217 protein-coding genes, 1 tRNA gene and 1 riboswitch (1 of these 219 cut by a window edge) are annotated in these 230686 nt (G+C 60.9%); of the genes, 68 read left to right on the top strand and 150 right to left on the bottom strand.

Features of this window, described 5'->3' with window-relative positions:
• The 5 genes from I6E74_RS14180 to infC form a co-directional block, all read right to left on the bottom strand.
• Nucleotides 1-469 carry the 5' portion of an amino acid ABC transporter ATP-binding protein gene (locus I6E74_RS14180; RefSeq protein ID WP_197126736.1) on the bottom strand. 284 nt of this gene lie to the left of the window's left edge, so the window shows 469 of its 753 coding nt (coding positions 1-469); the start codon lies at nt 467-469; the stop codon falls past the left edge of the window.
• Between the two features lie 92 nt (nt 470-561).
• Complete coding sequence (locus tag I6E74_RS14175; RefSeq protein ID WP_197126735.1) at nt 562-1365, bottom strand: RNA methyltransferase; 804 nt, start codon at nt 1363-1365, stop codon at nt 562-564.
• A 105-nt stretch (nt 1366-1470) separates the two neighbouring features.
• Complete coding sequence (rplT, locus tag I6E74_RS14170) at nt 1471-1857, bottom strand: 50S ribosomal protein L20 (RefSeq protein WP_009771944.1); 387 nt, start codon at nt 1855-1857, stop codon at nt 1471-1473.
• An 18-nt stretch (nt 1858-1875) separates the two neighbouring features.
• Nucleotides 1876-2070 carry a 50S ribosomal protein L35 gene (gene rpmI / locus I6E74_RS14165; protein ID WP_197108656.1) on the bottom strand — a complete coding sequence of 65 codons (195 nt, stop codon included), beginning with the start codon at nt 2068-2070 and terminating at the stop codon, nt 1876-1878.
• Nucleotides 2063-2665: a translation initiation factor IF-3 gene (infC, locus tag I6E74_RS14160; protein WP_197126768.1), complete on the bottom strand. Its 603-nt coding sequence runs from the start codon at nt 2663-2665 to the stop codon at nt 2063-2065. The genes rpmI and infC overlap by 8 nt, the downstream gene beginning before the upstream one ends.
• Before the next feature lie 322 nt (nt 2666-2987).
• On the opposite strand from infC, the gene I6E74_RS14155 reads away from it, so the two are divergent.
• Entirely contained in the window at nt 2988-3338 is a 351-nt protein-coding gene (locus I6E74_RS14155; protein ID WP_197126597.1) for a DUF1844 domain-containing protein, read from the top strand.
• Nucleotides 3339-3359: 21 nt separating this feature from the next.
• On the opposite strand, the gene I6E74_RS14150 is transcribed toward I6E74_RS14155, so the two are convergent.
• The 6 genes from I6E74_RS14150 to I6E74_RS14125 form a co-directional block, all read right to left on the bottom strand.
• Nucleotides 3360-4148, bottom strand: coding sequence for an SseB family protein (locus I6E74_RS14150; RefSeq protein ID WP_197126734.1), 789 nt, complete (start codon nt 4146-4148; stop codon nt 3360-3362).
• A 59-nt stretch (nt 4149-4207) separates the two neighbouring features.
• A complete protein-coding gene (priA, locus tag I6E74_RS14145; RefSeq protein ID WP_197126733.1) occupies nt 4208-4957 on the bottom strand; it encodes a bifunctional 1-(5-phosphoribosyl)-5-((5-phosphoribosylamino)methylideneamino)imidazole-4-carboxamide isomerase/phosphoribosylanthranilate isomerase PriA in 750 nt (249 codons plus the stop codon).
• Between the two features lie 79 nt (nt 4958-5036).
• A complete protein-coding gene (gene hisH / locus I6E74_RS14140) occupies nt 5037-5714 on the bottom strand; it encodes an imidazole glycerol phosphate synthase subunit HisH (RefSeq protein WP_197126732.1) in 678 nt (225 codons plus the stop codon).
• Nucleotides 5671-6276 (bottom strand): imidazoleglycerol-phosphate dehydratase HisB, encoded by a 606-nt coding sequence (hisB, locus tag I6E74_RS14135; RefSeq protein ID WP_197126731.1) that lies wholly within the window; start codon nt 6274-6276, stop codon nt 5671-5673. The genes hisH and hisB overlap by 44 nt, the downstream gene beginning before the upstream one ends.
• A complete protein-coding gene (locus I6E74_RS14130) occupies nt 6273-7361 on the bottom strand; it encodes a histidinol-phosphate transaminase (RefSeq protein ID WP_197126730.1) in 1089 nt (362 codons plus the stop codon). The genes hisB and I6E74_RS14130 overlap by 4 nt, the downstream gene beginning before the upstream one ends.
• Nucleotides 7362-7433: 72 nt before the next feature.
• Complete coding sequence (locus I6E74_RS14125; protein ID WP_197108678.1) at nt 7434-7796, bottom strand: LysM peptidoglycan-binding domain-containing protein; 363 nt, start codon at nt 7794-7796, stop codon at nt 7434-7436.
• A gap of 233 nt (nt 7797-8029) precedes the next feature.
• On the opposite strand from I6E74_RS14125, the gene lexA reads away from it, so the two are divergent.
• Nucleotides 8030-8719, top strand: a complete 690-nt coding sequence (gene lexA / locus I6E74_RS14120) for a transcriptional repressor LexA (protein WP_197126729.1) — start codon at nt 8030-8032, stop codon at nt 8717-8719.
• A 34-nt stretch (nt 8720-8753) separates the two neighbouring features.
• On the opposite strand, the gene hflX is transcribed toward lexA, so the two are convergent.
• Complete coding sequence (gene hflX / locus I6E74_RS14115; RefSeq protein WP_197126728.1) at nt 8754-10313, bottom strand: GTPase HflX; 1560 nt, start codon at nt 10311-10313, stop codon at nt 8754-8756.
• A gap of 41 nt (nt 10314-10354) precedes the next feature.
• On the opposite strand from hflX, the gene I6E74_RS14110 reads away from it, so the two are divergent.
• On the top strand, nt 10355-10990 hold the full coding sequence (locus I6E74_RS14110) for a class I SAM-dependent methyltransferase (protein WP_197126727.1): 636 nt from the start codon (nt 10355-10357) through the stop codon (nt 10988-10990).
• A 38-nt stretch (nt 10991-11028) separates the two neighbouring features.
• Here I6E74_RS14110 and dapF read toward each other — a convergent pair whose 3' ends face one another.
• From dapF to I6E74_RS14025, 17 genes are all read right to left on the bottom strand, one after another.
• Nucleotides 11029-11907, bottom strand: a complete 879-nt coding sequence (dapF, locus tag I6E74_RS14105) for a diaminopimelate epimerase (RefSeq protein WP_197126726.1) — start codon at nt 11905-11907, stop codon at nt 11029-11031.
• Nucleotides 11894-12952 (bottom strand): tRNA (adenosine(37)-N6)-dimethylallyltransferase MiaA, encoded by a 1059-nt coding sequence (miaA, locus tag I6E74_RS14100; protein WP_197126725.1) that lies wholly within the window; start codon nt 12950-12952, stop codon nt 11894-11896. Before miaA ends, dapF begins: the two co-directional genes overlap by 14 nt.
• Before the next feature lie 7 nt (nt 12953-12959).
• Nucleotides 12960-14513 (bottom strand): tRNA (N6-isopentenyl adenosine(37)-C2)-methylthiotransferase MiaB, encoded by a 1554-nt coding sequence (miaB, locus tag I6E74_RS14095; RefSeq protein ID WP_197126724.1) that lies wholly within the window; start codon nt 14511-14513, stop codon nt 12960-12962.
• A gap of 60 nt (nt 14514-14573) precedes the next feature.
• Nucleotides 14574-15425, bottom strand: coding sequence for a regulatory protein RecX (locus tag I6E74_RS14800; protein ID WP_307784490.1), 852 nt, complete (start codon nt 15423-15425; stop codon nt 14574-14576).
• 9 nt (nt 15426-15434) lie between these two features.
• A complete protein-coding gene (recA, locus tag I6E74_RS14085; RefSeq protein WP_197126723.1) occupies nt 15435-16601 on the bottom strand; it encodes a recombinase RecA in 1167 nt (388 codons plus the stop codon).
• A gap of 243 nt (nt 16602-16844) precedes the next feature.
• Nucleotides 16845-17069 (bottom strand): DUF3046 domain-containing protein, encoded by a 225-nt coding sequence (locus I6E74_RS14080; RefSeq protein ID WP_197126722.1) that lies wholly within the window; start codon nt 17067-17069, stop codon nt 16845-16847.
• 97 nt (nt 17070-17166) lie between these two features.
• A complete protein-coding gene (locus I6E74_RS14075; RefSeq protein ID WP_197108707.1) occupies nt 17167-17475 on the bottom strand; it encodes a helix-turn-helix domain-containing protein in 309 nt (102 codons plus the stop codon).
• Nucleotides 17476-17681: 206 nt separating this feature from the next.
• Nucleotides 17682-18179: a CinA family protein gene (locus tag I6E74_RS14070; RefSeq protein ID WP_197126721.1), complete on the bottom strand. Its 498-nt coding sequence runs from the start codon at nt 18177-18179 to the stop codon at nt 17682-17684.
• A gap of 10 nt (nt 18180-18189) precedes the next feature.
• Nucleotides 18190-18783, bottom strand: a complete 594-nt coding sequence (gene pgsA / locus I6E74_RS14065; RefSeq protein ID WP_197126720.1) for a CDP-diacylglycerol--glycerol-3-phosphate 3-phosphatidyltransferase — start codon at nt 18781-18783, stop codon at nt 18190-18192.
• Nucleotides 18784-18850: 67 nt separating this feature from the next.
• Nucleotides 18851-21616 carry a DNA translocase FtsK gene (locus tag I6E74_RS14060; RefSeq protein ID WP_231605076.1) on the bottom strand — a complete coding sequence of 922 codons (2766 nt, stop codon included), beginning with the start codon at nt 21614-21616 and terminating at the stop codon, nt 18851-18853.
• 73 nt (nt 21617-21689) lie between these two features.
• Entirely contained in the window at nt 21690-23090 is a 1401-nt protein-coding gene (locus I6E74_RS14055) for an ABC transporter permease (RefSeq protein ID WP_197126719.1), read from the bottom strand.
• A complete protein-coding gene (locus tag I6E74_RS14050) occupies nt 23087-23812 on the bottom strand; it encodes an ABC transporter ATP-binding protein (RefSeq protein ID WP_197126718.1) in 726 nt (241 codons plus the stop codon). The genes I6E74_RS14055 and I6E74_RS14050 overlap by 4 nt, the downstream gene beginning before the upstream one ends.
• The gene (locus tag I6E74_RS14045) at nt 23812-24780 is read right to left on the bottom strand and encodes a hypothetical protein (protein WP_197126717.1); all 969 of its coding nucleotides are present in this window, start codon (nt 24778-24780) and stop codon (nt 23812-23814) included. Before I6E74_RS14045 ends, I6E74_RS14050 begins: the two co-directional genes overlap by 1 nt.
• A gap of 197 nt (nt 24781-24977) precedes the next feature.
• Nucleotides 24978-26654: a ribonuclease J gene (locus I6E74_RS14040; RefSeq protein ID WP_197126716.1), complete on the bottom strand. Its 1677-nt coding sequence runs from the start codon at nt 26652-26654 to the stop codon at nt 24978-24980.
• 93 nt (nt 26655-26747) lie between these two features.
• Complete coding sequence (gene dapA, locus I6E74_RS14035) at nt 26748-27722, bottom strand: 4-hydroxy-tetrahydrodipicolinate synthase (protein ID WP_197126715.1); 975 nt, start codon at nt 27720-27722, stop codon at nt 26748-26750.
• Between the two features lie 9 nt (nt 27723-27731).
• Entirely contained in the window at nt 27732-28292 is a 561-nt protein-coding gene (locus I6E74_RS14030; RefSeq protein WP_197126714.1) for a dihydrofolate reductase, read from the bottom strand.
• Nucleotides 28289-29098: a thymidylate synthase gene (locus I6E74_RS14025; RefSeq protein ID WP_197126765.1), complete on the bottom strand. Its 810-nt coding sequence runs from the start codon at nt 29096-29098 to the stop codon at nt 28289-28291. Before I6E74_RS14025 ends, I6E74_RS14030 begins: the two co-directional genes overlap by 4 nt.
• Nucleotides 29099-29232: 134 nt before the next feature.
• Here I6E74_RS14025 and I6E74_RS14020 point away from each other — a divergent pair, with 134 nt between their 5' ends.
• A complete protein-coding gene (locus I6E74_RS14020; protein WP_197126713.1) occupies nt 29233-29658 on the top strand; it encodes an OsmC family peroxiredoxin in 426 nt (141 codons plus the stop codon).
• A 2-nt stretch (nt 29659-29660) separates the two neighbouring features.
• Nucleotides 29661-30572, top strand: a complete 912-nt coding sequence (locus I6E74_RS14015; RefSeq protein WP_197126712.1) for a TIGR01777 family oxidoreductase — start codon at nt 29661-29663, stop codon at nt 30570-30572.
• A 28-nt stretch (nt 30573-30600) separates the two neighbouring features.
• Here the strand turns inward: I6E74_RS14015 and I6E74_RS14010 are convergent, their stop codons facing one another.
• Nucleotides 30601-31056 (bottom strand): hypothetical protein, encoded by a 456-nt coding sequence (locus I6E74_RS14010; RefSeq protein ID WP_197126711.1) that lies wholly within the window; start codon nt 31054-31056, stop codon nt 30601-30603.
• On the bottom strand, nt 31053-31808 hold the full coding sequence (gene dapB / locus I6E74_RS14005) for a 4-hydroxy-tetrahydrodipicolinate reductase (RefSeq protein WP_197126572.1): 756 nt from the start codon (nt 31806-31808) through the stop codon (nt 31053-31055). The genes I6E74_RS14010 and dapB overlap by 4 nt, the downstream gene beginning before the upstream one ends.
• A gap of 70 nt (nt 31809-31878) precedes the next feature.
• On the opposite strand from dapB, the gene I6E74_RS14000 reads away from it, so the two are divergent.
• Nucleotides 31879-32418: a GNAT family N-acetyltransferase gene (locus I6E74_RS14000; protein WP_197126710.1), complete on the top strand. Its 540-nt coding sequence runs from the start codon at nt 31879-31881 to the stop codon at nt 32416-32418.
• Between the two features lie 49 nt (nt 32419-32467).
• Here I6E74_RS14000 and I6E74_RS13995 read toward each other — a convergent pair whose 3' ends face one another.
• Nucleotides 32468-33070, bottom strand: coding sequence for a histidine phosphatase family protein (locus I6E74_RS13995; RefSeq protein ID WP_197126709.1), 603 nt, complete (start codon nt 33068-33070; stop codon nt 32468-32470).
• Between the two features lie 18 nt (nt 33071-33088).
• Nucleotides 33089-34459, bottom strand: coding sequence for a pitrilysin family protein (locus I6E74_RS13990; RefSeq protein ID WP_197126708.1), 1371 nt, complete (start codon nt 34457-34459; stop codon nt 33089-33091).
• Between the two features lie 310 nt (nt 34460-34769).
• On the opposite strand from I6E74_RS13990, the gene I6E74_RS13985 reads away from it, so the two are divergent.
• A complete protein-coding gene (locus I6E74_RS13985; RefSeq protein WP_197126707.1) occupies nt 34770-35360 on the top strand; it encodes a TetR/AcrR family transcriptional regulator in 591 nt (196 codons plus the stop codon).
• 111 nt (nt 35361-35471) lie between these two features.
• On the opposite strand, the gene I6E74_RS13980 is transcribed toward I6E74_RS13985, so the two are convergent.
• Complete coding sequence (locus tag I6E74_RS13980; protein WP_197126706.1) at nt 35472-36464, bottom strand: aldo/keto reductase; 993 nt, start codon at nt 36462-36464, stop codon at nt 35472-35474.
• Nucleotides 36465-36657: 193 nt separating this feature from the next.
• On the opposite strand from I6E74_RS13980, the gene I6E74_RS13975 reads away from it, so the two are divergent.
• The gene (locus I6E74_RS13975; RefSeq protein ID WP_197126705.1) at nt 36658-37188 is read left to right on the top strand and encodes a YbhB/YbcL family Raf kinase inhibitor-like protein; all 531 of its coding nucleotides are present in this window, start codon (nt 36658-36660) and stop codon (nt 37186-37188) included.
• 106 nt (nt 37189-37294) lie between these two features.
• Here the strand turns inward: I6E74_RS13975 and I6E74_RS13970 are convergent, their stop codons facing one another.
• Both I6E74_RS13970 and I6E74_RS13965 read right to left on the bottom strand, forming a co-directional pair.
• Nucleotides 37295-37480 carry a hypothetical protein gene (locus I6E74_RS13970; RefSeq protein WP_197126704.1) on the bottom strand — a complete coding sequence of 62 codons (186 nt, stop codon included), beginning with the start codon at nt 37478-37480 and terminating at the stop codon, nt 37295-37297.
• A 188-nt stretch (nt 37481-37668) separates the two neighbouring features.
• A complete protein-coding gene (locus I6E74_RS13965; protein WP_197126703.1) occupies nt 37669-39918 on the bottom strand; it encodes a polyribonucleotide nucleotidyltransferase in 2250 nt (749 codons plus the stop codon).
• Nucleotides 39919-40238: 320 nt separating this feature from the next.
• Between I6E74_RS13965 and I6E74_RS13960 the strand changes: the two genes are divergently transcribed.
• Together I6E74_RS13960 and ppk2 are read left to right on the top strand one after the other, a co-directional pair.
• Nucleotides 40239-40421 (top strand): DUF5302 domain-containing protein, encoded by a 183-nt coding sequence (locus I6E74_RS13960; RefSeq protein ID WP_197126702.1) that lies wholly within the window; start codon nt 40239-40241, stop codon nt 40419-40421.
• A gap of 110 nt (nt 40422-40531) precedes the next feature.
• Nucleotides 40532-41464 (top strand): polyphosphate kinase 2, encoded by a 933-nt coding sequence (gene ppk2, locus I6E74_RS13955; protein ID WP_197126701.1) that lies wholly within the window; start codon nt 40532-40534, stop codon nt 41462-41464.
• A gap of 51 nt (nt 41465-41515) precedes the next feature.
• Here the strand turns inward: ppk2 and I6E74_RS13950 are convergent, their stop codons facing one another.
• Both I6E74_RS13950 and I6E74_RS13945 read right to left on the bottom strand, forming a co-directional pair.
• Nucleotides 41516-42148: an FMN reductase gene (locus I6E74_RS13950; protein ID WP_197126700.1), complete on the bottom strand. Its 633-nt coding sequence runs from the start codon at nt 42146-42148 to the stop codon at nt 41516-41518.
• 51 nt (nt 42149-42199) lie between these two features.
• Nucleotides 42200-43315 carry an LLM class flavin-dependent oxidoreductase gene (locus I6E74_RS13945; protein WP_197126699.1) on the bottom strand — a complete coding sequence of 372 codons (1116 nt, stop codon included), beginning with the start codon at nt 43313-43315 and terminating at the stop codon, nt 42200-42202.
• A 207-nt stretch (nt 43316-43522) separates the two neighbouring features.
• Here I6E74_RS13945 and I6E74_RS13940 point away from each other — a divergent pair, with 207 nt between their 5' ends.
• Nucleotides 43523-44488 (top strand): alpha/beta hydrolase, encoded by a 966-nt coding sequence (locus I6E74_RS13940; RefSeq protein ID WP_197126698.1) that lies wholly within the window; start codon nt 43523-43525, stop codon nt 44486-44488.
• A 115-nt stretch (nt 44489-44603) separates the two neighbouring features.
• The gene (locus I6E74_RS13935; protein WP_197126697.1) at nt 44604-45611 is read left to right on the top strand and encodes a helix-turn-helix domain-containing protein; all 1008 of its coding nucleotides are present in this window, start codon (nt 44604-44606) and stop codon (nt 45609-45611) included.
• Nucleotides 45612-45657: 46 nt separating this feature from the next.
• Here the strand turns inward: I6E74_RS13935 and I6E74_RS13930 are convergent, their stop codons facing one another.
• From I6E74_RS13930 to I6E74_RS13905, 6 genes are all read right to left on the bottom strand, one after another.
• Nucleotides 45658-46458 carry an anti-sigma factor gene (locus tag I6E74_RS13930; protein ID WP_197126696.1) on the bottom strand — a complete coding sequence of 267 codons (801 nt, stop codon included), beginning with the start codon at nt 46456-46458 and terminating at the stop codon, nt 45658-45660.
• Entirely contained in the window at nt 46445-47005 is a 561-nt protein-coding gene (locus tag I6E74_RS13925) for an RNA polymerase sigma factor (protein WP_197126695.1), read from the bottom strand. The genes I6E74_RS13930 and I6E74_RS13925 overlap by 14 nt, the downstream gene beginning before the upstream one ends.
• A gap of 23 nt (nt 47006-47028) precedes the next feature.
• A complete protein-coding gene (locus I6E74_RS13920) occupies nt 47029-47637 on the bottom strand; it encodes a class F sortase (RefSeq protein WP_197126694.1) in 609 nt (202 codons plus the stop codon).
• A gap of 69 nt (nt 47638-47706) precedes the next feature.
• Complete coding sequence (locus tag I6E74_RS13915) at nt 47707-48531, bottom strand: DUF4397 domain-containing protein (protein ID WP_197126693.1); 825 nt, start codon at nt 48529-48531, stop codon at nt 47707-47709.
• A 92-nt stretch (nt 48532-48623) separates the two neighbouring features.
• Complete coding sequence (locus I6E74_RS13910; protein WP_197126692.1) at nt 48624-49889, bottom strand: benzoate/H(+) symporter BenE family transporter; 1266 nt, start codon at nt 49887-49889, stop codon at nt 48624-48626.
• A gap of 8 nt (nt 49890-49897) precedes the next feature.
• Nucleotides 49898-50815, bottom strand: a complete 918-nt coding sequence (locus I6E74_RS13905; RefSeq protein ID WP_197126691.1) for an NADP-dependent oxidoreductase — start codon at nt 50813-50815, stop codon at nt 49898-49900.
• A gap of 101 nt (nt 50816-50916) precedes the next feature.
• Here I6E74_RS13905 and I6E74_RS13900 point away from each other — a divergent pair, with 101 nt between their 5' ends.
• A complete protein-coding gene (locus I6E74_RS13900; protein ID WP_197126690.1) occupies nt 50917-51525 on the top strand; it encodes an HdeD family acid-resistance protein in 609 nt (202 codons plus the stop codon).
• A 168-nt stretch (nt 51526-51693) separates the two neighbouring features.
• Here the strand turns inward: I6E74_RS13900 and rpsO are convergent, their stop codons facing one another.
• Complete coding sequence (gene rpsO / locus I6E74_RS13895) at nt 51694-51963, bottom strand: 30S ribosomal protein S15 (protein WP_009771894.1); 270 nt, start codon at nt 51961-51963, stop codon at nt 51694-51696.
• A gap of 152 nt (nt 51964-52115) precedes the next feature.
• The gene (locus I6E74_RS13890) at nt 52116-52949 is read right to left on the bottom strand and encodes a hypothetical protein (RefSeq protein WP_197126689.1); all 834 of its coding nucleotides are present in this window, start codon (nt 52947-52949) and stop codon (nt 52116-52118) included.
• 94 nt (nt 52950-53043) lie between these two features.
• On the opposite strand from I6E74_RS13890, the gene I6E74_RS13885 reads away from it, so the two are divergent.
• On the top strand, nt 53044-54225 hold the full coding sequence (locus I6E74_RS13885) for a MarP family serine protease (protein WP_197126688.1): 1182 nt from the start codon (nt 53044-53046) through the stop codon (nt 54223-54225).
• Between the two features lie 26 nt (nt 54226-54251).
• On the opposite strand, the gene I6E74_RS13880 is transcribed toward I6E74_RS13885, so the two are convergent.
• The 5 genes from I6E74_RS13880 to I6E74_RS13860 form a co-directional block, all read right to left on the bottom strand.
• Nucleotides 54252-54929 carry a hypothetical protein gene (locus I6E74_RS13880; RefSeq protein WP_197126687.1) on the bottom strand — a complete coding sequence of 226 codons (678 nt, stop codon included), beginning with the start codon at nt 54927-54929 and terminating at the stop codon, nt 54252-54254.
• Complete coding sequence (locus tag I6E74_RS13875) at nt 54926-55588, bottom strand: lysoplasmalogenase family protein (RefSeq protein WP_197126686.1); 663 nt, start codon at nt 55586-55588, stop codon at nt 54926-54928. Before I6E74_RS13875 ends, I6E74_RS13880 begins: the two co-directional genes overlap by 4 nt.
• 19 nt (nt 55589-55607) lie before the next feature.
• Nucleotides 55608-56069: a VanZ family protein gene (locus tag I6E74_RS13870; RefSeq protein ID WP_197126685.1), complete on the bottom strand. Its 462-nt coding sequence runs from the start codon at nt 56067-56069 to the stop codon at nt 55608-55610.
• Nucleotides 56070-56112: 43 nt separating this feature from the next.
• On the bottom strand, nt 56113-56910 hold the full coding sequence (locus I6E74_RS13865) for a nuclease-related domain-containing protein (protein WP_307784489.1): 798 nt from the start codon (nt 56908-56910) through the stop codon (nt 56113-56115).
• A 218-nt stretch (nt 56911-57128) separates the two neighbouring features.
• Entirely contained in the window at nt 57129-59399 is a 2271-nt protein-coding gene (locus I6E74_RS13860) for a UvrD-helicase domain-containing protein (RefSeq protein WP_197126684.1), read from the bottom strand.
• A gap of 239 nt (nt 59400-59638) precedes the next feature.
• On the opposite strand from I6E74_RS13860, the gene I6E74_RS13855 reads away from it, so the two are divergent.
• Nucleotides 59639-60715, top strand: coding sequence for a hypothetical protein (locus tag I6E74_RS13855; RefSeq protein ID WP_197126683.1), 1077 nt, complete (start codon nt 59639-59641; stop codon nt 60713-60715).
• A gap of 38 nt (nt 60716-60753) precedes the next feature.
• Here I6E74_RS13855 and I6E74_RS13850 read toward each other — a convergent pair whose 3' ends face one another.
• Both I6E74_RS13850 and I6E74_RS13845 read right to left on the bottom strand, forming a co-directional pair.
• Nucleotides 60754-61992: a PrsW family intramembrane metalloprotease gene (locus I6E74_RS13850; protein WP_197126682.1), complete on the bottom strand. Its 1239-nt coding sequence runs from the start codon at nt 61990-61992 to the stop codon at nt 60754-60756.
• Between the two features lie 43 nt (nt 61993-62035).
• Nucleotides 62036-62863 carry a hypothetical protein gene (locus I6E74_RS13845; RefSeq protein ID WP_197126681.1) on the bottom strand — a complete coding sequence of 276 codons (828 nt, stop codon included), beginning with the start codon at nt 62861-62863 and terminating at the stop codon, nt 62036-62038.
• A gap of 125 nt (nt 62864-62988) precedes the next feature.
• Here I6E74_RS13845 and I6E74_RS13840 point away from each other — a divergent pair, with 125 nt between their 5' ends.
• Nucleotides 62989-64464, top strand: a complete 1476-nt coding sequence (locus I6E74_RS13840; protein WP_197126680.1) for an AlkA N-terminal domain-containing protein — start codon at nt 62989-62991, stop codon at nt 64462-64464.
• A gap of 9 nt (nt 64465-64473) precedes the next feature.
• Nucleotides 64474-65100, top strand: coding sequence for a protoporphyrinogen oxidase (locus tag I6E74_RS13835; RefSeq protein WP_197126679.1), 627 nt, complete (start codon nt 64474-64476; stop codon nt 65098-65100).
• 103 nt (nt 65101-65203) lie between these two features.
• Here I6E74_RS13835 and I6E74_RS13830 read toward each other — a convergent pair whose 3' ends face one another.
• The 4 genes from I6E74_RS13830 to I6E74_RS13815 form a co-directional block, all read right to left on the bottom strand.
• The gene (locus I6E74_RS13830; protein ID WP_197126678.1) at nt 65204-66664 is read right to left on the bottom strand and encodes an aspartate ammonia-lyase; all 1461 of its coding nucleotides are present in this window, start codon (nt 66662-66664) and stop codon (nt 65204-65206) included.
• 129 nt (nt 66665-66793) lie between these two features.
• Nucleotides 66794-68941 carry a DEAD/DEAH box helicase gene (locus I6E74_RS13825; protein WP_197126677.1) on the bottom strand — a complete coding sequence of 716 codons (2148 nt, stop codon included), beginning with the start codon at nt 68939-68941 and terminating at the stop codon, nt 66794-66796.
• A gap of 208 nt (nt 68942-69149) precedes the next feature.
• The gene (locus tag I6E74_RS13820; protein WP_307784488.1) at nt 69150-69494 is read right to left on the bottom strand and encodes a DUF6804 family protein; all 345 of its coding nucleotides are present in this window, start codon (nt 69492-69494) and stop codon (nt 69150-69152) included.
• A gap of 49 nt (nt 69495-69543) precedes the next feature.
• Complete coding sequence (locus I6E74_RS13815; RefSeq protein ID WP_231605075.1) at nt 69544-71427, bottom strand: DUF2207 domain-containing protein; 1884 nt, start codon at nt 71425-71427, stop codon at nt 69544-69546.
• Nucleotides 71428-71494: 67 nt separating this feature from the next.
• Between I6E74_RS13815 and I6E74_RS13810 the strand changes: the two genes are divergently transcribed.
• Nucleotides 71495-72826 (top strand): M20/M25/M40 family metallo-hydrolase, encoded by a 1332-nt coding sequence (locus I6E74_RS13810; protein ID WP_197126676.1) that lies wholly within the window; start codon nt 71495-71497, stop codon nt 72824-72826.
• A 20-nt stretch (nt 72827-72846) separates the two neighbouring features.
• On the opposite strand, the gene I6E74_RS13805 is transcribed toward I6E74_RS13810, so the two are convergent.
• The 8 genes from I6E74_RS13805 to I6E74_RS13770 form a co-directional block, all read right to left on the bottom strand.
• Entirely contained in the window at nt 72847-73716 is an 870-nt protein-coding gene (locus tag I6E74_RS13805) for a glycerophosphodiester phosphodiesterase family protein (RefSeq protein WP_307784487.1), read from the bottom strand.
• 164 nt (nt 73717-73880) lie between these two features.
• Entirely contained in the window at nt 73881-74783 is a 903-nt protein-coding gene (locus I6E74_RS13800; RefSeq protein WP_197126674.1) for a ribokinase, read from the bottom strand.
• Nucleotides 74784-74822: 39 nt separating this feature from the next.
• Nucleotides 74823-76295 carry an SDR family oxidoreductase gene (locus I6E74_RS13795; RefSeq protein ID WP_197126673.1) on the bottom strand — a complete coding sequence of 491 codons (1473 nt, stop codon included), beginning with the start codon at nt 76293-76295 and terminating at the stop codon, nt 74823-74825.
• Nucleotides 76296-76362: 67 nt separating this feature from the next.
• The gene (locus I6E74_RS13790; protein ID WP_197126672.1) at nt 76363-77205 is read right to left on the bottom strand and encodes a CAP domain-containing protein; all 843 of its coding nucleotides are present in this window, start codon (nt 77203-77205) and stop codon (nt 76363-76365) included.
• 58 nt (nt 77206-77263) lie between these two features.
• Nucleotides 77264-78121, bottom strand: a complete 858-nt coding sequence (locus I6E74_RS13785) for an aldehyde dehydrogenase family protein (RefSeq protein ID WP_197108834.1) — start codon at nt 78119-78121, stop codon at nt 77264-77266.
• The gene (locus tag I6E74_RS13780; protein WP_197126671.1) at nt 78118-79629 is read right to left on the bottom strand and encodes an aldehyde dehydrogenase family protein; all 1512 of its coding nucleotides are present in this window, start codon (nt 79627-79629) and stop codon (nt 78118-78120) included. The genes I6E74_RS13785 and I6E74_RS13780 overlap by 4 nt, the downstream gene beginning before the upstream one ends.
• 8 nt (nt 79630-79637) lie before the next feature.
• Nucleotides 79638-80651: a deoxyribose-phosphate aldolase gene (deoC, locus tag I6E74_RS13775; protein ID WP_197126670.1), complete on the bottom strand. Its 1014-nt coding sequence runs from the start codon at nt 80649-80651 to the stop codon at nt 79638-79640.
• Nucleotides 80648-81592 carry a sugar-binding transcriptional regulator gene (locus I6E74_RS13770; RefSeq protein ID WP_197126669.1) on the bottom strand — a complete coding sequence of 315 codons (945 nt, stop codon included), beginning with the start codon at nt 81590-81592 and terminating at the stop codon, nt 80648-80650. The genes deoC and I6E74_RS13770 overlap by 4 nt, the downstream gene beginning before the upstream one ends.
• A gap of 189 nt (nt 81593-81781) precedes the next feature.
• Here I6E74_RS13770 and I6E74_RS13765 point away from each other — a divergent pair, with 189 nt between their 5' ends.
• Complete coding sequence (locus I6E74_RS13765) at nt 81782-82744, top strand: ROK family protein (RefSeq protein WP_197126668.1); 963 nt, start codon at nt 81782-81784, stop codon at nt 82742-82744.
• Between the two features lie 58 nt (nt 82745-82802).
• On the opposite strand, the gene I6E74_RS13760 is transcribed toward I6E74_RS13765, so the two are convergent.
• Nucleotides 82803-84050 (bottom strand): CynX/NimT family MFS transporter, encoded by a 1248-nt coding sequence (locus tag I6E74_RS13760; RefSeq protein WP_197126667.1) that lies wholly within the window; start codon nt 84048-84050, stop codon nt 82803-82805.
• A 90-nt stretch (nt 84051-84140) separates the two neighbouring features.
• Here I6E74_RS13760 and I6E74_RS13755 point away from each other — a divergent pair, with 90 nt between their 5' ends.
• Nucleotides 84141-84410: a hypothetical protein gene (locus I6E74_RS13755; RefSeq protein ID WP_197126666.1), complete on the top strand. Its 270-nt coding sequence runs from the start codon at nt 84141-84143 to the stop codon at nt 84408-84410.
• Between the two features lie 10 nt (nt 84411-84420).
• Here the strand turns inward: I6E74_RS13755 and I6E74_RS13750 are convergent, their stop codons facing one another.
• The 4 genes from I6E74_RS13750 to truB are packed head-to-tail and all read right to left on the bottom strand — an operon-like array spanning nt 84421 to nt 87153.
• The gene (locus tag I6E74_RS13750) at nt 84421-85377 is read right to left on the bottom strand and encodes a bifunctional riboflavin kinase/FAD synthetase (RefSeq protein WP_197126665.1); all 957 of its coding nucleotides are present in this window, start codon (nt 85375-85377) and stop codon (nt 84421-84423) included.
• 1 nt (nt 85378) lies between these two features.
• Nucleotides 85379-85792: a hypothetical protein gene (locus tag I6E74_RS13745; RefSeq protein WP_197126664.1), complete on the bottom strand. Its 414-nt coding sequence runs from the start codon at nt 85790-85792 to the stop codon at nt 85379-85381.
• Nucleotides 85793-85817: 25 nt separating this feature from the next.
• A complete protein-coding gene (locus I6E74_RS13740; RefSeq protein WP_197126663.1) occupies nt 85818-86186 on the bottom strand; it encodes a hypothetical protein in 369 nt (122 codons plus the stop codon).
• A complete protein-coding gene (gene truB / locus I6E74_RS13735) occupies nt 86179-87153 on the bottom strand; it encodes a tRNA pseudouridine(55) synthase TruB (protein ID WP_197126662.1) in 975 nt (324 codons plus the stop codon). Before truB ends, I6E74_RS13740 begins: the two co-directional genes overlap by 8 nt.
• A 132-nt stretch (nt 87154-87285) precedes the next feature.
• Here truB and I6E74_RS13730 point away from each other — a divergent pair, with 132 nt between their 5' ends.
• A complete protein-coding gene (locus tag I6E74_RS13730; RefSeq protein ID WP_197126661.1) occupies nt 87286-88305 on the top strand; it encodes a ketopantoate reductase family protein in 1020 nt (339 codons plus the stop codon).
• A 59-nt stretch (nt 88306-88364) separates the two neighbouring features.
• Nucleotides 88365-89258 carry an A/G-specific adenine glycosylase gene (locus I6E74_RS13725; protein WP_197126660.1) on the top strand — a complete coding sequence of 298 codons (894 nt, stop codon included), beginning with the start codon at nt 88365-88367 and terminating at the stop codon, nt 89256-89258.
• A 41-nt stretch (nt 89259-89299) separates the two neighbouring features.
• On the opposite strand, the gene rbfA is transcribed toward I6E74_RS13725, so the two are convergent.
• The 18 genes from rbfA to I6E74_RS13635 form a co-directional block, all read right to left on the bottom strand.
• Nucleotides 89300-89782 (bottom strand): 30S ribosome-binding factor RbfA, encoded by a 483-nt coding sequence (gene rbfA / locus I6E74_RS13720; RefSeq protein WP_197126659.1) that lies wholly within the window; start codon nt 89780-89782, stop codon nt 89300-89302.
• A 115-nt stretch (nt 89783-89897) separates the two neighbouring features.
• Entirely contained in the window at nt 89898-92714 is a 2817-nt protein-coding gene (infB, locus tag I6E74_RS13715; RefSeq protein ID WP_197126658.1) for a translation initiation factor IF-2, read from the bottom strand.
• A gap of 90 nt (nt 92715-92804) precedes the next feature.
• Nucleotides 92805-93095, bottom strand: a complete 291-nt coding sequence (locus tag I6E74_RS13710; RefSeq protein ID WP_197108869.1) for a YlxR family protein — start codon at nt 93093-93095, stop codon at nt 92805-92807.
• 120 nt (nt 93096-93215) lie between these two features.
• The gene (nusA, locus tag I6E74_RS13705) at nt 93216-94214 is read right to left on the bottom strand and encodes a transcription termination factor NusA (protein WP_197108871.1); all 999 of its coding nucleotides are present in this window, start codon (nt 94212-94214) and stop codon (nt 93216-93218) included.
• Between the two features lie 75 nt (nt 94215-94289).
• Entirely contained in the window at nt 94290-96071 is a 1782-nt protein-coding gene (locus I6E74_RS13700) for a proline--tRNA ligase (protein WP_197126657.1), read from the bottom strand.
• A gap of 18 nt (nt 96072-96089) precedes the next feature.
• Nucleotides 96090-97238, bottom strand: a complete 1149-nt coding sequence (gene ispG, locus I6E74_RS13695; protein WP_197110642.1) for a flavodoxin-dependent (E)-4-hydroxy-3-methylbut-2-enyl-diphosphate synthase — start codon at nt 97236-97238, stop codon at nt 96090-96092.
• 40 nt (nt 97239-97278) lie between these two features.
• Nucleotides 97279-98337: an alpha/beta fold hydrolase gene (locus tag I6E74_RS13690; protein WP_197126656.1), complete on the bottom strand. Its 1059-nt coding sequence runs from the start codon at nt 98335-98337 to the stop codon at nt 97279-97281.
• Between the two features lie 45 nt (nt 98338-98382).
• Nucleotides 98383-99024: a CoA transferase subunit B gene (locus tag I6E74_RS13685; protein WP_197126655.1), complete on the bottom strand. Its 642-nt coding sequence runs from the start codon at nt 99022-99024 to the stop codon at nt 98383-98385.
• Nucleotides 99024-99800, bottom strand: coding sequence for a CoA transferase subunit A (locus tag I6E74_RS13680; protein ID WP_197126654.1), 777 nt, complete (start codon nt 99798-99800; stop codon nt 99024-99026). The genes I6E74_RS13685 and I6E74_RS13680 overlap by 1 nt, the downstream gene beginning before the upstream one ends.
• Nucleotides 99797-100705: an alpha/beta fold hydrolase gene (locus I6E74_RS13675; protein WP_231605074.1), complete on the bottom strand. Its 909-nt coding sequence runs from the start codon at nt 100703-100705 to the stop codon at nt 99797-99799. The genes I6E74_RS13680 and I6E74_RS13675 overlap by 4 nt, the downstream gene beginning before the upstream one ends.
• Nucleotides 100702-101448: a 3-hydroxybutyrate dehydrogenase gene (locus I6E74_RS13670; RefSeq protein ID WP_197126653.1), complete on the bottom strand. Its 747-nt coding sequence runs from the start codon at nt 101446-101448 to the stop codon at nt 100702-100704. Before I6E74_RS13670 ends, I6E74_RS13675 begins: the two co-directional genes overlap by 4 nt.
• Nucleotides 101445-102101, bottom strand: coding sequence for a TetR/AcrR family transcriptional regulator (locus I6E74_RS13665; protein ID WP_197126652.1), 657 nt, complete (start codon nt 102099-102101; stop codon nt 101445-101447). Before I6E74_RS13665 ends, I6E74_RS13670 begins: the two co-directional genes overlap by 4 nt.
• Nucleotides 102098-103660 carry a class I adenylate-forming enzyme family protein gene (locus I6E74_RS13660; protein ID WP_197126651.1) on the bottom strand — a complete coding sequence of 521 codons (1563 nt, stop codon included), beginning with the start codon at nt 103658-103660 and terminating at the stop codon, nt 102098-102100. Before I6E74_RS13660 ends, I6E74_RS13665 begins: the two co-directional genes overlap by 4 nt.
• Nucleotides 103657-104736 (bottom strand): branched-chain amino acid ABC transporter permease, encoded by a 1080-nt coding sequence (locus I6E74_RS13655; RefSeq protein ID WP_197126650.1) that lies wholly within the window; start codon nt 104734-104736, stop codon nt 103657-103659. Before I6E74_RS13655 ends, I6E74_RS13660 begins: the two co-directional genes overlap by 4 nt.
• A complete protein-coding gene (locus tag I6E74_RS13650; RefSeq protein ID WP_197126649.1) occupies nt 104733-105608 on the bottom strand; it encodes a branched-chain amino acid ABC transporter permease in 876 nt (291 codons plus the stop codon). The genes I6E74_RS13655 and I6E74_RS13650 overlap by 4 nt, the downstream gene beginning before the upstream one ends.
• Nucleotides 105605-106312 (bottom strand): ABC transporter ATP-binding protein, encoded by a 708-nt coding sequence (locus I6E74_RS13645; RefSeq protein ID WP_197126648.1) that lies wholly within the window; start codon nt 106310-106312, stop codon nt 105605-105607. Before I6E74_RS13645 ends, I6E74_RS13650 begins: the two co-directional genes overlap by 4 nt.
• A complete protein-coding gene (locus I6E74_RS13640; RefSeq protein WP_197126646.1) occupies nt 106309-107064 on the bottom strand; it encodes an ABC transporter ATP-binding protein in 756 nt (251 codons plus the stop codon). The genes I6E74_RS13645 and I6E74_RS13640 overlap by 4 nt, the downstream gene beginning before the upstream one ends.
• 14 nt (nt 107065-107078) lie before the next feature.
• Nucleotides 107079-108269 (bottom strand): substrate-binding domain-containing protein, encoded by a 1191-nt coding sequence (locus I6E74_RS13635; protein ID WP_197126644.1) that lies wholly within the window; start codon nt 108267-108269, stop codon nt 107079-107081.
• 127 nt (nt 108270-108396) lie between these two features.
• Between I6E74_RS13635 and I6E74_RS13630 the strand changes: the two genes are divergently transcribed.
• Nucleotides 108397-109593, top strand: a complete 1197-nt coding sequence (locus I6E74_RS13630; protein WP_197126642.1) for an acetyl-CoA C-acetyltransferase — start codon at nt 108397-108399, stop codon at nt 109591-109593.
• A gap of 138 nt (nt 109594-109731) precedes the next feature.
• Here the strand turns inward: I6E74_RS13630 and I6E74_RS13625 are convergent, their stop codons facing one another.
• The 4 genes from I6E74_RS13625 to I6E74_RS13610 all read right to left on the bottom strand — a co-directional run bounded on the left by I6E74_RS13625 (nt 109732) and on the right by I6E74_RS13610 (nt 113890).
• A complete protein-coding gene (locus tag I6E74_RS13625) occupies nt 109732-111060 on the bottom strand; it encodes an RIP metalloprotease (protein ID WP_197126640.1) in 1329 nt (442 codons plus the stop codon).
• 89 nt (nt 111061-111149) lie between these two features.
• On the bottom strand, nt 111150-112232 hold the full coding sequence (gene dxr / locus I6E74_RS13620) for a 1-deoxy-D-xylulose-5-phosphate reductoisomerase (RefSeq protein ID WP_197126639.1): 1083 nt from the start codon (nt 112230-112232) through the stop codon (nt 111150-111152).
• 50 nt (nt 112233-112282) lie between these two features.
• Nucleotides 112283-113269, bottom strand: coding sequence for an FKBP-type peptidyl-prolyl cis-trans isomerase (locus I6E74_RS13615; RefSeq protein WP_197126638.1), 987 nt, complete (start codon nt 113267-113269; stop codon nt 112283-112285).
• Between the two features lie 141 nt (nt 113270-113410).
• Entirely contained in the window at nt 113411-113890 is a 480-nt protein-coding gene (locus I6E74_RS13610; RefSeq protein WP_197126637.1) for an OsmC family protein, read from the bottom strand.
• A gap of 169 nt (nt 113891-114059) precedes the next feature.
• Here I6E74_RS13610 and I6E74_RS13605 point away from each other — a divergent pair, with 169 nt between their 5' ends.
• Nucleotides 114060-115043, top strand: coding sequence for an asparaginase (locus I6E74_RS13605; RefSeq protein WP_197126636.1), 984 nt, complete (start codon nt 114060-114062; stop codon nt 115041-115043).
• A gap of 21 nt (nt 115044-115064) precedes the next feature.
• Here I6E74_RS13605 and I6E74_RS13600 read toward each other — a convergent pair whose 3' ends face one another.
• From I6E74_RS13600 to I6E74_RS13550, 11 genes are all read right to left on the bottom strand, one after another.
• A complete protein-coding gene (locus tag I6E74_RS13600) occupies nt 115065-116270 on the bottom strand; it encodes a PotD/PotF family extracellular solute-binding protein (protein ID WP_197126635.1) in 1206 nt (401 codons plus the stop codon).
• A 233-nt stretch (nt 116271-116503) separates the two neighbouring features.
• The gene (locus I6E74_RS13595) at nt 116504-119482 is read right to left on the bottom strand and encodes an FtsK/SpoIIIE domain-containing protein (RefSeq protein WP_197126634.1); all 2979 of its coding nucleotides are present in this window, start codon (nt 119480-119482) and stop codon (nt 116504-116506) included.
• Nucleotides 119483-119614: 132 nt separating this feature from the next.
• On the bottom strand, nt 119615-122599 hold the full coding sequence (locus I6E74_RS13590; RefSeq protein ID WP_197126627.1) for an FHA domain-containing protein: 2985 nt from the start codon (nt 122597-122599) through the stop codon (nt 119615-119617).
• 82 nt (nt 122600-122681) lie between these two features.
• Nucleotides 122682-124973: a transglutaminase domain-containing protein gene (locus I6E74_RS13585; protein WP_197126620.1), complete on the bottom strand. Its 2292-nt coding sequence runs from the start codon at nt 124971-124973 to the stop codon at nt 122682-122684.
• Nucleotides 124970-126400 (bottom strand): DUF58 domain-containing protein, encoded by a 1431-nt coding sequence (locus tag I6E74_RS13580; protein WP_307784485.1) that lies wholly within the window; start codon nt 126398-126400, stop codon nt 124970-124972. Before I6E74_RS13580 ends, I6E74_RS13585 begins: the two co-directional genes overlap by 4 nt.
• Nucleotides 126397-127368, bottom strand: a complete 972-nt coding sequence (locus I6E74_RS13575; RefSeq protein ID WP_197126618.1) for a MoxR family ATPase — start codon at nt 127366-127368, stop codon at nt 126397-126399. Before I6E74_RS13575 ends, I6E74_RS13580 begins: the two co-directional genes overlap by 4 nt.
• Before the next feature lie 9 nt (nt 127369-127377).
• Nucleotides 127378-133287 carry an Ig-like domain-containing protein gene (locus I6E74_RS13570; protein WP_197126616.1) on the bottom strand — a complete coding sequence of 1970 codons (5910 nt, stop codon included), beginning with the start codon at nt 133285-133287 and terminating at the stop codon, nt 127378-127380.
• A gap of 12 nt (nt 133288-133299) precedes the next feature.
• Complete coding sequence (locus tag I6E74_RS13565) at nt 133300-134727, bottom strand: serine/threonine-protein kinase (RefSeq protein WP_197126613.1); 1428 nt, start codon at nt 134725-134727, stop codon at nt 133300-133302.
• 120 nt (nt 134728-134847) lie between these two features.
• A complete protein-coding gene (locus tag I6E74_RS13560) occupies nt 134848-135642 on the bottom strand; it encodes a PP2C family serine/threonine-protein phosphatase (RefSeq protein ID WP_197126604.1) in 795 nt (264 codons plus the stop codon).
• A gap of 19 nt (nt 135643-135661) precedes the next feature.
• The gene (locus I6E74_RS14795) at nt 135662-136279 is read right to left on the bottom strand and encodes an FHA domain-containing protein (RefSeq protein WP_197126603.1); all 618 of its coding nucleotides are present in this window, start codon (nt 136277-136279) and stop codon (nt 135662-135664) included.
• 43 nt (nt 136280-136322) lie between these two features.
• Nucleotides 136323-137759: an aminobutyraldehyde dehydrogenase gene (locus tag I6E74_RS13550; protein ID WP_197126601.1), complete on the bottom strand. Its 1437-nt coding sequence runs from the start codon at nt 137757-137759 to the stop codon at nt 136323-136325.
• A 122-nt stretch (nt 137760-137881) separates the two neighbouring features.
• Between I6E74_RS13550 and I6E74_RS13545 the strand changes: the two genes are divergently transcribed.
• The 5 genes from I6E74_RS13545 to I6E74_RS13525 all read left to right on the top strand — a co-directional run bounded on the left by I6E74_RS13545 (nt 137882) and on the right by I6E74_RS13525 (nt 142080).
• Nucleotides 137882-138364, top strand: a complete 483-nt coding sequence (locus I6E74_RS13545) for an Lrp/AsnC family transcriptional regulator (protein WP_197108937.1) — start codon at nt 137882-137884, stop codon at nt 138362-138364.
• Between the two features lie 33 nt (nt 138365-138397).
• The gene (locus I6E74_RS13540; protein ID WP_197126599.1) at nt 138398-139780 is read left to right on the top strand and encodes an aspartate aminotransferase family protein; all 1383 of its coding nucleotides are present in this window, start codon (nt 138398-138400) and stop codon (nt 139778-139780) included.
• A 55-nt stretch (nt 139781-139835) separates the two neighbouring features.
• Nucleotides 139836-140888: a hypothetical protein gene (locus I6E74_RS13535; RefSeq protein WP_231605072.1), complete on the top strand. Its 1053-nt coding sequence runs from the start codon at nt 139836-139838 to the stop codon at nt 140886-140888.
• 92 nt (nt 140889-140980) lie between these two features.
• Nucleotides 140981-141493: a methylated-DNA--[protein]-cysteine S-methyltransferase gene (locus I6E74_RS13530; RefSeq protein WP_197126596.1), complete on the top strand. Its 513-nt coding sequence runs from the start codon at nt 140981-140983 to the stop codon at nt 141491-141493.
• Nucleotides 141490-142080 (top strand): DNA-3-methyladenine glycosylase I, encoded by a 591-nt coding sequence (locus tag I6E74_RS13525; RefSeq protein ID WP_197126594.1) that lies wholly within the window; start codon nt 141490-141492, stop codon nt 142078-142080. The genes I6E74_RS13530 and I6E74_RS13525 overlap by 4 nt, the downstream gene beginning before the upstream one ends.
• Nucleotides 142081-142097: 17 nt before the next feature.
• Here the strand turns inward: I6E74_RS13525 and I6E74_RS13520 are convergent, their stop codons facing one another.
• The 13 genes from I6E74_RS13520 to I6E74_RS13460 form a co-directional block, all read right to left on the bottom strand.
• Nucleotides 142098-142847 (bottom strand): YaaA family protein, encoded by a 750-nt coding sequence (locus I6E74_RS13520; RefSeq protein WP_197126592.1) that lies wholly within the window; start codon nt 142845-142847, stop codon nt 142098-142100.
• Nucleotides 142844-143365: an ATP-binding protein gene (locus I6E74_RS13515; RefSeq protein ID WP_197126589.1), complete on the bottom strand. Its 522-nt coding sequence runs from the start codon at nt 143363-143365 to the stop codon at nt 142844-142846. Before I6E74_RS13515 ends, I6E74_RS13520 begins: the two co-directional genes overlap by 4 nt.
• Nucleotides 143366-143375: 10 nt before the next feature.
• A complete protein-coding gene (locus tag I6E74_RS13510; RefSeq protein WP_197126587.1) occupies nt 143376-143636 on the bottom strand; it encodes a F0F1 ATP synthase subunit epsilon in 261 nt (86 codons plus the stop codon).
• A 2-nt stretch (nt 143637-143638) separates the two neighbouring features.
• Nucleotides 143639-145207 (bottom strand): F0F1 ATP synthase subunit beta, encoded by a 1569-nt coding sequence (gene atpD / locus I6E74_RS13505; RefSeq protein WP_231601659.1) that lies wholly within the window; start codon nt 145205-145207, stop codon nt 143639-143641.
• Between the two features lie 20 nt (nt 145208-145227).
• A complete protein-coding gene (locus I6E74_RS13500; protein WP_197126585.1) occupies nt 145228-146127 on the bottom strand; it encodes a F0F1 ATP synthase subunit gamma in 900 nt (299 codons plus the stop codon).
• Between the two features lie 50 nt (nt 146128-146177).
• Complete coding sequence (gene atpA / locus I6E74_RS13495) at nt 146178-147815, bottom strand: F0F1 ATP synthase subunit alpha (protein WP_197126583.1); 1638 nt, start codon at nt 147813-147815, stop codon at nt 146178-146180.
• 37 nt (nt 147816-147852) lie between these two features.
• Nucleotides 147853-148647 carry a F0F1 ATP synthase subunit delta gene (locus tag I6E74_RS13490; RefSeq protein ID WP_197126581.1) on the bottom strand — a complete coding sequence of 265 codons (795 nt, stop codon included), beginning with the start codon at nt 148645-148647 and terminating at the stop codon, nt 147853-147855.
• On the bottom strand, nt 148647-149210 hold the full coding sequence (locus I6E74_RS13485) for a F0F1 ATP synthase subunit B (RefSeq protein ID WP_197126579.1): 564 nt from the start codon (nt 149208-149210) through the stop codon (nt 148647-148649). The genes I6E74_RS13490 and I6E74_RS13485 overlap by 1 nt, the downstream gene beginning before the upstream one ends.
• Nucleotides 149211-149238: 28 nt before the next feature.
• Complete coding sequence (gene atpE / locus I6E74_RS13480) at nt 149239-149466, bottom strand: ATP synthase F0 subunit C (protein ID WP_197108946.1); 228 nt, start codon at nt 149464-149466, stop codon at nt 149239-149241.
• A 49-nt stretch (nt 149467-149515) separates the two neighbouring features.
• Nucleotides 149516-150340: a F0F1 ATP synthase subunit A gene (atpB, locus tag I6E74_RS13475; protein ID WP_197126757.1), complete on the bottom strand. Its 825-nt coding sequence runs from the start codon at nt 150338-150340 to the stop codon at nt 149516-149518.
• A gap of 119 nt (nt 150341-150459) precedes the next feature.
• A complete protein-coding gene (locus I6E74_RS13470; protein WP_197126577.1) occupies nt 150460-150909 on the bottom strand; it encodes a hypothetical protein in 450 nt (149 codons plus the stop codon).
• The gene (locus tag I6E74_RS13465; protein WP_307784492.1) at nt 150906-152132 is read right to left on the bottom strand and encodes an MraY family glycosyltransferase; all 1227 of its coding nucleotides are present in this window, start codon (nt 152130-152132) and stop codon (nt 150906-150908) included. The genes I6E74_RS13470 and I6E74_RS13465 overlap by 4 nt, the downstream gene beginning before the upstream one ends.
• Nucleotides 152129-152785 (bottom strand): L-threonylcarbamoyladenylate synthase, encoded by a 657-nt coding sequence (locus I6E74_RS13460; RefSeq protein WP_197126575.1) that lies wholly within the window; start codon nt 152783-152785, stop codon nt 152129-152131. Before I6E74_RS13460 ends, I6E74_RS13465 begins: the two co-directional genes overlap by 4 nt.
• A 68-nt stretch (nt 152786-152853) precedes the next feature.
• Between I6E74_RS13460 and I6E74_RS13455 the strand changes: the two genes are divergently transcribed.
• Complete coding sequence (locus I6E74_RS13455) at nt 152854-153468, top strand: HAD family hydrolase (RefSeq protein ID WP_197126569.1); 615 nt, start codon at nt 152854-152856, stop codon at nt 153466-153468.
• Between the two features lie 50 nt (nt 153469-153518).
• On the opposite strand, the gene prmC is transcribed toward I6E74_RS13455, so the two are convergent.
• The 8 genes from prmC to argS all read right to left on the bottom strand — a co-directional run bounded on the left by prmC (nt 153519) and on the right by argS (nt 164316).
• Nucleotides 153519-154391 (bottom strand): peptide chain release factor N(5)-glutamine methyltransferase, encoded by an 873-nt coding sequence (gene prmC, locus I6E74_RS13450; protein WP_197126567.1) that lies wholly within the window; start codon nt 154389-154391, stop codon nt 153519-153521.
• Between the two features lie 8 nt (nt 154392-154399).
• Entirely contained in the window at nt 154400-155479 is a 1080-nt protein-coding gene (gene prfA / locus I6E74_RS13445; RefSeq protein WP_197126566.1) for a peptide chain release factor 1, read from the bottom strand.
• A 2-nt stretch (nt 155480-155481) separates the two neighbouring features.
• The gene (rho, locus tag I6E74_RS13440) at nt 155482-157764 is read right to left on the bottom strand and encodes a transcription termination factor Rho (protein WP_197126564.1); all 2283 of its coding nucleotides are present in this window, start codon (nt 157762-157764) and stop codon (nt 155482-155484) included.
• A gap of 132 nt (nt 157765-157896) precedes the next feature.
• Nucleotides 157897-158835, bottom strand: a complete 939-nt coding sequence (gene thrB, locus I6E74_RS13435; RefSeq protein WP_197126561.1) for a homoserine kinase — start codon at nt 158833-158835, stop codon at nt 157897-157899.
• An 86-nt stretch (nt 158836-158921) separates the two neighbouring features.
• Complete coding sequence (locus tag I6E74_RS13430) at nt 158922-160238, bottom strand: homoserine dehydrogenase (protein ID WP_197126559.1); 1317 nt, start codon at nt 160236-160238, stop codon at nt 158922-158924.
• On the bottom strand, nt 160235-161638 hold the full coding sequence (lysA, locus tag I6E74_RS13425) for a diaminopimelate decarboxylase (protein WP_197126557.1): 1404 nt from the start codon (nt 161636-161638) through the stop codon (nt 160235-160237). Before lysA ends, I6E74_RS13430 begins: the two co-directional genes overlap by 4 nt.
• Before the next feature lie 105 nt (nt 161639-161743).
• Nucleotides 161744-162649 (bottom strand): DUF2993 domain-containing protein, encoded by a 906-nt coding sequence (locus tag I6E74_RS13420; RefSeq protein ID WP_197126555.1) that lies wholly within the window; start codon nt 162647-162649, stop codon nt 161744-161746.
• Nucleotides 162650-162654: 5 nt separating this feature from the next.
• A complete protein-coding gene (gene argS, locus I6E74_RS13415; protein ID WP_197126553.1) occupies nt 162655-164316 on the bottom strand; it encodes an arginine--tRNA ligase in 1662 nt (553 codons plus the stop codon).
• Between the two features lie 99 nt (nt 164317-164415).
• Here argS and I6E74_RS13410 point away from each other — a divergent pair, with 99 nt between their 5' ends.
• Nucleotides 164416-165036, top strand: coding sequence for an arginyl-tRNA synthetase (locus I6E74_RS13410; protein ID WP_197126551.1), 621 nt, complete (start codon nt 164416-164418; stop codon nt 165034-165036).
• A gap of 70 nt (nt 165037-165106) precedes the next feature.
• On the opposite strand, the gene I6E74_RS13405 is transcribed toward I6E74_RS13410, so the two are convergent.
• The gene (locus I6E74_RS13405) at nt 165107-165901 is read right to left on the bottom strand and encodes a transglutaminase family protein (RefSeq protein WP_197126549.1); all 795 of its coding nucleotides are present in this window, start codon (nt 165899-165901) and stop codon (nt 165107-165109) included.
• 87 nt (nt 165902-165988) lie between these two features.
• Between I6E74_RS13405 and I6E74_RS13400 the strand changes: the two genes are divergently transcribed.
• Nucleotides 165989-166061 (top strand) — tRNA-Arg (locus I6E74_RS13400).
• A 58-nt stretch (nt 166062-166119) separates the two neighbouring features.
• Here the strand turns inward: I6E74_RS13400 and I6E74_RS13395 are convergent.
• Nucleotides 166120-166488, bottom strand: a complete 369-nt coding sequence (locus tag I6E74_RS13395; protein ID WP_197126547.1) for a helix-turn-helix transcriptional regulator — start codon at nt 166486-166488, stop codon at nt 166120-166122.
• Nucleotides 166489-166584: 96 nt separating this feature from the next.
• Between I6E74_RS13395 and I6E74_RS13390 the strand changes: the two genes are divergently transcribed.
• Nucleotides 166585-167868 carry an FAD-dependent oxidoreductase gene (locus tag I6E74_RS13390; RefSeq protein ID WP_197126545.1) on the top strand — a complete coding sequence of 428 codons (1284 nt, stop codon included), beginning with the start codon at nt 166585-166587 and terminating at the stop codon, nt 167866-167868.
• Nucleotides 167869-167874: 6 nt separating this feature from the next.
• Here the strand turns inward: I6E74_RS13390 and I6E74_RS13385 are convergent, their stop codons facing one another.
• Nucleotides 167875-168537 (bottom strand): pentapeptide repeat-containing protein, encoded by a 663-nt coding sequence (locus tag I6E74_RS13385; protein ID WP_197126543.1) that lies wholly within the window; start codon nt 168535-168537, stop codon nt 167875-167877.
• An 86-nt stretch (nt 168538-168623) separates the two neighbouring features.
• Between I6E74_RS13385 and I6E74_RS13380 the strand changes: the two genes are divergently transcribed.
• Nucleotides 168624-169064: a rhodanese-like domain-containing protein gene (locus tag I6E74_RS13380; protein WP_197126541.1), complete on the top strand. Its 441-nt coding sequence runs from the start codon at nt 168624-168626 to the stop codon at nt 169062-169064.
• A gap of 31 nt (nt 169065-169095) precedes the next feature.
• Here the strand turns inward: I6E74_RS13380 and I6E74_RS13375 are convergent, their stop codons facing one another.
• On the bottom strand, nt 169096-170532 hold the full coding sequence (locus I6E74_RS13375) for a helix-turn-helix domain-containing protein (protein WP_197126539.1): 1437 nt from the start codon (nt 170530-170532) through the stop codon (nt 169096-169098).
• 140 nt (nt 170533-170672) lie between these two features.
• On the opposite strand from I6E74_RS13375, the gene I6E74_RS13370 reads away from it, so the two are divergent.
• From I6E74_RS13370 to I6E74_RS13345, 6 genes are all read left to right on the top strand, one after another.
• Nucleotides 170673-172487: a phosphoenolpyruvate carboxykinase (GTP) gene (locus I6E74_RS13370; protein ID WP_231605071.1), complete on the top strand. Its 1815-nt coding sequence runs from the start codon at nt 170673-170675 to the stop codon at nt 172485-172487.
• 104 nt (nt 172488-172591) lie between these two features.
• On the top strand, nt 172592-173131 hold the full coding sequence (locus tag I6E74_RS13365) for a sigma-70 family RNA polymerase sigma factor (RefSeq protein WP_197126535.1): 540 nt from the start codon (nt 172592-172594) through the stop codon (nt 173129-173131).
• Nucleotides 173124-173861, top strand: a complete 738-nt coding sequence (locus tag I6E74_RS13360) for a hypothetical protein (RefSeq protein ID WP_197126533.1) — start codon at nt 173124-173126, stop codon at nt 173859-173861. Before I6E74_RS13365 ends, I6E74_RS13360 begins: the two co-directional genes overlap by 8 nt.
• A 57-nt stretch (nt 173862-173918) precedes the next feature.
• On the top strand, nt 173919-175955 hold the full coding sequence (locus I6E74_RS13355) for a TPM domain-containing protein (RefSeq protein WP_197126531.1): 2037 nt from the start codon (nt 173919-173921) through the stop codon (nt 175953-175955).
• A 37-nt stretch (nt 175956-175992) separates the two neighbouring features.
• Nucleotides 175993-176730 carry a PspA/IM30 family protein gene (locus I6E74_RS13350; RefSeq protein ID WP_197126522.1) on the top strand — a complete coding sequence of 246 codons (738 nt, stop codon included), beginning with the start codon at nt 175993-175995 and terminating at the stop codon, nt 176728-176730.
• A 24-nt stretch (nt 176731-176754) separates the two neighbouring features.
• Entirely contained in the window at nt 176755-177618 is an 864-nt protein-coding gene (locus tag I6E74_RS13345; protein ID WP_197126519.1) for an arginase family protein, read from the top strand.
• Here the strand turns inward: I6E74_RS13345 and I6E74_RS13340 are convergent.
• On the bottom strand, nt 177576-177893 hold the full coding sequence (locus tag I6E74_RS13340) for a DUF4333 domain-containing protein (protein ID WP_197110676.1): 318 nt from the start codon (nt 177891-177893) through the stop codon (nt 177576-177578). The genes I6E74_RS13345 and I6E74_RS13340 overlap by 43 nt on opposite strands.
• 84 nt (nt 177894-177977) lie before the next feature.
• On the opposite strand from I6E74_RS13340, the gene I6E74_RS13335 reads away from it, so the two are divergent.
• Genes I6E74_RS13335 through I6E74_RS13325 form a run of 3 tightly spaced genes read left to right on the top strand, consistent with a single transcriptional unit; the run spans nt 177978 to nt 180713 of the window.
• Nucleotides 177978-178778: a crotonase/enoyl-CoA hydratase family protein gene (locus I6E74_RS13335; protein ID WP_197126517.1), complete on the top strand. Its 801-nt coding sequence runs from the start codon at nt 177978-177980 to the stop codon at nt 178776-178778.
• A 58-nt stretch (nt 178779-178836) separates the two neighbouring features.
• Complete coding sequence (locus I6E74_RS13330) at nt 178837-180249, top strand: NAD(P)/FAD-dependent oxidoreductase (protein WP_197126515.1); 1413 nt, start codon at nt 178837-178839, stop codon at nt 180247-180249.
• Nucleotides 180246-180713, top strand: coding sequence for a hypothetical protein (locus I6E74_RS13325; RefSeq protein ID WP_307784483.1), 468 nt, complete (start codon nt 180246-180248; stop codon nt 180711-180713). Before I6E74_RS13330 ends, I6E74_RS13325 begins: the two co-directional genes overlap by 4 nt.
• 21 nt (nt 180714-180734) lie before the next feature.
• Here the strand turns inward: I6E74_RS13325 and I6E74_RS13320 are convergent, their stop codons facing one another.
• Nucleotides 180735-181088 carry a siderophore-interacting protein gene (locus I6E74_RS13320; RefSeq protein WP_197126513.1) on the bottom strand — a complete coding sequence of 118 codons (354 nt, stop codon included), beginning with the start codon at nt 181086-181088 and terminating at the stop codon, nt 180735-180737.
• A 142-nt stretch (nt 181089-181230) separates the two neighbouring features.
• Between I6E74_RS13320 and I6E74_RS13315 the strand changes: the two genes are divergently transcribed.
• Nucleotides 181231-181479, top strand: a complete 249-nt coding sequence (locus I6E74_RS13315; protein ID WP_197126511.1) for a hypothetical protein — start codon at nt 181231-181233, stop codon at nt 181477-181479.
• A 273-nt stretch (nt 181480-181752) separates the two neighbouring features.
• Nucleotides 181753-182226 carry an IS3 family transposase gene (locus I6E74_RS14840; protein ID WP_374221072.1) on the top strand — a complete coding sequence of 158 codons (474 nt, stop codon included), beginning with the start codon at nt 181753-181755 and terminating at the stop codon, nt 182224-182226.
• A 163-nt stretch (nt 182227-182389) separates the two neighbouring features.
• Here the strand turns inward: I6E74_RS14840 and I6E74_RS13305 are convergent, their stop codons facing one another.
• Genes I6E74_RS13305 through I6E74_RS13290 form a run of 4 tightly spaced genes read right to left on the bottom strand, consistent with a single transcriptional unit; the run spans nt 182390 to nt 188689 of the window.
• Complete coding sequence (locus I6E74_RS13305; protein WP_197126507.1) at nt 182390-183910, bottom strand: sulfatase-like hydrolase/transferase; 1521 nt, start codon at nt 183908-183910, stop codon at nt 182390-182392.
• A gap of 29 nt (nt 183911-183939) precedes the next feature.
• Nucleotides 183940-186114: an alpha-galactosidase gene (locus I6E74_RS13300; protein WP_307784482.1), complete on the bottom strand. Its 2175-nt coding sequence runs from the start codon at nt 186112-186114 to the stop codon at nt 183940-183942.
• Complete coding sequence (locus tag I6E74_RS13295; protein WP_197126506.1) at nt 186111-187616, bottom strand: sulfatase; 1506 nt, start codon at nt 187614-187616, stop codon at nt 186111-186113. Before I6E74_RS13295 ends, I6E74_RS13300 begins: the two co-directional genes overlap by 4 nt.
• A 38-nt stretch (nt 187617-187654) precedes the next feature.
• Nucleotides 187655-188689, bottom strand: a complete 1035-nt coding sequence (locus I6E74_RS13290) for a LacI family DNA-binding transcriptional regulator (protein ID WP_197126504.1) — start codon at nt 188687-188689, stop codon at nt 187655-187657.
• 192 nt (nt 188690-188881) lie between these two features.
• Between I6E74_RS13290 and I6E74_RS13285 the strand changes: the two genes are divergently transcribed.
• From I6E74_RS13285 to I6E74_RS13275, 3 genes are all read left to right on the top strand, one after another.
• Nucleotides 188882-190132 (top strand): ABC transporter substrate-binding protein, encoded by a 1251-nt coding sequence (locus tag I6E74_RS13285; RefSeq protein WP_197126502.1) that lies wholly within the window; start codon nt 188882-188884, stop codon nt 190130-190132.
• An 82-nt stretch (nt 190133-190214) separates the two neighbouring features.
• On the top strand, nt 190215-191129 hold the full coding sequence (locus I6E74_RS13280) for a carbohydrate ABC transporter permease (protein ID WP_197126500.1): 915 nt from the start codon (nt 190215-190217) through the stop codon (nt 191127-191129).
• 3 nt (nt 191130-191132) lie between these two features.
• Complete coding sequence (locus tag I6E74_RS13275) at nt 191133-191948, top strand: carbohydrate ABC transporter permease (RefSeq protein WP_197126498.1); 816 nt, start codon at nt 191133-191135, stop codon at nt 191946-191948.
• 125 nt (nt 191949-192073) lie between these two features.
• Here the strand turns inward: I6E74_RS13275 and I6E74_RS13270 are convergent, their stop codons facing one another.
• Nucleotides 192074-193534, bottom strand: a complete 1461-nt coding sequence (locus tag I6E74_RS13270; RefSeq protein WP_197126497.1) for an amidase — start codon at nt 193532-193534, stop codon at nt 192074-192076.
• Between the two features lie 145 nt (nt 193535-193679).
• Between I6E74_RS13270 and I6E74_RS13265 the strand changes: the two genes are divergently transcribed.
• Genes I6E74_RS13265 through I6E74_RS13255 form a run of 3 tightly spaced genes read left to right on the top strand, consistent with a single transcriptional unit; the run spans nt 193680 to nt 195690 of the window.
• Nucleotides 193680-194039 (top strand): GntR family transcriptional regulator, encoded by a 360-nt coding sequence (locus I6E74_RS13265; protein WP_197126495.1) that lies wholly within the window; start codon nt 193680-193682, stop codon nt 194037-194039.
• Nucleotides 194036-194926, top strand: coding sequence for an ABC transporter ATP-binding protein (locus I6E74_RS13260; protein ID WP_197126494.1), 891 nt, complete (start codon nt 194036-194038; stop codon nt 194924-194926). The genes I6E74_RS13265 and I6E74_RS13260 overlap by 4 nt, the downstream gene beginning before the upstream one ends.
• Nucleotides 194923-195690: an ABC transporter permease gene (locus I6E74_RS13255; RefSeq protein WP_197126492.1), complete on the top strand. Its 768-nt coding sequence runs from the start codon at nt 194923-194925 to the stop codon at nt 195688-195690. The genes I6E74_RS13260 and I6E74_RS13255 overlap by 4 nt, the downstream gene beginning before the upstream one ends.
• A gap of 134 nt (nt 195691-195824) precedes the next feature.
• Here I6E74_RS13255 and I6E74_RS13250 read toward each other — a convergent pair whose 3' ends face one another.
• Entirely contained in the window at nt 195825-196331 is a 507-nt protein-coding gene (locus I6E74_RS13250) for a GNAT family N-acetyltransferase (protein WP_197126490.1), read from the bottom strand.
• A 91-nt stretch (nt 196332-196422) separates the two neighbouring features.
• Nucleotides 196423-197103 carry a uracil-DNA glycosylase gene (locus I6E74_RS13245; RefSeq protein WP_197126488.1) on the bottom strand — a complete coding sequence of 227 codons (681 nt, stop codon included), beginning with the start codon at nt 197101-197103 and terminating at the stop codon, nt 196423-196425.
• Between the two features lie 44 nt (nt 197104-197147).
• On the opposite strand from I6E74_RS13245, the gene I6E74_RS13240 reads away from it, so the two are divergent.
• Nucleotides 197148-198626, top strand: coding sequence for an MFS transporter (locus I6E74_RS13240; RefSeq protein ID WP_197126486.1), 1479 nt, complete (start codon nt 197148-197150; stop codon nt 198624-198626).
• Here I6E74_RS13240 and I6E74_RS13235 read toward each other — a convergent pair.
• Both I6E74_RS13235 and I6E74_RS13230 read right to left on the bottom strand, forming a co-directional pair.
• A complete protein-coding gene (locus I6E74_RS13235; protein ID WP_197126485.1) occupies nt 198623-199396 on the bottom strand; it encodes an SDR family oxidoreductase in 774 nt (257 codons plus the stop codon). The genes I6E74_RS13240 and I6E74_RS13235 overlap by 4 nt on opposite strands.
• Before the next feature lie 69 nt (nt 199397-199465).
• Entirely contained in the window at nt 199466-200458 is a 993-nt protein-coding gene (locus I6E74_RS13230; RefSeq protein ID WP_197126483.1) for an NAD-dependent epimerase/dehydratase family protein, read from the bottom strand.
• 106 nt (nt 200459-200564) lie between these two features.
• Between I6E74_RS13230 and I6E74_RS13225 the strand changes: the two genes are divergently transcribed.
• The 6 genes from I6E74_RS13225 to I6E74_RS13200 all read left to right on the top strand — a co-directional run bounded on the left by I6E74_RS13225 (nt 200565) and on the right by I6E74_RS13200 (nt 207657).
• Entirely contained in the window at nt 200565-201659 is a 1095-nt protein-coding gene (locus tag I6E74_RS13225) for an acyltransferase family protein (RefSeq protein WP_197126481.1), read from the top strand.
• 100 nt (nt 201660-201759) lie between these two features.
• Nucleotides 201760-203079 (top strand): bifunctional o-acetylhomoserine/o-acetylserine sulfhydrylase, encoded by a 1320-nt coding sequence (locus I6E74_RS13220; RefSeq protein WP_197126388.1) that lies wholly within the window; start codon nt 201760-201762, stop codon nt 203077-203079.
• Between the two features lie 132 nt (nt 203080-203211).
• Complete coding sequence (locus I6E74_RS13215; RefSeq protein WP_197126479.1) at nt 203212-204417, top strand: homoserine O-acetyltransferase; 1206 nt, start codon at nt 203212-203214, stop codon at nt 204415-204417.
• A gap of 116 nt (nt 204418-204533) precedes the next feature.
• Complete coding sequence (locus I6E74_RS13210) at nt 204534-205697, top strand: sensor histidine kinase (protein ID WP_197126477.1); 1164 nt, start codon at nt 204534-204536, stop codon at nt 205695-205697.
• Entirely contained in the window at nt 205694-206947 is a 1254-nt protein-coding gene (locus I6E74_RS13205) for a hypothetical protein (protein WP_197126475.1), read from the top strand. Before I6E74_RS13210 ends, I6E74_RS13205 begins: the two co-directional genes overlap by 4 nt.
• 38 nt (nt 206948-206985) lie before the next feature.
• On the top strand, nt 206986-207657 hold the full coding sequence (locus I6E74_RS13200; RefSeq protein WP_197126473.1) for a response regulator transcription factor: 672 nt from the start codon (nt 206986-206988) through the stop codon (nt 207655-207657).
• A 117-nt stretch (nt 207658-207774) separates the two neighbouring features.
• Here I6E74_RS13200 and I6E74_RS13195 read toward each other — a convergent pair whose 3' ends face one another.
• The 6 genes from I6E74_RS13195 to I6E74_RS13170 all read right to left on the bottom strand — a co-directional run bounded on the left by I6E74_RS13195 (nt 207775) and on the right by I6E74_RS13170 (nt 214199).
• Nucleotides 207775-208086 carry an MTH1187 family thiamine-binding protein gene (locus tag I6E74_RS13195; protein ID WP_197126471.1) on the bottom strand — a complete coding sequence of 104 codons (312 nt, stop codon included), beginning with the start codon at nt 208084-208086 and terminating at the stop codon, nt 207775-207777.
• Nucleotides 208083-209381, bottom strand: coding sequence for a glycosyltransferase 87 family protein (locus I6E74_RS13190; RefSeq protein WP_197126469.1), 1299 nt, complete (start codon nt 209379-209381; stop codon nt 208083-208085). Before I6E74_RS13190 ends, I6E74_RS13195 begins: the two co-directional genes overlap by 4 nt.
• Nucleotides 209375-210229, bottom strand: a complete 855-nt coding sequence (locus tag I6E74_RS13185) for an ADP/ATP-dependent (S)-NAD(P)H-hydrate dehydratase (protein ID WP_197126467.1) — start codon at nt 210227-210229, stop codon at nt 209375-209377. The genes I6E74_RS13190 and I6E74_RS13185 overlap by 7 nt, the downstream gene beginning before the upstream one ends.
• Before the next feature lie 27 nt (nt 210230-210256).
• Nucleotides 210257-211291: a hemolysin family protein gene (locus I6E74_RS13180; protein WP_197126465.1), complete on the bottom strand. Its 1035-nt coding sequence runs from the start codon at nt 211289-211291 to the stop codon at nt 210257-210259.
• Nucleotides 211291-212613 (bottom strand): hemolysin family protein, encoded by a 1323-nt coding sequence (locus tag I6E74_RS13175; RefSeq protein WP_197126463.1) that lies wholly within the window; start codon nt 212611-212613, stop codon nt 211291-211293. Before I6E74_RS13175 ends, I6E74_RS13180 begins: the two co-directional genes overlap by 1 nt.
• 149 nt (nt 212614-212762) lie before the next feature.
• The gene (locus I6E74_RS13170) at nt 212763-214199 is read right to left on the bottom strand and encodes a GuaB1 family IMP dehydrogenase-related protein (protein WP_197126461.1); all 1437 of its coding nucleotides are present in this window, start codon (nt 214197-214199) and stop codon (nt 212763-212765) included.
• 180 nt (nt 214200-214379) lie between these two features.
• Between I6E74_RS13170 and I6E74_RS13165 the strand changes: the two genes are divergently transcribed.
• The gene (locus tag I6E74_RS13165; RefSeq protein WP_197126459.1) at nt 214380-218234 is read left to right on the top strand and encodes a multifunctional oxoglutarate decarboxylase/oxoglutarate dehydrogenase thiamine pyrophosphate-binding subunit/dihydrolipoyllysine-residue succinyltransferase subunit; all 3855 of its coding nucleotides are present in this window, start codon (nt 214380-214382) and stop codon (nt 218232-218234) included.
• Nucleotides 218235-218334: 100 nt separating this feature from the next.
• Here I6E74_RS13165 and I6E74_RS13160 read toward each other — a convergent pair whose 3' ends face one another.
• Complete coding sequence (locus I6E74_RS13160; protein WP_197108994.1) at nt 218335-218565, bottom strand: anti-sigma factor; 231 nt, start codon at nt 218563-218565, stop codon at nt 218335-218337.
• Nucleotides 218562-219188: a sigma-70 family RNA polymerase sigma factor gene (locus tag I6E74_RS13155; RefSeq protein ID WP_231601699.1), complete on the bottom strand. Its 627-nt coding sequence runs from the start codon at nt 219186-219188 to the stop codon at nt 218562-218564. The genes I6E74_RS13160 and I6E74_RS13155 overlap by 4 nt, the downstream gene beginning before the upstream one ends.
• A 109-nt stretch (nt 219189-219297) precedes the next feature.
• On the opposite strand from I6E74_RS13155, the gene aroA reads away from it, so the two are divergent.
• The 7 genes from aroA (at nt 219298) to I6E74_RS13120 (ending at nt 227321) form a co-directional block, all read left to right on the top strand.
• Nucleotides 219298-220704, top strand: coding sequence for a 3-phosphoshikimate 1-carboxyvinyltransferase (gene aroA, locus I6E74_RS13150; RefSeq protein ID WP_197126457.1), 1407 nt, complete (start codon nt 219298-219300; stop codon nt 220702-220704).
• 2 nt (nt 220705-220706) lie between these two features.
• Entirely contained in the window at nt 220707-221768 is a 1062-nt protein-coding gene (gene rsgA, locus I6E74_RS13145; protein WP_197126455.1) for a ribosome small subunit-dependent GTPase A, read from the top strand.
• 2 nt (nt 221769-221770) lie between these two features.
• The gene (locus tag I6E74_RS13140) at nt 221771-222562 is read left to right on the top strand and encodes an inositol monophosphatase family protein (protein ID WP_197126450.1); all 792 of its coding nucleotides are present in this window, start codon (nt 221771-221773) and stop codon (nt 222560-222562) included.
• 96 nt (nt 222563-222658) lie between these two features.
• On the top strand, nt 222659-223159 hold the full coding sequence (locus I6E74_RS13135) for a septum formation family protein (protein ID WP_197126448.1): 501 nt from the start codon (nt 222659-222661) through the stop codon (nt 223157-223159).
• A gap of 144 nt (nt 223160-223303) precedes the next feature.
• The gene (locus tag I6E74_RS13130; protein WP_197126446.1) at nt 223304-224578 is read left to right on the top strand and encodes a bifunctional alpha/beta hydrolase/OsmC family protein; all 1275 of its coding nucleotides are present in this window, start codon (nt 223304-223306) and stop codon (nt 224576-224578) included.
• Nucleotides 224579-224658: 80 nt separating this feature from the next.
• Nucleotides 224659-225489 carry a siderophore-interacting protein gene (locus I6E74_RS13125; protein WP_197126444.1) on the top strand — a complete coding sequence of 277 codons (831 nt, stop codon included), beginning with the start codon at nt 224659-224661 and terminating at the stop codon, nt 225487-225489.
• Nucleotides 225490-225623: 134 nt separating this feature from the next.
• Nucleotides 225624-225719: riboswitch (glycine riboswitch) on the top strand.
• 147 nt (nt 225720-225866) lie between these two features.
• Nucleotides 225867-227321 carry an L-serine ammonia-lyase gene (locus tag I6E74_RS13120; RefSeq protein ID WP_374221071.1) on the top strand — a complete coding sequence of 485 codons (1455 nt, stop codon included), beginning with the start codon at nt 225867-225869 and terminating at the stop codon, nt 227319-227321.
• Between the two features lie 26 nt (nt 227322-227347).
• Here the strand turns inward: I6E74_RS13120 and I6E74_RS13115 are convergent, their stop codons facing one another.
• Both I6E74_RS13115 and folP read right to left on the bottom strand, forming a co-directional pair.
• Nucleotides 227348-228097: a pyrimidine reductase family protein gene (locus tag I6E74_RS13115; RefSeq protein ID WP_197126442.1), complete on the bottom strand. Its 750-nt coding sequence runs from the start codon at nt 228095-228097 to the stop codon at nt 227348-227350.
• Between the two features lie 5 nt (nt 228098-228102).
• Nucleotides 228103-229008, bottom strand: a complete 906-nt coding sequence (gene folP / locus I6E74_RS13110; protein ID WP_197126440.1) for a dihydropteroate synthase — start codon at nt 229006-229008, stop codon at nt 228103-228105.
• Between the two features lie 122 nt (nt 229009-229130).
• Between folP and I6E74_RS13105 the strand changes: the two genes are divergently transcribed.
• Complete coding sequence (locus I6E74_RS13105) at nt 229131-229496, top strand: DUF488 domain-containing protein (RefSeq protein ID WP_197126438.1); 366 nt, start codon at nt 229131-229133, stop codon at nt 229494-229496.
• 34 nt (nt 229497-229530) lie between these two features.
• On the opposite strand, the gene I6E74_RS13100 is transcribed toward I6E74_RS13105, so the two are convergent.
• A complete protein-coding gene (locus tag I6E74_RS13100; RefSeq protein WP_197126436.1) occupies nt 229531-229749 on the bottom strand; it encodes an SCO4848 family membrane protein in 219 nt (72 codons plus the stop codon).
• Here I6E74_RS13100 and I6E74_RS13095 point away from each other — a divergent pair.
• Entirely contained in the window at nt 229748-230485 is a 738-nt protein-coding gene (locus I6E74_RS13095; RefSeq protein WP_307784480.1) for a YigZ family protein, read from the top strand. The two genes, I6E74_RS13100 and I6E74_RS13095, sit on opposite strands and share 2 nt — an antisense overlap.
• The last annotated feature ends 201 nt before the right edge of the window (nt 230486-230686 follow it).

The following is a 230686-nucleotide window of genomic DNA, read 5'->3' as shown; positions in this document are numbered from 1 at the left end:
GAGCGATCGCTACACGCTGCTGCTGGCCACCGGAAAGCTGAGCCGGCATCTTGGATGCCTGGTTGCCGATACCAACGCGATCGAGAAGCTCCATCGCCTTCTTGTCGGCCTCCGCCTTGGACATCTTGCGCACGCGGCGCGGGCCAAGAGTGACGTTCTCAAGAATCGTCTTGTGAGCGAAGAGGTTGAAAGACTGGAACACCATGCCGACGTCTGCGCGCAACTTGGCCAGACCAGCGCCTTCTTCGGGCAGCAACTTGCCATCAATCGTGATGGTGCCATCGTCGATCGTCTCAAGGCGATTGATCGCACGGCAGAGCGTGGACTTTCCCGAACCACTCGGCCCGATAACGACAACTACCTCGCCACGTTTAATCGTGGTGGAGATGTCTTTGAGCACGTGAAGCTCACCGTAATGTTTGTTGACGTGGTCGATAACGACCAGAGGTTCACCGCTCTGCGCTGCCATTCACCAAGATAAACACACGCCTGCAACGGGGGTCAATCAACGCGCCTAGTTGTAACACGGTCGTGACACTAAATCACGAGTACCGGTTACGATCAGTTGCTGCGCTGCGCGAAAGCACTCTCATACAGGCAGACGGATGCCGCAGTGGCGAGGTTCATCGACTCAGCATGGCCATAAATCGGCACCGAAATCACCCAGTCGGCCAAGGCATAATGCTCGTCCGTCAGGCCACGAGCTTCATTGCCAAACAGCCACGCCGAGGGCTTATCGAGAACGCCCTCATTGCGAGCCGCCAACAAATCGCCACCCTTGATATCGGCGGCAAGAACACGCATGTCCTCCCCCTTGACGCGCTCCAGCACCGCTTCGAGCTCGGCACCGACAGCAACAGGAAGGTGGAACAGAGATCCCGTCGTGGCGCGCACAACCTTGGGGTTGTAAAGGTCAACACTGCGACCCGTAAGAATCACGCCGTCGGCACCAGCGGCATCCGCTGCACGAATGATCGTGCCGGCGTTGCCAGGATCACGAACCTCTTCAAGAATTGCGATCAGTTTCGGCCCGCCAGAAAGAAGGTCTTTAACCGACGTCGGGAACTGGCGGCAGACAGCCAGAATGCCCTGAGGAGTGACAGTGTCAGCCATCGTCTCGAGCACCTGCTCAGAAACGAATTCAATTTCGATTTCCGCAGCTTCGGCGGCACGAGCGAGATCGCTGTGGCGCTCGAGAGCGGTAGGAGTGGCGTAGAGCTCAACCAAGAGATCCGGGCGAAACTCAAGAGCTTCAGCTACGGATTGGGGGCCTTCCAAGAGAAAAAGCCCGGTCTCAGACCGGGCACTCTTCTTTGCAAGTTTGGCCACTGCTCGTACACGTGGCGAGCGCGGGTTATCAATCACGCCACTAACCCTAAGCTCGCGCCCTGCACATACGAGAATCGGCACGCTGTAGGGACCAAATTGGTCGCCACAGCGTGCCGATTGCACGAATAGTTGTGCGGCTAGTTACGCAGCCGAACGGGGTGCCGACGTGTCAGCAGGAAGTGCAGCCTTAGCGGTTGCAACCAGCGACGCGAACGTGGCGGGCTCGGTGACCGCGAGGTCAGCGAGGATACGACGGTCAACCTGCACACCAGCAAGGTTCAGACCCTGGATGAGACGGTTGTAGGTGAGGCCGTTCGCACGCGACGCAGCGTTGATGCGCTGAATCCACAGACGACGGAATTCACCCTTGCGGGCGCGACGGTCGCGGTATGCGTAGACGAGGGAGTGAGTGACCTGCTCCTTGGCCTTGCGGTAGAGACGCGAACGCTGGCCGCGGTAACCCTTGGCGCGTTCGAGGATTACCCGACGCTTCTTGTGAGCGTTAACCGCCCTTTTTACTCTTGCCATGATGTATTCCTAAACCCTTTACTTACCGAGAAGCTTCTTGATTGTCTTGGCGTCCTGCGGCGCAATGACCTGATCCTGGTTGAGTGCGCGCTTACGCTTGCTGCTCTTAACCTCGAGGTTGTGTCGCATACCCGCCTGCTGCTTCATGACCTTGCCGCTACCGGTGACCTTGAAACGCTTCTTGGTGCCTGAGTGCGTCTTCTGCTTAGGCATCTTTCTCCTCTTTCTCTGGAACTTCTGCCTCACGAGGCTTCTTGTTAGCTGCCTTGCGGGCCTCGGCTTCAGCCTTAGCTGTTGCCTTGGTCTTGTGTGGGCCAATAATCATGACCATGTTGCGACCGTCAATAGTCGGTGTCGATTCAATAGAACCGAACTCGGAGACATCTTCGGCAAACTTCTGAAGCAAACGCACACCCTGATCGGGGCGAGACTGCTCACGGCCACGGAACAAGATCATCGCTTTGACCTTGTCGCCGCCAGCGAGGAATCCCTCGGCGCGCTTGCGCTTGGTTTCGTAGTCGTGCTTGTCAATCTTGAGACGGAAACGAACCTCTTTGAGAATCGTGTTCGTCTGGTTGCGACGAGCTTCTTTCGCCTTCTGCGCCTCTTCGTACTTGAACTTGCCGTAATCCATAATCTTGGCAACGGGAGGCTTAGAGCTGGGAGCTACCTCGACCAAATCAAGATCTGCCTCTTGGGCGAGCTTGAGGGCGACGTCAATAGAGACGACACCGACTTGTTCGCCACCGGGTCCGACAAGACGGACCTCAGGGACTCGGATTCGGTCGTTGGTACGGGGATCGCTGATGCGTGTTCTCCTTACATTTCGTGATGCGCAGCCAAACGGTAGTCGTCTGGTAAACGCAGTTCGGCGGATGCCGTGGCACGAAAGAGGATCAAACGCAGCGAATGCTGCATCACCCTTTAAAGCTGCGCAGTCCACATCCGGAACAATGCGCTGATTCAAACACGAATCATGCGTACTGCAACGCCAGCGAACTGTGCGGGGTGTAACTACCCGGTAACCTTATATGCGGTTGACAGGTGGGAGAATCTCCACTTTCGTAACCGGGGCGAGCCCCGGGCCTGCATAAGAATAGCAGAGCGAACCCCAATAAGCGAAGGACATCATGAGCGAGCCCACCCCAGACGAGACAAATGAAGCACGAGACATCTCAGAAGTGCCCGCAGTCGAGGTAATCAACACCGTCGCCGTACACATGCTCAGCGCTGCTGCGGTGAAACTCGGCCTTTCTGATGGCCCGGATGCGGAGTCAGAGAAGGACCTCGACGAAGCCCGCAAACTGATTACCGCTCTTGCCGGCCTCGTGACCGCCGCCGCCCCCGAGATCGGTGACCACCATGCGCGCCCGCTGCGTGACGGACTCCGCTCGGTTCAGCTCGCGTTCCGCGAAGAGTCGCGGTTCCCCGATGCCCCCGGCAAGGGCCCAGGCGAAAAGTACACCGGCCCCGTCAACTAAGGCGGCGCCCGCTAGTTGCTGTCAGCTAGTGGGCACGTCAGCGGCTGGTGCGCGAATGACTTGGACTGCGAGCGAATCGACCGACTGAGCGATGAGTTCAGAGGCACTCCAGCGTTCGCGCATCCGCTCCATGACCGCATCTAAGGTCTCGCGGTCAAGCCCCTCGCGCATCGCGATCTGAACGACCAACTCGGGGCCATGCAGCCGTGCCCCGGGGTCGCCGGCCAATAGCTGGATATCAGCGACGCATTCTTCGCTCTCAGCGGATGCTGCGAACTCGTCCCGCACATCGGCACGCAAGAAGCTCGGCGTCCACGGAGCAGACTGCGCGATCGCCCACACTGCCGGGCGACGAAGGATGAACTCGCTGTCGCTGAGCGGATCGATGATCACGAGGTCAGTGTTTTCGCTGGCGGCCGCAAGCGCCACACGGGTGCCTGCCGCTGGCACTGGCCGAGCATCCGGATTCCACGCCTTCATCGCCTCGACAGAACTGAATACGGGCAACACGGCACGGCCATCTGGCCCCGTAACCGTGACGATTGAGAGCTCTTGCGTCTTGTCGACAGTGAGCCCCTCGGCGGTGGTGCCGGTCTCCCCTGCCTTGGCAAGCAGCGGGATCAGAAGGCGGGACTCGCGAACCTGATCGACAACCTCAGCTTCGGTGGCATCGCCAGCATGAAAGCGGGTGATAGTGGCCATGAGCGCTTGAGGAGCGCTGCCATCGTCATCCGGTGCTGCGTTGGGCTCAAAGGAACGCCCCTCCCACGGTACGCCTGCGGAATCCGTTGCGTTCACTTCTGCGCCCATGTCAGCTCCTGTGTCAGTGCTAGGTCAGTTCCGGTTTCCGCGCCCGCGAAGTGATTCGCCTAGTGCGAGGAGACGTCGAGCGCTTCAGCCAGCGTGAACGCCTTCGCATAGAGAGCCTTGCCCACAATGGCGCCCTCAAGACCCTGCGGAACAAGTTCGCGCAGCTCAATAAGGTCGTCCAAGCTCGAGATTCCGCCAGAGGCAATTACCGGGCGGTGTGTGCGCTCCATGACCTGGCGAAGCAGCTCAATGTTCGGGCCCTGCAGCGTGCCATCCTTAGTGACGTCAGTAACGACGTAGCGGCAGCATCCGGCAGATTCAAGACGGTCGAGAACCGTCCAAATGTCGCCACCCTCTTGCGTCCAGCCGCGAGCAGCCAGCGTCGTGCCGCGAACATCAAGACCAACAGCAATGGCCTCGCCATATTCGGCGATAACGTGAGCAGCCCACTCGGGGTTTTCCAACGCGGCAGTGCCGAGGTTGATGCGCTTCGCGCCAGTCGCAAGAGCAGATTCCAGCGACTCGTCGTCGCGGATACCACCCGAAAGTTCGATGTTGACGCGCCTCGGCGTCGACTTGATGACCTTCTTGATCATCGCGTGGTTGTCGCCACGACCGAATGCAGCATCGAGGTCAACGAGGTGAATCCACTCGGCGCCCTGGTCGGCCCAGTCGTGAGCTGCAGCGCACGGATCGCCGTAACTCTTCTCGGTTCCAGCCTCGCCTTGCGTGAGACGCACTGCCTTGCCGTCGGCTACATCCACTGCCGGCAGCAGGGTTAGACCGGGGGTTTTGTTGAACTCGCTCATAGATACGCTCTCTAAAGACCTGACCGCGGAACGCCGCGCACAAGCATCCGATACTAGTGCACGTAGAACCTCAGCAAAATCAGAAGGTCTTCAACCAGTTACTTAGTAGTCGGATTCCAGCTTCGCCCGACTTCTCGGGGTGAAATTGAGTGGCAGTCAATGGCCCGTTTTCGACCGCGGCTAAGAATCGGCCGCCGTGGTCTGCCCACGTGAGCTTCGGCTGAGGAAAAGGCGGCTGAACATCAAGCGTCCACTGTTGTGCAGCGTAGGAGTGCACGAAATAGAAACGTTCGTCTCGCACCGAATCAAACAGCGTCGTGTCGTCAGGAGTCTCGACAGTATTCCACCCCATGTGAGGCAAAACCGGGGCGGGTAACTTTTCTACAACACCAGGCCACTCGTTGAGGCCTTCGGTCTGAATACCGTGTTCGTCGCCCGAGGCGAAGAGCACCTGCATGCCCACACAGATGCCCATGACTGGGCGACTTCCGGTGAGGCGCTTCTCGATGATTGCGCCCCCGCGAACTGATTCGAGCGCCGACATCACAGCAGCGAAAGCACCGACGCCGGGCACGAGGAGCCCGTCAGCCGCCTCAGCGACCGAACGATCCGCACTCAGGCGAACGTTCGCGCCAGCAGCCTCGAGAGCCTTCGCTGCCGAGTGAATGTTGCCGGAGCCGTAGTCGAGGATGACAACCGAAGGAGCAGCCACTCTAGAGCGCACCCTTCGTAGAGGGGATTCCCGTGACGCGAGCATCCGGCTCAACCGCAGCACGCATCGCGCGAGCGAAGGCCTTGAACTCTGCCTCAGCAATGTGGTGCGGGTCGCGACCACCCAGAACGGTCACGTGAACGGTGATACCCGCGTTGTAACTTATTGCCTCAAAGACGTGACGCACCATCGAGCCGGTGAAGTGACCACCGATAAGGTGCATCTCGAACCCCGCGGGCTCGCCCGTGTGGACGAGATAAGGACGACCGGAGACGTCAACAACAGCACGCACGAGCGCCTCATCAAGCGGAACAAGCGCGTCACCGTAGCGCGAGATGCCTGCCTTGGTGCCGAGCGCTTGCCTGATGGCCATCCCGAGCGCAATGCCAATGTCTTCGACCGTGTGGTGCACATCAATGTGCGTATCTCCGCTGGCCTTGACGGTGAGATCGATGAGCGAGTGCTTCGAGAACGCCGTAAGCATGTGGTCGTAGAAGGGCACGCTCGTGTCAATAGATGAGGTGCCGGTGCCGTCGAGATTGATCGAAAGTTCGATGCTCGACTCGCTAGTTTCGCGCGTAATTGTCGCGGTGCGCTGTGAGGTCATTGTTCAACTCTACCGAGCGTCTGGAGGTCGGCCATCGCATCCAAGAACGCAGTGGTTTCCTCTTCGGTGCCAGCAGTGACTCGCAAGTGGTGCGGGATGCCGACGTCGCGGATCAGGATGTCCTGAATGAGGAGCTTGTGGAACAGTTCTTGAGGGTCAGCGACGTTGCCGAACAAGACGAAATTGGACTCACTGGGTACGGGGGTGAATCCCAATGCTTCAAGTCCAGCGCTCATGCGATCACGCTGCGCCTTGATCTCGTCGACCATGGCAAGCATTTGCGGCGCGTGGGCCAGTGCCGCTACGGCCGCCGCCTGCGTGAGCGCCGATAGGTGGTACGGGAGTCGCACCAAACGCAAGGCGTCCGCGATCGCCGGATCCGCGGCGAGGTAACCGACTCGCGCGCCGGCGAAGGCGAAGGCCTTACTCATCGTGCGGGACACGAGAAGTCTCGGGCGACCCTCAAGGAGCGACAGAGCCGATTCGCGATCAGAGAACTCGGCATACGCTTCGTCGACGAGCACGATGCCGTCGGTAGCGTCGTAGGCGGCCACGATCGTGTCGTTGCTGACGGGGGTGCCGGTGGGATTGTTAGGGGAACAGAGAAAAACAACATCGGGCGTGTGCTCAGCGATTGCGGCAACGACGCTCTCTGGCGTGATGTCGTAGGCAGGATCGCGCGGTGCCGTGACCCACTCGGTGCCGGTGCCTGAGGCGATGATGGAGTGCATCGAGTAGGTGGGCGGGAAGCCAAGCACGCGGCGCCCTGGCCCGCCGAACGCCTGCAGCGTCTGCTGAAGCACTTCGTTGGAACCATTGGCCGCCCAGATGTTGTCGGCAGTAAGGCCGTGACCGAGGTAGGCCGCAAGTGATTCACGGAGTTCAGTGAATTCGCGGTCGGGGTAGCGGTTGGCATTCATAACAGCGCCGGCGAGAGCCATGACAATGTCAGTGGCAACCGCCTCCGGAATCGGATGCGTGTTCTCGTTGACATTCAGCTGGATGCGAACCGGATCGGTTGGTGCACCGTAGGGCGTAAGGCCCCTGAGGTCATCACGAATAGGGAGATCTGATAGCGAAGTCACTCCACCAATCGTAGAGGAACTGGCTGTGACCGGATGCCGGGGCCAGTGACGACGCCGGCGGAGCGGGGCAGGCTAGTTGGAAAAGCTGGCGGGGATCGCGAGCTCTTGACCCGCGAAGATGTCTGCTGACGACATCTGGTTCACTTCGATCAACTGGGCAACAACCTCGCGCGGGTCATGACCCGGGGCGTGCTGCTCGGCAATGTTCCACAGGGACTGCCCCGCCGCCACATCGACATAGACGAAGGCGTTCTCGTTGGACTCAAGAGTCGCAGCAGCGCCGCCGCTGTTGAGCGAGATGAGAAGGGCCGCGATAACCAACGGCGTGGCCGCGAGAGTCATAAGGACGACGCGACCACGCGTGGTGAGGCGAAGACGCGGTGCGGACTGCCGTGCACGGACAGCCGCGTTAGGTGCAATCACAGCAGTAGACATCATTCGCTCCTCATGGGGTGGTATCGCATCCGGTTCTCGGCCGGGAGAACCGGATGCGAAGTTGTGTTCCGAACATACATTCGAATAGTTCGAATATCAAGTACATATTCGAAGAAGCCACTGACATTTGCTCCCGACACTCGAACAAATGTTTGTTTTTGACCCCTTCTGCGGATACAGTTTCGAATGAGCCACTGACATTGGAATCGTGAGTGGCAGAAATAGAGGAATCCGTGACTGACGCAACAGCACCCCGAGACGACGCTTCTGAGCGCGGAACACGGCGGCGCACCAGCCTGAGTGCGAAGCAGCAGGCAATCCTGGAAATGATTCAGCGAGCAGTCTCCACCCAGGGGTACCCGCCGAGCATGCGCGAGATCGGCGATGCCGTCGGCCTCTCCTCACTGTCAAGCGTTACCCACCAGCTCAACCAGCTCGAGCTCAGTGGCTACCTGCGCCGCGACCCCAATCGCCCGCGCGCCATCGAAGTTCTTATCGACCTGCCCAACGCCGTCGACGAATCCAGCACGATCAGCCCGTCAATGGGCGACGCAGCAATGGTGCCGCTTGTCGGTCGCATCGCCGCCGGAATCCCGATCACCGCCGAGCAGCATGTTGAAGAAGTGTTCCCGCTCCCCCGTCAACTCGTGGGCAAGGGTGAACTCTTCATGCTGAAGGTCGTGGGAGATTCCATGATCGATGCCGCCATCTGTGACGGCGACTGGGTCGTCGTGCGTCAACAGCAGACGGCTGAGAACGGCGATATCGTCGCCGCCATGCTCGACGAAGAAGCAACAGTGAAGGTCTTTCGTCAACGAGATGGCCACACGTGGCTATTGCCGCGTAACTCAAACTTCGAGCCGATCCTGGGTGACTACGCCCAAGTGCTCGGCAAAGTAGTAACGGTGTTGCGCGCGCTCTAGAGCGCGCACAACACCGTCGCTGCAGCTAAATCTTCTAGGCCTGCTGCGAAACGAACTCTTCAATCTCGGGAACTCGCGCCGGGTGAACTAACGCGGTAACCAACGTGCCCTCTTCGCGGTAATCGGTAGAGATCACTCGGCCCTGCACGTGGAGGCGTGAAATGACCTCGCCGCGGTCGTACGGCACGAGCAGAGTCACCTCAATCTCAGGAGAAGGCAAGAGTTCTGCGATGCGCGCATTGAGCTCGTCAATGCCCTCACCGGAGCGCGCCGAGACAAAAATGCCCGTCGGCTCCAGACCACGAATTAGTAGACGCTGATCGTCATCCGCAAGATCGCTCTTGTTGAAGACAACGATCTCGGGAATGTCACGCGCACCGAGTTCGCCAATAACATCGCGCACCGTGGCGAGCTGAGCTCCAGGGTCAGGATGCGACGCGTCGACAACGTGCACAATGACATCGGACTGACCGATCTCTTCGAGCGTCGAACGGAAAGCTTCCACCAGCTGATGAGGCAGGTTACGCACGAAACCCACCGTGTCACTCAACGTGTACAGCCGACCATCGGCAGTTGCCGACTTACGCACGGTAGCGTCGAGGGTCGCGAACAGGGCGTTCTCCACGAGCACACCAGCGCGCGTCAGGCGGTTCAACAGGCTTGACTTGCCCGCGTTCGTATAGCCCGCGATAGCAACACTCGGAACCTCAAAGCGATCACGGTTTGCCCGCTTCGCTTCACGCGCCGGCGCAAAGCCCTTGATCTGCTTACGCAGGCGCGCCATCCGTGTATGGATACGGCGACGATCGAGCTCAATCTTGGTCTCACCGGGGCCACGGCTACCCATACCGGCACCCGCACCGCCCACCTGGCCACCGGCCTGGCGGGACATCGATTCACCCCAACCACGCAGACGGGGAAGCAAGTACTCCATTTGAGCGAGCTCAACCTGGGCCTTGCCCTCGCGGCTCGTCGCGTGCTGGCTGAAGATATCCAGAATCACCGCAGTGCGGTCGATGACCTTGACTCCCACAACGTCTTCAAGAGCGCGTCGCTGGCTTGGGGCAAGTTCGGTATCGGCAATCACGGTATCGGCACCAGTTGCCGCCACCACATCCTTCAGCTCACGTGCCTTGCCCTTGCCCAGGTACGTGCTCGGGTCGGGGTGGCTACGGCGCTGCAGGAGGCCGTCAAGCACGACGGCGCCCGCAGTCTCGGCTAGCGCAGAAAGCTCTCGAAGCGAGTTCTCGGCCTCGCGCAGGTTTCCCTGCCCGTAGATACCGATGAGCACCACGTTCTCGATGCGCAGCTGGCGGTACTCGACCTCCGTGACGTCATCAAGTTCGGTCGATAGACCTGCCACGCGCTTCAGGGCGTGGCGATCCTCGCGATCGAACTGATCACCATCGCGATCGGACTCATAGTGAGCATCCGGTTGCAGCGCCTGAGCGCCAGATTTGCCTGCTCCCTCGGAACCGAAGCGCGTCACTGCCGCATGGTCGGAGCTTTCTGCGGCCAGAACACGGTCGACGGAACGCTCGGCGTCGTCGCCATCATTGGCCTCGATACTGGTTTCTGTCGTGTTTCGCGTCATTGGGTTAACCCTACTTCTCTAGTTTTCGGTAAGTTCTGTGCATGGCTAACGAGCATTACTTCTCGTCATCACCCGAGAGTGATCTCAAATTGCGGACGATTCACGCGACCATTGCTGGTCTCGAACGCGAACTTGTCACGTCAAATGGGATCTTCAGTCCGGAACGGATCGACGCTGGAACCAAGGTTCTACTGGCGAACGTGCCCGCTCCTCCCCCGGGAGGAAACCTGCTTGACCTCGGTTGCGGCTGGGGACCGATGGCGCTCACCCTTGCCCTCGAGTCACCTCATGCAACGGTGTGGGCGGTGGACGTCAACGAGCGCGCACTGGATCTTGTGCGCGCAAACGCCGAAAAATTGTCCATACCCAACATTAACGCGGTTTTGCCCGCAGATGTTCCCGAAGACATAACGTTTATGTCTATTTGGTCGAACCCGCCCATCCGCGTCGGCAAGAACGAGCTGCACAACATTCTCCAGACTTGGCTACCCCGTCTCGAAGAAGACGCCGACGCCTGGCTGGTTGTACAAAAGAACCTCGGATCGGATTCCCTCCACCGCTGGATGGAAGCAACCTTCCCCGACGACTTCAGTTTCACTCGCGCCGCAACTAACAAGGGCTACCGGCTACTGCGGGCGAGACACCACGCTACAACGCTCGACGACGCTGACGCCTAGGCGGCAGCGAAGGGCCGTCAACGGCCCTCAGTGGCGCGCTACGCGAGTTCGAGGCTGCCGGTGTAAACGAGTTCGGCCGGACCGCTCAGCGACACGTGTTCGCCATCCTCGGTCGGGAACATGCGAACGACAACGGTTCCGCCGGGAACGGTGACCCGCCACTGGTGGGGAGCGCTCGCTCCGGCGTAATGACGAATAGCCAGAGCTGCGGCGACAGCACCCGTTCCACACGACAACGTTTCGCCACTGCCGCGCTCATGCACGCGCATCCGAATCGAACCAACGCCATCTTTGACGAGCGGCTCGGCCGGCACCACGAATTCAACATTCGCGCCGTGCTCGGGCAGCGGATCAATCACGGGGATGTAGCCGAGGTCAACACCATCGAGTTCTGCTTCTTCGGCGAGGGCTACGACAACGTGAGGATTTCCGACATTGATACCGAGGCCCGGACGGGCGACCTCAAGCTCTTTCGCCCGCACGAGCGGCTCCCCGCCGTCGAGCGCCCAACGCCCCATGTCGACTTGATAGCCGGCCATGTTGCGCTGAACATCGCGCACGCCGCCACGAGTACCGATCGGCAAGGTGTCGCCTGGCTCGAAGTCAACAAAACCCTCATTAGCGAGGTACTCCGCGTAGACACGGATGCCGTTGCCACACATCTCGGAGATGCTGCCGTCAGCATTGCGGTAGTCCATGAACCACTCCGCGTCGACATCTTCGGCAAGCGCCGCAGCGCCCGCGTCAAGACTGCGGGACCGAACAGCGCGGATGATTCCATCGGCGCCCACACCAAAGTGACGATCGCAAATGGCCGCAACCTGCTTCGGGGTGAGGTCAATCTCACCATCCGGATCAGAAAACAGCACGAAGTCGTTGCCAGTTCCCTGACCTTTAGTGAAGTTAAGCGTTGCCATGCGTTCCATTCTCCCCCATGACGATCGACAGAGCGCGCTCTGCCCGCTCGGGATCGTCATACTGCAGCCAATGACATTGGTCGTAACGCTTGAACCAGCCCACCTGACGACGCGCATAGCGGCGCGTGAGGGCGGCCGTCTGCTCGATCGCGTCTGCCTCAGTGAGCGTGCCGTCCAACTGCTCGATCGCCTGGGCATAACCGATAGCGCGAGCGGCGGTGACGCCCAGCCCGCGCGGACGAAGCTCACGAACCTCATCGAGCAACCCGGAGTCCCACATCTGCTGCACGCGGGCGTTGAGCCTTGGAACAAGTTCATCTCGAGGCGCAGCTACACCAAAAATATGCGCGGGAGTCCATAGTTTTTTCTCTTCGGGAAGCCCGGCGCCGAACGGCTCGCCCGTAATCTCAATCACCTCGAGGGCCCGAACGATACGCCGCCCATTGCTCGCGCCGATCGAGTGCGCGGCTGCCGCGTCGAGCTGTTGAAGGCGCTGAAAAAGAAGACCAACACCCAGCTCGTCGAGTTCGGCTTCAAGACGCGCGCGAACATCCGGGTCTCGGGCAGGAAATTGGAAGTCGTGGATCACGCTCGAAACGTAGAGTCCCGAGCCGCCAACCATGATCGGCACGCGCCCGGCGCTCTGAATTTGCCGAATGATTCGCCGCGCATCCGTCTGGTACTGAGCAACGCTGGCGTCGTCGGTGGGGTCGAGCGCATCAAGCAGATGGTGTGGGATGCCGCGGCGCTGGTCGAGAGGCAGCTTGGCTGTGCCAATATCCATGCCTCGATACAGCTGCATGGCATCCGCGTTGATGATCTCGGATGAGATGCCCTGACGCGCAAGACCATCCGCTGTGTTCAACGAGAGTTCAGACTTACCTGTGCCGGTCGCGCCGACGACCACTACCAGCGGAAACGCAGCAGCGCTGTCGCTGGCAAGTGTCGGGTCGGGCTCGGGGCCGGGGTGGTCAGAGCGGGCAGACACGGGCACCGACGTGGTCAGTTGAGACTGCTCGCGCTGGGCATGCGGTGGTTGTGCCATTTCTTACTTAGCGCAGGGAATCGCTGGGGTCATAGATCGGTGTCGTGGCGACACGGATCGTGGGCAGACCGAGCGATACGCGTGAACTCGCGTCTGCTGCGCCAGCGTCAGTACTTGTGCCGGTGCCCGTGGGGACTCCACACGATGCTGCCTCGGCACGGTCCCAGGCGTCTCCCGCACGGGTGCGACGGATGTTGAGCACTCCCCCGGGTTGGGTGTCGGCAACGAGATGGAACGCTGCAGCTTCAGTGATCGTGAGAGTCACGACGTCACCGGGGCGGGGCGTAGCGCTGCCCTCGGGGATGTTGAAGTGCACGAGTCGAGAGTCTTCGGCGCGGCCAGAGAGTCGCGCGGTTTCAGCCTGCTTGCGGCCTTCCGTTGCTGTCACCATCACCTCGAGAGTGCGGCCGATTTGCTTATCATTCTCTTCTCGCGAGATGCGGTCCTGAAGCGCCGCGAGTCGCTCGTAGCGCTCTTGTACGACCTCTTTAGGAATCTGGTCTTCCATGGTGGCCGCCGGCGTTCCGGGACGGATGGAGTACTGGAACGTGTAGGCCGAGGCGAAACGTGATTCTTCGACCACACGCAGGGTGTCTTGGAAGTCTTCTTCGGTCTCACCGGGGAATCCCACAATGATGTCGGTCGTGATCGCGGCGTGAGGCATTTGCGCACGGACTCGCTCAAGGATGCCGAGGAATTTGGTCGAACGGTAACTGCGGCGCATGGCTTTGAGGATGCGGTCGGAGCCTGATTGGAGTGGCATGTGAAGCTGCGGCATCACATTCGGGGTTTCCGCCATCGCGTCGATAACGTCGTCGGTGAATGCGGCCGGGTGGGGGCTAGTGAACCTGACGCGTTCAAGGCCTTCGATGGAGCCCATGGCGCGCAGCAGTTTGCTGAACGCTTGGCGGTCGCCAAATTCGACGCCGTAGGAGTTCACGTTTTGACCCAGGAGCGTGATTTCGGTAGCGCCGTCATCGACCACCGCTTGCACTTCGGCAAGAATCTCGCCGGGGCGACGGTCTTTCTCTTTACCGCGCAGCGTGGGAACGATGCAAAAAGTGCAGGTGTTGTTGCAGCCGACAGAGATCGACACCCAGGCGCTGTGGGTTGATTCGCGGCGCGTGGGCAGAGTGGAGGGAAAAACGTCGAGCGATTCGAGGATCTCGAGTTGGGCTTCTTCGTTGTGGCGGGCCCGTTCGAGCAACGTGGGCAGTGAGCCCATGTTGTGGGTGCCGAAGACGACGTCAACCCACGGAGCTTTCTCGAGGATGACGCCCTGATCCTTTTGAGCGAGACAGCCTCCGACAGCAATTTGCATGCCGTCGTGCTCTTTCTTAACGCTCGCCAACATGCCGAGGTTGCCGTACAGCTTGTTGTCGGCGTTCTCGCGGACGGCACACGTGTTGATGACGACGACGTCCGCTTGGCCTTCAGTCGCTCGCACGTAGCCGGCGGCTTCGAGCGAGCCGCTCAGTCGTTCTGAATCGTGCACGTTCATCTGGCACCCGTAGGTGCGCACTTCGTAGCTGCGCGGGGTCGCCAGTTTTTCGTCAATCATGTGTTCCACCTTAAGCCTCAACGTTGAGGAGGGTTGACAGGCGCGAAGCTGGCCGAGCTTCTAGCGAAAGCGGGGACCGTGCGATGATCCGCCGACACCGGGCGCCAGCGCGGTGTTGACTGCCGATGACACCACAGAGCCCGAATATCCTCTGCGAAGCAGGAATCCGCTGAGGCGGCGCTTGGCCGTTTCGTTGTCGAGTGAGCGGAGTTGTGGTGCGCGTTTGAGTGCGACTTCATTTGCGCGTTCTTGTTCTTCATCACGCTCGAAGTCGACGACGGCGTCAATGTGCTCTTGGTCGATCTTTCGACGACGAAGTTCCGCAATGATTCCGCCGGAGCCGAGGCCTTTACGTTCGCGCAATGTGCGGGTGAGCGTTTCGGCGAGGGCCGCATCGTCGAGGAGCGCGGATCCTTCAAGACGCTCGATCTCTGCCTCGACCTCGTCGGACTCGAATTCACGGGTGGCGAGGAACTGGGTCATCTCGTGCGAGGACATCCCGCGGCGAGCAAGCGCCCGCATGCTGACTCGGCTGATCTCGGAGAAGCCGTCGCGGGCTTGCTTTCGTGCTTTGCGCGACGAACCATCTTCCGGCTCCACCGTTGCTGATCCGTTAGTGGGATGATCGGCCGAAATCGTTACTTCTGAAGCAACCGGTTCAGGGACGAATCGTGGCTCACGACGTGTTGCTGGCTGCGGTTCTTCTTCTTTTTCGCTGGCCGGACTGAAGTCACGCATTGTGGGCAGTGCGCGGAGCACCGCCTGCGGTTCTTCAACGGCCTCAGCTGCCCATTGTTCTTCTGCGGAGGATTCCTCCGGCGACGACTCCACCACATCAGCGCGCGCAGCGCTAGACCTGTCAGCAAAGAGGTTGATGACGGGGGCGATGTAATCGTCGTCGGAGGAATTCACCAGTACTACCTACTGCCCAGAAGCCTTCTTGAGGGGCGCGGCAGGCGCCTTAGCCGCCACGGGCAACGTAGGGCCGTCAGCTTTGGCCTCAGCCTTAGCACTGGCCTTAGCTGCCTTCTCCGCAACGGCCTCAGCGTCAGCAAGCGCTTTCGCTTCGCTGGCATTGGCGGCCTTAGCTTCTGCACCGACACCGAGCTTGCGCATGATCTTTTGCTCAATCTCAAGCGCGATCGCAGGATTTTGGAGCAGGAAAGCACGAGACTTCTCCTTGCCCTGGCCGAGCTGGTCGCCGTCGTAGGTGTACCACGCGCCCGACTTACGGACGATTTCGTGGTCGACCCCGAAGTCGATGAGGCTACCTTCGCGGGAGATGCCAATGCCGTAGAGAATGTCGAACTCCGCCTGCTTGAAGGGCGGAGCCATCTTGTTCTTCACGACCTTGACGCGCGTGCGGTTTCCCACCGCATCCGTGCCGTCTTTTAGCGTTTCGATACGACGGATGTCGAGGCGAACTGACGCGTAGAACTTAAGCGCCTTACCACCGGCGGTGGTTTCGGGGCTTCCGAAGAAGACACCAATCTTTTCGCGCAGTTGGTTAATAAAGATCATGGTGGTGTTGGTCTGGCTCAGGCCACCGGTGAGCTTGCGCAGCGCCTGCGACATGAGTCGAGCTTGCAGACCAACGTGCGTGTCGCCCATCTCGCCTTCGATTTCTGCGCGCGGAACCAGCGCAGCAACCGAGTCAATGACGATCAGGTCGATAGAACCACTTCGCACCAGCATGTCGGCGATTTCAAGCGCCTGCTCACCGGTGTCGGGCTGGGAAACGAGAAGCGCATCGATGTCGACGCCAAGCTTTGCTGCGTATTCCGGGTCGAGCGCGTGCTCGGCGTCGATGAAGGCTGCGATTCCGCCATTGCGCTGGGCATTGGCGATGGCGTGCAAGGTGAGCGTGGTCTTACCCGAAGATTCCGGGCCGTAGATCTCGACGATACGGCCGCGGGGAAGCCCGCCTATGCCGAGTGCGACATCCAAAGCGATCGAGCCGGTGGGAATAACCTCAACCGGAGCGCGCTCATCGCTGCCGAGGCGCATGACTGAGCCTTTGCCGAACTGACGGTCAATTTGCGCTAGAGCGGTCTCAAGGGACTTCTCGCGGTCTGCTACTGATGGCATTACTTCTTCTCCAGTGGTTGTAGGTTGCTGCCCATAGGCTGTCGTGATTGGCGTGGACCGATGATGCAAGGCCCGCAACCTCCCGACAAAGGCTGTATTGCTAATGCCACGCTACGGGCATGCTCTGACATTCCAGAGAAGCGACGTGCGCAACTCATCCAAACTCAATATTCGAAAGGATGTTAGGGAGAAGACTACCAATATCGAACAGATGTTCGAACATGCCACGCAGAATCGAAAAGATTACTTCTTAGGCTCGCGCTGGCCAACGCCATAGCGGCGATCCATAGGGACATCCATGGCGTCACACAAGGCAGCCCACACCTGTTTCGCGGGAACACCACGCGACAGCGCTTGAGCGGCGGTAACGCCGCCGACCGGACCAAGCACTTGATCGTTGACGAGAACGCGGCCGTAGGGCTCACCGAACTCATCGGAGACAGCCATCCAGAACTCACTCAATCGCATTACTCCACCCTAAACGCGACAACAGCACCCCGAACGCACGAATGCCCCGCTCCACACCGGAACGGGGCACTGACGTGATGGGGCTGACGTGATGGGGTTAGCGCGAAACCAAGTTCGAATCGAACTCTGCGACGAGCTCGTCAGGCAGAGTATCGGGAATCGTGGTTGCACCTTCGATGACCGCAAGACGGTCGCCGACCTCGCGCATGATCACGGAGATGGGCGTATCGAGAGCTTCAGCTACCGAGGCAAGAATTTCAGAACTCGCCTCTTTCTGACCACGTTCAACCTCACTGAGGTATCCGAGAGCAACGCTCGCCTTACTTGCTACCTGTCGAAGGGTGCGTCCCTTTTGCAAGCGGAAGTCGCGGAGAACGTCACCGATTTCTTGACGAACTAGAACCATTGGACACTCCCTTTCTGACTGAATCGTGCGACCAGACAATTCTGGATAGCTAAGACTACAGCCAATTTATGTTCTGAACTCTAACCGCTCCACACTGGAGAAGCCTTGTGAGTTCGCTTACTGTAACCGAGCCGAAACATGGAATATTCCCGGCTCCTGCCACGAACTGACACCAGTTTTGGGGACAAACGAACCACCCGCGAGAGCTAGTCTTCCGACGTCAGATAGTCGTACAAACACTGCAGCGCCTCGTGAACGGCCTGCGCGCGAATCTCGTGACGGTCTCCCGAGAACTCAAAATCACGAGTTTCGACAAAGCCAGTGGCAGCGAAACCGATGAATACCGTTCCAGGTGGCTTTCCCTCGTGGGAGCCAGGCCCCGCGACTCCCGTCGTCGCCAAGCCGTAGTAGGCCTGTTGCTCGCCTACGCCGAGAACGTCGCGCGCTCCCGTGGCCATGTGAGCTGCGACATCAGGATGCACCGTGCCGTGGATGGCGAGAAGACTCGCATCGACGCCCAGAACCTGATGCTTGATGGCGGTGTTGTACGCCACCACTGCCCCATTGAGCACAGCGGAGGCACCAGGCACTGCCACGAGCGACGCGCACAACAGACCGCCCGTCAAAGACTCGGCTAGAGCAAGGGTTTGTCGTTGTTCGGTGAGAATCGCCACGATCTTCGTGGCGAGTTCTTCAGTAGTCACTGGTGAAGGGTCACGCTCCTGAGTTGGATTTGCGGGTGTGACGCCATGCGCGCCACAGATATTCGATGCCGGTGTACATCGTCAAGATGAAAGCGATAGCCATCACGAACCAGTTCACCCAAAGGACCCACGGGCCGAGCACGGTAAACAACGGAACCAGGAAGAGAGAAATGGCGACGGCCTGCAGAACGGTCTTCAGTTTGCCCCCGCGGGAGGCGGGGACAACGACCTTCGACAGCACCGCAAAACGGTAGATCGTGATGCCGAACTCGCGCACCAGAATAAGAATCGTGATCCACCAAGGAAGCTCACCCAAAATCGACAGGGCAACGAGAGCGCCACCGGTCAGAATCTTGTCGGCAATGGGATCAAGGATGATCCCGACGTTCGTGATGAGGTTTCGCCCCCGCGCTAGGTGGCCATCAACGGTGTCGGTGACGATCGCAAAGATGAAGAGCGCAGCCGCCAAGTAACGGATGAGCCCCATCTCGCCGTCATCGAAGAGCAGCATCCAGATGAAGAGCGGAGCGAGGAAGATGCGCACCACTGTAATGATGTTGGCGATGTTGGCATTCGACGCCGGCGTATCACCCTTGCGAACCATCCGACCACGAAATGAGCTCGTGCGGTGGGGCGGAGCGGATTCAGAAACTGGTTGGTCGCCCACGCGATCACTCCCGATCGGTCAAATTCCAGGCGTCCTCATCTGAGGCGCTTTCTACTTCATCGTATCCGCTGAGAGACTCAGCTACCGCGTCGACCGGACCCGGCTCGTCTTCTCCCCGCAGTCGAGCGAGCACTGCAGGCAGCTGGTCAGCGGACACCAGCACGTCGCGCGCCTTGGACCCTTCGGAGGGACCAACGATTTCCCGCGACTCAAGCAGGTCCATGAGACGGCCGGCCTTAGCGAACCCGACGCGCAACTTGCGCTGAAGCATCGAAGTGGAACCAAATTGCGTACTAACGATGAGTTCGGTAGCTGCGAGGAGCACATCGAGGTCATCCCCGATGTCAGCATCAATCTGCTTCTTCTCGGCGACAGCCGCGACATCGTTGCGGTACTCCGGCTGCGCTTGAGCAATAACATGCTTCACGATCTCGGCAACTTCGCTCTCAGGAACCCACGCGCCTTGAACGCGGATGGCTTTGGAAGCGCCCATCGGGAGGAAGAGTGCGTCTCCCTGACCGATGAGTTTGTCTGCGCCCGGCTGGTCGAGGATCACGCGAGAGTCCGTCATGCTCGACACCGCGAAAGCGAGTCGCGACGGCACGTTAGCCTTGATGAGGCCGGTGACGACATCGACGCTGGGTCGCTGGGTCGCAAGCACGAGGTGGATTCCAGAGGCACGTGCCAGCTGGGTGATGCGCACGATGGAGTCTTCGACATCTCGTGGCGCGACCATCATGAGGTCGGCGAGCTCATCGACAACGATAAGAAGGTACGGGTAGGGCTTGAGCTTGCGCTGGCTACCCTCAGGAAGTTTGATCTCATCGGCAATCACCGCGCGATTGAAGTCATCGATGTGACGAAACCCGAAACTTGCAAGATCGTCGTAGCGCATGTCCATCTCTTTCACGACCCAGGCGAGGGCTTCAGCAGCCTTCTTGGGGTTTGTGATGATGGGAGTGATGAGGTGAGGCACGCCAGCGTAGATCGAGAGCTCGACCCGCTTAGGGTCGATGAGAACCATGCGCACTTCGGCAGGCGTGGCCCGCATCAGCACTGAAGTGATCATCGAGTTCACGAAGCTTGACTTACCCGAACCGGTCGAACCGGCAACCAAAAGGTGGGGCATTTTCGCCAAGTTAGCAACGACAAATCCACCCTCGACATCTTTGCCGAGCCCAATAGTCATCGGGTGTTCGCTTTTTGTGCTGGCGCTCGAGCGCAGCACATCGCCAAGCGACACAATCTCGCGGTCCTTGTTGGGGATTTCAACACCGATAGCGCTCTTGCCCGGAATGGGCGACAGGATGTTGACCTCGTTGCTCGCGACCGCGTAGCTGATGTTGCGGGCGAGCGCGGTAACGCGCTCCACCTTCACGCCGGGGCCGAGTTCAAGTTCATAGCGCGTAACGGAAGGACCGCGACTGAAACCAGTGACCGTCGCATCCACGCTGAACTGCTTGAGCACTTCGGTGATCGCGGCGACTACTTCGTCATTCGCGGCTGAGCGCGACTTCGGTGGCGTTCCCGCCGAGAGCATGGCGGCCCGCGGAAGGCGATACACCGCGGTGGACTGCGGGGTGGTCTCGTGCGGACCATCGAACTCTCCCGCATTGCCCTTTTCGCTGGCCTTGGTCGTGAAACCGGGCAGGATGCCGGGGCCGTCGTCGCGCACACCGGTGGCTGCGGCATCCACTTCTCCGGTCGCGTACTTCTTGACGGCGTCTTCTGCCTTGAGGAGATCCTCGAGCAGCTCGACGCCGAACTCATCTTCTTTCTTCGTGAGATCTTTGGCCGCCGGCGGTTTAACCGGAGCCACTGACGGCGCCGAGGTCGGAGCCGGAGCAACGATCTCGGTCGACTGATCACGCGAAATCACAGGACTATCGAACGCCTTGTCTTCAGTCTGTTGTGACTTGTTGCGGCGCCACCATGGCAACGAGCCGGTGTCGTTGACATCACCAAGCCCGATGTCGGTCAACGAACCGAACTGAACGGAATCGTTCTTATGCGCACCAGTCTGATTCTTCGCCGCAGCACGTTCTTCATCGCTCTGCAATTGCGCCCCAAAGAGGTACGCGTAGAGCTCGCGCAGTCGCGACGGGAGCCGATTGGGCGGGGTTTTGGTGACGATGAAAAGCGAAAGGACGAGCAAGATCACGATCAACGGCACGGCAAGCCACATGCCGCCAAGCCACAGCAGCGGATTGGCTAGCAACCACCCGAAGACTCCCCCGGCGCGAGCAATTACCTCGGCACCATCGGAGGGATGGGGCTGACCGCTGTAGACGTGGCAGAGCGCTGCGACAGTAACGATCAGGATACTGAGACCGATACCGATGCGGCCGTTGTCGTGAACGCTCGACGGATGCCGGAACATCCAAATGGCCAAGAGCAACAGAATCACGGGGAGCGCGAAAGCGACTCGTCCGACGAGACCACCGAAGGTGTACGCGTCGAGGGCGATCGCTACGGAGTCGGTGGGGTTGAACCACTCGACGACGGCGCCGACGATCGCCAGCAGGAAGAAGAGGAAAGGAACACCGTCGCGACGCTCATCTTTCGTGAGCTCTTCACGGCCGAAAACGCGGAACGCTCCACCGACCATGTGCGCGAGCGCGAGCCACAGCTTGGTGAGAGGACCCTCCGGCTCGACCGGAGGCTTCTTGCCTCGCGGCATCCGTTTGGTCGCTTGAGTCTTATTCGTGGTGTTTCTGGCGCGCGGTTTCGACGCACCCGAGCGCGAGGTCGACGATGTACGCGTAGCCATAATTCAACGCTACCGGTGGCCTCTGTCAGAGCAATGCAGCGACACTCATCGCGCCCGCTCTGCCCCAGCAGCCCTAATAGCGGATAGCGTCGATAACTTTCACTCGAACAGCGACGAGAGCAGGCATGAGGCCTGCCAACGCTCCGACCGCCGCGGATGCCGCGAGCGCGATCAACGCTGCCTCCAGCGGGAACGGGGGAAGATCTTGAACCCCGGGCGCGATGAGTCCTTGCACCGACGGATTCTGAACGATCACAATCGCGAGGGCGACGCCGATGACACCGGCGGCAACCGTCGCGACGACGCTCTCCATCATCACCGCAAAGAACACGCGGCCGGCGGTGGCCCCGAAAGCGCGGCGAACGCCAATTTCCCGTACGCGGTATTTGACGGTCACGAGCGAGATATTGACTAGGCCGAGACCGCCAAGCAGCAGAATCAGGCCAGCGATGCCACCGATGACCCATTGCAGGGGCTCAAGCGGGCTGGGCCCACCCCAGGCGAGATAGTCATTTCGGGTGACGTTCGCCGTCCACCCTTCCCCAAAGTCGCCGGCCATGTCACGCGTGATGATGTCTTGCAGTTGCGCGGATTGTTCTTCGGGCACCCACAACTCGTAGCTGACGTCTGATTGTTGTCCTACTGAGGACCCGAGCAGAGCCCGGAATGGCTCCTCCAGCATCGATAGGGTGAGCCCGGTCGAAAACGGTTCGGGGAGAAAGACTCCGACCACCACGGCAGTGGTAGTGCTTTCCCCTTCCAACTCGATGGTCGGATGCGTGCGCAGATCGGGGCGGCCGAGCGCGTCATAAAACTCGTCGTTGATTACAACGGCAGTAGCAAGGCGGTTCCCATCCTCCTCAGTGAGCCAACGCCCCTCGCCCAGCTCAACGCGATGCATAACGCCATAGGCAGCACTCACTCCCTGCACCGCCGTGAACTGGGTGCCGTTGACGAGGTTGGCGGTGATGCTCCCCCGCAATAGTGGGGTCGCGTGACTGATCTGGTAGCGCTCGATGATGCTTTCCATGCTGGCAACGAACGTGGACGTGTCAGGATTCTGCGTTCCGCTTGCTTGGTACGGCGGATACACGGCAAGCGTTGCGGGGCGACCGCTGCCCCGCTCAAACTGTTCCGTCTGGGCTTGACCGAACACGGTGCCCGCACCCACGACAGTGGCGAGCGCGCACACCGCAACACCGATCCCGATCAGGCTCAACAAGACACGGGTGCGATTGATGCGCACCTCATCCCACGCTTCAACCACGGCACCGACGACACCGCTGACCACAGCACCGCGAGGCTCCTGACGAATTACCGCAAGCTCCGAATTCGGGCGTGCAACGAGTTCAGCGGATGCCGCGGGCCCGGCCGACGGGCCCGCAGGCTCGATCGGTGGTTCCGCGGGCTCGCTCGGTGTCTCCACAGGCTCAGCCGGTGAATCCGCAGGTTTTTTCTTGCGCCACCAGCTCATAGCGCAGCCTCCGGCAGGCTCGCGGCAAGCATTTTGCGCACATCAATAGCTTCCAACACACCACCGTCGAGGCGGTAGTGTCTGCGGGCCAGTGCTGCGACATTCGGGTCGTGCGTGATGGTGATGAGAGCCGCGCCTGACTGCTCAGCAACGTCATCCAGCAAGGCCATCACCGTTTTGCCCGTTTCGACATCCAGAGCACCCGTCGGTTCGTCGGCAAGGATCAAGCGGGGGCTGCGAACAAGGGCACGCGCGATAGCAACACGTTGCTGTTCACCGCCCGAGAGCTTCTCCGGCATCGAAGCCATCCGGTCGCCGAGCCCGACGCGGTCGAGCATCTCTGCGGCGATAGCTTTCCGTCGCCAAAATTGGCGCCCCGAGGCATAGAGCAAAGGGGTCATGACATTTTCGAGAGCGGTGCGACCGGCCAAGAGATTGAACTGCTGAAAGATGAAACCCACATCGCTGCCGCGCTTGCGGTCGCGTTTGCTGCCGGCGAGCTTCTCGAGCGGCTCACCGTCGAACACGATGCGACCAGTGGTGGGGTTGTCGATGAGACCGAGAAGATTGAGCAGAGTGGACTTTCCGGAACCCGAACGCCCCACAATGCTGATGTGGTCACCCACCTCGACATTGAGAGTGATTCCCTTGAGAATCTCCAGCGTCGAGAAATCAGGCAACTCGACCGAGCGCGTGACGTCATCAAGCGAGAGCAATGGCATCAGTAGCACACCACTTCAGTGCCTTCGTAGAAACAGTTGTCGGGCAAAGCTTCGTCGCCGGTGGCCTCAGCGCCAGGAACGAACTGCAAGATGGTATCTCCAACCTCAATCCCCGAGACAACTTCGACGCTAATGCCGTCGTTGAGCCCCAGAACGACTTCCCGCTCCTCCGTCGTGCCATCGGGCATCACGAGGTGAACGATGCCGGAAAGGGCAGTGCCTTCCACCGCCGTGATCGGAACGACCATGACGTCTTCGGCAATCCCTCCCGCAATCGTGATGTCGGCGGTGAGCCCGGGAAAGACCACGACGTCGCTCGGCACTGTGCACGACACCATTGGCCCGGATGCTGCCTCCGCGCCCCCATCGCTCGTCGAGGCGAACGTGATGCTGAGCCCCGTGCACGTGAAAGGCGCTGGACCACCGTTGATCGCAACGCTCGCCTCTTTCGGACGATCTACGAGGCGATACAACTGCTCAGACGGCACGGTTCCGCTCACGATGTAGGAGGGTGGCGCAACGTTCCCGACCGGGGAGCCCACCTGAAACGATGACCCCACAAGCGCGGTGAAATCAGTGAGCTTGCCTGTTGCCGGCGCCTCAACAATTTTCCATTGTGTTCCAGATGTTCCGTCGGGGTTGACAACGTCAGCCCGCAACTTCAGGATCTCCTGCCCCTTCTTCACTGATTGACCGGCAGATACGGCAACTTCGCGTACTTCCCCCGAGAGGGTTGCAGGAATAGGCACCGCAGCCGCAGCGGCAATACTTCCTGCCAGCTCGACGTCATTGGCGATGGTGCCTGTCACCACTTCGTAGTGCTGTTCTTCGATCGCGACCGTCGGGTATTCGAGGCTGTCGGCGGTGAGTGCATCGCCAAAGAAGGCGAACTTCACGAGCGCCGCCGCGATAATGGCAAAAATGATCATCCAGATGATGGGAAAGACCCACCTGCGCGCAACACTCATGTGACATCCCGACTCTGAAGACGCTCAGCCGACACAGCCGAGCAATCTTCACATCACACCATCTCGAGCACAGAAAAACAAGCCCACCGTGTGCCCTCGCGCAGACGTCTAAAATCCCAACGAGACGAGATCACAAAGGAAAGACTCCGGGCACACAAATGGCGCGGAAGCCGAAGCCCCCGCGCCATTCATAAAAGTTACGCCTCGATGATGACTGGAACGATCATCGGACGGCGACGGTGCTGAGTATTCACCCAACGCCCCACCGTGCGACGAACCACCTGAGCGAACGCGTGAGTATCGCGCGTTCCGTTCTCGGCGGCATCCGTCAGTGCCTTGACAACCTGCGGAAGCACGGCGTCGAAGACGCCCTCGTCTTCTGCGAAGCCTCGCGACTGAATCTCGGGCCCGACGATGACCTTGCCGGTTTGAGCATCCACCGCAACGAAGATGGAGATGAATCCCTCTTCGGCGAGGATGCGGCGATCCTTGAGATCCGCCTCCGTGATCTCTCCGACACTCGACCCGTCGACGTAGACGAAACCGAGATCAAGCTGGCCCACGACAGCCGCATGGCCGTCCTTGAGGTCGATGACGGTGCCATCCTCGGCAATGATCGTGTTCTCAGCGGGCACGCCCGACTGAATGGCGAGATTCGCGTTGGCGACCAGGTGGCGGTACTCACCGTGAACGGGAAGAACGTTCTTGGGTCGCAAGATGTTGTAGCAGTAGAGCAATTCGCCTGCAGCAGCGTGACCTGAGACGTGCACCTTGGCGTTGGCCTTGTGCACGACGTTGGCACCCAACTTGGTGAGGCCATTGATGACACGGTAAACCGCGTTCTCGTTGCCGGGGATGAGGCTCGATGCGAGGATGACCGTGTCACCCTGACCGACCTCAATCTGGTGTTCCATGTTGGCCATGCGAGCCAGAACAGCCATCGGCTCGCCTTGACTGCCGGTGGACATGTAGACGAGCTGGTTGTCGGGGTAGTTGACGGCCTTCTTGGCGTCTAACAGAACCCCGTCGGGCACCTTGAGGAATCCGAGGTCTGACGCGATGCCCATGTTGCGCACCATAGAACGCCCCATCAGAACAACCTTGCGGTTGTTGGCGATCGCGGCATCCAACACCTGCTGCACGCGATGGACGTGACTCGAGAAGCTGGCCACGATGACGCGCCGCGGAGCCTTAGCGATGACCGCTTCGAGTACTGGGCCGATGTCACGCTCGTTGGGCGTGAAACCGGGAACGTCTGCGTTCGTGGAATCGGAGAGGAAGAGGTCAATTCCCGCTTCGCCGAGTCGTGCGAACGCACGAAGGTCGGTGATGCGGTTGTCGAGAGGCAACTGGTCCATCTTGAAGTCACCCGTGTGCAGGACGGTGCCCGCCACAGTGGTGATGGCGACAGCGAGTGCATCCGGAATTGAGTGATTCACGGCAACGAACTCGAGGTCGAAGGGACCGATCTTCTCTTTCTGGCCCTCGGTGACATTGAGCGTGTATGGCTTGATGCGGTGCTCTTTGAGCTTCGCCTCAATCAACGCGAGCGTGAGAGTCGATCCGATCAGCGGGATGTCCTGGCGCAAACGCAAGAGATAAGGAACAGCACCGATGTGGTCTTCGTGACCGTGCGTGAGCACAATGCCGAGGATGTCGTCGAGACGATCACGAATCGAGCTGAAGTCGGGCAGGATCAGGTCGACTCCGGGCTGGTGTTCCTCAGGGAACAGGACGCCACAGTCGACGATGAGAATCTTGCCATCAATTTCGAAGGTGGTCATGTTGCGACCGATTTCGCCAAGACCACCGATCGGGGTGACACGGAGCGTTCCCGACTCAAGCGCGGGCGGATCAAAAATAGAAACTGGCATTCAGTACCTTGCAGATAGATGTGTGGGGCCGTCAGCCCCCGTGCGAAAAATGTGGGCCATGCCCGTGGCAGAGCCTACCCCGCGTGGGTGAAGCTAGCGGGTTGCCCCGGCAATCTTGGGCAGGGCTCCCCCAGCCGCGGCATTGCGGTCAGGGCGAAAGTTGGACAGATCGAGCCCCTCGATACCCGAGACGAGAGCCAACTCGTCTTCGATGAGGGCTGCCTCAGCGTCTTCGGGGCCCACGAGCGGCAAGCGCACGCGCGGGCTCGAGATACGGCCGAGACCGTGCAGGATGTACTTGGCGGCGACCGTGCCAGGTACGTGAGCCATCGCTGCACGCACGAGCGGCTCGAGAGCTTGGTGGGCGGCCGTTGCGGTTGCAAGGTCGCCAGCATTGACGGCATCCACGATCACGCGGTACGGCGCTGGCGCAATGTTGGCGGTCACACCGATGAGGCCAGAGGCACCGATCGACAAGTGCGGCAAGACGTTGGAGTCGTCACCCGAGAAGTACATGAGATCAGTTTGGTTGAGCACACGGCTTACCTCACTAAAGTCACCCTTCGCGTCTTTGACGGCCAGGATGTTGGGGTGCTTGGCGGCGCGAAGAATAGTTTCGTAGGTAATCGGGATCCCTGTGCGGCCGGGAATGTCATACAAGATCACCGGCAAATCGGTCGCGTCCGCGATCATGCGGAAGTGAGTGAGCACACCGGACTGAGTCGGCTTGTTGTAGTACGGCGTGACGATCATGACGCCGTCAGCGCCCGCCTTCTCACTCGCTTTGTAGAGTTCGATCGCGTGCGCAGTCTCGTTAGATCCGCCGCCCGTGATGATCTTGGCACGACCGCCAGAGACCGACTTAGCAACCTCAACGAGCTTGATCTTCTCGGGGTCAGTGAGCGTGCTCGTCTCCCCCGTGGTGCCCGTGACGACGATGCCGTCGGCGCCAGAACTGATCACGCTATCGATGTGCTTCTCTACATCGGCCCAATCGACTTCACCCTCAGAGGTGAAGGGCGTAATGAGCGCAACAAGGACTTGGCCGAAGGGATTCTCTTTAGTCACCCCTCTAGGCTACCGCTGCTGAGGCTCTTGGTTCTCGTAACGCAGAAATCGGTAGCGAAGATCAGTGGCTGACGTGTGCCAGCCGTCGACCGGATCGGAGGCGGCGAGCATCCACTCGTCACCGAATTCTGGCGCCACGGTGTCGCCAGCGTAGGTCGCCGCGATCTCGGTGACTTCTACCCGACTAGCGTGACTGAGAACCGCAGCGAAAATTTCCGCTCCGCCAATAACCCACACGGTGTCGGGTTGCTCAGCTTCGCCCTGTTCAGCGGATGCCGCAGCCAGCTCAATCGCCGCGTCAACGCTGTGCGCGACTTCGGCTCCGCTCGCGGCCCACGTTTGTTGGCGAGTGACCACGATATTGCGTCGCCCTGGCAGCGGGCGAAACCGTGGATTCAGGGAATCCCACGTCTTGCGCCCCATGATGACGGGGCTGCCGAGGGTGAGTTCTTTGAAGTGTTTGAGGTCTTCGGGCAAATGCCACGGCATCGAGCCGTCGTGACCGATGATTCCGCCGGCGGATTGTGCCCAGATCAGGGCGACGGAGAAGGTGCGACCGTTGCCGCTCACACGGCGACCGGGGCTTTGATGGCCGGGTGGTGCTCGTAGCCGACAATCTCAAAGTCTTCAAAGTTGTAGTCGAAGATGCTCGCTGGCTTCGCAGTGATCGCCAGCTGCGGTGCCGCAAACGGCTCGCGAGACAACTGTTCTGTCACTTGCTCAACGTGGTTGTCGTAGATGTGGCAGTCGCCGCCCGTCCAGACGAAGTCACCGACCTCGAGGCCGGTCTGCTCTGCTACGAGGTGGGTGAGCAGCGCGTAGCTCGCAATGTTAAAGGGCACGCCCAAGAACAGGTCAGCACTGCGCTGGTAGAGCTGGCAAGACAGCTTGCCGTCGGCAACATAAAACTGGAAGAACGCGTGACACGGCGCGAGAGCCATCTTCGGGATGTCTGCAGGATTCCAGGCCGTCACGATCAGACGGCGTGAATCGGGGTTGGTCTTGATCTGCTCGATGACCTCGGAGATCTGGTCGATCTGCTCACCAGACGGTGTCGGCCAGGAGCGCCACTGAACGCCGTAGACAGGGCCAAGCTCGCCGTCGGCATCCGCCCATTCATTCCAAATGCTGACACCGTTGTCCCGCAACCACGACACGTTGCTTTCGCCGCGCAAGAACCACAAGAGTTCGTAGGCGATCGACTTGAAATGCACCCGTTTGGTCGTGATGAGGGGAAACCCCTCGGCGAGATTGAACCGCAACTGGCGCCCGAACACACTACGGGTGCCTGTGCCGGTGCGGTCGCCCTTAGCTACGCCGTTCGCGAGAGTGTCGCGCAGCAAGTCTTCATATGGGGTTGCAATCGTGGATGCCATCGAACCAATAGTACTGAGTGCACCGCCCGCGGCGCCACGGCTCAGCAGCGCGGCGACCGGCATCGGTTTCACACGGCTTTCTCATGCGCGCTACATAGCCAACGCATAGTGTTGAGATCGACGAAAGGACAGCAATGCCTGTTACGAGCGAAGCAACAACTCTCTGGTTCGGCGACCTCTTCAGTGGCAAAGGAACCACCTCGTTGGATTCCTCTGATGCCGCAGAATTCCCCGTGACGTGGGCCGCACGATCCGAAGGTCAAGAAGCGACGACAAACCCCGAAGAACTTTTGGGTGCCGCCCACTCCGCATGCTTTGCAATGGCATTCTCGAACGGTCTAGCCGAGAACGGCACCCCGGCAGAAAGTCTTCAAGTCACTGCCGCCGTGACGTTCGATCCCGCCGAGGGCATCACCGGGAGCCACCTGCTCGTGAGCGCCAAAGTGGCGGACCTCAGCGATGACGACTTTCAGCGACTGGCAACCGGAGCCAAAGAAGGCTGCCCCGTCTCACGAGCGCTGACCGGCATCCCCATCACCCTCGAAGCGAGCTTGGCCTAGCCATGAACGAGTCCGCTCCCCGTCCCCCGATTTCACGAGTCCTTGTTGCCGGCGCGTCTGGCTACATCGGAACAGAGCTGGTAGCCCAACTTACCGCTGCGGGATTCGAAGTGATGCAGCTTGTGCGTCGCGAACCGACCGCCGAGGGCGAATACGATTGGGATCCACGATCGGGCACGGTGGATGAACGGGCCATCGAGCGCGCTGACGCCGTCATCAACCTCGCTGGTGCGTCCACAGGCAAGCTCCCGTGGACGCCCAGCTATAAGCGCGAGATTTTGCGGTCGCGCGTAGACGGCACACGCGCGCTGGCCGAAGCGATTCGGCGCGCCTCGAATCCGCCCGTCGTGTTTCTCAGCGGGTCGGCCGTTGGTTACTTTGGCAGCCGCCCCGGTGAAGTGCTCACTGATGAGTCGAGCAAGGGAACAGGATTTCTGAGCGATGTCGTCTACGCGTGGGAGCAAGCGGCGCGACTAACGCCGAGCACAACTCGGCTCGTCATGTTCCGCACCGGAATTGTGGTCGGCCGGGGCGGAGCATTCACGCCGCTCAACCTCTTGACGCGGTTTGGGGTCGGAAGCCGGCTCGGCAGCGGTGCCCAATACTGGCCATGGATCAGCCTGCACGATGAAGCCGCGGCTATCGTCCATCTACTACGCAGCGATTTTGCCGGCGCCGTTTCGCTCGTCGGCCCCACTCCAGCAACCGCTGAAACCATCACAAAAACACTGGCCCAAAAGATGAAACGGCCACACTGGTTTGTGGTTCCGAGTTTCGCATTCCGGATGCTGGGCGACGCCGGTAAGGACCTCATTTTGGTCGATGAGAACGTTCAATCGCCCACGCTAGCCAACACGGGATTCACGTTCCGCCACACCACCATCGAACAGGCCATCGACGCGTTCGTCGAGTAGAGGTACTCTCGCCGACCAACGAAGCTAGCTAGGCGGTGGGCGCCGGCTTCGCGCGCGAGAGCGCGATTGCCCGTCGGGTAGCCCAACGAGCCCGCTTGCGGTCGCCGCTAGCGTCATACGCGAGCCCCAAGCGCAGCCAGGCACGCCATGATTCTGGTGCGGCCTCAGCCTCGGTACGATAGCGGTCGAAGGCGCGATCTGCCGTCGCGGGATCGGGGCGGCCGCTCGGCAAGAGCTCAACCACCTCATCCGGCAGCGCACCTTCCTCCTCAAGAGTGGTGAGCAGTCGCTCGGCCCGGAAAATGAAAAACAGTTCTGCGGCGAGCGCCCAAAAACCGATCAGCGGCAGCACGAGCAAAGCCCAGCCCATGACGGTGGCAATGGGCTGATCGATGCGGATGAGCACGATCGAATAGTTGATCACGAAGATCATGTAGAGCGCGAGAAGCGCCACCATGACCAGTGCGGCTATGCGTGTTTTCATGCGGAGGGTGCGCCCGATGCTGGTGAGAGGTCTATGAGTTGGTCGAGACCAACCGTCACGCCGGTAGCGCTGACCACGGCACGGAGCCCCAACAGGATTCCAGCCTCGTAGGAATCTTGCGACATTGTGCGGTGGTCGATGGTGAGCACTTCGCCGGGACCACCGAAAATGACCTGCTGGTGCGCGATCACTCCCGTCATCCGCAGGCTGTGCACGGGAATACCAGCCACCTGCTCGCCCCGGGCGCGCTGATCGACGTGCGGGGCCAACGCCGGGCCACGCTCTGAGCGAGCATCCGCCATGAGCTCGGCGGTGCGCACTGCGGTTCCCGACGGAGAATCGACCTTGGCGGCGTGATGGCTCTCGATGATTTCGATCGAGTCGAAATAGCGAGCGGCGGCGGTCGCAAAGGACGTCGCGAGGGCCGATCCGACAGAAAAGTTGGGAATGATAACGACGCCAACCTCGGGAGTCTCCGTCAAGGTTGAGCGCAAGCCCTGAACGCGGTCCTCACTCCAGCCCGACGTGCCAACGAGCACGCTCTTGCCATTGCTGATCGCGAAATCGACAACCGAGGGTGAGACACTCGGCTCCGTGACATCCACCACGATGTCTGCCGCGAGCATCTCGCTGAGTTCAGACCGTGAGTTGAGGGCGGCGACGAGCGAGAAATCAGCAGCAGCCTCTACGACGCCACTGATGTATTTGCCCATGCGACCGGTTGCGCCGACTACCGCTACTTTCGTTGTCATTGTTCAAATCTACCAATCCTGAGCGGGCTCACCGACTACTCCCCCGCTGCGCCGCGAGTACTCTGGTGCTGTGCCACAGTTTCGCTCTCTTCCCGTGACGGATGCCCTCGCCCACGAACTTCTGACGGAATACTTCAGCTACCGTGCTGAGACCTTCCCGACGCCCTCGGGCTATGTCACTACGTTTCCCACGCCGGAACAGTTCACTGAGCCGCGCGGGGTTTTCCTGGTCATCGAGACGGCCCCCGAGCCTGCTGCTGGCCCCGGACGTGATGCGAAGCCCACCGTTGCATCGGAAGCATCTGCCGTTGATGCTCAGTCGCAGGCGACCGCACTCGGCTGTGGCGGCATCCGCCAACTTGAGCCCGGCCGGTTCGAGGTGAAGCACCTGTGGGTGCGCCCTGATGGTCGCGGTAAGGGTCTTGGCCGCCAGCTTCTCAGCGAACTCGAACGACGCACACGCGCCTGGGGCGCTACGGAACTCGTACTCGATACCAACGAAAGCCTCGCCGCGGCTGGTGGGCTCTACCGTTCAAGCGGCTTCGAGCCGTGCGAGCCCTACAACGACAACTCGAACGCCACAACCTGGTACCTCAAAACGCTGCGCTAATCCCGGCATCCCCTGCAAGGGCCACCCCAACCTTGCCGAGCAGAACTGGCTAGTAGGGCTGTTCCGCGGGCAACCCGGTGCGCAGCTCAGCGGGCAAGTGCCCGAGGTCATTGTGGGTCACGAGCACGGGTGGCTTGGCACTGCGCACACGGATAATTGTCAGCCCGCAATTGGCCTGATTAAGGCCGAGCCAGCGCCACTGATCCCCGCCAAGCACTTCGCGCACGAACCACGAAATCACAAAGTTGTGGGTAATAAGAAGGTCATGGCGGTCCTCGCGCGCCGGAGTCAAGAACTCGTTGACGGCATCTTCCATTTGCGCCTGCCCGGCGTCGATCTCTTCATCCGTCACGGAACCGAAGAAGGGCTCAAAGGCTGCGGGCATATCGTGAGTGGGGCCGCTGGGGATGCAGTCCATAAGTAGCGTCGTCGGCTGAGACTCAAGGGCGGGCATCCGCTCGGTCATAATCGCGGCTGTCTCTTCTGCACGCTGCAACGGCGAATGGAACGCTCGAGTGAAGGGAACCCCGCTCAGTCGTTCAGAGATCGCTTGGGCCTGCCGGACTCCTTTGCCCGACAACGGTCCGTCGGGTAACCCGTGCTCTGCGTCCTGCTGCTCTCCGTGCCGTACGAGATACAGGTAATGCGCCATCATCATTCCTTTGCTGATCTAGCTCTGGGCAACGCTGCCGAGAGCAAGCCCCGAGAACATCTCTTCGTTGACGGCCCCGACCGCTGCAATAGAGAGGGGGCGCGACGAGAGTTCATGAGCAAGTTCTTGGATGTCGTCGGCAGTAACTGCCGAGATGCGGGCAATGGAGGCGTCGAGGTCGACGAACTCACCGAGAGTGAGCTCACTGCGGCCGAGGCGTGACATGCGGGAATCGGAGTCTTCGAGCGCGAGCGCTGACCCTCCCCGCAGCTGGCCAATCGCACGGCTGATCTCTTCGTCGGTGACGTGGGCGGTACCTAGCTTGTGGAACTCCGCGAGCATCAGGTCAGTAACCTGGGTGACTTTCTCGGGCGAGCATCCGGCATAAATACCAAACACGCCTGCGTCGGAGTAGCTCGGTGAGAACGAGTAGACGGAGTAGGCAAGCCCGCGCTTTTCGCGCACCTCTTGGAAAAGGCGCGACGACATGCCGCTGCCCAGGATCGAGTTCAACACCGTCAGCGTTGCGCGACGACTATCGGTCGCGGAGAGGCCTTCGACCCCGGCGATGATATTGGCCTGCTCGATGGGGCGATGCGTGACGTGCAGCCGTTGGCCAGGGGTCAGCACCGGAGAATGCGCGCTGCCAGAGAGGTCGCGACGCGCAACCGGAGCTGCTTCTACCGAGAGATCCCAGCCGGCCGAAACGAGGCACGCGGAAATCGCTGCTACGAGTTCATCGTGGTCAACCGCCCCTGCCACCGTGATGACGAGGTCTTGCGGACGATAGTTGGCTTGGTAATGGTCCCAGACGGCATCGCGCGAGATCGCATTGATGGTGTCGGGGCTTCCCCCAATAGGACGGCCGAGTGGATGAGCGCCGAACACGGCCTCGAAGTAGCGCTCGCTGGCAACATCCGTGGGATCGTCGTCGGCCATCGCCAGTTCTTCGAGAATGACGCCGCGCTCGTTAGCGAACTCGGTGGGATCGATGAGGCTTGACGTGAGCATGTCGCCGATGACCTCGATCGCCATCGGCAGGTCGATGTCTTGCACCTTGGCGTAGTAACAGGTGTATTCCTTGGCCGTCATCGCGTTGTGCTCACCGCCCACAGCATCGAAGCTCACAGCAATGTCAAGAGCCGAACGCGCGGCGGTGCCTTTGAACAACAGGTGCTCAAGAAAGTGCGTGGCGCCGAATGTCTCGGGATGTTCGTCACGGGAACCGGCAGCAACCCAGTAGCCCACGGTTGCGCTGCGCGCTCCGGGTACTTGTTCGCTCAGAATGCGCACACCGCTCGGCAAAACAGTTCTACGAACGAGACTGTCGCCGGTTGCGGTGAACGACAGTTCGGGAAGGTCAAGAGGAAGAATTACAGCGTCGCTCATCACCACTGAGCCTACGTCATTTGTCTCTCTCCTGAGCCGATTGCTCAGATTCGGTCGGATTGCGTCCCCCATATTGGGGTGAAAAAAAGGGGACAGACAGACTTGTCTGTATGTCCTCACATGCTAATGTTCTTTCTAGGCACCCGAAGCCGACAACCCATCATCCGGACCCGAACCGGTTGATGTAAACCACATAACCCAGACCCGAATCCGGGTTATGAAACAAACCGCATCGCTTGGACCCGAATCTAGCGATGCACATAGTGGGGACAGTTCCTGATCCGAACCTCCACGGAAGGAGTGCGCTGCGATGGTATTTGAGACACCAGAGACCGCGCAGCGCGCTCCGGCCAAAGGCCGCATCTTAGAGACGGCCAACACACTCTTCTACCAAGACGGCATTCTGAACGTCGGGGTAGACCGCATCATCGCCCAGTCGAGCGTGACCAAGGCAACCTTCTACAAGCACTACCGTTCAAAAGACAACCTCATCCTTGAGTACGTCAAGAGCCGCCGTGCCGCCGTTGAGGGTGACGTGCAGTCGATAATCGACAACGCCGCCTCACCGCACGACGCTGTTCTTGGCCTCCTGGAGTCAGTCGCTGCGGAGCTCACTAAGCCCGACTTCCGTGGATGCCCGTTTCTCAACGTTGTCGCAGAGTTCCCCGACCCGACGCACCCCGTCCGTATGCTGATCGCTGATCACCGCGACTGGTACAACGAGTCGCTCTACGAACTTATGCGCGCCGCAGAGCACCCCTTTGCCGGCGACGCCGCTGACGAGCTCATGCTCGCCAAGGATGGCGCCCTCGCCGGTGGCTACGCTGGCGACACCATCGCTGCTGGCGCCGCCATGGCCCGCGTGGTCAAGCGCGTACTCTCTGACTCAGTGAAGGTCTAGCGACCCACCTGCGCGCCCGATTCCCCGTGACGGTGAGGCACGCTGACGGCTGGAACGAAGCAGTAGCGAGAGACGCGATCGACGCCAGAACGCGCCTGCTACAAACGTGCGTTAGAAGTTAGAGACGCGATCCAACTCGGCTGACTGGTGCCGCGTCAATTGCACGCGCGCCGCCGCGATGAGCTCAGGAACCTGCTCTGCACGGCTAGCGCTCACCACGGGTGCGACAACACCAGGCTTGTTCAAGAGCCACGCCAAAGCGATCGTCGCAACGCTTTCATCCTGCTCTTCGGCGACTCCGTCGAGAGCATTCAAAATCTTGATACCGCGGCGACGCAGGTACTGCGCCGCATCGTGACCGCGCGAGTTGAGCGCCAGATCGGCACGCTGTCGGTACTTGCCGCTCAAGAACCCACTAGCCAGCGCGAACCGAGGCATCACACCTAGGCCTTGAATGGCTGCCACGTGGGCGAGCCCGGTTTCGTACTCTTGGCGGTGAAGAAGGTTGTAGTGCGCCTGCACAGCCACCATGGGGGCAACGCCCATCTGACCGCACGCGATGCGCGCCTGGATAAGGCGATTGCCCGTGTGATCGGAACCGCCGAAGTAGCGCACTTTGCCTTCGCCGATAAGTTCGTCGACCGCGAGCAGAGTCTCGTCGAAGTCGACACTCTCGTCATCGACGTGCAGGTACAAAAGATCGATGTGGGATGTCCCTAACCGCGCAAGCGAGGCATCCACCGAACGCTTGATGGCGTCCGCTTCCATGCCGGGGTTATCGCGGCTCTTGCCGACCTTGGTCGCCACCACAATCTGATCGCGATTGCGACGGACGCGCATCCACTTTCCGATCATTAGCTCACTGCGACCAGAAGCATAGGAGTCTGCTGTGTCGATGAAGTTGCCACCGCCGTCGGCGAAAGCGTTGAGGATCGATGCTGTTGCAGCATCATCTGCGGTCCAGCCGAAGATGTTTCCGCTGAGCGCAACCGGGAAAACACGGAGGTCAGATGACCCGATTACCCGGGTAGAGAAATGCTGCCCAGTTACTGGACGCGCGCGAGTGGAACCCGTCAGTGATTGAGTCGGGTGCACCTGCGTCATAACGGCCTCCCACAAGGCTTTTGGTAAGAATATGTCGCCACAGCACTGAATGGAGGGAGGACAGACAGATCGTTATTAGTCCGTGTCGAAAACTGTCATTTTCGGGTCACACGCCCCGTGAAAGTGTCATCCGGACGTCATTCTCGTCATACTGGCCCCAGCGTCGTTTTTTGCAACCGAAAGGACAATCACCGTGAATGACCCCAACTGGAAACTGCCTCAAGTCCCCTCATTTGCGCTCGAAAGTCCTGACTTCGAAGAGGGCGGCATGCTTCCCCAGTGGGCTCGCTCCGGAATTGCGAATGCCGGCGGCGAAGATCGCTCCCCCACGTTGCACTGGCACGGCTTCCCTTCCGGCACGAAGAGCTTCGCGCTGACGGTCTTTGACCCTGATGCCCCCACCGGCAGCGGCTGGTGGCACTGGGCGGTCTACAACATCCCCGCCTCCGTTGAGTCGTTGCCGCACGACGCCGGCAATCCGGATGCCCAACTCCTGCCCAACGGCGCAATTGCTCTTCCCAACGAACTGCGGCTCACCTCGTTCCAAGGAGCAGCCCCTCCCGCTGGCCATGGGCCGCACCGCTATGTCTTCACCGTGAGTGCACTCAACGTCGAACGACTCGACGTTGCCGAAGGAAGCACTCCCGCCATGCTGGGGTTCGCACTACGCGACCACATCGTTGCCCGCGCCCAGCTGATCGGGCTGTCGAGCACTAGCGAGTAGCTCGCTTACGAAACGCTCGGCCGAAAGCGCGCAGCAGAAAGCGCAGGCACGACGAGCATCCCGTATCGGGAATACGGGCAATCGGGAGAACGCGAGAGTCTCTGACTTAGGTGTTACGGCGGTAGTAGTGCGGAACGCGTTCGTAGCCTCGGTTGCGCATCTTCGCAACAACCACGCTGACGACCACGACGATTACAACAATGCCGAGCGCCACCCACAAATACCATGCGGTCTCTAGCCAAATGAGCATGTCGCTCATGAAGGCATCAAGAGGTGTAGTGATTCGGGTCACAACCACACAATAGCGCGGCAACCCCCACATAGCGGCACCCCAACGAAGGGCAGACTAGGGTGACTACCCCCTTTCTGGCTGTCATTTGCGCAAGAAAGTTTTCGTGCGCACACTCCCCCCGTGCCGTTAACGACACAGCGCCCCTTCTCAACGAGAAGAGGCGCCGTGTGATGTGCGTTTAGCGGGACTTAGCTTTCGTCAGCGGGAGCCGCTGCTTCTGCGTCAGCCTCGTCGAGGACGGGAGCAAGCGAGAGCTTGCCACGGTCATCGATCTTGGTGATTTCAACCTGAATCTTCTGGCCGACTCCGAGCACGTCTTCGACGTTCTCAACACGCTTGCCACCGGCAAGCTTGCGAACCTCGGAGATGTGCAGCAGACCATCTTTACCAGGGGTGAGCGAAACGAAAGCACCAAAGGTAGCGATCTTGACGACCGTACCCAAGAAGCGCTCGCCAACCTCAGGGTTGAGCGGGTTCGCGATAGCGTTGACCGCCGCGCGTGCAGCCTCAGCAGAAGGACCATCGACAGCGCCGATGTAGACCGTTCCGTCATCCTCAATTGAGATGTCGGCTCCGGTGTCATCCTGGATCTGGTTGATGTTCTTGCCCTTCGGGCCAATCAGCTCACCGATCTTGTCGATCGGAATCTGAACCGAGATCACGCGAGGTGCCGTGGGGGCCATCTCGTCAGGAGCATCGATTGCAGCGTTGATCACCGAAAGAATCGCGGTACGCGCTTCTTTGGCCTGCTTGAGTGCACCGTCGAGAACCGACGAAGGCAAACCAGCGAGCTTGGTGTCGAGCTGGATAGCGGTGATGAACTCACTCGTACCGGCAACCTTGAAGTCCATGTCGCCGAGAGCATCTTCAGCACCGAGGATGTCGGTGAGAGCTGCGTAGCGCGTGACGCCATCAACTTCATCCGAGATCAGGCCCATAGCGATACCCGCAACCGGTGCGCGCAGCGGCACACCAGCGTTGAGCAGCGACAGAGTCGATGCACAGACGGAACCCATCGACGTTGAACCGTTGGAACCGAGAGCCTCGGATACCTGGCGGATCGCGTAAGGGAAATCTTCACGCGCAGGAAGCACCGGTGCGATGGCGCGCTCGGCAAGGAAGCCGTGCCCGATCTCGCGACGCTTCGGGCTACCAACGCGACCGGTCTCACCAGTCGAGTAGGGCGGGAAGTTGTAGTGGTGCATGTAGCGCTTCTTGGTCACTGGTGCCAGTGAGTCAATCTGCTGCTCCATCTTGAGCATGTTCAGCGTGGTGACACCCAAGATCTGAGTCTCGCCGCGCTGGAAGATTGCCGAACCGTGAACGCGAGGAATGACCTCAACCTCAGCATCGAGCGCACGAATGTCGCTCAAGCCACGGCCGTCGATACGGATGCCCTCGGTGAGGACGCGAGTGCGCATGACCTTCTTGCTGACGGCCTTGTACGCTCCGCCAACCATGCCGAGAACGTCTTCGCCGAGTTCTTCAGCGTCGACCTTGGACTGAACCTCAGCCTTGACGCGAGCCTTGAGCTCGTCATCAGCGGTCTGGCGCTCGATCTTGTCCGCGATCTTGTAGACATCGCGAAGCTCAGCTTCAGCGATTTCGCTAACCGCGTTGTACGCCTGGTCGGAGTACGGCGGGAAGAGCTTGAACTCGGCAACGGGCTTGGCAGCCTTGGTCGAGACCTCGAGCTGAGCCTTCACAAGCTGCTTGAGGAACGGCTTGGAAGCTTCGAGACCCTGAGCAACAACAGCCTCGTCGGGCTTGGTCGCGCCAGCCTTGATGAGCTCCCAGCTGTTCTCGGTAGCTTCTGCTTCCACCATCATGATGGCGATGTCTTCTTCACCCTTGTCGTTGGTGACCATGCGGCCAGCAACGGTGAGGTCGAAGACAGCGTCAGCAAGCTGGCTGTACTTCGGGAAGGCAACCCACTGGTCGTTGATCAAAGCCATGCGGATGCCGGCAACCGGACCATAGAACGGGAGTCCTGAGATCTGGGTGCTGAGCGATGCGGCGTTGATCGCGAGAGCGTCGTAGAACTCGTCCGGAGCGATGCTCAGAACAGTGATGACGATCTGAACTTCGTTGCGGAGACCCTCAACGAACGTCGGACGCATCGGACGGTCGATGAGACGGCAGACGAGGATCGCTTCCGTGGAGGGACGACCCTCGCGGCGGAAGAAGCTTCCGGGGATCTTGCCGGCAGCGTACGAACGCTCTTCGACATCCACGGTGAGCGGGAAGAAGTCGAAGCCTTCACGCGGGTGCTTACCCGCGCTCGTGGCGCTCAAGATCATTGTTTCTTCGTCGAGGTACGCAGCAACGGCACCCTGTGCCTGCTGAGCGAGTCGACCGGTTTCGAAGCGCACGGTGCGCTTGCCGAACTTGCCGTTATCGAGAACGGCTTCGGCGAATGTGATTTCTGGACCCTCCATGCGGGGGTTTCTCCTTTGTTTTACGTCGCGCACCCGTGTGGTGTGCGACTCGTCAAGGAGCAGGAGCGGGCAGAAGGACGCGATGGTTCATGCGCATGCCTAGAGTGGCGGCGCATGTCTGGCCAACAGTAGAAAGCCTCCGAACGACTCGGAAAATTACCACCGGTGACCAGCTTCTTGCCAGCCTGCTCCGTGCGTTGCCCTCTAACTAGCAGGACAACTCCCATAATCGTAGCACCGGGGGCCTGTGAAGCCCCAGAGATTGGCGCGCGACACGAACGAGGAGCGCATTGCCCTAGAGGTGGCCTACGCTGACAAGTATGGAACCCACAGAAGAAACACCCTCTGCGAGCGAAGAGAACAAGCGCAGGTTCCGCGAGGCGCTTGACCGCAAGCAGGGTAAGCAAACATCACGTCCAGGCCATTTGGATGCCGAATCGGCTATCCACGGCACGCAGGACCGCGCAGACCACAAGCGCGACTTCCGCCGCAAGACCGGGTAGTCACGGCTGAATGACGCGCGGTTCGACAGGCTTTTCCCGGTGAGATCAGTACTTTTCTCGCTGAGCTAAGTTTTTCGAGCTATTTTTTCTACACGCTGTAGAATTGCTGAATGACCTCATCCAGCGGTGATTCAGGACCAGAAGCCAACTCCGACGCGGTCTCGCGTGAAAGTGGAACGAGTGCCCCCTCCCCTAGCGAGCACAGCGTTCTGCCACCCCAAGAACCGAAAGTCGCGTGGCGGCACGGTCATCCATATGAGACCAAGATGTCCCGTCGCGAGTATGAGCGCCAGAAACGATTGCTTCAGATCGAGCTGCTCAAACTTCAGTCGTGGATCAAGGAGACAGACCGAAAGGTCGTCATCATCTTCGAGGGCCGCGACGCCGCAGGCAAAGGCGGCGCCATCAAACGATTCATGGAGCATCTCAATCCTCGAGGGGCCCGGGTGGTTGCGCTCGAAGTCCCCACCGAGCGCGAGCGAAAGCAGTGGTACTTCCAGCGGTACGTGCAGCACTTGCCGACCGGTGGCGAGATAGTGATCTTCGACCGCTCCTGGTACAACCGAGCCGGTGTAGAACGCGTAATGGACTACTGCACGCCGCATGAACATCTCGAGTTCACCCGCTCAGCACCCGAGTTCGAGCGCATGCTCGTGCAATCGGGCATCCATTTGGTGAAATTCTGGTTCTCTGTTGGCCGGGATGAACAACGCGCACGGTTTGCCGCGCGGTCCCACGATGCAGTGCGGCAATGGAAGCTATCGCCAACAGACCTCGCAAGCCTCGACAAATGGGATGACTACACCGAGGCCAAAGAAGCCATGTTCTTCTATACCGATACCCCGCAGGCCCCGTGGACCGTCGTCAAATCCAACGATAAGAAGCTCGCTCGAACCGAAGCGATGCGTTGGCTCCTCGCGCAATTTGATTACACCAACAAAGACAACGATGTAGTCGGGATTCCTGATCCGAAAGTGATCGGTAGCCCACGATCAATCTACGATGATGGCGAAGTGCTCGGCGGAACCTTCCCCACTGTCTAGACCCTCGGCAGCGGGCTCGGTGTCACCCGTGCCCGCCACCGCCGGTTCGTTTTATTGCGCCCCAAAGCTCCCGACGGGGCTGAACCCCTCGGGAAGGGCAAAGGGGTCGGTCACCCGCGAGGAGCGATGGGAAACCGCGGCGAGCGCCGCCAACTCCCCGGCCGCCCGCGAGATTCGTGCGGGAAGGGTGCTCGACGTCCTGCCTGAACCACTTCCCCAATCGGCGGATGCCGCATACACTCCCGTCGGCACCGCCACAGCGTGGAGGTAGCTGAACAACGGTCGCATCGCGTAGTCGATCGCGAGAGAGTGCCGATCGGTGCCACCGGTCGCGCCGAGCAGTACTGGTAGGTCGGTGAGCGATTGCGGGTCGAGCACATCGATGAATGACTTGAACAGCCCGCTATAGCTCGTGGTGAAGATGGGCGTGACGGCGATGAGTCCGTCAGCGCCAGCAACCGCGGCGATTGCCTCGTCGAGCTTGGCGCTCGGGAAGCCCGTGAGCAGGTTGTTCGTGACGTCGTGCGCGAGGTCGCGCAACTCGATGACGGTCACTTCGGTTTCGATGCCACGTTCCCGCAGATCGATGATGGTTGCCTCGGTGAGGCGGTCGGCGAGGAGGCGGGTTGAGGACGGCTGGCTGAGTCCAGCGGCGATGACGGCAATCTTCTTGACGTCGGACATGGTGTGCTTCTTTCTATGGATCTGGGTGTGGGTGCGCGGCGGGCCGCGAAACTAGACAGTCGCCGGGGCGTCGGCTGCGGAGGCGGCGAGAGCCGCATCACGCTGAGCGACGAGCGAGGCGTGGGTTGGGGCATCCGGGACTTCGGCAGGTCGATTCGTGGCGAACTCCTTGCGGAGCACCGGCACAACTTCTTCACCGAGGATGTCGAGCTGCTCGAGAACGGTCTTGAGCGGCAAGCCGGCGTGATCCATGAGGAAGAGCTGGCGTTGGTAGTCGCCGAAGTGTTCACGCATCCCGGCGTACTTGTCGATGACCTCTTGCGGGCTGCCCACGGCGAGCGGAGTCTGGTCGGTGAAATCTTCCATTGATGGCCCGTGGCCGTAAACCGGTGCGTTGTCGAAGTACGGGCGGAATTCAGCCTTCGCGGCCTGCGAGTTGCTGCGCATGAATGCCTGGCCGCCAAGACCTACGATGGCCTGCGCTGCCGTGCCGTGACCGTAGTGCTCGAAGCGCTGGCGGTAGTAGCCGACGAGGCGCATGTAGTGCTCTTTGGGCCAGAAGATGTTGTTGGCAAAGAAACCATCACCGTAGAACGCGGCTTGCTCAGCGATCTCGGGACTGCGGATCGAGCCGTGCCACACGAAGGGAGGCACGCCATCCAACGGTCGTGGCGTCGATTGGAAGCCCTGCAGCGGCGTACGGAACTTGCCTTCCCAGTTGACGAACTCTTCGCGCCACAACTTGTGCAGCAGCGAATAGTTTTCGATGGCGAGCGGGATGCCCTCTCGAATGTCTTTGCCAAACCATGGGTAGACCGGCCCAGTGTTGCCGCGGCCCATCATGAGGTCGGCGCGACCATCGGAGAGGTGCTGAAGCATCGCGTAGTCTTCGGCGATCTTCACGGGGTCGTTGGTGGTGATGAGCGTCGTACTGGTCGAGAGGATGAGCTTCTCGGTCTGCGCGGCGATGTACGCCAGCGTCGTGGTGGGGCTTGAGGAGAAGAACGGTGGGTTGTGGTGCTCCCCCAGGGCGAAGACATCGAGCCCGACTTCTTCTGCCTTCTTAGCGATCGTCACGATGGCTTTTATGCGCTCGCCCTCGGTGGGCGTTGTGCCGTTTGTCGGGTCAGTCGTGACGTCGCTAACGGTGAAAATTCCGAACTGCATGGTGTGCTCCGGTCTCCCAAAATCTGTCTGGATGAATCAGTTATCCGGTTCAACCGCACGGTTTCCCGATAATTCCAGCACCGTACCGCCAGATGGCGGTTAAGGGGCTCCGAACGTGGAGTGGCTGGCGGTACTACCGTGGAGCCGCAACGCTCTAGCGTGGACATAGGCCGTCACACTGGCGTGACGCAGACCAATGGAGGTCTCATGACTACGAACAATGTTCATCCCGCTCCCCCGTTCGATGCCGAGCTGGCTGCAGTGCTGTCGATCGTGAACGAGCAGCTGCCGCCAACACTCACTCCCGCGATGATCGAGCCTCTTCGGGCCGGGCTGGCTACGCCCGTCGCCGATTTGCTCGAAGGGCGGGCGATCACTCACCGCGAAGAGACCTTCGCGGGTCCCGGTGGGGACCTGCTGGTTTCCATTTTTCACCGCAACGATCACAGCGTTGCCGGGCCCGGCATCGTTCACACGCATGGCGGCGGAATGATCATTGGCGACCGTTTCAGCGGCATGGAGACAATGCTCAGCTGGGTCGACGAGCTGGATGCCGTGGTCGTGTCGGTCGAGTACCGGTTAGCTCCTGAGCATCCTGACCCCGCTCCGGTCGAAGACTGCTATGCGACTCTCGTCTGGACGGCGGAGAACGCAGCACGGCTCGGCATCGACGCGACGAAACTCGTTATCGCCGGCGGTAGCGCTGGAGGTGGCCTTGCTGCGGGCACGACGCTCTTGGCACGCGACCGCAAGGGACCCGCGCTTGCCGCTCAGATGCTGATCTACCCCATGCTCGATGACCGCAACGAGACAGTGTCGAGCTATCAGATCGACGGCACGGGAGTCTGGGATCGCGGCAGCAATGACACCGGCTGGGATGCTCTGCTCGGCGACCGCCGAAAGACCGACGACGTCTCGATCTATGCGGCCCCCGCGCGAGCGACGGACCTCAGCAACTTGCCGCCCGCCTTTATCGACGTGGGCACCTCGGAAGTATTTCGCGACGAAGACGTCGCCTACGCCTTAACCATTTGGGCGTCGGGCGGCCACTGCGAGCTGCACGTCTGGCCCGGCGGCTTCCACGGCTACGATGCCATGGCTCCCTTCGCCGCCCTCTCCATCGCCACTCAAGACGCTCGACTCAACTGGTTGCGCCGCACGCTCGGTGTGTAACGAGCCGGCAGGCTGAAGCGCGACTGATACCGCTGTGGTTCGGGCCTTGCTGCGACTGTTTGTTCTGGGCAGGCCGCAATAGAGTAGGGCTCGAACCACAGAGGGCGGAACGAGAATGCAAGAACTAGCCGGGCGCTTGAAAGCGCTTGACCCCGAAGCCAGCGAAACCCTGCGGGTGATCTCGTACTTCGATGCGCTCACCGCAGGCCACGCGAGCGTTGAAGTTCTCTTGCGCGGCGCCAGCATGCTTGCCGGCTGCGCTAGCGGGCTCACCTCTCCAGCCCTCACCCTTCGCGTTGACGAACGCGGACGTCGCAGCCCCGAAGCGGGCACCCCCGCGTCTTGGCCAGCACGGGCGGTCACCGGTGGCGGCACCGTGTGGATCGAACGCGACGAAAGCCCCCACGCAAACGACGACATGATTCTCGAACGAGTGGCGCTCGCCCTCGGCATCCTGTTCGAACGCACCGGGCCCGCTGAGTCCGTTCACAACCCCGTTGAAACATTGCTCGATTCATCGGAGAGCGCCGAGAGCCGACAAACCGCCGCCCACGCTCTCCATTTGGTTGCCACCACCCGCTATCGCGTGATCACTCAACCAGCGAGCACTGCGAAGGCCGCGGCCGGGCCATCTGCCGTGATCACCACCGTTGCGGGTGCTGTGCGCGCCGAGATCGTGCTGAGCACGGATGCCGTCGCCGCCCCGCGCGCCGGCATCGGCATCGCTGCCTCGCCCGCTGACCTCGTACGTTCGTGGATGTCGGCGCTCACGGCGCTGCGCCTGACTTCCGATCATGAGCCCGTGCTTTATGGCGACGATCTTGGTTCGCTGTTGTTACTCGCCGAAATCAGTACCGCCGGAGCTCCTGAGAATTGCGATCTGCAGTCGCTCGGTGTCGTGATTCGCGAGACACCGCGCATCCTGCCGATGCTCGACACTCTCGCCGCCAGTGAAAGTTTGCGGGCCGCAGCCGCGACGCTCGGCTTTCACCACTCGACGGTGCAGTCTCGCGCGGAGGAACTCAGCGCCAAGCTCGGTTTTGACGTGCGAACGTCGCGCGGCCGCACCCGGCTGTCTGTCGCTCTCGCCCTGCACCGGCTCGAAACCGCACGCTTCGAGTGAGCCGAGGCGAGCCGAAGGTTCGGCGGCACTTCAGCAGCGGCCTTCGCTACGCCTCGGTTGAGAGCTGACCGCGAACGATGGAGTCACCGGAGTGAGCCGGGTTTCCGTCGAACTGTTCCTCCGAGATGTCGACGAGGTCGTAACTCGAAATATCGAGACCGTCGGGCACCGTGAACTGACCCGACGTGCCTTCGACGATTCCGAGGCTGACGAGAGCCGTGGCATCCGTCGTAATCAGCCAGACTTCGCGATAGCCACCGTCGGTCGCGGGAGCATCGAAGTTGACGTCGATAACGCGTGTGCCATCGGGCAGCTGCTCAAGCGTGGCTTCACCAGCAGAATCTGGCCACGCCGGGAACGCGTCGAGAGTTGCGCTCGCGAGAATGGTCGGCCGTTCGGCGGGGCTGAAAGTTGACCACAGCGCGGTACCGGCGCTCGCGACCAGAGCTACAGCGGCCGCGGCGGCCACGATGCCAACCCACGGGCGACGTCGGCGTTCGGCGAGTGAGTGCACCGTTGCGCCTGCGGCGGAGACATCAGGAGAAGCGGGGGCATCGGCAGCATCGGCACTATCGGCAGCATCGCCGACGGCAGCCAACACGGCTTCAACTCCCGTGGCGGGCGGTGCCAACGACAGCTCGTCGCTGATGCGTTCCCACACCCGCGACGGCGGCTCCACGAGCTCGCCAGCATCGAAGGTGGAACGACCAACCATGGCAGCACGAGAGAGAACTTCGATCTCGCGGCGGCACTGTTCACACTCGCTGACGTGCACACTGTCTTCGGGGAGGGCGACTTGCTCACCGAGGGCGAGCAGCGCAAGGATATCCGGATCAACGTGTCGCATAGGTCGCCTCCAATCGTGTTCGCATCCGTTGCAGACTGCGCCGGATATGGCTCTTGACCGTTCCTAAAGGTAGTTCGAGACGGTCGGCTATTTGGTTGTGGGTGAGATCGTCGAAGAATGCCAACTTCATGATCGCTTGGGCATCTGGTTCAAGGCGAGAAATCTCGTCGGCCACCATCAACGTGTCCGCTAAGTCGAAGTCTTCCACGACTGCGTCCCCTCGCGATGTTGTCGACGCCAGCTCTTCTTGAAGTCGGCGGATGCGTGCCCGGGCTTCGTGGGTGTCGGCAATCTTGTTTTTGGTAATTCCGACGAGCCAGGCGGAGAGGCTCGATCGCTCAGGCTTGAAGCTCGACCGACCGGTCCACGCGGAGACGAAGACTTTTTGCGTGACGTCTTCTGCGTCGCCGCGATCACCGAGCGAGCGAACTGCAAGAGTGAACACGAGCGACGACCACCGCTTGTAAACCTTGGCGAGCGCCGTCTCGTCGCCAGCGATGAAGGCCTGCGTCATGCGGGCTTCGGCTGCGGCTTCGTCGTCCGTCATAGCTCTCCGGTTGAGAATGTCGTTCATAGCGGGTTAGCGATCGCTACAACGTTGTCAGAATATTGCCGCACATTTTCGTCGAACTGTCCACCACAGGTGAGAAGGACGATGCGTGGCGCTCCGTCCCGATCGAACACTTGGTCGAGTGGGACTTGGGCCTTCTGAACGTTCTGAACCGATTCGAGTTGATAGCGGTGATCGACGCCATCGTCGGTCGTCACAATGATTTCCGCTTGAGCTGGCATCGATGCCAGTTGCGAAAACGGTCCAAGACCTTGAATGAAGTCGTCGACATGGGCCGTGATGACAGTAGACCCTGTGTCGCTGCTCGGAGACGAGCCGTATTGGTACCAGCCCGCAACGGTGATGTTTTCGGGGATTTCCATAAAGCCGTCGGGCTGGATACCGACCGGAGCAATCGAGATGTCCACGCCCACGGAGGGAATCTGAATCCGAACCGGAGCAGCGAGCTGCTCTACCGGCGCAAGTTCACTCGACTGGCGGGGCACATCGATCACCGCGGTTGGCGGCGGAGAAGGCACGGGCGTGGGAGCGATGGATTCGGCGGGGACTGCAGCACAGCCAGCAAGGAGAAGCGCCATGGCGGTGAGGGCTAGGATTCTCGAGGCCATGACGTTCTCCTTGCTGGGGTGTGTGAGTGCTGGTGTTGCTGGGTCGTGCTGTGGAGGTTGTGCTGGTGACTACTTCGCGGCGCGAGCTGCGGTGAGTCGGGTTGCGGCAAATCCTGCGAGAGCAAGAAGCGCTGCGAGGCCGCCGAGGCCGGCGAAGAGGATGCCGTTGTTGTTATCAGCGGCGAGACCGGCGGTTCCGGCATCCACACCGGTGGGGTTTGAGTGGAGACCATCAATGGTCTGCACTGCGAGCGTCAGGTTGTCGTCCGCGGCGCTGCCCCAGGCGTACACGACGGTGTTGACGCCTTCGGCAATATCGACGTCAGCCGGGCCGATTACAGGGTCAGTAGTTCCGGTGAGGGCAACAGCGGCGGAAATCGTTCCGACCGCGAGGTCAGCCTTTACTTCGTCGGGGTTGCTCAGGTTTTCGAAGGCAACTGCATCGTTGGCGAGCACGTCGACAGCGGGGGCTGCCGCAGTGTGGCGAACGGTGAGTCGGCCTTCACCGGCAGCGACCGTCGAGAGGTCGTTCGTAAAGAGGCTTGCCGTGGGATCACCAGACTCGTCGAGGTGAGCTACAGCGGTGTAGCTCGTGTTGGCTTCGAGCGTGAGGTCGATGGGGCCAATAGCGGGCGCCGAGTCGTCGGTAGCGTCAGAAGCGGTGATCGCGACCGTGTAGGTGTCGGCCGGGAGATCGAGAGGGCCAGCGAGGTCACCGGGCTCGAAGTCGTCGAGGGTGAGTTCACCGTTGACGTAGACGTCGACGGTGAGTCCCGGTACTGCGTGCAGAACGTACAAGTCCGCAGTGGTGTCCGAGATGGCGTTGGCGGGAATGGCGACTCCTACGGCGGCAATCGCTCCGGCGGCTACACCGGCAAAAATTTTGTTTCGCACTGTTCTTGTCCTCTCATGGTCGGGCGTAAATCGCCTTACATGGAGTACTTCCGGCTGAACCCCTGTTTTGGATGCAGCACTCTCAAAAAACTTTAAAGTTTCTTTTCTGGGGTCGCCGGTTTGGTTCCCTCGGGCGTTGGTTCTTCGCCACCGGGCACCGGCGCGGGAGCCACCTTTCGGCGCCAGCCGAGCCACGCCATAATGACTGCTCCCACGATGAGCGCCCAGAACGCGGAGCCGATTCCGATCACGGTGACGCCCGACGCGGCGACGAGAAAGGTCGCTATGGCCGCGATGCGATGCTCGGGAGCATCCAGAGCCGTGCGCACCGACGTGATGAGGGCACCGATCACGGCAAGGCCTGCGATCGCGACCACGACGATCGGGGGCGCAACAGACACCAACGCCGTCGCAAAGCCTGCCGCCAGCCCAATCACGACATAGGTTGCTCCGGCGGAGACGGATGCGATCCAACGTCGCTTGGGATCATCGTGCGCTTCTTCACTGGCCGTCAGCGCTGCCGTGATGGCAGCGAGGTTGAGAGCATGGCCTCCGAAGAACGCGCTCGCTGCCGATGCCGCTCCTGTCACCGTGAGCACGGGGCCCGCGGGCACCGCGTAGCCGTAGGTGCGCATCACGGTGAAGCCGGGTACGTTCTGACCAGCCATCGTGACGATGAACAGCGGGATGCCGAGGCTCACGATCAGAATCGGGTCAAAAATCGGAACGACAGGAGTCAGTTGCGGCACCACGGCGGCATCCCCTAACAGGTTGCCCTCGGTCGTGAGCGCAATCGCGACAATCGCCGCCACGAGCGCGCCGGGCACAGCCCAGCGCGGCGCCACTTTCAACAGGATCAGCCACACCACAACCATCGGCAGGCCCAGCCACGGGTAGTCAACCGAAGCCGTGATCGGAGCAAGACAAATGGGGAACAGGATGCCCGCGAGCATCGCACTCGCGATTGGCTGCGGAATGCGAGTGATGAGTCGGCCCAGTGCTGGCACCAGACCGCACACCATGATGAGCACGCCACACACGATGAATGCACCGACGGCCGCCTGAAACTCGATATCACCCTGCGCTGCGACGATCAGCAACGCTGCTCCCGGAGTCGACCAGGCCACGGTGATCGGCATCCGGTATCGCCACGCCAAACCGATCGTGACGAGCCCCATCATGACGGTCACAATCAGCAGACCGGATGCCGCTTGCGCGTCGCTAGCGCCAACCGCGTGAAGCCCCGCAACGACGAGAGTAAACGAGGACGCAAAACCGGCGATTCCGGCAATGATGCCGGTGGTGAGGAGCTGGAAAATAGTGGTTGTCGCTCTCTGCGCAGGGATAATCCGGGTCAAGCGGTGAGCTAGAGCGCGAGAACGATTTTTCCGCGAGAGTGCCCCTCAAGAAGCTTCGCGTAGGCCTCGGAGACGTGCTCGAAGGGGAAGACGGAATCAATCGGCACCTGCACGGAGCCGTCAGCAACCAGCGCGGCAAGCGCCGCAAGGTCTGCTGGGGTGGCACCGGCTGCTCCAACGCCTGATGTGCCGTATTCCGAGACCGCGGCGTAGTCAGCGATTGTGTTGATGCGGTGGGCTGGAGCCCCAAGCGCGAGCGCAGCATCCACAGTTTCGCGGCCGTTGTTATCCAGAGCAGCTGTAATACCTTCGGGGCTGATCTCCACAATGCGTTCGACCATGCCCTCGCCGTACTTCACAGGATGGATGCCGAGCGAACGCAAGAATTCGTGGTTCGATTCGCTCGCGGAGCCAATTACTGTCGCGCCCTTGAGCTTGGCAAGCTGGGCGGCGATGGAACCGACACCACCCGCTGCTGCGCTCACTAGCACGGTGTCAGCCGGCGTCAGATCGATCGCGTCGACACTCGCCCACGCCGTGCGCCCGACAATGTCGAGGCCACCGGCCTGTTCCCAACTGAGAGCTTCAGGTTTGCGCACGAGCTTGTCGGCGGGCACCACCACATAATCAGCTTGGCCGCTAAAGCCCTTGCCTCCGAGAACCTCGTCACCGACAGTCCAACCGTCTACTCCAGCGCCGACTTCGTCAACGACACCAGCAAAGTCGTTGCCGTTTCCGCTCGGAAACTGCACGTCCTGAGGAGCAGCAGTGGCGGCGCCTCTGAACACCTTCGCGTCGAAAGGATTGATGCCAGCGAACTTGACTCGCACGCGCACCTCCCCCGCGCCCGCGTGGGGCTCAGTGACTTCGGAAATAGTGAGCACTTCGGGCCCACCGAGCTGGGAGAAAGTAACACGTCGCGACATATACCGAGCCTAACCGGTGCGTCGCAGTTGCACACCGAGCCAATCGAACTGGGAGAATGGCAGGGTAAGGCATCACTTGACAACTCTGGATAAGGACTCTCATGAGCTCGTCTGACAGCACGACATCCCCCACCTCTTCGGTGAACGACCTTCTCCCTGGTTTGCTGCGCGTGCACCGCGGGCAACTCATCGCCGTTGCCGTCATCGGACTCGTTCTCGGAGTGATTGGGCTGCTGTTCCCCGGAGCAACGCTGCTTACCATCGCGGTGCTCTTCGGTATCTACCTCATTGCCTCTGGCATCTACCGCGTCACCGCGGCCTTCGTCGCCAACAACCTTGATTCCCCGATGCGCTGGACGACCGGCCTCCTGGGACTCCTCGTCGTCATTGCCGGCATCCTGTGCCTCGCCAACCCCTTCCAGTCGCTCATCGCGCTCGCGCTCGTGATCGGAATCGGCTGGATTCTTGAAGGAATCGTCGACCTCGTTGGCGGCGTGCGCGGCACCATCCAGCCCCGCTGGTTCGGTTGGGTCAGCGGAATCGTCTCCATGGCCGCTGGCGTTGCCATGTTCGTGCTCCCCGCAGCTGGAGTGTTCTCGCTCGTGGCGATCGGCGCGATTCTCATGATCGCCGTAAGCCTGACCACCCTGCTGACGTTGCCTCGTAAGCCCAAGGACGCCACCGATAACTCCACGGCTGCAACCGTCTAGCTAGCACTCTCGATCGACCGAACGGGGTCGGGCCAGCCGCAAGGGTAGCCCGGCCCCTTTCTGGTTAAGTGACCAGGCAGGCACAGCGCGAGGTGGCGGGCCCTGCCGGAAACAACAAAGGCCGCCATCGCATTGCGATGACGGCCTTTGGCAAGTGTGACGAATCGACTAGCGACGCAGTCCCAGCTTCTCGATCAGCGTACGGTAACGCGTGATGTCAACGTTCTGCAGGTAACCCAGCAGACGGCGACGCTGACCAACAAGAAGAAGCAGTCCACGACGTGAGTGGTGGTCGTGCTTGTGCATCTTGAGGTGCTCCGTGAGGTCGAGGATGCGACGAGTCATCATCGCGATCTGGACCTCGGGGGATCCCGTGTCACCTGGGTGGGTTGCGTATTCTTCGATGATCGCCTTCTTGATACTTGCTTCAAGTGCCATAAGGTAATCCCCTCTCTAGTCGTTGCGCGGTGCCCATAGCTGAATGCGTGAGCTCTCTTTATCCGCGGCCGTTGGACGGCAACCTTGAAAGCTTAGCAGAACGGATGCTCCGGCAGCACTATCCCGACACAAGCACTATCCCTCGACAAGCACTATCCCGAGACAAGCGCGACGATGGCGGGAATCGCGAACGCCAGCATGGTGACGGTAGCCGCGAGCGCAACCGCTGCCCCGAGGATGATCCATAGCCGCGAGCGCCGGCGGGCGGCATCCACTTCTGTTCGCAATCGTTCGAATCGTGCCGTGAGTCGCACGCTCGCACCCGTGACGGCAGGGCGCACCTGCCAGCCGGCGAGGCGGCCAGCGACCGGCACGAGAGCAGCGACTTGAGCACGTGAATACACCGCTTCATGACGAATTAACCAGCCGGCAAGCTCGCCGAGAGCAAGGACGGGTACCGGCGCTTTCGACCGGCCACGGATGAGATCGGATGCGCCCGTGAGCGCCACGATCGGCCGCACAGCGACGTCGGCCGCTCCTCGTTGCGTAAACTCTTCCGACAATTGCACTGCACGCGTTGTTGCGTCGCGCACGTAGTCGGCACGATGACCATTCACCAGAATCATGCGCCCCGCCGTCACAACCCTGTCCCCCGGATGCCGGCGGCTGCTCACAATGAAGGCACCGGCTGGGCCTAAGACCAGATGGTTGGCGCCCACGCTCGGATCGTGATCGTCGTCGGATTGCGCGACCATCCAGTCGGATCCCAGCGCGGCGAGCGCCACTGCTGATTCCAACTCGCCAACTCCGTGCGGGTACAGATCATTCGCTTCTCCAGACAACGGGCTCGTTCCGCGGAGGGCTTGAAGCCAGGTGCGCGGTTCATGATCAGCTTGCGCTCGGAGACACGCAGCCATCGCAGCGCCAAAGCCGCGTTCGAGCATTGGGGTCGCCGGAACCTGGCCTTTGTGTGCTGACTCGCTCACGGGATCCCCCAACATCGTTCCGTCAGAGAATATCTGGCGTCTCGCTTTCGCCCAACTCGGCACGTCACAGGCCGACGCAGTTTAGGCTGAACCCATGAACGTGGCGCCCCTGCTCGATCTACTCCTCGTGGTGGTTCTGCTGGGGTATGTCATCTACGGCCTCGTCATCGGTCTTACGCGCGGCATTTTTGTGATTGCGGGCGTTGGCGTTGGTATTTTCTTTGCCACGATGCTCGCCCCGGCCGCATCCCAGCTCGTGGAGCTTCCACAGTTGCGGGCGATAGTTGCCATCTCGGTCGCCGTCGGACTCATCGCTCTCGGCCACGCCGTGGGCGTTGCTGCCGGCAAAGCAATCCATGTTGAGATTCGAACGAGCGCGCTGCGCGGAGCGAACCGTGCCGTTGGTGGGCTCGTGATTGGTGTCGTTGCGGCCCTCGTCATCTCCACCGTCAGCTTCAGCGCTGCCCAACTTGGCCTGCCGATTCTCTCGCGCACCATTGCCTCTTCGGCGGTCATCCGCACCATTCAGGACATCACGCCCGACGTCGTTGAAGCAAGCATCGCCCGCTGGCGAACTGTGCTCACCGATCAAGCCCTGCCTCTGATTGGCTCTCCGCTCGGCGACCCCAATGCTCTGATCCCGACGATCGACTCTGATAGTCCGGCGCTTGCCGCAGCCGCACAATCGGTCGTGCGAATAACAGGAAACGCCTATGCGTGCGGTCAGGGCCAGACCGGCAGCGGGTTCGTTATTGCGCCCGAACGAGTCATGACGAACGCGCATGTGATCTCGGGAACTACCGACCCGGTCATCGAGGCGTTGAACGGTCAAGTGCTGCCGAGCACCATCGTGTACTTCGACTCCATTAATGACCTCGCGGTGCTCGCCGTTCCCGGATTAAATGCTGATCCGTTGCAACTTGGTGTCACCGCGCGCCCCGGAACAAGCACGGCGCTTCAGGGGTACCCCTACGGCGGACCGTTCAACACCCACGCCGCGCTCGTGCAACACATCAGCACGTTCGAAAGCCCCGACATTTATGGAAACGGAGGTGCCCCACGCGAGGTTTACACCCTCGCCGGGCAGGTCAATCCGGGTAATTCTGGGGGCCCGCTTCTCACACTCGACGGAGACGTCGTTGGTGCAATCTTCGGCAGTAGCACCGAACAAAACAACGTCGGCTACGCTCTCACGCTGGATGCCGTTCAACCGATTGTCGAGAACGCTGCAGAGCTCACAAGCACTGTTTCTAGCGGTTCCTGCATCGCACACTAATCCGCCGCGGAATGTGCACTAGAGCGCTAGCGTTCGACGATCAAGTACTCCGGCGCATCCGGTGTTCCTGGGCACGTGTCCACTGTCGATTCATTGGCGGCACTAAACGCGAACCATGACCAGTCGTCGCCGAGCTTCTTGCCGATCGAACGGGGAATGAGAAAGCGAACGGTGGACCCATTCACTTGGGCGTCGTCAGCATCTAGCCTGTCGCTGTCGTCTCGGGACAGCTCGTACGCCGAGACCTCGTCGACCTCGCCATCGTCGAGCTCGGCCATGAATTGGTAGGCGCGATCGCCGTCTGCTGTCTCGGCATAGATACCGAGTTGCGATGAATCCTGATCAATCGGCGACGCGAGAGTGATCTCGATCGCGACATCGTCGCGCTCCGACTGCGCTACCCGCGCTGACTCGATATCGAGCGACTCGACTTCGTTTGTGAAATCCACGCACTCGTTGCCGCTCGATACCCCCGCAGGGTCGACGACGGTCGACCCTGGCTCCGGCGCCTCCGATTCGATTGGCTGGGAGGACGACGGCGAAGCGGCAATCGGTGTCACTGGAGCTTCAGACGACGATGCCGCAGCCAACGTAATAACCACGGTGAGGACAACCGCAAAGACCACCAGCACAACAACCCCGATAACCACAGGGACGACGGCGACGCGTCGGTTCACGGAGGGTTCAGAGGGCTCGGGAGTCACCCGGATACGCTAGCAGTCTTCCGCGAGGCCCTTCGTGCCGCGACAAAGCCAATCGCGATCGACAACTGGCCTCCCGTATAGAGCGCCATGATGACGGCATCCGACTGCCACCACGCTGCGGTCGGCGCGAAAAGAGCCCATGCCAGCGCGGTGTCAGAGGCCAAAAATAATACGGCTCCGGATGCGATGAGCCGGTTCGTCGCGAATGCCGACGCCGTGGAGGCAGCCAGCACCGCTCCGTAGGCCGCGAGCGGCACGAAGAACAGCCCGAGATCGTCGCGCAGGATGACGAGCAGCCCCACCCACCACACGACGAGCACGGCGGTGCCCCACGGAATCCGACGAGAGCGCACGGCCGTCAGGAACAGTGCGAGGTACACAGCGTGGGCAGCGAGAAAAGCGGCAAGTCCGATGATGAAGCTTGAGCTCGCGGCATCCGCCACAAAAATATCGCCGATCCAGGCCAGAGCGAGCGCTGCCAGGAACCCGTAGTCGGGGCGCCGAAATGGACGAGCACTCGCGAGAACGACCGCAACCCCGAGAGCGGGCATCAAGAGGAGTTTACTGGGAGTGGCTATTGCATCCCAGCCCCCCAGGAGGCTGACGACGTGAACAAGCGCGACCGCGCCATAAATGCCAAACCATCGGAAGTTGATCACTTTCACAGCGTAGAGCGAATCACCGTTTTTGTGAATAATTATCGTAATTGTGTTCACGGTGACGACGGCGAGCGCGCTCCCGAGCCGCGGCCACACTCAGTGTCACCACCACGCCGATCGTGGCGCCAAGCGAATTCGACACAATATCGCGCACATCAGATACGCGAGAGGGAATGAACTGCTGAACCCACTCGATTCCCGAGGTCAAAACGACAGCCAGGGCGAGAGCGAGCCACCAGCGCCGCTTTCCCACCAAGAGCACGAAGAAAAGTCCGAGCGGAACAAACAACGCGATGTTCGCAACGAATTCAAGATCATTGAAGGTGAGCCACTGGGTCGCCGAAAAACGGTCAAGAAAAACAGCGAGCTGCCAGAGCGGACCATCGCGTTGGTCGGGGGCCTGCGGGCTCAACGTCAACCACGCCACAACGGCGAGATAGCTGAACGTGGCAGCGCTCAGATAAGGATGACGCCGAAACATCCACTAATCGTGCCCTATGTACGCTCGGAAAGTGCTCGACGCGCTAGGAGGTCACCACAAGCTCGGTTAAGACAGAGACAAGAACCCACACTGAAAGGAAGGTGACGATGAGCGCCGTGACGATCCAGAAGAAGCTTCGGAGGCTCGCGGCGCGAACATCATGATGGATGCGCACAAAAGCGCGCGTCAGGTTGCGTGACTTCTGCGCCGCCTGCTGCGGGTGCGGCCACGTTGTGCTTGCTTCAGCCGCAGTGGAGAGCGTGGCGACCTCTTCCCCCGTGAATAGTGCCGGCGCACTCGCAAGCCATTGCTCAAGCTGCATCGAGGTGAGGATCTGAACGTCAGCCGGAATCGCGAGCATCGAAACTTTCACCGGCTCGACCATGACAAGCACCGCAATGACGTCGACATCGCGCCCCAGCGCCGTCGTGAGCGCCGCAGCGACTGCACGAGCGGCAGTCCGAGCGGTAACGATGGCTGTGCTCACGCTTCGCGCGACGATCAGCTCGTCGCCGTTCACGGCAACATCGTCGCCCTGACAGTTCACGACAGTCACGGCGAAGACGCCCGCACGCCCGACAGCAAAGTGGTCGAGCGAGGTGTCACCGAGTGGAACTCCGTGGAGTACGTCCCAGCTGTGCCCAAGCCGATCAAGGATGGAACCGACGAGAAGCTCCCCGACTGCCCCACGATACTGAGCGCGGCTTTGCTTCGTCAGCGGTGAGACACCAAACAAGCGCGCCACAGCACGTCGAGGCGCACGACGAGATTGCGCCTCTACGACGGCGGCCATGGCTGACTGTCCGGCGATCCGGCCGCGAAGATCATGATTCTGCGGCACGCAGACCTCCAACTCTCACATGCGTAGAAAAGCATGCAGAAATACGTTGGGCCGGAGGCTCCCCCGCCTCCGGCCCGACTCGTGGCGAAGAATCGCTCCCGAGTGAAGGTTCCTCCCCCGAGGAATAACTTCTAGATACATACTGCCGAACCTGTGAATCTGCCGAAACCCCCACTATTGGGCATACCCGAGTGGGGGTCAACTACTCTGACCACCCTCTATGACGGTTCGGGAATACCTTCCGGAAGCCCCTCGGCCGCGACGATGGCGAGGCGTTGAGTTGGCCGCGTCATGGCGACATACAGCGCCGCAGCACCGCGAGAAATCTCTTCGACGATGCGTTGTGGCTCGACCACAATCACAGAGTCAAACTCGAGCCCCTTCGACTCGCGCGGCGTTAGCACCGCGATGGACTTGTTGAGCCCAGCGGCACCCTCCCCAACCTCGCCGGCGAAGGACTGCTGCAGAGCATCTACGATGCTGGCCGTCAGAGAATCACTAACGATCACGGCGATGGTGCCGTCGCTCGAAATAGCACGATCTGCCGTCACAGCGGCGCTGACTCGTGCGCCTCGCTGTTCCGGGGTCGTGACGGTGACGGCCACGGGCCATTCACTGTGACGGACCGCCCGCGATGGCGTGATGGACACGTTGTGGGCAACCGCCACCGCCTCGGCAACCGCAACAATCTGGGATGGTGTGCGGTAGTTAACCGTGAGCTCTTCGAGACGCCAGTGCTCACCGACGTCAGCCGACAACGCAGCTCCCCAACTCGAGGTAGCCGCAGCAGCACTCGCCTGGGCGATATCGCCGACAATCGTGAAGGACTTCAGCGGATTGCGACGTGCCAGCAGCTTCCACTGCATCGGCGATAATTCTTGAGCCTCATCAACCACGATGTGACCGTAGGTCCACGACCGGTCAGCGGATGCCAGCTCTGCCGTCGTTGATCGCTCAACACTTGCCTCGAAGCCCTCGGCCAGCGTCTCCGCATCGATCATGCCGTCAACGCCCATGTTGCGAATAGCGGCCGTTGCGTTCTCCACGTCGCGTTTGCGTTGCTGCTTGCGCTCGTGCTCTGCCGCCGTGTGGGCCACATCGACTTCACCGAGCAGTTCGGCGGCTTCGTCGAGCAAAGCAACATCGCTGATGGTGAATGCAGCGTCTCGCTCGCGGCGCAACAGTTCGCGCTGCTCGGGCGTCCAGTGGGGCGTGAGGCTCTTCAACCAACCAGGTCGGGCATAGAGGTCGTTGATAAGTTTCTGGGGCGTCAACGGCATCCACGCAGTATTGAGCGCAACCTTGACGTCGTGGGCGGTGCGAATATCTTCGCGCAGCCACTTCTGGTCAGCGTCGTCGATCGTGTTGCCATGGGCCCGCAACTGGTCGGCGAGCAATCGACTAATGCCTGCGATCGCCGCCTTATTGAAAATCACTCGTGCAAGGTTGTGCGGCTTGTGGGAATCCCACGCTTTCTGCATGGCTGACCGCAGAAGCTCGGCAGGCACATCCAGAATCTCACCGTTGATCTCTATGCGCTGCGTCTCAGTCGGAACTACCCGACGCGAGCGAACGGCACGCTTGATGAGCGCCGCCATCTCGAGGGAGCCCTTCAACTGGGCCACTGCCGCATCATCATCATGGCGCGCATCGGCGCCCGGATAGAGCTGCCCCAGGCTCGCCAAGACCACCCCCGTCTCGCCGAGCGAAGGCAGCACGGCCTCGATGTAACGAACGAACGCGCGCGACGGTCCGACGATGAGCACTCCGGATGCCGAGAGGCGTTCACGGTGCGAGTACAGCAAGAAAGCGGCGCGGTGCAGCGCAACGGCCGTTTTTCCGGTGCCGGGTCCACCCTGCACGACGAGCGCGCCGCGAAGTTCGGAGCGGATGATCGCATCCTGCTCAGCCTGAATGGTCGCGACAATGTCGCCCATGCGTCCGGTGCGCTCTGCCGTGAGACTTGCCATGAGGGCTGCTTCACCCTGGAGGGATGCCGCATCGGTTTCAAGGAGTTGGGAGTCAAAGATCTCGTCGTCGATGCGCACGATATCTCGACCTTTGCTTTGCAGGTGCCGGCGGGCTCTCGCCCCCAGTGGCGTCGCGGCCGTGGCCTGATAGAAAGCTCGCGCTTGAGGAACCCGCCAGTCGAGCAGGAGCGAGCGCTGATCCTCGTCGCGCAATCCGATGCGGCCGATGTACCGCACGGGGCGCTCAATAGCACTGTCGCTCTCCGCGTCGGTCTCGGTCTCGATCTCGAGTTCAAGGCGACCGAAGGCGAGCCGCTCATCGATTTCGCGCAACTGGCCGATTCGGTCTTCGTAGATGCGGGCGAAAGCGTCGCGCTCTGAACGGTTCTGGTGGGTGCCACCTGGCGCACTCCGGCGCACTGATTCGAGTTGCTCCTGAGCCGCATCTCTCAGGGCGTCGAGCCGCCGGTAGAGGCCGTGGACATAGTCCCGCTCGCGTTCAAGCTCACTCGATGACATCAGCCGTCCTCTCCAAATTGCGACCTCCAATCGTACGCGCTTTTTGACTATGAATTCGCCGCTTAACTCTTGCGCTCAGCGAAACTCAGTGGCAATCTAAAAGCAGTTAAACTCATCGCCCTCTAGGTCGCAGGCAGTGCCGCACCAGCGGGCGATGAGTCTGTTAAGGGGTAGAGACCGCGCTGATCACCCCCAAACGGAGACTGCAGCAACCATCCCCCAGCCCTTACGATGGGCGGATGCTTCGCTCTATCGACTATTCCGGGTTGATCTATCCTGTGACCCCTCACGCTGTCGCAGAGTTCAAAGCCAACCGCCGCGGACTATTCGGCTATTCGCAGGCGCACCTTGTGGGCAGAGTGCTGATGGTGGGTTTCATCATCGTTGCGTTCATCTCCTTCGCCGGCGTCCCATTCGCTCTGATCGTTGCGCATGATTTTCGCAGCGCAGCGCAGACAGGCAACATCGCCCAGGTCGCCCCGATGCTCATCATCGCCGGCCTCGTCATTGCTGTTGCCGCGGGCGCGCTCTTCACCGTGGTGAGGGCATGGCGAAAAGACGGCGGACCGTGGAAGCGGTTCTACCGGATGAATAAGTTCGCCGAGGACAACGATCTAGCGTTTTCACCCAAAGATCTGGGCGCCGAGTATCCCGGCCTGATTTTTGGACAGGGCGGCAATCAGTCGATTCGTGATCGATTCCGCAGCGCAAGCGGCCGAGCGCTCGACTACGGAAACTACCAGTACACCACCGGCTCAGGGAAGAACCGTCGCACCTACGACTGGGGATTTTTGGCCTTCGAACTCGACCGCGCCCTGCCCCACATGGTGCTCGACGCCACCCGCAATAACCAATTCTTTGGCATGAGCAATCTCCCTCAGACGTTCGCGAAGAATCAGGTCCTCACGCTCGAGGGCGATTTCAATTCACACTTCACCCTCTATTGCCCGCGCGAGTACGAACGTGACGCTCTATACATTTTCACGCCCGACCTTATGGCGCTGCTGATCGACAACGTGGCAGCGTACGACGTGGAAGTAGTCGACAAGTGGCTATTGGTGTACTCCCCAAAACCATTTGACCTTGTAGATCCGGCCCAGCACCGCCGCCTCCTCGGCATCGCTGACACCGTGGGCACAAAAACTGTGCGGCAATCACGTCGCTATGCCGATGAAACAATCGGCGACTACAGCGTCAACCTCGTGGCTCCCCGCGGTCAACGTCTCAAGGCCGGCATCCCCGCAGCCACGCTCGTGATGGTCGCGCTCTTCGCGGCAGTGTGGGGCATCCCTTTCGTGCTCGGGATGTTCACCTAACGCCGCCGAGGTCGAGTTTGGGCGTAGCGATCAGAACCTTACGGTCGCGGCGCACCCGTGAGCGCGTGGCGTGCTTCGATGATTGCACCGAGCAATACCGCTTCGTCAGCGATTGCCCCGATCCGATCCCGTCCGGTGATGATGCGTTGGCGAGCGAAAGCGAGCCGAGTGGCCTCTTGGATGTATACCTTCATCGTGGCGCGCTTGTTGTGTTGCGCCGCCCACGTCAGGGCCCGTCGACGTCCCTGGGAAGTCGCGAGAACCGGCACCTCATCCTGATTGAACCAGCCAGCATTCGCGTATTCGGTGAGTCGCTCGAAAGTCATGCGCTCTTCTTGGCGGCGCAGGTACACCACGATGATGATGGCGATCACGAAGAGCGGCACCTGCACGATGGCGTAGTAACCGAAGAAGTCGCTCACAAAGAAGAGGGCGCCATTCCAGAGGGCGTGCAACGCGATCGCGAGGCCGAGGCCTGCGGCAAAGACGCCGACGCTGCGGGCGTTACTTGTCGATCGCACGGCAAAGCCCAATGCGATACCGGTGCAGGCCGTGAACATGACGTGCGCAAACGGTGACATGAGCCCGCGGATGAGGAACACCTGCAGGATGCCTGAGCTGTTATCCCCAGCGCTGAGCAGTTCGGAACCGAAATAGAGAATGTTCTCGGTGAAAGCGAAACCGCCCGCGATCCACGCTGCGTACACGAGGCCATCGACCGGACCATCGAAGTGGCGTCGCGCGACCCAGAAGATCACCAGAATGCCGAGCGCTTTGCCCGCTTCTTCAACGATGGGCGCTTGAATCGCTGCCGAGAAGAATTCGTAGCCGGGGCCGGGGCCTCCGAGAGAGTTGATTACGTTGTCGATCTCGGCTCCCACGATGAGTGCGAGCAACACCGCAACGCCGGCGCCCCAGAGAAAGGCAAACACCACGGCGAGCCGAGGCTCCGGCTCCCAACGGTCGATCCAGCGCACCGCGAAAAACACGACAGCAAGCGGGACTACGGCCAGCACTCCCCCGATAGCGAAGGCATCAGTCCCGATGCCCGAAATTACGTAGACGACAACGAAGAGAAGAACGAACGAGAGTGCAATGACTCCCAAGATTCCCAGAATAAGCAGGCCTGGTCCCCGAGGCTGAGGCACATGCGGAGGCAAGTGGTGTTGGCGCGCCTGATCGGCGATCTCGGCGGAGGCCGCCGTCGGGTGCGGTGCTGATCGTCCAGAAGATGCGGTGAAATCGGGAGTCGCAGAAGCAGAATGGCTCTCGGTCATGTCAACGAGACTAGCGTGCGGGCGGCACCCCGCCGTGTCGCCGCTACTCTGCTTCTTGCTGCTCGCGCAGAATGCTAAGCGCGCGAGTGACGCGATCGCCGAGCCCGGCGACGCGCTTCTTGGACGAGCGCTCGGCATCCGCGATGAGGCCCATGAGCTCGCCTCGATAGACATCGTGAGTCGACCGCACTGATGCTCTGAGACCGAGCGAGGCTTGGGCCGCGATGACGCCGATAACGCAACTCGCGATTAGAGCAAGCACCGCGACAACGACCGCCCAGCCCGGCGAGGACTCCGCGGCAACCTCACTAGCCGAAGCAACCACCAGTCCGAGAGCAAGAACGGGGGCGATTAGGCGATAGGGGGTGCGCACGCTCAGTTGCAGCGCCGCAGCGATGGTGGTGGCATCCGTGTTCAATCGACCGCGTGATGCGCTGTCGATGGCGTTAACACGAGCGCGAAACTCGTCAACCTGGTCTTGATGGATGCGCAGCCCCGCCGACTCGATGAGTTCGTCGCGCACAAGACGGTAGCTGTCGGCGGGCGGCCGAACGATGACTACCGCGATAATTGCCACGATCGTGACCGCTACCACTACCGTGCTGAGCGCGATAAGGATGGCCGCGGGTGCCTGCGCTGGCTCGGCAAAGAACAGTCGGGTGCTCCAGTCGGCCGCGATCGTGAGCGCGACAATCCCCAGCCCCGCCGTCGGCACGATCCACGCGACCGGATGTAAACGCAGTCGGGTGCGAACTCCGCGCGCGAGGCGGAGGTCATCGAAGCGGGCGGTGGCGTAGTCAGCGAGTTGCGCCGAGAACGCAATAAGCCACAGTGCTGCCACAACGGTAAGAGCTGTCCACGAAGATTCCACGGTGCGACTTTAGTCGTTCACGCTCCCCTTGCGCATGGTCACCGGGGGCAGTCGAGGGGAAACGGTGCCGTGGTGATGTCTGATTTCCGCTGGTCGCGCGTGGCTGGGGGTGGCACAGTTAAGGCATGCCCTCCCCCACGCTCAGCTTCGATGAGCAATACCGCGCCCTTTGTTCGCGGGATGCTCGCTTTGACGGTCAGTTCATCGCTGGCGTGCACTCCACCGGAATCTATTGCCGCCCCAGTTGCCCTGCGGTCGCCCCCAAACCGCGCAATGTGCGTTTTTACCGCACCGCTGCCGCCGCCCACGAAGCAGGACTTCGCGCCTGCAAACGCTGCCAACCGGATGCCGTTCCCGGCTCGCCCGAATGGAATCTCAACGACGACCTTGCCTCGCGCGCTATGCGACTCATCGCCGACGGTGTTGTCGAACGCGACGGCGTAGAAGGGCTATCGACACGTCTCGGCTACACAAGTCGCCACCTCACACGCGTACTCTCCGCCGAACTCGGCGCCGGTCCGCTCGCACTCGCCCGCGCTCACCGCGCCCAAGCCGCCCGCACCTTGCTCGCCGCGACAGAGCTCAGTATTTCTGACGTTGCGTTTGCTGCCGGGTTTTCCAGCATCCGTCAGTTTAACGACACCATTCAGGCGGTGTACGAAACCACACCGAGCCAACTTCGCGCCCTTGCCCGCCGCGGGGCTGCAGCCCATCCCCACGGTGCCGTCGAACGACCGTCAGCGCTTACCCTGCGATTGCCCACTCGCGCCCCATTCGACGGCGCCGGGCTCATGACATTCTTTGCCAACCACGCCGTTGCCGGCATCGAGACCGCGACCGACACCAGCCTTGAGCGCGCGATCCGGCTTCCGGGAGGCATCGCTCGAGTGCGGCTAGAACTCGGCGACCACGGCATCCTTTGCACAGCCCAATTGGCCACCATTTCGGATGTAGCCCCGCTCGTGGCCCGCGTACGTCGTCTTTTCGACCTCGACGCCGATTCGCTCGCTATCGATCGCGCGCTGAGCAGCGATCCGGCGCTGGCTGACTCTGTGGCACGTGTTCCCGGAATGCGCCTCCCCGGCAGCGTCGACACCGAAGAGACCCTCTTCCGCACGCTCATCGGCCAGCAGATTTCCGTGGCTGCCGCCCGCACGGTGCATGCCCGCGTCGTGAAAGAACTGGGCAGCGACGGGCTGTTCCCCTCCGCGGCCGTGCTCGCAGCATCCGGAGCACAGGTTCTGCGGGGTCCGGCCGCGCGCGTTGCGAGCATCCTCGGGGTCGCCGAAGCCATCGCCTCGGGTGACCTCGACCTGGACGTCTCGACCCCTGTCAACGAATTCACAGCAAAGTTGGTGGCGATGCCCGGAATCGGCCCATGGACCGCGGGCTACATGGCGATGCGTGTGCTCGGCAACTCCGACATCATGCTCAGCAGCGACCTCGTTGTTCGGCAAGGTGCTGGGGAGTTGGGGCTGCCCGACACCGCGAAGGCTCTCACCGAATACTCACGCCGGTGGGCGCCGTGGCGAAGCTACGCGTGCATGCACTTGTGGCGATCGAGGCCCGTGCAGGTGGAGCGAAAGGCAACGTCACCGTAGGCTGGGGTCATGAACGCCAGACTCTTCATCCTCGGTTTCGGTATCGCTGTCGGATACGTTGTTGGCGCCCGCGCGGGCCGCGAACGTTACGACCAAATGAAGGGCAAAGCCACCCAAGTGTGGGAGAGCCCTCGAGTGTCGAGCGCGCGCACTTCGGTCGAAGAATATGCCCGCACTCAGGGCCCCATCGTGCGTGACAAAGCAACCGCCGTTGCCAAAGCGACGCCCGGTTTCGTGAGCGAAAAGGCGAAGGATGTCGCCGAGAACACTCGGGAATTTGCCGAGCACACGCGCGACACCGCCAAAGATCTCGCGGAGAACGCGAAGAAGTCAGCCAAGGAACTGGCGGAGAACGCGAAGGAATCGGCGAAAGAGCTTGCCGACAACGCCAAGGAATCCGCCAAGGGACTCGCCGATCGTGCGTCGAACACCGCCCGCGGTGCCGTCGGTCGCGTCACGGAAACTGCTGACGACGTTCGCGAGAACGCTAATAAGGAACTAGCAGAGCTTCGCGAACGCGGCGAAGAAGCCATCGACCGCGCTTTCATTACCGCGGGAAAAGCGCGAGATGAAGCCCTCGCTCCACTTGATGACGAAGACGATGAGGACTACGACGAACCGGCCACCCAGAAGTAAAGCCCCACGCCGTTCTCGGTTATCGCTCACGAGCGACCTGACCACACAAAGACGCCCCAGCCTCTCGTGAGAAGCTGGGGCGTCTTTCTGGTCTACCGGGTGGCTACTTTTGTTCTTCCAGCCAGGGCAGCGAGATCGCTGCGGTCATCGGCGAAGTTCCGCTGAGACGCTCGGGCGTGAGAACACGCTTCACGTCTTCTTCCTTCATGAGCCCCGACGAGACGACGAGCTGCGCAATCGACGCGTTTGTCGTGAGAGCCGTATGCGCAAGATTCGCTGCCGCCGCGTAGCCGATGTAGGGCGTCAGCGCCGTCACGACGCCGACGCTCGTCTCGACCTGAGCCGCGAGTCGCTCTTCATTGGCCGTAATGCCATCGATGCAATTCTCCCGCAACGTACGGCAGGCATTGGTCATCCACATCACTGATTGCAGGATCGAGTGAGCGATCACCGGCTCGAAAGCGTTGAGCTGCAACTGGCCAGCTTCCGCGGCTGCCGTGACCGTGGCATCCGCTCCAATCACGCTGAAGGCAACTTGGTTGACGACCTCAGGGATAACCGGGTTGACCTTGCCGGGCATAATCGACGACCCGGCCTGCTTGGCCGGCAAATTGATCTCGCCGAAACCTGCCTGCGGACCGCTCGACAGCAGCCGAAGGTCGTTACAGATTTTTGAGAGCTTGACAGCAGAGCGCTTGAGAACGCTACTGAGGGTCATGAAGATTCCGACGTCGCTTGTGGCCTCGATGAGGTCAAACGCGGTCTTCATCTCGATGCCGGTGGCCTCGGTGAGGTGACGGCGCACCGCTTCGGCGTAACGAGAGTCGGCGGTGATACCGGTGCCGATCGCGGTGGCGCCCATGTTGATCTCGCTCATGAACGGCAAGACCTCGGTGAGGCGCGCGTAATCTTCTTCAAGCGTGTGGGAGAACCCCGTGAACTCTTGACCAAGCGTCATCGGCACGGCATCTTGCATCTGCGTGCGACCGATTTTGAGGATATTGACAAACTCGCGTCCCTTGGCACCGAACGACTCCGAGAGCAACTCGTGCTCCACGAGCAGGCGCCGCACGCCGAAGACCATCGCAAGCTTGATCGCCGTGGGGTACACATCGTTCGTGCTCTGGCTGCGGTTCACGTCATCAATGGGATGCAGGAACGAGTATTCGCCCTTGCTGTGTCCCAAAATTTCTAGGGCACGGTTCGCGATCACTTCGTTCGCGTTCATATTGGTCGACGTTCCGGCACCGCCCTGGATCACTCCGACACAGAACTCTGCGTGCAGAGAGCCATCGAGGATCTCTTGGCAGGCCTGGTCGATAGCGTGCGCCTTGCGTGATTCGAGAACGCCTAGTTCGGCGTTAGCGCGCGCTGCTGCCTGCTTGATATGAGCGAGTGCGCGGACAAGATCGGGGTAAACGGAGATAGCGCGACGCGTGATGGGAAAGTTTTGCATCGCGCGTAGCGTGTGCACTCCCCAATACGCATCAACAGGGACCTCAAGCGAGCCGAGTGAATCGGATTCGATACGGGTGGCGGTGTTCTGCACAGAGGTGTTGCTCAACTCTTTTTCTCATCTCCATTGATTTTTGGCGCGACGCACAAGCGTTGTGATCACGCCTCAAGTGTACGCTCGCGCAGAGTCGTGCCGGAGGAAAGAGCCGTGGCCAGAAAGCCACTTCTTAACGTGCCGCTAGTCTTTGATCGCGTCTCGCAAGAGCGCTGAAAGAGCCTGCAATTGGATGTTCGCCTCGGCCACAACAGCCTCGTCAGAACCGTCGAGCGCGCGGGCGGCAAGGCCAGCTTTGCTGTCGATCAGCTCGGCTATGCGAGCATCGATCGTGTGCGCGGCGATGATGCGCCAGGCGGTGACCGGAAGCTCCTGACCGATGCGGTGCACGCGGTCGATTGCCTGCGTCTGCTCGGCGTTGGTCCAGCTCAACTCGGCAAGCACCACGTTGGATGCTGCCTGCAGGTTGAGCCCGACACCAGCGGCGGTGAGCGACGCAACCACAATCGCGACATCCGGATCATTGGCGAACGAATCAATAGCGTTCTGACGCGCCTTGGCACTCTGATCGCCACGAATGGACACAGCCTTGAGGCCAACCTTGGCGAAATGTGCTTCTGCGGTGTCCATGACATCGATGTGCTTGGCGAAGAAGACGACCTTGCCCACGGAGCGAGCGAGCTGCGCCGTGTAGTCGGCGGCCAGCGTTGCCTTGGCCTGACCGATGCGGCGCACCATCGTGAAGACGTTCTCGCCGGTGGTTGCACTCTTCGACTCTTCGAGTTCGGCGTGAGCAACAACCCGAATGAGGTCTTCGATAGCCACGTCGGGCTTGAGCTTGCGTACTCGTGTAAACCGGTCGACAAGGCGGGCGGTGAGAGCCTGTTCTGCGGCCCGAATCGAGCGACCGAGGTCGTCGTCGAGCTCCACCGGGATGTCGGCGATGCGGCGGGCAGGAATGTCGGCAGCGACGTCAACCTTCTTGCGACGCACGATTCCCATATCGATAACAGCACGGCGTGCTTCAGAGAAGAACCCGGGATCGGCTGGCGTGAGATCGGAGTCTTCGAGCTTCGACATGAGCGGCGCGAGCGGCTTGGTGCCGTCGATCCAACCGAGGAATTGCCAGATAGCGCGGAAGTCTTCGATCGAGTTGATCAGCGGTGTTCCGGTCAGCGCCATGAGGAGCGCTTTCGGGTAGGTGGCGCGGATGCTTTGCGACAGGCTCAGAACGTGCTTGGAGCGTTCAGATTTGAGGTTCTTAATGAAGTGGGCTTCGTCGACGACCATGCCCTTGAAGCCGAAACGGCCGAGCCAGCCGACGTGGCGGTCGAGAACTTCGTAGTTGACGATCACGACGTCGCTGAACGCGTCTACCGTGTCGCCGTCACCGTGCACGACCGTCGCGCTGCGACCCGGAGTCCAGAGTTCAACTTCGCGTTCCCAGTTGGTTTTCACGACGTTCGGCACCACGACAAGCAGCGGGTACGAGTTAGAGGCTTCAGCTGCCATTAACGCCTGCGCGGTCTTGCCAAGTCCTGGCTCATCGGCGAGCAAGAAGGTGCGGTGACCCTGCTTGACGACCTCGACGAATCGCGCCTGGTGACGCATGAGTTCAAGATTTCCGCGGGTGCGCAGCGATGCGGCCTCTGGCAACTCCATCGATGCCGCTCCACCGCCGGAGCCGTGCTCAAACGCACGGAAGAGAGGATCAATGAGTTCCCAGTTAGCGAGCCGGTTGCTGTGTTCCTTCTGCGGAGCAATCGCGCTGAAATCGGGGGCCAAGAACGGGTTCGCCATCTGCATTTGACGAACGGATGCGGGAACAACCTGCTTCTCGACCTGCTTGTCAACGGGCTTGGGTTCTTCGGTGATGATCAGCTCATCGGGGCTCAACTCGACACCGGCGTCGAGCAGAAGGTCACGGCGCAGCGCCTTCGCTGCGGGTGTGATCGGTGCTGACTCCCCCAACATCGACAGCAGGCTCGTATCCCGAGCGGCCGTCTTAGCCAGAATGCCCGCGAGGCCATCGAGGCGCTTTTGTTCATTCGCGCGCTCAGAGTCAGTGAGGGTCGCATCCGTCTTTACTCGAGCACGTTCTTCGCGCAGCAGCAGTGCCGCAACTTGGAAGCGGGCACGGTTGGCGGGCTTCAGCGGTCCTTTTTGCACAGCAGTTTCGACCTCGCGTGCGGCACGGGCCAACACGGGGATCACACCGGTGTCATCACCGGGACGAGCACGACGACGCTGAGCGCCGCCCGCTTGGCGCTGACCCGAATTTTTGGGTCGCTTGTTGCGCTGTGCGGAATCGGACTTTGACGAGGTGGTCAATTATTCTCCTGGCGCTAGGCGAGCGGCTCAGTCGCGGGTACGAGGACTCATAGCCGTTGAACGAATAGACGTTGCCACGATAGGGACTTCAATAGAGTGACAACATCCACTCAAGGGAGCCAGACCCAACTGCGATGCGATTGGTGGTCTCAAGGGATGCGTGAATCAGTCTACGCAGAAAATCACCAGAGTGCGCTATCCGCGCGAATTAACCTCGACTTGTGGAGTCGGTGACGCGTGCTCCCACACCGACCGCGATGAACACGAGAGCCGCCGTGTAGTGCAGCCCTTGCAGTAGTTGCACGTCAGCAATCTCGATGGGAAAAATCGGATTCCACAGGATGGCAATGGGAATGAGCCCGACGGCCCACCACCACTGGCGAACCTGCCAGACGAGCACAACGCAGATAAGAGCGAGGATGCTCACGACATAGCGCACGATCGTAAAGATCTCGGTTCCGACGACGCCGGCGCCCACCAACAGCACAAGCACGGCAAGAATGGCGGCGGGTAGTGCCACGCGTCGGGGGCGGTTCGGATACGTTGCACTCACTCGTTCGAATATACCCGCCTGCACGAAGTTAAGTTCGCCGCCCGGCGCTCTAGACCCCGCCGCCTCCACCGCCGCCGCCACCGCCACCTGACGACCCGCCACCGCCGGAACCACCGCTGGAGCTGCTGGACGCACTGCCGGAGTACGAGTTCGCGATCGACGAAGACACCGTCGAGATGCTCGATGCGAAGACTGCTGCGTTGAATGCTCCCGAGCCCGAATACCATTCGGGCGGCTCCTCGGCGTAGTAGTTACTCAACTCGGTCAGCCACTGCTTCTCGAGACCAAAAATGACGGCGTAGGGAAGAAGCTTTTCGTACACTGCGAGAACATCGGCAGCGCCGGTGTCCTCGTTGTGTTCCCGAAGGGCGCCCGCTGGACTTTGCAACATGCGCAATCGATCGGCCTCAGCCAAACGGATATACAGCTCAAGCCCCGCGAGATGATCCCGCAGCTCCGCCCCCTCCGGAGTGAGCGGCGACCGAAACAGCAAGAACACGCACGCGAAGGCAACCCCCATCGTGAACACGATCGCCACGAACGGAAACGCCGATCCATACGAGCCCGTGATCAGCACTGCTCCGAAAACGATCGAGGCTAGGGCCGCGAGTGCTGCCACCAGCAACGGGAGGTAGCGATTGGCCGGCACCTTTCGTCGATACCCCGCGGAGATCAGTCCAGAATGCTGTTTCTGCACAATCTTGTAAAGCGCGCGACTGAGCTTGGAGTCCGCTGTTTTCAGTTCCCGAATCGCTCCGTGGTGCAGGGAATTACCGAAGAGTGCCCGCAGTATTTCTAACTCGTACCCCTCGACCCTCGTAGGGTCAACGAGTTCAAGCCGGTACTCCGTTCGCGTACGGAACATTCCCTTGGACTCCTGCTCAAGCACACGCACTGTGCCACGCACAGCAAAATCCAGAATCTGAGCAGCAACCACTCGTGTGCGCTTATTGATCACGAGAGCGGCGGTAGCGACCGAAACTCCCTTCGGCGGCGCATACTCAGCAATGATCGTCGGACGCCCAGCGGCATCCGCAAGTTGGGTACGTCGCAGACGGATCGCCCAGATGAGGGCACTCAGCGCAGCAAGAAAGCCAACCGATTGCCCGTATCCCGCCGGGGAGGCCAAATAGGAACTGTCACGCTCGACGAACGTGCCAGGTTCAAAGCCAAACGCGACCGTGACATTCTGGCCTCTCTGCAGCAGTTCATGCGTCGCGACGTACGTATCGGCATCGCGGGCAGCGATCTCGCACTGTTGCGTGGATCGCGCAATGCCCCAATAGCAATCGGGCTCCACCACCAGAGCGTCGCTGAGCCCCTCACCTAAGTGAATGGTGGCCTCAACCGAGCCGAAGGGCTGATTCCACCCGGTGCCGTTGGTGTCCCAGTAAAACTCGTCGGCGTTAGTGTCGGGGGCGAATGCTGTGACGTTCGATTGCTCGTAGCTAAAAATATACGTGTTGGGCCCCTCCACGAAAGAGGTAGCGGCGCTCGTGACGAGAGTGAACTCGTCATCATTCTCGACGTCGAACGGCCGTGCTGTGCCCGTCTCATCCGTCACGGAAATGTTGTGCACGTCGACCGGGACACCCTTGTAGTAGTTGGGGATAGCCCGGCGCATCCCACGGTTTTGATCGGCAGGAAAAATAGCGACGAACGTTTCTACCGTGCGTAACGTCGACCGGCCGTCAGAATCCCGATCAAGGAAGAATTCTGCCTCATAACTATCGAAGACAAAATCGTCGAGACCCGTGCGAACTACGCTCGCTGAAGCGGAGGAGCCGGCTGAGACGGCTACCGGAGGGGTAGCGGCAGGAGCGGCAGCGGGAGTTAAGCCGAGTACGAGAACAATCGTGATTACGCTCAGAAACCGGGCTCCGACTCGGGCCAAGGCCCGAATCCCGACCATCCGCAATCGACCGTTCGTCATGCTGTCTCCGATTTCCTTCACCCTCGCGGGAAAACACGCACCGCCCAGTGCTCGCTAGAGTCGACGTATGAAGAGTGCTTTGGCTGTCGAACATCTGCAAGAACTCGTTCGAATTCCCACCATTTCTCGGGAGGATGCCTCCACTACCGAATGGCAAGAGTTCGACCGTTTCGCCCAGACGCTGCGCAAACTGTATCCACTGTGCCACAGCCGGCTCGAGCGCGAAACGGTGCTGGACCATTCCCTGATTTTCCGCTGGCGCGGTCGCGCATCGACCGAACCCGCTGTGCTCATGGGGCACTACGACGTCGTCGCGGCCACTAACGAAGGCTGGAAACGGCCGCCGTTCGCTGCCGAACTCAGCGGCAAAGACGATGAGCAGCTGATTTGGGGTCGCGGCACGCTCGACGACAAAGGTTCTGTTATCGCCATCCTTGAGGCGGTTGAGACGCAACTCGAAGCTGGCCTCGTTCCGGCTCAGGACATTTATCTGTGCTTCGGCCACGATGAGGAAACTCACGGAACCGGGGCAGCCGCCATTGTCGATCTTCTCGAAAGCCGAGGCATCACACCCACCCTCGTGCTCGATGAGGGGGGCGCCATCGTTGATGATGTCTTCGAGCAGGTCGATTCCCCGATGGCCGTGGTTGGTGTTGCGGAGAAGGGCACAGCAGCTCTTCGACTCACCGTCGATCAGTCGGGTGGACACGCTTCTACACCGCCGAAAACCCCCGCCGCCGTGCGTCTTGCTCAGGCCATCGTCCGTCTCAACTCTCGTCCTTTTCCGTCGCGACTCACTCCCACGGGCGCTGACCTCATGCGACTGCTCGGCGAGCACGCTGGCGGCGTTACCGGTTACTTGCTGCGCAACGTGTCGTGGACCAAAGCACTCCTCGTGCCGATTCTTGTGCGCAAAAGCGACGAGCTCGCCGCCATGATGCGTACGACCCAAGCGGTCACGATCCTTGAGGGGGGTCACGCCGTCAATGCCATGCCCGAGCGGGTCAGCGCCGTCATCAATGTGCGCATCGCCGTGAACTCAAGTCTCGACGAGACGGTCAAGCATGTGACGCGCGCGATCAACGACAAGCGCGTTCGGGTGACGGTTGACTCCCCCGGCGAGCCATCGCCGGTTTCGGCTACCACGGGCCTCGCCTGGGAACTGCTGCGCTCAACGATCGAAAAGAGCTTCCCCGGAACCCTCGTAACCCCCTACGTACAAAATGGAGCTACGGACAGCCGCCACTTCACCCGCATCAGCACCGGCGTCTACCGCTTCACGCCGTTCGCGATGGCACGAGAGGTGCGCGACACTCTGCACGCGCGCAATGAGCGGATGCTCGTCAGCAGTTACCTCGACGGCATCGCGTTCTATCGAGCCCTCATCGCTTCGCTGTAGGTGAGTCGTACACGACTGCGTTATCCCGCTGCGGCACGACGAGGTGCTAGCGGGAGGGTATTTGCGTCCGAGACTTCTTTCGCGATCCACGTGCCGAGCTCTGCCGGACGATCGGTGACGATTCCGTCGACGCCAAGGGCAACAGCATCCGACCACGTGTCTGAATCGTTGAGGGTGTAGATCAGGATGCCGAGCCCCGCATCGTGAACGCGCTGCACGAGGGTGGGGTCGCGAGTGATGGCTTTCTTGCTCGTGACGAGTGCCACCGCCCCTGATGCTGCCGCGAGTTCCGCCGGGTCTCCGACGATGTCTCCAACGATGAGCATCCCGGGTAACTCTGGACTCACCCGCTGCACGGCCTGCAGCGTCATGATGTCGAAGCTGCCGATGATCACGTGGTTGTTCACGCCATTGCGGGCAATCAGATCGGCGACGAGCGCCACCTGATCGTCGGTCCATGATCCTTTGAGTTCGAGGATGGCGTTCTTTGTCGACCAGCGAAGCACCCCTAAGAACTGCTCAAGGGTGGGCACACTGGCTCCCGCGAATTCCTCGCCGAACCACGAGCCAGCGTCTAAGGCAGAAAGCTCCTCGTAGGTGTATTGCCACACCGGACCAGTGCCGTCTGTCGTGCGATCAACGGTCCAGTCGTGCATGAGCACGGGAACGCCATCGGAGGTCAGTTGCACATCCGTTTCGACATAGTCGGCCGCGCTATCGAGCGCGAGACTCAAGGCGTCGATCGTGTTCTCGGGAGCAACGGTCTTGTCGCCGCGATGACCGGCGATGAACGCGGCCTCCCCCGGCGCCTTAAGCGAGGTGAAAACTCCCGCCGCATGCACGCGAGCGACGTTGGCGTTCAGCACGAGAGCAAGCGTGACCGCCGTCACTATCGTGGCCGCTAGCGCAGCTCTCCGTGCTCGAAGATGGTGTTTCGGGTGTGCCAGGTGGTGCGATGTCGCCATTGACTCGCCGTCCTTGTGTCGGGTTGCCGCACGTTCACGGTGACCCCACTATAGCGAGCCTGTTACCAATCCGTTACCTTTTCGGCGGATTAGTTAAGGCGTGTCTCAATTGCTGCCCGGTGCGGAATCGACGGCACAGCACCGTGATTTTCTACCGAAATGGATGCCGCAGCGCCAGCAAAGCGCAGAGCATCATCCATCATCATTCCTTCGACGACGCCCGCGGCGAAGGCACCACAGAACGTGTCGCCAGCGCCCGTAGCGTCTACGGCCGTGACCCGGTGAGCGGGAACGACGACCGGCTCAGAGCCGACGCGGTGAAGAGCAGCACCCTTCGAACCCAGGGTGACGATGACGGTAGAGACGAGGCTCAAGAGTCGCTCTCCCACTCCCTCAAGGTCAGCAGAGAGGCCATTATCGCGCGCGAGCTCAGTAGCCTCGTGCTCGTTGACGATCAAGATGTCGAGGTTATCCAGCAGCTCTTTGGGGAGAGCCTGAATGGGTGCTGCATTCAGAATCACGCGCGTGCCAACGGCACGAGCGATACGAGCTGACTCGATCACGGTAGCCAGCGGGATCTCCAGCTGCATCATGAGAGCGGATGCTGCGCTGATCGCGGCAGAGTCTTCGCTCGTGAGGTTAGCGACGTCGTTATTGGCACCGGCCTCAACGATGATCGTGTTCTCGCCCGTGGGATCGACAGCGATGAGCGCGGTTCCGGTTGGCTTGTCTGTGGTCTTGAGGTGCGACACGTCGATAGAGTCGGCTGCGAGTCCGGTGCGCACCATTTCGCCGAAACCATCGTTTCCGACGGCGCCGATAAAGGTGGTTGCTACTCCCGCGCGCGCTGCGGCAACAGCCTGGTTTTGACCCTTACCGCCGAGCGCGGTGTTGAGCCCTTGAGAAAGGACGGTCTCTCCCGGAGAGGGAATCCGTTCTACCCGAAAGACCTGATCAATGTTTGCGCTACCGACGACAACGATTCCTGACATTAGTCAAAAATAGCGCATTCCTAGCCCGCTCGGCGCACTTTATTCGGCTGACTCGGCTTCGGCCGCTGCCACAATCCGGTTCACCATGCCGCTAAAGATCACACCATGGAAGGGCAAAATGGCCGCCCAATACAGCCGACCGCCCAAACCGCTCGGGAAGAATACGGCGCGCTGGCGATACAGCGCACCCTCGTCACCGCGATCCTCAACGGTCAGCTCAAGCCACGCCCGCCCGGGAAGCTTCATCTCGGCACGCAACCGCAAACTGTGCCCACGATCGATGCTTTCCACTCGCCAAAAGTCGAGAGCATCGCCCGTATTGAGCGTGCTCGGATGCCGCCGGCCACGACGCAGGCCGACCCCACCAACCAGCTTGTCGAGCCAGCCGCGCAGAGCCCACGCCAACGGGAAGGAATACCACCCGTTCTCACCACCGATTCCCTCGACGACGCCCCAGAGGGCCTCCGCTGACGCCGGAGTTTCACGTTCTCGAAGGTCGGTATAGACCGTGTGCCCCGTCCATTCCGGGTCGCTGGGGAGCGGATTGCTCGGCGCACCGACAACTGTGGCATCCTGCCAGCTCGTCTCTACCTCGCCATCGCCCATCTTTACTAGGGCCAAGCGCACCGAAGCGCGGTACCCCGTGAGGCCGCCCTCGGGCTCAGGAATGAAATCGGACACCGACGTGTCGCGCACGACACAGTCGAACTGAAGCGACTCAATAATCGGCACAGCGAGCAAGCGCGGGATGGGCGTCACCAAGTTGACCCACTGCGAGGCCAGCCACGGGGTCAGCACCGGCAATGATGCGATGGGGCGCTGGTGAAGCCCCGCCTCGAGAGCGTAGCCATTCATCATTTGGCCGTAGCGCAGCACATCCGGGCCGCCGATGTCGAAGCTGCGATTGAGCTCTGCTGGCAGTTCGAGGGCAGACACGAGGTAATAGAGCACGTCGCGCACCGCGATCGGCTGAATAAAGTTACGCACCCATTTCGGTGCGGGCATGTAAGGAAGCACCTCGGTGAGGTGGCGGATCATCTCGAATGATGCCGAACCCGAACCGATCACCACGCCGGCGTTGAACGCAATGGTGGGCACACCAGATTCCAGCAGGATGTTGCCCACCTCGGCGCGACTGCGCAAGTGGCGGCTGAGCTCAGAGATATCTCCGGCGGGGTGCAAGCCACCGAGATAGACGATGCGCGAGACACCCGCCTTCTTGGCCGCCTTTGCCACGTTGGTCGCGGAGAGCTTCTCGGTCTTTTCGAAGTCCCCAGCGGCGCCCATGGCGTGCACGAGGTAATAGAGCGCATCGATGTCGACCATGGCGTCGGTGAGAGAGTTCGCGTCGGTGAGATCACCGACGACAACGTCGACATCCTCACGCCACGGGACGTCCTGCAGCTTGCGGGGGTTGCGCACCAGAACGCGCACCGTATGACCCGCTTCGATCAGCCGAGGTACGAGTCGGCCACCCAAATATCCTGTTGCTCCAGTTACGAGAACGCGCATGCGACAACACTAGGCAGCGCGACTGGGAAGCAGCGCACAAACGCCTAGATACTCGCCCTAGGGGCTTCTATTGACGGGCGCGACGCGCTACAGGCCGTCGTGACTTTAGACGACGCCACACCACGAACCAGAAGCCTCCGCCGACCGCAAGCAGGGTGAAGAAGATGGTCCACGAGATCCAGGTGTAGTCGGGGCGAGCGCCATAGACGCTGGCCTGCAACTCGGCTTGCGAGAGCGTGGGAGCGGCATCGCCGTCAATCTCACCAATTGCTCCGTCGGAGGACGACCCCGAGGATGAGTTCGTTCCCGTGCCCGCGTCGCCCGTCTCGCTGGCGGTCGGGGTGGGAGTCGGCGTTGCGGAGGCGGTTGCCGAATCGCTCGCCTCCTCAGAAGGCTCAGGATCGGGATCCGGTGCGGGCGCTGCGGAAGCCGCATCCGGACCAGTGTGGCCTGGGTAGGTCGCGAAGACCTGAACTCCCCACGTTGTTCCCCCGCTGGAGTAGAAGGCGATACCGATGTCGGTGAATGCGCCCAGGATGTTCTCGCGGTGGCCCTGCGACGCCATCCAGCCATCATGCATCGCCTGAGCGGTGCGGTAGCCCTGTGCCACGTTTTCGCCAGCCGAACGCCAGCCACTCGGGATCTGATCCGAATAGTTGGGGTTGTGCGACATGGTGTTGTTCGCCGCCATCTTCTTGGCCCACGCCAAAGCGACCGCGTCCATCTCAGCGTTGCGGATGAGGCCAAGCTGACCGTCATCCCACCGAGCTTCATTTACGAGACTGTAAATCGTGTCTGCCTCTGCCGCAGAAGCGGGGCTGGCTGCGGCGACAGGGACCAGAAATATCGCCAGCAGGAAGGCAAAGGCGGCGCTGACAATACGAGACGGAGTGTGGCGTGAAAAAATCATTACTCAGCAAGTATCCGTAGATACGCGCGCTGGGCAACCCCCACGCCACACCTCTCGGCTAAATCAGAGACTTCGTGTGCCAGACCGTTTTCGTTTCGGTCCACTGAACGATGCGTTCAACGGAGGGCGCAGGAACCCCTACAACCGGGCCGAGCACGCGCTTAAGCGTGTCGGCTGCCGCGATTTGAAGGTCAACCCACTCGAGCTGTTCTGCTCCGGCGAGGTCGAGACCATTGACATCCGCATGGCTCGCAAGCCACGGCGCAATCTCCGCTGGTGACCCCGTGAGGATATTGACGACACCACCGGGAACGTCACTCGTCGCGAGAACCTCAGAGAGGCTGATCGCGCTGAGCGGAGCGTTCTGGTGAGCAACCACGACAACCGTGTTGCCGCTGACGAGAGCCGGAGCAATGACGCTCACGAGGCCGAGCAACGACGACGAGTCCTGCGGAGCAACGATCGCGATAACGCCACTCGGCTCAGGCGTTGACAGGTTAAAGTACGGACCAGAAACGGGGTTACCGTTACCGGCAACCTGCACGTACTTGTCTGCCCAGCCTGCATACCAAACCCACGCATCGATTGCCGTATCGAGCTGTGCGGTCGCTGCCGACTTCGAGAGAGATTCGGTAGCCATGAGCTCGTCGATGAACTGCTCGCGACGACCCTCCAACAGCTCGGCGATGCGGTACAGCACCTGGCCACGGTTGTAGCCCGTGGCCCCCGACCAGCCGCTGAAGGCTGCGCGGGCGGCGACTACGGCATCCCGTGCATCCTTGCGGCTTGCCAGCGCTGCGTTCGCGAGGAAGGCACCCTTTTTAGTGGCGACTTCGTAGGTGCGGCCGCTTTCGCTGCGCGGAAACTTGCCACCGATGTAGAGCTTGTAGGTCTTAGGAACCGTGAGACGGGTCATTTCTTGCCACCTTTCGTGACGGCGGGCGCGGCCCATCCAGCGGATTCTAGGTAGGAGGCCAGTCCGTGACGGCCACCCTCGCGGCCGTAGCCACTCTCTTTGTAGCCGCCGAAGGGCGACGCAGGATCGAAACGGTTGAACGTGTTGGCCCAGATCACGCCAGCACGCAACTTGTCGGCCACCGCGAGGACTCGTGAGCCCTTCTCGCTCCAAATGCCCGCAGACAGGCCGTAGGGCGTGTTGTTGGCCTTAGCGATAGCTTCTGCTGGGGTGCGGAACGTGAGAACGCTCAGCACAGGCCCGAAGACTTCTTCGCGAGCGATGCGACTCGAGGTCGACACGTTCGTGAAGATGGTTGGTGCAAACCAGAAACCGTTGTCGGGAATCGGGCAGTCGGCGGTCCAGCGCTCGGAACCTTCGGCCTCACCAATGTCGCTGAGTTCACGGATGCGGTCGAGCTGAGCCTTTGAGTTGATCGCACCAATGTCGGTGTTCTTGTCGAGCGGGTCACCCATGCGCAGCGTGGATAGCCGCGCCTTGAGACGGTCGACGACCTCGTCGTGCACGTTCTCTTGAACCAGCAGTCGCGATCCTGCACAGCAGACGTGACCCTGGTTGAAGAAGATGCCGTTGACGATTCCCTCAATGGCCTGGTCCATGGGGGCGTCATCGAAGACGATGTTCGCCGCCTTGCCACCGAGTTCGAGAGTGACTTTCTTGCCCGTTCCTGCGACCGACTTCGCGATTGCACGGCCAACACCGGTTGAGCCGGTGAAGGCGACCTTGTTGACGTCGGGGTGGTTGACGAGCGCGTGGCCCGTGTCGCCGGCGCCGGTGACGATGTTGACGACACCCTTGGGCAGGTCAGCCTGCTGCAGGATTTCGGCGAAGATCATCGCGCTCAACGGAGTGGTCTCTGCCGGCTTGATCACGACGGTGTTTCCTGCCGCGAGCGCCGGAGCGATCTTCCACGCGAGCATGAGCAGCGGGAAGTTCCACGGGATTACCTGAGCGGCAACACCGAGCGACTGCGGGTTTGGGCCGAGACCGGCGTAGTCGAGCTTGTCAGCCCAACCGGCGTAGTAGAAGAACCAGGCAGCAACGAGAGGCACGTCAACATCGCGGCTCTCCTTGATCGGCTTTCCGTTATCGAGGCTCTCGGCAACAGCAAGCTCACGAGCCCGCTCCTGCACGAGGCGCGCGATGCGGAAGAGGTACTTGCCGCGGTCAGCGCCCGAGAGCTTCGACCACGTGCGGTCGTAGGCCTTGCGGGCTGCAGCGACGGCAACATCCACATCGGCGCTGTTGGCGTTGGAGATCGAGGCGATCTCCTTTTCGGTCGCCGGTGAGATCGTGCTGAACGCGTCGCCGCGGCCATCCACAAATTCACCATCGATGAAGAGACCGTAGTGCTTCTTCAAGTGCAGAACCGAAGTCGATTCGGGGGCTGGGGCGTAGTCGAGAAAACTCGGGACCTTCGCGCTCAGTGCTTTATCGTTCTCTGTCATGGTGTGCCTTAGTCAATCGTGACGTAGTCGGGGCCGGAGTAGTGGCCGGTGGTGAGCTTCTGACGCTGCATGAGCACGTCATTGAGAAGACTGGATGCTCCAAAGCGGAACAGGTGCGGCTGAAGCCATTCCTCGCCCACCGTTTCAGCAACCGTGACGAGGTACTTGATGGCATCCTTCGAGCTGCGGATGCCGCCAGCGGGCTTCACACCGATCTTCTCCCCGGTGAGCAGGTGCCAGTCGCGCACAACCTCGAGCATGAGGAGGGTGACGGGCAAAGTCGCGGCGGGCGCGACCTTACCGGTGGACGTCTTGATGAAGTCTCCCCCGGCCAGAATTGCCAGCCAGGATGCGCGGCGAACGTTGTCGTAGGTGTTGAGCTCGCCGGTCTCCAAGATCACCTTGAGGTGAGCGTAGGTGCCGTTCTCGCGGCGGCAGGCTTCTTTGACCGCCACGATCTGATCGAAGACGACACCGTACTTGCCGGAGAGGAAGGCGCCACGGTCGATGACCATGTCGATTTCGTCTGCACCGTTAGCGACGGCTTCCTTGGTGTCCATGATCTTGATCGGCAACGAGGAGCGTCCGCTCGGGAACGCGGTCGCGACGGCGGCAACGTTGATTCCGTTGTCTGAGCCGTGTGACCAGGATGACCCGAGGGCTTCGGCCGCGTAGGGAACCATGTCGCCGTAAACACACACGGCTGCGACCTGAGGAGTCGAGGCATCCGAAGCATCCGGCAGTACAGCCTTGGCGGCGAGCGAGCGAACCTTGCCAGGGGTATCTGCGCCTTCAAGAGTGGTGAGGTCGATGAGCTTGATAATGGTGTCGAGCGCCCACGCCTTTGACGTGGTCTTGATCGAGCGAGTGCCGAGCGCTGCAGCACGCTGCTCAAGACCGACCGCGTCGACGCCCGGGAGCCCCTCAAGGTGAAGCTTGAGAGATTTCTCGGTCAGGTCTGCTCCGATGAGATTGACCGCGCGCTCAGCAGGAGCGAGCGCGATGGCCGATTCGATTGTCATGTAGTTTCCTCCAGAAGGGCGTGAGCGGTGGCCTCATCGGTGACGATGACGGAACACAGCCCACTCGTAACGACGGCGCGCGCGACGTCATGTTTAGCGTCGCCAGCGACGACAAAAATTGCGTGCTCAGCAGCACGGAGCTCATTAAGGCCGATACCGACGGTTCGTTCGTCGAGTGCCGAATCGACAATCTCGCCTGCGCTATCGATATAGCGGCCGACAACGTCGCCAACCGCTCCCTTAGCCACGAGCTCGTCAACATCGCTCTCAGTGAGGTAGCCGCTATCGACGTGCACGGAACTAGCCCCAGCAACACCAGCGCTATAGAGATACGCGGATGCCGAAGCACCCAACGCACGAACACTTGCCACCGTTCGGTCACGTTCGATCGCACGCTTCGTTTCGACCTGCTCGAGAATTGCGGGGATCGGCAGCAACGTTGCTTGACCGTGTCCCTTTTGCGCAATGGTCACTGCGGTCTGAGCTGCGGTGCCCTGCTTGCTGTTGAGGCTCACTCCGCCGTTGATCTGTACTACTTGAACACCGATAGTCCAGCCGTCAGCGAGCAAACGAGCGACCTCGTCGAGAGTGCGGCCCCAGCTCACGCCGAGGGTACGCGGAATGGGGCGCACGGCAGCGAGGTAGTCGGCGGCGGCTTGCGCCACCCGAGGGCTCACTTCTTCGTCTTCGGCGGGAAGCGGAACAACAACGGCATCTTTGAGGCCGAAGCGGTCTCGCAGCTGACGTTCGATATCCAGCCGGCGGGCTCGGGGGTGCACGATCTCAATGCGAACAATTCCGGCTTCGCGAGCGCGAGTGAGCAGACGGCCCACTTTCCACCGGGTTATTCCGAGGAGGGCGCCGACTTCGTCTTGCGTCTTGTTCTCTTCGTAATAGAGCTCGGCAACGCGCACGGCCAAGAGTTCGGTTGATTCATCCACTGCTGCCTCCTGCTTCAACGATAGAGTCACGGACACCCACGTGCAACATATGCGGGGATGCTTGCTCAGATGAGCAGCTGGTTGGGGTCGTGAGTGCGCACACGAGCAGCAAACACCCTGAAGCTGAACACCACACGAACGTCCACAGGTGCACAATGACCACCCCTCGAACCCCATAAGGTGGATGCCGTGACCACCACCACATCAAATCGCTATGCCCTTGCCATTGATATTGGCGGAACCAAAGTTGAGGCCGCCCTCGTTGACCCCGACGGCGTTGTTCTCACCCCGAGTCGCTTCCGCGCCCCCACGGGTCGTGCATCGTCGAGCGCCCAACTCGCTGAGAGCGTGCGCACCGTCGTGCGCCAGTCGATCGCCGAGCTTCCGGATGGCGCGGAACTACTCGGTGCTGGCATCGGCAGCGCTGGCCCCATCTCGGTGTCGCGCGGCGAAGTCTCCCCATTGAACTTGCCCGCGTGGCGCGACTTTGGAGTCCGAGCCTTGGTCGAAGAAGAATTGCCAGGACTCACGGTGTCTCTGCGCGGCGATGGAAACTGCATCGCACTGGCAGAGCACTGGATTGGCGCTGCCCAGGGAGTGAAGTACTTCATGGGCATGGTCGTCTCCACTGGCGTCGGCGGCGGGCTCATCCTCGATAATCAGCTCATCGACGGCCCCACGGGCAACGGCGGCCACTTTGGTCACGTCGAAGTTGGAGGAGAAACTGTTATCTGCGGTTGTGGCGGAACAGGCTGCGTTGAAGCAGTCGCCGCTGGCCCCAAAACCGTGGAGTGGGCACAATCGCAGGGCTGGACCGGTACCACCGGCGAAGAGCTGTCTGCCGACTATGCGGCCGGAAACGACATTGCGATCGCTGCGGTTCGCCGCTCTGCGCGTGCCGTTGGCCACGGAATCGCCTCAGCCACGGCGCTCGTTGATCTCGAACTCGTCGCAATCGGTGGCGGTTTCTCCCACGTCGCCGCCGACTACATCGATCTGGTTTCCGAAGCCATCACCGACCGCGCACCGTTTCCGTTCATCACCAAGGTGCGCGTCGTCGCTTCCGGGCTCTCCGGCGATGGCCCGCTGATTGGCGCGGCTTCCCTCGTGCACCACCCCGAGCGCCTGAGCACCTCAGCACTCGGCCATTAGACGCACAGTTCAGGATGTCGTGCTGCGGCTGGCATCCTGAACGCGGCTAGGCGCACCGCTAATCGTCGAGAGCGGCTACCGGAAAATCGATCTCGTCTTCGACAAAGCGAGGGCGGGCGAGCATAACCGCGCTGATGAGCGCGAGCAGGCTAGCTCCCAGCAAGAACATAAGCGGCCACACCCAGCCACCGCTGAGCTCACGCACGAGGGCGACCGCAAACGGGCCAAGCGCCGCGACCGAGTAGGCGACGCTCTGCACAAACCCGCTGAGGGCTGCTGAGCCTTCGTGGGATCTCGTGCGCAGATTGATCAACACGAGGCACAGCGGGAACAGGATCGAACTGATCCCGACGAGCACCACCCACAACCAGGTCGCGACCGTCGGGGCAAACGCCAGGCCGATAAAACCGATGACGCCCACGAGGACTCCCCCGGCGATGACAACACCAATATTCTGCACGCGGCTGGCAAGAATCGGGCTCAGGATACCCAGCGGAATTCCGATGAGTCCGAAGAGGGACAGCATCGCCCCGGCCTCAACCGGAGTGAACTCGGCAGACTCGATAAGAATCTCCGGGAGCCAGGCAAAGAATGAATAGAACGAAACCGAGGAAACACCGAACGCAATCGTGATCGCCCACGCCGTCCGCGATTTAGCGACGGCCCACACCGAAATATGGGGCGTCAGCGGCAGCACGCTCTCATCGCTCACCGCACGACGTTTGGCCTGCCGTCCGCGCGACGTCAAAATAAGCCACGGCACGAACGCTGTGAGTGCAAGCGCCGCCCAGACCGCAACAGAGACTCGCCAGCCGGCAACATCCGCGATCGGTGCCGCGAAGAATGCTGGGATTGCCGCGCCCAACGAGATGAGCACGACGTAGCCACCTGTCACCGTCGCTAGGCGGTCCGGGAAATACTTTTTGACGGCGGGAGGCAGCAGAACGTTGCCGATGCCCATTCCCGCCAGAGCGACAAAACTACCAATGGCCAAGACGACGTAGTCATCACTGACCGCACGCAGGCTGGACCCCACAACCATGGCCGCCGCCGCGATGAGCAATCCAGCGTCGAGACCGCGGGCGCGAGCGAGCGCCGGCGCGGCGATTCCGGCGATGGCGAAAGCAATCGGCGGCAGCATCCCGAGCACTCCAAGGCCGAGGCTCGAGATCGGGATGTCGTTTTCGATCACGCCAATAATCGGCGAAATGGCCGCCACTGCGGTGCGCACATTCAATGCAACGAACAGGATGCCAGCAAGGGCAAGAATGCGGCCCCTCCACAGGGTGCGCGTGGGTGTAATCATTCGCACGAGTCTACGTCCCCGAAATCGTCTACCCGTACGATAGTGGTATCGCCGACAACTCGTGTCGGCTGGCATCTCAGGGAGACAAATATGGGTAACAGCGGATTCGACCTCGGGGACATTGGTGACGTCGTCGGCGATCTCGTCAAAGGCAAGGGTCTCGACACTGACGCTCTTGAGCCCATCTGGGAAGGCATCCAGCCGACCCTCAAGGGTCTCGACACCGACACGATCCTTGAGACCGTCGCGAACTGGGCCAAGGACCTCAACCTGCCCATCGTCGGCAACGTGCCCGATGACGTGGTGGAGAACCTCAAGAACGGCGTCAAGGTTCCCCTCGACAAGCTCATCAAGGGCTAACTCTTAAGAACTATTTCTTGGGCGTCTCTTTTGCGGGGACGCCCAAGATTTCTCTCACGGCAACTTCGTCAAGGCACATTTGCTCGATCAGAGCATCGACCGTCGTGTACTTGACCATGCCACGGACGTATTCGACGAATTCGATTTCGACTCGCTTGCCGTAAATATCGAAATCTTGGTCGAGAGCGTGTGCTTCGACCTGCTTCTCTGGCACCCCGTCAAAAGTCGGGTTGTTGCCGATGGACACCGCTGCCGCAAAGCGAACACCGTCTATGACGAGCCACGCCGCGTAGACGCCATCTGCCGGAATAAAGCCTTCAGAGTTTCGTTCCAAATTGGCGGTCGGATACCCGAGCTCTCGCCCACGCTGTTGGCCGAGTACCACGACGCCCCGAACCGAGTGCGGGGCCGTGAGCAATTGCCCGGCCTCAGCCACTCGGCCCTCAGCGAGAAGCTCGCGCACAAAGGTGGAGGAGACGCGACGGCCTTCTTCCAAAGCAATGTCGTCGATGACAACGACATCAAAACCGTGTTGCTCGCCGAGAGTGCGCAGCAAAGCGACATCGCCGGCGCCGCGAGCGCCAAAGCGGAAATCAGCTCCGACGAGAACAACCTTGGTGTCGAGCGCCCCCGCGAGTACCGTCGCGACAAAGTCATCAGCGGAGACTTCGCTGAGGGCACGGTCAAAGGTCAAGACAAGAGCGGCGTCGACGTCGGTCGTGGCCAGTCGTTCCAGCTTCTGTTCCTTGCTCAGCAAAGGTTGTGGGCACGCTGCAGGGTTCAACAGGCTCATCGGATTGCGGTCGAAAGTGACAACGACAGAGCGCAAACCGCGTTCAGCGGCAACCTCCCGCAAGCGAGCCAGCACCGCACGGTGTCCGCTGTGCACGCCATCGAACTTGCCGATAGTGACGGCAACGGGACCGTAGGTCACGGGGACAGCATCAATTGACTCGAAAACATCCATGTCAGCGTCTCCCCTCAGCACGACGCACCCGATACAGCCAAATCAGGCCAAGCACCGGAAGAGCGAGAGGCACGAAGAGATAGCCGGCGCCGAAAGCAGACCAGACAGTATCTGCAGGGAACAGCACGGAATCTACCTGACTGAGGGTTCCGACAGTGATTACTCCGACAAGTTCAAAAACAATCGCGATCACAGCGACGCGGAACCAGCCCCGACCCGAGCGAATGAGGGCAACAGTGGCGACAATGTAGACGAGCCCCGCTAGCCCAGACAACAGATATGCCAGAGGCGCTTCATCGAACTTGGTGGCGATCTGAAACAGCGACCGCGCGGTGGCGCCCAGCGCCATCACCGCATAGACGGCAATCAGCACTCGGCCGATGCCCGAGGCAGTCGAAGAAGCTTTCCTAGTCATCACGTTCAACTTTAGGCGCTCTCGGCTACGCCAATTGCACAAACCAGATTTGGCTCATGCGGTAGACCATGACGGCGATCGACAAACAGGCCACGCCCAAGATGACCGTGCTCCAGCGGTTGCGCTCGATAAGCCCCCACATGACAGCGGCGGGAGGAATCAGGATGGCCGATACCAGATAAATCCAAAACTCCAGTGCACTGCCTGTCGCGACGTTACCAAGCAGCGGCGCGATGATCGCCATCACGAGCTGGATGATGAGAAAAAGCTCGACTAGTAGCGTCGCGCCAAGGGTGTAGTCATTGGGCTTCACTCCCGCAAAGCCAACGATCAGGGCGCCAAGCCCGGCAACGATCGCGGTGACGATCTGAACCCACACAAACCACTCAACCATTGTTCGGGGTTCCTTCCTCAGGGGCTAACTCGCCGTCGGCCGTCGGCAGGTTCTCGGGCGCAGCTGGCTCGGCATCCGGCCTAAAATTGGAGAGGATGCGGGCGCGGCCGTCGACGATCTCCAAAAGACCAACCAGGCGGCCTTCCGCGTTGATAGCGGCGATCGCACCCTCGCCCTGAGGCTCCAGAGCGATTTGCTTGCCCTGCGCCAGATCTGCAGCCTGCTCGTCATCGAGATCGACAGTGTCGAAAAGCACACGAGCGACCACGGCCGGTGCCACGAGCTTCGTTTCGAGATCCTCATCGACAGCACTCGCGCGCTCGACAGAGAACGGCCCGACCCGAGTGCGACGCAGCACCGTGAGGTGACCACCAACGCCCAACGCCTCCCCCATGTCACGAGCAAGGGCACGAATATAGGTGCCCGAGGAACAATCCACTCGAACCTTCACATCAATGAACTCTCCGCGAGCGATCTCCAGCACTTCGAAAGCAGAAACTGTGACCGCTCGCTCAGCCAGCACGACCTCTTCGCCCGCGCGAGCCAACGTGTACGCACGGCGACCATCCACCTTGATGGCGCTCACGGAACTGGGGCGCTGCGAAATAGCGCCGGTGAGGTTAGCCACGGCGTGCGCGATGGCATCGTCGGTTACGGCAGCGAGAGCCGCGGCATCCGCGGTCTCAGAAAGCTCTCCCTCAGCATCGTCGGTATTCGACGACGCCCCCAAACGAATTGTGGCCGTGTATTGCTTGTCAAGGCCCACGAGATAGGTGAGCAGTCGAGTCGCGTTATTGACGCCGAGCACGAGAAGCCCGGTGGCCATCGGATCGAGCGTGCCCGCGTGACCGATCTTGCGGGTGCCCACTGATTTGCGGGCCCGAGAAATGACGCCATGGCTCGTGATGCCTTGAGGCTTATCGACGAACAGGATGCCGCTCGTAGGATTGCGTGGCGGCTTAGCCATAACATTCCTTTCCGCACGGGTGCCCTAGATGGGCAGCCCCACAACTTTAGCCAATTCTGGCGCCGTCGACGTGCGGCGCTCCCTTGAGTTCGGTCAGGATAAATGTTCACGTAGTACGCCTAGACTTCCCCTATGCGAATCGGCGTTATTGGGGCGGGTGCCGTGGGCGGTGCAATAGCAGCGTTACTCGCGCGCGCCGGCAACGATGTTGAAGTGACAGCCCGCGGAGCCCACCTTCAGGCCATCCGCGAATCGGGACTCACCCTCACCGGCGCCTGGGGTGACAGTGTTTCCCGCGTACGTGTTGCTGGCACCCTCAGCCGCGTCAACGAACTCGTGATCGTTGCTACAAAAGCGCACGATGCTGAAGAGGCGATTCGCGACAACATCCGCTTCTTGCGCGACCTTCCGGTCGTCATCTTCCAGAACGGTCTCGACTCACTCGATGTCGCCACCCGCGCTTCCCCGCGATCAGACATCATCGGCGGGCTTGCAACCTTCGCTTCATCATTCCTCTCCCCCGGCATCATTCGTGTCACCGCCGCCGGCCCCAGCTACCTCGGAGTCGCCGGGAACAACGATGTGCCGGCACGGTACGCCGCTCACGCGCTCAATACCGTGATGCCGACCTTCGCTGTGGCCAACTTCCAGGGTGCCCAATGGACGAAGCTCGTCATCAATCAGGTCAACGCGTTGCCGGCGATCACGGGCCTCAGCGTGCAAGACGTCATCGAAGATCGGGCGCTGCGCCGGATAATGACCGCAAGTATGCGTGAGACGGCACGCACCGCCCTCGCCAGCGGCATCCGCTTCGAAACCCTTCAAGGGCTCTCCCACCGACGCCTGCGCGACCTCGCACGGTCACCGCTGTGGCTCGGTCAGATCATTCCCCTACTCATGAGCCAACGGATGGGGCGCACACCCAATCCCGGCTCTACGCTGCAGAGCATTCGTCGCGGACAGATCAGCGAAGTGGACGCCCTCAACGGCGCCGTCGTGCGCGCCGCCGCCGAGATCAACCGCGCCGCCCCGATCAACGCGCTCATGGTTGAGCTCGTGCATTCCGTTGAAAAGACCGGCAACTTCTTGAGTAGCGACGATGTCGCTGCACGATACGCCGCGCTCGACACCAGCACTCGCCCCGCTCGATAGCCAGCGCCGATTACGCCCCGACCCTGCGCCCGACGACTTCGACGAAACCACAGACTTCCGTGACCACCGAAACCGCGACGCCTGATCGCAGCGAAATCGCCCGACTCATCCGCAACTGGTTTACCGAACACGGCCGCGACCTGCCGTGGCGACACGATGACTTCGGGGCGTGGGGAATCCTCGTGAGCGAGATCATGCTGCAGCAGACCCCCGTGGTTCGCGTCATCCCCCGACTCGCGCAGTGGCTCGAACGCTGGCCATCCCCCGCAGCCCTTGCGGCCTCCGCCCCCGGCGACGCCGTTCGAGCGTGGGAACGGCTCGGCTATCCGCGCCGCGCTCTCAACCTGCACGCTGCCGCGACCGTCATCGCTGAGGTCCACCACAACGTGGTTCCCGAGGATGTGCCGACCCTGCTGTCGCTGCCCGGGATCGGCGACTACACGGCCCGCGCTGTCGCTGTGTTCGCCTACGGCCACCATCACCCGGTCGTTGACACCAATGTGCGGCGGGTGATCGCCCGGGCTGTCAACGGCGAGGGCGAAGCGGGCCCGCCGTCGACGAAGAGAGATCTCGCAGCGATGGAGCAGCTTCTGCCCGCCGACCGGGCTGCAGCTCACGCCACCAACGCGGCCGTCATGGAACTAGGCGCGATCGTGTGTACCGCCAAGAAACCGCGGTGTGAGGAGTGCCCGGTGCGCGAGCTGTGCGCATGGCGTGCTGCTGGCTACCCGGCCTATGAGGGTAAGCGGCAGGTGGTGCAGAAAAAATTTGAGGGCTCAGACCGCCAAGTGCGCGGTCTTATCCTTGCCGAGCTTCGGGCCAGCGATGTGCCGGTCACCGCAGACGAAATCACGCAAGTGTGGGCGGATGCCGAACAGCGTGAACGCGCACTGGCAGGCCTCCTGAAGGACGGACTCGCCGTAGCTGAGGATTCGGGTTACGTTCTGCCCTAGCGGGCGTCAGTCAGGCGCGCTTTCGCCGCCTGGCGGAAGCGCTAGGCCTGAGTCGCGTCATCCTCGTCGTCGTCAAAGCCTGCGGCTTCTTCTTCGGCGGCAAGATCGCGAGGCTTCACGTAGGGGTCTTCTTCTCCTGCGTACTTCGCGCTCTTCTTGAGAGCGTCAACCGACGCGTCCCGCTGTTGGGCTTCTGTAAGAAGCGAGTCGATGAGAGCCGCGTTCTCGGGGATGCCGTCTGCAATGAACTGAATTGATGGCGTGAGGCGTGCGGTGAGATTCTTACCCACTTCGCGACGCACGAGGCCGGTGGCCGACTTGAGAGCCGCTGCACTGTCGCTGCGTTCTTCGTCAGTGCCGTAGACCGTGTAGAAAACTGAAGCGTGCTGGAGATCGCCAGTTACCCGAACGTCAGTGATGGTCACGAAACCCAGGCGAGGATCTCTGATGCCACGCTCAAGCGTCTTAGCAACGATCACCTTGATGCGGTCCGCCATTTTCGCGGCGCGAGCTGCGTCAACCATCTTTACTCCTTAGAACATTCTCCGCCTCGGGGTGTACCGAGGCGTTGACGGCAACCTGACCAGGAAGCTTGCGTAGCTCCGCTTCCTGATCAGGTTGCCGTCATAAGCCAACAGGCTAGACCCGCGGCTTTTCCTTCATTTCAATTGTCTCGATCTCGTCACCGATTTGGATGTCGTTGAACTTACCAAGTCCGATACCGGCTTCGTAGTCGGTACGAACTTCAGTGACGTCATCCTTGAAGCGACGCAGCGAGTCGATCGCCAGGTTGTCGCCAACGACGACACCTTCGCGGATAACTCGTGCTTTGGCGTTTCGCGTGATCGTTCCCGATCGCACGATGACACCGGCGATGTTTCCGACCTTGGAGGAGCGGAAGATCTCGCGGATCTCAGCAACACCCGACTGAACTTCTTCAAATTCAGGCTTGAGCATTCCCTTGAGCGAGTTCTCCACGTCTTCCAGCGCGGCGTAGATGACCGAGTAGAAGCGCACGTCGACACCTTCGCGAACGGCGCGCTCGCGTGCCTTCGGATCGGGGCGAACGTTGAATCCAATGATGATGGCGTTGTCGACCGTGGCGAGGTTGATGTCGCTTTCGGTAACAGCACCGACACCGCGGTGGATGATGCGCAGCTGAACCGAGTCATCAACATCAATCTTGAGCAGCGACTCTTCGAGGGCTTCAACAGCACCCGATACGTCACCCTTGATGATGAGGTTGAGCGATTCGACCTTGCCGTCTTCGAGGGCCTTCGTGAAGTCCTCGAGGCTGATGCGCTTGCGGCTGCGAGCGAGCATTGCGTTACGCTCTGCTGCTTCGCGCTTTTCAGCGATCTGGCGGGCCATGCGGTCGTCGTCGGTAACCAAGAACACGTCGCCGGCCTTGGGTACTGAAGTCAGACCGAGCACAGCAACGGGGCGCGAAGGCTCCGCGTGTGTAACCGATTCGCCGTTCTCATCGAACATGGCACGAACGCGACCGTAGGCGGTACCCGCAACGATGGGGTCTCCGACTTCAAGCGTTCCCGACTGGATGAGCACGGTAGCAACAGCACCGCGGCCCTTGTCGAGCTTCGCTTCAATCGCGACACCACGAGCGTCCTTGTTGGGGTTTGCGCGCAGGTCGAGTCCGGCATCCGCTGTCAGGAGCACTGCGTCAAGAAGCTCGGTGATACCGACCTTGTTGAGCGCCGAGACATCCATGAACATGGTGTCTCCGCCGTACTCTTCTGCAACGAGGCCGAATTCGGTGAGCTGCTGACGCACCTTGGCCGGGTTTGCACCCTCTTTATCGATCTTGTTGATCGCGACAACGATCGGAACGTTTGCTGCCTGAGCGTGGTTGAGAGCTTCAACCGTCTGGGGCATGATTCCGTCGTCTGCTGCAACCACGAGGATCGCAACGTCGGTGACCTGAGCACCACGAGCACGCATAGCGGTGAACGCTTCGTGGCCCGGGGTGTCAATGAAGGTGATCGGACGTTCGATACCGTCGTGCTCTTTGACGACCTGGTAAGCACCAATGTGCTGCGTGATGCCACCGGCTTCGCCCGCAACAACGTTGGCGTTACGGATAGCGTCAAGAAGCTTGGTCTTACCGTGGTCGACGTGACCCATGACAGTAACAACAGGAGGACGAATAACAAGTTCGTCTTCTGATTCGTCTTCGAGTTCTTGATCGAGGTCCATGTCGAAGCCGAGCAGAAGCTCGCGGTCTTCTTCTTCTGGCGAGACCATTTCGATCTTGAAGCCGAGTTCTTCACCCAGGATGTCGAACGTGGCCTCATCGAGAGACTCGGTTGCCGTCGCCATTTGTCCCAAGTGGAACAGAACGGTGACGAGGTTTCCGGGGCTCGTGTCGATCTTGTCGGCGAAGTCGGTGATCGATGCACCACGGCGAAGACGAATGACTTCCTTGCCGTTTCCGCGCGGGACGCTAACGCCACCAAGCGACGGTGCTTCTCTCAGTTCGAACTCTGCCCGCTTCGCTCGCTTGGACTTGCGTGCCTTGCTCTTGCCGCCACCGCGACCGAAAGCACCTGCGGTGCCTCCACCGGGGCCACGACCGCGTCCACCAGCTGGCGGACGGTTAGGACCAAAGTTGTTTCCTGGTGCTCCACCGGGACGGAATCCGCCACCAGCTGCGCCTGGGCGTGCGCCGGCGCCTGCTCCAGCAGGACCGCCTGGACGCTGACCGAAGCCACCTGGGCGCTGACCCTGGCCGGGTCCACCGGGACGAGGCGAGCCGGGACGAGGTGAACCTGGGCGCGGCGAACCGGGACGAGGTGCACCCGGACGCGGAGCGCCGGGACGAGGCAGGCCCGGACGCGGAGCGCCAGGACGAGGAATTGAGCTTGCGCCACCGGCAGGTGCCGGTCGTCCCATGCCCTGATTCGAGGCGAAGGGGTTGTTTCCCGGACGGGGAGTACCCGGACGAGGAACAGCGGAAGGGTTGGGAGCATCTGCTGCGCCGCCCGCAGGCTTTGCACCAGACTCGGCGGAAGCCTTCTCAGCGGCCAATGCCTTTTCAGCAGCCAATGCCTGAGCTTGACGCTCGGCAACAGTCAGAGGAGCGGGAGCCGCGCCTTCTTCTGGTTCAGCAGCCTGCTCGGGCTCCGGTGCAGCAGCGGGTGCTTCCTCAGCAACAGGTGCTGGGGTCGGCGCGCTTGGCATCGGAGTTTTGGGCTTCGGTGTCGCTTTAGCGGCAGCCTTCGGCGCGGCCTTGGGAGCAGCCTTAGGCTTCTCTGGCTCTGCCGGTGCTTTCGCTGCGTCAGCTTCGAGCGCAGCCTTCAACCGTCGGGCGACGGGGGGCTCAATGCTCGATGACGGGCCCTTAACGAATTCGCCCATTTCTTTGAGCTTCGCTAGAGCAGCCTTGCTATCGACGCCAGCTTCGGCGGCGACTTCGTGTACGCGTGGTTTTGCAGCCACTTTTCTCCTGTCTGGGTCTGCTCCCAGACAGGGGCAGACCACTAATTACGGACGGAACTCATTTCGAGCCGCTCATTAGTTGTCCATAGGTCAATCAGCCTGTTCGTTAGGGGACATCGGTTGATGTCCCGCCTCATATTCAGCTAACACTGAAAGAAGTGCTCCGGTATCTAGCGGTGGTTCCACCTTCAACGCACGTGCAAAAGCTCTGCGTTTGATTGCAGACTCAAAACACGTAGTTGTGGGATGAAGCCACGCACCGCGACCCGGAAGTGTGGCCGAATGGTCGGCCACAACCGCACCGTGAGATGCGATAACCCTCAGTAACGAGGATCTGCTGGCGCTCGCGCGACAGCCAATACACGTTCTTACTGCTTCCATGATACCCCTACTCTGCAATCCCGCACTCCCCCGCGCCCGAGAATAAACGCACGCGCGATGGAACGCTACCGGCCTCCCCCACAGCACACCGTGCTGCGGGGAGAGCCAGACGAACGACTATTAGTCGTCGAGAATCGAGTCGGGCTGGATGTCGATGCGTGCGCCGGTGAGCTTGGCAGCCAGTCGGGCGTTTTGCCCTTCCTTGCCAATTGCCAATGACAGCTGGTAGTCGGGCACGAGGGCACGAACCGCCTTGGTGGCCTCATCGATCACGAAGGAGCTCGATACCTTGGCGGGCGAGAGCGCATTAGCAACAAAGGTGGCGAGGTTCTCGGAGTAGTCGACGATGTCGATTTTCTCGTTATTGAGTTCCGCTGTTACTGCTCGAACACGCTGGCCAAGCTCGCCAATGCACGAACCCTTCGCGTTGATGCCGGTCTCGGTTGCCCGGACAGCCATCTTGGTGCGGTGGCCTGCCTCGCGGGCAACAGAAGTGATTTCTACCAGTCCGCTGGCAATCTCAGGAACCTCAAGCGCGAAGAGCTTACGAACGAGCGACGGGTGGGTGCGGCTGACCGTAATCTGCGGCCCCTTGTCGCCCTTGTTTACTGCCGTGACGTACACCCGGATGCGTGATCCGTGCGTGTATTCCTCGCTAGGAACCTGCTCTTCGGGAGGCATGATTGCCTCCACCGAACCGAGGTCGATGTGGATCATGCGAGGGTTGGGACCCTGCTGAATCACGCCGGCAACAATGTCACCCTCGCGACCCTTGAACTCGCCAAGCACCTTGTCGTCACCAATGTCGCGCAAGCGCTGGTTGATGACCTGTTTTGCCGCGAACGCTGCAATACGTCCGAAATCACTGGGGCTGTCTTCAGCCTCGCCAATAACCGCACCCTCTTCGTCGTACTCAGGGACCCAGACACTGACGTGTCCAGTTTTGCGGTCGAGCACAACACGAGCGGTCGGCTGCACTTCTACAGCCTTACCTTCGGGAGCCTCAACGTGCTTGAGATAGGCGCTCAGAATCGCCTGCTCAATAATCTGCACCAGTTCTTCGAACGGTATCTCTCGCTCGCGCTCCATCATGCGCAGCACGCTCAAGTCGATATCCATTGAGGACCTCCGATATTCATTTAGGGGTTGTGACTCGAAACCGTCTGCGGCTCCGAACTTGCTAGTTTAGCTGGCTTATTTCGAGAGTGTAGCGACGACATCGGCCACAGGGGTACTCGTGCGCTCGTTCGTCGCGCGATCCCAGACTTCGACCATTCCGTTGGCGGCATCGCGACCGACAATCACAATCATGGGCACGCCGAGGAGCTCAGCATCGCCGAACTTCACGCCGGGCGAAACCTTCGGGCGATCATCGAAGAGCACGTCGAGACCCGACTGCTCAAGCGAGCTCACGAGGCCTTCGGCGGTCTCGTAGACAACGGCGTCCTTGCCCGCCGCAACGATGTGCACGTCGTAGGGGCTGATCTGCTTGGGCCACAACAGGCCCTTGCCGTCGTTCGTGGTCTCAGCGATGGCCGCCATCAAACGGGTGACGCCGATTCCGTAGGACCCCATCGTGACGGTGACAAGCTTGCCGTTCTCATCCAGAACCTTCAGCCCGAGCACCTCAGCATACTTGCGGCCGAGCTGGAAGACGTGACCGATCTCCATGCCGCGAGCGGTTTCGATGGGACCGCTGCCATCGGGGGCAGGGTCGCCGGCGCGGACATCCGACACCTCAACGGTGCCGTCAGAGATGAAGTCACGACCGGCAACGAGACCAAGGACGTGCTTCTCGTGGAGGTTGGCGCCCGTGATCCACTGTGTGCCATCAACGACGCGGGGGTCGAGTACGAAGCGCACGCCCGTCGTCGACTTCTCGCCGATGACAGCGCCCTCGGGCGACCATGGACCGATGTAGCCCTTAACAAAGCCGGGGTTTCCCTCGAGCTTGGCCAGCTCGGCGAAATCTTTCTCCGTGGCGGGCTCAACCTGAGCCGGCGCGAAGGCAACCTCGGCGCGCTTCATGTCAACATCGCGGTCGCCAGGCAAACCGACGACAACGAGTTCGCGCGTTCCGTCAATTGACGTCAGCGCGAGAACGATGTTCTTGAGCGTGTCTGCGGCGGTCCAAGGACGATCATCGCGGGGCTGCTCTTCGTTAGCGAGAGCAACAAGAGTGTCGATCGTGGGAGTGTTCGGCGAATCGAAGACCAGCGGAGCGGGCAGGCCATCAATCGGCAATGCCTCGGGAACGGTGGTGCGGTACGCCTCAACGTTGGCGGCGTAGCCACCAGCCGAGCGCACGAACGTGTCTTCGCCCACGGGAGTCGGGTGCAAGAACTCTTCGCTCTTCGAGCCACCCATCGCGCCGGCATCCGCGCTGACAATCACGTATTCGAGACCGAGGCGGTTGAAGATGCGCTCGTAGGCGTCACGGTGCTGCTGGTACGAAACATCGAGGCCGGCATCCGTGTAGTCGAAGGAGTAGCTGTCTTTCATCGAGAACTCGCGACCACGCAGCAGACCGGCACGGGGGCGAGCTTCATCGCGGTACTTGTCCTGGATTTGGTACAGCGACAGCGGCAAGTCTTTGTAGCTCGAGTACAGGTCTTTCACGAGCAACGTGAAGACCTCTTCGTGCGTGGGCGCCAACAAATAATCGGCGTCTTTGCGGTCCTTGAGACGGAAGATGCCGTCACCGTACTCAGTCCAGCGGCCCGTGAGCTCGTAGGGTTCGCGCGGCAGCAGAGCCGGGAACAGCACCTCTTGGGCGCCAAACGACTCGAGTTCTTCACGGATGACCGCTTCAATCTTGCGGCGAACCTTGAGCCCGAGCGGCAACCACGCAAAAACACCGGGAGCCTGCCGACGGATGTAGCCGGCGCGCACCAAAAGGCGGTGGCTGGCTACTTCAGCATCGACGGGATCTTCGCGAAGCGTGCGGACAAAGAGTTGAGAGAGACGTGTAGACACGCCTCAATGGTAGTGCGCCTACGGGGTGAGAACTTGCGGACTTCCCGTGGCACCGGCCGGCATCTCTGCTGCGATGCGGTTGGCCTCTTCGATCAAGGTCGCCACGATGTCTGCTTCGGGAACAGTCTTGATGACTTCACCCTTCACAAAGATCTGGCCCTTGCCATTACCGCTGGCAACACCGAGGTCAGCTTCGCGAGCTTCACCCGGTCCGTTGACGACACAGCCCATGACAGCGACGCGCAGTGGAACCGTCATTCCTTCGAGGCCCTCGGTGACATCGTTGGCGAGCTTGTAGACATCGACCTGCGCGCGACCACACGAGGGACACGAGACGATTTCAAGCTTGCGCTCACGCAGGTTGAGCGACTGCAGAATTTGCAGGCCAACCTTAATCTCTTGCACGGGAGGAGCCGACAGCGAGACACGAATCGTGTCTCCGATGCCCTCCGATAGCAGGATGCCGAACGCCGTTGCGCTCTTGATCGTGCCCTGAAACTCCGGCCCGGCCTCGGTCACACCGAGGTGCAGCGGCCAGTCGCCGCGCTCTGCGAGCATGCGGTACGCCTTGACCATGACAATGGGGTCGTTGTGCTTGACCGAAATCTTGAAGTCGTGAAAGTCGTGCTCTTCGAAGAGGCTTGCCTCCCAGACAGCGCTCTCTACGAGCGCTTCTGCGGTGGCCTTGCCGTACTTCTGCAGCAGACTTGGCTCGAGCGAACCGGCGTTGATACCAATGCGCAGGCTTGTGCCCGCGTCTTTGGCAGCCTTAGCGATCTCGCCAACCTTGTCGTCGAACTTGCGAATGTTGCCCGGGTTGACGCGCACGGCGCCCACTCCGGCATCAATCGCGGAAAAAACATAACGCGGCTGGAAGTGGATGTCGGCAATAACCGGAATCTGGCTCTTTTTCGCGATGATGTGCAGCACATCCGCGTCGTCTTGATGAGGCACAGCAACACGCACGATGTCACAACCGGATGCCGTGAGTTCGGCAATCTGCTGCAGCGTCGCGTCAATATTGGTGGTCTGCGTCGTCGTCATGGACTGGACGCTCACTTGTGACTCGCTGCCGACTCCTACTGAACCGACCTTGATCTGCCGGGTCTTGCGACGGGGAGCGAGGACTTCAGGGACTTTCGGCATTCCGAGATTAATTGCTGGCACTAACCCATCCTAAAGCCGACTCCTGAACATCAGCGGAACGCTAGCGCGCGCCGAGGTGAGCAGTCAGTGCCTGCACAAACTCCTCGGGACGCTCAAGATGCGCTGAGTGGCCACAGTTTTCCCACGCCAGCTCGGTGTACTCGCCGCCGTTGGCCTTGTACTGCTCGAAGACCGCGCGGGTTTGTTCGATCATCGGCTGCGGCGGGGCAACCTCGGCGCCGGGCCAGCCCGGGATGACACCAAGCTGTCCCAAGAAGTTGAGGTCGAAACCGGAGGCATCCGACACAATCGCGTCTTGCAGACCGCGCACCCAGAGAATGCGCGGCTTCGTCGGCAACTCGGTGATGGCGCTGACGTTGAAGTGGTTGGGAGTCATGGTGTTGAGCACGCCACGACCGCCGGGACCGAAGCCCGGCCACGCGTCAACAGCAACCGAGTCACCCGGGTAGTTGTCCTCACCGGTAGCGGTCGTGAGCATCGATTCGATCCACAGGTCTTCGTGTTCGGTGTGGGCTGCGGCATCCGCCACATAAGCGGTGCGGAACACCGAGCGAGCGGAGGTCGGCGACTCGTCGGCCGCATCGCCCGCGTTCAACTGAGCCACGAACTCGGGGTTCGCTCCCCCGCCTCCCGTACCCGAGCACTCCGGGTTCAAGAGTTCACCATTCGCGCCCTTCGTGCCGCCGAAGCCGTAGGGCGAGACGGGAGACACCAACGAGACGGTCTCAACACGGTCGGCGTAATCGAGCATGAACTGCATCACGATTCCGCCCCCCAGGCTCCAGCCGACGAAGCTCGCGCTCTCGATGCTCAGCGCGTCAAGCACAGAAGCGATGTCGTCAGAGAAGTCGCGAACGCCGCGCGTGGCATCCACGGGAAGCGTTTCGCTGTCGCCGAAGCCGCGCAGGTCAATCGCCAACGCGCGAACGCTGCTATCGAGTGCGAGCATCGTGGGCTGCCAGAACAGCGACGACGAGACGTTTCCGTGCACGAACACCACCGTCGACGTTGCGGTGTCGGATGGGCGCTCAAGAACCGACGCGACAATGCGCGGTGTGGTGACGCTGTGCTGAACGATGCCAGTGAGAAGGGTAGCCATGATGTGTCCTTTGGTGAGTGGAACTACGGGTGGTGGCGAAATTTCTTAAGTAGTGAGCTCGACAATGAGTTCGGGTTCGGTGGCAGCGCGAACGGTCGCTTCGTCGACGCCGGGGGCAAGTTCGCGAAGAACGAGACCGCGGTCGGTGATATCAATCACCGCGAGATCGGTAATGATGCGGTGAACGACACCGCGGCCGGTCAGCGGCAGCGAGCACTCGTTTACGATCTTGGGGCTGCCATCTTTGGCGACATGCTCCATGAGCACGATGACGCGAGCCGCGCCGTGCACAAGATCCATGGCGCCGCCGGGGCCCTTGATCATCTTGCCGGGAATCATCCAGTTGGCGAGATCGCCAGCGACCGAGACCTGCATAGCGCCGAGAATGGCGGCGTCTATCTTGCCACCGCGGATCATGCCGAAGCTCATGGCCGAGTCGAAGAAGGCCGTGCCGGGAAGGGTCGTGACCGTCTCTTTGCCCGCATTGATCAGGTCGGGATCGACATTCTCTTCGGTGGGGTACGGTCCGACACCGAGGATGCCGTTCTCCGATTGCAGCACCACCGTGCGGCCCTCAGGAACGTAGTTCGGCACGAGCGTCGGAAGGCCGATACCGAGATTTACATACGAGCCATCAGCCAGTTCGAGCGCGGCACGCGCCGCCATTTCTTCGCGAGTCAAAGCCATTATGCGACCACCTTCTGCACTGTGCGACGTTCGATCCGTTTCTCGACATCGGGGCCAACCTCGATGATCCGCGTGACATACACGCCGGGCAGGTGAACGGCATCCGGTTCTATCTCGCCTGGCTCCACGAGCTCTTCGACCTGGGCGATACAGACGCGGCCAGCCATCGCGGCTAGCGGCGAGAAGTTGCGCGCCGACTTCGCGAAGACGAGGTTGCCATGACGGTCGCCTTTGAGCGCGTGCACAAGTGAGAAGTCGGTCGTGATCGATTCTTCGAGCACGAAATCTTTGGGGGTGCCGTTCACGTCGAACGAACGAACCTCTTTTTGAGGCGAGGCAATCGCGATGCCGCCCGAACCGTCGTAGCGGCGCGGCAGGCCGCCCTCCGCAACCTGGGTTCCGACGCCGGTTTGCGTGAAGAATGCTGCGACTCCCGAGCCACCGGCCCGAAGCTTCTCGGCGAGGGTGCCCTGGGGGGTCAGCTCCACTTCGAGCTCCCCCGTCAAGAACTGACGCTCAAACTCTTTGTTCTCGCCCACATACGACGAGGTCATCTTGCGGATGCGGCGGGCAGCCAGCAGCACGCCAAGCCCCCAGTCATCGACACCACAGTTGTTGCTGACAATGCTGAGGTCATCTGACCCTGACTCGAGCAACGCTTGGATAAGCACCATCGGATTTCCGCAGAGGCCAAAGCCGCCAACGGCAAGAGATGCCCCGCTCGGAATATCAGCGATCGCTTCTGCCGCTGACCCCACTGTCTTATCGATGCTCACGCTCGGACCTCCCGCGGTTGATTCGCCAATATTTCAGTAATGACGTCCGCAACACCGTCGGCGCCACGCTGCGTCAAAGTAATCGTGTAGTGGTTCACGTCGGCGGCCTCAGAGAACGTCACGTGAGGAAGTTCAGAACGCCAGCGGTCGCACTCTTCCGGAGAATACAATGCCGGAACCTGATTGAGAAGACCCCGCGGCGCCCGGATGAAGTGCACCGGCATCGTGAGTCCACGAAGTCCCGCAAGATAATCGGTGTCGCCGCTCAACTGCAGCGCATCGAAACTGACCGCAGCCAGGTTGCTCGCCGGGTGCAGCTCGGGGGCGGTTCCCACCAAGTCGTAATCGACATAGTCGCGGATGGCCTCAGTGAAGTTATCGGCGAACGCCGGGTGCACTCGCCAAAACTCCTGGTAGCTCTCGCGGTCGGCGAACGTCATCGACAACCGATCAACAGCCGGCCCCAAGATGACCTGCGGCAGATCCTCCATCGACACGCCCTCCGGTGCCGGAATCGGCAAACCGCCATCAATCAAGAGGAGGCTGGAGACACGCTCCGGGTACTGCGCCGCCAAAGTTGCTGCGACGAAAGCACCCATCGAATGCCCAACGACGAGCGCGGAATCAGTGCCGGTTGCGGCCAACAGCGCGTCCATGTCCTTAGCGTGCTGCGGCATCCCGAACGGAGCGGGAAGGTCGCGGCTCGCACCGCGACCGCGCAGATCGGGAGCGATCACTCGGCAATCCGGGAACGCGGCTGCGATGAGCGGCCACGACATGTGCGACGCCGTAATGCCGTGGATAAGCAAAATCGTGCCGCGAGGTTCCGACTCGGGCTCCCAGATCGCAGCGGTGAGTTCGCCGCCATCGACCGCGCAGGTAAAGGTGGTGTGTCGCTCGGTCATCGTGCGCTCCAGCCGCCATCCATCGTGTACGAGGCGCCTGTGACCATTCCAGCCGTGTCACCCGCGAGCCAGAGCACGAGATCGGCGACCTCACTCGGTTCCAGGAGTCGCTTGATCGCACTTTCGGTGAGCATGACCTTCTCGACGACTTCAGCCTCTGGGATGCCGTGCACCTTGGCCTGATCGGCAATCTGCTTTTCGACCAGCGGCGTGCGCACGTAGCCAGGGTTGACGCAATTGCTCGTGACGCCGTGGGCACCGCCTTCGAGGGCCGTGACTTTCGAGAAGCCTTCGAGCCCATGCTTCGCGGCAACGTAGGCCGATTTGTAGGGCGACGCGCGGAGGCCGTGCACCGAGCTGATATTGATGATGCGACCGAACCCGCGCTCGTACATTTTCGGTAGCGCCGCCCGCACGAGCAAGAACGGTGCTTCGAGCATGAGGTCGAGAATGCGGCCGAACATGACCGGGTCGAAACTTTCGATGGGGCTCACGTGTTGGATGCCCGCATTGTTGACGATGACATCCACGTCGAGCGTGAGATCGGCGAGCGCCACCGTGTCGGTGAGGTCAACCTGCCACGCTTCACCACCAATGCGGTCGGCTTGAGCTTTCGCGGCATCACCATTGAGGTCGGCCACGACAACGTGGGCTCCAGCGCGAGCAAGTGACTCGGTGCACGCGGCACCAATTCCACTCGCTCCGCCGGTGACGAGGGCTCGACGGCCCGTGAGATCGGTCATTTCTCGACTCCTTCAGTGCTCGGCTCTGGCACGGCCAAAGCGCGGCGGATAAACGTAATCATCTGATCGAGAACTTCATCGGGCACGCGAGATGTGCCACTCGCGGTCGGGTCAGCATCGTGGCCAGCGTCGGGCGAATCGCCCCACAGCACCCAGCGCATCCCGATCATTTCGCCGATGCCCATGAGGGCCCAGGCGGCGACGGTCGGGTCGATGTCACCGATTTCGCCGAGCAGTTGAGCTTCTTTGAGGCCCTCAATGTAGCCGTCGACGATGCGGGAATAGTGCAAGCGCAGCGACTTGGGCGACACGAATTCGGCTTCGCGCACGACGCGATAGAGGGCGGGGTGTTCGGCGGTGAATTCGAAGAAGGCCCTAAACCCAGCACGCTCTGATTCGATGCGGTTGGATGCCGCCCCCGAAGCTTCGCTCATGGCACGACGAACGCGGCGGTTGAGATCCTCCACGAGCTCTTCGAATATTTCGAGTTTGCTCGCGAAGTAGAGATAGAAAGTGCCTTGACCGACGCCGGCCTCTTCTGTGATGCGCACGACTGAGGCATCTGTGTAGCCATAGCGGGCAAAGATTGTTTCGGCCGCCTCGATCAGTTTCGTCTTCGTGCGAGTGCCGCGAGCGGTGAGGGGTGTGCTCATGAACTGATCCGTCCGTGGTGTGAAGGCTGTTCTGTCCATTGTTCTAGCAACACTCGGCGACGAACTTTGTCGCTGGATGACCGAGGAATCTGTTCAACGAAGATCACTCGCTTGGGCACTTTGAATTTGGCGAGACTTGCCCGCGCAAACTCGAGAACGTCGGTCTCGTCGGTCGATGCTCCTGATCGCACGACCACCCAGGCGATAGCGACCTCGCCCCACGTCTCGTCGGGAACCCCAACGACAGCAACGTCGGCAATCGCCGGATGCCCGAAGAGCACGCCTTCGATCTCGGCGGGGGCGACAGATTCTCCCCCGGTGATGAAGATGTCTTTGAGGCGGTCGAGCACGCGATAGTAGCCCTCCGCGTCGCGACTGACGAGATCGCCGGTTGCCAGCCAGCCGTTGCGGAGCGCGAGCGCTGTAGCTTCGGGGGCACGAAAGTAGCCGCTGAAAACTCCGGGACCGTGCACGAGCAATTCGCCCTGGCCTTCGCCCTCGATACGTTCTCCCGTCACGGGGTCGGCGATATCGACATCCACGTGAGGGTAGGGCTTGCCTGCAGAACCGATGCGGGTGCGTGCTTCTTCATCGGGCAGGCACAGCACGTTGGGCGCCGCTTCGGTGAGGCCATAACCCTGAGTGAGGGCGACGCCGCGGCTGTGCCAGACGCGCAAGAGCGGTTCGGGCATCGGGGCTCCGCCGACAATGGCGTGGGCAAGGCTTGAGAGATCGCTTGAGGCGAATCGCGGATGCTGCGAGAGGATCAAGTAGTTGGCGGGCACACCCATCATCGTGGTGATGCGACGGTCGGCGATGAGCTGCAGCACTCGGGCCGGATCAAATGTGCGCTCGAGAACGACGGTCGCGCCCATCCACCAGGCCAGCAGCGGCTGGATGTTCCAGCCACCGACGTGGTACTGCGGCATGACGGCGAGCACGGTGTCAGCACTCGTAATCTCGGCCGTGCGCGAGAGCGAGAGGTTGGTCCAGAAGCAATTGGCGTGGCTGAGAATAGCGCCCTTGGCCTGATCGAGGGTTCCCGACGTGAAAATGATGAGCAGAGGATCGTCGTCGCGCACGGCACGTCGCACGGGGTCGACGCTCGCGTGCTGGAGCGGGGCGACAATGTCGCGTTCAATACCGTGAGTGCCGAGGATGCCGCGAGCGATTGGTGCAATGAGGCGGTCGGTGGCGAGGGTTGCCAGGGTCGCGAACTCGTCCTCAACGAGCAGCAGTGCGGGGTCTGCCTGTTCGAGCTGTTGCGCGATCTCCCGCGGCGACAACCGCCACGAGAGCGGAACGAGCACGAGCCCAGCCTTGGCGCACGCGAAGAACACGACGACGTGGTCCGAGCTATTGCCCGTGATGGTGGCGATGCGATCGCCAACACCGTAGCCGCCATCGAGGAAGGCTTCGGCGAGCGCCGTAGCCCGATCATCCAGTTGGCGGTAGGTCAGCACGACACCGCGGTCATCGACAGCAACTCTGTCTGGCGTCGCGAGTGCGCGGTCGGCAGTCCACCGCCCGAGCGTGTGTAGCCCTTCAGACTGGGTCATTCCGCCTCCTCAAGCAGCTTGCGCTCTGACGGTGTGGCAGAGGTGCCTGTGGAGAGGCGCTTCACCGCACCGGCGATTCCTCCGGGAAGGAACAACACCACAAGGATAAACAGGGTGCCGAGGATAAAGAGCGGTTCGGAGAGAGGAATGCGCAAAATCGCGGGAAGTCCGTCGATGGCATCCGAGCTGGCCAGAGCCGTGAGGCGCTGATCGAGCAGGGTATAGATGATGCCGCCGACGATTGCACCCCAGCGCGAGCCGACACCTCCGAGCACAACAATCACCAGGATCGTGAGCGTGAAGTCAGCCGAGGTTGCCCGCGGTGTTGTGCCGCTCTGCAGCAGCAAGTGCACCATTCCCACGAGCGAGGCCATCACAGAGGCGATGACAAACGCCATGAGCTTCACGCCGAAGGGACGGAGGCCGAGCACCCGCACGCGCAACTCGTTTTCGCGGGTTGCTGTCACAGCATGACCGGCACGGGAGTTTTCGAACCACGCGACAACCACGAACACCACGACGAGCAGTGCGAGTGAGAGCCAGTACAGGTTACGGGTGTTAACCACTCCGATGAAGAAATCTGGGATGTGCTCGGTATCGAGTCGCAGGCCCTCCTCACCACCCGTGATGGCGGGGTTGCGTCGCACGAGCACGTTGCCGGCTTGAGCGAAGGCGAGCGTCACCATCGCAAAGGAAATCCCCGTGACGCGCAGACTCAGCGAACCCAGAAGATACGCGGCGGCAATGACAACCGCGAGAGTGAGCCCGAGAGCGGGAATCAGCGTCAGCTCGGTCTGCTGCAGCACGATGCCGAGACCATAGGCCCCGAGCGCGAAGTACAGCGCGTGGCCGAAGGACAGCATCCCTGCCGTGCCAAAGAGCAAGTGGTAGCTGAGCGCCAGCGACGCAAAGAGCAAAGCGAGCGCGAGCAGTTGAAGCGTGCCAGGCGTGTAGGTTGCGCCCGGCAGCACGCCGGGGATCGAAAGGTTGAGCAGTGGCAGCAGTGCGGCTACGACGACGAGAACGCCGCCGACGATCCACCAGGTGCGCTGACTCAGGTTTGCGAGCGACTTCATGCTTTCTTCCCCAAGATTCCGGTTGGGCGCACCAACAAGACGACGGCGAGCAGGAGAACGACCATGAGGTCACCTGTTCCACCCCAGAAGTAATTGGCAAACTGCTGCAGGATGGCGACCACCACCGACGCGATAGCGGCGCCAGCGAGTGAACCCAGGCCACCGATCACGGTGACAATGAACGCGAAAATCAGTAGCGATCCGCCGAGCTGGGGCGAAACGTAGCCGAAGTAGTGCGAGGCAAGGACGCCACCCAAACCGGCGGCAGCGCCACCGATCGCGAACACGACCGTGAAGGCCTTGCGCACATCGATACCGAGCGCCGTGACCATGGATCGGTTTTCAACACCGGCCCGAATGATGAGGCCGAAGCGGGTGTAGCGCAAGAAGGCAACGATTCCGAGCAGCACGAGCACTGCCGCCCCGATCATCAAGAACCGGTCGTTGGGAACGCGTGCCCCCAAGATCTCAGTGGTCTGCGACAACCACGGAGGTGCTGTCACGTAGATCGGGTCGGTACCCCAGATGCCCTCAAAGAGAGCAACCGTCGCGAGCGCCAAACCGACCGTCACGAGCACTTGTTCGATATGCCGGTTGTAGAGGCGTCGGATGAGCAGAAACTCGGTCGCGGCAGCAACAGCAGCGCCGACGACCATTCCGAGCAGCATCGAGGCGATGAGGGTGCCCCAGCTTTCGCCGCCCATCCGTCTCGATAGCTCCCAGCCGGCAAATGCACCAAGCGTGAGGAAGGAACCGTGCGCAAAGTTCAGCACGCCCATGAGGCCGTAAATCAGCGAGAGACCGGATGCGACCAGGAAGTAGAGCGCACCGAGGCCGAGTCCTGTAATGAGCAGGAGAATTATGGTGCTCACGCGACCCCCAACAATTCTTTCGTGAGGGCTTCGTTGCCCAAGAGTTCTTCGGCGCTGCCGTCGTAGACCACGCGACCGCCTTCGAGCACGATCGCTTTGTCGGCGAGCATCCGCACGACCTGCAAGTTTTGTTCCACCAAGAGCACCGGCACTGTTTGAGCGGCACGTTCGAGTGCTTTCGCGACATCCATCACGATCAATGGCGCCAGGCCCTTGGTCGGTTCGTCGACGAGGAGGACCCTGTTGTCGTTCACGAGCGCTCGTGCCAGTGACACCATCTGCTGCTGGCCACCCGAGAGGGTGCCGGCAAGCTGACCGGCCCGCGCAATGAGGTCCGGAAAAAGTTCTTCTATGAGTTGGCGGTTCGGCGTGGAATCACGCTCAGCCAAACGGAGATTCTCGTTCACGGTGAGCGAGGCAAAGACTTCGCGGTCTTCGGGAACATAACCAACGCCCCGCTGCACGATGCGGTGAGTCGGTTCGCGATCAACGCGCTCCCCCGCAATCGTTACTTCACCCGAGCGCTCAATGAGGCCCATGATGGCGCGCAGCGTGCTTGTCTTACCGACACCATTGCGGCCGAGAAGCGCCGTCACGCCGACGGGGAGCATCTCAAAGCTCACGTCCTCGACCACTTGCTGACCTTCGATGCTGGCGTTTAAACCAGCGACCGTCAGAATCGACTCGGTCACAATGTCGGTCATAGTGGCGCCCCCAAATAGGCCTTCTGCACCGCTTCGTCTGCCATGACGGCATCCGGGGTGTCACACGCGAGCAAACTGCCATGGTGCATAACGGCGACTCGGTCGACCAGGCCAAGCACGACATCCATGTGATGTTCGACCATCAGCACGGTGCGACCCGACTGATGAACCTGACGAATCACTTCGGTGAGCCCGGCAACGTCGCCCGAAGCGACACCCGCCATCGGCTCATCGAGCAGGATGACGCTGGGATCGGTAGCCAACAACATGGCGATTTCGAGCTTGCGCTTGTCACCGTGGGACAGCACCCCGGCCTCAGTGGCCGCGTGGTGACTGAGCCCGACTTCCTCGAGACGAGCTCGAGCAATAGTGGTCGCTTTGTCGCGCGACCGCGGAAAGCGCAGTACCGAGGTGGCACCGCCCAGCTTCACTTGAGCGGCGAGGCGCACGTTCTCCAGCGCACTGAGCGCCGGGAAGAGGCTGGATGTTTGAAAGGTTCTGCCGAGCCCAGCCCGGGCCCGCGCATCAATGGTCTGATTCGTGACATCACGCCCTTCAAGAGTGACGGCTCCCGTCGTGGGAGTCATCACCCCCGAGATGAGATTGAAGAGCGTGGTTTTTCCGGCCCCATTCGGGCCGATCACGCCGAGCATCTCACCCTGGGCGATCGAGAGGGACACGTCATCGATGATGACGGCTCCCCCGATCGTGAGGGCAAGGTGCTCGACCGTGAGCACGGGCTGGTTCGACATAGTTCTCTAGGTACTTACTCTGCGATGGGCGGGGTTACGGCGTCAGCATCAACGGCCGTGACGAGCTCAGGAATCCACGAGTCGCCATCGGCAACAAGCGACACCTGGAACATCGGCTGGATCATCGCGTGGTCTTCAGCACGAACCGTAATCGATCCCTTGACGGAATCGAAGGTCCAGCCTTCGAGCGCGGCGATCATAGCGTCGACATCGTCGCCACCTTCACGCACTGCCTGAACAACCATCTGAGCGGCAACGAAGCCGTCGGGCGAGAACAGGTCGGCCTGCTTGCCCTCTGCTTCGAGGTAGCTGACCATGGCGCTGTTGGCGTCATTGTCGGTTGCTCCTGCAAAGTAGTGGTTGAGGAAGCTGATCTGGTCGCTCGCGGCGCCGTAAGCGCCATAGGTCGAGATGTCACCAAGACCGGTTGCGACAGGAACGCTGTCGAACACGCCCTGCTGGCTGAGTGCCTCCCACATTGCCCCCGAGGTTGCTCCGGCCCACGCGACGAACACGAGGTCAGGCTGAGCATCAACGATCTGCTGCGCGAAAGGGGTGAACTCGGTGGCATCTTCGGGAACAAGCAGGCTCGTCACGTCAGCGCCCTGGCCTCCAAGAACAGCGGTTGCTGCCGCTACGTTGCCCTGACCGAAAGCGGTGTCCTGAGCGAAGACCAGAACGGACTGGCCTGCCGGGTCACCGATGAAGGTACCGGCGGTTGCGACGTCTTGGTAGCTCTGACGACCCGAGCGGAACGTGTAGTCGTTCACGCCAGTGATGCCGTCAGCCGCGGCCGGCCCTGAAATGTAGAGAACCTTGTTCTGCTCGGCTTGCTCAGCAAGCGCGAGTGCGATTCCCGACGAGACCGTGCCGATGATGATCTTCTGGCCTTGGCCAATCACATCTTTCGCTGCCGTGACGGCTTTGTCAGCGTCGCCAGCGTCATCCGTGATTTCGATGTTTAGCTCGCGACCATCGACGGTGCCTGTTCCGTCGGTGGCGTAATCGAGACCAGCGTCGAAGCCGGCGAGGTAGGCCTCACCGTAGGCCGCGAGGGGGCCAGTTTGGGAAGTGATGATGGAGATGTCGACGGGGGCGAGTTCATCGCCGCCAGTTCCGCCGTCAGTACTGGGGGCACAGCCCGCCAGTGTGAGTGCAACCGTCGCAATTAACGCCGGAGCGAGGTACTTTTTACTGACCCGCATGATGGGACCTTTCCTGCTGCCTTAGGAGGATTGTGATCTGAACCTGAGACCCGGTTCAGGTTTCATGTAGCCTATGGTTGCGCAACCGCGCTGTCAACAACGGCGCCCAAACAAAGGAGTTTGCACAGTGGCCAACACCCCCGCACCCAATGACGTAGTGATCCTCTCTGCGACACGCACCCCACAAGGGAAACTGCGCGGACAGCTCGCTTCGCTCACCGCCGTCGAGCTAGGTGCAATCGCACTTCGAGCCGCCGTTGAACGCTCCGGCGTGGATGTCGACGCCATCGATCAGGTGATCTTCGGACAAGTGATCCAGGCCGGCGCTGGCCAAAACCCCGCCCGCCAGACCTCCATCGCGGCAGGCCTCGCCTGGAAAACCCCGGCCGTCACCGTCAACAAGGTCTGCCTCTCCGGACTTGCCGCCATTGTGGATGCTGCGCGCCTCATCCGTCTCGGAGAAGCCAACGTGGTAGCTGCCGGCGGCCAAGAATCAATGACCAATGCCCCTCACGTACTCCCCGGTTCACGCCTGGGTTGGGCGTACGGAACCGTGTCAGCACTCGACACCGCAGCCCACGACGCCCTCACAGATGCCTTCGATGCTGAGTCGATGGGCGCAAGCACCGAACGCCACAACGGACGCCTCGAGATCGGTCGCACCGAACAGGACGAGATCGCTGCCGCCTCGCACCAGCGGGCAGCCGCCGCCATTGACGCCGGAGTATTTGCCGACGAGATCGTGCCGGTCACGATCCCCCAGCGCAAGGGCGACGACCTCGTTCTCGACACCGATGAGGGCGTTCGCGCCAACACCACGGTCGACACCCTTGCTGGGTTGCGGCCCGCCTTCGACCCCGAAGGCACCATCACTGCAGGCAACTCGTCGCCACTGAGCGACGGTGCTTCGGCCGTGATTCTGGCCAGCCGTTCGTGGGCCGAAGAGCACGATCTTCCGTGGCTTGCGGTGCTCGACCGCTCGGGTCACGTTGCCGGCCCCGATAACTCGTTGCACTCGCAGCCTGCTCGCGCGATCGCGGCAGCCCTCGATAACGCGGGTTGGACGGCCGACGACCTCGACTTCGCCGAAATTAACGAAGCCTTTGCCGCGGTAAGCCTGCGCTCAACGGCCGAGCTTGGGCTGAGCCACGACATCGTAAACATCCACGGCGGCGCTATTGCGATCGGCCACCCGGTCGGAGCATCCGGTGCTCGCCTCGTCGTTCATGCCGCGCACGAGCTGGCACGCCGCGGCTCAGGCCGCGCTGCCGTCGCTCTCTGTGGCGGTGGCGGTCAGGGCGACGCGCTGCTGCTCACGCGCTAAAGCTGCCTAGCTGTGGTCGCGTTCAGTCGAACGCGACCACAGCGCCAGCCAGAGCCTCTGACTTAGCTAATACAGCCCGCTTCGCTAGAACGGCCCGCTTCGCTAGAACGGCCCGCTTCGCTAGAACGGCCCGCTTCGCTAGAACGGCGAGATTGGCTTCACGATGTCTGCGTACACCAACAGCAGTGTCATGATGCCGAGGAGCACGACCACCACGAGGGTGAGCGGCACGAACTTGGCGGTGTCGAGCGGACCAGGATCGGGCTTGCCGAATAGTTTCGCGAAGAAGCGGCGCACACCTTCGAACAGCGCGCCCGCTACGTGCCCACCATCGAGCGGCAGCAGAGGCACGAGGTTGAAGACGAAGAGCGCAACGTTGAGCGATCCCACCAAACTGATGAGGTAAGCGGCACGGTCGGCAACGGTTGCCGCCTGCAAGCTCGTTGCCTCTCCGGCGATACGGCCGACGCCGACGAGTCCGATGGGACCGTTCGGGTCGCGTTCCTCCGGACCAAACGCGGCAATTACCACGTCGACCATGCGCTGCGGGAGAGTCAGGACGACTTTGGCCACAGCCACGATGTTGTCCCCTACAGCAGGCAATACAGCGGTCACGGGCTGCTGCACAGTCTCCGCCGCGGGGCCAATTCCCAAGAAGCCGTACTCCTCGGTCAGGGCTTCGCCGTCATCGTTCTCAGCGATCTGCCCGCTGTCGTCGTACACGTATCGTTCCGCGAGCAGAGGCTCAGCGGTGAGAGTGACTTCTTCCCCCGCACGCTCGACCACGATCGTGAGCTGATCCCCCGCGGCAGCACGAATGTGCTCAGTGATCTCATCCCAAGTTGCGATTGGCTCACCATCCATCGAGACGATGCGATCCTCGGGTTGGATGCCGGCAGCAAGAGCAGGGGCAACAGGGTCGCTGTCGGTGCACGCGTCGCGGTCAGCGGAAGCGGGGATCACACACTCCGAGACGCTACTGATCGTCGTCGATGCCTGAGCGGTGCCAAAGCCCATCAACAGAATCGCGAACATCACGATCGCAATGAGCAAGTTCATGAACGGACCACCGAGCATGATGATGATGCGCTTGAACACCGGGAGTTTGTAGAACGCCCGCGACTCATCGACATCGGTGAGCGTATCGGCACTGGACTCCCGGGCATCCTGCACAAGAGCTTGGAAAACACCCGTGGTGGCACTGCGTGAATTGTCGTGTGATTTGCCGGGTGGGAACATGCCCGCCATGGAGATATATCCGCCGAGTGGAATGGCCTTGAGACCGTACTCAGTCTCACCGCGCTTGCGGGAGAAAAGAGTCGGGCCGAACCCGATCATGTACTGACTCACGCGCACGCCGAAGAGCTTCGCCGGCACCAAATGACCAATTTCATGCAGGCCAATAGAGATAGCAAGCCCAACCACAAGAATCAGGACACCAAGAATGTACAAGAGCACGTTTTCCACTCGCTAAGAATAGTCACGAGCACCGACGCTCGCCTGTACTCGTGCTGTGGAAGCCCCAGAACTGCCCCAGATTGGGGGCGAATCCCACGCTAGGAGCGGGTCGCTACAACGGCATCCGCCGTGCGTCGCGCCCATGACTCGGCATCCGATAGCGCATCGAGAGTGAGCTCGGTCGCCTCGTGGCTCTGCACAACTTGCTCAACGACGTCCAAAATATCAAGGTAGCCAATGGCACCAGCGTGGAATGCAAGCACCGCCTGCTCGTTGGCGGCGTTGAACACAGCCGGGAACGTGAGACCGGCGGCGCCAACGGCTTTGGCCATTTCCACAGCGGGGAACACCTCGTTATCGAGAGGTTCGAAGCTCCACGTGCTCGCCTTCGTCCAATCGAGCGGCGCTCCGACGCCGGCAACCCGCTCTGGCCAAGCCAAGCCGAGAGAGATCGGCAAACGCATGTCGGGAGGACTCGCCTGAGCAATCGTCGAACCATCGACGAACTCCACCATCGAATGCACGATGGACTGCGGATGCACAGTGACCGCAATGCGGTCATACGGCACCCCGAACAACAGATGCGCCTCGATTACTTCGAGACCCTTGTTCACAAGAGTCGATGAATTCGTCGTCACCACGAGGCCCATGTCCCACGTGGGATGCGCGAGTGCTTCACGCGGCGTCACGGTGTGGAGCGACTCCCGCGTGCGACCACGGAACGGACCGCCGGATGCCGTCAGCACCAGGCGTCGCACTTCCGAGTGTTCGCCGGAACGCAACGCTTGGGCTATCGCCGAGTGTTCCGAATCAACCGGAACGATTTGGCCGGGCTTCGCTCGCGACATGACGAGCTCACCGCCGACGATGAGACTCTCTTTGTTGGCGAGGGCGAGCATGGCGCCGGACTCGAGGGCCGCGAGCGTTGGCCCGAGGCCTACAGAACCGGTGATTCCATTAACGACGACATCGGCAGGGACATCCCGGACCAGCTGGGCGGCCTGCTCAGCGCCGAAAGCAATGTGCTGCACGCCAAAGCGTGCCGCCTGTTCTTCTACGAGAGTGCGGTTGCTGCCTGCCGCCAGACCGACGACCTCGAATCGATCACGGTTTGCCTCGATAACTTCGAGGGTTTGCGTGCCGATCGAGCCCGTCGATCCGAGCAGAATTATCTTGCGCATCCCGCTACTTTAGTTGGCTCGCACAAATGTGCGTCAACGCTAGGGCTAAATTAGCCGATGCCGAGGATGTCAACGACGAACACGATGGTGTCGGTGCCAGAAATTCCCGCGCTTTCGCTGCCTGCTTCGCCATAGCCTTCGCTTGGCGGAAGAACGGCAATGATCTGCGAGCCGACCTGCTGACCCTCAAGAGCGGTCTTGAACCCACTAACGACTTGGCCAGTGTTGAACGTCGACGGTTCTCCGCGAGCCCAGCTTTCGTCAAAGATTTCGCCGGTGGTCCAGTTCATACCCACGTAGTGAACAACAACATCCGAGTTCTCTTCGATAGTCTCGCCGTCGCCCTGCTTCAGCACAGCAACTTCGAGCTCCGTGGGAGCGTCAGCGTCGGGGATGGTGATTGTGGGGCGACCGTCATCGTCGAGTTCGACAGTCGGGAAGCCTTCTACTGCAGGCTGGTCTTCACCATCGGCACGCGGAAGGGCAGGCTCAGCGGGCTCGTCGACGGAAATGACATCAACAACGAAAACGATGTCGTCATCTGCGCCGACTCCGAGCGATTCGCGGCTCTCATCGTCGGCGAATGATTCCTCGGGAGGAATAACACCGACAACGCGTGTGCCTGCCGTGGAGCACTCGATGGTCTTAACGATTCCGACCAAGAACTGCTCAGCGTCCACGGGGAACGGGGTGAGGCCAGTTTCGTCGTACGTCGTGGAGGAAAGTTCCTCTCCGGTCGCACCGCTGTACAACGAGAACTGAACATTCGCGGTGGAAGCTTCGACCGCCATCAGGTCACCGTCGCCGGCGATAGCAACCGTGCGCTCAGTTTCTGAAACGTCGGTCGGGAAGTCGATAGTGACCTCCGGCTTTACGCCAAAGTCGCCGCTGACTTCAACCGCGTCCGAAGCGGAACCGGATGACGTCGGAACACAGTCGCCGGCGGCGCTCTCACTCGTGGTTGTATCAGCGGGCGAACACGCCGCAAGCGACGCCACAACGCCGATGGTCAACAAAAATGGAATCGCTTTACGCACAAGAACCCTTCACAACACGAACACGGAGCACCAATCCTGCCCCACCGCGGCTGTACAAAGCGTGTGGAATCGCCGCCGAAACCTCGACAGCTCTCGCTGTAACCGCTATGACGCTCCCGCAGCAAGCAGGTGAAGGCGCGATTACTCGGCCTCAGCCTCCACAATGATGCGGGGTTGGTGCAAAACAGGAAAGTTTACGGAGGAGGCGATGAAGCACTTCTGGCTGGCCTCAGCGTGAGCATCCATGGCGTCTTCCACACTGCCGGCCGCAATCGTGACCACCGGTCGCAGCGTGACCGACGTGAAGTGCCCGCCACCGTTATCCGTCTGCTTCATCGTGCCGGAAACTTCGTCGTGATACGCCGTGACGATAATGCCTCGGCTCACAGCCACATGCAGATAGCTCAACATGTGGCACTGGCTGAGCGCCGCGATGAGCAGCTCTTCAGGATTCCAGCGATCTGCCGAGCCGTGAAAGACGCGGGCGCTCGAACCGTCAATGGGATGCTTGCCCACGGCAGTGATGTCGTTGTGGCGCGAGTACCCGCGGTAGCTAGTGGTGCCGTCGCCCAGATTGCCCGACCATTCCACGCGCACTTCAAAGTTGTGGTCGATGTTCATAGGGACCTCCTTGGCCTGCTAGACAAGCCAGCCTTGGCGATCACACCGCGTGATCGGGCAAACTTCTCTCGTGATCACGCTAGCGGTCAACGCTGGGAGTGAGCGACACTGTTCCCCATCCTGAAGACTGCGGTGCCCACATGCGCTTTGGCGGCGATAACGTAGGAGAGTGAATTCCCCCTCGGCCTCCCCCGCAACCGCTCTCACCGTCAACGACACCGTTCAGCTTGCTGTCCTTGAACGCTCGGGGATGATCGAGTCACGCCACTTGGGCGCCGCGGTGGTGCTCTCCCCCGACGGCACTGAGCTACGCCGCCTCGGCAACCCCGACGCGCTCATCTATCCGCGTTCGACGCTCAAGCCCATGCAGGCGATCACTGTGCTTCGTGCGGGAGTTACCCTCACCGACGAACAGCTCGTGCTCGCGAGCGCCAGCCACACCGGCAGCCAACGTCACCAAGATGTCGTGGCTTCGACCCTGGCCACGTACGGCCTTACCGAAGACGACCTCCGCTGCCCGCCCGACTGGCCAGCCGACTCCGAAACCCGACGCGCCTCCGACGCTCCTCGTCGCCTCGCCATGAACTGTTCAGGCAAGCACGCGAGCTTCTTGGCGGCCTGCGTCGTGAATGAGTGGCCGCTGGAAAGTTACCTCGAGCACGGGCATCCGCTGCAGGAACGCATCCGACAGACCGTAGTCGAGTTCACGGGCGCACCGCTTGCTCATGAGGGAATGGATGGATGCGGGGCTCCCGTCTTTGCCATGAGCCTTGTCTCACTCGCCACCGCCATTCAGCGCGTGGTTACCGCCACGGAAGAAACCGATCCTCACGCCGCTGCCCTCGTAGACGCTATTCGGGCCAACGCGTGGGGCCTCGACATGCCCCAAGTGGCCGAAGCAATGGACACGCTCGGGATTATCGCGAAGCGAGGGGCTGAGGGTGTGCTCATTGCGACAGCCCCCGACGGCACCACGGTGACCCTCAAGATTCTTGACGGATCGATCCGCCCGCTGCTTCCCGTCGGGCTCTCGCTGTTAGCCGAAGCTGGCGCGCTCGATGCGGATGCCGTCGCTGGTGTACTGAAAGCCACGACCGAGCAGGTGCTTGGCCGTGGACTCCCCGTCGGCGAACTCCGTTTCGAGCTCGCCTAAAGTTCTCCGCGAACTCGCGCGCTAGCCCTTGCCTGTTATGCGGCGGAACTCAGCATTGAATGACTGATCGTCGGTAGTGCTGAGCGTGCGGAAAGTGCGCGCTCGCGACATTGCCGTCGCGTTCGGGAAAGTGAACTGATTCGACGCCAGCTTGGGGAAGTTCTCAATGGCGTACTCAAGGGTTCCGTCGACGGGACTCACGCAGTGAATCCACTCCACAACTTCAGTCGCCACCGCAGGGTCGTAGTAGAAGTTCATGAGCTTTTCGGCGCTCGCTTTGTGTTGAGCACCGGCAGGAATCACAAGCGAGTCAGTGAAGAATGTTCCGCCTGAGCCTGGGAGCAAGAACTTGAATTTCTCGTAACCAGCTTGCGCGTTAAGAACGACAACGTCTCCAGCACGAGCGAACCCAGCGATGGCTTCGCCCGACTTGAGCTTCTCTAGGTAATCACTACCGTAAACACCAAGAATGTGCTTCGACGTCAAGTGCTCTTCGAGCACGGCGCTTGCCTTCTTGTATTCCTCGATACCCCAGTCTTCCTCGGCAATATCGATGCCCTGAGCAAGCAGCAGCATGCCCATGGTGTGGCGCATTTCTGCGAGAACGACAACTTTGCCCTTGAGCTCCTCGTTCCAGAGCTGATCGACCGAGAGCACTCCGCGAGGGTACTCTTCAGCGTTCCACGCCAGTCCGATAAAGCCACTTTGCCAGGGCAGCGAGTAGCTGCGATCGGGGTCAAAGTCTGGACTCGCAAGCGACTCGGTGAGATTGGCTTTGTTGGGGATGTTGGCGGCATCCATTTCTTGGGCGTACCCGAAACGGATGAGTCGTGCGGCCATCCAGTCACTGACACAGATAATATCTACACCAGTCGGCTCGCCCAATGAGAGCTGATCTTTCATCGTAAGGTAGAAACCAACGTTGTCTTCAATGACAGCCTTGTACTCGACCTCGACCCCGGACTCCTCATAGAACGCTTTGAGCGTGGGAGAGCCTCCGCTGAGGTCTTCGTCGATGTACGACGGCCAGCTTGCCCAGACAAGCTTGTTGTCGCTGTCGGAAATATCATTCGCATCTGACCCATCCGGCGCAGCACATGCTGCGAGAGCGAGCGCGGACGCGCCAAGCCCCGCTCCTTGCAGCAGTCGCCTGCGGCTGAGTTGAGATTGCTTCGCCTGCAGCATTAGCTGCTGGATCGCAGGATCCTGCGGAAGTGGTCTCGTCACTGTTTCTCCTTCGCCCCCACCAGTTACCCCGATGGTAGTGAGCGCGGTCTTCTTTGTTATAGCCCCAGTTAGGAGGGGCCTTGCGGGTCCGTTGCAATAATTCCATGTTTCCGCGGTAATTTCGCCCAATAATTGTGCCCAATTCGGGTACCGCCGTGTTTCGTGCACGCCCGCAAGAATTGCTGTTCCCGTTGAGGTCGAGAACCCGCGCCTGCGGCGTCTCAGCAAGTGGCCTAGCACTGTGGGGCCCCACCGTCGCTGTGGGCGCTGTGGGGCAGCCGCACGCGTTGCGTTGGCCCCGTGTCGGTGAGACACCAGTATTCGCCTGAGCCGGCCGTCAGTGGCGGCGGGAGCTCGCGAGTGCGGGCAAGCTGGCGGTAGTCGCTGAGGCTGCAGCCATCGAGCACGATCGTGGCGTGATGCCGCAACGCCGCCAGCGCACCCCAGCGTGATTGCCACTCATCAACGGATCCGATCAAAGCAATGGGAGAACGTGACGCTGCAGGGCGGACCAAGAGCTCCTGTTCGCTCCCTGGCGACCCCTCGACATAGCGAATCTCCCATCCAGCGGCCGCGTATGCAGTCGCAGTGGCCGACGGGCGACTGCTCGCGACGATGACGTGGTCGCTGCGCGAGAGGGTCGTTGACGAGCTTCGTTCTGCAACCGGAAGGTACTGGCCGCTCTGCGCGACTTGGACTCTCTTTCCCCGCCAGAGACCTCCCCCTGACGGCAGGGACGGGAGGTATTCATCAGTAGCGCCACCCGAGAGGATGAACTCTTGCCGACTACTGAATCGGAGACGAAGAATGCTCGGCATGAGTTGTGACAGCGACTGCAACGGCGATGTGATTCGTTGGGCACTAGCAATAGCCCAGATGCCGTTCGCAGGCCCCTCCCTCAGCACACGAGTGAGCCGTTCAACGACGACCGCGCGGTATTCATCATCGAAGCGAGCCAGCACAGCATCGATGTCGTCGATCACGACGTGGGTCGGAGATGACGGATGCGCTGCTTCAGCGCTGTAGTCGAGCTGACCGTGTAATCCGGCGAGAGTATCCCAGAAGGCGGCGGGCTCAGCACTCATCACGACCACGGCTGCCGTGCTGACGTGGGCAAGGCTGGTGAGTGCCGTTGTCTTTCCGCTACCAGATGCCCCTAACAGCAGCAGGGGTCCGTCTGTTTTCGGAACCCAAACAGCCCGACCGTGGCGTTGAAGCTCAGGCAGGTCGGTCAGCCCAAAGTGAAGAGTGTCGGTGTCTGCCTCACCCGGCGACTCACGGCCTTCTTTCTCCGCCGTCGCCTGCAGCACTGAAGCGAGAGGGATGTGCTCGCTCAGTGGTTCGCACCAGGGCCGTCTGGGTGGAGCGGCGATCGGCCAGCGCTCCGCTACCTCGTGAATATCGCGGGGCGAGACGAGCGCGAACTGAACGAGCTCCGCTGAAGACGAGCCATGAGCCACCCACGCGCGACCCTTTGCTTCGGCGGGCAGTTCTGCGGCGCGATCGCTGCCGATGACGGCAGAACTGTCGGCACCGTTGTTGACGCGGAGAGAAATCCGCAAATCCGCATTGGCGAGAAGCGCATCGCGTACGACTCCGGATGGTCGTTGCGTGCACAGGATGAGGTGCACTCCCAGCGAACGTCCGCGCGCCGCAATGTCGCTGAAGAGCACATGGAGTTGGGGGTACTCGGCCATCATGGCCGCAAACTCGTCAACCACGATGACGAGGCGCGGCACGCTCGCAAGTTCCGAAATATCACGCACGCCCGCCCGGGCGAGAGCACGCTCTCGGTACCGCAGCTCGGCGCTAAGGCTAGAGAACGCCCGTGCGGCAGCGGTCTCGTCGAGATCGGTAATTATTCCCACGGTGTGGGGCAGTTCTGTCAGAGCGGTGAAGGCGGAGCCACCTTTGAAATCGACGAGCAAAAAAGTGACGTCTTCTGGAGATACTTCGGCGGCCATTGCAAGCACCCACGCAATGAGTAATTCGCTCTTTCCACTGCCTGTGGTACCGCCCACAATGGCGTGGGGGCCGTTGACGACAAGATCGATGGTGAGCTCCCCCGACGCCGCGACAGCGGGGCGAGCGGCTAGCGATCGACGACTATCGGGGCGCGAGGCGAGCATCGAAACGGGACGTTTTTCGAGTTCGGCAAAGGCAAAGGAATCGGGAAGGGCGTCCTGCCCCGAAGCCAGTCCATCGCGGGCCGCGATATCGTGGGCCGCTCGCACCCAGACCAACGCTTGCTCTCTGCCGAGGAACGACGGCTCAAAGTCGCGGCGTTGATGGCGGTCAGGATGCCGCACCACGGCCACACTCGCAGCGTTCGTGCGGATCACAATGCGATGCCCGCTCGGCACCTGTTTTTCTTCCGAGACGATCGTGATGGAGACACGGGGGCTGGGATCGCCAAGTGCTCCCCACTGCACGCTCGCGATCTCACCGCTCGCACTGGCTGCATCCACAACCCGCCCCGGCGCCCCGCTCGATCGCAGCAGGCGGTGGGGCAGGCGTTCTCCCCAAATTTCTGTTGCAAACACGCCCGTGAGCCGCACCCAGCTTGAGGTGGGCGCGAGCGTGCGAGCGAGTTGAATCGCCAGTGAGCGCGCGAGTGACAAAGCCATGAGGTTGTTACCGAATAGTGCGATGCCGAGACGGGCATTAACTGCGATGGGCGCCCGACTCAAATGTTCGGCTTGCTCGGTCAGGCTGCGGTAAGTCTCGTCAACATCCTGCGACACGGAATCGTGCGAGGCGGTGCGATCGATTGCGATGCTGCTGCGGACGCTGCCGTAGCCGAGATGGAGAGGAAGAACATTGTCGGGTTCGCGCATCCACTTCGACGCGTCGGTGAGAACGTCATTGACCAACATGATGGACGAGGGAGTTTTCTCCGCCAGTTCAACGAGTTCGCGGCGATGGTAGGCCTGAATCTCTTTCGTCGTGATCGCGGCATCCGCCGCGAAGCGCGACCGCTCGGCGCGCACTGTTTTGCGCGCGGTTACTCGCGAATCGATGTAGCTTCCGGTCGCGGCCAAAGGCCCCAGAGCCGCAAAGATGAGCGCAAACGTCGAGCCAGTAATCAACCAGATCGCCACCGAGGCGACCACCGGCACTGTGGCGGCGATAAGCGGAAATCGAAAAGGAGTTGGTGCTTGCGGCGGAGCGGGCAGGAAGATGCGCGCGTCGGGGGTTCGGGATTCGGTCACATCCCTACTCCAGCAGGGCTGGCTCGCGCTGCGTTGAGCGCACTCACGTCGGTGGAGAGCGCCACTCAGCGTGCGCTGTGTAGGGGTGGATGCGGCAATCACAACGCGCTGAACATCGGATGCCGCAGACCACTAGCTCACTATGAAGAACTGTTCCCCAATTTCAACTCGCGTTCCGCGGACGACGCGATACCTCTTCCCAGGCTCGCAGCGCTTGGGCTCGCCGCCTGGTTCGCGCACGATCGATCCGTTACCGGAATACCGGTCGCTGATCCAGAACACTCCACTCATCTGCCCAAACTCCAAGTGAGTCTTGGACACTGATTTACTGGGGTCAGTGATCGGCACGATGATGTCGAACTTTTCTGAGGGTTCCGGGATCGGGTTACGACCGACGAGGCCGTTTCCGGTCACGATCACGCTGTCCCCTGTGCTGAATTGGAGCACAAACCGGGTTCCAGTGACGCTGCGCTCCACGATGCGCGTATCTTCGATGTCTTCGTCATCAGCACCAACGGTTGCCAGTGGAACCGGCGGTGAGATGGGAAGTTCAACACGTTGGTGAGACTTCGGCGGCGGCGCAAGCACAGAGAATGGCTTCGAGCCTGTGGAGAGCGCGGCAGCGGCCTCACCAGCGTCGTCATGCTCGGTCTCAGGCTCAAGATCCGGCGCTGCTACCAGATCGGGCGCTGCTGAATACTGCGGCTCTGGTTCGAGCAACGGCTCCGGTTCGGTCATGATTTCGGGAGCGTCAGGCTCGGCTGCTTCAGCAGAGAAGTACTCATCGGTAACGACGACATGCTCAGCACCCGGGTCTTCTATCGGCTCTGATGGCGCTGGCGATTCTGATGCGGCCGGTGTTGCTTCTTCGATCGCCGCAGGCATCTCCGACTCCACGTTCACGTCGTTCGGAGCTTCATCGTTCGCCGTGGATTCTGCCGACGATTCGGCGGTGGAGACGATTGGAGCCTCATCGGCTGCAGGGGCACCGTCGTCAATCGCATCCGACACAGCGCGTGTGCCTTCGTCGGCGGCAGAGGTTTCATGCACGATGGCGGCGCGTGCGGGGGCTGCGACGCGAGCACCCGGGCCTACGCCATGGCGTACAAAGCCACAGGAACCGCAGAAGATATCGGATTCAGCCAACACTGTGCCGCACTGCTGGCACGTCTCGATGGCTGAGTCAGTCGGTTCGGCTGGCTGCCCGGCTTCGCCACCCTTAAGTTGTGTTTCGACGGCCGCTACCACCGCAGCAACTTCATTACGCGGTTGGGTGCCGTGATCGCCGGCGGCGTGGGATTCCGCTCCTGACGCTGTTGCAACTGATTCTTCCGGCGCCGCCATAGTTTCGGGAGCTGGCTGGCCATCGACACGTTCGGAGGCGACCGGAGCGAAGGCAGATGCACGCAAGCGGTCTGCGGTCGTGAAGAGTGGTTCTTCTCCGAGTCGGCGCACGGGTTTCACCCGCAGTGACGCTGGCTCCTCGTCGACGATATCTGGCCGTCCCAACTTGCTCAGATCGGGCTCAAAAGCCGACCGTGAGAGCGGTGCTGGCTCTACGAGGGGCTCAGGTTCCGGTTCCGGTTCGGGTTCCGGTTCGAGTTCCGGCTCCGGCTCCGGCTCCGGCTCCGGTTCGGGTTCCGGCTCCGACTCGTGCTCAGGCTCAACTAGTGCCTCGACGTCTGACTCCGGCGCAGTGTCTGGCTCAGAATCGCCATTCATAGCAGCAACGTTCTCTATTTCAGAATCTGCGACAGTTTCAGGCTCTTCGAACTCGGGCGCGACATTGGGGGTCTTTGCCGTCGTCACGTCTTCAGCATCAGCATCAGCATCAGCATCAGGCTGAGACTCCAGGTGGGCCGGGGACTCGTCCGTGGCTTCGGCGAGAGCTTCGTCGGTCTGTTCGGATTCGAGTTCAACTGGTGTCGCAGTCGCAAGCTCGACGGGAGCTTCGGGCTCGTCAACGGCCGCATTAGCATCAGACTCGTGAGCGTCGATGGCGGAGTTAGTATCCCCAGCATCCGCATCTACATTCGGCTCAACGACTTCGTGCACTGCTACCTCTGGCGCGCGCACAATCTCGACCTCATCAACTGCGAGCGAGAAGAACTCCGCACCGTTCGAAAGCGGAATGGATTCTTCTAGGGTCGGTGCTGGCATACCCCGCCAGCTCTCGTTCGTTTCGCCAAGCGGCTCTTCGGTCGCGGCATCAGCGCCAGCAACACCTTCACCGTCAGCGCTGAGCGTTACCGCGGGCTCGGGCTCGTCCGTAGCGGCGACGGGCTCAACCTCGTCGGCTACCGCACGCTCGGTGTCGTCGGCTGCCGCAGGCTCAGGCTCAGGCTCAGGCTCAGGCTCAGGCTCGGGCTCCATTGCAGGCTCAGCTTCCGCTTCGAAGGCCGGGGCGATCTCCGGCCCAGTGGCAGACACAGCCAGAAGGTTCTGGTCGAAAGTAAGAAGCGCGGGATTCGCGACCTCGTCGTAAGGACCGTCTTCGTCAAATGGAAGCACCTCGTCGTACGGGCCATCTTCGTCAAACGGAAGAGGGTGATCCTGTTCCTCAGCATCGACAGCCGACGCCGCATCGTTGGGGATCTCAGAAGCAGCGATATCAGCGACGCCCGACTCCTCCGTCTCCGCCTCGCTCGCAGCCTCAGAATCGGCACGAACTACATCAGCGGCAGCTGACAACACCAGCGGTTCACCCAATCGCAGCGTGCGGGCGCCATCTGCCAGCACATCCGGTGTCGACTCGAGGGCGTCACGAAGTGCTGCAGGAAGCTCCGCATCATCCGTGGGAATCTCAGCAACGGGCGCGGCCTCGAGAAGACTCTCGGCACGCTCAGGATCCCGCTCCGTTGGCGTGGAAGCAGGAGCATCCACAACGTCGGATGTCGCGACCGGGTTCTGCACAGCCGCCACCTCTTCAGCATGCTCGTGAGCGGTTGTGGTCACGGCCGAAGCGGACGCACTCGCAGTCGCGGCAGAGCCACGATTGCGGCGGCGACGCAAATTGTCCGGTGCTTCGTCGCTGACGCGGTCTGAACGCTCAGTGGCGACGGCGGCAGCAGGAGCTGCACCATTTGCGGCAGCACCCCTGCGGGCGCGACGAGACATCGCAGGCCGCCCACACTCAGCACAGTAGACGGCATCGGCGGGCAGTTGCGTCGCGCAGAAAGAGCAATTCACGGGTAGTCCTCTATCGCTTAAACAGACTTGTGACACTATAACCACCGAGCGATCGCAGCGATATTTTGGTCTTGAACCGCGCCCAGCGCGACAGTCCAGTATTGAGTTGAGTTTCCAGTTCCGTCACGTTCGTCCAGAACGCATCGGCTTCAACAGTTTCCGGTTCAGCACCGGAGAAAATGGCACGGTCAGCGTGCTCAGCGAGTGTGCGAGCATCCGGAGTCGCCATTACAGCAGCAACTTCTGTTCGCGTTCCCGAAAGGGGCGGTGAATAGCCGTGGTCGATCAGCGAATCTTCGAATTCCTGCCATCCACCACTGATCTGTTCCACCGTCGAGTCGGCGCGCTTGCGCAGCTGTCGACGGCGCACCTTGGCCGCAATAATGAGTAGGAACGGCGCCGCGAGTACCACGAGCACCAACAGCGACCAGCCCGCAACGCGCAACACTGCAAGAACCGCCTGGAGTACGGGGTCGAGGTCAGGCTGCAGCGCTTGCTCACTGTCAGGATTCGACTGACCGTTGGTCGTGTCCGACTCGATTTCGGGCGGCAGAACCACAGTTTGGGGTCGCGCAACCTGCGCGATATCGTCGGGATTCTCTTCCGGGATTTCCCGCAGCGGCGGGTTGGGGTCGATCGTCACCCATCCATACTCTGCGGTGTTTACTTCGATCCATGCAGAGACATCGTCGCCTCGAATTTGAGGATCTGAGGTGATGAATCCGAGAACCACGCGGGTCGGGAAGCCCAATTCATTCGCCATCATGGACGCCGCAACCGCATACTGCTCACCATCGCCAATCATGCGGGGCGCTGTGAACAGTTCTGCGATGCGATCAGCAGAGTGGCCGGACCGGCTGACGGGCTCGTCAACGCCAACCCCGTGGCTGATGTAGCCGTCGGCGGCGAGCCCATCGAGCATCGCCACGAGGCGCTCCCCCGGCGTCGTGACGCCGCGAACGTATTGGTCGAGTCGCTCAGTGAGCTCCTCTGGGGAGTCTTGAACGGGCGGAACCTCTGCGAGACCGGGAGTGAGAGCACTGAGCTCTTCGGCACTCGGCTGCACAGGAATAACGCCCTCAAAGGTGTAGGTATCGCCACTTTCAAGACCGCCAACGACGGCGGCTGTCCCGGATATTTTGTTGTAGTAGAAAGAATCGCGAAGATCCACTGCGCGCGACCCCGAAAAGTCGACTTGCTCGAACAGTCCGACAGTGGGGAGCCAGACACCCTCATAGCCGGCAATCGTGATGGTCATGTCGACTTGATCACCGTCAACTTCAGACTGGTCAAAACGAGATGGCACACGAGAGAACGAACCTGATGCGCTCGACACGAGTCCACTACCGACCGCATACACAACACCGTTGTAGCTATCGAGTGTCGCGAGTCTCACTCGGGTACCCAGTGGAACCCCTGAAACTTCAAATAACACAGAGTTCGCGGTACTCGGCTGCCAGTAGCGACGGAATCCGGAAAGCGGGCTCACATAGTCGCGGGGATCGAATGGTTCCACAATCGCCGTCCGCAGCACTGCTCGATTGTTAGTCGGTGGAGCGAGGTTCACCGCCACCAGCGCGACTCCCGAGGCAATAGCCAAAATGACCACAGCACTGATCATGGTGCGCACACCCGCGAACCCAAACTCGCGTTTGCGTCGCGCAACTCCGGGCGCGTCCATTGCCGCTTCAAGCGCGTTGACGGTGTCTCGACGCCGGCGCCACCGGAACCACACCATGGCGAGCGCAATCACAATCAGAAGGGCGAGAGCGAGAGGAACGGGCTGGTCGGGGTAGGTCGGGCCCAACGCGATCGCCATCACAAAAATGACGATCGACGGCACGACAGACAACTCTGCGACCGCCGTGCGGAATGCGATGCTCAGCGAAATCACGGTGCCGAAGAAGACGAGGACGAGAGCAGGAACGAGAAGAGCTTGATAGTTTCCGACCGGCAGCGAGATGGTCAGCAACTGTTTCCAGCCGAGCGCGACGCCAAGCACAAGGTCGCTCAGACCTTCCAGCGTCGGAACTACTCCCCATTGCGTCTCTGATGGGACAGCCACAGGAACGCCGATGACCACGAACATGATTACTGCGACTATCGACGTTGTCAGGAATGACCAGCGGCGCCAGAGCGAAGCAAGCGCGACTATCGAGCCTGCAAGGACTCCGGCAACGATCAAGATGGTGAGATCTGTCGTGCGATAGATCGGCCAGAGCGCTGCCGAAGCGAGCGCGACTGTAAGCCAGAGCAGAGCTCCGGAGACGACAACGAAAGATCGAGTAACAGGGGCGGTCATGCACCCGCCGATCTCGCGAGGGCTCTCTTCAGCTCTTCAAGATACCCAATGGTGAGCACGCTGAGGCCAGAAACCCGTCGGAGCCCCGGGACCGCTTCTGGGTCGCACACGATCGCTACCACTTCGACATTCGTCGCAAACTTGGTGGACGCCGCCCGCAACTGCTGCGAAGTCACAGTCGACCCACAAATCAGGAACGCAACAGAAACTCCACTGGTCTGTTCGGAGGTGACGCGCGCGACATCGATGAGGCGTAGTGCCGTGTTGGCACGCTGAACGCGCGTGAGGTCATCCAGCAAACGGGTTCCGGTGAGCGTCGATAGCGCCCGCACTGCAAAAACCTTTCGCTTCGCAAACTGGGGTGTTTGCTCACTCGCCACGACTGTTACAGTGCGGGCATCACGAATCGCCTGAGCACCGAGCGAACCGGCAACGCTCACCGCCATTTCGAACTCGTAATCATTCGCATAGTCGGTGGTAGCCAAGCTCAACGCAATCACGAGGTGGCTTCGTCGTGTCTCTTCAAACTGGCGCACCATGTAGCGGCCGGTGCGAGCAGTGGTCTTCCAATGGATGTTGCGTCGCTCGTCACCACGCACGTACTCCCGCAGCGCGTGAAACGAAATGTCGTTGTTCGCGAGGTCCTTGGTGGGGTTGCCTTCCAAGTCGCGAATAAGCCCCGTGCTCACACTCGGGATGCTGATGGTGCGCGGATGCACGAAAACTTCGGCAGACTCAGTCCACACCAACTCGCGGCGCACGAGTCCCACCGGGTCAGCACGCACGGTGCGCACGGGCCCGACCGTGACTACTCCACGTCGATGAGTGGGGATCGGAAATTCGTGTGTCGCCGCAGCGCCAGGACGCAGACTCGGCAACACCGCTTCAGCATAGGTCGCTGCGATAGGAATCTCTGCAACAACACCGAGGCTCCGCCGCTTACCCTCGTTCTCGCCTCGCACCTCACCACTTGCGTTCTCTCCAACGACAACGCGATGGTGGCCGACATGCAGACTGATCGTCAGCTGGCTGCGCCCAAAGAGATAAATCGCGGCCATTAGCGCAATCGCAGCGAGGGCGAACCCTACGACGACTAGTTCTTGCCATGCGATCGTGTACCCCACGATGAGCGTGACCGGCACGAGCAGAAGAACTACCCAGCCAACCGGGGTGACCACGGCCGTGATGCGCTTGGCGTACCGGGAGAAAGTAGCTCGCGCGAGCACCGCAAACCGTACAAGCCCGACAATCAGGTCAGCAAGAAACCCCGTGCGGTAGCCAACAATTCGTGTTCGCGCGTTGTCTAGACCGCGAATAGCGGTGGGAAAGTCCGCATCCGAGCGCGACTTTTCACCGCTCGGACTCGATTGTTCCGGCGCGGTGAATTGTGGCTGCCCTTTCGCCGAGCGGTTGAGAATTGAACTCACACGGCTTGCCGTTCTGTGGGCGGTGGGTTCTCGATCAGGATCTGAGCGATCACGCTTGAGGCAGTCACTCCCTCGAATTCGGCCTCGGCATCGATCACGAGACGATGAGCGAGAACTGATTCGGCAAGAGCCTTGACGTCATCCGGCACGACATAGTGACGACCATTGGATGCTGCGAGCGTCTTAGCTGCCCGGATCAGCGCCAACGCACCGCGCACACTCACACCAAGTCGCACTTCGGCAGCACTACGGGTCGCTTCGACCAGACGGCTTACGTAGTCGTTGATGGTTGGATCAACGTGCACGGTGCGTGCGAGTTGCGCCATTTCGACAACAAGTTCCGCGCTCACGACGGGCTCGATCGCGGTCGAGTGTGCAGCAACGCCGGCGCCATCCAAGATGCGCAGTGTGGACGCACGATCGGGGTAGCCGATGGAAGCCTTCATCAAGAAACGGTCAAGCTGAGCTTCGGGCAAGCGGTATGTTCCGGCCTGCTCGATGGGGTTCTGGGTGGCGATCACCATGAACGGGGCGCCGACAGGGTGCGTGACTCCGTCGACGGTGACTTGCCCCTCTTCCATGACTTCGAGAAGGGCTGCCTGAGTTTTGGGGCTCGCCCGGTTGATCTCATCCGCGAGAACGATGTTGGAAAAAATAGGTCCAGCGTGAAACTCGAACTCGTTATCGCGCTGATCAAAAATGCTGACACCCGTGATGTCACCCGGCAGAAGGTCGGGCGTGAACTGGATACGGTTTGTCGTTCCCGAGACACTCTGTGCGATGGCGCGAGCGAAGGAGGTCTTTCCCGTTCCCGGGTAGTCCTCAAGGAGTAGGTGTCCTTCGCTCAGTAGGGCGGTGAAGCCGAGTCGCACTACAAACGTCTTTCCGAGGAGAACTTGTTCGACGTTCGTGACGAGTCGGTTGAAGCTTTCCGCGAACCATGCGGCTTCGTCGGGAGTCATGGTCATAGCGCACCTCTAGTCATAGTCATATCCGTTATAAGTTCTCTCGTAGATCTGCCCACCGTTGGCAACTACACGAACGACGAGGGTCGGGTTTGCCAGCAGAAGCACCACATCAGCGTGACAGCTTCCCCCAGGAACGGTGGTGTCTGCCGTCTGCCATGGTCCCAGGGTGAGTCCACCGCAGCGGTAGCGCACGCTCTCGTAGGTTCCGCTTGGCCAGTCGAGCCAAGCGAAGGTCCCGCTGTCGTTCAGCACGTCATTGTCTGAGGTAAAGGTCAAGCCTGCTACTGACGGGTTCACCGGAACCCCGAGAGCGAAGGGTGCCGACCACTCGGGCTGGCAGATGGGTCCTGAACCGTAGCTACGGCATGCGCGCACCTCAACGGAGATATCTTGACCGTACTGCTGGCCACCATCCGCGGTGAGGAAGGAGCCGAGAGCTACTGGCCCGTAGATGGTTCCAGGAACGCTGCCACCGCTGAGCCGGTAGTACAGGGTGTAGTCGCTGTTGAGCGTGTCAGAGCCCATCGCTCCCCCGTTAACGGTGAAGTCGAAGCGGTTTCCGTTAGCCACCGGACCGGCGGTGCTGAGCGCTGTGACGACTGCCGGCGGGGTATGAGCAACGACGGTGGGCGATGCCGCGCAACCCTGACCGTTGTAGGCGAATACCACCATCGTGTAGGTGCGGTTAGGTGTGAGCCCGTTGAACGTCGCTGACGTGCTCGAGCCAACCGACGCTAGCTTTGCACCGTTGCCAGTGATCGATCCGTTCGCTGAACAGGTTGGCTCGGTGCCGGTGTAGGCAGCTGCTGTGTAGGCGGTTACCGGGCGCCCGTTCTCGTTGAACGCACCGGGCCACGTGAGTCCGGCGGTCGTGTCGTTGACAACAGTGGCGACAGGCGCAGCGAGAGCGATAGGCGGGCCAGCGGGAATGGCGCTACGCGGTTCGCTCGTGTTCCACACTGAGAGCGCTGTGTAAGCGGCATTTCGAGGGCTCACGGTGTACGTCACGGCTACACCGTTATCGAGAACCCACGATGATGGAGTCTCCCAGGTGCAGGTCGTGTCGTCGCACTGAGCTAGGCCGAGCGTGGTTTCGAAACCACCGACGGCAATGCGATAGCGGTCAACAGCGGAACCACCGGCCGGTGTGGGCACCGCATTCCATGTCAACCGAAGCCCGTGATCAAGTGGCGATGCGCTGAGCGATGTTGGCGCTACCGGAATGATGTCCGACCAGACCGAGTCAGCGAGAGTAACGGGCTCCGATTCGCCAATGGCGTTGATCGCCACAACAGTGACCTTGACCGAGTTGGTCGGGCCGTTTCCGGTCGTCGGAATCGCGCACGTAGTTCCGGCACAGTCGGTTGTGTTGACCAGGACACCAGCGGACTTCGTCGTCACCCTATACGAGGTAATGGCGGAGTTGTTCGCTGGCCCGGCGTTCCAACGCATCATGATGGTCTTGTCACCAAAGCCACTCGGCCCGAGGTTGGATACCGGGTCTGGTGTGTCCTGAACCGAGATTACAACGGTGCCCCAGACATACCGCGTCTCATCGTTGGTGGCATCCGCGACGCGATATTGAAGGTTCACGTCACCAGGCGCTGCTTCGCTGGAGACGGTGACGGTGAGTGTGCTGTTGTCATTGCTCGGGACGATCGAGATCCCTGCAGGAATAGCTCCCCCGCCAAGTCCACGGATATCGACCACTCGCAGCGGTGCCCCCGGGAACGGGTTCGTAGACGCATCGTTTGCAAGCACATCAACGACAGTGGTCTCGCCACGTTTCACGATGGCGAGGTCCGCGGCCGGGCTCGCGAGCGGGCGCGTCGACGGTACGACGTTCAGCTCGATCCGGCCAGATTTACCTTCGGAGAGATCATCGCGAACGCCGAGAGATATCGAGGTTCGTGTGCCCTTGAACGCACTGTTGTTGGCCCGAAGCATCAACGTTGTGCCTTCGAGCGAATACGTGAAGCCTTCCGGCAACGGGCTCAACACCGAGTAAGCGAGCTCGTCGAGGTCGTCAGGGTATGGGTAGGTGGTCAGCTTGAGGAGGTCGATCTCTTTCTCTTGGCCAGGTTCAAAATCGATTACAGCGCCGCCAAACACGGGAGCCTGGTTGTCGCGAGGGAGCACGTCGATAGGCAGCACCAAAATAGCGGTACGGCCCTCAGGGTCAGATGCCGAGCTACCATCCGTTACTTCGAAGGATATGGATGCCGGCCCAAAGTAGTTCTCTGCCGATGTGAAAACGAGAGTGTCCTCGTCACGCACGAGATCAGTGCCATCGCTGTGAGTGGCGAGTACGGTGCTGGAGTCGGTGAGGCGCACAGGCTTATCGCCGACGGCGATGATGTAGTCGTTGAGGTCGATCACGAGCGTGCTCTCGCTATTGATACTCAGTTTGGGGGCGCGGCGGTCGATTTGCGGCAGGGCGTCGTTGTATCCCGGAACCTTGATAAACGCGTAGCTGAAGACGGTGGGGTCGGCGGGGTTCGTGACGCGGAACGGGATGATTTGTCCCACATCCCCCACCGAGACCTCGATCTGCTTGTCTGGCGTCACTCGAGCGGCGTCGCCATACCCGGGGTAGATACCCAGCGTGAGAGTTCCGGGGTCACCGTCGGCAAAGAACACTCCCGAGAGCACATCGACGGTAACGCGGTTGCGATCCAATACGTCCGAAAGGGTCAAGACGCTATCGGTGGCGATCGGGTAAGCAGGTTTAGCCTCGGGGTCGACAGTGACCCGAATGAAGTTTTGGCTCGAACCGCCCGTCTCGTTTTCGATGACGTAGATGATGCCGTAGTCACCCGGTTCTTCTGGTGGAGTGACTTTCACCACGTCCCCATCAATTTCTGCGACAGTGTTGGGATCGTTGGGTTCCACTGACACCACCGACAGCGGGCTACCGTCGGGATCGGAGTCGTTGGCGAGAACCTGCACCGAGACGGTAATTCCCGGTTTGACTGTCACTTCGTCGATGATCGCAACGGGGTTGCGGGCGCCATCAAGTCGCGGGCTAATTCCGATGTTGATCTCGCCGTTTGCACGCGCACCAAGTGAGTCGATCAGCGTGTAGCTGAAGGTGTCGGTTCCGGCCGAGTACTCACCGGCTTGGTAAACGAAGGTATTGGATTCCACATCGATGACGGCACCCTTGCTCGGGTTCGTTGCCTGACCGAGCAACTGTACCGAGTCCCCGTCGGGGTCGGCCGATGTCAACGGAATCTGCACCCGCACGGTGTCACCGGCCAGCACGCGGGCCGTGACCGTCGGTGGCACGGGAGGATTATTGCTGGAGGCGTCGAGTTCACGCACGGCGATATTCACGATTGCGGTTGCTGATTGCCCATCGGGGCCAGCGACTTGATATGCGGCCGTGAAGTTTCCCGTGCGATCAGGGGCAAGGTAGCGCAGCACGTCGCCCGAAGCAAAGAGCAGTCCCGAGTCGTCGGGGAGATCTTGCGCCAGCTTTGGCACCAGAGTCAGTTCAAGCCCGTCAGGGTGTTCGTCATTGTCGAGAACACTGATGTCGATGGCTTGTCCCACGCGAACCGTCACGGAATCATCGTTAGCGATGGGGGCTTGAAGTTGAGACGGAGCCGCAATTTCAACGACGGTAATAACGCCGATGGCATCCGCGAGCCCGTTGCTGATGCGGTAGTTGAAACTCACTGGCCCATCATCGAGCGGGGCTTCCAAGCTCACACGAACGAGTCGTTGTTCCAAGATTTCCGCGCGCACGCCTGAGCTCACGGGGAGGTTCATGATTTCGGTGACGAGAAGCACACCACCGGCCGGGTCAACGTCAGTGCCGGCGACATCGATGCGTTCGTTCTGAAGCGTTTGAACAAAGACAGTCTTGGGAACGGTGATCGGCGAAGTGTTGGCATCGGGTGGAGACACCACGTCAATTCGCACGATTGCCGTGTAGGTGAGATTGCCATCCGTGACGACGTATTCGAGGTTGTAGCTGCGAATCTCATCGCTTTGGAACCGGAAGGTTCCCGTTTCATAACTGGGCAGGATTTGAGCGCCGGTCTTCGCGGGAACGCTATTGAGGCGGATGTTGCCGTTGCCACCGCGCACATGGCTCAGCGGCGAAACGGTGATTTCTTTGCCGGCATACGCAAGCACAACGAAGGGATCAGCTTCGATGGGGACTTCGCCCGCCGGTTTCACTGAGACGGAGACACCGCCCGAACTTTCGCTTGTGCCATCCGACACGACGAGGGTGACGACTTTAAGCTCTCCGCCAGCACCGGAGTCTGAGAAGACTAGATCTCCCCCGGGCTTGTAGCTGACAGCATCGGGAGCCGCAACAGAGGCACTAGTCAGGTAGAAGGGATCGCCATCTGGGTCGACCCAATCACCCAAGATCTGGTTCGATACACGGCCGCCAGCTTGCACCGTAAGCTTCGTCGACCGCACTTGTTCTGGCGGCGAGTTCTCGGAGTCCAAGCGAATCTCAACCGTCACGGTCGCACTGGCGGTGCCACCGCGACCATCGCTCACGGTGTAGTTGAAGCTCACTTGACCGCTGGCCCCGGCTTCGAGAGTGATTTGAATCTGTTGACGCTCGTTGATGCGATCGATTCGCCCGATGCTGGCATCAATGGTCGGCAGTTCCTCGACAACCAGCACGTCACCATTGGGATCGTAGTCGTTGAGCAAAATGGGCAATACGGTCGCTCGCCCAGGGCGAGCCCCAAAGCTGTCGTCTACTGCAACCGGCGGTTGCTGCACGCTGTCGACTTCAGGCTCGACATCGAGAAGGTTCTGCTCGACCTCAGGCTCCTCATCTTCTGCGGTGATGAGTTGGTTCCAGTTGTCAATCAACTCGCCGGAGCTTTGCACCGCCCACGTGCGGCCGGTAAGGCGGTCGTTGAGCACGGCACGCGATCCGTTGACCGAGTAAGAGAGCTGAGCGTTCGCTTCCATCTCACTCAGTTGCAGCATGACGCCTTCACCGGCATCACTCGGGCAGCGACGCCAGTTCTCGCCACTTGTCCACGCCGCGAACTCGCAATCGCCCAAGCGCAGCGGAGCTGCCGCAACACCGGACTGGCCAGTGGCGAGGCCGACTGCGGCAGCGCCGCTGAGCGGAACGCTAATAACGCCTTGGCTGTAACCGATGAGCACGCGCTCACCGCCGACAGACGGAAGCTGCACTACGGTGCCGTTTCCCCCGTCGACAAGGCCGGTGAGGTCAACTGTGCGGCCGTCCATGTACAGCAATTCGGTATCCGAATCGAGAACGGCCCACTGGCCAGCCACTGAAGTGATGCTGAGCTCAGCATTGGGGTCGAGCTCAAGGCTCACGCTTGACTCAGCGGTGTCGGAAATCGCCGCATTCACGCGGAAAAGTTGGCTCGTTGACGGCGAATACGCGAAAAGCAACCCGTCGTCGTCAACGCTGACAATTGCGTCAGCACCCAGACTCAAGGATGCCGGTGATTCCGCGTCGAAATTGAGGAAGTCCTCGTAGGACCGAATCCAGAGTTCGCCCGTGCCATGTTCGAGAACAACAACGTTGTCCCCGGCGAAGTACACCTCGGGCTGGTTGGGCGGAAGAGCGACGCTCTCTTCGATCTCCGACACCGCCGGATCGACTACATCGATTGCACTTTCCGAGCGGTCAAACAGCAACACGCTATCGCCTTGTTGAATGACTTCTAGATCAGCACTTTGTGCACTTACAACAGAGTTGATCTCGAGAACTTCCGTGCTTGCGCGCCCGATTGCCTGCTCTTGATTATTCGCGACCCAGACGGCACCGTCTGCCAAGTCCACTTGTTGGGCGGTATAGCCGGTCGAAACAATGGCGACCGTGGCGACTAGCGCCACGATCGCAGAAACACTCACCGCACCGGTCACTGTTGAACGACGCGCCTTACCCCAGCGCTTAATCACGGCTACCCATCATTACTGCAACACCGCACACTTCTGCGCGCTCGCTGCACCAGATTTGCCGTCGCGAGTTACCGTTACCGAGATACAGACGTTCTCTCCCGACTCCGCGTCAACCACGAAGCTGGGCTCTAGCTGCTGCACGGGAGGCTGATTGTCTGTCGTAGTGATTTGGTACCGGTCGCCCGGCTCAAGACCGGGGTCGAGCCACGAGAACTCCACGACATCAGTCGAAACCGAAGCGCTGATATCGCTCACGGTCGGGATGTCAGTCGAGCCCGACTGCAATTGGACAAGCGTGACGGTGGCACCGAGAACGACTACGAGAGCTGCAACCGCTACACCGATCCAGGCGATCGTCTGCATGCCGCGGGTACGAGGAATCGGGCTCATCCCTGTCTTGCGGCGAGACATCTTGCCTTCAGCCGCTTCGCTTTCGAACGAGCCAAAGCTGTCATCGATGGCGGCAGGGCGTCGGCGCTTGCGACGCTGTGACGACGTCATCGGCGCGGCCTGACCCGGACGCACTCGCGTGCGGTCTTCAAGCTCAGCGACAGTCGCGAGCGCCCAGTCATCCATGGCAACTTCGATGGCAGTCTGCGAGAGCCCCAATTCGGATTCCACGGCCTGCAGTTCATGCACGAGTTCCAGCACGCTGCCCTGGCGCGCTTCAGGCTTGCGCGACATGGCACGGTTGAGCGCACGCTCCAGGCTCTCGGGCACATCGCTGCGACCGGTCGCGCGTGGCTTTGCGCGGTTGATTCGAGAAATGAGGTCGGTCGACTTGTTCGATTCCCCCGGAACTTCGAAGGGTGAGCGCCCGGCCAAGAGCGAGTACACGGTCGCGGCATAGGACCACAACTCGGACTCAATCGTGCCGGCCGTCTCATCCATCAGCACTTCTGGAGCAGACCACGGGATCGACATACCAACGGCTTCGAGATTTTCAGACTCGCTCAGCGTTGCGGCAATGCCAAAGTCAGACAGCACCGGATGCCCATAAGCGGTCGTCAATATGTTGGACGGCTTAATGTCTCGGTGCAATACGCCCGCACGGTGGGCCGTCTCGATGGCGCTGCCGATCTTGATCGCGATCCGCAGCACTTCGGGCACCGGCAGTCGCTCCATGCGGTAGCGCTGGCTGAGAGTGGAGGAACACAGTTCCATCACCAAATAGGGGCGACCATCAGACGAGACACTCGCCTGGTACACCGTGAGGATTGAGGGGTGCGAACTGAGCTGTGCCATAAGGTTCGCTTCAGCCTGAAACATGAGGCGAACCTGGTCGTTGACGACCTCGCTGAGCATAACCTTGACGGCGACTTGGCGACGCGGCATATTCTGCTCATACAAGAACACATCGGCGAATCCACCGGAGCCCAAAACGTGCACATGTGAGAACCCGGGCAGGGCAGGCGGATCTGAGGGCAGTCTTCGAGCCACAGAAACACCCCTAACATGTCGTCGAGTTCGATCATTCTAAGTGAGGAAAGCACTCACAAATCGGATTCTGCCCCTTGTCTGGGGTCAGATTGTCTGTCCCCAGTATGGAGGACTAGACGACTATGTCGCTGTAGGCACTTCTAACACGTCGATCACAATGGCCGTGATGTTGTCGCGACCGCCGCTGTCGAGTGCGGAATCAATGAGTTCTGTCACAGTTTCCTCCGCCGAATTATGCTGTGCGAAAATCCGTGAAATCTCAACGTCTGAAACCTCGCGGGTGAGGCCGTCCGAGCAGATCAAGAGCCGCTGACCGCGCTGAATCGGAAGTATCCAGAAGTCGGGCGACGGGGTCGCGTTGAAGCCCACTGCGCGAGTGATGATGTTGGCATCAGGATGATCTTCCGCTTCTTCGCGGGAAATCACCCCGGCATCCACAAGATCCTGAACAACCGAGTGGTCTCGCGTGACCTGTACCAGTCGATCGTTCTCGTAGTCGTATACGCGGCTGTCACCGACGTTGAAGACAGCGAAGCTTGCCGATTCGTGGTGCTCTGTGATCACGACGCCGGTGACGGTCGTGCCAACCCCCAACTCGCTGTCTTGAGCGATGAGGCTGATGTAGTCGGTCGCCCGTTCGAGAGCGCGTTCCACGGCGCGAGCAGGCAAAAAATCACCCGTAATCGCGTCGTCGAGCCTCTCCACGACCGCAGCGCTCGCCAAATCGCCAGCGGAGTGACCGCCCATGCCATCGGCCACAGCGAACATGGGAGAACGCGCGACGTAGCTGTCCTCATTTGCGGCGCGCCGATGGCCCGTATGAGTTCCCGCAGCCCACGCAAACGTAAACGTTTGTTGTTCTCGCCCTGGTAGAGCGATGGTGTGCTTCGGGTTGTTGCCGCCGATTTCGGTCACGGCTACCTTCCTGCCCGTTTTACTCCAGACGCCGCCGAGGCAGAATCCGAATAATGTTTCCGTCCCCAATATCCACCAGCGTGCCGGTCGAAACGACCACCGACTCACCCTGACGGAGTTTTCGTGCAGCATTGCCTGGCACTTGAACGATGGAACCGTTCGTTGATCGCAGATCAGTCACGATCACCGAAGCTCCCAATTGTCGCACTTCGACGTGCGTCTCAGAGACTTCGCGCAGCGGAGATTGCACCGCAACCAAGCGTGGCCCAACGCCCTTGACGATGCGCGGCGGTCGTGGATCACGACCGAATACGCACGCGTGCTCAAGTGAATGAGCCTGCCCCGTTCCGTCGAGTTGCACTCGGTAGTACATCGCAGATGACTCGGATGCCGCCGGCGGCGAAGTCTGCTGAGGAGGCTTCACTTGGGCTGCGGCGCGCGCCCGTAATCGCGCCGCCTCCTGAGCGGTGGTCGCTGACGCCTGCTTCGCGTGGGCCTCCACCGGACGCTCGTACGGCTGCACGGTAACCGGTCGACGTCGAGAACTGAGAATGACTGTGTCATCGAGGTCAGGAACGTTCGACCACGCTGTGGGCCGCTGGCCCGCCGTTATCGTGTCATCAAAGTCTTGCCTCACGCCGCAATCTTAGACACGCTTGACGTTTTCTCGTGGGAGCGCGTCACGCTTGTCCGATAAAACTCATCACGTGTTTGATTCGCGTGTAGTCCTCGAAGCCGTAGCTCGAGAGATCTTTGCCATATCCGGAGTGCTTGAAACCGCCGTGGGGCATTTCCGCGACAATCGGAATGTGGGTGTTAATCCACACGCAACCGAAGTCGAGGTGCTTTGCGAATCGCATTGCGCGACCGTGATCGCGAGTCCACACGCTCGAAGCCAAACCGTAGTTGACGTCGTTGGCCCACTCCAGCGCTTGGTTCTCATCCGTGAATTTCTGGACGGTGATGACAGGGCCGAAGATTTCATTCTGCACGGCGGAGTCGTGTTGCTGCAGCCCAGAAACGATCGTGGCTTCGTAGAAGTAGCCCTGGCTGCCTTGGCGCGTGCCTCCGAGCTCGACGTGAGCGTGCGAGGGCAACTCCTCGATCACGCGTGACACTTGAGCAAGCTGGTTCGCGTTGTTGACGGCACCGAAATAGACGTCTTCGTTTGGCGCACCCGTTGTCGCGTTGTCACGCGTCCAGGCTACGAGGGCTGCCACGAATTCGTCGTGTACTTGCTCGTGCACGATCACTCGGGTGGCCGCGGTGCAGTCTTGGCCCGCGTTGAAATAGCCTGCGGCCCCAATTCCGGCGACGGCGGACTCGATGTCGGCATCGTCAAAGACGATGACCGGAGCCTTGCCGCCCAGTTCCAAGTGCACACGCTTGAGATCAACGGATGCTGCCTTAGCGACTTCCATTCCCGCCCGCACCGATCCCGTAATCGACACCATCTGTGGCGTCTTGTGGTCGATCATGAGACCGCCAGTGGTGCGGTCTCCCGTCAGAACATTGAAGACGCCGGCTGGCAGGAACTCCGAGGCGATCTCGGCGAACAGCAGGGTAGCCGAGGGTGTCGTGTCGCTGGGCTTCAGCACCGTCGTGTTGCCTGCGGCGATTGCCGGGGCAACTTTCCAGACGGCCATGTTGAGTGGGTAGTTCCACGGCGCTACTTGACCAATTACGCCGATCGGCTCGCGGCGAATCGATGACGTGTGGTCCTTCATATACTCGGCAGAGGCCATGCCCGAGAGGTGTCGAGACTCTCCCGCAAAGAATCGGATCTGGTCAACGGAGAGCATGATCTCGTCCGCGACGAGACTGGCGCGAGGCTTTCCGGTGTCTTTCGATTCAAGGTCAGCGAATTCGTCGGCGCGTGCTTCCATGGCATCGGCGATGCGGAACAGGGCGAGTTGGCGCTCCGAGGGGGTGGTTTCGCCCCAGGTCTCGAAGGCGGTGGATGCGGCAGCGTAGGCAGCGTCGACGTCGGCCGCCGACGAAACAGGCGACTCTGCGTAGCTGTGTTCAGTCGCGGGGTCGATCACGTCGAAACTGGACTCGGTGCGCGCGGCTACATACTCGCCGTTGATGAAGTTCTTGATTTCTGAAGCGCTCATGCGTCAACGATAGCGAGGGTGTCCTCCGGAATCTACCCGCAGACTGACGGTTTCCGCAGCAAAATCACTATTTTGATTCGGAATCGCTTGCAGAAGCGGGTTTGAACTGACAAAATCGAGGCATGACCACCCCGTCGCGTAGTTCCGCAAACAAGCCTGTGCATCTTGACGACGTTTCAAAGGCCATCATCGAGCAGCTTCAGAACGATGGCCGACGCTCCTACGCTGAGATCGGTAAGGCAGTTGGCCTCAGTGAAGCCGCCGTGCGTCAGCGCGTGCAGAAGCTGACAGACTCCGGCGTCATGCAGGTCGTCGCGGTTACCGACCCCATGCAGCTTGGCTTTTTTCGCCAAGCCATGATTGGCATTCAGGTCTCGGGAGACACAACCGTCGTTGCCGAAACGATCGGAAAACTGCCCGCTGTCGACTATGTCGTTCTCACCGCTGGCAGCTTCGACATCCTCGCCGAAGTGGTCTGCGAAAACGACGACGACTTGATCGACCTTCTCAACCGCGACATTCGCGGGATCGACGGCGTTCGTTCGACGGAAACCTTCGTCTATCTGCGCCTCCACAAGCAGTTCTACAACTGGGGAACACGCTAAGCGTTCCTCACAACCCTCAAGAAAGCGTCAGCCATGTCAGAGTACGACGAAGCCGATCTTCAACAAAAAGCCAAAGACCACCTGTGGATGCACTTTTCTCGCCAATCGGTGATGGAAGACGGTGCCGGGGTTCCCATCATTGTGCGCGGCGAAGGCCACCACATTTATGACAGCAAAGGAAACAAGTACTTCGACGGCTTGAGCGGACTTTTCGTGGTCAATGCTGGCCACGGCCGCAAGCGCCTCGCCGAGGTTGCCGCCAAGCAGGCCGAAGAGCTCGCGTTCTTCCCGATCTGGTCCTACGCGCACCCCAACGCCATCGAATTGGCAGATCGTCTGGCTGGCTACGCGCCCGGCGACCTCAACCGTGTGTTCTTCTCCACCGGCGGCGGCGAAGCCGTTGAGACTGCATTCAAGCTGGCTAAGCAGTACTGGAAGCTGCAGGGCCGTCACACTAAGCACAAAGTAATCTCCCGCGCGGTTGCCTACCACGGCACCCCTCAGGGCGCTCTGGCCATCACCGGCATCCCCGGAATGAAGGAGATGTTTGAGCCTCTCGTTCCTGGTGGCTTCCGCGTGCCGAACACCAACTATTACCGCGCAGAGGAAATGGGCTTCCACGGCACCGAAGAAGAATTCGGACTGTGGGCGGCCAACCGCATCGAAGAAATGATCCTCTTCGAAGGCCCTGAGACTGTTGCAGCCGTATTCCTCGAGCCCGTGCAAAACTCGGGTGGATGCTTCCCGCCTCCCCCCGGCTACTTCCAACGTGTTCGCGAGATCTGTGACGAATACGACGTACTGCTGGTCAGCGACGAAGTCATTTGTGCCTTTGGTCGCCTTGGCCACATGTTTGCGTGCGACGCCTACGACTACGTTCCCGACATGATCACGTGTGCCAAGGGAATGACGAGTGGCTACTCGCCCATCGGCGCCACAATCGTGTCTGACCGCATCTACGAGCCCTTCAAGCACGGCGCTACGACCTTCTACCACGGCTACACCTTCGGCGGACATCCGGTTTCCGCTGCGGTTGCCCTGGAGAACCTCGACATTTTCGAAGAAGAGAAGATCAACGAGCACGTTCGCGAGAACTCACCGAAGTTCCGGGCTGCCCTTGAGCGCCTGCTCGACCTTCCTATCGTCGGCGATGTGCGTGGCGATGGATACTTCTTTGGCATCGAGCTTGTGAAAAATAAGGCGACAAAAGAAACCTTTAACGAGGACGAATCAGAGCGCCTGCTCCGCGGGTTCTTGTCGAAGGCGCTCTACGAAGCCGGCTTGTATTGCCGAGCGGATGACCGTGGCGATCCTGTGATTCAGCTGGCACCACCGCTCACGATCGGACCTGCCGAGTTTGACGAGATAGAATCAATCCTGCGCTCGGTCTTGACCGAAGCATGGAGCCGTCTCTAGAACTCACCAGGTTCGCCCCTCCCTCTGACCCCACGGCTCAGATAGAGTTCTTTTCGTGAGCACTGAGGATAAATCGCTAACGCAGCGTCCCCACGAAAGCGATGCGCGCATTACCGTTGCGCGCGTTATCGCGATCGTGCTCGCTGTCGCGCTCAATCTCGTGGTCATTGCGGGTGGTGTCTGGGCGCTGACCAACCAGCAGCGCATCTCGGATCAGTTCGCGGTGTGGGACTTTGAGCCATCGGCGACGGTGGAAGCGTATGTAACTACCGCTGCCATGTCCGAAGAGGGGCAGTTCCTGTTCTACGCCAGTCATCCCAAGATTGAAACGAACCCGATTTTCAACACCACGTGCTCCAACGTGGAAGAGAATTTCGGCGTGCTCGGGTGCTACTTTCCGAGCAGCAAGTCGATCTTTCTCTTTGATGTGACGGATGAGCGACTCGACGGCATCGAAGAAGTCGTCGCTGCCCACGAAATGTTGCACGCCGCGTGGGATCGCATGTCGAGTGAAGAGCAAGACGCTTTGACTCCCCTACTTGAGGCAGCCGCCGAGAGCATGAAGGATGATCCCGAGTTTGCCACGACCCTTGAGTTCTACGCGAAGACAGAGCCTGGCGAGCGCGCGAACGAACTGCATTCCATCATCGGTACCGAGTTTGCTGATCTCACTCCGGAACTTGAGGCTCACTACGCGACATACTTCACCGACCGTGCCACCGTTGTAGCGCTTCACGAGAAGTCGAACGCTGTCTTCACCGAACAGTTGGAGGCCAGCACGAAACTCGTCGAGCAGCTGGACACTCTTCGCGCGAGCATCGATGACGACTATGCGACCTACAACTCTGGCTATGACCAGCTCAACGACGACATCGACAGCTTCAATTCACGCGCCGATGAGGGCGATTTCAACACCCTCGATCAGTTCAACAGCGAACGCAACGAACTCATAAGTCGTCAGGATTTCCTCAACACTCTCTATGATTCCATCGAAGCGGATGTCGATACCTACGACGACCTGGTGAAGCAGCTTGAGGCGCTCAACACGACGATTAGCGAACTCAACCAGAGCATCAACATCGAGCCGCGCAACGAAGACGGCATCTAACACCTCTCCTCACCAGCATCCCAATTCCTCTCGGAATTGCAATGTCCGAAAATAGCCAGCGGCCCAGAAACAGCACAGCGTACGCTCGACACATGCACACGATCACATCCCCCTCCACAGAGGTCGCGTACCTAATCAGAGTGCCGTCACCTATCGGCCGCATCGAGCTTACGAGCGACGGCGAGCACGTCACAGGGCTCGCCATCGAAAGCTCGGGCGCACTCCCTCACGATCAGCAGCCTGAAGCTTCGTGCGCGGTGCTCGTGCAGGCTGCTCAGCAGCTCGCCGAGTATTTCGCGGGAACGCGTCGATCCTTCGAACTCCCGCTATCCATGATTGGCACCGAGTTTCAGCGTTCGGTGTGGCTCCAGCTCGGTCAGCTCCCCTTCGGCGCTGCAGTGTCATATGCCGACATCGGGCGCGCTACCGGGCGACCGAGTGCGGGCAGAGCCGTCGGCGGCGCTGTCGGAGCCAATCCCATCCCGATCATCGTCCCCTGCCACCGCGTACTGGCTTCAAACCAGCGCATCACCGGCTATAGCGGTGGCGAAGGCGTTCCCACCAAGGTGTGGCTGCTCAAGCACGAGGGGATCGCTCACAAGTGAGCGATCGTGAAGCACTGATTGTCGGCCCCGACGGCCGAGCTCGGTGCAGCTGGGTGGGCGACGACGAGCTGTATCGCAAGTACCACGATGACGAGTGGGGAAATCCGCTGCGCGGCGATCACCGCCTATTCGAGAAGATCATGCTCGAAGCATTCCAGGCTGGGTTGTCGTGGATCACGATCCTGCGTCGGCGCGAGGGCATCCGCGAAGCCTTCGATCAGTTTGATGCGGCAATGATCGCGAACTACGGCGATGACGACGTGGCCCGGCTCCTCGACGATCCGCGCATCATTCGCAATCGCCTCAAAGTCTCCGCCGCCATCACCAACGCGAAAGCGACTCTCGCGCTGACGGAGAACGCCCCGGGCGCCCTCGACACCCTTCTCTGGAGCTTCGCTCCCCCCGCTCGCCATGAACGGCTGCGCACTTTTACTGAAGTACCGGCCATCACCCCCGAGTCCACCGCCATGAGCAAAGCGCTCAAGGCACACGGCTTTCGCTTTGTGGGACCGACGACGATGTACGCGCTCATGCAGTCTGCCGGCATGGTTGATGACCACCTCGAGGGCTGCTGGCGCGTGGCGTAGTCGCAGCGCTGCGTGAGCTATGCGTTCTCCACGACGAGGTCTAGCTCGCCAGGGGCACCATGCTCAAGACGGAAGCCTGCGCCGTTCGCCCAAGTAAGGAGCGAATCGATCGAGTTATGGTCGATTCCCGCTCTGATGAGAGCACGCGCAAAGAGTCCTTTGGACTTTTTGTTGAAGTGACTGAGCGCGACCCGTTTGCCGTCAGCGCCTTCGGTCACCACCCGGAGGTAAATGCTGTCGGCGGATGCAGCACCCAGTTGGGTGTAAGCCTCCGACCGAAAGTCGAGCTGGAGCCCCTCAACCGCGGCAAGCGCCGCAGATACTGGTGCACGCCAGTACCGCTTCAACGGGAGGCCGGGCACCTTTGAATTGTGGGAAAGTCGGTAGGCCGGGATGGGATCTCCCGCGCCGATCGGACCAAACAATGCGGAGTGCACGACCACGCTTTTTTCAGCGAAGGCCCATTCTTCAGGAGTGAGCGACGCGGCATCCAGTCCATCGAAAAGAACACCCGTATAGCGCTTGAGGGCGGGCATCACTGGTGAAGCCTCAAGAGTGCGGTTACGTTCAACCTCGAACAGCTGCTTCGCGCTGATACCTAAAGCCCGCTGCGCTGCGTCAGTATCGCCCGCCAGCTCAATGAGAGCGTGCGACAGCGCATTTCGTTCCTCAGTAAGTTGAGGGAACGAGAGCTGAGTTAAGTCGAGCGCGGCGTTATCGTCTCCCCCGTCACGCTTTGTTTCAGAGGGTGGGAGAAGAATGATCACGCGTCGAGGAACGCGGATGCCCGTTCGACGTTCACGCCGATGGGGCCTGCCGAGTCGAGAGTGATGCGCGCGACAGCGCCGCTCACTCCGCCCCACGGAGAATACTCTTCAACGCTCTGCTCTACTGCGTCACGATCGGGTGCGCCCGCGAGTGCACGCTTCGCAGCGCGTTCCACAAGTCGTTCTTCGTGCACAGCTTCGTCCGAGCACACCACTTCGATGAAGCGGATGCCGGAGCCGGTGCGTTCCGCGAGACTGACCCATTGTTCACGGGCCGGATCTACCGCGTTGACGGCATCGATGATGATGTCATCGTCGTTAAGCAAGACTGATTCTGCTAGCGCCTCAGCCACCAGATAGGCAGCAAGTCCGATGGGTTGTCCGGCACTGATGCCGGCCTTCAGAATTGCTGTCTCGATCTGGTCGACTGAGAGCACGGTGGTCTTGCGCCGGGCGCCCACGACCTCTGCGATCGTGGTTTTTCCTGCGCCCGGCAACCCGGCCATCGCTATAAGCATGATTAGAAAACTAGACGAGTTCAGCGGTGCTTGCCACCACTGTTACGGTGTTGTGCTCAACCGAGAGGAAGCCGTTGTCCGCGGTAGCGGTCACGTTCTTGCCATCTGCGGTGGTCACACGAACTTCTCCCTGAGCCAGAATCGCGAGAAGCGGTTCGTGGCCGGGAAGGATACCGATCTCACCTTCAGTGGTGCGAGCGACGAGCTGGCTCGCCTCCCCCGACCAGATTTCCTGGTCGGCGGAGACGACGCTCACTGTCAGAACTGCCATTGTTAGGAGTTCTCTTTCTGAATCTTCGCCCACTGCTCTTCGACATCGTTGATGCCACCGACGTTGAAGAACGCCTGCTCAGCAACGTGGTCGAACTCGCCCTTGACGATCGCGTCGAACGACTCGATGGTCTCCTTGAGCGGAACAGTCGATCCCTCAACACCGGTGAACTTCTTCGCCATGTAGGTGTTCTGCGAGAGGAACTGCTGGATGCGACGTGCGCGCGATACGGTGATCTTGTCTTCTTCAGAAAGCTCGTCAACACCGAGGATCGCGATGATCTCCTGGAGTTCCTTGTTCTTCTGCAGAATCTGCTTCACGTTGGTCGCGACACGGTAGTGGTCGGCACCTAGGTAACGGGGGTCGAGGATACGACTCGTCGAGGTGAGCGGGTCAACGGCGGGGTAAAGACCCTTCGATGCGATTTCACGGCTGAGCTCAGTCGTGGCGTCGAGGTGGGCGAAGGTGGTTGCCGGAGCCGGGTCGGTGTAGTCATCGGCAGGAACGTAAATTGCCTGCAGCGACGTAATCGAGTGACCACGCGTCGAGGTGATGCGCTCCTGAAGGATACCCATCTCGTCGGCGAGGTTCGGCTGGTAACCAACGGCGGAAGGCATGCGGCCCAGAAGGGTCGATACTTCAGAACCGGCCTGAGTGAAGCGGAAGATGTTGTCGATGAAGAGCAACACGTCTTGCTTCTGCACATCGCGGAAGTACTCAGCCATGGTGAGAGCAGAGAGCGCAACGCGAAGACGCGTTCCTGGCGGCTCATCCATCTGGCCGAAGACTAGAGCGGTCTTCTCGAAGACGCCTGCTTCATCCATTTCAGCGATGAGGTCGTTACCTTCACGGGTACGCTCACCAACACCGGCGAATACGGAAACTCCACCGTGGTCCTGAGCCACACGCTGGATCATTTCTTGGATAAGAACGGTCTTACCGACACCGGCACCACCGAACAGACCAATCTTTCCACCCTGAACGTACGGGGTGAGAAGGTCGATGACCTTGATACCGGTCTCGAAGAGCTCAGTCTTCGATTCAAGCTGGTCGAATGCCGGGGGCTTGCGGTGGATGGGCCAGCGCTCGGTGATCTCAACGGTCTCGCCATTGACCTTGCCGTCTTCATCCGCGTTAAGGATTTCACCGGTAACGCTGAAGACCTTGCCCTTGGTGACGTCACCCACGGGAACCGTGATCTGGTTGCCCGTGTCGCGAACTTCCTGGCCACGAACGAGTCCGTCAGTCGGCTTGAGCGCGATGGCACGTACGACGTCATCGCCGAGGTGCTGTGCAACCTCAAGTGTGATCTCGGTAGTTTGGCCGCCGATCGTGACGTTGGTCTTGAGGGCGTTGTAGATTCCCGGGATCGAATCGTGGGGGAACTCTACGTCTACGACCGGACCGGTTACGCGCGAGATGCGGCCGATACCGGCAACAGTTGCCGCAGCAACCGTCTTAGCTGCTGCCTTCTTGGCAGGAGCCTTCTTGGCTGGTGCCTTTGCAGCTGCTGCCTTTGTGGTTGCTGCCTTTGCAGCGGGGGCCTTTTTGGCCGGGGCTTTTTCAGTCATGGCTTCCCTATCTATGGTTCTTACTTAGCCGAGCTGAGGGCGTCCGCGCCGCCCACGATCTCGGAAATCTGCTGGGTGATCTCCGACTGACGCGCGTTGTTGGCCAAGCGCGTGTAGTCGTTGATGAGCTTGTCTGCGTTGTCGCTTGCAGACTTCATTGCCTTCTGCGTTGCCGCGTGCTTTGCAGCAGCGGACTGGAGCATGGCGTTGAAGATACGGCTCTCGATGTACACAGGAAGCAAGGCGTCGAGCACCTTGTCTACCTCTGGTTCGAACTCGTAGAGCGGAAGAATCTCCGACTCCTCGGGCGCCTCAACACCCTCAACGATCTCCAGTGGGAGAAGACGAACGACCTCAGGAACCTGCAAAAGCATGCTGACGAGGCGGTTGTAGACGATATGAATCTCGTCCACTCCACCTTCGCTTGCCGGCTGCAAGAACTTGCTGACGACTGCATCGCCGATTTCCTTAGCGATTTCGAACTCTGGTGAGTCCGTTCCGCCAGTCCAAATCTGTTCTGCGTCACGCTTGCGGAAAGCAAAGTAAGCGGCGGCCTTGCGGCCCACGAGGTAGTACACAACCTCTTTGCCTTCAGCTTCGAGTCGAGCAGCGAGCTCGCCAGCTTCACGAAGAACGTTCGAGTTGAACGCTCCCGCGAGTCCGCGGTCACTCGAGAAGATGAGGACCGCTGCGCGGTCGATTGACTCTGGTTCGGTTGTCAGCACGTGATCGACATTCGAGAAAGTCGCCACCGCCGAGACGGCGCGAGTGACCGCACGTGAGTACGGACCCGATGCAGCAACCCGCTGCTTCGCCTTTTGAATGCGCGACGCGGAGATCAGCTCCATCGCGCGTGTGATCTTCTTGGTCGTCTTGGCAGAACTAATTTTCTGCCGGTAGACCCGAAGTTGCGCTCCCATGGCTTTCTAACTTTCTATGTCGTGTTGGTCGATGATCACTGGTGCAGAGCTCAGCGCTTCTGCTTGACGATCTTCTCTTGAGCGATGTCTTCTTCAGCGATCTCTTCGAACTGCTCAGAACCAACGGAGTTGAGCGACTTACCCTCACCCGTCTGGAAGCCAAGCTTGAAGGCTTCAACTCCGGCATCCATGTCGGCGATCAGCTGGTCATCGAGGGCGTTCTTCTCGCGAAGGGTGTCGAGAACCTTGGTGTTGCGGGCGAGGTAGTCGTGCAGCTCGCTCTCAAAACGCAGGATGTCTTCAACAGGAACCTCATCGAGCTTGCCGTTGGTGCCGGCCCAGATCGAAACGACCTGCTTCTCGACGGGGAACGGCGAGTACTGCGGCTGGCGAAGCAGCTCGGTGAGGCGAGCGCCTCGAGCAAGCTGGCGACGGCTGGTGGGGTCGAGGTCGGATGCGAACATCGCGAATGCTTCGAGCGAGCGGTACTGAGCAAGCTCAAGCTTCAGCGTTCCCGAGACCTTCTTGATCGACTTGACCTGGGCGTCTCCACCAACACGCGAAACCGAAATTCCGACGTCGACGGCGGGGCGCTGGTTAGCGTTGAAGAGGTCAGACTGCAGGAAGATCTGGCCGTCGGTGATCGAGATCACGTTGGTCGGGATGTACGCTGCAACGTCGTTTGCCTTGGTCTCGATGATGGGCAGGCCCGTCATCGATCCGGCACCTAGCTCGTCGGAGAGCTTGGCACAACGCTCGAGCAGACGGGAGTGCAGGTAGAACACGTCACCGGGGTATGCTTCACGCCCTGGCGGACGGCGAAGGAGCAGCGATACCGCACGGTAGGCCTCAGCCTGCTTGGAGAGGTCATCGAAGATGATCAGTACGTGCTTGCCGCCGTACATCCAGTGCTGGCCGATGGCCGAACCGGTGTAAGGAGCGAGGTACTTGAATCCTGCGGGGTCGGAGGCGGGAGCCGCCACGATGGTGGTGTACTCCATGGCGCCGGCTTCTTCGAGTGCGCCCTTGACGGCAGCAATCGTCGAACCCTTCTGGCCGATAGCGACGTAGATGCAGCGAACCTGCTTGTTCTCGTCGCCGGACTCCCAGTTTTCCTTCTGGTTGATGATGGTGTCGATCGCGATGGCCGTCTTACCGGTCTGGCGGTCACCAATGATGAGCTGACGCTGTCCACGGCCGATCGGGATCATGGCGTCGATTGCCTTGATACCGGTCTGCATGGGCTCGTGGACACTCTTGCGGTCCATGACGCCGGGAGCCTGAAGTTCAAGAGCACGACGGCCCTCAGCCTTGATCTCACCCAGACCATCGATCGGGGCGCCCAGGGGGTCAACCACACGACCGAGGAATGCGTCTCCGACGGGCGCGGAAAGGACTTCGCCTGTGCGAGTTACTTCCATGCCCTCGACGATGCCGGTGAATTCACCGAGGATTACAACACCGATCTCGTCTTCGTCGAGGTTCTGAGCGAGGCCCAGAGTTCCGTCAGCGAAGCGAATGAGTTCGTTGGCCATGACGCCGGGGAGGCCGTCAACGTGAGCGATACCGTCGGCAGCGTCTACGACGGTGCCCGTTTCGGTTGTCGCAGCCTTGCCAGGCTCGTAAGCCTTGACGAAGTCCTTGAGCGCGTCGCGGATCTCGTCCGGACTGATGCTGAGTTCTGCCATTGTGTTTTCCTATTCCGTGGAAAGGTCTGCTAACTCGCTAGCCCGCGAGTTGGATCCTGAGGTCATTGAGCTTGGTGGAAACGCTGCCGTCGATGACTTCGTCACCGATTTGAACGCGTACCCCACCGATGAGCGAGGGGTCAATACGAACGTTGAGCTTGAGCTCGCGTCCGTAATTCTTGGTAAGGCCGGCGCGCAGACGTTCGAGCTGTGCGGCCTTCAACGGCGCGGCAGTCGTAATTGTCGCGACTGACTTGCCCGCTTGGTCAGCCACGATGTCAGCGGCTGTTGCGACGAGCTCGCCGATGCGGCGGCCACGCGGCTGCTGCACGAGCTGGTCGATGATGGCGATTGACTGATCGGAGGCTTTGCCTGCGAGCAGTTCGCGAACCAAGGACGACTTCGATGCAGCGGAACCAAGTTTGCTTCCGACAGCGAGTTCCAACTCAGCATCGGATGACACAGTGTCGCCGAAAGCGAACAGTTCGTCATCAATGGAGAGCTTCGCCGGAGCGGACTTAGCGATTGCGCGAATGCCGATCTCTTCGATTCCTGCAAGCAGGTCATCGGCATCCGACCAACGAACACTCACGATGGCTGTAAGTACGGTGCGCGCTGACGCGCTCAGCGACGAGAAAACCGAACCGACAATGGCGGCCTTGTCTTTCGCAGCGGCGGCAGGATCGGCCAAAGCGGAGCGCAGTTGAGCGGAATCGCCCACGACACGCCCTGCTTCAAACAGCTCTGCGCCAGTGGCCAGAGAGTTCTTGACAGTGACGGATGACAGAGCATCCTTCGCTGCTACAAGCGCTTCTCTCGTAGCTGATCCCATTACTTCTTCGCCTTCGCCTTCTCTGAAGCCTCAAGGTCAGCCAGGAACTGGTCGACGAGTGCGGAGGACTTCTTGTCGTCCGTCAAGCTCTGCCCGATAACGCCCGATGCGAGGTCGATGGCCATGGAGCCAACTTCGCTGCGGAGCGAGACGAGAGCTGCTTGGCGCTCTGCTTCGATCGTGGCTTGTGCGTTCGCAGTGATGCGAGCAGCCTCAACCGTTGCCTGCTCTTTGAGCTCGTTGACGATCTCGGTGCCCTCAAGTCGTGCCTGTTCGCGAATCTTCGCGGCCTCGGCACGCCCTTCGGCGAGTTGCGTCTTGTACTGCTCAAGAGCTTCAGCGGCTTCAGCCTGAGCGATCTCAGCCTTCTTGATGCCACCTTCGATGGCCTCAGCGCGAGCATCGAGCGTCTTCGTCAGTGCCGGAAGAAACTTCTTCCAGAAGAAGAACAAGATGATCGCGAAGCAAACCAACGACCAAATGATGTCGTAATCTGCGGGAAGAAGCGGGTTGATTACATCAGCCTCAGTGTCTTCTGCAGCAGCCAGTAGTGCGCTAAGCATCCCAGCCTCCTCAATCAGTTGTTAGTAATTAGCCGGGGAAAGGGATGAATGCAACTGCGATCGCGATGAACGCGAGCGCCTCGGTGAATGCAATACCGAGGAACATGAGGCCCGTGAGGCGACCCTGAAGTTCTGGTTGGCGGGCAACAGACTCAACGGTCTTGCCCACAACGATGCCTACACCGATTGCGGGTCCGATGGTTGCAACACCGAATGCGAGGGGTGCAATGTTTCCAGTCAGCTCTGCGACGTTCATTTGTGTTTCCTTCCGTGGTTTTCTAATCCAGGCGAGTGCCGGGATCGGTCTAGTGCTCTTCGACCAGCGCGAGCTGGATGTATACGGCGGTCAGGAATGTAAAGACATAGGCCTGAAGTACCGCAACAAGGAGTTCGAAGATTGTGAAGATGAAGCCAAAGGCGAGGGTGCCAATGCTGAAGAGACCGAAGAGGCCGCCAGCAGTGAACAGGAAGAAGTGCGTTGCCGAGAAGCACAGCACGAGGAGCATGTGACCGGCGATCATGTTCATCAGGAGTCGCAGTGCGAGAGTTACCGGACGAAGGATGAAGGTGGAAACGAACTCAATCGGAGTAACGATGAAGTAGAGCGGCCACGGGACACCGGCGGGGAAGAGCGACGCCTTGAAGAAGGTGATGCCCTGCTTTTTGATGCCGGCGTAAATGAAAACAACGTACGCCACAAGAGCGAGAACCAGTGGAACACCGATTACGGCTGTACCCGCGACGTTGAGCCCAGGGACGATACCCGTGAGGTTCATCGCGAGCACCATGAAGAACATCGTTGCGAGCAACGGCATGAACCGCTTGCCGTCTACCTTGCCTAGCGCGCCATCCGCGATATTCGACTGGACGAAACCAACAGCCATCTCGAGGATGCTCTGGCCGCGACCCGGAATCATCCGCATGCGCCGGGTGCCGACCCAGAACAACAGAATCAGCACGGCGACCGCGATGAAGCGGACCAACATGAGTCTGTTGATTTCGAAGGGGGTGTCTACGAAAAGAAACCCGGGCGGGACAAACTCAATAAGCGAGGGGCCATGAAAGCCCCCATCGCCTGATCCGTCATCGGTGGCAAAGGGCGCTAAGAGCGCGAGAGCGTTATATAACAGCGCTGTCTCCAGAATCGGGGCGTGTAACTACGCGGCGATGAAAATTGGGGGGTTGTAACAGGAACTAACTCTATCAAGAGAATTACGCTCACGACGAATCTGCGGGCGAATCCGCCAGATTAGTTTGACGTCGAGGTATCTTCACCCGGCAACTGCACTCCGGGCACGTAACTTTCCCGCGCACGAACAAACGCCAGCACGTCGACGATGAGGCTACCGAGCACCGCCGCGAGGATCGAGAAGAAGAATACGACAGGCTCCAGGAACGGTTGGCCGCGCAGCACAACCAAGATGGCGATGAACAAGACGAACTTGATCAGCCACGCGCCCAGAACGATCGCGAAGAAAATGGTGCTCGATGAATCGCCACCGGTTGCCCGCGACGCGACGACAATACTGCCGGCAGTAAGCGCCATAAAGAGGGCCGTGAGCCCAGCGCCGATCAAGGCACTGATCAGCCCGGAGGTGTCTGCGACGAGGTACCCCACGATGGAGCCGACCACAGCGATGCTGACGGTCAAGATTGCCCCGTAGGCGATCGCGCGGCCGAGAATTGCGGAGGACTTCATTCGGTGGGTTCCTTTGTGTTGTGCTGGGTCGAACTGTCGTTGGAGGCGGCATCCAGACCGTCATATCGTGCATCGTCGAGAGACTCTTGCTCGGCCGCGAGGCGCTGCGCAGCAGCCTCACGCGACTTGCGACGACTGAGAGGTGCGAGCGTGAGAGCTGCGCAGCCAGCGAGACCGACGACGAACATAAGCGCCGCCCACCGCCACGGCACGAAGGTGAAGGCGAGAACGCCGACCGAGGCCACAAACGTCCAGCTGTACAGGATGAGAACAGCGTGCAGGTGGGAGTGCCCCATGTCGAGCAGGCGGTGATGCAAATGTTTGCGGTCTGCAGTGAAGGGCGATTTGCCTGCCCGGAGCCGTCGCAAGATGGCAAGCCCAAAATCTAACAACGGGATCACTAAGACTGCAACCGGGAGAAGGATCGGGATGAAGGCCGGCAAGAAACTGAGCGTGAATTGGTCAGGCTGAGCCAATTCTGTGTTGTCCACTTGGCCCGTCACGGAGATTGCAGACGCCGCCATCACGAGTCCGACGAGTAGAGCACCGGAGTCGCCCATGAACATCTTGGCAGGATGGAAGTTAACGGGAAGCAGCCCGACGCAGGCACCGATTAAGATGGCTGTCGCGAGGGACGCCAAGTTGAAGTATTCCGTTTGCGCTTGCCCCTGCAATAGATAGGCATACACAAAGAAAACGCTGCTCGCGATGATCGCGACGCCCGCAACAAGGCCGTCGAGACCGTCGATGAAGTTCACCGCGTTCATCACGAGAACTATCGCGAAGATAGTGATGATGAGCGAGATATGGGGCGACACGATCGTCTTGCCCCCGATTGGGAGCGTAGAAAGCTGCACGCCGGGCCACGCGACGACAAAAGCCGCGATGATCTGGCCCGCCAACTTGGTGAGCCAATCAAGATCCCAAATGTCGTCAGCAACGCCAATCACCACGACAATGAGAGCTCCACCGAGCAAACCAAACACTTTGCTTGGCTCGTCGAAAATCAAAGAAAAGTTGTCAAAGCTCGACGCCACCGCGAAAGCGACGACAATTCCGAAGAACATCGCCACACCACCGAGTCGTGGTGTCGGAGTCGTGTGCACATCACGCTGGCGAACCTGCGGATACAGCTTGTACTTGAGGCTCATTTTGAGCACAACCAGCGACAAGGCATAGGTGACCATTGCGGCGATACCCGCAATGAGGAAGTAAAAAACTATTCGCACCGATCGGCCCCGATCAGATCGCGAATGGCGTCGGCCGAAATGACGCCCTCACGCACGATGCGCAGTTTGCCGCCGTCGACAAGCAAACCCGTAGCATCCACAATCGTTGAAGCGAGCTCGCCGCCCTCGCCATCGTCGAGGTAGACCGAAACCGACTCCCCCAGCATCTCCTTTGCCGCGGCCGCCGAGCGTGCCGCCGGCAGACCCGTGCTGTTAGCGCTCGAGACCGCAAGCGGACCCGTCTCTGACAACAGTTCGAGAGCAATACGGCTCGACGGCATCCGCAACGCCACTGTGCCCTGAGTCTCGCCCAGATCCCAGATCAGCGAAGGCTGCGCCGGAAGAATGATCGTGAGGCCACCGGGCCAAAACTCGGCAACCAGTTCGCGAACCTCGTCAGGGACCTGGGCGGCAAGCGCATCAAGGGTTGGGATGCCCGGGATCAACACCGGCGGAGGAGACTGCCTCGTGCGCCCTTTGGCATCAATCAACTTCTGCACCGCCTCGGGCTGGAACGCGTCAGCCGCCACCCCGTAAACAGTGTCAGTAGGGATCACAACGAGATCGCCGCGGCCAATAGCGACGCGAGCGAGTCGCATGCCGGTCAAGAGCTGCGCTTCGTCGGCACAATCAAAAAGGTCATCCATGTCCCCAACATGGTACCGGGCGAAACAGTGAAAGACTGATCACGACTAACAGATAGCGAAGGCCAACAATGACGCTGCTTTTCATCTTTGACATGGATGACGTGCTCTATGAGTACGACTGGCGCGCACGAATGGCCGCTCTCAGCGAGCTAACCGGCCGCAGTTTTCTCGAATTGCGACGCCTCTGGTGGCACGACAATGGCGAATTTGGTGCCGAAGCAGGGCTGTATCCGACCGGCGAAGAGTACCTCGCGGCCTTTGAAGAAGCGATCGGCCACAGCGTGGATGTCGAGCGCTGGCTAGAGATTCGATCCAATGCGATGACGGCTTGGCCCGATTCGCTCGCCGCTGCCCGACGCGCGTCCGAACTGGGCCAAGCGACCCTGCTCACCAACAACGGATCACTGCTCGGAGATAACCTTCCCGTGGTCGCTCCCGAGCTTGTGGATATTTTCGGCACCCACTTGCGCACATCGAGTTTCTACGGCGCTCGCAAACCTAACCCGGTCGTGTTCGAGCGCACGTTGGAGGCGTACGGCATCGACGCCGATAACGCGTTCTTCGCCGACGATCTAGCCGAGAACGTGACGGGTGCCGAATCCCTCGGCATCACCGGACACCACTTTCGCAGCGGAGCAGAACTGCACCAGGCGATTGAAGAGTTTGCGGCTGCTCGCACCTAGAGCGCCTCTGCACACGCGCTGCGGGCGGTGAACCCGGCGAAACCCGGTCGTTACAGCAGCGCTGTAGTGGCGCGGTCGCGGCCGAGGAGGTCTTTGTGGTGAGCTACGGCGTTCCAGCCGTCCGCCGTGAGCAGCGCGGCCAATGCCGGAGCTTGCTCCTCGCCGTGCTCGAGCACGAGAGTGCCACCCTGGTGCAACAGACGGCGAGCCGTCGTTGAGACGCGGCGTACGACATCCATACCGTCTTCTCCGCCGTAGAGAGCCAGAGCGGGGTCGTGGAGTTGCACTTCGATATCGCGCGGGATTGCGGCGGCCGGGATGTACGGCGGGTTCGAAATGACCACGTCAACGGTGCCGTTGAGCTCGGGAAAAGCGTCCCCCAGGTCGGCGTTGATGAGCGTCGCGTTATCGGCGCCGTAGCGACGAAAGTTCTCGCTTGTGTACGGCATCGCGTCCGGTGACAACTCGACCGCATAAATACGAGCGCGCGGCACCTCGGTGGCCATCGAGAGTGCAATCGCGCCGCTTCCGGTGCCAAGATCGACACCGATCGGCTCAGGCGTTGCGCTGAGAGTGAGGGCATCGATCGCGAACTGCACGACAGTTTCTGTTTCGGGCCGCGGCACAAAGACGCCGGGGCCAACACGCAATTCAAGATTGCGGAACGGCGCGATACCAGTGATGTGCTGCAACGGCTCGCGGGCAGCACGGCGGGCAAACAATTCGCGAACGGTAGCTTCTGCGGCAGGGGGCACCAGCGCACCGGTGACCAGGCGAACCCGCAACTCGCCACGGCTCAGCTCGAGCACGTGAGCGACCAGCAGTTCCGCATCGACCGTCGGAGACGGAACTCCTGCAGCACCCAACAATTCAGTGCCGCTGCCTACAAGGTCAGCGACACTGATGTTGTGCTCGGCAGTCATTGCCTCGTTCAGGAGTCGTTTCCTACCGCAGCCAAACGAGCCTCTTCATCGGCCATGATGCACGACTGGATGACAGGCTCGAGGGCGCCGTTGATCGCCTGGTCAAGGTTGTAGGCCTTGTACCCGGTGCGGTGATCTGCGATACGGTTTTCTGGGAAGTTGTACGTGCGAATGCGCTCGGAGCGATCCATCGTGCGGATCTGGCTCTTGCGGTACTCGCTCGCCTCGGCATCCGCCTCTTCTTGGTAACGAGCCAAGATGCGCGCACGCAGCACCCGCATACCGGCTTCGCGGTTTTGCAGTTGCGATTTCTCGTTCTGCATCGCCACGACGATACCGGTCGGAAGGTGAGTAATACGAACAGCGGAGTCAGTGGTGTTCACCGACTGGCCACCGGGACCCGAGGAACGGTAAACATCGATCTTGAGATCGTTCTGGCTGATCTCAACCTCTTCAGGCTCGTCGACCTCAGGGAACACGAGCACACCAGCAGCGGAGGTGTGGATGCGACCTTGAGACTCGGTGGCGGGCACACGCTGAACGCGGTGCACTCCCCCCTCGTACTTCAAGTGCGCCCAGACGCCCTCAGCGGGATCGCTCGAGTTGCCCTTAACGGCCAACTGAACATCTTTGATGCCACCGAGGTCGCTCGAGGTCTGCTCGATGATCTCTGTCTTCCACTTCTTCGACTCTGCGTAGTGCAAGTACATGCGCAGCAGGTCACCAGCGAAGAGAGCCGACTCGGCACCACCTTCACCCATTTTGATTTCCATGATCACGTCACGGGAATCGTTGGGGTCACGCGGAATCAAGATGCGACGCAGTTTCTCTTGTGCAGCATCGAGAGTCTCGGTGAGGCCGGGAATCTCTTCGGCAAACGACGCATCTTCGTCAGCCATTTCAGTGGCTGCCGCAAGGTCGTCCGTCAGCTGACGCCAGTCGTTGTAGGCCGCGACAATGCGCGACAACTCGGCGTAACGTCGGTTGACTTTCTTCGAGCGGACCGGGTCGGAGTGGAGCTCGGGGTCAGCAAGCTGACCCTCAAGCTCCGCATGCTCGGTCAGCAGCGACTGTACTGACTCGAACATAGTTAGTCCTCTTTTGTGCCGTTAGTGGAAGGAAGTGACTTCTGGATCTGCATGAGGAACTCAACGTTCGACTGCGTCTCCTTCAGCTTATTCAACACGATCTCGAGTGCAGCCTGCTGGTCGAGACCGGCGAGGGCACGACGCAAGTTCCAAGTGACCTTGACTTCGTCTGCCCCGAGAAGCATCTCTTCGCGACGTGTTCCGGATGCGTTGAAGTCGACGGCGGGGAAGATGCGCTTGTCAGCCAGCTGGCGCGACAGACGCAGTTCCATGTTGCCAGTGCCCTTGAACTCTTCGAAGATAACCTCGTCCATCTTCGAACCGGTCTCGACGAGCGCGGTAGCGATGATGGTGAGCGAGCCGCCCTCTTCAACGTTGCGAGCCGCACCGAAGAAACGCTTCGGCGGGTACAGCGCTGCGGAGTCGACGCCACCGGAAAGAACGCGACCTGAGGCCGGTGAAGTCAGGTTGTAGGCACGGCCGAGGCGCGTGATCGAGTCGAGCAGTACGACTACGTCGTGGCCCAGCTCGACGAGACGCTTAGCGCGCTCGATAGCCAATTCGGCAACCGTGGTGTGGTCTTCAGCGGGGCGGTCGAAGGTCGAAGCAATAACTTCGCCCTTGACGGTGCGCTGCATGTCCGTAACTTCTTCTGGGCGTTCGTCAACGAGAACAACCATGAGGTGAACCTCGGGGTTGTTCTTGGAGATCGCGTTCGCGATGGCCTGAAGAATCTGCGTCTTGCCTGCCTTGGGCGGCGAGACGATTAGTCCGCGCTGGCCCTTACCGATCGGAGCAGCAAGGTCGATGATGCGCGTCGACAGCATCGACGGCTCAGTCTCGAGACGCAAACGATCCTGCGGGTAGAGCGGTGTGAGCTTGCCGAATTCAACGCGGTTCGCAGCCTCTTCAACGGGAAGACCGTTGATCGAGTCGATGCGCACGATCGCGTTGTACTTCTGGCGGCCCTGGCTGTTGTCACCCTCACGCGGCTGGCGAATAGCGCCAACAACGGCGTCACCCTTGCGGAGATTGTACTTCTTGACCTGGCCAAGCGACACGTACACGTCGCTGTTACCGGGAAGGTAACCAGTGGTGCGCACGAAAGCGTAGTTGTCGAGAACGTCGAGGATGCCGGCAACCGGGATCAGTACGTCGTCATCGGTGATCTCGGGCTCGAAGTCGTCGCCCATGTTTCCACGGCCACGCTTGCGGTCACGGTAACGACCGCGTCCACCGCGCTCGGAGTCGACGTCGCCGCCGCGCGAGTCATCGTTGTTACGGCTGTTTCCGCCATTGTTGTTGCCGTTGCGGTTTCCGCCGTTGTTGCCCTCAGCGTTGTTGCCATCGTTGTTGTTGTTCTGACGACGGTTGTTGTTTTGACGGCCCGAACCCTCAGCGTTTTGGCTGCTGCCATTACGGCTGCGGTTGCGGTTGCGGCCACGGCCCGAACCCGACTCGTTGTCGGAATCGTTGTCGTCGCTGTTGTCAGAACCGCTGTTCTTGTCAGCGTTGCTGTTCTTGTCAGCGTTGCCGTTCTTGTCAGCGTTGCCGTTCTTGTCAGCGTTGCCGTTCTTGTCGTCGGAATTCTTGTCAGAGTTGTCGGCGTTGTTGCTGCCCTTGTCACTCTTGTTGTTGTTGCGGTTGTCGTTCTTGTTGCCGCCCTTGGCAGCCTTGCTGTCGTTGTCGGTCGACTTCACGTCGGCCGACTTCGCGTCGGCCGAAGCCGAGGTCTCGTCGTTCGATGCGTCCGCAGGTGCAGCGCTACGGCTGGAGCTGCGACGGTTGCGCTTGGGGGCTGCATCGGCTGCGGGAGCATCGGTGGATGCTGCTGCGCTGGTCGATGCGGTGGTGCTTGCTGCGGCATCCGACTCGGGAGCAACTGCAGCCTCAGTCTTCTTCTTACGAGGAGCCGTCTTCGGCTTCTCCGCTGCGGCGTCGGCGGCAGGTGCCTGAGCAGCTGATTCCTTCGACGATGAAGCGCTCTTGTCTACCTGAGGAGCGCCAGCGGGGCTCTCGGTGCCAGCGATGGCGGCACCGTCAGTGCTCGTGACACGGCGCGAAGCGCGCTTGCGAACCGGAGCTGCTGCAGCCTCGGTGGGTGGGGTTGATGCGGTGTTGCTGTTGTTCTTCTCGTTAATTGCGTCCACGAGATCTCCTTTGCGAAGTTTGGAAGTACCGGTGATGCCGCGTTCGGCTGCCATAGCTTGAAGCTCGGGCAGTCGCAACGCGCTCAGCGCGGCACGGGAATCCACGCTTGATGCGTGGTTGTTGACGTCAGTCACTACTTGGGGTTCCTTTCCCCAGCCAAGATTGATTTCCTTGGTGGAGAGCTAGTCGCTCACCGATGTCTGCGCGGATGCGCAGGAATCTAAATTCGGGGATACGACGGGTGAAGTGCGACCGGGAGGCTACGACTACGCCGTAGCTTCTACCTGGTGCTCATTCACTGTAGCACCTTTGAAGTCCACGGCTAAGAGGAGGCTTTCCCACGGCGTTGCGGCGTGCTCCTGCACGAGAGCCGCGGCCTCGAGACGCCTCGCGGGGTCATCAGCCAGCACCAGAACCGAGGGCCCGGCACCGGAAACGACCGCAGCATGGCCGTGCGAGCGCAGCATCCGGATCAGCTCTGTGGTCTGCGGCATCGCTGCAGCGCGGTAGTCCTGGTGCAGGCGATCGCCGGTGGCTTCGAGCAACACTTCAGGGCTCTGCGTGAGTGCCGCAATGAGGAGCGCAGCCCGCGAAACGTTGTAGACAGCGTCGGCGTAGGGCACGGCATCCGGTTGCAAACTGCGCGCATGCGCCGTCGAAACCCGGAAGTCGGGCACAAGAACAAGAGGTGACACTCCACGGTGCACCATCAGCTTCTTGGCCTGCGGCCCCGAATCGGTGGTCCACGCGATCGTGAGGCCGCCCAAGAGGGCAGGCGCGACGTTATCGGGGTGACCCTCAAGCTCAGTGGCGAGTACGAGGAGAGTTGCGGCATCCATTTCGACGATGCCCTCAAGCAGCCCCTTGGCCGCCATGACGCCCGAAACGATTGCCGCAGCAGACGAACCAAGTCCCCCACCGTGCGGGATGACATTGGTCGCCGATACGTGCAGCGCTGGCATGGTCTGCCCGAAGTGCGTAAAGCAGTGCTGAATCGCCTGAATGACGAGGTTTGATTCATCGGTCGCGACAATTCCGGCGCCAACACCCGTGACATCAATCGTGACGCCAGAGCCCTCGACCGCAGTGACGATCAACTCGTCATAGTGCGACAGCGCAAGCCCGAGCGTGTCAAACCCCGGGCCAAGGTTGGCCGAAGTCGCCGGCACGCGCACGACGACACTGCGACCGACGAGCGAGGTCATGCCTTCGCCATCGTCAAGCCGAGGCTGCCGGCGTGCTTGTGAAGAAGACTTTCCCGCTGTCGGTTGCTGATTTCACGGCCCATTGGCTACAGTCCTTCGACTCTCAAAACAGACACAACATCGCGCACCACCGAGTTCTCGGTCAGCGCTGCCACCGTGGCGGCTAGCGATTCATCGGTCGCTTCGTGCGTGACCGTAATAAGGGTAGCGCTCGGCACGCCCTCAGTTACCGCGCCGACAGTCTGATTGACCGCCTCGACAGAGACGCCATTATCGCTAAAGACGGCAGCGATCTTAGCGAGCACACCAGGCTCATCCACGACCGTCAAGGTGATCTGGTAGCGCGTCGTAACGCGAGAGATCGGCAAGATGGGCAGGTTTGCGTGCGTCGACTCGGCAACGCCAGGACCACCAATGACGTGGCGGCGAGCAGCGGATACGACATCACCGAGAACAGCGGATGCTGTTTCGATTCCGCCAGCACCAGCGCCATAGAACATGAGGCTGCCTGCAGCTTCGGCCTCAACAAACACAGCGTTGTTCGCGCCGTGCACCGCAGCGAGCGGGTGAGTCAGCGGAACGAGTGCGGGATGCACGCGAGAGCTGACTCCAGCGGTGGTGCCGTCAGCGTTGAGGATGCGTTCGCAAATGGCGAGTAGCTTGACGACATAACCAGCCTTGCGGGCCGCAATAACCTGCTCGGCGGTGACGCCCGTGATTCCCTCACGGTGGACCGATTCCAGCGGAACGCGAGTGTGGAACGCGAGGCTCGAGAGCAGGGATGCCTTCTGGGCGGCGTCATAGCCTTCGATGTCTGCAGTGGGGTCAGCTTCGGCATACCCGAGGCGAGTCGCCTCGGCGAGGGCGTCGTCGAAACTGTCGCCCGTGGCATCCATGCGGTCAAGAATGTAGTTCGTGGTGCCGTTGACGATGCCGAGGATGCGCTTGACGCGGTCACCAGCGAGGCTGTCGCGCAACGGGCGAATGATGGGGATCGCGCCAGCAACAGCAGCTTCGTAGTAGAGCTGCGCGCCGACTTGGGCTGCCTCTTCGAAGAGTTCAGCGCCGTGGTGAGCCAGCAGAGCCTTGTTGGCGGTGATGACGTCAGCGCCTGAATGCAGAGCCTTGAGAATCCAGGTGCGAGCGGGCTCGAGGCCACCAATGAGTTCGATGACGATGTCGGCTCCGACGATGAGCGACTCTGCATCGGTCGTCAGGAGTTCTTGGGGGATGTTGGTGTCGCGAGGAGCGTCGAGGTCGCGCACGGCAACGCCGACGACTTCAAGTCCGGCTCCGGCACGGGCGGCGAGTTCGTCAGCGTGTTCAAGCAACAGTGCGGTGACCTGCGATCCGACACTCCCTCCGCCCAAAACTGCGACGCGAAGGTTGCGGTATTCGATCATTCAGAGTCTCCCGATGGTGTGATTCCCGCGTCGCGGCTGAGTAGGTCGTCTTCGGTTTCGCCGCGCACAATGATGCGGGCGTGGCCATCGCGCACCGCAACGACGGGCGGGCGCGCAAGATAGTTGTAGTTGTTGGACATCGCCCAACCGTAGGCACCAGTGGCAGGCACGGCGATCACGTCGTCAATCTCGACGTCACCAGGCAAGTACTCGGCGCGCACGACAATGTCGCCCGCCTCGCAGTGCTTGCCCACAATGCGTGCAAGCTCAGGGGCGGCATCCGAAATCCGATTCGCGATGCGAGCCGAATAGTCGGCCTCATACAAAGCAGGACGAATGTTGTCGCTCATGCCGCCATCAACGCTGACGTACTTGCGCACGGCGACACCATCAACGAGCACATCCTTAATCGTGCCGACCGTGTAGAGCGTGGTTGTCGACGGGCCAATGATCGACCGGCCGGGCTCAATCGCAATGATCGGTACCGGAATCTCGAGCCGCGCGCACTCGGCCTCAACGATGGTAGCCAGCGACGCGGCAAGCTCAGCAACCGGCAAAGCCTGATCAACCGAGGTATACGCGATGCCAAAACCGCCACCCAGATTGAGCTCGGGCACCGGAGCAACCACCGACAACCGCGCGTGCAACTCAAGCAAACGACGTGCCGCCTCAGCAAAGCCCGCAGTATCAAAAATCTGCGAACCAATATGCGAATGGATGCCCACAAAATCCAGCGAAGGATGCGAGCGGATCTGCGCCACGAGAGTTTCAGCCTCAGCAAGCGGGACACCAAACTTCTGGTCCTCCCGCGCCGTCGCCAAGTACTCGTGGGTTGATGCGTGAACCCCGCTATTGATGCGCAAACGCACCCGCTGGGTTCGACCGTGCCGTGTGGCGGCTTCAGCAACCCGACCGATTTCGACGACGCTGTCGATAACGATGGGGCCGATGCCCGCGCGCACGGCACGGTCGATCTCGGAAAGACTTTTGTTGTTGCCGTGAAAACCCAAACGCGACGCATCTGTGCCAGCCGCGAGCGCAACCGCCATCTCGCCAGCCGAGGCGACATCAATGTTGAGGCCAGCAGCCGTCATCCACCGAACGACCTCCGTGCAGAGGAACGCCTTGCCCGCGTAATACACCTTGACTCCGGAGCCGATGCGAGAGAACTCGGAATCGAACGCCGCCTTGATTTCGGTGGCACGAGCAATGGCATCCGCTTCGTCCACAACGTAGACCGGAGTGCCGAAGGCAGAAACGAGCTCGCTCGCTGTGACCCCCGCAATCGTCAGTTCACCGTTCTCGGCGCGCGCTGACGTGCGTGACCAGACGGTCGATGGCAAAGAATTTGCTTCGGCGGGAGTTTCGAGCCACTCGGGCGCCAGCGGGTTCGCGAACACAGTCGCACCTCACAGAGATGTAGACGGAAAACGGCGGATTGTGTCCGCACAGGCGTTGGGGATGCTGACCACTCTAACGGCTGGCGCGGCTAGCGCTGAATCGAGCTACGGCGCTGGACACGTGCCGTATTGTTGCCAGGCCGCATCGTCGAGCGCAATGCCGTCAGCACTGAGTTGGATGACGAGGTTGTCGTTCGCCACTTCAACCGAATCGATCGTCAAGGCGGTCGGCAATGATGACGCGACACAGAACTCTTGAGAGCTCAATAGGCTGCCAGCCAGCCCCGAGACGAGCGGGTTCTCGCGCAGGTCAGCAACTGAGATCTGTTGATCCCCCAGAATGACCGACTCCGGCTCAAACGCAACGGCGTCTCCGGCAGCAACCGGCACCAAATCAAGGGCGACAGGGATCTCAAAGAACAAGAGCTTGAAGACAGTCGACACTCGGATGGCGCTGCCTTCGAGTTCGATCGAATCGAGCCCGGTGCCGCTCAACGTTGTCGCAAGCTTGGACACTTCGCTGCCCGCAATAGAGACATCCATCGAGAGAGTGCCCACAGGCTGCGAGGTCATTATCGGAACGCCTGTCGCCACAACGCTGACGGAAGACTCAAGGCCGTTCACTTCGAAGCTATCGACGTCGATCGTGACGACATCGAGGCCGCCCGTGAGAGCTTGCACGATGAGCGAACCGGAGCCGAGATCAACAGCAACGCCCGCGGTCGTTTCGAGGTTGAGCGACGAGGCAATCTCATCCCGCACCAGATTCGTCGCGAAAGTACGACCGACTGTTTCCACGAGAATGACGCCCGTGATCAGGATGATCGCCACGACCGCAAGAACGACCCACCAGATCCAACGACGTCGCCGCCGGGGTTTCGCCGCGGGCGCAGCCGTCTCAGCGAGACGCAACTCGACGGTGGACTGAACGCCCAAATCGAGCGTCGGCGCCGTGCCATCCTCGGAGCCGGCAAGCTCTTCGTCGTGACCGGGCCGTTCGTCTGAAGTCACGAAAGCTACATCCGCTCGGGTGCACCGACCCCGAGCATCCAAAGGCTGTTGCGCAGAACCTGACCGACAGCGTCGTTGACCCAGAGTCGGGTGCGGTGAACGTCGGTGACCTCTTCATCGTTCAAGGGAGTGACCCGGCACTGGTCGTACCACCGGTGATAGCTGCCCGCGAGCTCTTCCGCGAAGCGCGCGATGCGGTGCGGTTCACGCAACTCCGCCGCCTGAGCGACGATGCGCGGGAACTCAGCAAGCACTCCAAGCAGGATGCTCTCAGATTCGTTCGTGAGAAGCGAAGCATCGAAGACGCTGCGATCCACTCCCGACTCCCCCGCGTTGCGAGCAACGCTGTGAGTGCGCGCGTGAGCGTACTGCACGTAGAAGACGGGGTTATCGTTCGTGCGCTTTTGCAGAATCTCGGGGTCGAGGCTGAGCGGCGAATCGGAGGGGTAGCGACCGAGCGAGTAGCGCAGCGCATCTGTTCCGAGCCATTCACGCAAGTCGTCGAGTTCGATGATGTTGCCGGCACGCTTCGAAAGGCGAGCACCATTGATACTCACGAGCTGCCCAATGAGCACCTCAATGTCTTTGTTGGGGTCGTCACCGGCAGCACCCGCGAGCGCCTTGAGGCGGTGGACATAGCCGTGGTGGTCTGCACCGAGCAAGTAGATCTTGTGGGCGAAGCCACGGTCGCCCTTGCTCAAGTAGTAGGCCGCATCGGCTGCAAAGTAGGTATAAATGCCGTTGCCGCGCTTGATAACGCGGTCTTTGTCATCGCCGAAATCGGTGGTCTTGACCCACACGGCATCGTCGATGTCGGCGACATGGCCCTGGGCACGCAAACGCTCGACGGCAGTATCGATCGCACTCTTGCCGTCGGCGTTGACAGCATGAAGCTCGCGCTCACTAAACCAGACGTCGAAGTGCACGTTGAACGCGGCGAGCGACTTCTTAATTTCGCCGAGCTGAAGCTCATAGCCCCGCTCGCGCGCAACAGCGATCGCCTCGTCGTGGTCGAGTTCGAGAATTTCGGGGTTCGAGGCGAGCACGCGCTGAGCGAGCTCGGCAACATAAGCGCCCGGGTAGCCGTTCTCCGGAGTGGGCTCACCCTTCGCCGACGCGAGAATTGACGCCCCAAAGTTGTCCATCTGGTTTCCGGCGTCATTGATGTAGAACTCGCTCACCAGCTCTGCACCGGCAGCTTTCAGGATGCGGGCAAGCGAATCGCCGAGAGCCGCCCACCGCGTGTGGCCGATGTGCAGCGGGCCCGTGGGGTTGGCCGAAACGAACTCCAAGTTGATGGTCTGACCCGCGAGGGAATCATTGCGACCGTAGGCCTCGCCCTGCTCAACGATTGTCTTCGCGAGCGCACCAGCGGCAGCGGCATCCAGGGTGATGTTGATGAAGCCGGGGCCTGCAACATCCACCGAAGCAATTCCATCGATAGCGCGCGCCTGCTCAGCGATTTCTGTCGCAAGTTCACGAGGGTTCGCCCCCAACGGCTTCGCCAGCTTCATAGCGATGTTGGATGCCCAGTCGCCATGATCGCGGTTGCGCGGACGCTCCAGCACCAGATCGTTCACAGTCAGGCCCAGATCGGGCGTGCCGCGGTCAGCCGCAATGCGGGAGACGACAGAGAGCAAGGTGGCAGAAAGGTCAGCAGGATTCACCTCTTAAGAGTACTGGGTGACGACTGCGGATCTGGCGCAGTTCGCGACAATGCCGGGTCACTGCACTTCGTCAGCGCTGCGGGTCAGCAGAATGGAACTATGGCTTCTCGACTTCGCATTATTCCTGCAGTGATCGCACTGAGCGCATCCGTTCTTCTCTTGAGCGCATGTGTTCCGACCGAATCAGTGCCGAGCGCCTCCCCCACCAGTACCGTGCCGTCGAGCACCGCAACGCCAACCGCTACATCGACGAGTGGCTCAGACCCCACAAGCGCCCCAACGACCCCGGTTGAACCAACTTCGGCACCCGCTCCTGAAGCCACCCCTGTAGACATTGCCTGCTCAGCGCTCATCACGCCCCAGGAAATGTACGACTTCAACCCCAACTATGTGTTGCTGAGCAACTTCACCCCCGCCGCCGGGTCAACCGCAGCAGCGGCAGTTGGTTCGCAGGGCACCGCCTGCCGCTGGGAGAACGGAACCAGCGGAACCACTATCGATGTCTCAGTCGCGCAACCAGCCCCCAGCGCGATCAGCACACTCAAGGCAAACGCTGGCGCAAGCACCGATAGCTACGCTGGCTACTTTTCGTCCCAAGGCGGCACAGGAACAGCTCAAGTCTTCACCGGCCCGTATTGGGTGACCATCAGCTCGCCGCTGTTCTCGCGTGCCAGCAATGCGACCGCCCTGGTTGCGGATGTCACTGCCGCACTGAAGTAACACCCGCCGGTTCGACGCACAACGCTCGGCGGCGACGCGGGCAGTTGTTGCACCCACAAGGCACGGACAGTTAGGGAAGCTGCACCGGCGACCGATGATCGTCGGCGGGCAGCGTATCTGCCGTCACCGTGATCGAAAGATTCTGCAAGAACAAATCAGCCCAGTGATTGGTGAGGAAGGCCGTATCGGCTGCATCCCGGCCCGTAGCGATGCGCACAAGAGACTGACGCGGAGCAAGCCCGGTGGAATCAACGATCCACCACGCGCCGTCGACATACGCCTCGGCTACGGCATGGAAGTCCATGGGGCTCAGCCCGGGCGCGTACACCGAGGTATACCGCGCCGGCACATCTTTGGCACGCAGCATCGAAATCGTGAGGTGCGCGTAGTCCCGGCAAACACCCTGGCGCGCCAACATCGAATGGGCTGCCCCATCGGTCGCCAATGAGATACCTGGCGTGTACCGCATATTCGCGCCGACCCAATCACGCACTGCCTGAAGCAACTCGTGACCGGTCTGGCTCGGGAACAACGAACGAGCGCTCGGAAGCAGAACATCGGACTCGCAATAGCGACTCGGTCGCAAAAACTCGATCAGGTCGATCTCGTTGACCGGCGCAGGTTCGGGAGTTTCCTCCACGGTCGCGGCGTAGTCCACGACGAGACGCCCCGGGCCAGCAGTGAGCGAATGCAGTCGGGTTCCGCGCGCATCGACCAACTCTGTTGGCTGCTGGGGCTCACCATCCAACACAAAATCGATGGACTCGGATGCCTTAGGCCAGTAAGCGGAGACCGCAATACTGAAGACCATTTCGGTGCGACCCCGAAGGTCGAGTTCTTGGTGGGATGACACAGTGCGCAGCATCCTCCGATACTGTCACGAGAAGCTGAACTGGTCATCCCCACAGCGTGCTAATAGTGGGTGGCAATTGCTTGCTAAGATGGAGCCCTTGCCTTCGTAGCTCAGGGGATAGAGCGCCGGTTTCCGGTACCGTAGGTCGGGGGTTCGATTCCCTCCGGGGGCACTGTTATCAGCTCAACGCCGCACACTTTGTGCGGCTGTTTTGCTTTCTAGCGCGGGAGCTAATTCGCGACGACACAGCAGGCCTCAGCGCCAGCATCGGTGCTCGTCGCGACAGACGCGAGCATCTTGACAGGCTCGGCGAAGGCTTCGCAGCAGAGTTCGTACACGTTGGAGCGACCGCGAGGCGTCACCGTGACGAGACCGTTCTCGCGCAGCGGCGCCAAGTGGTGGCTCACGAGCGTTTGGCTCAGGCCGGTGGCATCCGTCAGTTCGCGCACCGTGTGGGCGCGTTCGGTGAGGAGCAGCACGAGCTGCAGCCGGTTGGGATCGCCGAGGGCGCGCAGGAGCGGCGCCAGGCTCTGGGCCCGCTCGGCCGTTGCCGACCAGGTGGGCTTCTGAATCATCAGAAGATCGACACGTTCGCTCATACCCTCACCTTACCTGATTTCTTTGTTATCAACAGTAAGTACTGTTATTGTGAGTGAGCGCTAGTAACGCTATGACGAACATCATCAAGGAGAGCAATGACCATCGCACCTTCCCCCTCCAGCCCGCTCCCCGTCGTGGTCATCGGAGCCGGCCCGATTGGGCTCGCTGCTGCCGCCAACCTCGCTCAGCGAGGTATCGATGCCGTAGTGCTCGAAGCCGGCGACCATGCCGGTGCGGCCATTAGCGCATGGGGGCACGTCTCCCTCTTCTCCTCGTGGAAATACAACATCGACCCCAGCGGGCGTGCACTTCTCGAAAAAACGGACTGGGTCTCCCCCGACGCCGAAACCCTGCCCACCGGCGCCGAACTCGTGCGGGACTACCTAATTCCGCTCGCTGCTACCGCCGAGTTGGCACCGCTCATCCGCTACAACAGCCGCGTGATCGGGATGTCGCGCCAGAGCATTGACTCAACCAAGACGGTTGGCCGCGAGCGCCGGCCGCTCCTGGTGCGCATTGATTCCCCCAATGGCGTGTACGACATCCTCGCCTCGGCCATCATTGATGCCTCGGGAACCTGGGGCCACAACAACCCCATTGGTGCGTCCGGGCTCCCGGCAACAGGCGAAACCGACAGCGCTTCTTGGCTTGCCGGCCCGCTTCCCGATGTTCTCGGCACCGATCGGGCTCGCTTCGCGGGCAAGCACACCCTCGTAATTGGCATGGGGCACTCCGCCGCCAACACCCTGCTCGCTCTCGCCGAACTGCGCGACACTGAGCCCGGTACCCAAATCACGTGGGCGATTCGCGGCCGCTCGGCCCGTCGGCTCTATGGTGGCGGCAGCGCCGATGAACTACCCGGCCGCGGCGCCCTCGGCACTCGCCTCAAAGCTGCCGTCGAATCTGGTGCGATCTCGCTCCTGACCGATTTCACCGTCACCGAGCTCACCCCGCAGCCCGATGGCCGCCTCACCGTCACAAGCCGCAATCCCGACGGCGAGCAATCAGTGACGGTGGATGCTCTCGCCGCCGCCACTGGCTTCCGCCCCGATCTGGCGATCCTGCGGGAACTGCACCTCAGCCTCGACCCAGTGCTCGAAGCTCCCGTGACGCTGGCGCCCCTCATCGATCCGAATGTGCACAGCTGCGGCACCGTGGAGCCGCACGGAGCGAGCGTGCTCGCGCATCCCGAAAAGAACGTCTATATCGTCGGCATGAAGAGCTACGGTCGCGCGCCGACCTTCCTGATGGCCACCGGCTACGAGCAGGTGCGCTCGGTGGTTGCCGCTATCGCTGGCGACGTGGCGAGTGCCGGCCGAGTGAACCTGATGCTGCCCGAGACGGGCGTCTGCTGCTCGACCACTAGCGGCGGTTGCTAAGCCGACTTAGTCTTCGAGCACGATCCCGAGGTGCGCGGCGAGGGCCGGTGCGAGTTCTGCCAGTTGGTAAGAGTTAATCGTCGCGCCCTTGAGATGTTCGACCCCCGTGACGTGGCGCAATTCGAGCGACCGCAAGTCGACGTTAGTGAGCTTGGCGCGGGTGAGGTCGAGAGTGTTCACCTGCGTGTTCGTGAACGCGACACGGTTTGCCGTAGCGCCGCCGAGGTCGAGCTCGTCGATCAGACAGTCGTCGAATAACACATCTTGCAGGTGGGCGCCGCGCAGATTGAGGTATCCGATGCGGCAGTGCACGAAACGGATCGATCTCCACGTTGACTCATAGAATTCCGCCGACCCCAGCCGGGAGCCCTCGATACTCACGTCACGAAGGTTCGAGCGCGGGGCCGAGAAAATGGCGGCGTTCAGTTTTTCGAATCGCGTCTCCACAAAAGTGGCTGCTCGAAAGTTGGTCTCGTTGGCCTCGAGCTCGATCAGTTCGCACTCCGTGAACGAAATCCCTGAAAGGTCATCTTCGCTGACATCGGATGCCGTGAACCGTTGCCCGTCATAGCTTTCGTGGGCGCGCAGCAACGTCGCTTCACCGTCGACGAGATTCTCTAAACGCAACGCATCAATGATCGGAGCTGCCGTCGCTGCTTTCTTCGCCATATAGCGGGGTGCTCCTTCATCTAATGGGTTCTGCGTCGAACCGAAACTACCCCACCGCACCGACGCTGCGCCGCTAGCCTGTAGGCATGACGCCTCCCGCTACCGCCGCAGACCGAGTTGCCCACTTTTCGGGCAAGCTCGACTACGAAACTGATCCCTCGGATGTCGGGGCAGCGCTCGAGGCCAATGACCGCTTCGTGCTCATCGACTCGCGCGGCGACGCTGCGTGGGACCAGGGTCACGCGGTAGGTGCCGTGCATATGCCGACCGCCACCATCAGCGCTCGCGCCGACGCCGAGATCCCCCACGACATGCCTGTCGTCGTCTACTGCTGGGGCCCCGGCTGCAACGGTGGCACGAAAGCCGCGCTGGAGTTCGCGAAGCTCGGCTACGAAGTGCGCGAAATGATCGGCGGTTTCGAGTACTGGGCGCGCGAAGGCTTCCCCGTAGAGAGCAGTACCGGCCCCGTCATCCGCGAAAAGGATCCGCTCACCGCCCCCGTAGCGGCGATCTCCTGCGACTGCTAACCGCGAGATGATCCGGCCACGCGATACGCCGTTACCGCGCGTCGCTCGCGTGCAACTCCAAGAATTCGTAGAGCTCGCGATCATCCACTCCCGGGAAGGTTCCCGAGGGCAGCGGCGAGAGAATGTGGGCGTGAAGTTTGGCGCTCGACCACGCGTTACCTGACCAGCGATCGCGCAACTCGTCTTCGGGTTTGCGACAGCAGCTCTCATCAGGGCAGGTTGACGACTTGCGAACGTCGGTCGCGCGGCCGCGGAACCATTTCGAGTGCGCGAAGGGCACCCCGATGGTGATGGAGAACTCTTCGGCATCCGTCGTTCCCGTTTGGGTTGACTCGAAGAAGCTGCCCTCTGGGGTGTCGGTGTATTGGTAGAACTCTGTCGTGCGGTTGGTGCGCGTGAACGCTGTTCGCGCGCTCCAATTGCGGCACACAAACTGGCCCTCCGCTGAACCGGTGACGTCAACGGGCAGCCGCAGACCATCATTTTCGTAAGCCTTGTAGACAGCCCCATCGTCGCCGACGCGCAAGAAGTGCGTTTCGAGATCGAGGTGCGAGGTTGCCAAGTTGGTGAAGCGCAGCGCTGCTGCTTCATGGGTGACGCCGAAGGCGTCCCGGAAGTCTTCAACAGCGATATTGCGATTCGTCTTGGCTTCACCCAAGAATGCAACGGACTGCTTGAGGGGCATGAGCACTGCCGCCGCAAAGTAGTTAATTTCGAGACGCTGGTGCAAGAACTCGGCGTAACTGGTGGGTTCGGTGTGCCCAAGAACGCGGTGCGCCATCGCTTGAAGCGCCATGGAGCGCAAGCCGTGACCGCCAGGAATAGATGCCGGAGGCAAGTAGATGCGTCCGTGCTTGAGGTCAGTAACCGAGCGTGCTGAATGCGGCAGGTCGTGCACATGCACGAGCTCGAAGCCGAGCGATTCTGCCATCAGGCTCACGGCCCGGTGAGTCAGGGCGCCCGAGGTGTGGTTTCCGGCAATCGTCAACTTTTCTGCTTCTTTTTCAAGCTCAGGCAAGTAGTTGTCGAGGGCACGCATGCGGATCCGCAACTCGGTGTTGGCACGACGGGCCTCTTCAGGCGTGGCAATCGCTTTGCGCGACCGCGTCGAAAGTTCGTGGTGGAGGCCAACGATGGCTTCAAGCGTCTCATCGGGAATGCCTTTTGATGGGCGAATCTTGGGCAACCCCAGCGAGGCGTAGATAGTGCTGCGTTGCAAGCGATCCAGCTCAATTTCGAGGGCAGCGCGCTTGGTGGGCGGCGACTCCTCCAAGAGATCAGCCAGTTGGATGTCCGTGGCGGCCGCAATGGCCGACAAAAGAGTGAGTCGGGGTTCTCGTCGCCCGTTCTCCATCAGCGAGAGCTGGCTACCAGCCACACCGACCTTGTCTCCCAACTGATCGAGGGTCATGCCGGCGGTCGTGCGGAAATGTCGGATGCGTTGCCCGAGAGTCACAAGATCATTCACACGTTCACTATAACTAAAGAATAATGATTCTTACCACTCGATTCGCCAACGTGGGGAGCAAAAGTGCGTCATCATCGAATAACAACAGTTTTTTCAGCACTACAACTCTTCAGCGGAAGGTAGAAATGAGCATCGCCGAGATGACAAGAACGCACTTCTCCGCACCCGACGGAACAAACCAGAGTGTTATGACGTGGGTGGAACAGATCGCCGCCCTCACACAGCCCGACGATATTGTCTGGTGCAACGGCAGCGCAGAGGAAGCAGACGAGCTCGCGACCGAAATGGTTGCTGCCGGAACGCTCACCCGCCTCAACGACGAGTACCGTCCCCACAGCTACCTCGCCCGCAGCGATCCGAGCGATGTCGCCCGCGTCGAAGCGCGAACCTTCATTTGCTCTGCCGAAGAAGCAGATGCTGGCCCCTCGAATAACTGGGCAGAGCCTGCAGAAATGCGCAACACGCTTGACGGCCTCTTCGCCGGCAGCATGCGCGGTCGTCGGATGTACGTTGTTCCGTTCTCGATGGGACCGCTCGGTTCCCCACTCGCCAAGATCGGCGTGCAGGTAACGGACTCCCCGTACGTCGTCATGAGCATGGGCATCATGACGCGGATGGGAACCGCCGTACTCCAGTCGATCGATGACTCCACTGAATGGGTGCGCGCCATCCATAGTGTCGGAGCACCACTGGCTGCCGGAGACACCGATGTGCCGTGGCCCTGCAACCAGACCAAGTACATCAGCCACTTCCCCGAGACTCGCGAAATCTGGTCGTTCGGTTCCGCGTACGGCGGCAACGCGATTCTCGCGAAAAAGTCATTCGCACTGCGCATCGCTTCGGTAATCGCTCGCGAAGAGGGCTGGCTTGCTGAGCACATGCTGCTCCTCAAGCTCACCAACCCCCGCGGTCGTGTGTTCCACATCGCGGCAGCATTTCCCAGCGCCTGTGGCAAGACCAACCTGGCCATGCTCAAGCCGACCATCCCCGGTTGGAAGGCCGAGACGATTGGCGACGACATCGCGTGGCTCGGCAAGGGAGCTGACGGCCGCCTGCGCGCCATCAACCCTGAAGCCGGCTTCTTTGGAGTGGCACCGGGCACCGGCTACGCCACCAACGAAACCGCGATGGACACCATCTGGGGCAACACCGTTTTCACCAACGTTGGCCTGAAAGATAACGGCGACGTGTGGTGGGAAGGCATGAGCGATGAAGTGCCCGAGCACCTTATCGATTGGCAGGGTAACGACTGGACGCCAGAATCTGGCACCCCGTCGGCTCACCCGAACTCACGTTTTACTGTGGCAGCAGCACAATGTCCCAGCATCGCAGATGACTGGGAATCGCCACAGGGCGTCGTTATCGACGCCATAATCTTCGGCGGTCGCCGCGCGACCAACGTGCCGCTAGTGGTGGAGGCACGAGATTGGGAGCATGGCGTCTACCTGGGCGCCACTATCTCATCTGAGCGGACGGCGGCTGCCGAAGGCACCATTGGCGAACTACGGAGAGATCCGTTCGCCATGATGCCGTTCTGTGGATACAACATGGCAGACCATTGGGCCCACTGGCTCTCGGTCGGCCAGGATCTCCGCGGATCCGGCACGGTGCCGCGCATTTTCCAAGTCAACTGGTTCCGCAAAGGTGCCGACGGCTCCTTCTTGTGGCCAGGATTTGGCGAAAACTCGCGCGTGCTCGAATGGATTCTCAACCGTGTTGACGGCACGGTTGCCGCCCGCGAAAGCGCCCTCGGGTTGATGCCGCGTGAAGGCGATCTCAACATCGATGGTCTTGAACTCGCCGATGACACCATGGAACAGCTTTTTGCGATCGATAACGACTCGTGGATGGCCGAAGCCGAAGCCACCGAAGAGTTCTTTGCCACCTTCGACGGCCGGGTTCCTGCCGCAGTTTCTCGCCAACTTGAGCACCTGAAAACGCGTCTCCAGAGCTAACCAACGAAACCGCCTCGCCGTTCGTCTTTACTAGTGTGACCACAATTGCACTAACTATTGGCCATTCCTCGGCCACAATAGAGACGACGGCGAGGAGGGGCTCAGTGACTGAGACCGAAAACACCCCTGCCCGCTGGGAAGACGTAGTTACGCAACTCGTCGAAGAGCGCGGCGAAGCACTCGCGCGCTACGCGTACCTGATTTCGGGAAACCGCGACGACGCCTCCGACCTCGTGCACGATGCCCTCGTGAAAACATTCGGTCGCCTGCGCAACGGATTTGGCATCGCCAGCGCCGAAGCCTATGTGCGTCGAGCGATTCTGAACACCTACCTTGACCGCGGTCGAAAGATCAGCCGCTGGCGCAAGATTGCCCACCTCACGGTAGAGCCCGACATCCACGAATCTGCGGATGCCGACACCGAGGCTCGCTTAGATTTGCAGTCTCAGCTGATGAAGTTGCGCCCCCGCGAGCGCGCCTGCATCGTGCTGCGTTACTACGAAGACCTCAAGGTGGACGACATCGCTGCGACGCTGGATATCAGCTCAGGCGCTGTGAAACGCTACTTGAGCGATGCCCTCGGCCGCATGGCTGTAAGCCTTGATCGCGATGCTACCGACACCGTAGGGGGTCACCGTGGTTGATGAAAACGAGCTTCGAGCGCACCTGACGTCGAGCGAACCGCCAACCATGGCCATCGATACGGCCGCTGTTATTTCACGCAGTAAGTCGCGTCGTCGGCCGCGCCAGTGGGCAGTGGGCGTGGTGAGCGCACTCGCGGTGAGTTCACTGATCTTTACGGGAGCCAGCATTATTCCGCTGTTCTCAAGCAGTGATACCGCGGTGAGTATGTTGGCGGACGATTCTGCTCCGGAGTCGGCCGCGGATTCGTCTGACGCAGGAGCAGCGCAGGCCGCTCCCGATGATTCCCGCGCTTTTGGCCTGTGTGGTGAGACGATTCCGGTGGAGTCTGCGTCGCCCTTCGGCTTGACGCTCGAACTCGAACTACCGGCAGCAGTCGTGGCGTCGGGCAGCGCCTTCGGAACGGTACGACTGACCAACGACTCGGATGCCCCTGTGCAGGGAACAACCGCGTCGGTGCCTGACGTGAATCTCCTCGACGATTCCATCGTGATTTCCCACAGCCCCGATGCGCAGATTCTCTCGGTCATGCCGGTGAATTTGCAGCCTGGCCAAAGCATCGAGTTCTCCGTGGCTATCGCCATCTACGACTGCACCACCATCGACACGGGCGGAATGGTTGCCCCTGGCACGTATGCGATCAGCAGCACACTCGCGTTCGTTCCCACCGACCCTGCCGACGGCGCCGCCGCTGAGGTGCGCAGCGAACAGATGCCGATCGTTCTGCAATAACCCAAGGTTCCTGTCGTTAGACTCGCCGTGTCACTTTTGTCGACGAAGGAGCATCCCGTGAAGGCACGATTGGGCACCATTTTCGCCCTCGCTGCGGCACTAGCCTTGCTAACCGCAAGCCCTGCCCTGGCCGACGACCCAGTGAGCCTCGATGGTGCCTATGTCATCGACTCCGCTGGGGTGCTTGCGGGCGATAGCGGCGACGTTAACGACGCGCTGGATTCGTTGTATGACCGGGCCGGCATCCAACTCTTTGTTGTCTATGTCGACGAGTTCACTAACCCCTCCGCTCCCATCGATTGGGCGGATGCCACGGCAGAAGCTAATGGGCTCGGTGACGATGATCTTCTGCTCGCGGTTGCCGTCTCGCAGCGCCAGTACGCGCTGTCGGTTGCCGCCGACGCTCCCGTAACCGATGCCCAGTTGGATGCAGCGGAAGCCGCCATTGAGTCGCAACTGCGCGACGATAACTGGGGACAGGCTGCGATCGCTGGCGCAGATTCGCTCGCGGGCGATAGTGCTGCGGGCACTGGCACAGACACAGGCACAGATTCCGGCTCGACCGAGTCATCGGGTGGCGGCATCTCGGTGTTGCCGATTGTGGGCGGCGCGGCTGTGGTTGGTGTTGGTGCTTACGTGTTTTACCGTGTTCGCCGCCGCGGCAGCACAGGTGCAACTGCGGGCACCCCCGTCGAGAGCGTGTCGCAAGAGGAACTCGACCGCCGGGCCGGAAGTGCGCTTGTCGAGCTAGATGACGCTCTCAAGACAAGCGAGCAAGAGCTCGGTTTTGCTGAGGCCCAGTTTGGCGCGGCGGCCACGACTAACTTCGCAGCATCGCTGAAAGAGGCGAGCGCTGCGGTGGCGCAGGCGTTCCGCCTCCGTCAGGAGCTCGATGATAGTGAGCCTGAGACTGCTGAGCAGAAGCGGGCGATGACAATTGAGATCATCGAGCTGTGTGAGCGGGCAGACGATTTGCTTGATGCTCAAGCGGCCGCGTTCGATGAGCTGCGCAAGCTCGAAACGAATGCGCCCGCAGCCCTCGCCGAAACGTCCACGCTGATCGCGAAGGCGTCGGAACGATTGCCCGCAACCGAGAGCGCACTCGAAGCGCTCCGAGGTCGCTATGCGCCGGTTGCTATCGAAGCCGTGACTGACAATGGTGAACGCGCTCGCGCCTTGCTCGCCTCGGCCGTTGCCGATTCCACCGCCGCCAGCGCTGCCATCGAGGCGCAGAAACCGAGCGAGGCCGCCGTCGGTGTTCGCACCGCTCAAGCGGAACTAGGCCAGGCCATCCAACTCATGGATGCCGTCGATTCCCTTTCGACAGAACTCCAGTCTGCCGAGACCCAGCTTTCTGCCACGATCACTGACACCACCGGCGATATTGCTGCTGCTCGCGCGCTGCCTACTGATGCCACTGCCGGAGCGTTGCAGCCGGCGATCGCGGCTGCTGAAGCGGCTCTGGCGACGGCGCAGTCCGCGACGGATAACCCGGTGGCGAGCCTCAGCACTCTGGGTGACGCCAACGCTGCACTCGAGACAGTCTTCGTCGGCGTGCGCGATCAGCAGGCTGCCTTCGCCCACGCCGCGACACAGCTGTCGGCGGCTTTGGCTGCAGCGCAGTCCCGCATTACGACCACAGCGCAGTTCATCACCACCCGCCGTGGCGGTGTGGGGGCGACGGCGCGAACAAGAATCAGCGAAGCAGACCGTCAGTTCAAGCAGGCGTTGGCTTTGCAGACATCCGATCCCGTGACGGCGTTGACGCATGCGCGCCAGGCTGACCAGTTGGCGGCAAGTGCCTATGACCTCGCCCAGCGTGAGGTGTCGCAATTCTCGACGGGGAGCAGTTCCGGTTCGGGAATGCTTGGCGGTCTGGGTGGCGCGGTTGGCAGCAGCGGCGGCGATCTCTTGGGCGGCATCATCGGTGGTTTGATCGGCGGCAGCCTCGGATCGCGGTCGTCACGCCCGTCCAGTGGCGGTTCGTGGGGCGGGGGCTCTCGCTCGGGCGGATTCTCGGGTGGCGGGGGTAGACGTTCCAGTGGAAGTTCTGGACGCGGTGGTGGCGGTCGCAGTCGCGGCGGTAGATTCTAAGTACGGTTTCTTCGAAAACTCACGAAAGGCACTTCGCATGGCAAAGCAGTCGATTCTCGGTCGTATTTCACAAATGGTGAAGGCGAACATCAATTCAATCCTCGATCAGGCTGAGGACCCGCAGCTCATGCTCGACCAGCTGGTTCGCGACTACACCAATTCCATTGCGGATGCGGAGAGCGCTGTCGCTCAGACCATCGGCAACTTGCGCCTCATGGAGCAGGACCACGCCGAAGACCGCGAGGCTGCATCAGATTGGGGCCGTAAGGCTCTTGCGGCCAGCGTCAAGGGAGACGAACTTCGCGCCGCCGGCAATGCCGCTGATGCCGACAAGTTCGACAACCTCGCCAAAATCGCTATCGGGCGTCAGGTTTCTGCCGAGAACGAAGCTCGCGCTGCTGCCCCCACGATCGCCGCACAGACGCAGGTCGTTGACCAGCTCAAGAGCGGCCTCGACGGAATGCGCGCCAAGCTGAGCGAACTCACGTCGAAGCGCGATGAGCTCGTTGCCCGCTCGAAGACGGTTGAGGCCCAGTCGCAGGTGCACGATGCTCTCAAGTCAATCGACCTCCTCGACCCCACCAGTGACCTCGGTCGTTTCGAAGACAAGATCCGTCGCGAAGAAGCCAAGGTTCTCGGTCAGCAGGAGCTCGCCGCATCCAGCCTCGATGCTCAGTTCGAAGGTCTCGAAGACCTCGGCAAGGTCACCGAAGTCGAAGCACGACTCGCTGCTCTCAAGGCTGGCGGCGCTCAGGCACTCACCGCCGGCGAATAGTTCGCCCGCACGAAAGTTCACACCATGGCACTCACTTATGTTGTCGTGCCCCAGTGGCAGGGTTCGGGTTCTTCTCGAGCCATGCAGCTGGTCGACGGAGCCGAGTCGATTCGGGGAGATCTTCCCTCCGCAGCGACTCGCTCCGTCGATGTCCCGCTTGAGGCGGGCGACCACCAGGGCACGGGCATCCACCGCTACAGTTCCCTGTTGCTCGTGCGTGACCGCACGCGCAACGCTCTCGCTGCCGACAACACACCCCACCTCACGATTGGTGGTGACTGTGGCGTTGAACTCGCCGCAATCGAGCATGTGAGTGCGCAGCAACCGGCCGTGGTGTGGTTTGACGCGCACCCCGACCTGCACACTGCGGCCTCCAGCCCGTCTGGCGCGTTCACCGGCATGGTGTTGCGCACCCTGCTGGGTGATGGGCCGGCTGAACTCGTTCCCGAGCATCCGGTGCGCGCTGATCGGGTCATTCTCGCCGGAGTGCGCTCAATCGACACGGCCGAAGACGAATACATCACGCAGTCCGACATTCGGATGTTGGGCCCTGCCACCTTTTCAACGGAAGCGTTGCTCGAGGCCATCACCGCAACCGGCGCCGAGAGCGTCTACCTGCACATCGACCTCGACGTGCTCGATCCTGCCGCGCTGGCTGGGCTCGGCTCCCCCGTGCCGTTCGGGCTCGAAGCATCCGCGCTCACCGAGGCCATTCGCGCGGTGCTCGCGAAGTTCCCGCTTGCAGGAGCGGGCATCACCGAGTTTGCTCCGTCATCCGCCGCCCATGCCGTGGATGATCTGCCGACCATTTTGCGATTGATTGGCGCCCTCAGCAGCGCCAACACTCATTCGCGTGGTTCTTCAGAAACCTCGACAGAAACCGAGTAGTTCGCGCCGTCGACATCACTGAGGGTGACACGGCTGTCGAAGTCTTCACCGAGCGTGGTGTCGGTGAGAACGCAATCGAGCTTCGTGCCGTTCTTGAGCGGGATGCTGTCGTCACCGCAGTCCATTTCGGGCAGTTCTCCCGTGGATTGTTCGAGCGCGCCTGCTGCCGTGGCAGCGATCTCACTCGCGGGGACTTCTACCGGAGGCTCGCTCGAGCAGCCGGCGATGAGCGCCGTCGACGCGAGAGTAAGTACGAGGATTGCGGAACGCAACACAGGAGCCTCCGAAAAGTTGGTGTGGGTATGAGCTTATCGCCAGCATCCGGCGACAGAACAGTCGGTGAGTCGTAGTCTGAAGACATGACTGACGCCAACACCAGCACGCCCAAAATCACTGTGGAGCGAGACGGTCACGTCTTGCTCATCGGACTTAATCGCACCGACAAGCGCAATGCCGCCGACATGGAGATGTTGCAGCAGCTGGCGCTTGCGTACGGCGAGCTTGAGCGCGATCCCGAGCTGCGGGCGGGTTTCGTTTTTGCTCACGGCGACCACTTCACTGGCGGCCTCGACCTTGCCGACATCGGCCCCCGCATTGGTGCGGACGGACTCGACATGGTGCCCGAGGGCGGCATCAACCCGTGGCAGGTTTCGGGCGAAAAGCTCTCGAAGCCTGTCGTGATTGCGGTGCAGGGCACGTGCCTCACGCTCGGCATTGAGCTGCTGCTGGCGAGCGACATTGCGGTTGCCGCCGACTCGACCGTCTTCGGCCAGGTCGAAGTCTCCCGCGGCATCCTCCCCTTTGGTGGTGCCACCATTCGCTTCCCACGCCAAGTGGGCTGGTCGAACGCGATGCGCTGGATTCTCACCGGCGACAGCTTCGATGCGGCCGAAGCCCACCGCATCGGGATGGTGCAAGAAGTTGTGCCCCACGGCGAGCAGTACGCCCGTGGCCTTGAACTGGCTCACCGCGTTGCGGCCCAGGCTCCGCTCGCGGTGCAAGCTGCGCTGGCCAATGCGAACCTTGCGATTCGCGAGGGCGATGCAGCGGCCGAGGCTGGCCTCCAGCCCGCCCTCGTAGCGGTCGCTCAGAGTAAAGATGCCAGAATTGGCATGGAAGCGTTTATGACGCGCACTACTGCCGAGTTCATCGGCCAGTAGGACCGCCGGCACAACCAATACCGGCAACACGCGCACCACCACCGCGAAGGAGTTCGAAATGACCGAGAACAACTGGGATGTCATCGTCATCGGAGCCGGAGCGGTTGGTGAAAACATTGCAGATCGCGCCGTTCAGGGCGGGCTTAGCGTCGTACTGATCGAGAGCGAACTTGTGGGCGGTGAGTGCTCGTACTGGGCCTGTATGCCGTCGAAGGCCCTTATCCGCAGCGGTCTCGCTCTGCGTGCTGTCGAGAAGCTACCGGGCGCCGCCGAAGCCGTCACCGGTGGCATCAACGTCGAAGCGCTCCTCGCGCGCCGCAACAGCTTTACGAGCAACTGGGATGACGCGGGTCAAGTGAAGTGGGTAAAGAAAGCGGGAATCGGGCTTGAGCGCGGTCACGCTCGGCTCGCCGGAGAGAAGAAGGTAACCGTCACTGCTGACGACGGAACCGTCACGACCCTCACGGCGAATCATGCCGTCGTCGTCGCGACCGGCTCCGACCCGAAGCTTCCCAACATTCCCGGACTGATCGACGCCAAGCCGTGGACCCCGCGTGAAGCGACCTCGGTGAAAGTTGTTCCCGAATCGTTCGCCATCATCGGCGGCGGCGTTGTAGGCGTCGAGATGGCCACCGCCTACCTCGACCTCGGTGCCGAAGTCACTCTGTTTGCCCGCAGTGGACTCCTCCACGGACAAGAAGAATTCGCCGGCGAAATGGTGGCGAAGGCACTCAAGGAGCGCGGCGTCACGATCGTTGCGGCCTCCCCCACGAGCGTGGAACGCACCGCTGACGGCGTCGTGATCACTACCGACGATGCCACTTTTACGGCATCCGAAGTTCTCATTGCTACCGGTCGTGCCGCTCGCACGAATGACATTGGGCTCGAGACCGTCGGCCTCACTCCGGGCGACTGGATCCGGGTGGATGACACCATGCTCGTGCCCGACACCGACTGGCTCTACGCCGTGGGTGACGTCAACCACCGCGCGCTGCTCACCCATCAGGGCAAGTACCAAGCGCGTGCTGCCGGTGATGTGATCGCCGCGCGCGCCAAGGGCGAGACCGTGGATGACGCCCCCTGGGGTGCGCACGTTGCGACCGCCGACCACGGCGCTGTTCCGCAAGTCACGTTTAGCGATCCCGAAGTCGCCTCGGTGGGCGTCATGTCTCACGACGCCGAGAAGCAGGGCATTGACGCTCAAGTCGTCGACTACAACATTGGGTGGGTTGCCGGCGCGAGCCTGCAAGCCGACGGTTATGAAGGCCACGCACGACTCGTGATTGATCGGGAACGTCAGGTCATTATCGGCGCGACTTTTGTGGGTCAGGATGTTGCGGAGTTGCTGCACTCGGCCACCATCGCCATCGTGGGCGAGGTTCCCCTCGCGCGACTGTGGCACGCGGTGCCCTCGTACCCCACGATCAGCGAGGTGTGGCTTCGACTGCTCGAAACGATCGGGCGTCCGTGAGCCGAGCGCTAACGCTGGGCACGCGGCTCGGGCACGCTCTGGCGCGCGCCGAACACAATCCGCGGGCTCAGCGAGTGCTGCTGCACCCCGTTGTTACGCGACCCGGTTACTGGTTTGCTACGGCATCCGGCCTGCTGTGGGGTGGCGTACTGAGTGGGCTGCGGGTGCGCTCTCAGGGCGGCGTTATCGTTGCCGAGCACGTGCCTCGCTGGGCCTTTGGTCGTGGCGGCACCACGATCGGCGCCGTGTATCTGACCTGCGACAACGCGAGCGATAACGTGTTGGAGCATGAGGCTGTTCACCGCGAGCAGTGGCGAAAGTACGGGTTGTGGTTTATCCCGCTGTATCTTCTGGCCGGGCAGAATCCACTAACGAATCGCTTCGAGGTTGAGGCGGGGCTTGAGCTCGGTGGCTATGTGCGCGCGAAGTCTTCGCGTGCGCCGGAAGGCAGCACGAAGAATTAGCGGACGGATGCTGGGCGCGAGCTAGTTCGAGCTGAGCAGGCGTGCGGGACCCTGATGGGCAACCCACGCGTAGACGGTGCTCTCACCGAAGGCGCTGACGGGGAGCATTTCGCTGAGCCACGCGTCGACCGAACGGGAAACGCTTTGGCCGCGCTCGCGCAGCAACCAGCACACGCTGAAACGGCCAGGAGCCGACAGCGGCTGGATGTCATCAGCCGAGTCGACCTCGATGAATACTTGGCCTCGTGACCGGGCCGGCAATGTCGCCAGAATCATCGAGATTGCGTCGATCGAGGTCTCGTCTCCCGCGAGCAAAACGCGGTCAGCCGACTGGGGATTCCAGGCGATCTGCGGGGTGAAAAGTTCGGGAAACATTGATCCCAGTATAGGCATGCCTTACCTAAATTACGAAGCCCTCTCGGCTGACTCTAAGTCTCAAATTCGGCCCGTGAACAGCACGACCGCGATTATGAGAATTCATCTTGTTCATCGGGGGTTCAGAAGGTACGCTGGCCCTGTGAAGCGAGCAACAATCGGAGGATTTGTAGTTCTGGGAATCAGCCTTGCGCTCTATCTTGGAGTCCTCGCCTCGACGTCTATCGCGCTCGCTCAACGCTCTGAGTGGAGCAGCACCGCATCCGAGTGGGTATCGACAATTTGGTGGTGGTCGATCTGGCTGATGGGTGTCAGCGCCATTCTTATCGCGATTCTGATCGCTGCGCAGATTGTGTGGGCGTACCTGCCCAAGGCATCTTCTCGCCGCTAGGGCGCCCGCTCGGCTCGAACCCTGCTTTCGCGAGCCTGATCGGAAGAAATACTAACTACACTTGCGCGGATTATGTACCTGCGCGCCAGACGACGTTGGGGCCGAAAACGCGCGCGGTTAAGCCCCCGATGCCGCCGGATGATGCAAATTCCAATGACGTCACCGTAGTGGCACCCTTCTGCGGGTGTGAGCCCTGCTCAGATTATTCGACTCAGGCGAGATGGAATCTTCAAGAATTCGACCATTTCCGCGCACTCTCCGTTCACGGCCATCATGAGGAATACCTCGATTGCTGCTGCGTGGATGTCACCGTGGTGCGTGTGGATCTCTCGCTTGAACGTGTCGATCGCTTGTGAAGGTTCTCTTACTCGGAGTTGCGCGGTTACCTGCAGAAAGTACGGCGTCTATGGGAGATGGAAAACGCATGCGCTGTTACGACGACGGGGATGGGTGATCGGCCGCGATCAGACCGAACGACTCATGCGCCCCTCCGGCGTCCGCGGGGTGAGACGCTCCAGACGAGGTTTCACGACACGAGCAGGCTCTGCGATAGATCAACCGAAGGATTCTCGTGCGTCGAGAGTTCACCGCGTCAAGCCCACGCCGACTGTGGGGGCTGCGGTGACCTCCGTCGCGACGTGGCGTGGGTTCGCGTGGGCTACATTCATCACCGATGTGTTCTCGAGGAGAATTATTGGCTGGAATGTCGAGTCAATGCTGCGCGCAGAGAGCCTGCCCCTGCAGTGATTGAACATGGCGGCGCGGTCAGCCGAAAGGACAAGCCGCTCGGAACTGGACCCAGGCCAGATCACTTCGACATTGCGGAGCCGCACCCACTACATGGCCCCTCGGCTGATCTGATCGCGGCGCTCGCCGCCTAGAGCAGACCCGATCACGCCGAATCGCACGTCTAGGCTTGCGCGGTGGTCGTGGGCCCGAAGTGGGCGAATGCGGTAACAATGTACGAGTTGATGATGTCGTCTTCATGCTCTTTGGCAAACCGCCATAGCCGCTCATAAAGGTCCCGCACGGTTGTTCGTAGGTGCGCCGGGATACGCGCACTCGGGGCTGCTCCGAGTGATCGGCCGGGAGTAGGGGCGAGAAGGTTTGTCATCTCGTCAGGATCGGCGACGCGATCATAGAGCTCATCATCATCGAACATGTTGTACACAAGTTTCCAGTTGTCTGTCATCACGATGCGCTGGATACCGTACGCTTCATTTCCGTTCGATTGGAAGACAAGTTCATTGCGGGGCAAGTTCAGCGCTTGTCCGCGCAGTGCGGCAGACAATGAGAAACCCGAGGGTCGGGTACGGCTGGTGACGCCGCATTCCTCTAGCAGGGTGGGCCCAAGATCGACGAGGCTGACGGGGACATCACAGGTGGTGCCGGCGGCGCGCGTCGAAATATTCGCCCCGCCGATCACCAAGGGCACGTTGTACGCCGCGTCGAAGGAGGGAAGCCCCTTTGCCCACAACCCGTGCTCGCCGGTGTAGTCGCCGTGGTCGGACACATACAGCACGAGAGTATTTTCTAGCTCACCTGATGCCTCAAGTTCGTCAAGAAGTCGCCCAAACAAGTAGTCCTCGTACGAGCAAAACGCAAGATAGTGCCGCAGGGACTCTCGGTGTTCTTCGAGCGAGAGCTGGTCGAACGGGTCGCGTGTTCGACGATAGAGCGCGGGCTTATCGATCAACGGATCCAAGAAGCTCGCTGGCAGGGTGATTTCTTCAGGGTCGTACATGTCGAGGAATCGTTGCGGTGGTGTGTACGGGTCGTGGGGACCCAATGTTCCGACGTACAGCATCCACGGCCGCTCACCGTCGGCTCTCTCCGCAATGAACGACACGGCCTGATCTGTCACGGCGTCGTCTCGGAAGGGGGCTTCATCAACGCCGTACTGCACGTATTGGGGCCACCCCGGTCTGATGATCTCCCCCGGCATTCGCTCGCTCGCGTCTGAAGACGCGAGCGAGTTCTTCAGCTCTGCCCACTCAGCATTTCTTGCGGTGGTGTGTTCACTTTCTTTGCTCGACGCGGCAGCCGGCATCGGCGGGTGCAAGAACAATTCATCCCAGCCGAAGACTTCGGGCGACTGCGAATTACTTACGTGCCATTTTCCAGAGAAACCGAGCTGATAGCCCGCTTCAGCGAAGTCCTGAGACCAGAAAGCGACTTGTTCCCGCGGTCCTCTTGAGAGGGCATTCGAAACGTTCACGTTGTTCCACACGCCGTGTTCGGACGGATATCGGCTTGTGAAGAAACTCGCTCGCGACGGGCAACAGTGCGGCGAAGGCGCATACGCGCGGGTAAAAGTCACGCCAGTGTTTCGAAACTTGTCGATTCGCGGAGTGATCGCTCGTACAGGGTGCGCCGGGTCGATGGTTGAACCACGCTGCTGATCCGTCATGAAAACAAGAACGTTGGTCACAGTTTCCCCTTCATCTGGACTCGATACGTCTACGTGACGCGCTGGAACTCGATGATCACCGCTTGCTGAGGATCGAGCGACGGCAGGGGTAGACCTAACACCGTCAGAGCGTTCCCATCGAGAATGAGTGGGTCTGATTCGCCGGCGAGCATCCACGCGGGGTGGGTGAACGACTGACTCATTGGCGCTCCCACATCGAATCGCACGCGAACCTGATACTGGCGATCGGGGTCAAGCCCGGGAATGGGAACGCGCCCATACTGCCCCAGAGAAGACGTTCGCACTTGCGCGAGCTCAAACAGTGCATGAGAGCCGTCGTGCGCGACGACGCCATGGAGTACCGCGGCATCGTCGGCGAGGTCCGCATTTACCGCAACACCGCTATGGATTAACGAACGCATTTCTTTGTAGAGATCGGCCCAGGTGCGGAAGATATCGATTTCGGGCTGCGCGAACTTTGTCAGGTTGCTTTCGATTCCAGAATGCGCAAACAACGCGGTGGTCATTCGGAACGATTGCTCGGTGGTTCGCTTAGTTGTGTGGGCGCGGGGCTCACCGATATGCGCCCCCATAAGCTCGGGCGGGATCAAGAGTGTCGTCCATTGCTGAATCACCTGGCGCTCAACGGGATCATTGCAGTCCGAACCCCACACGCGATCTGTCCGTTCGAGAATGCCGAGATCGATGCGGCCGCCGCCGCCGGCGCACGACTCAATCTCTAGCCGAGGGTGACGCCGCCTCAGTTCATCCATCAGGGCGTAAGCCGCGAGGGTCTGGTCTCGGGTCCCCGCACGGTCGCCGTCAGATGTTTGACGGGAGGCTTCGACGAGATCGCGGTTGTGGTCCCACTTGATGTAGTCAATCGCGTGCTCGGCGATAAGCGCATCCATGAATCCGAGGATGTACTCCCACGCATCGTGGTTAGCCAGATTGAGCACGTGTTGTGAACGCGCAGGTAAGCCGACTCCTGACGCTGGTGCGAGCACCCAATCGGGATGCGCACGTGCGGTGTCTGAGTCGAGGTTGACCATTTCAGGTTCGAACCAGAGCCCGAACTGCATGTTGTGCTTGCGCACGTGCGCGACGAGCTGGCCAAAGCCTTGGGGCCACGTGAGTGGATCGATCCACCAGTCGCCCAATCCCGCGGTGTCATCGTGACGCGCGTGAAACCAGCCATCATCGAGCACGAATCGTTCCACGCCTACCTCGGCAGCGCGGTCGATCAGCTGCGTCAGGGTCTCGTAGTCGTGATCGAAGTACACGGCTTCCCACGAGTTGAGCGTGAGCGGTCGCGGAGAAGTTGGGTGGTGAGGACGAGCGCGCAGGTGCGCATGAAACCGCGACCGGATGCCATCGAGGCCGTTACCCGACCACACGAACATGATGGTCGACGTCGCGTAGGTCTCGCCAGGGTGCAGCCGCACTTCTCCGGTGCGTAGGAGTTCCGCTCCACCTAGAGAGGTGGTCAAGGCGCCCGCGCCTTCCGGGAGTCGTTCGACGTGCCATGTTGAGTCGCCACTCCAGGCAATGTGCATCGACCATACTTCGCCGGTGCGGTGGCTAAAGCCGGGTGTCCCCGCACTCATGACGTACGGGCTGTCGGATCCGGTCTTTCCTCGACGCGTCTCGCGAGCATGGATGCCATCCGCCAATTGTTGGCGTTGTGGAGATCGTTCTCGAATCCACTTGCCGCTGAAATCAAGGATCTCCGTCGCCCGAGAGGGCAAGGGGAGGCTCAAAGACAGTCGCTCAACGCTCAAGACGCTCCCAGCGATTGAGGTGACTGCGGCTTGCGCTGAGATTACGCCCTGCATGCTCAGGGCGTACGTTGCGACAACCCGCACCCCGTTCTCTTCGTCGGAAAGCGTGAACGCAACGGAGTCACCCTCGGGGCTCGCGCTGATCTGCGTCGTGCTGAAGCGGCAGGTTAGCTGGTAACCATCGCGCGATACCGCGATACCTGGACGCCCCAGCCAGCCGGTCTGCTCGCTGGGGAGAATTCCGAACACGCGTGGCACGTCGGGCGCGGCGTTGAGCTGAGCGGGAACGGCGGTGAGTGCAAGCATGCGTCGAGCGTCGTCATCGAGATGGCCAAGATCCGCTCCCCAGTGAATCACCGCGGGAACGGCGCCGGTCGCATCGAATATAAGGCTGGCACCTCCCCCGCGCAGCACGACGACTCCCGATTCGTTCAACGCGCTCACGCGACAGCAATTCGTGCGTAGCGGCTTACCTCGCGCGTGAGCTCTGCGTTCATGAACTTGCCCAGCAGTTCAGCGCGAAGTTCACTGTGCTCTGCTTCGTCGAAGAGGTTGTGAGTCTCGCCAGGATCAGTGTGTAGATCGAACATTTCTCCATAGTTTTCATCTCGGTAGATCGTGAGCTTGTATCGATCGTCGATATAGGTGCGGATGTGCACGCGCGTGGGTTGGTGGCGGTTTTCGACCAAGACATGGTCACGCGCGTGTTCTTGCTCGGCTTTCCACACGGGCAGTTGGTTGACTCCCTGCATCGACAGTGGAATCGGCAGGTTTGCGGCCGCCAACATGGTGGGGGTGAGGTCGACGAGACTTTGCAGTGCTGTTGAGTGCGAGCCTGCGGGGATGCGCCCGGGGAATCGGGCCATCATCGGAACTCTCAGCAGATCCTCGTAGTGGAACGCTCCCTTTGCGATCAGGCCATGCTGACCGAGGAAGTGGCCATGATCCGTCGTGAAGATGACGAGGGTGTCCTCGGCGAGGCCGAGCGCGTCAAGTCGGTCGAGCAGGGTGCCGACTGCATCGTCGATGAACGACATCATGCCGTAGTAGATCGCGATGTTGCGGCGGAGCTCGTCGTCGTCGATGAGGTGGCTGCCAAACCCATGATTCTCGTACGGCGTCTCTTGCCACGGCGAGTAGTCGGGCGCTACTTCTTGAGTGAGGCGGTGCCACACCGGCATGCGATCAAGTTCGCCCGGAGCGAGCGAGCCGGGTGTCACGTCGGCTGGATCGTACATAGAGGCCCAGGGCTCGGGCACAACGTACGGCGGGTGAGGGTCTTGGAAGCTGGCCCAGAGGAAGAACGGCGAGTCGCTCTCTGCGGCCTTATCGAGAGCGTGGGCGCTGCGTTCCCGGACAAAGTTTGTGTAGTGATATTCCTCAGGTAGATCCCATGAATGCCGGCGCGGATTGGATCCGTCTTCGTTCTGAAAGTAGTCGCGCCAGTTCGTGAGTCCCTTGTCTTGCATCCAGAGGGCGTAATGCTGCCCGGCCCATCGTTCATCAGCATGATTTCGCGCCAGCTCAATGTGATCAAACCCGTAATAGGGTCCAGTGAAAGAGCGCCAAAAATCGAGATCTCTCAGCGTGGGCATGGCCTCGAGTGATGTCTGATCAGGATGGGATGCCAGCGGCTGGAAATGGGCCTTACCGATAAGTGTCGTGGAGTAGCCTGCGGCACCAAGAATCTCGCCGACAGTCTGTTTGTCTTCGTCGAGTTTGGTACCGATAGTCCAGCAACCGTGAAGTGACGGATACTGACCCGTGATCATCGACGATCGCGACGGCGAGCAGAGCGGGTTCGGGCAGTATGCACGATCAAGAACAACACCTGCTTCCCCCAACCGGTCGAGGTTCGGGGTCTTGAGTAGTGGAGTCCTGCTCCCGAGGGCGTCGAAGTGTTGCTGATCGGTCGTAATGAGCAAGATGTTGGGATTTTTGGGCATCAGAAGTCCGTTCAAGTATCGTCAGAGAGCGTGGCGCGTCATTGCGCGACGGTAGGTGGGCACCCGCAAGACGCACGTCGCACGAGGGTGGTGCTGAACATGCGAGATTCAGCCGGTTCTGAAAGACGCAGTCGAACAATGGCGTCGACGGCGGCCTCTGCCATCTCATCGATGGGCTGTTGCATTGCGGTCAATGCGGGCCAGGTGTATTCAGATTCAGGGGAGGCATCGAACGAGACGATCGCGAGTTCATCGGGCATGCGCACCCCCGCTTCGTGGGCGGCTCGAATAACTCCGGTTGCTTGCACGTCGGACGCGACGAAAACGGCTGAGGGTGCTGCATCACTTTCGACAAGCGCCCGCCCGGCTTCGAGCCCCCCGGCACGCGAGAAATCTGCGCGGAAGATGGGTCCCCGGCGAAGCCCCGCGTCAGCAAGCGCATCCATCCACCCCACTTCTCTCGAATGCGCGATCCCTGCCATCTCAGGGCCAACAACGAGGCCGATCCGAGTGTGGCCGTGCTCAATCAGGTGTTTCACCCCTTCGCGGGCTCCTGCGCGGTGATCGACGGTGAACGCGAGACCGCCGGGCGTGCCGATGTTGCACCCGAACTCTACAAATGGTGTCTTCGTTGCGCCGAGCGTGGTTGCGCTTTGGTCCGCGACGGTGCTCAACATGATGATTCCGTCAACTTGTCGCGACGTGAAGCTTTGCATCAGTTGCGCTTCGCGCTCGCGGCTCGAGTGTGAGTGCGCGACAAGCAGGTCGAAGCCGTGGGCGACGGCGGCCGTCTCCACGGCGACCGCAAGTTCAGCGAAGTACAGGTTGGTGGCGTCGGGGATGACCATGCCGAGCAGTTGGGTCGCACCCGTTTTAAGACTTCGCGCGGCGGCGTTAGGCCGATACCCGAGCGCTGCCGCTGCTTCGAGTACCCGTTTGCGCGTCGCAGGCGCCACTGACTGTGGCCCGGCGTTCGTCACGTAGCTCACGACAGCTGTGCTGACGCCAGCCAGTTTCGCCACATCCGCGCGGGTGGCGCGGCCCGGGGCAGCTTGTGTGCTCGCCGTGCTCATGAGGTTCCTGTCTCAATCGGCAGCCGTAGTGACTGCGTTGTCATTTCTACCAAAGTATGGACTAGCTAGTTACTCCAGTCAAATGTGGAAAAACGTGGAAAGTCCAGCATGAAAGAGACTCTTGCCAACGAAAAGTTACTCGTGTAACGTCAGGGCACAGCAGACTTGCACCTCGATTGCAAAGGAAAGACAATGAAGTCAATAAAGGCAATTTCGGCTGTTGCGCTCGTCGCAACCCTTACTCTCGCCGGATGCTCATCCGGAGCCAATGGCGGCGACGCTGGCGGCGACGTCACGATCGAATTCCAGACGGGATTCGCAGTCGATGACGGCGAGATGACGCTGATGAAAGAGCTTGTCTCTGAGTTTGAGGCCAGCAACCAGGGCGTCACGATCGACCTGATCGCGGCTGGTACCGACTACGAGTCGGATATGAAGGTTCGCCTGGCTGCGGGCACAGCGCCAGACATCTGGAACACGCACGGCTGGTCGCTGCTGCGATACAGCGAATTTCTTCTGCCCTTGGAAGATCAGCCTTGGGCGGACGACGTCATTGACTCGCTTGACGAGACGATGCGCAACGACGCGGGCGAAATTTTCGCTCTGCCCACCAACATCGACATCTCAGGCTTGATTTACAACGCAGATGTTCTTGAAGCGGCCGGAGTCGACCCGTACGGGATCGAATCCTGGGATGACTTCGACGACGCAGCTGATGCGGTCAACTCCGATACGGTTTCGCCGATCTATCAGGGAGGCAAGCCGCTCGCGGGAGCGCTAGCTGACCGTGTCGTCAGCGGAACGTTCGATGACGATGATCTCGCCGAGATGCTGGATGGCTCCTTCGTGACGCCGGCTTACGAAGAGATGCTTGATCTGGTGCAGGACTGGGGCGACTCGGGGTATTTCAACCCGGATTACTCCTCAGCCAGCCGCGACGACATGGCGAAGGCACTGGCTCAGGGCCAGGCCGCATTCATGTACGGGCCCTCGCTACTGTTCGATAACGCGTGGAGCTTCAACCCCGATGCCAACCTCGGGTTCATGCCAATCCCCACCACTACAGGAGCACCTCGCTACCTCGTGGGTGGCGAACGCACGGCGTTCGGCATCTCGAATAAGACCGAGAACCCAGACGAGGCGAAGGCATTCATCGCCTTCCTCGCGGAGAACGACACGGCGCTCGCCGCAGCATCCACTTCACCTCCCGGGCTTACGACGGCGACTATGGAGCTGGGAAAGTTGCAGCCGAGCTTCGAAAAGTGGATGACTGAAGAAGAAGTGCCTGTGCTGCCCTACTTCGACCGCGTGTACCTTCCTAACGGTTCGTGGGAATCCATGCAGGTCACTACCGACGTCGTGATTACCGGACAGGGCACACCTGCGCAGGCGACTGAGCAAATGAAGTCCACTTACGACAGCCTCCGGGGCCAGTCCGAGTAGGACGCCTAAAATCCCCGGGTGGGTTGCACAGATACTGCCCACCCGGGGCACCATCCCCTCGTCGACAAAGGAGCCGACTCTCATGACTACTGCACCGCTCAAGCCGTCGCGCGGCCTGCGCCGTAGCGCCACCCGTGGCGGTGGCTACGTCAACCTGCTGTATCTGCCTGCACTCGTGCTGTTCGCAGTTTTTATGATCTACCCGCTCATTAGCGGCATCGGCTTAGCATTCACGAACTGGAACGGGTATAGCGAAGCGCGCAGCTTCGTCGGATTCGACAACTTTGCGCGGCTATTCTCCGATCCCGTCTTTGCGACAGCGGTGCGCAACACCTTCATATTCGGCATCGGTTGCACGATTATTCAACAAGTCTTCGGGCTGGGGCTGGCCATCGCATTGGATAAGCCGTTGCGTGGACGTTCGACCGTGCGTGCAATCGTGTATCTGCCCGTGCTCGTCTCGCCGATCATCATGGGCACGATGTACTACCTCCTCCTGCAATACAACGACGGCGCGTTCAACGACGTCGTGGTCGCGTTCGGTGGTGAGCGTATGGCGTGGTTGGCTGACTCTTCAATGGCGATCGCGATCATCGTCGCCGTCAATAGCCTCCAGTTCATGGGCATCTCAATGATCATTTACCTGGCCGGATTGCAATCAATCCCTGAAATGTATTACGACGCCGCGAGCCTCGATGGAGCGACGACCTGGCAACAGTTCCGATACGTCACTGTTCCCCTACTGCAACCGGCATTTGCGACCAGTATTGTGCTCAACCTCATCGGTGGCTTGAAACTGTTCGACGTCATCAAAATCTTGACGAACGGCGGCCCGGGATATTCGACCCAGTCGGTCTCCACACTGATTAGCACGACCTACTTCGACAGCCAAAGCGCTGGCTATGCGTCGGCGATGGGAGTTGCACTCTTTGCGATCATCATCGTGATCACGATCATTATGAATAAGGTCCTCGGTAGCCGGAAGGTGGAGGCATAGATCATGTCCAGACTCTCGAAAGTACTTATCGGAATCGGGCTAGCCGTCGTCTGTTTCGTGCAGCTACTGCCGTTCTACGTGGCGTTGACGACCTCGCTGAAACCGAAGACTGACTTATCGTCCCAGCTCGCGCTGCCGGGCGAAATCTTCTTCGGAAACTTTGCCAGCGCGTTGGATGATGGCAATATTCTGCGGGCGATCGTGAACAGCATCATTGTCACGGCAGTCTCGACATTCTTCGTGTGCGTGCTGGGTGCGCTCGCTGCGTACCCTTTGGCACGCAGAGGCACGTGGGTGAACAAGGTGATCATGCTCGTCATTTTGAGCATGATCATGGTGCCACCGCTCAGCATTTTGGTGCCGTTGTACACAATGCTGAGCAAGATGGGTGGAGTCAACACCTATTGGGGCATCATCTTGGTGATGATTGCGACGCACCTCTCATTGAGCGTCTTTCTGTACGCTGCTTTCCTTCGCACTATTCCTAGTTCTTTGGAAGAAGCGGCCAAACTCGATGGCGCCAACCTCCTGCAGACTCTGTTTTACATCGTGTTCCCGCTGCTGAAGCCGGTGACAGCGACGGTCATCATTCTCACGGGAATCGCCACGTGGAATGAATACGCTTTGTCATCGTTCATTTTGACCAAACCCGACGTGCAGACGATCGCACCCGCGATTGCCTCGTTCTTCTCGTTGCAATCCAGCAATCTAGGGGCAGCAGCGGCCGCCGCGCTACTCGCGCTTGCACCGGTCTTGATTGCTTACCTGTTCCTGCAGCAATACTTCATGAAGGGCATGGTTGCTGGCGCAGAAAAGTAGACCACGGTACCGAGCGGTGTGTCCTGTGTGCCAACGCAGGGCGCGCCGCTTTGTGCGTATGAGGCAATGACCCCTTCTCGAAAGCTATGGCGCACTGTGGGCAGAGCGTTCACGCAAAAGCGGTTCTAGAAATTAGGCATGTCGGTGCCCGGGCGAGCAGCCTCGGTGCGGACCTCGCCAAACGCCGCCGGATGCCGCGAGCCCCACTGGAAGCGCCGCTCGAGTTGCGCGCCAATCGCGAGCAGCACATCCTCGCGACCGGGGCGGCCAATGAGCTGCACGCCCATCGGCAGCCCTTCCGCGGTTTCGTGCACGGGGAGGCTGATCGCGGGCAGGCCGGAGACGTTGACGAAGCTCGTCCACGGTGTGTACTGCACTTGCTTCGCAAAGTTCTCGAAGGCATCCTCGGCAAAAAACCAGCCGAGCGGGCGCGGTGTCATCGCCATCGCCGGGGTCAGCACAGCGTCGTAGGTCGAGAACTGGCGGATGACGCTGCGCTCGAACCGAGACAGCGTCGCGCTGGCGACGCCCACGTCGCGCGCGCTCATCCGGCGTCCGCTGTCGATGAGCCATTTCGTGAGGGGTTCCACGAGCTCGAGCTGTTCGCCATCGAGCGGGATTCCGGCGGCTGAAGCTTGCCACAGCACCGTGAAGGCTTCGGCGTATTCGGGTGACGGGTCGAGCGCGAAGTCTTCGCTGCCGTGGCCGAGCTGGTCGAGCGCGGTGCGAGCGAGGGTCAGAGCATCCTTAGCCTCCGGCGAAACAGAAATCTCGTAGGTGTCATCCCACGGCGAGGTCGTCATGACGCCGATGGTGAAGGTGCCCTCGCCCCGGATGGCCGCGTTGAGGAAGGCGCCGCCGTCCCACGTTGGCGGGCCAACCGAGAATGGCGAGGGGCCGGCGATTCCATCGAGGAGGAGCGCAGCATCCGCCACGGTGCGAGCCAGCGGCCCGGTCACCGGAAGCTGGCCGAGACTGCCGAAACCGCTGCCCGCGGGCACGCGACCGCGCGAAGGCTTGAGGCCGACGAGACCGGTGGCTGCGGCGGGGATACGAATCGATCCGCCGCCGTCCGAACCAGGCGCGAAGGGCAAGAGGCCCGCCGAGACCGCTACGGCTGCTCCCCCGCTGCTGCCGCCTGACCCCAAGGAAGTGTTCCAGGGATTCACGGCCGGGGCATCCGAGAGTGGTTCGGTGTAGGCGGGCAGACCGAATTCTGGCGTTGCTGTCTTGCCGAGGCTGATCGCCCCAGCGGCATCCAACACGTCCACAATTTCGTCAGAAACCTCGGGCACGAAGTCCGCGAAGGCGCGCGATCCAAAGGCGGTGCGCACTCCGGCGCGGGCCCACAAGTCCTTCTCTCCCGAGGCTAGGCCCCAGAGAGTGGATGCCCGGCTGCCCGACTTCTCGAGCTCCGCTGCCCGCTCGCGTGCGGCATCCGGAGTGACCTTGGTGAAGGCACCGAGTTCGGGGTTCAGTCGGTCGATGCGGTCGAGGTAGTGCGACACGAGTTCGCTGGGCTTCAGCTCCCCCGCGCGCAGGAGGTGCAGTTGTTCGAAAGCGGTGAGGTAGTGAAGTTCTGACACGAGTTCAGCCTAAGGGCCTTGACAAAGCGTTGCCATGCTGGTTGGTTAGTTACACAACCAACTAACCAACGAACCAGACCCACCAACCGAACCCGTCAGCAGCGGTCAGCAAGCAACACCAACAACCCACAGAAAGGAAGCACACATGGATGACTCCCGCCCCATTTTCGCGCAGGTCGCCGAGAACATTGAGAACGACATCATCTCCGGCGCACTGCCCGAAGAAGGCCAGGCTCCCTCGATCAACGAGTTCGCGGCCTTCTATCGCATCAACCCCGCGACCGCCCTCAAAGGTGTGAACGTGCTCGTCGATGCAGGAATTCTCTACAAGAAACGAGGTATTGGAATGTTTGTCGCCCCCGGCGCTCAAGAACAACTCAAAGGTGCACGCCGCGACAAGTTCAGCAGCGAATATGTGCGCCCCCTCTTGGCCGAAGCAGAAAAACTCGGCATCGACTCCACCCAACTCACCCAGATGATCGCCAAGGAGGCGAAGAACTCATGACCTCGACCATTGAGGTACACAACCTCACCAAACGCTTCGGCAAAGTTGTTGCCGTCAACGACGTAAGTTTCTCCGTCGCCGAAAACAAGATCTACGGCCTCCTCGGTCGCAACGGCGCTGGCAAGACCACCCTCATGCAGCTGCTCACGGGCCAAGAATTTGCCAGCGAGGGCACGATCGCCCTCTTCGGGCAGGCTCCCGTCGAGAACGCCAAGGTGCTGCAAAACACCTGCTTCATCAAAGAAAGTCAGCGCTACCCCGAAGATTTCCGCCCCAAGGACGTCTTCAAGACGGCCCCCTGGTTTTTCGCCAACTGGGATCAAGAATTCGCCGACCGCCTGATCGCCGACTTCCGCCTCCCCCTCGACCGCCGCATCAAGAAGCTCTCACGCGGCCAACTTTCCTCCATCGGCGTCATCGTGGGTCTCGCCTCACGCGCACCGCTCACCTTCTTCGATGAGCCCTACCTGGGGCTGGATGCCGTAGCCCGCCAAATCTTCTACGATCGCCTTCTTGAGGACTACGCCAACCACCCGCGCACCGTCGTACTCTCCACCCACCTCATCGACGAGGTCGCCAACCTGCTTGAACACGTACTCGTGATCGACGAAGGCAAGCTCCTCATCAACGAGGATGCCGAAACCTTGCGCAACCGCGCCACTAACGTCGTCGGCATGAAAACCGCTGTCGACGCGTTTATCGGCACCCGAACGGTGTTGCACCGCGACGGAATCGGCGGGCTCAGCTCGGTAACCGTTGCTGGGCTCAGCGAGAGCGAGCGCCGCGACGCGCACGCTGCCGGGCTGGAACTATCCCCAGTGTCGTTGCAGCAGCTCATCATCCAACTCACCCGCACCGAGACCAAGGAATTCGAGGCCAGCGCATGACCACCACAACGGCTCTCGCCCAACCGGCAAGCCCCCTGAAGCGCATTACCAACGTAGCCAAACTGCATTTCGCCAACCCCTGGACGACCCTTGGGCTGCCGTGGATCATTCTCGGCGTGATCTTTGTGGGGATGCTGACCGTCTGGTGGCTGATCTATTCCGCCATTGATGAGTCCGCCCGAGAATCAGCCCTCGAAGGAACGCAGTTCTCCGGCTCAAGCTTTTTCATCTACATCTACATGATGGTCGTGGCGATTCAGGCGATCAGCATCACATTCCCGTTTGCTCTCGGCTACGGCGTTACGCGCCGCGACTACTACCTCGGAAGCGCGCTCGCTTTCGTGGCGCTAGCCGTGATCTATACCGCAGGACTCACGATAATTTCGGTCGCGGAAACGATGACAGGCGGCTGGGGAATGGGCGTCACGATTTTCGCGCCCGTCTACTTCGGAGCGGGCATTGTGGAACGCATCTTCGTGCAATTCGTCGCGTTCTTGTTCTTCCTGTTCTTCGGCTCAGCCATTGCCGCTGTCTGGGTACGCTGGAAGGCCACCGGCGTGACGATGTTCTTCATCGTCGTCGCGGCGTTGCTCGTCGGCTTGATTGCGCTAGCAACCTTCACGGATTCGTGGGCCGCAATCGGGGCCGCCTTGGTCGATCTCGGGGTCACTGGCGTCGCGGCCTGGAGCCTCGTGCTCACCGCGATCAGCGGTGTGGCTGGGTTCATGTTGCTACGGCGCGCAACTCCGCGCAACGCGGCCTAGCTCGTAACGCGGCCTAACCCGTACGCGGCAGCCAACGCGCTGACTCTCACCACCCATCAGAACGGCGGATGCCCGGCTCTCCCTTCGCGGGAGGCCGGGCATCCGTTCGTTTGTAGGGGGTTCGTGACTCCGCGCTACGCGTCGATCGACTTCTGCATCAGATACGTGCCGACCCAGCGGTCGAACTTGAAGCCGACGCGCGTGAGATGCCCGATGGATTCGAAGCCCAGCTTCTTATGAAGGTGAATGGAGGCGTCGGCTCCGTCATCCGAAATCACGGCGATGATCTCGCGGATGCCGGACTGGCGCCCGCGTTCAATAAGTTCGTTCAGCAGCGCACCGCCCACGCCCTGCCCGGTAGCAGCCGGTGAGAGGTAAATCGAGCCTTCCACTGTTCGCTTGTAGGCGGCCTTGGGGCGCCACGGGAACATGGCGGCGTAGCCGAGCACGCGATCCTCGTCGTCGACCGCGACAATGAACGGCAGCCCCGACTCTTCCACGGCGACCCGCTTAGCGGTCATGATCTCGGGAGTGACCTCAACAATGTCGAAAGTGACGACGGTCGTGCTCACGTAGTGGCCATAGATTTCGGCGAGCGCCGCATCGTCCGCTGCGATGGCGTCTCTAAAGTGGTGTGCCATGGCTGCTCCTGAGGTGTCGTGACAAAAATGCGATTAGCGAAGGCTGCACGTGGTGACGCTTGCCCGTGTCGCGGGTATCGCGACTCCTATTTTAGAGGTCGAGTGAGCGGTCAACGCGCCAGTCAATAGGGGCAGCCCCTTGCGCTTCAAGCGCCGCATTCACCCGACTAAACGGCTTCGAACCGAAGAACCCGCGGCGCGCAGACAGCGGGCTCGGGTGAGCACTCACGATCACCGGCGTATCCCCCAGCAGTGGCGCGACGGCTGCCGCCTCCTTACCCCACAGCACAGCAACAAGAGGTTGCGGCCTCGCCGCGAGCGCCCGAATCGCGGCCGCCGTGATCTCTTCCCAACCGTGACGACGGTGGGAGCCCGTCACCCCGGCCTGCACTGTCAGCACCCTGTTGAGCAACAGAACGCCCTGACTCTGCCACGCACTCAGGTCGGCGTGCGCAGCGGGCGGGATGCCGAGGTCGTCGTGCAGTTCCTTGTAGATGTTGCTGAGGCTCCGCGGCAGCGGTCGCACCGCCCGGTCGGCCGAGAACGCGAGCCCTACGGCGTGCCCCGGCGTCGGATACGGGTCCTGGCCGACAACGAGCACGCGCACCTGATCGTAGGGTGCTTCGAAGGCCCGGAGTACGGCATCCGGTTCCGGGAGCCAGGGTCGCCCGGCTGCGCTCTCGGCATCAAGAAACGCGCCAACCGCCTCCAGCTGACCCTCTAACGGGTGTAATTCACGAGCCCACCCGGGGTCGACACTGCTCAAGTCCATGTCACTACGCTAATGCGCGGCCTGTCTACCGATAGCATCCGTTCATGTCATTCCTGCGCGGAAAATCCGGGGCCATCACGATGGGCCTCATCGGCTACCTCTTCTTTGTCGAGCTGGTGAGCGGAATCATTCAGGGGTACTACATCCCCCTGATCCCCGACATCGTCGATCACCTCGGCATCCGCGATGCTGACTTCAACTGGTTCGAGGCCGCCCAGCTGCTGTTGAGCGCCATTGTGGTTCCCATTCTCGCGAAACTCGGCGACATGCACGGCCACAAGCGCATCCTGTTGATCTCGACCGTTCTGACCGCCGGCGCAACCTGGTGGCTGGCGTTCACGGGTGACTTCACGAGCTTCTTGATTGCGTGGGCGCTGCAGGGGTTCTACGTCGTCTGGCTCCCGCTCGAAGTCGCACTGATCTTTGACCGCGGCCGCGTCACCGGTATGGGCGCATCCCAGACCCGCCGCGCTGCGGGCTTCCTCGTTGTTGCCCTCGAAGCGGGCGCCATCATGGGCGCGCTCGGTGGCGGCCGTATCTTCAAACTCTTCGGCGAAAATGTGCAGCAGACGCTCATGATCCCCGCCATCGCCGTCACCATCGTCTTCTTCGTCATCCTCTTCGGCGTGCCCGAATCGAAACCACTGCCCGGCCGCACCCTCGACTTCTGGGGCTTCGTGCTCCTCACTATCGGCCTATTGCTCATCACTTCGGGCCTCACGTTCTTACGCATCAACGGCCCCGGCGCGTGGTGGGTCTACCTCGTCATGCTCGCCGGTGTCGCGACCTTTATCCCGTGGGGTCGCTACGAGCTACGCCAGAAAGACCCCGCGATCGATCTTCGGATGCTGCGCGACCCGAGCATGTGGCCCATCCAGCTCACGGCGGGCCTCGTCGGTATCAGTTTGCTCGGCGCCCAGGCTCCGCTTGCGACCTTCGCCGGCACCGACCCGATCAACGGCTACGGCCTCGGGATGGAATCGGATGAGATTTCGTACATCATCGGCGCGTATCTCGTCTCGATGATCGTGGGTGCCCTGCTGTTCCCGATCCTCTCCAAGTGGAAGAGCCCTCGCGTGGCGCTCATCGTCGCCACGTTCTTGGTGGCGGCCGGTTACCTGATGTTCTTGCCCTTCCACATGACGGTGCTGAGTGTGTTCCTCAACATGAGCATTGCGGGTCTCGGCTCGGGTGCGCTCGTCGGCGCCCTCCCCGCTGCCGCCGCCGCCGCTGCTCCGCGCGGCCAGACCGGCATCGCGACCGCCCTCACCAACACGACCAAAACCATTGGCGGATCGTTCGCCTCCGCAATCTTCGCCATCGTGCTGCTGGCCGGGGCGGCATCCGCCGTCACCGAAACGGCCTCCAGTCTGTTCGGCTACCTGACGGTCTTCACAATCTGTGGTGCGGGCGCCCTCGTCGCGGCGGTGCTGTTGTTCTTGGTGCCGAAACTCGCGTTCGCGGATGTCGTGGACGACATCGGCGAGCTCGAAGCGAGCGAAGAGACTACCGTCGCCGACTAGCGCGGCTTGAGCTCGCCTCTGATCATCTTGTGCGGCGCGGCCTGAGCCACGGGCTTGATCGTAATGAGGTCAAGGTTGACGAACGGCGGAAGTTCAAGGGCGTGCACAATCGTTTCGGCGATGTCGTCGGCGACGAGCGGATCGGGCACATTCTCGTACACGGTGTCGGCTTTGGCCGCATCGCCGCCAAAACGAACGAGCGCGAACTCTTCGGTCTTCACCATGCCGGGAGCGACCTCGATAACACGAATCGGCTCCCCCGCGAGCTCTAACCGCAGCACTGCGGTGAGCGCATGCTGGGCAAACTTCGCGGCGTTGTAGCCGCTACCGCCCTCATAGGGCACCGTTGCTGCGATCGACGTGATCATGAGGATGCTGGCCGTATCGCCCTCCGCGATTCCTTCGCGCAACAGCGGCAACAGCGCACTGGTCACTCGCTTCGTTCCCACAACATTCACGTCGAACATGCGGATCCAGTCATCCGCGTCGCTGTCTTCAACACTGGCGACGCCGAGCGCACCACCCGCGTTGTTAACGAGAGCGTGGATGGGGCCGAGCTCACGCAAGAAGGCCGCGAGCGCGTCGACGTCATCCTGTTTGGTGACATCGGCAACGAACGTGTCAACGCCCGTATCTGCTGCGAGCGCCGCGAGCCGTTCCTCACGTCGCGCAACAGCAACGACTTGCCAGCCGTGCTTCACGAAACGGCGAGCAGTCGCTTCGCCAATGCCTGAACTTGCGCCGGTAACTACTACTCGCTTGATCGCCATGCTTTAAAAGTAGTGGCTCCGGCCAGCACCCAGCCACCGGATGCTGAACTCGCGCACGGAACAGCGGCGCTAGCGCTCGTTCGCTACAAGATATTCGGCTGCTGCCAGAATGGCATCCGTCGACGAAATGTAGGTGAAGCCCAAGTCACGCGGGGCATCCGAGCCGTCAACGTCAAGGTTGCGTTGAATCGAACCGGCGAGAGCCCGCACTGCGGGGTTGAACGGCGCCACAACTTTCACCAGCCAGTTGGGCAATTGCCGAGTCGTGATCCTGCGCTCGGGATAGACATTCTTGAGTACCGTGCTCGCTTCAGCGATCATCATCGCGCCCGCATTCGCCGGATACCGTTTTCCGATTGCCACAGGGGCATCAATTGCAGCGACGTGCATGCGCGCAACGTCACGGACATCCACGATGGGCAGATTCGACTTCGGGTAAGCCGGGTCAACACCCCCGAGGAAGCGTTCAACGTACGCCAAAGAAGTCGCGTAGTGCTCGTCCAGGGGCGGTCCAAACACAGCGCCCGGGTTGATCGTGGTGAGCTGCATTTCAGGATGCTCGGCCACGAACTGCCACGCCGCTCGCTCGGCCAAGGTCTTTGAGGCCTCATAGGCCGTGGTGTCGGGATGCGTGGGGTCGGTCCAATTCGCGGGCGTCGAGACATCCATTCGCGGCTTGGTGGAATCTTTATAGATTGCGGCGCAACTGGAGGTGAGGATGACGCGGCGCACCCCCGCGGCCTGTGCCGCCACCAGTGCGCGCCGAGTGCCCTCGACAGCGGGACGAATGAGTTCCTGAGGATCTTTGGGCTCAGCGACCGGGAACGGAGATGCCGTGTGGAGCAGCACATCCACCCCCACCATTGCCTCGGCCCAGCCCTCGTCAGAGAGCAGGTCGAGGGAGACAAAGCTCAGGTCGGCACCGGGAAACAACGCCTCGACTTGAGCCTGTCGCGTTCCGGAGCGCACGGCGGCTTTCACCGAGTAGTTACTCTCCAGCAATTCGCGAACAATGTGTTTGGCGATGAAGCCAGAGGCGCCGGTAACGAGCACGGTGGTCATTTGTCTCCTGAAAGGTTTTCTGCAGCGAACTGTCGGTTCAATCTAGTTCCCACAACCCGGGAAAAGGCACACGAAGCTCACGGCGATGCCGATTACACTTCAACGAATGACCGGAGCTTCTCTCACCACTTCGCCGCCTGCGCGCGCCCCCAAAGTGCGACTCCCCCACTGGGACAACGCGCGCTTTCTCGCCGTCACCCTCGTGGTGATTGGCCACGGCATCCAGCGGCTCACGTACGACTCCAACAACGCCTTAGCGCTGTACCTCTTTATCTACGCGTTCCACATGCCCGCCTTCGCGATCATCAGTGGCTATTTCTCGAAGCCCGGACCGCCATCGGCGCTTCAGATGCGTCGGGTTCTTACCGACATTTTGCTGCCGTATTTCATCATGGAAGCCATCTGGTCAATCGTGAAGTTCTTTACCGAGGGAACAACCGATCTGAACCCGTCGAAGCCCAGCTGGACGCTCTGGTTCCTTCTTGCTCTCGGCATCTTCCGCCTGGTGCTCCCGTACCTCGCACTATTGCGCTGGCCGCTGCTGTGGGCAATCATCGGCTCCGTCGGGGTCGGGTACTTCGACAACGTTGACAGCACCTTCTCGCTCTCTCGCGCCATCGGCATCCTGCCCTTCTTCGTGCTGGGGTGGAAACTCAATGAGTGGAAGCTCATGGAGCGCTGGAAGGTCGCCGAACGCTCGGTCGTGCTCATTCGGGCACTCGCGGTCACGATCTTCTTCGGGTTGATGGCCGTCATCCTCAGCAACATCGAGCTGTGGCGCACCATCAACCTGCGCTTCTGGTTCTTTTACGACGACTCCTATAAGGGCCTCGGTGAAGACCAGTGGTGGGCTGGCGCCGTGCGCCTCGGACTTATCGCCCTCGCCATCATTTTGAGTGCAGCATTCTTCGCTCTGGTTCCGCGCCGCCACACCTGGATCACAGATGCCGGCCAAGCCACCATGTACGTCTACCTCCTCCACAGCTTCATCCTCTATCCGCTTCGCGAAAGCGGGCTGCTGCTCGATGAACAGTCCTCGGCGATGTGGCTCGTGAGCATGGTGCTCGGCTCAATCGGTATCGCTCTCGTACTGTCGACTCCGTTGATCAAGAAGATTTTCCGGCCGATTATCGAGCCCAAACCGAACTGGGTTTTTGTGCCCTTGCCCAAAGAGACAGATCTGTCTACTAAAAAACGTTGAGTTACGACATATTTCACGAGTGATTGACCGCCCCACGGGGCCTGCTTAGGCTCACAGTGTGGCGGACATCCCGATCCACCAACCGACCTAGGAGGCCGCCGTGAGCGACTGGAACTTTGAAACCAAGCAGATCCACTCGGGCGCGCAGCCTGACCCCACGACCAACTCGCGGGCCACACCGATCTACAAGACGACCGCGTATGTCTTCAACAACGCGGATCACGCCAAGAACCTCTTCGCGCTGGCCGAATTCGGAAACATCTACACCCGCATCCAGAACCCCACTCAGGATGTCGTCGAACAGCGCGTTGCCGCTCTCGAGGGCGGAACCGCAGCACTGTTGCTCGCTTCCGGCCAGTCGGCAACGACCTTCGCCGTGCTCAACATTGCACAGGCCGGCGACCACATCGTCTCGTCGTCGTCTGTCTACGGCGGAACCTACAACCTCTTCAAGTACACGCTCGCGAAGCTCGGCATCGAGACCACCTTCGTTGAGAATCAGGATGACGCTGCCGAGTGGGCTGCCGCTATCCGCCCCAACACCAAGCTCCTCTTCGCGGAGACCATCGGTAACCCGCGCATCAACGTTCTCGACATCGAGCTCGTTGCCGATGTGGCCCACGCTGCGGGTGTTCCCCTCATCGTCGACAACACCATCGCAACTCCGTACCTGATTCGTCCGTTCGAGCACGGCGCCGACATCATCGTTCATTCCGCCACCAAGTTCTTGGGCGGTCACGGCACGGTTCTGGGTGGAGTCATCGTCGATGGCGGCAAGTTCGAGTGGTCGAAGAACGTTGACAAGTTCCCCGGTCTCACCGAGCCTGACCCGTCGTACCACGGCGCCAGCTACACCGGCGTTCTTGGCGATGGCATCGCGTACATCATCAAGGCTCGCGTTCAGTTGCTGCGCGACCTTGGTTCGGCCATCTCCCCCGACAGCGCTTTCTCGCTCATCCAGGGCATCGAAACGCTCAGCCTGCGCATTGAGCGTCACGTGCAGAACGCTCAAGCAATCGCCGAATGGCTCGACAGCCACGACGATGTTGACACGGTCTACTACGCCGGACTCCCCTCGAGCCCGTGGTACGCGAACGCCAACAAATACGCGCCCAAGGGTGTCGGTGGAGTTCTCTCCTTCGAACTCAAGGGTGGAGTGGATGCTGGCCGCTCGTTCGTGAACAGCGTCGAACTCTTCAGCCACGTCGCCAACATCGGTGACGTGCGCAGCCTCATCATTCACCCCGCATCGACGACCCACTCGCAGCTCTCCCCCGAGCAGCAGTTGACCGCCGGAGTCACACCAGGACTGGTGCGTCTCTCGGTGGGCCTCGAGAACATCGAGGACATCAAGGCCGACCTGCAAACCGGTTTCGATGCCGCCCGCGCGACAGCCGCAGAGGCTCGCGCCCGCGTCTAAGACTGCTGGCTTCACCAGTGGCGGCAGTGCTCTTCGGAGTGCTGCCGCCACTGCCTCGTTAACGCGGTCGGCAGCCACCAGCTTCGTAATAATTTCGTGCCACACAGAATAGTTCGCGATACTTAAGGCGACATGGACTGGCAGACACCTGAAGACACTGTTCCTTCGGCATTCATCACTGACGCAAACGTGCGTTCACTCCTCGGCAAGCCCCCGGCGACGGGCGCGTGGCGCGAGGGCGATCCGGTAGGTCAACGCCAGTTCGTCACCATCACCGATCTCGCTTTAGAGTTCAGCCGCCGCCTTCCCTCAGCGCGTATCGCTTACGAAACTCACGGCACTCTCAACGACGACGCGTCGAACGCGATTCTCGTCGCCCACGCCCTCACCGGTGATAGCCACATTGTCGGCAACCCCGGAAACGGGCACGCCACTGCCGGATGGTGGAACGATCTTGTCGGCCCAGGCAAAGCCATCGATACAGACCGCTGGTTCGTCGTCTCTCCCAATATCTTGGGTGGCTGTCAGGGCAGCACCGGTCCGGCATCTCACGCGCCCGACGGAGCCGAGTTCGGCGCCCGCTTTCCCTTCATCACGATCCGCGATCAGGTAGCCGCGCAGGTCGCCCTGAGCGACGCCCTCGGTATCGACAAGTGGGCCGCGGTGATCGGCGGCTCGATGGGGGGCATGCATGCTCTGGAATGGGCGGTCGCGCATCCTGATCGCGTCGAGAAGGTAGCCGTTTTGGCCGCACCGCCTGTCTCCACAGCCGACCAGATCGCTCATAACTCGGTTCAGGTCGAGTCGTTGCGCACCGATCCTGCCTTCGCTGATGGTGCGTACTACGACGCCGCCGATGGCGATGGACCCCACCGCGGGCTCGCTCTCGCACGTCGCCTCGCACTGCTCAACTACCGCTCTTCCGACGAGCTCAATGAACGCTTCGCCCGCACGTGGCAAAGCGAAGTGAGCCCGTGGGGCAAGGGCGGCCGCTATGCCGTCGAAAGCTACCTCGACTTTCACGGCAACAAGTTTGCGCGCCGCTTTGATGCCAACAGCTACGTCACTCTCGTCGAAGCAATGAGCTCCCACGACATTGCCCGCGGTCGCGGCACCGTCGCTCAAGCACTGGCGCGCGCCACGATGCCCGCGCTCGTGCTGGGCATCGACAGCGATCGACTCTTCCCCGTGTCCGGCCAAGAGATCATTGCCGAGCACCTGCCTGGCAACATCGACGGCGCGCTGCCGCACGTCATCCATTCCCCATTCGGCCACGACGGTTTCTTGATTGAGGATGCGCTCGTGAGCGCCCAGTTGGAACGCTTACTCGCTCTCTAAATTTGCTGAGAATCGTCCGACACCGAGCGTGTTGGGCGAAAAAATGTCGCTTTCTCATGACAATCGGCGGTGCGTCACCCCCGAGAGAGGTACGAAATGTGCAAACATTGCCACAAATGGACCTCACTACGAAAGAACGAGATCGCCTACTTCAGCGCACTGCGCGAGTAGCGAGTCTTAGTTTTCTGATCGTTTCGGTCGTATGCCTCAGCATCCCGGGGGCAGTGTCGACAACGACGCTGCTGCTGTGCCTCCCGCTCTATGCGGTCATGGCCGTGTTGCAGTTCCAAACGGGAAACAGCCGCTCGATCGGCTGGGTCATTCCCTCGTTCGTGGTGGGCATCATCGCAATCCTTCTTATCGCGGGCACACCGGGTGGGCCGAGCCAAGCAGGGCTTTCTGCCGTGGCCCAACTCTCGTCAGCATCCCTCGCCTGTCTTGCCATCGTTTTGACGACCACGCTGCTGCGCCGCATCGTATTGCTCCTCAGTTTTCTCGCCGTAGCGAGCGTCACGATTATTTCGCTCGCACCGTTCCAACCGCCCGTGCGCACTCTCGCCCTCGCGATCTTCGGCTGGATCCTTGCCGCCCTCATCGGCTTCTGGATTAGCTCGGGCGTTCCACAAGCCGTACGCCGCATCGCGAGCATTGGTCGTGCCCACCGCGCAGAACGCCAAGCCAGCGAGACCGAAGCCCAGCGTCGTCAGGGTGCTCGCCTGCTTCACGACACAGTTCTGGCCACTCTCACACTGCTCGCTCACTCCGGTGTCGGCGTTTCAGCAGAGGCCATGCGCCAGCAGGCCGGCGACGATGCTCGACTTCTGCGTCAACTTCGCCTCGGTGCCACCCCCACGCCGCAAGCATCCGGCGACTACAACCTGAGCGCCCCCGTAAGCGAGACAGTGCTCGGCACAACGCTCGAATCAGTCAAGCAACGTTTCGGCCGCATGGGACTCGAAGTCAGCTGGCATGGCACCGGCCAGGTTTTGCTCCCCAGCGACGTTCTCGACGCCTTCCTGCTCGCCCTCGCTGAATGCCTCGAAAACGTTCGCCGTCACTCCGGCGTCACCGAAGCTCACGTCACGATCACCGAAGACAACACGACCGTTCGAGCCATGATCACCGACTCCGGTGTCGGCTTCATCCTCGACGATGTTGATTCGGCGAGCCTCGGCTTCAAAGAGTCCGTTGTCGCACGCTTGAAAGAAGTCGGCGGACAAGCTCGACTGTTCTCCACCCCCGGCTCCGGAACCACCGTTGTCTTGGAGGTTCCCCGATGACCTACGCTCCCCCCGAAGAAAACACTCTCGGCGTCATCGTCGGCGGCAAACCACGCCATGCCAAGAGCGCCGCTGTCCGGCGCCTCGCGGGCGACGACACTCCCCGACTCATCGGACTCGGCACCGGCTTCGTCGGCATCGGAGCGGCCATTCTCGTGAGCCTTCGCGCAATCTACGGCCTCGTGTGGCTCGTCATCCAATGGGACATCTACCCCAATCCTGTTGCGGCAGCTATTGCGTGGGTGCTCCTGATCGTCATCATCATCGGCACCATCACGTTAGTGCAGCTCACTAGCGGACAACTTCCGCTCTGGATGTTCGTTCTCTTCCTTGTTGGCCTCGCCGCCGTCATGGCGCTCGACATCTTCGCCATCTGGGATCTACACAACATCGGCGGCCACGCGACCTCCGCGGTTGCGGCCGGAATGGCGTTACTTCTTGTGCTGACGGTTCGCCCGAGCGCCGACATCATCATCGCTGTCTCTGCGGTCGGCGCAGGATTAGCCGCCGCCATCGTGGTGAACGTGCCCCTGACTGAAGACAATATTGCTCCGCAGATCACCACCGTGGCGTTCGCCGTGCTCCCCACCGTGATTGGTCTCTCCCTCATCGTCAACTTCCGCCAACTCGTGCAGGTCGAGCTCGACCGCGTGCTCGTTCAGAGCACCCTCACCGCACCACGTTTTGCCGTCGGCATGATGGCATCCGAAGAACTTGCCCGCCTCGACCTCGCCGCAGAAAAGCTGCTCGACTCGGTGGCAAACGGTTCGACCAAGCTGCCTCTGCAACCCAAAATTGCCTCGACGGCGGCATCCCTCGCCACCGAATTGCGACTGCACCTCATTGAGGGCCGCCGCGAAACCTGGCTCTATCATGCGATCACCGAGTCTGACCTGCTCGGCAAATCGGTAACACTTACCGACAAGGGAAGCCTTGCCGGTTTGCTCGACCCCACCCAGCGCGACGGCTTGCTCTCGACTGCGTGGCTCTTTGTGACTGACACCACCAAACGCGGGGCCAAAAACTCCGTCCACATCACGATCGCGCCATCAACTACCGTTTTGGCATCTGGTTTCGAAGACAAAGTGGCAGTCGGAATCTCGATCACCTCGACCGGAGTGGCACGAAATCGTGTTGACGCTTCCACGTGGGAAGCGGTCGCGAAGGTCGGGACGTATACCGACTCCATAGAGAACTCCAGCCTGCGCCTCGACATTGAATGCCTTGTCGAAAACCCCGCTGACCAATAATTTTCGTAAGATAAGACGAACGACCAGAGGAACTAATCGTGACTGAACCAACAAAGCGCATCCGGCTCGCACTCGTTGACGACCACCGAATGTTGCTCGGTGCGCTCACCGAGTGGATTCGTCAGGCCGCAGCCGACATCGACATGGTTGTCGCCGTGCCAACGTGGCCCGAACTCACAATCCACCCAGAGTTCCCTGTCGACGTTGTGCTGCTCGACCTTGACCTCAAAGACAACATCCCGGTCTCGCTCAAGATCAACACTCTCAAGTCCATGAACGTTCGCGTCGTCCTGATGAGCACCTATTCCGAGCCCAACGTGGTTCGCGAAGCTCTCGCCGCCGGCGCCCTCGGCTACCTCGTCAAGAGCGAAGACGCTGACATGATTGTGGAAGCAATTCGGGCAGCATCCAAGGGCGAATCGTTCATTTCGGCCGAGCTCGACTTGGCGATCAACGCCGACGAAATCGGTGGAGCCCCCAAGCTGAGTGCTCAAGAACGTCGCGTCATGGCGCTCTACGGCGGCGGCGAGCCCGTCAAGTCGGTCGCCTACCAACTCAGCATCTCTGAAGAGACCGCCAAGAGCTACCTCAAGCGCATTCGCGAGAAGTACCGCGTCGCGGGCTTCGATGTCGGCACCAAGGTAGCGCTGCGCAAGCGTGCTCTCGAAGACGGCATCCTCATCGAGACCGACACGATGCACCACCTTTAAGCCTTACCGCGCCGTTCTGGTCGCAACAACAAACCGCACTGACTCCGCTTCACGCGGATCCAGCGCGGTTTGTTCGTTAAGAGCAGGTGCCGTCATCCGACGGCACGCCGACGGCCGTTAGCTGTCGGCGCGAAGGAGTGCTTCTTCGAGACGCTCGAGCTTGCCGGTCATCTCACCGGTGCGACCGGGGCGGATGTCGGCCTTCAGCACGAGCGAGACCCGCGAACCAAATTGCCCGACAGCTTCTGTCGCGGCTTTCACCACCGCAAAAACCTCGTCCCAGTCCCCCTCAATCGTCGTAAACATCGAGTCAGTCTGGTTCGGTAGCCCTGATTCGCGCACCACTTTTACAGCGGCAGCGACGGCATCGTGGACTGAATCGGTTCCGTCGGAACCACCACTGGGTGCGATTGAGAATGCGACGATCATGCTGACTCCTTTGCCGAGGGGCGTTCGAGGGATGGGCTGAATGGGATTGAGAAGAACGGCTGCGGCGTCTGTTCCCCGCTCGCAGACGAGCGAGAACCGAGCCGTACGAGCTGCACGATCGCCCACACCAGAAGGGCGAGAAGGAGCACGTTTCGCACGGTCAGGATGGCGACCATGATGGGGTTGGCAGCCAAGAGCTGGTCATAAAAGTAGGGATACACCAGCTGGGTAAGGGCGGCAATGACGAGGGCGAGCGCCGCGGGCAGCCGGAATCGAAGCGACCCCTCGGCGCGAGCGGTGAGCAGCCCAAGAACGATCGGTACCGCGAGCCAGCCAACAAACTGAGGCGAGCCGACCTTATTGACCACGATGAGCGCGGTCACGAGGGCGAGACTCAACATCGAAAGAACGCCAAGAGTTGAGGAGCCCGCGCGCGTTGCTCTCACGCCGAGCACAGCAATAACAAGAATGACCACTCCCAGCAGCGGTGTCATGAGGGCCGCCGCGAGTTGCGCTCCGGCTCCGGTCACTTGAAAAGTGAGAATCGAGGCGTCGTAGTAGATGAAAGTGTCGGGCACGCCCGCCACAGCCTGCCAAAGCCAGAACCCGGCAATCGGAGACTCAATTTGAATGCCGCGGCCTGTCTGCTCACTCACAAAGCTGAACACGTTCATCCCTGAGCCTGCCAGCAGTGCGAATACGACCACGGTGGCTGTTGTTCCCGCGGCGGCAATCGCGATAGCCCAACGATGACGCAACGTGATAAACGCCGCGAGCAGGAGCGCTGCAGGCCACACCTTGATCCAGGTGGCACACGCCAACACGATGCCTGCCGCTCGGGGGTGCCTGCTCAGCAGCCGCACTCCGACAAGCGCGACCGCCACCGTCACCGCGTCAATGCGACCGAGCGCAATCGGTCCGAGGGCCAGCAAGAAGATCAGCCACCACCATCCGATAATCACTCCCGCGCGGGAGCGACCCCAACGGGTGAGAAACCCCAGCGCGACGAGGTTGAGGAGCATGACAAGTGCGAGCCAGGTCGCGCCGATATGGCCGATGCCAAAAGTGACTGACGCCAGAATCGGCACGATCGCGAGTAGCGGATACACCCACGGCATATCGACGCCCACCACAATTCCCGAGGCATAGGCCTGCTGCGCCCAGCCTGCGTACACGATGGTGACATCGCCAAAGGGGTTTCCGGGGCCCTGAAGGTTGAGCAAGCCCAGCAGGAGGTGCACCGCGATAAAGAGAAGCCAGAGCGCGAAGGCACTGACCGTGTGGCGGTTCAGCACGCTGGCGCGGGAGCAGGCGCACTGTCGCCAGCGACCGCGACAAGCTCCGCGACGATGTGAGGCACGTGAGCACACAGGTCAAGGATGGTGAGTGGTCCCCCAGCACTGGCGAGCTGCGCCGCACGACCATGAATGTACGACGCGGTAGCACCGAGCCCCACGAGCTGTGCCGGATCAGCAAGCACCGCGTCACTGTGCGTTGCGACCAGTGCCCCGAGGATGCCGCCGAGGGCGTCTCCAGCGCCAGCGGTAGCCAACCAGGCTGGTGCTGCCGCCACCGCGACCGTCGTTACTCCGTCGGTGATGTACGTCGTGTGACCCTTGAGCAGCACGGTGCAGCCGAGTCGGGTGGCAGCGGATTCCGCCCAGTCCCGGGGTGCCGCAGCGATCTCGTCGACAGGCTCGTCAAGCAGCCGGGAAAGTTCACGATAGTGCGGGGTGATTACGGTTGGGGTGCTCACGCGGTGAACCACGTCAAGGGCTCCCCCGTCGAGCACGAGGGGAACGTTCTGGCTCAGGGCGGCAGTGATGTGTTTTTCGGACGCGGGCTCGCGATTGGCATAGTCCATGCCCGAGCCAATGAGCCAGGCCTGCACGCGACCGTCAGCCATCACCGCTTCGGGGCGACGCTGCAGGATCAGGTTTTCGGCACGCTCAGCACCGAGGTAGCGGATCATCCCGACGCCGGTTCGAGCAGCGGCTTCAACACCGATAACGGCGGCTCCCGGATACTGCGCCGACCCTGTAATCAGCCCAAGCACCCCGCGGGAGTACTTGTCATCGGAGTCCTGGGGCAGAGCGATGTGACGTGCCGCCTCAGCAGCACCCCACATCGACTCAGTTTCCATGGATGTCAACGATAGTTGAGAACTCTGTTAGCGACGCCGGGTGGCGTCTTGAACTTCGCCCACGAGCACTTCGATGATGTCTTCGAGGAACAGCACACCGGTAGTTTCACCGGTCGCGTCGAAGCTGCGAGCAACGTGCACTCCTGAACGACGCATTGTCGCCAGCGCATCTTCAAGGTCGGTCTCGCAGTACATCGAGATGAGCTGACGAATCCGCTTGGGCGGCACCGGCTCCGAGAATTCGCTCTCGTCGAGGTCGATGACGTCCTTCAAATGCAGATACCCCGTGGGCTCTCCCGCGTCATTGAGCAGGATGTAGCGCGAGAATCCGCGCTGAGCGACCGCCTTTTCGAGATCGGCAGGGGTGGCGTCCTCGGGCAACGTGACGAGCCCGGACATCGGGATAGCGACATCGCGAACCTTTTTGGAGGTGAACTCGAACGCGCCGGTGAGGGTGCCACCGGCATCCATCAGCACACCTTCTCGCTTCGACTGCGCCACAATCGTGGCCACTTCGTCGAGCGTGAAGACACTGTTCGCTTCGTTCTTAGGCACGACATTGAAGAGTCGTAGGATGCCATTCGCTGTCGCGTTGAGGGCAACGATGATCGGGCGGAAGACTGTCGCGATGAACACGAGCGGCGGCGCCAGAATCAGCACCGCACGATCGGGAATCGAGAACGACAGGTTCTTCGGCACCATTTCGCCGAGCACAACGTGCAAGAACGACACGATGATCAGCGCAAGAATAAACGCGATCGTGCTGATCAGTTCTTCGCTGAGGCCAGTCAGCGCCAACGGCACCTCAAGCAAGTGGTGAATGGCCGGTTCTGACACATTCAGAATCAGCAGCGAACACACTGTGATGCCCAATTGGCACGCCGCGAGCATAAGCGTTGCGTGTTCCATCGCCCATAGCGCGGTCTTTGCCGAGCGTGAACCGGATGCCGCAAGCGGCTCAATCTGTGAGCGTCGTGCCGAAATGACGGCAAACTCTGCCCCGACGAAGAAGGCGTTGATGATCAGTAGAACGAAAAGCCAGATGATTCCCCAGACGTCCATTAGCGCACCACCTCAGCATCGCTCGTGGTGTCAATGGGATCGGGGGTAAACCTCACGCGGTCGATGCGTCGACCTTCCAGTCGTTCAATGCGGAACACTCCGCCAGCGGCGGTAATGGTGTCGCCGGTGCGTGGCACTCGGCCGAGTTCGCTCATGAGCCAGCCAGCGACCGTTTCGTAAGGGCCCTCTTCGGGGACCTCAACGCCGGTGCGCTCGAGAAGCTCATCGGGGCGCAGAATTGCGGGGAAGGTGAACCAGTCACGCGAGCGCACCACATCTGCTTTCGAACGGTCGTGCTCGTCGGACACTTCGCCGACGAGTTCTTCCACGAGGTCTTCGAGCGTGGCGACTCCGGCAGTTCCGCCGTATTCGTCTACGACAACAGCCATTTGGTAGCCACGTCCGCGAAGTTCGGCGAGGAGGGCATCCAGTCGCATCGTTTCTGGCACCCGAAGTGCTTCGGTTTGTAGTGCAGAGACGGGCACGTCGGCACGCTTCTTGTGCGGCACCGCAACAGCCTGCTTGATGTGCACAAAGCCCACGACATCGTCGATGCTGTCGTCGATTACAGGGAAGCGAGAGAAGCCGGTGCGCTTAGCGAGGTCAATGACGTCTTGCGCACTGTCGGTGCGGTCGATGCTGTCGACCCGCGGCCTGGGCGTCATCACGTCTTGCGCCGTGTGATCGGCAAAGGCGAGGGTGCGCGCGAGCAGGGTGGCCGTGTCCGCTTCGAGACTGCCTTGGCTAGCCGAACGGCGAACGAGCGACGTTAGCTCCTCTGCCGTGCGTGCGCCCGAAAGTTCTTCTTTCGGTTCGATTCCCACAGAGCGGAGGATCGCATTTGCCGTGTTGTTGAGCAGGCTCACAGCAGGCTTGAACACTGTCGTAAAAAGAATTTGGAACGGCACAACGAATTTTGCGGTGGCGCGTGGCAACGCGAGAGCGAAGTTCTTGGGAACCAGCTCGCCCACAATCATGGAGAGCAGCGTGGCAAACGTGATGGCCAGCACGCTAGCGAGCACGGCCACGACGCCGTCAGGCAGCACTTCACCGAGCGGAATCGATAGCCAAATGCTGAATGCAGGTTCGAGGGTGTAACCCGCAAGAAGAGTCGTGAGGGTGATGCCCAGTTGCGCGCTCGAAAGATGAGTCGAGGTGTGCTTGAGCGCCGCGATTATGGGGGCAAGTCGCTTTTCGCCACGCTCTTGTCGTGACTCAAGATCGGAGCGATCGAGGTTGACGAGAGCAAATTCAGAGGCGACGAAGAAGCCAGTGCCGACAGTCAGCACGAGGCCAGCGGCGAGGAGAAGCCATTCATTCATGACAGTTCACCTCCAGCCGCGGAGGTAGGTAGAGAACGGGCGAGAAACAGGTGATGGTCGCACGGAGAAGGGCCCCGGCGACAACTAGAGGGAGGGTCGTCCATTATGGGCTCGATTATAGGACAGATTCCTCAGTAACCACCGATCTACTACCAGCTCACGGGCAGCGCCTTTCCCTCTTCGTACCCGGCAGCGGACTGGATCCCCACCAACGCCCGCTCGCGGAACTCCCTCAGAGTGGCCGCGCCAGCATAGGTGCACGAGCTGCGCACCCCCGAGGTGATCATGTCCACGAGATCGTCGATAGACGGTCGAGCCGGGTCAAGATAAATCTTGGAGCCTGAAATTCCCTCGGCGAAGAGTTCCTTGCGAGCGAGATCGTAGGCATCAAGGCCACCAAAACGGGCCCGCACTGCCTTGGTTGACGCCATCCCCCAGCTGGTTTTGTAGAGCGCACCGGCATCATCGTGACGCAGTTCGCCCGGGGCTTCGATGGTGCCGGCAAACCACGAACCGATCATGACGGATGTCGCCCCAGCGGCGAGCGCGAGCGCAACGTCGCGCGGGTAGCGCACCCCGCCGTCAGCCCACACGTGGGCGCCGAGTTCGCGCGCGGTTGCCGCCGTCTCGAGCACTGCGGAGAACTGCGGACGACCGACCGCGGTCATCATGCGCGTGGTGCACATGGCGCCGGGGCCAACCCCGACCTTGATGATGGTTGCTCCTGCTCCGACAAGGTCACGTACAGCGGCGCTCGTCACTACGTTGCCTGCAACCAGCGGTACGCCGAGGTCAAGGGCGGCGACGGTTTCGATAGCCCGCACCATGCCTTCTTGGTGTCCGTGTGCGGTGTCGAGAACGAGAGCGCACGCGCCGGCGACGACGAGAGCACGAGCGCGGGCACCAACATCACCGTTAATTCCGAGGGCTGCGGCGACCGCGAGTTTACCGTCGCCGTCGAGGGCTGGAGTGTAGAGCGTGGAACGGAGCGCGCTGGTCTTACTGGTCGTTCCTGCGACCGTAGTGCCCTCAACGACCGGGGCGAAGCCGAGGCCCCGCTCGACGAGAAGGTCGAAGAGTTCGCGAGCGCTGCCGAACTCCGTGCGGTCAAGCGCGTGGGCGTCGGCGCGGGCGATGTCGCCCAGAGCGGCACCGGGCATCGCCGTGGCCAGTTGTTCGGCATCCACCACACCAACGAGTTCGCCGTCGTTCTGGAGCACAACCCCGTGGCCGGGCAGCGGAGGCACCAGCAGCAGTGCTTTCTCTACTGTGTCGTTCGGGCTCAATAAGACGGCGGAGTCGAGATCGACGGGTTGGTTTCGAACCCACGCGAGAGCCTCAGCCATGTCGTCGTCGCTGAGATCTTGCGGGAGCACGCCGAGTCCTCCGCGTCGCGCCAGACTGGCGGCCAGGCGAGGGCCGGTCACCGAGTTCATGTTGGATGCCACGAGCGGAATGGTCGCGGGTGTTCCGTCACCGGGCGCCAGCGAGACGGCCATCCGGCTGCCTACCGAGGAGTGGCTAGGCACCAAAAACACGTCGGAATAGGTCAAGTCGTGCGTGGGCGTGGTCTCGTAGAAATCCATAGTGACGAGCCTAATTGTCACTAGAGGAAAACAATCTGCAGAAAAGTCAGGAAAATAAGGGAGATCGCCGCCTCACGGCCAGCAGACGCACAACAAAGCGATTAACATTGTCAGGGATGTCTGGCGCGCAGACCGCGCGCCGTTTTTGTGATCACCAGAACTGAAAGTAGGCGGTTTGACGTGTCAGGCCAAGTAACCGGAACCGCAGCGGACGGAGACTCCTCGGGCGACTTCGGGGCCAACGAATGGTTGGTCGACGAGATGTACGAAAAGTACCTCGAAGACAAAAATCTAGTAGCGGAATCCTGGTGGCCCTTCTTGGAGAGCTATACGCCAGCGGCAGACTTGACTCCCTCAAGTGCCGTTCCCACGTCGACAACTCCGGATGCTCCGGCCGCAGCCCCGGCGACGACGCCGGCTGCACCGCAGTCCACCGCCGCAGCAACTCCTGCAGCTCCCGCAGCTCCCGCGGCCCCCGCTGCAGCCTCTCCCGCCGCCGAGGCCAAGCCCTTCGTCGACGAGGCTAACCCCAGCACGGGCAGCCAGCCCATCGCTCGCACTACGTCGATTGAGCCGAAGCCCCAGCCGATCCCGGCTGAAGCGCCGTCGACGACTCCGATTGAAACGCTCAAGGCTGAGGCCGCCGCTAAGCCCAAAACGGAGAACGTTGTTGCTCCCCTCCGTGGCGCTGCGAAGGCACTCGCGTCGAACATGGACTCAAGCCTCACGGTCCCTACCGCTACGAGTGTTCGCACGATCCCGGCGAAGCTCATGATTGACAACCGCATTGTCATCAACAACCACCTCAAGCGTGCTCGCGGCGGCAAGGTGTCGTTCACGCACCTCATCGCGTGGGCCATTATCGAGACTCTCAAAGAGTTCCCCAGCCAGAACGTTTTTTACGACGAGCCAAATGGTAAGCCGTCTGTTGTTACTCCGGCGCACATCAACCTCGGCATCGCGATCGACATGCCGAAGCCTGATGGCACGCGCGCGCTCGTTGTTCCCGGCATCAAGAACGCCGAGACGATGGGCTTCGCCGAGTTCCTCGCCGCCTACGAAGATGTTGTGTCTCGCGCCCGCGCGAACAAGTTGACCGGGCCCGACTACATGGGCAACACGATTTCGCTCACCAACCCTGGCGGAATCGGCACCGAGCATTCCGTTCCCCGCCTCATGCGCGGTTCGGGAACGATCGTCGGCGCCGGAGCGCTTGAATACCCGGCCGAGTTCCAGGGTGCGAGCCTTCGCACTCTCACGGAGTTGGGTATCGGCAAGACGGTTACCCTCACGAGCACCTATGACCACCGCGTCATTCAGGGTGCCGGCTCGGGTGAGTTCCTCAAGAAGATCCACGAGCGACTCATCGGTGCCAACAACTTCTACGAAGACATCTTCGCGGCGTTGCGCATCCCTTACGACCCCATTCACTGGGCCAACGACATCAACGTCGACCTCGCCGACAACATCAACAAGACGTCGCGCGTTCAGGAACTGATTAACTCGTTCCGCGTTCGTGGTCACCTCATGGCTGACACCGACCCGCTCGAGTACCGTCAGCGTTCACACCCCGACCTCGACATTTCGAGCCACGGCCTTACCTTCTGGGATCTCGACCGTGAGTTTGTCACTGGCGGTTTCGGCGGCAAGCGTCAAGCCCTGCTGCGCGAGATTCTTGGCACACTGCGTGATGCCTACTGCCGCACCGTTGGCATTGAGTACATGCACATTCAGAACCCGGAGCAGCGCCGCTGGATCCAGGATCACGTCGAGAAGCCCTACAGCAAGCCCGGCCACGACGAGCAGATGCGCATTCTTGGCAAGCTCAACGAAGCCGAAGCCTTTGAGACCTTCCTGCAGACCAAGTACGTCGGCCAGAAGCGGTTCAGCCTTGAGGGTGGAGAGTCGACGATTGCGCTGCTGGATGCCGTCATTCAGAAAGCCGCCGAGGCCAATCTTGAAGAGGTTGCCATCGGTATGGCCCACCGTGGCCGCCTGAGCGTGCTCACGAACATCGCCGGAAAGACCTACGGTCAAATCTTCCGCGAGTTCGAGGGAACCCAAGACCCGCGCACCGTTCAGGGTTCGGGTGACGTGAAGTACCACCTCGGCACCGAGGGCACCTTCACTGCTGCCGATGGTCGCCAGATTCCTGTCTACCTTGCCGCTAACCCGTCACACCTTGAAGCGGTAGATGGCGTGCTTGAGGGAATCGTTCGCGCTAAGCAAGACCGTCGCCCCATTGGTTCCTACGCCGTTCTGCCCGTCATGGTTCACGGAGACGCGGCGATGGCCGGTCAGGGAATCGTTGTTGAGATCTTGCAGATGTCGCAGCTGCGTGCATACCGCACGGGTGGCACCATCCACGTGAACATCAACAACCAGGTTGGTTTCACGACGCCGCCGAGCGAGGGCCGCACGTCGCAGTACTCGACAGATGTTGCCAAGACGGTCCAGGCACCTATCTTCCACGTGAACGGTGACGACCCCGAAGCTGTTGTTCGCGTTGCCGAGCTCGCCTTCGCTTACCGCCAGAAGTTCCACCGCGATGTTGTGATCGACCTCATCTGCTACCGCCGCCGTGGCCACAACGAGGGTGACGACCCCTCGATGACGCAGCCGCTCATGTACAACTTGATCGAAGCGAAGCGGTCCGTTCGAACCCTCTACACCGAGGGTCTCGTTGGTCGTGGCGACATCACTCAGGAAGAGTACGAAGCCAGCCACCAGGACTTCCAAGACCGCCTCGAGCGCGCTTTTGCCGAAACGCACGCCGCTCAGACCGGTTCGATGCCGATCCTCACCAAGGATGGCAACGGAGTTTCTGACCTCGAGCGTCCCGGCTCGCAGCGCGACGATGCGATCGGGGAGCCCATCACGACGGGCATCGACGAGAGTGTTGTTCAGCTCATTGGCGATGCGCACGCTAACCCACCGGCAAACTTCACCGTGCACAAGAAGTTGCAGGCCCTGCTGAAGAAGCGCACCGACATGAGCCGCAAGGGCGGCATCGACTGGGCTTTCGCCGAGTTGCTCGCAATCGGTTCTGTGCTTCTCGAAGGCACCCCGGTGCGTATGGCCGGTCAGGATGCTCGCCGCGGCACGTTTGTTCAGCGTCACGCTGTGCTCCACGACCGCGAAAACGGTCAAGAGTGGTTGCCGCTGCAAAACCTTTCCGAGAACCAATCACGCTTCTGGATCTACGATTCGCTGCTCAGCGAGTACGCCGCTCTCGGCTTCGAGTACGGCTACTCGGTCGAGCGCGCCGACGCTCTCGTCATGTGGGAAGCCCAGTTCGGCGACTTCGCCAACGGCGCTCAGATCGTCGTAGACGAGTTCATTTCGAGCGCCGAGCAGAAGTGGGCGCAACGTTCAAGCGTCGTCATGCTGCTGCCACACGGCTATGAGGGCCAGGGCCCCGATCACTCCTCCGCCCGCATCGAGCGCTACTTGCAGATGTGTGCCGAGAACAACATGATCGTGGCACGCCCGTCGACGCCGGCATCGTATTTCCACTTGCTGCGCCGCCAGGCCTACTCGCGTCCGCGCCGTCCGCTGATCGTGTTCACCCCGAAGGCGATGCTTCGCCTGCGCGGTGCCACCAGTGATGTTGCCGACTTCACGAGTGGTCGCTTCGAGCCCGTTCTCGACGATGTTCGTCTCGACGACAAGTTGGCCGTCACTCGCGTCATCGTGACGTCGGGCAAGACCTACTACGACATCGTCGCCGAACTCGACAAGCGCGAGATCAAGCACATTGCCGTGGTGCGCATGGAGCAGTTCTACCCGCTCCCCGTTGCTGACATGAATGTGGTTCTCAGCCAGTACCCGAACGCAGACATCGTGTGGACTCAGGATGAGCCCGAGAACCAGGGTGCTTGGCCGTTCATTAGCTTGGAACTTCAGCGCCACCTTGAGTCGCGCGAGATCAAGCTCGCCTCGCGTCCGGCATCCGCCTCACCGGCGACCGGTTCGTCGAAGCGCAGCGCGCTGGAGCAGGCCGAACTGATCGACCACGCGATTACCCAGCCGTAACCGCACCCGCGTTAATGACAAAAGCGGGCATCCTCTTCGGAGGATGCCCGCTTTTGCGTTAGCAAGTGAGCAGCTGTAGGCGCTCAGCGCTAGAGAGTGTTTAGGCGCCCGCCAGCTTCGACAAGATCGCGCTGCGCAGATCATCTGGTGCCGTCTCACGGCAGGCCTGCTTGACCTTGAGCTTCAACGCGAGTGCCACAAGGTGTTCGCTCGAGCAGGATTCGCAGTTGTCGAGATGGTTTGAGACATCCTGAAAGTCGGCCTCGTTGAGTTCGCGGTCGAGGTATTCCTCGAGTTCAGCTTTTGCTTTTTCACAACCGCAGTCGGTCATTTGGTGCTCCTTGATGCTGCTGGCGTGCCGGGGGTGCGGTCACGCGCGTAGTCGGCCAGTAGTTCGCGCAACATACGACGGCCACGGTGCAGTCGGCTCATTACGGTGCCTACGGGGGTTTTCATAATGTCGGCGATCTCCTGATAGGAGAAGCCCTCAACGTCGGCGAAGTAGACCGCGAGGCGGAAGTCTTCGGGAATCGACTGCAGGGCATCCTTCACCGCGCTGTCGGGCAGGTGATCAATCGCTTCAGCCTCAGCAGACCGGGTTGACACCGACTGGGTGACAGATTCTGCGCCACCCAATTGCCAGTCTTCGAGCTCATCGATCGTGCCCTGATAAGGATTGCGCTGGTTCTTGCGATAAATGTTGATGAAGGTGTTGGTCTGGATGCGGTACAACCAGGCCTTCAAATTGGTGCCCTGCTGGTATTGCCCGAATGCTTGGAACGCTTTTACAAAGGTCTCTTGAACGAGATCTGCAGCGTCGGTGGGGTTGCGGGTCATACGCATGGCAGCGCCAAAAAGCTGGTCCATAAAGGGCAGCGCTTGCTCTTCAAACTGTCGTCGCTTCTCGTCAGCGGCAGCATCGGTAGCGCTGGGCTCAACTCTGTCGGTAGTCATTAGCGACAATTCTAGTTCGCTGATGACGGCATCCTGCTGAGTGTTCAGTACTGCGGTCATACGGGCGCCTCCTCCGTGGGGTCTTAAACGCCGATACTCTTAGTAACTGATGTTCGTATCTAAGTATTCCAACCCAGAATTCAGCCCGTATGACGACGAGACGGTGCCAGACACCACGGTGCCCGGAAACTGGCCTGCGCCCACCGTTTCGCATGCCCTCGCAGCGTCGCTGAGTTTGCCGGGCAGCAAGAGTCTCACGAACCGCGAACTGGTCTTGGCTGCCCTCGCTGATGGCCCCTCTCGTTTGCACTCGCCCCTTCATTCGCGCGATAGCGCTCTCATGATTCAGGCTCTCCGCGCGCTCGGCGTGAGAATTGACGAGATCGCAACGGGGAACGCTTTTGGTCCCGACCTACAGATCACCCCGGGCGAGCTCGAAGGTGGCACCTCAATCGATTGCGGTCTCGCGGGAACGGTCATGCGTTTCTTGCCGCCCGTTGCGGCGCTCGCCCTCGGGCCGGTCGCTTTCGACGGCGACGAAGCAGCCCTTCGTCGTCCCATGCGCACCACGATTGACTCACTGCGAGCGCTCGGCGTGGATGTGTCCGACGACGGTCGCGGAACCCTCCCCTTCAGCCTGTATGGCATGGGCACGGTTGCCGGCGGCGACGTCAGCATCGATGCTTCGGCATCCAGCCAATTCGTTTCTGGTCTTCTTCTCGCGGCAGCACGCTTCGAGAACGGACTCACGTTGCGTCACACCGGTGACAAGCTGCCGAGCATGCCGCACATTGAAATGACGGTGGCATGCCTTGCTGCACGTGGGGTCACGGTCGAGAGTCCGGAACCCGGGGTGTGGGTTGTTCCCGCTAGCCCCATCCGCGCGATCGACGTGGCGCTCGAGCCCGACCTCTCTAATGCAGCGCCGTTCTTGGCTGCCGCGATCGTGGCCGGCGGAACTGTCACGATTGAAGGCTGGCCAGAGTCAACCACTCAGGTCGGTGCTGACCTTGAGCAGCTACTTCCCCTTTTCGGGGCGACAGTCACTCGCAAAGATGGCGCGCTCACTGTCGATGGCGGCGTAGGCGTCGTGGGCGGCCAGCGCTACCCCGGAATTGAGCTCGACCTTTCTACCGGTGGTGAGCTCGCTCCCGCAATCGTGGCGATTGCAGCACTCGCGTCGTCCGCGAGCACAATCACGGGAATCGGTCACTTGCGCGGCCACGAAACCGACCGTCTCGCAGCCTTACGCACCGAGATCAAGGCGCTCGGCGGAGCCGTCACCGAACTCGACGACGGTCTCCACATTGAGCCAGCCGAACTCCACGGTGGCGTGTGGCACAGCTACGAAGACCACCGGATGTCCACGGCTGGCGCCATCATTGGCCTTGCCATTGAAGGCGTGGAGATTGAGGGTATCGACGCCACCGCCAAGACGCTCCCCCAGTTCCCAGAACTGTGGCGCACGCTCGTCGGCGATGCTCCGCTGACCACTGACACTCTCGGATTGCTCTAACGATGAGTTGGCTCACGGGCGATGACGACGATGATGACCGCAAGTACAGCGAATACGATGAGAGTTCGATTCGCATGCGGCCGAACCCCAAGGCGAATAAGCCACGGAGCAAGATTCGCCCCGACCACGCGGACGCCATCGAAGGACGCGTCTTTAGCGTCGATCGGGGCCGCTACGGCGTCTGGGTAGACGAGGGAACGCCAGACGAACGCCAAATCATCGCCGCTCGTGCCCGCGAACTCGGCCGCAACCAACAGGGCAAAGTGTCGGTCGTTACGGGTGACTGGGTCGACCTCGTCGGCGATACGACCGGCACCGAAGGCACTCTCGCGCGCATCGTGCGCATCCGAGAGCGCGCCACACTGCTTCGCCGCAGCGCCGACGACACGGATGCCGTCGAACGCATCATTGTCGCCAACGCCGACCAGATGCTCATCGTTGTTGCCGCCGCCGACCCGGAGCCGCGACCGAGACTCGTCGACCGCTATCTCGTGGCGGCCTTTGATGCGGGGATTGATCCCATCCTGTGCATCACCAAGACTGACCTGCAAGATCCGGCGCCGTTCTTGGAGAACTTTGCCGGTCTCGATCTGACAGTGATCGAGAGCCGTTCGGATGAGGTTCCCCTCGACGAGCTGCGCGCCCTTCTCGACGGGCACACTACGGTTGCGGTTGGCCACTCGGGAGTGGGCAAATCGACGCTCGTAAATGCTCTTGTGCCCGACGCTAATCGCGCGGTCGGCCATGTCAACGCAGTCACGGGGCGCGGGCGTCACACGTCGTCGTCAACCATTTCGTATCGCGTGGGCACCGGCTGGGTCGTCGATACTCCCGGAGTTCGATCTTTTGGCCTCGGTCACATCGACCCGAGCAAGATCTTGTCGTCGTTTACCGACTTGGCCGAGCTTGCCGAAGAGTGTCCGCGCGGCTGCACTCACTTGCCTGATGCCCCCGACTGCGCGATCGCTGAAGCGGTCGCAGCCGGAGCGCTCGGCGAGGTCGGTAAGTTGCGCCTCGACTCGTTCCAGCGGCTCATCACGACACTCGGTTCCGCTAGCGTGTAGTCGTGACCGAATACACTCTCGCCGACGATCTTTCCCTCGCGCTCGCCCTTGCCGGCGATGCCGACCTCATCTCGCTCGACCGCTTCACCGCGCTCGATCTCGAAGTCACGACTAAGCCCGACCGCACGCCGGTCACGGATGCCGACAAAGCTGTTGAGCGCAGCATCCGTGCCGGAATTGCTGCTGCCCGCCCCGGAGACTCGATTCTCGGAGAAGAGTATGGCGAGGCCGGAGACTCGAACCGCCAGTGGATTATCGATCCCATCGATGGCACCTCAAACTTTTTGCGCGGCGTCCCCATCTGGGGAACACTTATCTCGCTCGTCATCGATGGTGTGCCCCAGGTTGGAGTGGTCAGTTCCCCCGCTCTTGGTAAGCGGTGGTGGGCGGCCACCGGTCACGGCGCTTTCGCTCAGGCCCGCGATGGCGAGCCTGAACAGATCTCAGTGAGCAAGGTGTCCTCGCTTGAGGCGGCATCCATCAGCTACAACAGCCTGCCGGGCTGGGATGAAGCTGGTCGCCTCGATGCTGTCGTTGCGTTGACTCGTGCCACGTGGCGTTCGCGCGCGATCGGCGATATGTGGGCGTACATGTTGCTCGCCGAAGGTGCGCTCGATGTCGTGGGCGAATTCGATTTGAAGCCCTACGATATGGCGGCTCTGATCCCCATTGTGTTGGAAGCCGGCGGTCGTTTCACTTCTGTTGAAGGCGTTCCCGGACCGTGGGAAGGTAACGCTCTGGCAACAAATGGCGTACTTCACGACGAAGTTCTAGGGTTTTTGGGCTCTCATTAGCGTTTTTCCCGCTTCTTCCACCTGTGAATGTGCTGAATTTCACTAAGCTTGAGAAGAACGAAGCGTTATCACCTCAGACGAAAGAGACCCACTTCTATGACGACAGATAACATCTGGCGCCGGACGCTCGCCATCGCCACCATTGCTGTTGCAGCTGTGGCGCTCAGTGGCTGCAGCATCATCGATCAAGTTACGAACGAAATTTCGGATGCCGTCGACCCCGGAGCCGGCACCACTCAAGATATCTTCAGCCTCGTTATTGGTGACTGCGAAGTCGGCAACCAAGACGGCGGCGAAGTTTCCAGCACCAAGACCATCGACTGCGCCGAGCCGCACGATGCAGAGGTTTACGCGGCGTCCTACATGGCCGACGGTGATTTCCCCGGTGACTCCGCAATTGAAGATCAGGCAACGGCTGACTGCTACGCAGAGTTCGGAACCTTCATCGGCGCAGAGTACGAAGACTCGGTCTACGACTTCTCCTGGTACTACCCCACCGAGGGCAGCTGGTCAGAGGGCGACCGCGAGATCTTGTGCCTCGTCTACGACCCCTCCGGCGACCAGATCAGCGGTTCGCTTGCAGGTGCCGCAGAGTAATTTTCTTTTCGGAACGGCTGGCGAAGACACGGTCTTTGCCAGCCGTTCCGGCGTTAACGGGAAGAACTGAGAGCATGGGGGCGTTGCATCCGGTATCCGGATAAGAAACGCTGGAGCAAGTCGACACGAAAGCGGTAACGGACAATGAAGATCGAATTCCCCGGCTCCAACGGCTCCATGCTGGCGGCCCGCCTCGACCTCCCCGAAGGCACCCCTTCCGCCTACGCGCTCTTCGCTCACTGCTTCACGTGTTCGAAGGACTCATTCGCTGCCTCACGCATTTCGAAAGCACTCATTGACTACGGCATCGCCGTCTTGCGCTTCGACTTCACTGGCTTGGGCGGCTCCGACGGTGATTTTTCTAACACCAACTTCAGCTCAAACATCGATGATGTTGTGGCCGCCACTGAGTATCTCGGCACCAACTACCGCGCCCCCACGATCCTCATTGGCCACTCCCTGGGCGGAGCCGCCGTGCTCGCTGCAGCCCATCGCGTGCCCTCGACGCGTGCTGTCGTCACGCTCGGCAGTCCCAGCGATCCTGCCCACATCACGAATCTGTTCGCCCACGCGAGCGAGGAAATTGTGACTGCGGGAGAAGCAATGGTTCAGCTGGGCGGCCGCGAGTTCCGCATCCGCAAACAACTCCTCGATGACATTGCCGCACAGCCGCAGTCGGTTCGACTGCGTGATCTGGATGCCGCACTTTTGGTCATGCACTCCCCCATCGATCAGACCGTGGGCATCGACAACGCGCGGGAGATCTTCGAAACAGCGAAGCACCCCAAGTCGTTCGTGGCGCTCGATGGTGCGGATCATCTCCTGAGCAATCGTGATGATGCTGCTTTCGCGGCCAGCATGATCGCGGCCTGGTCGGCTCGCTATGCTTTCGACCACACCGCAGCCCCAGAACAGCGGGCGAGCAGTGCTGGACCGAAGACTCCTCCGGTCGTCGCCCACCCGAGCGCCTCGATCACCGCCGATGGCAGCTCGGTGATCGTCACCGAGAGCGGCCCTGCGCGCTACGAACAGCGCGTCTTTGCTTCGGGTCACGAGCTCATCTCTGATGAGCCTGCACCGCTGAGCGAAAATCATGGCCCAGCGCCCTATGACCTTGTCTTGGCCGGGCTCGGAAGCTGCACTTCCATCACCATCAGGATGTACGCCGACCGCAAAAAGATGCCGTTGAAGTCGGTCAGCGTTCGGCTGAGTCGCGAGCGTATCGACGCGGCCGCGTGCGAGCACTGCACCTCGACCGAAGGAATGGTCGAGCATTTCACACGCGAGCTCACGTTCGAGGGCGACCTCACTGCCGAGCAACGTGCTTCGCTTCTCGTCATTGCCGATAAGTGCCCCGTGCATCGCTCGCTCGAGGGCGAGATCTCCATCACGACGACAGAAACCGCGCCGTCGCTCTAGCTCTCCCCGCTCGCGAGGGTTACAGTAGTTAGGTAAGCCTAACTTTTATCGAAATGAGCTGGCGCCCGCGCCCATCGCCTATGACAATTGAACGTGACTCCGTCAAGCATCCCCTCGTCATCCGCCACCTGACGGTGAGCGCCGTCAGCCACCCGGCGCCGTCGATTGCGCGCATTACCCTCAGCGGTGATGAACTCGCCGGATTTGTCAGCAGTGGCCCCACCGACCACGTCAAAGTATTCTTTCCCGATCCCGCAACCGGCGTGCTCACTGCACCCACGATGACCGCCGATGGAATCAAGAAGCCCAAGGGCGAGGGCAAGGTTATCTCGCGTGACTACACCCCGCTCGGTTTCCGCACCGATGCTGGTCGTCACGAGCTCGACATCGACTTCGTCGTCCACGGAGACGAGGGGCCCGCCTCCGCCTGGGCCGGAAAAGCCGCCGCTGGCGACAGCCTCGTGATCGCCGGTCCGCGGGGATCACGACTGCTGCCCGTTGGCGCAACCCACGTCATCCTGATCGCGGACGAAACGGCGTTCCCTGCAGCCTCGCGCTGGATCGACATGCTCCCCACCTCGGTAAACATCACCGCCCTGTTCGACGTCGCCGACGAAAGCCTTGAGAGCTACTTCAGCGACGAGCTAAAGGCGCGCATGGATGCCGAGTGGTTCTATCGCCGTGACGGTCTTGGGCAGCTGGAAGCCGCGCTACGCGCGCTCGGTGAGATCGGTGAATCCACCTTCGTGTTCCTCGCCGGCGAAGCCACCACCCTGGTTCCGCTTCGGCGCTACCTGCGCCGCGAGCTTGGCCTCCCCAAGCAGCAAGTAACAGCCGACGGTTACTGGCGCCGTGGAGTGACAAACGCTGACCACCACGAGCCGATCGATCCCTCAGACCCCGAGGACTAAACGGTCTTCACGAGCGTGCGTTTCGCAGCGCTGAGTGGTGGAACGCCCGCTCGACTGAGCACCAGTCCGGCGCGAGATTGACGGGTCTGCGAGGCAGGCTCAAGTGTATGCTGAGGGCACAAGTGAACAGCCGTCATTCCGCTGCGGGAGAGTCCTTCCGATCGTTGGTTGGCGCCGTAGGAGCAAACCCTCTCCGGGAATCTCTCAGGCCCCAGTACCGCAGTGGATAGGCAACTCTGAAAAGCAGTCGGCCCTGTCCGACTCGCCGACGGGGCAACGCAACGCCACAAGCGTGCGGAAACTCTCAGGCCCGATACAGAGCGGAGAGGACTCGACGACACCCGTACGACGCTGTGCGGTGAAGAAACGGAGTCACCGTGGCCATTCGCAATCTGACCCCCCGAACTGAAGTACCAACGCCCTCGCTCGAAGAGGTGCCCCTCAGCAGCTTCGATCTGTTCACGGTCGGCATCGGCCCCTCCAGTTCACACACGGTCGGCCCCATGCGCGCGGCTGCGTCCTTCGCCGCTGATCTTTCCGACCACGGGATGCTCGACGCTGTCGACACTCTCAGCGTTCGCCTCTACGGTTCTCTCGCCGCAACCGGTGCTGGCCACGGCACGATGAGCGCGGTACTCATTGGCTTGGAGGGCAAGCTCCCCGACCAGGTTCTCCCCGCAGAGATGGAACAGATTCTGGCCCGCATCGAAGAATCTGGGCTGCTGCGCTTGGGCGCGAGTCACGATCTGCCGTTCCGCGAGTCCGACATCGCCCTGCACCCGCTCACCGTGCTCGACGGGCATCCGAACGGCATGCGCTTTGCGGCATACGATGCGGATGGCACCGCAATTCTCGAGGCAACCTACTTCTCGATCGGTGGCGGTTTCATCTATCGGGAGGGCGACAACCGTGATGGCAGCTCCTCTAGCGGCCCAGCCGCTGTGGCAGACCCGCTGCCGTTCCGCACTGCAGCGCAATTGCTCGCGCACTGTCGCGCCGAAGGGCTCAGCTTCAGCGGCGTGATGTTGCGCAACGAGTTGGCGCGCCGCCCCGAGTCTGAGGTGGTTGCTGGGCTCCTGCACATCCGCGATGTCATGGACGAGTGCAAGAACAACAGCCTAGAACGCACCGGCAACCTGCCCGGCAATTTGAGGGTGCGGCGTCGGGCTCCCGAGTGGCACCGACGCCTACGCGAAGAAGACCCCAACCGCGATCCGAACTTTTGGCAGGAATGGGTCAACCTCGTTGCCCTAGCCGTCAACGAAGAAAATGCCTCGGGTGGCCGGGTCGTCACCGCCCCCACCAACGGTGCTGCTGGCATCATCCCGGCCGTGCTGTTCTACGCGACCCATTACGCACCAGGTATGAAAGACGCCGACCAAGCGACAAAGGATGACGCTACCGTGCGCTTCTTGCTGGCCAGCGCGGCCGTGGGCGTGCTCTACAAGCGCATGGCTTCCATCTCGGGCGCCGAGGTCGGATGTCAGGGCGAGGTTGGCTCGGCCTCCTCCATGGCGGCTGCGGGGCTCGCTGAAATTCTCGGTGGAACTCCCGCGCAGGTCGAGAATGCGGCCGAGATTGCGATGGAACACAACCTCGGACTCACGTGCGATCCTATTGGTGGACTCGTGCAAATCCCGTGCATTGAGCGCAACGCGATTGCTGCCTCGAAGGCGATCAACGCTGCGAAGATGGCGTTGTGGGGTGATGGCGAGCACCGCGTCTCGCTCGATGAGGTCATTATCACGATGGCCGAGACCGGCAAGGATATGAGTTCGCGCTACAAAGAGACGTCGATGGGCGGTCTCGCCGTCAACGTCGTCGAGTGCTAGCGCGCGCGTATCGCAACGACAGCGCGCTAGCGAGCGGCGCGGAGGTAGCGTAGGAGTAGCGTTCCATCGGGCGCGGACAGCGCGTGCGCGAGCGACATGTTTTGCGGTGTCGCATCCGCCGCGTCCACAATACGTCGCGCCGAGCCGCCTTCAAGCCGCGGGCTCACGGTGAGGCAAAGCTCGTCGACAACGCCTTGGGCAATCATGGTTGCGAAGAGTGTTGGACCGCCCTCGCTGTGCTGCTGAACTAGCCCGCGCTCCGCCAAAAGGTGTTTCATCTCGACGGTGTCTACGGCAGCATCCCCCGCAATGATCACGTCAGCAACCTCTTCGATTCGTTTACGACTCTCCGCGGGTGCGCTCTCGGTGGTCACCACGAGGGGGCGCGTCGCATAGCTGCCTAGGTCTCCCGGTTCCAGCCGCAGGGATGCCGTCACAATGGCAAACGGGGGCTGAGCAGCGAGTCCTTGCGTAGTCCGCCACTCCGCAGATTCCTCGTCGAGAGCGAGGTTGCGGTAGCCCTCTTGCCGCACTGTTCCTGCGCCAACGACGATGACATCCGCAAGTCGACGGAGCAGCCCGAAAACACGACCGTCTGAGTCCGTGCCAAGGCCACCCGATACTCCCTCGTGGGTAGCAGCACCATCGATGCTCGACACAAAGTTCGCGCGCAACCACGGCACCGATCGATCAGCTACCGCGTAGCTCGCGAGAAGTTGTTCGTCGGTGAGAGGTGCTCCTGCGTTGAGGGAATGGATGTCGGATGCGTCGGCCACAGTGCCTACCTTTCGTTGATGTCGGACATGTTGTGCTTCAGCAGCGCGGGCTCGCGGAACCCCAGAATCGCTTCCGTCATGCGCACGGCAGCTACCGTTTCAGCGACCTCGTGCACCCGCACCACCCTCGCGCCATTGAGGATGGATGCCACGGCGGCTGCGAGCGAACCTTCTAACCGTTCATGCTTCGGCTTATCAAGCACTTCGCCGATGAAGTCTTTATTGGAGAGCGCGACGAGGGTCGGCAACCCGAGTTCGGTGATTACGTCGAGGCGGCGCGTGAGTTCGAGGCTGTGCAGCGTGTTCTTGTTCAGGTCATGCCCCGGATCGATGAAGAGCCGATCGTCGGCAACTCCAGAATCCAAAGCTTGCTCGACTCGGCTCTGCAGAAAGTCACGCACCTCTGCCGCAACATCGTCATACTGCGGCCGCGCGAACTGGGTGCGTGGCTGCGCCCGCGAATGAACAAGAATGAGCGATGCATCACTGGCAGCAACAACTCCGGCGAGGTCAGGATCGCTCAGGCCTGTCGTGTCATTGATCACCGTGGCACCGGCCGCGATGCTGCGGCGTGCAACCTCAGCGTGGAACGTGTCGACGGAGATCACGACGTCGGATGCTTCGCGAAGCGCCTGCACCACAGGAACGACTCGCTCGCACTCCTCCTCGACGCTCAACGGGTCGCCTGGAGCGAACGGAACACCGCCGATGTCGATCCAATCGGCTCCCTGCTCGACAGCCCGCAGCGACGCGGCAACAGCGTCCTCTAGCGCATAGTTGGTTCCCGCATCGTAAAAAGAATCGGGCGTGCGATTCACGATTGCCATCACCGCAACCTGGCGCGAGAAGTCGAAGGTTCGATCACCAATAGTGCGTCGTGGATTCCGCAACGGCGGGAGCTTGAAACTCATACTCCCTATACTGGGCGACGATGCTGACAACTGCATTCAGGCCGCGTCCGCGAGCCGGTCTTTCCCCGTTCAAAGCTTCGCCAGCTATGGTGACCACAGCGACGAGAGGGGAGAAATCCCGCATGACGACGTTCGTAACTGCACGAATCTACGAGCCCGCACAGGCTGAGGACGGCTACCGGGTGCTTGTTGACCGGCTCTGGCCGCGTGGCGTCAGCAAGGCACGCGCCGAACTTGACGAATGGTGCAAAGACTTCGCGCCCAGCAGAGAATTGCGCACGTGGTGGAACCACGATCCTGCGCGGCTCGATGAATTTGCCGCCCGCTATCGCCTCGAACTGGACGAGAATCCAGACGTGCCCAATGCGAACGCGCGCTTGGAGTCCCACGACCACGTCACGCTGCTCTACGCCGCTCATGATCCCCAGGTCAATCACGCGAACGTCTTGCGCGACTATCTCGCCGAATCTCCGAACAAGAGCAGTTAGCTGCTAGCAGCTAGTAGCTCTAGCTCAGCATCAGTTAGCCACGTAGCAGCAGAAGCATGCCGGCAAGCACGGATGCCGCAGCAATCACCAATGCGATTCCGAGCAGCACGGCGTGCACACGGTAGAACGCGGTGGCCTTTCCCGCGGTGTCGCGCGCCCGAGGGTCAGCGCTGACGCGCTTGAAGAATCGCGGCCACGCGATGACATTGAACAGCGCACTGATAAACAGAACGATTGCGGCAAACAGCTCCATGATGTTCTCAGCCTACGCCGCGCTCGTGAGCCCGTGCGCCACCATCCCGATGCGAGTGCGAGACAATGGATGGATGCGCGAGTACACGTTACGCGGAGGCCCCGGTGCCACCGCCGAAGCCGAACTCGAAGTCAAACGATCACGCTTCCTGTGCCGCATAGTCCGAGTCGACAACGAAGCGGATGCCCGAGACGTCATCGAACAGGCGCGTAAAACCCATTGGGATGCGCGGCACCACTGCTCTGCGTTTGTCCTCGGCTCTTCAACTGAGCCAGATCAGGTTCGCCGATCAAACGATGATGGTGAGCCGTCAGGAACCGCCGGACGCCCCATTCTCGACGTGATCACCGGCCGTAATCTCATTGATTGCGTTGCGGTGGTTACACGCTATTTTGGCGGCACCCTCTTGGGCACCGGCGGTCTTATCCGCGCCTACTCGGATGCCACAGCACTCGCCGTCGACGGGTTGCGCGTCCAGAAGCGTCTTGTTCTTCGATCACGGCGCGAGCTGTTTCAGCTGGCACTCCCCCATGCGGATGCTGGGCGGGTTGAGTCTGAGTTGCGCCAACACGGCGTCACGGTCGTCGGCACCGAGTACGGCAGTTCAGCGGTGATGACGTTGGCGGCGGACCCTGGCGACGAATCAGCTCTGGCCGAGCGCGTTGCCGGCATCACGTCGGGCGCGCGGTCGCTCGTGAGCGTCGGCTCCGAGTGGGTCGACGCGGAGCTCCGCTAGCACGGCGCTGGATGTCTGTCCGCTCGTCGCCGAGCTTCGATCGAACAAGAACTGCACCCGGTGGTGGACAGAGATCGTGCGGTGGTTAACGCAAAATAGCCACACCCCGAAGGGTGTGGCTATTTTACAATTGAAGTCCGGCGGTGTCCTACTCTCCCACAAGGTCCCCCTTGCAGTACCATCGGCGCAGAGAGTCTTAGC

The organism is Salinibacterium sp. SWN139 (assembly GCF_015864625.1).
Taxonomy (GTDB): Bacteria; Actinomycetota; Actinomycetes; order Actinomycetales; family Microbacteriaceae; genus Rhodoglobus.
The sequence above is the reverse complement of the archived record's forward strand: the minus strand, read 5'-3'. Positions and strand labels throughout refer to the sequence as shown.

What these genes read in the sequence shown, in the direction of transcription:
- I6E74_RS13380 (WP_197126541.1), top strand. Translation starts at nt 168,624, where the DNA reads ATGACGCCTCCCGCTACCGCCGCAGACCGAGTTGCCCACTTTTCGGGC.
- aroA (WP_197126457.1), top strand. Translation starts at nt 219,298, where the DNA reads ATGTTCGTATCTAAGTATTCCAACCCAGAATTCAGCCCGTATGACGAC.
- I6E74_RS13265 (WP_197126495.1), top strand. Translation starts at nt 193,680, where the DNA reads ATGGATGACTCCCGCCCCATTTTCGCGCAGGTCGCCGAGAACATTGAG.
- I6E74_RS13885 (WP_197126688.1), top strand. Translation starts at nt 53,044, where the DNA reads ATGAACGTGGCGCCCCTGCTCGATCTACTCCTCGTGGTGGTTCTGCTG.
- I6E74_RS13395 (WP_197126547.1), bottom strand. Translation starts at nt 166,488, where the DNA reads ATGAGCGAACGTGTCGATCTTCTGATGATTCAGAAGCCCACCTGGTCG.
- truB (WP_197126662.1), bottom strand. Translation starts at nt 87,153, where the DNA reads ATGGCTAAGCCGCCACGCAATCCTACGAGCGGCATCCTGTTCGTCGAT.
- I6E74_RS13530 (WP_197126596.1), top strand. Translation starts at nt 140,981, where the DNA reads ATGCACACGATCACATCCCCCTCCACAGAGGTCGCGTACCTAATCAGA.
- I6E74_RS13245 (WP_197126488.1), bottom strand. Translation starts at nt 197,103, where the DNA reads ATGGACTTGAGCAGTGTCGACCCCGGGTGGGCTCGTGAATTACACCCG.
- I6E74_RS13160 (WP_197108994.1), bottom strand. Translation starts at nt 218,565, where the DNA reads ATGACCGACTGCGGTTGTGAAAAAGCAAAAGCTGAACTCGAGGAATAC.
- I6E74_RS13745 (WP_197126664.1), bottom strand. Translation starts at nt 85,792, where the DNA reads ATGACTAGGAAAGCTTCTTCGACTGCCTCGGGCATCGGCCGAGTGCTG.
- I6E74_RS13920 (WP_197126694.1), bottom strand. Translation starts at nt 47,637, where the DNA reads ATGGCCTCGAGAATCCTAGCCCTCACCGCCATGGCGCTTCTCCTTGCT.
- I6E74_RS13170 (WP_197126461.1), bottom strand. Translation starts at nt 214,199, where the DNA reads ATGGATTTCTACGAGACCACGCCCACGCACGACTTGACCTATTCCGAC.
- I6E74_RS13960 (WP_197126702.1), top strand. Translation starts at nt 40,239, where the DNA reads ATGGAACCCACAGAAGAAACACCCTCTGCGAGCGAAGAGAACAAGCGC.
- I6E74_RS13740 (WP_197126663.1), bottom strand. Translation starts at nt 86,186, where the DNA reads ATGGTTGAGTGGTTTGTGTGGGTTCAGATCGTCACCGCGATCGTTGCC.
- hisH (WP_197126732.1), bottom strand. Translation starts at nt 5,714, where the DNA reads ATGCTCGCGTCACGGGAATCCCCTCTACGAAGGGTGCGCTCTAGAGTG.
- I6E74_RS13585 (WP_197126620.1), bottom strand. Translation starts at nt 124,973, where the DNA reads ATGACCGCCCCTGTTACTCGATCTTTCGTTGTCGTCTCCGGAGCTCTG.
- I6E74_RS13905 (WP_197126691.1), bottom strand. Translation starts at nt 50,815, where the DNA reads ATGTCGCGACGTGTTACTTTCTCCCAGCTCGGTGGGCCCGAAGTGCTC.
- I6E74_RS13135 (WP_197126448.1), top strand. Translation starts at nt 222,659, where the DNA reads ATGACGACAGATAACATCTGGCGCCGGACGCTCGCCATCGCCACCATT.
- atpA (WP_197126583.1), bottom strand. Translation starts at nt 147,815, where the DNA reads ATGGCAGAACTCAGCATCAGTCCGGACGAGATCCGCGACGCGCTCAAG.
- I6E74_RS13470 (WP_197126577.1), bottom strand. Translation starts at nt 150,909, where the DNA reads ATGAAGTCCTCCGCAATTCTCGGCCGCGCGATCGCCTACGGGGCAATC.
- I6E74_RS13810 (WP_197126676.1), top strand. Translation starts at nt 71,495, where the DNA reads ATGAAGAGTGCTTTGGCTGTCGAACATCTGCAAGAACTCGTTCGAATT.
- I6E74_RS13490 (WP_197126581.1), bottom strand. Translation starts at nt 148,647, where the DNA reads ATGGGATCAGCTACGAGAGAAGCGCTTGTAGCAGCGAAGGATGCTCTG.
- I6E74_RS13185 (WP_197126467.1), bottom strand. Translation starts at nt 210,229, where the DNA reads ATGGAAACTGAGTCGATGTGGGGTGCTGCTGAGGCGGCACGTCACATC.
- I6E74_RS13855 (WP_197126683.1), top strand. Translation starts at nt 59,639, where the DNA reads ATGCTTCGCTCTATCGACTATTCCGGGTTGATCTATCCTGTGACCCCT.
- I6E74_RS13660 (WP_197126651.1), bottom strand. Translation starts at nt 103,660, where the DNA reads ATGACCCAGTCTGAAGGGCTACACACGCTCGGGCGGTGGACTGCCGAC.
- hflX (WP_197126728.1), bottom strand. Translation starts at nt 10,313, where the DNA reads ATGACGCGAAACACGACAGAAACCAGTATCGAGGCCAATGATGGCGAC.
- I6E74_RS13125 (WP_197126444.1), top strand. Translation starts at nt 224,659, where the DNA reads ATGACAATTGAACGTGACTCCGTCAAGCATCCCCTCGTCATCCGCCAC.
- I6E74_RS13655 (WP_197126650.1), bottom strand. Translation starts at nt 104,736, where the DNA reads ATGAAGTCGCTCGCAAACCTGAGTCAGCGCACCTGGTGGATCGTCGGC.
- I6E74_RS13860 (WP_197126684.1), bottom strand. Translation starts at nt 59,399, where the DNA reads ATGTCATCGAGTGAGCTTGAACGCGAGCGGGACTATGTCCACGGCCTC.
- I6E74_RS13755 (WP_197126666.1), top strand. Translation starts at nt 84,141, where the DNA reads ATGGGTAACAGCGGATTCGACCTCGGGGACATTGGTGACGTCGTCGGC.
- I6E74_RS13180 (WP_197126465.1), bottom strand. Translation starts at nt 211,291, where the DNA reads ATGGACGTCTGGGGAATCATCTGGCTTTTCGTTCTACTGATCATCAAC.
- folP (WP_197126440.1), bottom strand. Translation starts at nt 229,008, where the DNA reads ATGAGTTTCAAGCTCCCGCCGTTGCGGAATCCACGACGCACTATTGGT.
- I6E74_RS13790 (WP_197126672.1), bottom strand. Translation starts at nt 77,205, where the DNA reads ATGATTTTTTCACGCCACACTCCGTCTCGTATTGTCAGCGCCGCCTTT.
- I6E74_RS13230 (WP_197126483.1), bottom strand. Translation starts at nt 200,458, where the DNA reads ATGACCACCGTGCTCGTTACCGGCGCCTCTGGCTTCATCGCCAAACAC.
- ppk2 (WP_197126701.1), top strand. Translation starts at nt 40,532, where the DNA reads ATGACCTCATCCAGCGGTGATTCAGGACCAGAAGCCAACTCCGACGCG.
- dapF (WP_197126726.1), bottom strand. Translation starts at nt 11,907, where the DNA reads ATGGCAACGCTTAACTTCACTAAAGGTCAGGGAACTGGCAACGACTTC.
- I6E74_RS13405 (WP_197126549.1), bottom strand. Translation starts at nt 165,901, where the DNA reads ATGCTGCGCACTGTGTCATCCCACCAAGAACTCGACCTTCGGGGTCGC.
- rpsO (WP_009771894.1), bottom strand. Translation starts at nt 51,963, where the DNA reads ATGGCACTTGAAGCAAGTATCAAGAAGGCGATCATCGAAGAATACGCA.
- dxr (WP_197126639.1), bottom strand. Translation starts at nt 112,232, where the DNA reads ATGCGCAAGATAATTCTGCTCGGATCGACGGGCTCGATCGGCACGCAA.
- miaB (WP_197126724.1), bottom strand. Translation starts at nt 14,513, where the DNA reads ATGATTGACGAAAAACTGGCGACCCCGCGCAGCTACGAAGTGCGCACC.
- I6E74_RS13235 (WP_197126485.1), bottom strand. Translation starts at nt 199,396, where the DNA reads ATGGCGATCAAGCGAGTAGTAGTTACCGGCGCAAGTTCAGGCATTGGC.
- I6E74_RS13710 (WP_197108869.1), bottom strand. Translation starts at nt 93,095, where the DNA reads ATGGAAGCAGTAAGAACGTGTATTGGCTGTCGCGCGAGCGCCAGCAGA.
- I6E74_RS13215 (WP_197126479.1), top strand. Translation starts at nt 203,212, where the DNA reads ATGGACTGGCAGACACCTGAAGACACTGTTCCTTCGGCATTCATCACT.
- dapB (WP_197126572.1), bottom strand. Translation starts at nt 31,808, where the DNA reads ATGACAACGAAAGTAGCGGTAGTCGGCGCAACCGGTCGCATGGGCAAA.
- I6E74_RS14050 (WP_197126718.1), bottom strand. Translation starts at nt 23,812, where the DNA reads ATGCCATTGCTCTCGCTTGATGACGTCACGCGCTCGGTCGAGTTGCCT.
- I6E74_RS13130 (WP_197126446.1), top strand. Translation starts at nt 223,304, where the DNA reads ATGAAGATCGAATTCCCCGGCTCCAACGGCTCCATGCTGGCGGCCCGC.
- I6E74_RS13985 (WP_197126707.1), top strand. Translation starts at nt 34,770, where the DNA reads ATGGTATTTGAGACACCAGAGACCGCGCAGCGCGCTCCGGCCAAAGGC.
- I6E74_RS13925 (WP_197126695.1), bottom strand. Translation starts at nt 47,005, where the DNA reads ATGACGGACGACGAAGCCGCAGCCGAAGCCCGCATGACGCAGGCCTTC.
- I6E74_RS13730 (WP_197126661.1), top strand. Translation starts at nt 87,286, where the DNA reads ATGCGAATCGGCGTTATTGGGGCGGGTGCCGTGGGCGGTGCAATAGCA.
- I6E74_RS14840 (WP_374221072.1), top strand. Translation starts at nt 181,753, where the DNA reads ATGAGGAATACCTCGATTGCTGCTGCGTGGATGTCACCGTGGTGCGTG.
- I6E74_RS13370 (WP_231605071.1), top strand. Translation starts at nt 170,673, where the DNA reads ATGACAAGAACGCACTTCTCCGCACCCGACGGAACAAACCAGAGTGTT.
- I6E74_RS13645 (WP_197126648.1), bottom strand. Translation starts at nt 106,312, where the DNA reads ATGACCGACATTGTGACCGAGTCGATTCTGACGGTCGCTGGTTTAAAC.
- I6E74_RS13095 (WP_307784480.1), top strand. Translation starts at nt 229,748, where the DNA reads ATGATGTTCTCAGCCTACGCCGCGCTCGTGAGCCCGTGCGCCACCATC.
- I6E74_RS14045 (WP_197126717.1), bottom strand. Translation starts at nt 24,780, where the DNA reads ATGAGTGTTGCGCGCAGGTGGGTCTTTCCCATCATCTGGATGATCATT.
- I6E74_RS13935 (WP_197126697.1), top strand. Translation starts at nt 44,604, where the DNA reads ATGCAAGAACTAGCCGGGCGCTTGAAAGCGCTTGACCCCGAAGCCAGC.
- I6E74_RS13835 (WP_197126679.1), top strand. Translation starts at nt 64,474, where the DNA reads ATGAACGCCAGACTCTTCATCCTCGGTTTCGGTATCGCTGTCGGATAC.
- I6E74_RS13945 (WP_197126699.1), bottom strand. Translation starts at nt 43,315, where the DNA reads ATGCAGTTCGGAATTTTCACCGTTAGCGACGTCACGACTGACCCGACA.
- I6E74_RS13350 (WP_197126522.1), top strand. Translation starts at nt 175,993, where the DNA reads ATGGCAAAGCAGTCGATTCTCGGTCGTATTTCACAAATGGTGAAGGCG.
- I6E74_RS13210 (WP_197126477.1), top strand. Translation starts at nt 204,534, where the DNA reads ATGGACCTCACTACGAAAGAACGAGATCGCCTACTTCAGCGCACTGCG.
- I6E74_RS13940 (WP_197126698.1), top strand. Translation starts at nt 43,523, where the DNA reads ATGACTACGAACAATGTTCATCCCGCTCCCCCGTTCGATGCCGAGCTG.
- I6E74_RS14060 (WP_231605076.1), bottom strand. Translation starts at nt 21,616, where the DNA reads ATGGCTACGCGTACATCGTCGACCTCGCGCTCGGGTGCGTCGAAACCG.
- I6E74_RS13105 (WP_197126438.1), top strand. Translation starts at nt 229,131, where the DNA reads ATGACGACGTTCGTAACTGCACGAATCTACGAGCCCGCACAGGCTGAG.
- I6E74_RS14015 (WP_197126712.1), top strand. Translation starts at nt 29,661, where the DNA reads ATGAACGAGTCCGCTCCCCGTCCCCCGATTTCACGAGTCCTTGTTGCC.
- I6E74_RS14010 (WP_197126711.1), bottom strand. Translation starts at nt 31,056, where the DNA reads ATGAAAACACGCATAGCCGCACTGGTCATGGTGGCGCTTCTCGCGCTC.
- I6E74_RS13610 (WP_197126637.1), bottom strand. Translation starts at nt 113,890, where the DNA reads ATGAACATCGACCACAACTTTGAAGTGCGCGTGGAATGGTCGGGCAAT.
- pgsA (WP_197126720.1), bottom strand. Translation starts at nt 18,783, where the DNA reads ATGGTTCGCAAGGGTGATACGCCGGCGTCGAATGCCAACATCGCCAAC.
- I6E74_RS13665 (WP_197126652.1), bottom strand. Translation starts at nt 102,101, where the DNA reads ATGAGCACACCCCTCACCGCTCGCGGCACTCGCACGAAGACGAAACTG.
- I6E74_RS13280 (WP_197126500.1), top strand. Translation starts at nt 190,215, where the DNA reads ATGACTACTGCACCGCTCAAGCCGTCGCGCGGCCTGCGCCGTAGCGCC.
- prmC (WP_197126567.1), bottom strand. Translation starts at nt 154,391, where the DNA reads ATGACTGCCGAGCACAACATCAGTGTCGCTGACCTTGTAGGCAGCGGC.
- I6E74_RS13795 (WP_197126673.1), bottom strand. Translation starts at nt 76,295, where the DNA reads ATGCGCGTTCTCGTAACTGGAGCAACAGGATATTTGGGTGGCCGACTC.
- I6E74_RS14110 (WP_197126727.1), top strand. Translation starts at nt 10,355, where the DNA reads ATGGCTAACGAGCATTACTTCTCGTCATCACCCGAGAGTGATCTCAAA.
- I6E74_RS13455 (WP_197126569.1), top strand. Translation starts at nt 152,854, where the DNA reads ATGACGCTGCTTTTCATCTTTGACATGGATGACGTGCTCTATGAGTAC.
- I6E74_RS13990 (WP_197126708.1), bottom strand. Translation starts at nt 34,459, where the DNA reads ATGAGCGACGCTGTAATTCTTCCTCTTGACCTTCCCGAACTGTCGTTC.
- I6E74_RS13100 (WP_197126436.1), bottom strand. Translation starts at nt 229,749, where the DNA reads ATGGAGCTGTTTGCCGCAATCGTTCTGTTTATCAGTGCGCTGTTCAAT.
- I6E74_RS13290 (WP_197126504.1), bottom strand. Translation starts at nt 188,689, where the DNA reads ATGAGCACGGCGAGCACACAAGCTGCCCCGGGCCGCGCCACCCGCGCG.
- I6E74_RS13410 (WP_197126551.1), top strand. Translation starts at nt 164,416, where the DNA reads ATGGCTTCTCGACTTCGCATTATTCCTGCAGTGATCGCACTGAGCGCA.
- I6E74_RS13225 (WP_197126481.1), top strand. Translation starts at nt 200,565, where the DNA reads ATGACCGGAGCTTCTCTCACCACTTCGCCGCCTGCGCGCGCCCCCAAA.
- I6E74_RS13460 (WP_197126575.1), bottom strand. Translation starts at nt 152,785, where the DNA reads ATGGATGACCTTTTTGATTGTGCCGACGAAGCGCAGCTCTTGACCGGC.
- I6E74_RS13250 (WP_197126490.1), bottom strand. Translation starts at nt 196,331, where the DNA reads ATGGCACACCACTTTAGAGACGCCATCGCAGCGGACGATGCGGCGCTC.
- I6E74_RS14125 (WP_197108678.1), bottom strand. Translation starts at nt 7,796, where the DNA reads ATGTCTACTGCTGTGATTGCACCTAACGCGGCTGTCCGTGCACGGCAG.
- I6E74_RS13685 (WP_197126655.1), bottom strand. Translation starts at nt 99,024, where the DNA reads ATGGCTTTGACTCGCGAAGAAATGGCGGCGCGTGCCGCGCTCGAACTG.
- I6E74_RS13255 (WP_197126492.1), top strand. Translation starts at nt 194,923, where the DNA reads ATGACCACCACAACGGCTCTCGCCCAACCGGCAAGCCCCCTGAAGCGC.
- I6E74_RS13930 (WP_197126696.1), bottom strand. Translation starts at nt 46,458, where the DNA reads ATGCGACACGTTGATCCGGATATCCTTGCGCTGCTCGCCCTCGGTGAG.
- I6E74_RS13345 (WP_197126519.1), top strand. Translation starts at nt 176,755, where the DNA reads ATGGCACTCACTTATGTTGTCGTGCCCCAGTGGCAGGGTTCGGGTTCT.
- rsgA (WP_197126455.1), top strand. Translation starts at nt 220,707, where the DNA reads ATGAGTTGGCTCACGGGCGATGACGACGATGATGACCGCAAGTACAGC.
- I6E74_RS13950 (WP_197126700.1), bottom strand. Translation starts at nt 42,148, where the DNA reads ATGTCCGACGTCAAGAAGATTGCCGTCATCGCCGCTGGACTCAGCCAG.
- I6E74_RS13510 (WP_197126587.1), bottom strand. Translation starts at nt 143,636, where the DNA reads ATGGCAGTTCTGACAGTGAGCGTCGTCTCCGCCGACCAGGAAATCTGG.
- I6E74_RS13540 (WP_197126599.1), top strand. Translation starts at nt 138,398, where the DNA reads ATGTCAGAGTACGACGAAGCCGATCTTCAACAAAAAGCCAAAGACCAC.
- I6E74_RS13965 (WP_197126703.1), bottom strand. Translation starts at nt 39,918, where the DNA reads ATGGAGGGTCCAGAAATCACATTCGCCGAAGCCGTTCTCGATAACGGC.
- I6E74_RS13260 (WP_197126494.1), top strand. Translation starts at nt 194,036, where the DNA reads ATGACCTCGACCATTGAGGTACACAACCTCACCAAACGCTTCGGCAAA.
- I6E74_RS13515 (WP_197126589.1), bottom strand. Translation starts at nt 143,365, where the DNA reads ATGCTTATAGCGATGGCCGGGTTGCCGGGCGCAGGAAAAACCACGATC.
- I6E74_RS13195 (WP_197126471.1), bottom strand. Translation starts at nt 208,086, where the DNA reads ATGATCGTCGCATTCTCAATCGCACCCAGTGGTGGTTCCGACGGAACC.
- thrB (WP_197126561.1), bottom strand. Translation starts at nt 158,835, where the DNA reads ATGACCTCGCTCGTCGGTCGCAGTGTCGTCGTGCGCGTGCCGGCGACT.
- I6E74_RS13840 (WP_197126680.1), top strand. Translation starts at nt 62,989, where the DNA reads ATGCCCTCCCCCACGCTCAGCTTCGATGAGCAATACCGCGCCCTTTGT.
- I6E74_RS13575 (WP_197126618.1), bottom strand. Translation starts at nt 127,368, where the DNA reads ATGACCATGACTCCCGACGAAGCCGCATGGTTCGCGGAAAGCTTCAAC.
- I6E74_RS13995 (WP_197126709.1), bottom strand. Translation starts at nt 33,070, where the DNA reads ATGGCGCATTACCTGTATCTCGTACGGCACGGAGAGCAGCAGGACGCA.
- rbfA (WP_197126659.1), bottom strand. Translation starts at nt 89,782, where the DNA reads ATGGTTGACGCAGCTCGCGCCGCGAAAATGGCGGACCGCATCAAGGTG.
- I6E74_RS13155 (WP_231601699.1), bottom strand. Translation starts at nt 219,188, where the DNA reads ATGACTACCGACAGAGTTGAGCCCAGCGCTACCGATGCTGCCGCTGAC.
- I6E74_RS14020 (WP_197126713.1), top strand. Translation starts at nt 29,233, where the DNA reads ATGCCTGTTACGAGCGAAGCAACAACTCTCTGGTTCGGCGACCTCTTC.
- I6E74_RS13870 (WP_197126685.1), bottom strand. Translation starts at nt 56,069, where the DNA reads ATGTTTCGGCGTCATCCTTATCTGAGCGCTGCCACGTTCAGCTATCTC.
- I6E74_RS13800 (WP_197126674.1), bottom strand. Translation starts at nt 74,783, where the DNA reads ATGTCAGGAATCGTTGTCGTCGGTAGCGCAAACATTGATCAGGTCTTT.
- I6E74_RS13485 (WP_197126579.1), bottom strand. Translation starts at nt 149,210, where the DNA reads ATGCTTAGCGCACTACTGGCTGCTGCAGAAGACACTGAGGCTGATGTA.
- deoC (WP_197126670.1), bottom strand. Translation starts at nt 80,651, where the DNA reads ATGACAATCGAATCGGCCATCGCGCTCGCTCCTGCTGAGCGCGCGGTC.
- I6E74_RS14150 (WP_197126734.1), bottom strand. Translation starts at nt 4,148, where the DNA reads ATGGGCGCAGAAGTGAACGCAACGGATTCCGCAGGCGTACCGTGGGAG.
- I6E74_RS14055 (WP_197126719.1), bottom strand. Translation starts at nt 23,090, where the DNA reads ATGAGCTGGTGGCGCAAGAAAAAACCTGCGGATTCACCGGCTGAGCCT.
- I6E74_RS13335 (WP_197126517.1), top strand. Translation starts at nt 177,978, where the DNA reads ATGACTGACGCCAACACCAGCACGCCCAAAATCACTGTGGAGCGAGAC.
- nusA (WP_197108871.1), bottom strand. Translation starts at nt 94,214, where the DNA reads ATGGATATCGACTTGAGCGTGCTGCGCATGATGGAGCGCGAGCGAGAG.
- recA (WP_197126723.1), bottom strand. Translation starts at nt 16,601, where the DNA reads ATGCCATCAGTAGCAGACCGCGAGAAGTCCCTTGAGACCGCTCTAGCG.
- rpmI (WP_197108656.1), bottom strand. Translation starts at nt 2,070, where the DNA reads ATGCCTAAGCAGAAGACGCACTCAGGCACCAAGAAGCGTTTCAAGGTC.
- I6E74_RS13590 (WP_197126627.1), bottom strand. Translation starts at nt 122,599, where the DNA reads ATGTCTCGTCGCGCCCGCAGGGGTGCTGCCGCAAATGGTGCAGCTCCT.
- I6E74_RS13635 (WP_197126644.1), bottom strand. Translation starts at nt 108,269, where the DNA reads ATGCGGGTCAGTAAAAAGTACCTCGCTCCGGCGTTAATTGCGACGGTT.
- I6E74_RS13295 (WP_197126506.1), bottom strand. Translation starts at nt 187,616, where the DNA reads ATGCCCAAAAATCCCAACATCTTGCTCATTACGACCGATCAGCAACAC.
- I6E74_RS13205 (WP_197126475.1), top strand. Translation starts at nt 205,694, where the DNA reads ATGACCTACGCTCCCCCCGAAGAAAACACTCTCGGCGTCATCGTCGGC.
- I6E74_RS13275 (WP_197126498.1), top strand. Translation starts at nt 191,133, where the DNA reads ATGTCCAGACTCTCGAAAGTACTTATCGGAATCGGGCTAGCCGTCGTC.
- I6E74_RS14155 (WP_197126597.1), top strand. Translation starts at nt 2,988, where the DNA reads ATGAGCGAGCCCACCCCAGACGAGACAAATGAAGCACGAGACATCTCA.
- I6E74_RS13750 (WP_197126665.1), bottom strand. Translation starts at nt 85,377, where the DNA reads ATGGATGTTTTCGAGTCAATTGATGCTGTCCCCGTGACCTACGGTCCC.
- I6E74_RS13780 (WP_197126671.1), bottom strand. Translation starts at nt 79,629, where the DNA reads ATGACAGAGAACGATAAAGCACTGAGCGCGAAGGTCCCGAGTTTTCTC.
- I6E74_RS13670 (WP_197126653.1), bottom strand. Translation starts at nt 101,448, where the DNA reads ATGACCGATCTCACGGGCCGTCGAGCCCTCGTCACCGGCGGAGCGAGT.
- hisB (WP_197126731.1), bottom strand. Translation starts at nt 6,276, where the DNA reads ATGACCTCACAGCGCACCGCGACAATTACGCGCGAAACTAGCGAGTCG.
- I6E74_RS13550 (WP_197126601.1), bottom strand. Translation starts at nt 137,759, where the DNA reads ATGAGCGCTTCAGAAATCAAGAACTTCATCAACGGCGAGTATGTAGCC.
- I6E74_RS13690 (WP_197126656.1), bottom strand. Translation starts at nt 98,337, where the DNA reads ATGGCTACCCTTCTCACTGGCATCGTTCAGCACAGCGTCACCACACCG.
- I6E74_RS13640 (WP_197126646.1), bottom strand. Translation starts at nt 107,064, where the DNA reads ATGTCGAACCAGCCCGTGCTCACGGTCGAGCACCTTGCCCTCACGATC.
- atpE (WP_197108946.1), bottom strand. Translation starts at nt 149,466, where the DNA reads ATGAACGTCGCAGAGCTGACTGGAAACATTGCACCCCTCGCATTCGGT.
- miaA (WP_197126725.1), bottom strand. Translation starts at nt 12,952, where the DNA reads ATGGCACAACCACCGCATGCCCAGCGCGAGCAGTCTCAACTGACCACG.
- I6E74_RS13500 (WP_197126585.1), bottom strand. Translation starts at nt 146,127, where the DNA reads ATGGGAGCGCAACTTCGGGTCTACCGGCAGAAAATTAGTTCTGCCAAG.
- I6E74_RS13285 (WP_197126502.1), top strand. Translation starts at nt 188,882, where the DNA reads ATGAAGTCAATAAAGGCAATTTCGGCTGTTGCGCTCGTCGCAACCCTT.
- I6E74_RS13175 (WP_197126463.1), bottom strand. Translation starts at nt 212,613, where the DNA reads ATGAATGAATGGCTTCTCCTCGCCGCTGGCCTCGTGCTGACTGTCGGC.
- I6E74_RS13545 (WP_197108937.1), top strand. Translation starts at nt 137,882, where the DNA reads ATGACCACCCCGTCGCGTAGTTCCGCAAACAAGCCTGTGCATCTTGAC.
- I6E74_RS13785 (WP_197108834.1), bottom strand. Translation starts at nt 78,121, where the DNA reads ATGACCCGTCTCACGGTTCCTAAGACCTACAAGCTCTACATCGGTGGC.
- I6E74_RS13980 (WP_197126706.1), bottom strand. Translation starts at nt 36,464, where the DNA reads ATGACGCAGGTGCACCCGACTCAATCACTGACGGGTTCCACTCGCGCG.
- I6E74_RS14025 (WP_197126765.1), bottom strand. Translation starts at nt 29,098, where the DNA reads ATGGCATCCACGATTGCAACCCCATATGAAGACTTGCTGCGCGACACT.
- I6E74_RS13385 (WP_197126543.1), bottom strand. Translation starts at nt 168,537, where the DNA reads ATGGCGAAGAAAGCAGCGACGGCAGCTCCGATCATTGATGCGTTGCGT.
- I6E74_RS13330 (WP_197126515.1), top strand. Translation starts at nt 178,837, where the DNA reads ATGACCGAGAACAACTGGGATGTCATCGTCATCGGAGCCGGAGCGGTT.
- I6E74_RS13320 (WP_197126513.1), bottom strand. Translation starts at nt 181,088, where the DNA reads ATGTTTCCCGAACTTTTCACCCCGCAGATCGCCTGGAATCCCCAGTCG.
- prfA (WP_197126566.1), bottom strand. Translation starts at nt 155,479, where the DNA reads ATGTTCGAGTCAGTACAGTCGCTGCTGACCGAGCATGCGGAGCTTGAG.
- I6E74_RS13900 (WP_197126690.1), top strand. Translation starts at nt 50,917, where the DNA reads ATGAGCTCGTCTGACAGCACGACATCCCCCACCTCTTCGGTGAACGAC.
- I6E74_RS13240 (WP_197126486.1), top strand. Translation starts at nt 197,148, where the DNA reads ATGTCATTCCTGCGCGGAAAATCCGGGGCCATCACGATGGGCCTCATC.
- atpD (WP_231601659.1), bottom strand. Translation starts at nt 145,207, where the DNA reads ATGACTGAAAAAGCCCCGGCCAAAAAGGCCCCCGCTGCAAAGGCAGCA.
- I6E74_RS13675 (WP_231605074.1), bottom strand. Translation starts at nt 100,705, where the DNA reads ATGACCGAGCGACACACCACCTTTACCTGCGCGGTCGATGGCGGCGAA.
- I6E74_RS13760 (WP_197126667.1), bottom strand. Translation starts at nt 84,050, where the DNA reads ATGATTACACCCACGCGCACCCTGTGGAGGGGCCGCATTCTTGCCCTT.
- I6E74_RS13815 (WP_231605075.1), bottom strand. Translation starts at nt 71,427, where the DNA reads ATGACGAACGGTCGATTGCGGATGGTCGGGATTCGGGCCTTGGCCCGA.
- I6E74_RS14080 (WP_197126722.1), bottom strand. Translation starts at nt 17,069, where the DNA reads ATGCGATTGAGTGAGTTCTGGATGGCTGTCTCCGATGAGTTCGGTGAG.
- I6E74_RS13390 (WP_197126545.1), top strand. Translation starts at nt 166,585, where the DNA reads ATGACCATCGCACCTTCCCCCTCCAGCCCGCTCCCCGTCGTGGTCATC.
- I6E74_RS13850 (WP_197126682.1), bottom strand. Translation starts at nt 61,992, where the DNA reads ATGACCGAGAGCCATTCTGCTTCTGCGACTCCCGATTTCACCGCATCT.
- priA (WP_197126733.1), bottom strand. Translation starts at nt 4,957, where the DNA reads ATGAGCGAGTTCAACAAAACCCCCGGTCTAACCCTGCTGCCGGCAGTG.
- I6E74_RS13430 (WP_197126559.1), bottom strand. Translation starts at nt 160,238, where the DNA reads ATGATCGAATACCGCAACCTTCGCGTCGCAGTTTTGGGCGGAGGGAGT.
- I6E74_RS14075 (WP_197108707.1), bottom strand. Translation starts at nt 17,475, where the DNA reads ATGGTTCTAGTTCGTCAAGAAATCGGTGACGTTCTCCGCGACTTCCGC.
- rplT (WP_009771944.1), bottom strand. Translation starts at nt 1,857, where the DNA reads ATGGCAAGAGTAAAAAGGGCGGTTAACGCTCACAAGAAGCGTCGGGTA.
- I6E74_RS14040 (WP_197126716.1), bottom strand. Translation starts at nt 26,654, where the DNA reads ATGCCAGTTTCTATTTTTGATCCGCCCGCGCTTGAGTCGGGAACGCTC.